Annotated in this window: 179 protein-coding genes and 10 tRNA genes (1 of these 189 cut by a window edge); 65 read left to right on the plus strand and 124 right to left on the minus strand. The window is 64.2% G+C overall.

The annotated features are described in order from the left end of the window. Positions 1 to 361, minus strand: the start of a protein-coding gene (locus OCK02_RS16190; RefSeq protein ID WP_263813955.1) for a deoxyguanosinetriphosphate triphosphohydrolase. 857 nt of this gene lie to the left of the window's left edge; the window shows 361 of its 1,218 coding nt (coding positions 1-361); it begins with the start codon at positions 359 to 361; the stop codon falls past the left edge of the window. A gap of 213 nt (positions 362 to 574) precedes the next feature. On the opposite strand from OCK02_RS16190, the gene erpA reads away from it, so the two are divergent. Further along, positions 575 to 907 (plus strand): iron-sulfur cluster insertion protein ErpA, encoded by a 333-nt coding sequence (erpA, locus tag OCK02_RS16195; protein WP_230804266.1) that lies wholly within the window; start codon positions 575 to 577, stop codon positions 905 to 907. 198 nt (positions 908 to 1,105) lie between these two features. Beyond that, a complete protein-coding gene (xth, locus tag OCK02_RS16200) occupies positions 1,106 to 1,891 on the plus strand; it encodes an exodeoxyribonuclease III (protein ID WP_263813956.1) in 786 nt (261 codons plus the stop codon). A gap of 84 nt (positions 1,892 to 1,975) precedes the next feature. Here the strand turns inward: xth and exoR are convergent, their stop codons facing one another. The 6 genes from exoR to OCK02_RS16230 all read right to left on the minus strand — a co-directional run bounded on the left by exoR (position 1,976) and on the right by OCK02_RS16230 (position 11,204). Next, a complete protein-coding gene (gene exoR, locus OCK02_RS16205) occupies positions 1,976 to 2,779 on the minus strand; it encodes an exopolysaccharide production regulator ExoR (protein ID WP_263813958.1) in 804 nt (267 codons plus the stop codon). A gap of 448 nt (positions 2,780 to 3,227) precedes the next feature. After that, positions 3,228 to 4,544, minus strand: coding sequence for an OmpP1/FadL family transporter (locus OCK02_RS16210; RefSeq protein ID WP_263813960.1), 1,317 nt, complete (start codon positions 4,542 to 4,544; stop codon positions 3,228 to 3,230). Positions 4,545 to 4,898: 354 nt separating this feature from the next. Then, complete coding sequence (locus tag OCK02_RS16215; RefSeq protein WP_263813961.1) at positions 4,899 to 7,739, minus strand: valine--tRNA ligase; 2,841 nt, start codon at positions 7,737 to 7,739, stop codon at positions 4,899 to 4,901. A gap of 128 nt (positions 7,740 to 7,867) precedes the next feature. Continuing rightward, the gene (locus OCK02_RS16220; RefSeq protein WP_263813962.1) at positions 7,868 to 8,638 is read right to left on the minus strand and encodes a PopZ family protein; all 771 of its coding nucleotides are present in this window, start codon (positions 8,636 to 8,638) and stop codon (positions 7,868 to 7,870) included. Positions 8,639 to 8,826: 188 nt separating this feature from the next. Continuing rightward, a complete protein-coding gene (locus OCK02_RS16225; protein ID WP_263813963.1) occupies positions 8,827 to 10,224 on the minus strand; it encodes a TolC family outer membrane protein in 1,398 nt (465 codons plus the stop codon). 329 nt (positions 10,225 to 10,553) lie between these two features. Beyond that, positions 10,554 to 11,204: a protein-L-isoaspartate O-methyltransferase family protein gene (locus tag OCK02_RS16230; protein ID WP_263813964.1), complete on the minus strand. Its 651-nt coding sequence runs from the start codon at positions 11,202 to 11,204 to the stop codon at positions 10,554 to 10,556. A gap of 343 nt (positions 11,205 to 11,547) precedes the next feature. Between OCK02_RS16230 and exbB the strand changes: the two genes are divergently transcribed. The 7 genes from exbB to OCK02_RS16265 all read left to right on the plus strand — a co-directional run bounded on the left by exbB (position 11,548) and on the right by OCK02_RS16265 (position 15,533). Then, entirely contained in the window at positions 11,548 to 12,642 is a 1,095-nt protein-coding gene (gene exbB, locus OCK02_RS16235) for a tonB-system energizer ExbB (RefSeq protein WP_263813965.1), read from the plus strand. 3 nt (positions 12,643 to 12,645) lie between these two features. Next, positions 12,646 to 13,071 (plus strand): TonB system transport protein ExbD, encoded by a 426-nt coding sequence (gene exbD / locus OCK02_RS16240; RefSeq protein ID WP_263813966.1) that lies wholly within the window; start codon positions 12,646 to 12,648, stop codon positions 13,069 to 13,071. 294 nt (positions 13,072 to 13,365) lie between these two features. After that, a complete protein-coding gene (locus OCK02_RS16245) occupies positions 13,366 to 13,530 on the plus strand; it encodes a hypothetical protein (protein ID WP_230804247.1) in 165 nt (54 codons plus the stop codon). Between the two features lie 208 nt (positions 13,531 to 13,738). Next, a complete protein-coding gene (locus tag OCK02_RS16250; protein WP_263814076.1) occupies positions 13,739 to 14,107 on the plus strand; it encodes an ArsR/SmtB family transcription factor in 369 nt (122 codons plus the stop codon). Further along, on the plus strand, positions 14,104 to 14,637 hold the full coding sequence (locus OCK02_RS16255) for an SRPBCC family protein (RefSeq protein WP_263813967.1): 534 nt from the start codon (positions 14,104 to 14,106) through the stop codon (positions 14,635 to 14,637). The genes OCK02_RS16250 and OCK02_RS16255 overlap by 4 nt, the downstream gene beginning before the upstream one ends. A 205-nt stretch (positions 14,638 to 14,842) precedes the next feature. Next, a tRNA-Cys gene (locus OCK02_RS16260) sits at positions 14,843 to 14,916 on the plus strand. 272 nt (positions 14,917 to 15,188) lie between these two features. Further along, positions 15,189 to 15,533, plus strand: coding sequence for a hypothetical protein (locus OCK02_RS16265; RefSeq protein ID WP_263813968.1), 345 nt, complete (start codon positions 15,189 to 15,191; stop codon positions 15,531 to 15,533). 329 nt (positions 15,534 to 15,862) lie between these two features. On the opposite strand, the gene OCK02_RS16270 is transcribed toward OCK02_RS16265, so the two are convergent. Further along, positions 15,863 to 16,147 (minus strand): hypothetical protein, encoded by a 285-nt coding sequence (locus tag OCK02_RS16270; protein ID WP_230804233.1) that lies wholly within the window; start codon positions 16,145 to 16,147, stop codon positions 15,863 to 15,865. 275 nt (positions 16,148 to 16,422) lie between these two features. Between OCK02_RS16270 and OCK02_RS16275 the strand changes: the two genes are divergently transcribed. Continuing rightward, positions 16,423 to 16,497 (plus strand) — tRNA-Asn (locus OCK02_RS16275). 136 nt (positions 16,498 to 16,633) lie between these two features. On the opposite strand, the gene pqqE is transcribed toward OCK02_RS16275, so the two are convergent. The 7 genes from pqqE to OCK02_RS16310 all read right to left on the minus strand — a co-directional run bounded on the left by pqqE (position 16,634) and on the right by OCK02_RS16310 (position 23,574). Then, the gene (pqqE, locus tag OCK02_RS16280; RefSeq protein ID WP_263813969.1) at positions 16,634 to 17,737 is read right to left on the minus strand and encodes a pyrroloquinoline quinone biosynthesis protein PqqE; all 1,104 of its coding nucleotides are present in this window, start codon (positions 17,735 to 17,737) and stop codon (positions 16,634 to 16,636) included. After that, a complete protein-coding gene (pqqD, locus tag OCK02_RS16285; RefSeq protein ID WP_230804229.1) occupies positions 17,734 to 18,030 on the minus strand; it encodes a pyrroloquinoline quinone biosynthesis peptide chaperone PqqD in 297 nt (98 codons plus the stop codon). The genes pqqE and pqqD overlap by 4 nt, the downstream gene beginning before the upstream one ends. Beyond that, positions 18,027 to 18,782 (minus strand): pyrroloquinoline-quinone synthase PqqC, encoded by a 756-nt coding sequence (gene pqqC, locus OCK02_RS16290; protein WP_263813970.1) that lies wholly within the window; start codon positions 18,780 to 18,782, stop codon positions 18,027 to 18,029. The genes pqqD and pqqC overlap by 4 nt, the downstream gene beginning before the upstream one ends. Next, positions 18,779 to 19,717, minus strand: coding sequence for a pyrroloquinoline quinone biosynthesis protein PqqB (gene pqqB / locus OCK02_RS16295; protein ID WP_263813971.1), 939 nt, complete (start codon positions 19,715 to 19,717; stop codon positions 18,779 to 18,781). Before pqqB ends, pqqC begins: the two co-directional genes overlap by 4 nt. A 383-nt stretch (positions 19,718 to 20,100) precedes the next feature. Continuing rightward, on the minus strand, positions 20,101 to 20,961 hold the full coding sequence (locus tag OCK02_RS16300) for a substrate-binding domain-containing protein (protein ID WP_318530135.1): 861 nt from the start codon (positions 20,959 to 20,961) through the stop codon (positions 20,101 to 20,103). Positions 20,962 to 20,965: 4 nt separating this feature from the next. Beyond that, positions 20,966 to 21,487 carry a c-type cytochrome, methanol metabolism-related gene (locus OCK02_RS16305; RefSeq protein ID WP_230804221.1) on the minus strand — a complete coding sequence of 174 codons (522 nt, stop codon included), beginning with the start codon at positions 21,485 to 21,487 and terminating at the stop codon, positions 20,966 to 20,968. A 185-nt stretch (positions 21,488 to 21,672) separates the two neighbouring features. Beyond that, entirely contained in the window at positions 21,673 to 23,574 is a 1,902-nt protein-coding gene (locus OCK02_RS16310) for a methanol/ethanol family PQQ-dependent dehydrogenase (RefSeq protein WP_230804219.1), read from the minus strand. A 416-nt stretch (positions 23,575 to 23,990) separates the two neighbouring features. Between OCK02_RS16310 and OCK02_RS16315 the strand changes: the two genes are divergently transcribed. Beyond that, positions 23,991 to 24,341 carry a hypothetical protein gene (locus tag OCK02_RS16315; RefSeq protein WP_230804217.1) on the plus strand — a complete coding sequence of 117 codons (351 nt, stop codon included), beginning with the start codon at positions 23,991 to 23,993 and terminating at the stop codon, positions 24,339 to 24,341. Between the two features lie 115 nt (positions 24,342 to 24,456). On the opposite strand, the gene OCK02_RS16320 is transcribed toward OCK02_RS16315, so the two are convergent. From OCK02_RS16320 to OCK02_RS16335, 4 genes are all read right to left on the minus strand, one after another. Beyond that, entirely contained in the window at positions 24,457 to 25,206 is a 750-nt protein-coding gene (locus tag OCK02_RS16320) for an ABC transporter ATP-binding protein (RefSeq protein WP_263813972.1), read from the minus strand. After that, positions 25,166 to 25,903 (minus strand): ABC transporter permease, encoded by a 738-nt coding sequence (locus tag OCK02_RS16325; protein WP_412178852.1) that lies wholly within the window; start codon positions 25,901 to 25,903, stop codon positions 25,166 to 25,168. The genes OCK02_RS16320 and OCK02_RS16325 overlap by 41 nt, the downstream gene beginning before the upstream one ends. Before the next feature lie 78 nt (positions 25,904 to 25,981). Beyond that, positions 25,982 to 26,914, minus strand: a complete 933-nt coding sequence (locus tag OCK02_RS16330) for an ABC transporter substrate-binding protein (protein WP_263813973.1) — start codon at positions 26,912 to 26,914, stop codon at positions 25,982 to 25,984. A 69-nt stretch (positions 26,915 to 26,983) separates the two neighbouring features. Then, entirely contained in the window at positions 26,984 to 27,193 is a 210-nt protein-coding gene (locus tag OCK02_RS16335; protein WP_230804211.1) for a hypothetical protein, read from the minus strand. A gap of 351 nt (positions 27,194 to 27,544) precedes the next feature. Here OCK02_RS16335 and OCK02_RS16340 point away from each other — a divergent pair, with 351 nt between their 5' ends. After that, complete coding sequence (locus OCK02_RS16340) at positions 27,545 to 27,937, plus strand: c-type cytochrome (protein ID WP_263813974.1); 393 nt, start codon at positions 27,545 to 27,547, stop codon at positions 27,935 to 27,937. A gap of 60 nt (positions 27,938 to 27,997) precedes the next feature. On the opposite strand, the gene rpe is transcribed toward OCK02_RS16340, so the two are convergent. Genes rpe through OCK02_RS16380 form a run of 8 tightly spaced genes read right to left on the minus strand, consistent with a single transcriptional unit; the run spans position 27,998 to position 36,659 of the window. After that, the gene (gene rpe / locus OCK02_RS16345) at positions 27,998 to 28,687 is read right to left on the minus strand and encodes a ribulose-phosphate 3-epimerase (RefSeq protein WP_263813975.1); all 690 of its coding nucleotides are present in this window, start codon (positions 28,685 to 28,687) and stop codon (positions 27,998 to 28,000) included. Further along, the gene (gene cbbX, locus OCK02_RS16350) at positions 28,684 to 29,640 is read right to left on the minus strand and encodes a CbbX protein (RefSeq protein ID WP_263813976.1); all 957 of its coding nucleotides are present in this window, start codon (positions 29,638 to 29,640) and stop codon (positions 28,684 to 28,686) included. Before cbbX ends, rpe begins: the two co-directional genes overlap by 4 nt. Further along, positions 29,633 to 30,052: a ribulose bisphosphate carboxylase small subunit gene (locus tag OCK02_RS16355; protein WP_263813977.1), complete on the minus strand. Its 420-nt coding sequence runs from the start codon at positions 30,050 to 30,052 to the stop codon at positions 29,633 to 29,635. The genes cbbX and OCK02_RS16355 overlap by 8 nt, the downstream gene beginning before the upstream one ends. 10 nt (positions 30,053 to 30,062) lie before the next feature. Continuing rightward, on the minus strand, positions 30,063 to 31,523 hold the full coding sequence (locus OCK02_RS16360) for a form I ribulose bisphosphate carboxylase large subunit (RefSeq protein ID WP_263813978.1): 1,461 nt from the start codon (positions 31,521 to 31,523) through the stop codon (positions 30,063 to 30,065). 35 nt (positions 31,524 to 31,558) lie between these two features. Then, positions 31,559 to 32,638, minus strand: coding sequence for a class II fructose-bisphosphate aldolase (fba, locus tag OCK02_RS16365; RefSeq protein WP_263813979.1), 1,080 nt, complete (start codon positions 32,636 to 32,638; stop codon positions 31,559 to 31,561). A gap of 15 nt (positions 32,639 to 32,653) precedes the next feature. Beyond that, positions 32,654 to 34,696 (minus strand): transketolase, encoded by a 2,043-nt coding sequence (gene tkt / locus OCK02_RS16370; protein WP_263813980.1) that lies wholly within the window; start codon positions 34,694 to 34,696, stop codon positions 32,654 to 32,656. A gap of 11 nt (positions 34,697 to 34,707) precedes the next feature. Then, a complete protein-coding gene (locus OCK02_RS16375; RefSeq protein ID WP_230804199.1) occupies positions 34,708 to 35,580 on the minus strand; it encodes a phosphoribulokinase in 873 nt (290 codons plus the stop codon). Between the two features lie 14 nt (positions 35,581 to 35,594). Continuing rightward, positions 35,595 to 36,659, minus strand: a complete 1,065-nt coding sequence (locus OCK02_RS16380; protein ID WP_263813981.1) for a class 1 fructose-bisphosphatase — start codon at positions 36,657 to 36,659, stop codon at positions 35,595 to 35,597. Between the two features lie 118 nt (positions 36,660 to 36,777). On the opposite strand from OCK02_RS16380, the gene OCK02_RS16385 reads away from it, so the two are divergent. Continuing rightward, positions 36,778 to 37,722 carry a LysR family transcriptional regulator gene (locus OCK02_RS16385; RefSeq protein ID WP_263813982.1) on the plus strand — a complete coding sequence of 315 codons (945 nt, stop codon included), beginning with the start codon at positions 36,778 to 36,780 and terminating at the stop codon, positions 37,720 to 37,722. Positions 37,723 to 37,750: 28 nt separating this feature from the next. On the opposite strand, the gene OCK02_RS16390 is transcribed toward OCK02_RS16385, so the two are convergent. From OCK02_RS16390 to OCK02_RS16410, 5 genes are all read right to left on the minus strand, one after another. Next, positions 37,751 to 38,563, minus strand: a complete 813-nt coding sequence (locus OCK02_RS16390) for a formylmethanofuran dehydrogenase subunit C (protein WP_263813983.1) — start codon at positions 38,561 to 38,563, stop codon at positions 37,751 to 37,753. Next, on the minus strand, positions 38,560 to 39,468 hold the full coding sequence (fhcD, locus tag OCK02_RS16395; protein ID WP_263813984.1) for a formylmethanofuran--tetrahydromethanopterin N-formyltransferase: 909 nt from the start codon (positions 39,466 to 39,468) through the stop codon (positions 38,560 to 38,562). Before fhcD ends, OCK02_RS16390 begins: the two co-directional genes overlap by 4 nt. Further along, a complete protein-coding gene (locus OCK02_RS16400) occupies positions 39,456 to 41,087 on the minus strand; it encodes a formylmethanofuran dehydrogenase subunit A (protein WP_263813985.1) in 1,632 nt (543 codons plus the stop codon). Before OCK02_RS16400 ends, fhcD begins: the two co-directional genes overlap by 13 nt. Beyond that, positions 41,081 to 42,136 (minus strand): tungsten formylmethanofuran dehydrogenase, encoded by a 1,056-nt coding sequence (locus OCK02_RS16405; protein ID WP_263813986.1) that lies wholly within the window; start codon positions 42,134 to 42,136, stop codon positions 41,081 to 41,083. The genes OCK02_RS16400 and OCK02_RS16405 overlap by 7 nt, the downstream gene beginning before the upstream one ends. A 114-nt stretch (positions 42,137 to 42,250) precedes the next feature. Then, positions 42,251 to 42,643: a 4a-hydroxytetrahydrobiopterin dehydratase gene (locus tag OCK02_RS16410; RefSeq protein WP_263814079.1), complete on the minus strand. Its 393-nt coding sequence runs from the start codon at positions 42,641 to 42,643 to the stop codon at positions 42,251 to 42,253. A gap of 112 nt (positions 42,644 to 42,755) precedes the next feature. Between OCK02_RS16410 and OCK02_RS16415 the strand changes: the two genes are divergently transcribed. The 7 genes from OCK02_RS16415 (at position 42,756) to fae (ending at position 49,159) form a co-directional block, all read left to right on the plus strand. Next, entirely contained in the window at positions 42,756 to 43,739 is a 984-nt protein-coding gene (locus OCK02_RS16415) for a beta-ribofuranosylaminobenzene 5'-phosphate synthase family protein (protein ID WP_263813987.1), read from the plus strand. A 13-nt stretch (positions 43,740 to 43,752) separates the two neighbouring features. After that, entirely contained in the window at positions 43,753 to 44,649 is an 897-nt protein-coding gene (locus OCK02_RS16420) for an NAD(P)-dependent methylenetetrahydromethanopterin dehydrogenase (RefSeq protein ID WP_263813988.1), read from the plus strand. Beyond that, a complete protein-coding gene (locus OCK02_RS16425) occupies positions 44,627 to 45,754 on the plus strand; it encodes an ATP-grasp domain-containing protein (protein WP_263813989.1) in 1,128 nt (375 codons plus the stop codon). Before OCK02_RS16420 ends, OCK02_RS16425 begins: the two co-directional genes overlap by 23 nt. Continuing rightward, complete coding sequence (gene mch, locus OCK02_RS16430; protein ID WP_263813990.1) at positions 45,751 to 46,710, plus strand: methenyltetrahydromethanopterin cyclohydrolase; 960 nt, start codon at positions 45,751 to 45,753, stop codon at positions 46,708 to 46,710. Before OCK02_RS16425 ends, mch begins: the two co-directional genes overlap by 4 nt. Next, a complete protein-coding gene (locus OCK02_RS16435) occupies positions 46,703 to 47,635 on the plus strand; it encodes an ATP-grasp domain-containing protein (protein WP_263813991.1) in 933 nt (310 codons plus the stop codon). The genes mch and OCK02_RS16435 overlap by 8 nt, the downstream gene beginning before the upstream one ends. Beyond that, the gene (locus tag OCK02_RS16440) at positions 47,632 to 48,495 is read left to right on the plus strand and encodes a triphosphoribosyl-dephospho-CoA synthase (protein ID WP_263813992.1); all 864 of its coding nucleotides are present in this window, start codon (positions 47,632 to 47,634) and stop codon (positions 48,493 to 48,495) included. Before OCK02_RS16435 ends, OCK02_RS16440 begins: the two co-directional genes overlap by 4 nt. A gap of 157 nt (positions 48,496 to 48,652) precedes the next feature. Further along, positions 48,653 to 49,159 (plus strand): formaldehyde-activating enzyme, encoded by a 507-nt coding sequence (gene fae, locus OCK02_RS16445; protein ID WP_230804172.1) that lies wholly within the window; start codon positions 48,653 to 48,655, stop codon positions 49,157 to 49,159. A gap of 246 nt (positions 49,160 to 49,405) precedes the next feature. Here fae and OCK02_RS16450 read toward each other — a convergent pair whose 3' ends face one another. Beyond that, complete coding sequence (locus OCK02_RS16450) at positions 49,406 to 50,107, minus strand: HisA/HisF-related TIM barrel protein (RefSeq protein WP_263813993.1); 702 nt, start codon at positions 50,105 to 50,107, stop codon at positions 49,406 to 49,408. Positions 50,108 to 50,136: 29 nt separating this feature from the next. On the opposite strand from OCK02_RS16450, the gene OCK02_RS16455 reads away from it, so the two are divergent. Next, a complete protein-coding gene (locus OCK02_RS16455) occupies positions 50,137 to 51,204 on the plus strand; it encodes a hydantoinase/oxoprolinase family protein (protein WP_263813994.1) in 1,068 nt (355 codons plus the stop codon). A 290-nt stretch (positions 51,205 to 51,494) separates the two neighbouring features. Here OCK02_RS16455 and OCK02_RS16460 read toward each other — a convergent pair whose 3' ends face one another. The 5 genes from OCK02_RS16460 to OCK02_RS16480 are packed head-to-tail and all read right to left on the minus strand — an operon-like array spanning position 51,495 to position 55,797. Continuing rightward, positions 51,495 to 52,058, minus strand: a complete 564-nt coding sequence (locus OCK02_RS16460; RefSeq protein WP_263813995.1) for a DUF447 domain-containing protein — start codon at positions 52,056 to 52,058, stop codon at positions 51,495 to 51,497. Then, positions 52,055 to 53,452: a DUF6513 domain-containing protein gene (locus tag OCK02_RS16465; protein ID WP_263813996.1), complete on the minus strand. Its 1,398-nt coding sequence runs from the start codon at positions 53,450 to 53,452 to the stop codon at positions 52,055 to 52,057. Before OCK02_RS16465 ends, OCK02_RS16460 begins: the two co-directional genes overlap by 4 nt. Further along, a complete protein-coding gene (locus OCK02_RS16470) occupies positions 53,445 to 53,996 on the minus strand; it encodes a flavoprotein (protein ID WP_263813997.1) in 552 nt (183 codons plus the stop codon). The genes OCK02_RS16465 and OCK02_RS16470 overlap by 8 nt, the downstream gene beginning before the upstream one ends. Beyond that, positions 53,993 to 54,631, minus strand: coding sequence for a dihydroneopterin aldolase (locus tag OCK02_RS16475; RefSeq protein WP_263813998.1), 639 nt, complete (start codon positions 54,629 to 54,631; stop codon positions 53,993 to 53,995). The genes OCK02_RS16470 and OCK02_RS16475 overlap by 4 nt, the downstream gene beginning before the upstream one ends. After that, positions 54,628 to 55,797 (minus strand): (5-formylfuran-3-yl)methyl phosphate synthase, encoded by a 1,170-nt coding sequence (locus OCK02_RS16480; RefSeq protein ID WP_263813999.1) that lies wholly within the window; start codon positions 55,795 to 55,797, stop codon positions 54,628 to 54,630. The genes OCK02_RS16475 and OCK02_RS16480 overlap by 4 nt, the downstream gene beginning before the upstream one ends. A 233-nt stretch (positions 55,798 to 56,030) precedes the next feature. On the opposite strand from OCK02_RS16480, the gene OCK02_RS16485 reads away from it, so the two are divergent. The 12 genes from OCK02_RS16485 (at position 56,031) to OCK02_RS16540 (ending at position 66,175) form a co-directional block, all read left to right on the plus strand. Further along, positions 56,031 to 57,179, plus strand: a complete 1,149-nt coding sequence (locus OCK02_RS16485) for an ABC transporter substrate-binding protein (protein WP_263814080.1) — start codon at positions 56,031 to 56,033, stop codon at positions 57,177 to 57,179. Between the two features lie 22 nt (positions 57,180 to 57,201). Next, entirely contained in the window at positions 57,202 to 58,176 is a 975-nt protein-coding gene (locus OCK02_RS16490) for a YVTN family beta-propeller repeat protein (RefSeq protein ID WP_263814000.1), read from the plus strand. Between the two features lie 32 nt (positions 58,177 to 58,208). Beyond that, positions 58,209 to 58,676 carry a hypothetical protein gene (locus OCK02_RS16495; RefSeq protein WP_230804152.1) on the plus strand — a complete coding sequence of 156 codons (468 nt, stop codon included), beginning with the start codon at positions 58,209 to 58,211 and terminating at the stop codon, positions 58,674 to 58,676. Between the two features lie 52 nt (positions 58,677 to 58,728). After that, entirely contained in the window at positions 58,729 to 59,535 is an 807-nt protein-coding gene (locus OCK02_RS16500) for an ABC transporter ATP-binding protein (protein WP_263814001.1), read from the plus strand. Beyond that, positions 59,532 to 60,398: an ABC transporter permease gene (locus tag OCK02_RS16505; RefSeq protein ID WP_230804147.1), complete on the plus strand. Its 867-nt coding sequence runs from the start codon at positions 59,532 to 59,534 to the stop codon at positions 60,396 to 60,398. Before OCK02_RS16500 ends, OCK02_RS16505 begins: the two co-directional genes overlap by 4 nt. Next, positions 60,395 to 61,018, plus strand: a complete 624-nt coding sequence (locus OCK02_RS16510; RefSeq protein ID WP_263814002.1) for a hypothetical protein — start codon at positions 60,395 to 60,397, stop codon at positions 61,016 to 61,018. The genes OCK02_RS16505 and OCK02_RS16510 overlap by 4 nt, the downstream gene beginning before the upstream one ends. Before the next feature lie 189 nt (positions 61,019 to 61,207). Next, positions 61,208 to 62,248, plus strand: coding sequence for a cysteine synthase A (locus tag OCK02_RS16515; protein WP_263814003.1), 1,041 nt, complete (start codon positions 61,208 to 61,210; stop codon positions 62,246 to 62,248). A gap of 3 nt (positions 62,249 to 62,251) precedes the next feature. Beyond that, entirely contained in the window at positions 62,252 to 62,995 is a 744-nt protein-coding gene (locus tag OCK02_RS16520) for an alanyl-tRNA editing protein (RefSeq protein ID WP_263814004.1), read from the plus strand. Positions 62,996 to 63,007: 12 nt separating this feature from the next. Then, positions 63,008 to 63,862, plus strand: a complete 855-nt coding sequence (gene sseA / locus OCK02_RS16525; protein WP_263814005.1) for a 3-mercaptopyruvate sulfurtransferase — start codon at positions 63,008 to 63,010, stop codon at positions 63,860 to 63,862. 4 nt (positions 63,863 to 63,866) lie between these two features. After that, the gene (locus tag OCK02_RS16530) at positions 63,867 to 64,433 is read left to right on the plus strand and encodes a GNAT family N-acetyltransferase (RefSeq protein ID WP_263814006.1); all 567 of its coding nucleotides are present in this window, start codon (positions 63,867 to 63,869) and stop codon (positions 64,431 to 64,433) included. Positions 64,434 to 64,582: 149 nt separating this feature from the next. Next, positions 64,583 to 65,635 (plus strand): phosphotransferase enzyme family protein, encoded by a 1,053-nt coding sequence (locus OCK02_RS16535; protein ID WP_263814007.1) that lies wholly within the window; start codon positions 64,583 to 64,585, stop codon positions 65,633 to 65,635. Positions 65,636 to 65,710: 75 nt separating this feature from the next. Further along, the gene (locus OCK02_RS16540) at positions 65,711 to 66,175 is read left to right on the plus strand and encodes a DUF1203 domain-containing protein (RefSeq protein WP_263814008.1); all 465 of its coding nucleotides are present in this window, start codon (positions 65,711 to 65,713) and stop codon (positions 66,173 to 66,175) included. A gap of 120 nt (positions 66,176 to 66,295) precedes the next feature. On the opposite strand, the gene ald is transcribed toward OCK02_RS16540, so the two are convergent. Further along, positions 66,296 to 67,414, minus strand: coding sequence for an alanine dehydrogenase (gene ald, locus OCK02_RS16545; protein ID WP_263814009.1), 1,119 nt, complete (start codon positions 67,412 to 67,414; stop codon positions 66,296 to 66,298). A gap of 179 nt (positions 67,415 to 67,593) precedes the next feature. Here ald and OCK02_RS16550 point away from each other — a divergent pair, with 179 nt between their 5' ends. Further along, positions 67,594 to 68,055: an Lrp/AsnC family transcriptional regulator gene (locus OCK02_RS16550; RefSeq protein ID WP_230804135.1), complete on the plus strand. Its 462-nt coding sequence runs from the start codon at positions 67,594 to 67,596 to the stop codon at positions 68,053 to 68,055. Here OCK02_RS16550 and OCK02_RS16555 read toward each other — a convergent pair. From OCK02_RS16555 to ilvA, 3 genes are all read right to left on the minus strand, one after another. Next, positions 68,017 to 69,306 carry a GGDEF domain-containing protein gene (locus OCK02_RS16555; protein WP_263814010.1) on the minus strand — a complete coding sequence of 430 codons (1,290 nt, stop codon included), beginning with the start codon at positions 69,304 to 69,306 and terminating at the stop codon, positions 68,017 to 68,019. The genes OCK02_RS16550 and OCK02_RS16555 overlap by 39 nt on opposite strands. 180 nt (positions 69,307 to 69,486) lie before the next feature. After that, positions 69,487 to 69,801, minus strand: coding sequence for an HlyU family transcriptional regulator (locus tag OCK02_RS16560; protein ID WP_263814011.1), 315 nt, complete (start codon positions 69,799 to 69,801; stop codon positions 69,487 to 69,489). Positions 69,802 to 69,878: 77 nt separating this feature from the next. Continuing rightward, entirely contained in the window at positions 69,879 to 71,123 is a 1,245-nt protein-coding gene (ilvA, locus tag OCK02_RS16565; RefSeq protein ID WP_263814012.1) for a threonine ammonia-lyase, read from the minus strand. A 135-nt stretch (positions 71,124 to 71,258) separates the two neighbouring features. Here ilvA and OCK02_RS16570 point away from each other — a divergent pair, with 135 nt between their 5' ends. Further along, positions 71,259 to 72,713 carry a TrkH family potassium uptake protein gene (locus tag OCK02_RS16570; protein WP_263814081.1) on the plus strand — a complete coding sequence of 485 codons (1,455 nt, stop codon included), beginning with the start codon at positions 71,259 to 71,261 and terminating at the stop codon, positions 72,711 to 72,713. Between the two features lie 117 nt (positions 72,714 to 72,830). After that, positions 72,831 to 73,415 carry a hypothetical protein gene (locus OCK02_RS16575; RefSeq protein ID WP_263814013.1) on the plus strand — a complete coding sequence of 195 codons (585 nt, stop codon included), beginning with the start codon at positions 72,831 to 72,833 and terminating at the stop codon, positions 73,413 to 73,415. A gap of 42 nt (positions 73,416 to 73,457) precedes the next feature. Here OCK02_RS16575 and OCK02_RS16580 read toward each other — a convergent pair. Together OCK02_RS16580 and dnaE are read right to left on the minus strand one after the other, a co-directional pair. Further along, positions 73,458 to 73,542, minus strand: a tRNA-Leu gene (locus tag OCK02_RS16580). Positions 73,543 to 73,620: 78 nt separating this feature from the next. Then, entirely contained in the window at positions 73,621 to 77,121 is a 3,501-nt protein-coding gene (gene dnaE, locus OCK02_RS16585; protein WP_263814014.1) for a DNA polymerase III subunit alpha, read from the minus strand. Between the two features lie 417 nt (positions 77,122 to 77,538). Between dnaE and OCK02_RS16590 the strand changes: the two genes are divergently transcribed. After that, positions 77,539 to 78,120, plus strand: coding sequence for an FG-GAP repeat protein (locus tag OCK02_RS16590; RefSeq protein WP_263814015.1), 582 nt, complete (start codon positions 77,539 to 77,541; stop codon positions 78,118 to 78,120). Positions 78,121 to 78,182: 62 nt separating this feature from the next. On the opposite strand, the gene OCK02_RS16595 is transcribed toward OCK02_RS16590, so the two are convergent. The 23 genes from OCK02_RS16595 to OCK02_RS16705 all read right to left on the minus strand — a co-directional run bounded on the left by OCK02_RS16595 (position 78,183) and on the right by OCK02_RS16705 (position 101,806). Next, positions 78,183 to 78,869, minus strand: coding sequence for an ABC transporter ATP-binding protein (locus OCK02_RS16595; protein ID WP_263814016.1), 687 nt, complete (start codon positions 78,867 to 78,869; stop codon positions 78,183 to 78,185). 9 nt (positions 78,870 to 78,878) lie between these two features. Next, entirely contained in the window at positions 78,879 to 80,186 is a 1,308-nt protein-coding gene (locus OCK02_RS16600) for a lipoprotein-releasing ABC transporter permease subunit (RefSeq protein ID WP_263814017.1), read from the minus strand. Positions 80,187 to 80,395: 209 nt separating this feature from the next. Then, complete coding sequence (gene proS / locus OCK02_RS16605; RefSeq protein WP_263814018.1) at positions 80,396 to 81,724, minus strand: proline--tRNA ligase; 1,329 nt, start codon at positions 81,722 to 81,724, stop codon at positions 80,396 to 80,398. A gap of 611 nt (positions 81,725 to 82,335) precedes the next feature. Next, on the minus strand, positions 82,336 to 82,605 hold the full coding sequence (locus OCK02_RS16610) for a DUF1467 family protein (protein ID WP_230804106.1): 270 nt from the start codon (positions 82,603 to 82,605) through the stop codon (positions 82,336 to 82,338). A 165-nt stretch (positions 82,606 to 82,770) separates the two neighbouring features. Continuing rightward, positions 82,771 to 83,175, minus strand: coding sequence for a methylmalonyl-CoA epimerase (gene mce / locus OCK02_RS16615; RefSeq protein ID WP_263814019.1), 405 nt, complete (start codon positions 83,173 to 83,175; stop codon positions 82,771 to 82,773). A 103-nt stretch (positions 83,176 to 83,278) separates the two neighbouring features. Next, positions 83,279 to 84,946 (minus strand): ribonuclease J, encoded by a 1,668-nt coding sequence (locus tag OCK02_RS16620; protein WP_230804102.1) that lies wholly within the window; start codon positions 84,944 to 84,946, stop codon positions 83,279 to 83,281. 17 nt (positions 84,947 to 84,963) lie between these two features. After that, on the minus strand, positions 84,964 to 85,731 hold the full coding sequence (locus tag OCK02_RS16625; RefSeq protein WP_263814020.1) for a biotin--[acetyl-CoA-carboxylase] ligase: 768 nt from the start codon (positions 85,729 to 85,731) through the stop codon (positions 84,964 to 84,966). Then, positions 85,728 to 87,170, minus strand: a complete 1,443-nt coding sequence (gene nuoN, locus OCK02_RS16630; RefSeq protein ID WP_230804099.1) for an NADH-quinone oxidoreductase subunit NuoN — start codon at positions 87,168 to 87,170, stop codon at positions 85,728 to 85,730. The genes OCK02_RS16625 and nuoN overlap by 4 nt, the downstream gene beginning before the upstream one ends. 17 nt (positions 87,171 to 87,187) lie before the next feature. Further along, complete coding sequence (locus OCK02_RS16635) at positions 87,188 to 88,699, minus strand: NADH-quinone oxidoreductase subunit M (protein ID WP_230804097.1); 1,512 nt, start codon at positions 88,697 to 88,699, stop codon at positions 87,188 to 87,190. After that, positions 88,699 to 90,696 (minus strand): NADH-quinone oxidoreductase subunit L, encoded by a 1,998-nt coding sequence (gene nuoL, locus OCK02_RS16640; RefSeq protein WP_230804095.1) that lies wholly within the window; start codon positions 90,694 to 90,696, stop codon positions 88,699 to 88,701. The genes OCK02_RS16635 and nuoL overlap by 1 nt, the downstream gene beginning before the upstream one ends. A gap of 6 nt (positions 90,697 to 90,702) precedes the next feature. Further along, entirely contained in the window at positions 90,703 to 91,011 is a 309-nt protein-coding gene (gene nuoK / locus OCK02_RS16645) for an NADH-quinone oxidoreductase subunit NuoK (protein ID WP_112599027.1), read from the minus strand. A gap of 28 nt (positions 91,012 to 91,039) precedes the next feature. Continuing rightward, complete coding sequence (locus OCK02_RS16650) at positions 91,040 to 91,654, minus strand: NADH-quinone oxidoreductase subunit J (RefSeq protein WP_230804093.1); 615 nt, start codon at positions 91,652 to 91,654, stop codon at positions 91,040 to 91,042. A 142-nt stretch (positions 91,655 to 91,796) separates the two neighbouring features. Next, positions 91,797 to 92,288: an NADH-quinone oxidoreductase subunit NuoI gene (gene nuoI / locus OCK02_RS16655; RefSeq protein WP_230804086.1), complete on the minus strand. Its 492-nt coding sequence runs from the start codon at positions 92,286 to 92,288 to the stop codon at positions 91,797 to 91,799. 37 nt (positions 92,289 to 92,325) lie between these two features. Next, the gene (gene nuoH, locus OCK02_RS16660; RefSeq protein ID WP_263814021.1) at positions 92,326 to 93,372 is read right to left on the minus strand and encodes an NADH-quinone oxidoreductase subunit NuoH; all 1,047 of its coding nucleotides are present in this window, start codon (positions 93,370 to 93,372) and stop codon (positions 92,326 to 92,328) included. A 19-nt stretch (positions 93,373 to 93,391) separates the two neighbouring features. Then, positions 93,392 to 95,470 carry an NADH-quinone oxidoreductase subunit NuoG gene (gene nuoG / locus OCK02_RS16665; RefSeq protein WP_263814022.1) on the minus strand — a complete coding sequence of 693 codons (2,079 nt, stop codon included), beginning with the start codon at positions 95,468 to 95,470 and terminating at the stop codon, positions 93,392 to 93,394. Between the two features lie 121 nt (positions 95,471 to 95,591). Beyond that, positions 95,592 to 96,320, minus strand: coding sequence for a hypothetical protein (locus OCK02_RS16670; RefSeq protein ID WP_263814023.1), 729 nt, complete (start codon positions 96,318 to 96,320; stop codon positions 95,592 to 95,594). 4 nt (positions 96,321 to 96,324) lie between these two features. Then, positions 96,325 to 97,629: an NADH-quinone oxidoreductase subunit NuoF gene (nuoF, locus tag OCK02_RS16675; protein WP_230804081.1), complete on the minus strand. Its 1,305-nt coding sequence runs from the start codon at positions 97,627 to 97,629 to the stop codon at positions 96,325 to 96,327. Positions 97,630 to 97,639: 10 nt separating this feature from the next. Further along, the gene (locus OCK02_RS16680) at positions 97,640 to 98,740 is read right to left on the minus strand and encodes an NADH-quinone oxidoreductase subunit E (RefSeq protein ID WP_263814024.1); all 1,101 of its coding nucleotides are present in this window, start codon (positions 98,738 to 98,740) and stop codon (positions 97,640 to 97,642) included. Between the two features lie 11 nt (positions 98,741 to 98,751). Continuing rightward, on the minus strand, positions 98,752 to 99,009 hold the full coding sequence (locus OCK02_RS16685) for a hypothetical protein (protein ID WP_230804078.1): 258 nt from the start codon (positions 99,007 to 99,009) through the stop codon (positions 98,752 to 98,754). Continuing rightward, entirely contained in the window at positions 99,009 to 100,199 is a 1,191-nt protein-coding gene (locus OCK02_RS16690) for an NADH-quinone oxidoreductase subunit D (RefSeq protein WP_263814025.1), read from the minus strand. The genes OCK02_RS16685 and OCK02_RS16690 overlap by 1 nt, the downstream gene beginning before the upstream one ends. Before the next feature lie 48 nt (positions 100,200 to 100,247). Further along, on the minus strand, positions 100,248 to 100,853 hold the full coding sequence (locus tag OCK02_RS16695; RefSeq protein WP_263814026.1) for an NADH-quinone oxidoreductase subunit C: 606 nt from the start codon (positions 100,851 to 100,853) through the stop codon (positions 100,248 to 100,250). Between the two features lie 18 nt (positions 100,854 to 100,871). Then, positions 100,872 to 101,450: a NuoB/complex I 20 kDa subunit family protein gene (locus OCK02_RS16700; RefSeq protein ID WP_230804075.1), complete on the minus strand. Its 579-nt coding sequence runs from the start codon at positions 101,448 to 101,450 to the stop codon at positions 100,872 to 100,874. After that, positions 101,441 to 101,806 (minus strand): NADH-quinone oxidoreductase subunit A, encoded by a 366-nt coding sequence (locus OCK02_RS16705; protein ID WP_230804074.1) that lies wholly within the window; start codon positions 101,804 to 101,806, stop codon positions 101,441 to 101,443. The genes OCK02_RS16700 and OCK02_RS16705 overlap by 10 nt, the downstream gene beginning before the upstream one ends. A gap of 403 nt (positions 101,807 to 102,209) precedes the next feature. Between OCK02_RS16705 and OCK02_RS16710 the strand changes: the two genes are divergently transcribed. Further along, entirely contained in the window at positions 102,210 to 102,338 is a 129-nt protein-coding gene (locus OCK02_RS16710; RefSeq protein WP_263814027.1) for a hypothetical protein, read from the plus strand. Between the two features lie 87 nt (positions 102,339 to 102,425). Here OCK02_RS16710 and OCK02_RS16715 read toward each other — a convergent pair. Then, a tRNA-Asp gene (locus OCK02_RS16715) sits at positions 102,426 to 102,502 on the minus strand. Positions 102,503 to 102,550: 48 nt separating this feature from the next. Next, positions 102,551 to 102,627 (minus strand) — tRNA-Asp (locus tag OCK02_RS16720). A 446-nt stretch (positions 102,628 to 103,073) separates the two neighbouring features. Here OCK02_RS16720 and OCK02_RS16725 point away from each other — a divergent pair. Continuing rightward, positions 103,074 to 103,149 (plus strand) — tRNA-Val (locus OCK02_RS16725). An 82-nt stretch (positions 103,150 to 103,231) separates the two neighbouring features. Here the strand turns inward: OCK02_RS16725 and OCK02_RS16730 are convergent. Together OCK02_RS16730 and wrbA are read right to left on the minus strand one after the other, a co-directional pair. Continuing rightward, on the minus strand, positions 103,232 to 103,546 hold the full coding sequence (locus tag OCK02_RS16730) for a succinoglycan biosynthesis protein exoi (RefSeq protein WP_263814028.1): 315 nt from the start codon (positions 103,544 to 103,546) through the stop codon (positions 103,232 to 103,234). Between the two features lie 301 nt (positions 103,547 to 103,847). Beyond that, the gene (gene wrbA / locus OCK02_RS16735; protein ID WP_263814029.1) at positions 103,848 to 104,447 is read right to left on the minus strand and encodes an NAD(P)H:quinone oxidoreductase type IV; all 600 of its coding nucleotides are present in this window, start codon (positions 104,445 to 104,447) and stop codon (positions 103,848 to 103,850) included. 172 nt (positions 104,448 to 104,619) lie between these two features. On the opposite strand from wrbA, the gene OCK02_RS16740 reads away from it, so the two are divergent. From OCK02_RS16740 to OCK02_RS16775, 8 genes are all read left to right on the plus strand, one after another. Further along, a complete protein-coding gene (locus OCK02_RS16740; protein ID WP_263814030.1) occupies positions 104,620 to 105,375 on the plus strand; it encodes a competence/damage-inducible protein A in 756 nt (251 codons plus the stop codon). Between the two features lie 261 nt (positions 105,376 to 105,636). Further along, positions 105,637 to 106,479 (plus strand): universal stress protein, encoded by an 843-nt coding sequence (locus tag OCK02_RS16745; protein WP_263814031.1) that lies wholly within the window; start codon positions 105,637 to 105,639, stop codon positions 106,477 to 106,479. Between the two features lie 155 nt (positions 106,480 to 106,634). Beyond that, entirely contained in the window at positions 106,635 to 107,132 is a 498-nt protein-coding gene (gene gpt / locus OCK02_RS16750; protein ID WP_263814032.1) for a xanthine phosphoribosyltransferase, read from the plus strand. 815 nt (positions 107,133 to 107,947) lie between these two features. Continuing rightward, the gene (locus OCK02_RS16755) at positions 107,948 to 111,772 is read left to right on the plus strand and encodes a vitamin B12-dependent ribonucleotide reductase (RefSeq protein WP_263814033.1); all 3,825 of its coding nucleotides are present in this window, start codon (positions 107,948 to 107,950) and stop codon (positions 111,770 to 111,772) included. 166 nt (positions 111,773 to 111,938) lie between these two features. After that, entirely contained in the window at positions 111,939 to 112,217 is a 279-nt protein-coding gene (locus OCK02_RS16760) for a BrnT family toxin (RefSeq protein WP_263814034.1), read from the plus strand. Further along, positions 112,198 to 112,539 carry a helix-turn-helix domain-containing protein gene (locus OCK02_RS16765; protein ID WP_263814035.1) on the plus strand — a complete coding sequence of 114 codons (342 nt, stop codon included), beginning with the start codon at positions 112,198 to 112,200 and terminating at the stop codon, positions 112,537 to 112,539. The genes OCK02_RS16760 and OCK02_RS16765 overlap by 20 nt, the downstream gene beginning before the upstream one ends. Before the next feature lie 124 nt (positions 112,540 to 112,663). Beyond that, positions 112,664 to 112,846 (plus strand): YegP family protein, encoded by a 183-nt coding sequence (locus tag OCK02_RS16770; protein WP_263814036.1) that lies wholly within the window; start codon positions 112,664 to 112,666, stop codon positions 112,844 to 112,846. A gap of 147 nt (positions 112,847 to 112,993) precedes the next feature. Then, entirely contained in the window at positions 112,994 to 114,985 is a 1,992-nt protein-coding gene (locus OCK02_RS16775) for a PhoX family protein (protein ID WP_263814037.1), read from the plus strand. A 183-nt stretch (positions 114,986 to 115,168) separates the two neighbouring features. Here OCK02_RS16775 and OCK02_RS16780 read toward each other — a convergent pair whose 3' ends face one another. Continuing rightward, positions 115,169 to 115,879: a hypothetical protein gene (locus OCK02_RS16780; RefSeq protein WP_412178853.1), complete on the minus strand. Its 711-nt coding sequence runs from the start codon at positions 115,877 to 115,879 to the stop codon at positions 115,169 to 115,171. A gap of 355 nt (positions 115,880 to 116,234) precedes the next feature. On the opposite strand from OCK02_RS16780, the gene OCK02_RS16785 reads away from it, so the two are divergent. Then, complete coding sequence (locus OCK02_RS16785; protein WP_263814038.1) at positions 116,235 to 117,281, plus strand: glycoside hydrolase family 25 protein; 1,047 nt, start codon at positions 116,235 to 116,237, stop codon at positions 117,279 to 117,281. A gap of 72 nt (positions 117,282 to 117,353) precedes the next feature. Here the strand turns inward: OCK02_RS16785 and OCK02_RS16790 are convergent, their stop codons facing one another. Then, positions 117,354 to 119,447 (minus strand): Calx-beta domain-containing protein, encoded by a 2,094-nt coding sequence (locus OCK02_RS16790; RefSeq protein WP_263814039.1) that lies wholly within the window; start codon positions 119,445 to 119,447, stop codon positions 117,354 to 117,356. Positions 119,448 to 119,749: 302 nt separating this feature from the next. On the opposite strand from OCK02_RS16790, the gene OCK02_RS16795 reads away from it, so the two are divergent. The 5 genes from OCK02_RS16795 to OCK02_RS16815 all read left to right on the plus strand — a co-directional run bounded on the left by OCK02_RS16795 (position 119,750) and on the right by OCK02_RS16815 (position 122,377). Further along, positions 119,750 to 120,259: a hypothetical protein gene (locus tag OCK02_RS16795; protein ID WP_263814040.1), complete on the plus strand. Its 510-nt coding sequence runs from the start codon at positions 119,750 to 119,752 to the stop codon at positions 120,257 to 120,259. A 169-nt stretch (positions 120,260 to 120,428) separates the two neighbouring features. Next, the gene (locus tag OCK02_RS16800; RefSeq protein ID WP_263814041.1) at positions 120,429 to 121,340 is read left to right on the plus strand and encodes a J domain-containing protein; all 912 of its coding nucleotides are present in this window, start codon (positions 120,429 to 120,431) and stop codon (positions 121,338 to 121,340) included. 1 nt (position 121,341) lies between these two features. Beyond that, on the plus strand, positions 121,342 to 121,656 hold the full coding sequence (locus tag OCK02_RS16805) for a chaperone modulator CbpM (RefSeq protein ID WP_263814042.1): 315 nt from the start codon (positions 121,342 to 121,344) through the stop codon (positions 121,654 to 121,656). A gap of 40 nt (positions 121,657 to 121,696) precedes the next feature. Further along, positions 121,697 to 121,873: a hypothetical protein gene (locus OCK02_RS16810; RefSeq protein WP_263814043.1), complete on the plus strand. Its 177-nt coding sequence runs from the start codon at positions 121,697 to 121,699 to the stop codon at positions 121,871 to 121,873. Between the two features lie 165 nt (positions 121,874 to 122,038). Next, on the plus strand, positions 122,039 to 122,377 hold the full coding sequence (locus tag OCK02_RS16815; protein ID WP_263814044.1) for a DUF1883 domain-containing protein: 339 nt from the start codon (positions 122,039 to 122,041) through the stop codon (positions 122,375 to 122,377). Positions 122,378 to 122,396: 19 nt separating this feature from the next. Here the strand turns inward: OCK02_RS16815 and OCK02_RS16820 are convergent, their stop codons facing one another. Both OCK02_RS16820 and OCK02_RS16825 read right to left on the minus strand, forming a co-directional pair. After that, complete coding sequence (locus OCK02_RS16820; RefSeq protein ID WP_263814045.1) at positions 122,397 to 123,707, minus strand: replication-associated recombination protein A; 1,311 nt, start codon at positions 123,705 to 123,707, stop codon at positions 122,397 to 122,399. Then, a complete protein-coding gene (locus tag OCK02_RS16825; RefSeq protein ID WP_263814046.1) occupies positions 123,704 to 125,095 on the minus strand; it encodes a DegQ family serine endoprotease in 1,392 nt (463 codons plus the stop codon). Before OCK02_RS16825 ends, OCK02_RS16820 begins: the two co-directional genes overlap by 4 nt. A 208-nt stretch (positions 125,096 to 125,303) precedes the next feature. Here OCK02_RS16825 and msrP point away from each other — a divergent pair, with 208 nt between their 5' ends. The 3 genes from msrP to OCK02_RS16840 all read left to right on the plus strand — a co-directional run bounded on the left by msrP (position 125,304) and on the right by OCK02_RS16840 (position 127,439). Then, entirely contained in the window at positions 125,304 to 126,245 is a 942-nt protein-coding gene (gene msrP / locus OCK02_RS16830) for a protein-methionine-sulfoxide reductase catalytic subunit MsrP (RefSeq protein ID WP_263814047.1), read from the plus strand. Positions 126,246 to 126,247: 2 nt separating this feature from the next. Then, complete coding sequence (gene msrQ, locus OCK02_RS16835) at positions 126,248 to 126,913, plus strand: protein-methionine-sulfoxide reductase heme-binding subunit MsrQ (RefSeq protein WP_263814048.1); 666 nt, start codon at positions 126,248 to 126,250, stop codon at positions 126,911 to 126,913. A 268-nt stretch (positions 126,914 to 127,181) separates the two neighbouring features. Continuing rightward, positions 127,182 to 127,439: a hypothetical protein gene (locus OCK02_RS16840; RefSeq protein WP_263814049.1), complete on the plus strand. Its 258-nt coding sequence runs from the start codon at positions 127,182 to 127,184 to the stop codon at positions 127,437 to 127,439. A gap of 126 nt (positions 127,440 to 127,565) precedes the next feature. On the opposite strand, the gene rplQ is transcribed toward OCK02_RS16840, so the two are convergent. From rplQ to rpsL, 31 genes are all read right to left on the minus strand, one after another. Next, positions 127,566 to 127,988: a 50S ribosomal protein L17 gene (gene rplQ, locus OCK02_RS16845; RefSeq protein ID WP_263814050.1), complete on the minus strand. Its 423-nt coding sequence runs from the start codon at positions 127,986 to 127,988 to the stop codon at positions 127,566 to 127,568. Between the two features lie 179 nt (positions 127,989 to 128,167). After that, positions 128,168 to 129,178: a DNA-directed RNA polymerase subunit alpha gene (locus tag OCK02_RS16850; RefSeq protein ID WP_112599102.1), complete on the minus strand. Its 1,011-nt coding sequence runs from the start codon at positions 129,176 to 129,178 to the stop codon at positions 128,168 to 128,170. Positions 129,179 to 129,281: 103 nt separating this feature from the next. Beyond that, positions 129,282 to 129,671, minus strand: coding sequence for a 30S ribosomal protein S11 (gene rpsK / locus OCK02_RS16855; protein WP_023513823.1), 390 nt, complete (start codon positions 129,669 to 129,671; stop codon positions 129,282 to 129,284). Positions 129,672 to 129,937: 266 nt separating this feature from the next. Then, positions 129,938 to 130,306: a 30S ribosomal protein S13 gene (gene rpsM, locus OCK02_RS16860; RefSeq protein ID WP_230804032.1), complete on the minus strand. Its 369-nt coding sequence runs from the start codon at positions 130,304 to 130,306 to the stop codon at positions 129,938 to 129,940. 233 nt (positions 130,307 to 130,539) lie between these two features. Next, the gene (locus tag OCK02_RS16865) at positions 130,540 to 131,118 is read right to left on the minus strand and encodes an adenylate kinase (protein ID WP_230804029.1); all 579 of its coding nucleotides are present in this window, start codon (positions 131,116 to 131,118) and stop codon (positions 130,540 to 130,542) included. Next, positions 131,115 to 132,455, minus strand: coding sequence for a preprotein translocase subunit SecY (gene secY, locus OCK02_RS16870; RefSeq protein WP_263814051.1), 1,341 nt, complete (start codon positions 132,453 to 132,455; stop codon positions 131,115 to 131,117). The genes OCK02_RS16865 and secY overlap by 4 nt, the downstream gene beginning before the upstream one ends. A 429-nt stretch (positions 132,456 to 132,884) precedes the next feature. After that, complete coding sequence (gene rplO, locus OCK02_RS16875) at positions 132,885 to 133,355, minus strand: 50S ribosomal protein L15 (RefSeq protein WP_230804024.1); 471 nt, start codon at positions 133,353 to 133,355, stop codon at positions 132,885 to 132,887. Between the two features lie 13 nt (positions 133,356 to 133,368). Further along, a complete protein-coding gene (gene rpmD / locus OCK02_RS16880; protein ID WP_263814052.1) occupies positions 133,369 to 133,569 on the minus strand; it encodes a 50S ribosomal protein L30 in 201 nt (66 codons plus the stop codon). A gap of 13 nt (positions 133,570 to 133,582) precedes the next feature. Further along, entirely contained in the window at positions 133,583 to 134,149 is a 567-nt protein-coding gene (gene rpsE, locus OCK02_RS16885; protein WP_230804019.1) for a 30S ribosomal protein S5, read from the minus strand. A gap of 124 nt (positions 134,150 to 134,273) precedes the next feature. Beyond that, positions 134,274 to 134,636, minus strand: coding sequence for a 50S ribosomal protein L18 (rplR, locus tag OCK02_RS16890; RefSeq protein WP_230804017.1), 363 nt, complete (start codon positions 134,634 to 134,636; stop codon positions 134,274 to 134,276). 12 nt (positions 134,637 to 134,648) lie between these two features. Then, positions 134,649 to 135,182, minus strand: a complete 534-nt coding sequence (rplF, locus tag OCK02_RS16895) for a 50S ribosomal protein L6 (RefSeq protein WP_230804016.1) — start codon at positions 135,180 to 135,182, stop codon at positions 134,649 to 134,651. A gap of 42 nt (positions 135,183 to 135,224) precedes the next feature. Then, positions 135,225 to 135,623 (minus strand): 30S ribosomal protein S8, encoded by a 399-nt coding sequence (gene rpsH, locus OCK02_RS16900; protein ID WP_230804014.1) that lies wholly within the window; start codon positions 135,621 to 135,623, stop codon positions 135,225 to 135,227. A gap of 12 nt (positions 135,624 to 135,635) precedes the next feature. Then, positions 135,636 to 135,941, minus strand: coding sequence for a 30S ribosomal protein S14 (gene rpsN, locus OCK02_RS16905; RefSeq protein WP_230804012.1), 306 nt, complete (start codon positions 135,939 to 135,941; stop codon positions 135,636 to 135,638). A 34-nt stretch (positions 135,942 to 135,975) separates the two neighbouring features. Then, complete coding sequence (gene rplE, locus OCK02_RS16910; RefSeq protein ID WP_230804009.1) at positions 135,976 to 136,533, minus strand: 50S ribosomal protein L5; 558 nt, start codon at positions 136,531 to 136,533, stop codon at positions 135,976 to 135,978. Then, positions 136,526 to 136,837, minus strand: coding sequence for a 50S ribosomal protein L24 (rplX, locus tag OCK02_RS16915; protein WP_230804006.1), 312 nt, complete (start codon positions 136,835 to 136,837; stop codon positions 136,526 to 136,528). The genes rplE and rplX overlap by 8 nt, the downstream gene beginning before the upstream one ends. Before the next feature lie 12 nt (positions 136,838 to 136,849). Further along, positions 136,850 to 137,218 carry a 50S ribosomal protein L14 gene (gene rplN / locus OCK02_RS16920; RefSeq protein ID WP_003495199.1) on the minus strand — a complete coding sequence of 123 codons (369 nt, stop codon included), beginning with the start codon at positions 137,216 to 137,218 and terminating at the stop codon, positions 136,850 to 136,852. Between the two features lie 244 nt (positions 137,219 to 137,462). Next, positions 137,463 to 137,699, minus strand: a complete 237-nt coding sequence (rpsQ, locus tag OCK02_RS16925) for a 30S ribosomal protein S17 (RefSeq protein ID WP_230804003.1) — start codon at positions 137,697 to 137,699, stop codon at positions 137,463 to 137,465. An 11-nt stretch (positions 137,700 to 137,710) separates the two neighbouring features. Then, positions 137,711 to 137,911 (minus strand): 50S ribosomal protein L29, encoded by a 201-nt coding sequence (rpmC, locus tag OCK02_RS16930; protein ID WP_112599126.1) that lies wholly within the window; start codon positions 137,909 to 137,911, stop codon positions 137,711 to 137,713. Between the two features lie 10 nt (positions 137,912 to 137,921). After that, complete coding sequence (gene rplP / locus OCK02_RS16935; RefSeq protein ID WP_003573792.1) at positions 137,922 to 138,335, minus strand: 50S ribosomal protein L16; 414 nt, start codon at positions 138,333 to 138,335, stop codon at positions 137,922 to 137,924. A gap of 34 nt (positions 138,336 to 138,369) precedes the next feature. Next, positions 138,370 to 139,086, minus strand: coding sequence for a 30S ribosomal protein S3 (gene rpsC / locus OCK02_RS16940; RefSeq protein WP_230804000.1), 717 nt, complete (start codon positions 139,084 to 139,086; stop codon positions 138,370 to 138,372). Beyond that, the gene (rplV, locus tag OCK02_RS16945; protein WP_112599130.1) at positions 139,086 to 139,475 is read right to left on the minus strand and encodes a 50S ribosomal protein L22; all 390 of its coding nucleotides are present in this window, start codon (positions 139,473 to 139,475) and stop codon (positions 139,086 to 139,088) included. The genes rpsC and rplV overlap by 1 nt, the downstream gene beginning before the upstream one ends. A gap of 2 nt (positions 139,476 to 139,477) precedes the next feature. Next, positions 139,478 to 139,756, minus strand: a complete 279-nt coding sequence (rpsS, locus tag OCK02_RS16950; protein ID WP_075627127.1) for a 30S ribosomal protein S19 — start codon at positions 139,754 to 139,756, stop codon at positions 139,478 to 139,480. 16 nt (positions 139,757 to 139,772) lie between these two features. Further along, a complete protein-coding gene (rplB, locus tag OCK02_RS16955; protein ID WP_263814053.1) occupies positions 139,773 to 140,609 on the minus strand; it encodes a 50S ribosomal protein L2 in 837 nt (278 codons plus the stop codon). 31 nt (positions 140,610 to 140,640) lie between these two features. Continuing rightward, positions 140,641 to 140,934 carry a 50S ribosomal protein L23 gene (locus tag OCK02_RS16960; RefSeq protein WP_112599133.1) on the minus strand — a complete coding sequence of 98 codons (294 nt, stop codon included), beginning with the start codon at positions 140,932 to 140,934 and terminating at the stop codon, positions 140,641 to 140,643. Continuing rightward, positions 140,931 to 141,551 (minus strand): 50S ribosomal protein L4, encoded by a 621-nt coding sequence (gene rplD, locus OCK02_RS16965; RefSeq protein ID WP_230803997.1) that lies wholly within the window; start codon positions 141,549 to 141,551, stop codon positions 140,931 to 140,933. Before rplD ends, OCK02_RS16960 begins: the two co-directional genes overlap by 4 nt. A gap of 12 nt (positions 141,552 to 141,563) precedes the next feature. Continuing rightward, positions 141,564 to 142,247 (minus strand): 50S ribosomal protein L3, encoded by a 684-nt coding sequence (gene rplC / locus OCK02_RS16970; protein ID WP_230803995.1) that lies wholly within the window; start codon positions 142,245 to 142,247, stop codon positions 141,564 to 141,566. 170 nt (positions 142,248 to 142,417) lie between these two features. Next, complete coding sequence (rpsJ, locus tag OCK02_RS16975) at positions 142,418 to 142,726, minus strand: 30S ribosomal protein S10 (protein ID WP_003547547.1); 309 nt, start codon at positions 142,724 to 142,726, stop codon at positions 142,418 to 142,420. A gap of 343 nt (positions 142,727 to 143,069) precedes the next feature. Beyond that, positions 143,070 to 144,245 (minus strand): elongation factor Tu, encoded by a 1,176-nt coding sequence (tuf, locus tag OCK02_RS16980; protein WP_230803975.1) that lies wholly within the window; start codon positions 144,243 to 144,245, stop codon positions 143,070 to 143,072. A gap of 68 nt (positions 144,246 to 144,313) precedes the next feature. After that, positions 144,314 to 146,413 (minus strand): elongation factor G, encoded by a 2,100-nt coding sequence (gene fusA / locus OCK02_RS16985; protein WP_263814054.1) that lies wholly within the window; start codon positions 146,411 to 146,413, stop codon positions 144,314 to 144,316. A gap of 20 nt (positions 146,414 to 146,433) precedes the next feature. After that, the gene (gene rpsG, locus OCK02_RS16990) at positions 146,434 to 146,904 is read right to left on the minus strand and encodes a 30S ribosomal protein S7 (protein ID WP_230803992.1); all 471 of its coding nucleotides are present in this window, start codon (positions 146,902 to 146,904) and stop codon (positions 146,434 to 146,436) included. A gap of 53 nt (positions 146,905 to 146,957) precedes the next feature. Next, positions 146,958 to 147,329, minus strand: coding sequence for a 30S ribosomal protein S12 (rpsL, locus tag OCK02_RS16995; protein WP_003507760.1), 372 nt, complete (start codon positions 147,327 to 147,329; stop codon positions 146,958 to 146,960). Between the two features lie 563 nt (positions 147,330 to 147,892). Between rpsL and OCK02_RS17000 the strand changes: the two genes are divergently transcribed. Further along, on the plus strand, positions 147,893 to 148,189 hold the full coding sequence (locus OCK02_RS17000) for a transcriptional regulator (protein ID WP_230803991.1): 297 nt from the start codon (positions 147,893 to 147,895) through the stop codon (positions 148,187 to 148,189). Positions 148,190 to 148,265: 76 nt separating this feature from the next. Here the strand turns inward: OCK02_RS17000 and OCK02_RS17005 are convergent, their stop codons facing one another. The 11 genes from OCK02_RS17005 to tuf (OCK02_RS17055) form a co-directional block, all read right to left on the minus strand. After that, positions 148,266 to 149,327, minus strand: a complete 1,062-nt coding sequence (locus OCK02_RS17005; RefSeq protein ID WP_263814055.1) for a cytochrome-c peroxidase — start codon at positions 149,325 to 149,327, stop codon at positions 148,266 to 148,268. A gap of 248 nt (positions 149,328 to 149,575) precedes the next feature. Beyond that, positions 149,576 to 153,790, minus strand: coding sequence for a DNA-directed RNA polymerase subunit beta' (gene rpoC, locus OCK02_RS17010; RefSeq protein ID WP_230803989.1), 4,215 nt, complete (start codon positions 153,788 to 153,790; stop codon positions 149,576 to 149,578). Positions 153,791 to 153,972: 182 nt separating this feature from the next. Next, entirely contained in the window at positions 153,973 to 158,112 is a 4,140-nt protein-coding gene (gene rpoB, locus OCK02_RS17015; RefSeq protein ID WP_230803988.1) for a DNA-directed RNA polymerase subunit beta, read from the minus strand. Between the two features lie 253 nt (positions 158,113 to 158,365). Further along, positions 158,366 to 158,743, minus strand: a complete 378-nt coding sequence (gene rplL, locus OCK02_RS17020; protein WP_230803986.1) for a 50S ribosomal protein L7/L12 — start codon at positions 158,741 to 158,743, stop codon at positions 158,366 to 158,368. A 60-nt stretch (positions 158,744 to 158,803) separates the two neighbouring features. Further along, positions 158,804 to 159,322 carry a 50S ribosomal protein L10 gene (gene rplJ, locus OCK02_RS17025; RefSeq protein WP_230803983.1) on the minus strand — a complete coding sequence of 173 codons (519 nt, stop codon included), beginning with the start codon at positions 159,320 to 159,322 and terminating at the stop codon, positions 158,804 to 158,806. A 353-nt stretch (positions 159,323 to 159,675) separates the two neighbouring features. After that, entirely contained in the window at positions 159,676 to 160,362 is a 687-nt protein-coding gene (gene rplA / locus OCK02_RS17030; RefSeq protein WP_230803980.1) for a 50S ribosomal protein L1, read from the minus strand. Between the two features lie 4 nt (positions 160,363 to 160,366). Beyond that, on the minus strand, positions 160,367 to 160,795 hold the full coding sequence (gene rplK / locus OCK02_RS17035) for a 50S ribosomal protein L11 (protein ID WP_230803978.1): 429 nt from the start codon (positions 160,793 to 160,795) through the stop codon (positions 160,367 to 160,369). 218 nt (positions 160,796 to 161,013) lie between these two features. Then, positions 161,014 to 161,544: a transcription termination/antitermination protein NusG gene (gene nusG, locus OCK02_RS17040; protein WP_183806002.1), complete on the minus strand. Its 531-nt coding sequence runs from the start codon at positions 161,542 to 161,544 to the stop codon at positions 161,014 to 161,016. Between the two features lie 16 nt (positions 161,545 to 161,560). After that, the gene (gene secE / locus OCK02_RS17045) at positions 161,561 to 161,761 is read right to left on the minus strand and encodes a preprotein translocase subunit SecE (protein WP_112600304.1); all 201 of its coding nucleotides are present in this window, start codon (positions 161,759 to 161,761) and stop codon (positions 161,561 to 161,563) included. Between the two features lie 187 nt (positions 161,762 to 161,948). Beyond that, positions 161,949 to 162,024, minus strand: a tRNA-Trp gene (locus OCK02_RS17050). 382 nt (positions 162,025 to 162,406) lie between these two features. After that, on the minus strand, positions 162,407 to 163,582 hold the full coding sequence (gene tuf / locus OCK02_RS17055; protein WP_230803975.1) for an elongation factor Tu: 1,176 nt from the start codon (positions 163,580 to 163,582) through the stop codon (positions 162,407 to 162,409). 369 nt (positions 163,583 to 163,951) lie between these two features. On the opposite strand from tuf (OCK02_RS17055), the gene OCK02_RS17060 reads away from it, so the two are divergent. After that, entirely contained in the window at positions 163,952 to 164,845 is an 894-nt protein-coding gene (locus OCK02_RS17060; RefSeq protein ID WP_263814056.1) for a hypothetical protein, read from the plus strand. A 113-nt stretch (positions 164,846 to 164,958) separates the two neighbouring features. Here OCK02_RS17060 and OCK02_RS17065 read toward each other — a convergent pair. After that, positions 164,959 to 165,032 (minus strand) — tRNA-Gly (locus tag OCK02_RS17065). Positions 165,033 to 165,056: 24 nt separating this feature from the next. Further along, positions 165,057 to 165,141, minus strand: a tRNA-Tyr gene (locus OCK02_RS17070). A 214-nt stretch (positions 165,142 to 165,355) separates the two neighbouring features. Here OCK02_RS17070 and rlmB point away from each other — a divergent pair. Beyond that, positions 165,356 to 166,231: a 23S rRNA (guanosine(2251)-2'-O)-methyltransferase RlmB gene (gene rlmB, locus OCK02_RS17075; RefSeq protein ID WP_263814057.1), complete on the plus strand. Its 876-nt coding sequence runs from the start codon at positions 165,356 to 165,358 to the stop codon at positions 166,229 to 166,231. An 82-nt stretch (positions 166,232 to 166,313) separates the two neighbouring features. On the opposite strand, the gene OCK02_RS17080 is transcribed toward rlmB, so the two are convergent. Continuing rightward, positions 166,314 to 166,589, minus strand: coding sequence for a hypothetical protein (locus tag OCK02_RS17080; RefSeq protein WP_263814058.1), 276 nt, complete (start codon positions 166,587 to 166,589; stop codon positions 166,314 to 166,316). Positions 166,590 to 166,792: 203 nt separating this feature from the next. Continuing rightward, positions 166,793 to 167,416 carry an FMN-dependent NADH-azoreductase gene (locus tag OCK02_RS17085; RefSeq protein WP_263814060.1) on the minus strand — a complete coding sequence of 208 codons (624 nt, stop codon included), beginning with the start codon at positions 167,414 to 167,416 and terminating at the stop codon, positions 166,793 to 166,795. A 138-nt stretch (positions 167,417 to 167,554) separates the two neighbouring features. Between OCK02_RS17085 and OCK02_RS17090 the strand changes: the two genes are divergently transcribed. The 5 genes from OCK02_RS17090 (at position 167,555) to OCK02_RS17115 (ending at position 171,844) form a co-directional block, all read left to right on the plus strand. Beyond that, positions 167,555 to 168,502, plus strand: a complete 948-nt coding sequence (locus OCK02_RS17090) for a LysR family transcriptional regulator (protein ID WP_263814061.1) — start codon at positions 167,555 to 167,557, stop codon at positions 168,500 to 168,502. 54 nt (positions 168,503 to 168,556) lie between these two features. Further along, positions 168,557 to 168,632: transfer RNA gene (locus tag OCK02_RS17095), tRNA-Thr, on the plus strand. Between the two features lie 147 nt (positions 168,633 to 168,779). Beyond that, the gene (locus tag OCK02_RS17100) at positions 168,780 to 169,151 is read left to right on the plus strand and encodes a hypothetical protein (protein WP_263814062.1); all 372 of its coding nucleotides are present in this window, start codon (positions 168,780 to 168,782) and stop codon (positions 169,149 to 169,151) included. Positions 169,152 to 169,199: 48 nt separating this feature from the next. Further along, positions 169,200 to 169,664 (plus strand): hypothetical protein, encoded by a 465-nt coding sequence (locus OCK02_RS17105; protein ID WP_263814063.1) that lies wholly within the window; start codon positions 169,200 to 169,202, stop codon positions 169,662 to 169,664. Positions 169,665 to 171,439: 1,775 nt separating this feature from the next. Continuing rightward, the gene (locus OCK02_RS17115; protein WP_263814065.1) at positions 171,440 to 171,844 is read left to right on the plus strand and encodes a helix-turn-helix domain-containing protein; all 405 of its coding nucleotides are present in this window, start codon (positions 171,440 to 171,442) and stop codon (positions 171,842 to 171,844) included. A 493-nt stretch (positions 171,845 to 172,337) separates the two neighbouring features. On the opposite strand, the gene OCK02_RS17120 is transcribed toward OCK02_RS17115, so the two are convergent. Then, positions 172,338 to 172,595 (minus strand): hypothetical protein, encoded by a 258-nt coding sequence (locus OCK02_RS17120; protein WP_263814066.1) that lies wholly within the window; start codon positions 172,593 to 172,595, stop codon positions 172,338 to 172,340. Positions 172,596 to 172,717: 122 nt separating this feature from the next. On the opposite strand from OCK02_RS17120, the gene OCK02_RS17125 reads away from it, so the two are divergent. Continuing rightward, entirely contained in the window at positions 172,718 to 172,981 is a 264-nt protein-coding gene (locus OCK02_RS17125; protein ID WP_263814067.1) for a DUF982 domain-containing protein, read from the plus strand. A gap of 52 nt (positions 172,982 to 173,033) precedes the next feature. Here OCK02_RS17125 and OCK02_RS17130 read toward each other — a convergent pair whose 3' ends face one another. Continuing rightward, entirely contained in the window at positions 173,034 to 173,462 is a 429-nt protein-coding gene (locus OCK02_RS17130; protein WP_263814068.1) for a hypothetical protein, read from the minus strand. Positions 173,463 to 173,899: 437 nt separating this feature from the next. Beyond that, positions 173,900 to 174,208 carry a hypothetical protein gene (locus OCK02_RS17135; RefSeq protein ID WP_263814069.1) on the minus strand — a complete coding sequence of 103 codons (309 nt, stop codon included), beginning with the start codon at positions 174,206 to 174,208 and terminating at the stop codon, positions 173,900 to 173,902. Positions 174,209 to 174,438: the final 230 nt, after the last annotated feature.

Genomic DNA, 174,438 nt, shown 5'->3' on the forward strand with positions numbered 1-174,438 from the left:
CGTCCTCGCCGGTGTGGCCGAAGGGCGTGTGGCCGAAATCGTGCACCAGCGCCACGCCCTCGGCGAGATCCTCGTCCAGCCGCAGCGCGCGGGCGAGCGCGCGGGCGATCTGGGCGACCTCGATCGTATGGGTCAGCCGCGTGCGATAGTGATCGCCATCGGCGGCGATGAAGACCTGGGTCTTGTGCTTCAGGCGGCGGAAGGCGGTGGTATGGACGATCCGGTCACGGTCACGCTGGAAATCCGAACGGGTCGGGCTCCTGCCCTCCTCGAAAAGACGGCCGCGGCTCGTCCAGGGATCGGCCGCATAGATCGCCCGCTGGCCTGCGCCGAAGCCGAGGGCATGTCTGTCCAGTGTCATAGCTCACCCGCATTCGGGCCGCCCATTGACGCGGCCCCGATGCCTTCATACCTATAGTGTGCACAGCGTAAAGCCGCATCGCAAGCGCAATGCCTGTTTACCAGCAATATCATGCGGTTGCGGAACGTGTTACGATGCAGCGCACGGCCGGGGCGGAAGCGCCCGGCACGGAATCGATTCTCGGCGGACCTTGAACCCGCCCGGAGGACCTTGATGAACGACAAGAACGTGACCCTCTCCGATGCCGCCGCAAAGCGCATCGCCAGCATCCTGAGCGCCGATCCGGCCAAGAAGGCCATGCGCGTCTCGGTCGAAGGCGGCGGCTGTTCGGGCTTTTCCTACAAGTTCGATCTCGTCGATGCGCCTGCCGACGACGACATGGTGCTGGAGAAGGGGGACGCCCGCGTCCTGATCGACCAGCTTTCGCTCGTCTACATGGACGGCTCGGAAATCGACTTCGTCGACAACCTGATGGGCCAATCGTTCCAGATCAAGAACCCCAACGCCGTGGCAAGCTGCGGCTGCGGCACCAGCTTCTCCATCTGACCCGCCAACGGAGAGGCTGCGCGCCGCCTCCTTCTCGAATCACGTATCGCAATGACCGCGGCCAGCCTGCGGCGGCACCGGTCGTGCCGCGCTCGCGCGGGTCCACAGTCCGGGCGGGCGATCCGGTTTGTCAAAGGACGGGCGAGCGGCTAGAAAGGCGGCGGCCCGACCGGGCACAGCTGGATTCGGAGACTGTCGATGAAGATCGCGACCTGGAACATCAACGGCGTGCGCGCGCGCATCGACAACCTCCTCGCCTGGCTCAAGGAATCGCAGCCCGACATCGTCGCCCTGCAGGAAATCAAATGCCAGGACGAGGCGTTTCCGCGGCTGGAGATCGAGGCGCTCGGCTATCATGTGGAGACGCACGGGCAGAAAGGTTTCAACGGCGTGGCGCTGCTGTCGAAGATCCGCCCCGACGAGATCATCCGCGGACTGCCGGGCGACGACGGCGACGAGCAGTCGCGCTTCATCGAAGGCGTGTTCTCGGTTGGCGGGCGCGCCTTGCGGGTCTGCTCGATCTACCTGCCGAACGGCAACCCGGCGCAGGACCCGGTGAAATATCCCTACAAGCTCGCCTGGATGGAGCGGCTGGCGCGGTTCGCCGAAGCCCGCCTGGCGCTCGAGGAGCCGATCGTGCTGGCCGGCGACTACAACGTCATCCCGGAACCGCACGACTGCTGGGACGTGAAAGTGTGGGAGAACGACGCGCTCTACCTGCCGCCGACCCGCCAGGCGTTCCGCCGATTGGAAAACCTCGGTTTCACCGATGCCGTGCGCGCCACGACCGACGCCACGCCCCTCTACACCTTCTGGGACTACCAGGGCGGATGCTGGCCGAAGAACTTCGGCATCCGCATCGACCACCTGATGCTGTCGCCGGAAGCCGCCGACCGGCTTTTGAGCACGGATGTGGAAAAGCATGTCCGCAACTGGGAGAAGCCGTCGGACCACGTCCCCGTCGTCGCGCATCTGGCGGTGTGAGCGGACGGACGGCCCGGTTTTTCGGATCGCTCTATAGCGGGCCGTCAGACAGTTGCAGGGATGCTGCGCTGGCCGTGGGCCGGATCAGTTGACGCCGGCCTTGGCTTCCTCGGCCATGGAAATCGCCTTGCGCCGGTCCTTCTCGCTTGCCAGCGAAAACGCCTGCTCCTGCATCTCCTGCAGCCAGGGACGGTCCTTCGGGCCGCACCGTTCGAGCGCCGTCGTCAGCATGGCCAGGCCGCGGGCGGACTGGCCCTCCTGGAACATGATGTTGCCGAGCAGGCCCATGGCGCCGGCATGGCCATTTTTCTGCGCCCGGTTCAGCCATTTCTTGGCCTGGTGGATGTTGGCCGAACCGCCCTCGCCCGACAGCATCATCCGGGCCAGTTCGAACTGGGCTTCCGGCACGCCGAAGGTTGAGGCGGCCTGGAAATAGAGCTGGCGCGCCTGGCCGAGATCGATCTGCACCGGGCTGTCGGGGATGCCGCGGCTGTAGTAGCCGGCAAGGGCGATCAGGGCATTGACGAAGAAGCCCGTGTCTTCCGATCCCGGCTCCACGCCCTGGCTGGCGATCTCGCTGTAGATCTTGAACGCCTCGAGGTCATTCTCCGGAACGCCGTCGCCATCCGCATACATGTTGGCGAGCGCCCAGCGCGACCCGGTATGGCCCTTCTCGGCCGCATAGCGGTACGCCTCGATCGCATCTTCCTTGCGGCCTTCCTTGTAGGAGAAGAAGCCGAACTTGAAGAGGTCGAACGGGCGGCTCTCCTTGCTGACGCCGGCAGCCGGATCGAAGGCAAGCGCGCGCGCGGCCAGCATGCCCTGGCCGAAGGAAAGACAAAGGCCGACTGCGAGGCATTTCAGGGAAAGTGACTCAGGCTTGTACATGGGTTACAGCTATCTTCCGCACCGGACCGCATATTGCGGCATACGGATTTCCAGAGTTGGAACAAGGACTTGAACAAGGTCATCCATGTTCCGACTGTGCGCCACGCTGCTTCTGGAAACGGGGGATGCCGACGCCCGGTCAAGGCGTCCTTCTGGCAATCCCGTCACGTATGGCGTCACTCGGTTCATCGGTTCCTTCGGCGCTCGTCCACAAGCGCGCTCTCGAGCCCATCGCTGCTCCCCGTTTGTGGCGGGAAATGGACAAGACGGCTCCTCACTCCTGTGTAGCAAACTATCGCAAAGAATGTGTTGCCAATTCGGCACATGCGCCGAAGGAGAAGAGTTCTCGTCAACCATATCCCCAAGGGGAAATTCAGCTTTGAGCCACTATTGACGACAAAAAAGGCCCGGGTATGGCCCGGGCCTTCATCAATTCGCATAAGGTCAATCAGAATTTAACTTTGAACTCACCCGAGAGCGCCGAGACGAAGTCGGTTCCGTATTCGTAGCTCGTGGTCGTCATGTTGATCGGGTTCGACTCCCCGCTCGTCAGGACACCGAGCGCGCCGGCGAGGCGGAGCTCGACGTTCTCGGTCGGCGCATAGGCCGCGCCGAGGCCGACGGTCCAGCTGTCGGACTGCGAGCCGGTGACGGTGCTGGTGCCGCGATCCCAGGTCAGGCTGACGCCGCCGCTCCACTGCTCGTTGAACTTGTGGCCGACACCGCCGGTGACCGTCCAGCCGTCGCGGTAGTAGAGATCAAGCGAAGTGAGCGGGACGCCGTTGGCGGTGCCGCAGAAGGCGGCGCTGCCGTTGCAGGTGAATTGTACGCTCTGCAGCAGGCTCCAGTTGGTCCACTTGATCGAACCGAAGGCCAGCCAGTCGGGCGCGATCCCCGACTGGAGCTTCAGTTCGAGCGAATCCGGCAGCGTCGCCGAGCCGGTGACGGGCGTGCTGTTGCCGAAGATGCGCGAATAGAGCGCCTGCCTCATCGGATCGAGCTCGAGCAGGGCGGCGGCGGCCGGCACCCCGGCCAGGTCCAGCGTGCCGTCGATGCTGTCGTATTTCACGCGGCTGTTGTAGACGAGGCTCGCGCGCATGGCGTATTCGGGGATCTCGTAGCCGATGCCGATCCGCCAGCCGCCGCTGCTGTCCTTCATGCCTTCGAGGCGGCCGAGGCCGCTGTAGTTGGAAAAATCCTGACCGATGAGCGCGCCCATGCCGGGCAGGATGTCGGGGGAGAAGACCACCGCCTCCTTGTGGCCGCCGATCTCCTGGTAGAAGCCGCCGCCGATGATGCGGAACTGGCCCGGGCCTGCATCGAACTTGTAGGAGCAGGTGCCGCCGTAGTTGCGGCTGTAGACATCGATCTCGGTCATGTCCTTGGCGCCCGCCCAGTTCTGGCCGGGATTGGAACTCGCGCCCCAGGGCTCGGAGTAATCCACCATGCAGTCGATGGAATCGCCGATCGCAGCCTTTCCGCCGACATAGGGATCGGCGTAGTTCTCGTATTCGTCTGCTGTCGTCGAGTAACCGAGATTGTTCAGGTTGGTCGGATCATCCGCCGGAACGCTGTGGTCACGCGCATTCTTGATCTTCCGGTTCGGCATGACATAGGTCACCGATCCGTCGAAGAAGAACGGCGAGCTCTCGAACAGGAGGTCCACGTCGTAGCCGTGCCGCTCGAGGCCGCCGGCCAGCGCCGAGGTGGAAACGGCGAGCGCCGCAAGTCCCGCGATCCCCGACGTCAATGTCATTCTTCTCATCAATCCCCCCAGGTATTCTCCGCGGCTGCCCCGTTTTCGTGGATCCGCCGCGATCGCCAAGAGTATCAAAGAGCCGCGAAAGCTTTGCAAACGCCAGTTCGCGGCATCGTCGGTGACATGCGGTTGCCTGAATTACGTAAGTTCGCCTCCGTCCTGCGAAAAATCCGGCGGAGTTAGATCAATTTTTCCCGAATAGCCGAAAACCCTTAAATTTTAGAGTATCGTTTTCCAGTGAAGTGACGGTGTGTCACTTTTCAAACACATTGGGCGAATTGGTCCGCGCACAAACGAAAACCGCGCCGCTGGGGTGCGGCGCGGCCTGGAGCCTTGTTGAAACGGACGTTCGAAACCGACTCAGCCGGCCTCGACGACGCGGGCAAGCGCAATGCCGAGGCTCGACAATTGCTGGTCGAGTTCCGCCAGCCGCTCCCGCTCCGCCTCGACGACGTCCGGCTTGGCGTTGGCGACGAACTTCTCGTTGGCGAGCTTGCCGCGGATGCGGTCGGCTTCGCCGTTCGCCTTGGCGATCGCCTTTTCCAGCCGCGCGGCCTCGGCCTTGAGGTCGATGAGCGTGCCGAGCGGCAGGCAGGCGGTGGCCTCGCCGACCACGATCTGCGCCGAGCCCTTCGGCGCCTCGTCGGCCAGCACGATCTCGTCCACGCGGGCGAGCCTGCGAATGGCCGCCTCGTGGCGCTCCAGCCTTGTGCGCGTCTGCGCATTGGCCCCGACGATGACGAGCGGGGCGACGGCTGCGGGCGGCACGTTCATCTCGGAGCGCACCGAACGGATGCCGGAGACGAGATCGACCAGCCAGTTGGTCTCGTCGGCGGCGGCCTCGTCGGCATAGGCGGGCGTCGGCCATTCGGCATGGCAGATCAGCCCCTGCCGCTCCTTGCCTTCGGCCGCCGTATGCGCCCACAGCTCCTCGGTCATGAAGGGCATGAAGGGATGCAGGAGCTTGTAGGTCTCCTCCAGCACATAGGCCGCGCAGGCCCGCGATTCGGCCTTGGCGCCCTCGTCCTCGCCGTTGAACACCGGCTTCAGGAGCTCCAGGTACCAGTCGCAGACCTGGTTCCAGACAAAGCGGTAGAGCGCGCCGGCCGCATCGTTGAAGCGGTAGGTCTCGATCGCCTCGGTGACGTCGCGCGCGGCGCGGGCGAGCTCGGTCAGAATCCAGCGGTTGATCGTCAGCGACGCGGCTTCCGGCACGAACTGCGGATCGAGCCTGACGCCGTTCATCTCGGCAAAGCGCGTGGCGTTCCAGAGCTTGGTGCCGAAGTTGCGATAGCCGGCGACGCGCGCGGGATCGAGCTTCACGTCACGGCCCTGCGCCGCCATGATGGCGAGGGTGAAGCGCAGCGCGTCGGCGCCGTACTCGTCGATCAGGTCGAGCGGGTCGATGACGTTGCCCTTCGACTTCGACATCTTCTGACCGTTCTTGTCGCGCACCAGCGCATGGACATAGACGGTGTGGAACGGCTCGATCGGATTGCCGAGGTCGTCCTTCATGAAGTGCAGGCCCATCATCATCATCCGGGCGACCCAGAAGAAGATGATGTCGAAGCCGGTCACCAGCACGTCGGTCTGGTAGTAACGGTCGAGTTCCGGCGTCTCCTTCGGCCAGCCGAGCGTCGAGAACGGCCAGAGCGCAGACGAGAACCAGGTGTCGAGCACGTCCTCGTCGCGGGTGAGGATCTCGCCGGGCTCGAAGTTCTCCAGCTTCTCCTCCACCCAGGCCTTCCACGGGCCTTCGTGGGAGATGTAGTGCTGGATGGCGGCGTGCAGCGCCTCCTCCTCGGTCTTCTCGACGAAGACCTGGCCGTCCGGGCCGTACCAGGCCGGGATCTGGTGGCCCCACCAGAGTTGGCGGGAGACGCACCAGGGCTGGATGTTCTCCATCCATTCGAAATAGGTCTTCTCCCAGTTCTTCGGGACGAAGTTGGTGCGGCCTTCGCGGACGGACGCGATCGCCGGTTTCGCCAGCGTCTTGGCGTCGACGTACCACTGCTCGGTCAGGCGCGGCTCGATCGGCACGCCGCCGCGGTCGCCGTGGGGGACGGTGTGCTTGTGCGGCTCGATCCGGTCGACGAGGCCTGCCTCCTCCATGATCTCGACGACGATCTTGCGCGCCTCGAAGCGGTCCTTGCCCTCGAGCTGGTCCCAGGCGCCGTGCAGGGCGGCGGGATGATCGAGGCCTTCGAGGAAGTCCTCGTTCTCCTTCAGCGTGATGCGGCCCTCGACGGTAAGGATGTTGACGGCGCGCAGCCCCCGGCGCTTGCCGACCTCGAAATCGTTGAAGTCGTGCGCCGGCGTCATCTTGACCGCGCCGGTGCCGGCGGTCGGGTCCGGGTACTCGTCGGCGACAACAGGGATCTTGCGGCCGACGATCGGCAGGATGACGTGCTTGCCGACGATCGCCTTGTAGCGCTCATCGTCCGGGTGGACGGCGACACCGGTATCGCCCAGCATGGTCTCCGGACGGGTGGTGGCGACGACGAGATAGTCGCGCGTCTCCCACTCCGTCGCCTTGCCGTCATCGTCGAAGGCGATCGGGTGCTGATAGGTGACGCCCGGTTCCAGCGGATAGCGCAGGTGCCAGAGATGGCCGTTGACCTCGACCTGCTCGACCTCCAGATCGGAAATCGCGGTCAAAAGCTTCGGGTCCCAGTTCACAAGGCGCATGTCCTTGTAGATGAGCCCTTCCTTGTAAAGGCTTACGAAGACTTCGAGAACGGCCTCCGAGAGGCCCTCGTCCATGGTGAAGCGCTCGCGCGACCAGTCGGCCGACGCGCCGAGGCGGCGCAGCTGATTGAAGATCAGGCCGCCGGATTCGGCTTTCCATTCCCAGACCTTCTCGACGAAGGCGTCGCGGCCCATCTCGCGCCGATGCTGCTGTTGCTCCATCAGCTTGCGCTCGACGACCATCTGGGTGGCGATGCCGGCATGGTCCATGCCCGGCTGCCAGAGAACGTCCTTGCCGCGCATGCGCTCGAAGCGGACCATGATGTCCTGCAGCGTGTTGTTGAGCGCGTGCCCCATGTGCAGCGAGCCGGTCACGTTCGGCGGCGGGATCACGATCGAGAAGGTCTCGGCGCCCGGCTTTGCGCCGGCGCCGGCGCGAAACGCGTCCGCCTCTTCCCAGATCTTGGCAATTCTCGGTTCTACGGCCGCGGAATCATAGGTTTTCTCAAGCATCTTACTGGCCATACCCAACAGTTTCGGTCACCGGTTCTAAACCGGATGCCTAGATTGAAGTCAACATCCGCAAAAGAAAAGCCGCGCCCGTTCCGGCGCGGCCCATCGCAGCAGAGAAACAGGTCGATTTAACGGCGCGGTCCGCGCGCCACGCGCTCGATCTCCTCGCGCACGAGGCGCTCGACCAGCGTCGGCAGGTTGTCGTCCAGCCATTCCTGCAGCATCGGCCGCAGCATGTCCTCGGCAATCTCGTCGAAGGAGCGGCGCGGACCGGCCTCGACCGCCTCGGCAAGCGCGCCGAAGGAATGGGCGACCTTGGCGCCGATGTCGGGCGAGATCAGCGAACCGCGCGAGGACGCGTCGGCCGACGAAACGGATGCAGGCTCGGCGAACGGCAGCGGCGACGGAAGGGGCTCGCCGGCGTCCTCGGCCGCGACAGGCGATGCCGCGAACAAGTTCTCCGCCTGTGCCGTCTCCGGTTCGGCCTCGGACACCGGACGGGCGGCCTGCTCGCGCAGGAGCATGCCATTGCGCTCCGAGGCGGCCCGCACCCGGGCTGCGACATCGGCGAGCGACATGGCCGGCTGGGCGGCGCGCGTTTCCGGCTCGATTGCCGGCGGCTGCACCGGAACGGCCTGCACCGGCGCTTCGACGGGCGAGCGCTCGAACGGCGAACGGTCGAAGGGGGAACGATCGAACGGCGGGCGATCGGCGGAAAGATCGGCGACGATCACCTCCGCGCCGAAGCCGTCGTCATCGCTTGCGGCATCGTCCTCGGACGCGATCGGGGCGAAAGCGGCCGGCCCGCCGACGGGCGGCTCGTTGCTTTCGATGATCCGTCGGATCGACGCCAGTATCTCGTCCATCGACGGTTCGCGCGCTACGTTCGGCTGAGCCATTTTCATCCCCGTTCATTGCCCCGCCCGACCTTCCGGGCACGCCTCGGCGGCGTGCGGGCGGTGCGGATGAGCAAGACCATAGGTCACTCGCGAGGGCAAAAAAATCGTCGCGAATCAACTCTCAACAGTGATGCACAGATTTATGGGCGATGCCAATGGCGGGCAATAGTGTAGCCGCCGGGGCAGGCTCAGCGGCCGTCGACGGTGCGCAGGCCGAACCACTTGTCCTTGACCGCCTCGTAGTGCTCCTCGGAACGGTATTCGGCGACCTTCAGGTTTTGGCCGCGGACCGTGAGGCGGGCGATCGAGGCCAGCAGCGAATAGCTGGCGACGACTTCGACCCGGCGGGAAAGGACGAGGCTTTCCTGCGCGTCGAGAACGGTCTGCTGGGCGATCAGCACGTCGAGCGTGGTGCGCTGGCCGACGTTGCGTTCCTCGATGACGCCCTTGAGCGCCATGTCGGCGGCCTCGATCTCGGCGAGGTTCGCCTGGATCGCCGCGCGGGCGGCTTCCAGCTGGGTATGAGCGGAGATGATCGTCTGCTGGATCTCCAGCCTGGCCGAATCGACCAGGATACGCTGCTGGCCGAGCCGCTCCTTCGCCTGGCGGATCTGGCCGTATTCGGCGCCGCCCTGGTAGATCGGCACGGTGACGCGGGCGGAGATGCTGCCTTCGACGTTGTCGTTGGTGCTGCCGCTGCCGTTGACCGACTTGTAGACGTCGCCCTGGATCGAGACGCCGGGAAGCATGGTGCCTTCGGCCGCCTTGACGTTGTAGCCGGCGGCATCGACGCTGCGCTCGGCCGACAGGATCGTCGGATGCTCGCGCATGCCGATAGCGACCGCCTGGTCCAGCGTCGGCGGAATTCCCCGCGTCGCCGGGCCCGGCTGCTTGATGTTCTTCGGCACGTCGCCGACGATCTGGTAATAGACCGCCTCGCTCGTCTTCAGCTGCGCCTCGGCGGACACCAGCAGCGCCTGCGCCTCGGCAAGCTGCGATTCGGACAGGCTGACGTCGGTCTGCGTGCCCTCGCCCACCTCCAGCCGCGCCCGCGACGCATTCAACTGCTCGCGCAGGAAGGCGAGGTTCTGCTTGCGGATACCGACGATGGCCTGGTCGCGGGCGATGTTCGCGTAGGCCTCGACGGCGGCCAGCAGGATGCTGATCTCCTGGGCCCGCAGCGCCTCGCGGTTGGCGAGCACGTTGGCCTCGGCGGAGCGGACATTGTTCAGCGTCTGGAAGCCGTCGAAGATCTGCTGGCTGACGGAGATGCCGAAGGCGGAGGTGAAGGTGTCGGTTCTCTTGATCTCCGGCCCGAACAGGCCCGACGAGATCGGCTTGTCGTAGATCCGCCGCGTCGCGTTCGCTTCCGCCACGCCGTTGATCTGCGGGCGCATCGCCGCCTTGGCGATCGTGACGTTCTCGTCGATGGCGCGGAGTGCCGCGCGGGCGGCGTTCAGGTCGGGATTGTTGGCGTAGGCCTTGGCCATAGCGCCGGCCACGGTCTCTGCGGACACCGGCAGCGTCGTTGCCAGAAGGGCGGGAACGAGCACCGCGGCGAGCGCGGACTTTCGCAAGATGGACACCTATGAACTCCAGACTGGACCGGTGGACCGACCCCCTCGGCGGGACAGCGCCGTCTCTGCGCGCGCTGCGCCGCATGTTTCCTGCGAATGCGGCGGATTTTCGCCGCCGTATTCCGCGCCATGCGCCGACTTGTGGATATTCCCCGTCGTCAGCATTGCTGCCGAAGCATCATGGTTTCCCACCCTCCATCCGAAACCGCCCTCCGGTCTCCGATGTGTTGCAATCGCCCCGCCCCCGCGTTGCGATCCCGATGCGGCGGACTCGCCGCATATGCGATCTTGCGCATAAAACCCGGTCGAAATCGACTCGGATTTTACTAAAAGGTTAATCAGAACACGAACTCGGCGGCCCGGCGGAAGCCCGGCAGCGGCTTCACGGCGGTGTTGAAGACGCTGCGCTCGGAGGCGATGCCGCGTTCCTTGATGTAGAGGCGGGCCTGCGAGGCGTTGCCGTAGCCCTCGACGACGACGAGGCGACCGCCGTCGCGCAACTGGGCGAAGAAGGCTTCCGGAACGACTTCGACGGCGCCGTGGACGAAGATGGCGTCGTAGGGTGCCTCGGCGGCGTAGCCCTTTTCCAGTTCGCCGGTAACGACGGCGACGTTGTCGTAGCCGAGTTCGGCGAGCGTTTCGCCGGCCGTGGCCGCGAGCGCCTCGTCGACCTCCAGGGCAACCACCGAGCCTGCGAGCTTCGACAGGACCGCCGAGGCATAGCCGGTGTTGCAGCCGACCTCGAGGACGACGTCTTCCCTGGTGATCACCGCGAGCTGGATCAGCTTGGCCAGCGGCGACGGCTCCATCAGGTAGCGCCCGGGCGCGACCTCGATGTCGTTGTCGATATAGGCCAGCGGCTTCAGCTGGGCAGGAACGAAGGCCTCGCGGGGAACGGTCAGGAACGCCTCGAGAACCGAATGCGAAGTCACGTCCGTCGTCCGGATCTGGTTGTCGACCATTTTGATGCGCGCTGCGGTGTAGTCCATCATTGCCGTCCTGATTGCTGCCTGCCGGAGCCTCGTGGCCGCCCCGGTCCAGTCCTGATCTGGCGGCGGGGCCCGGCGGCGGAAAAATCCAGCTGTGTCTTAATGCCCTTTCGGCACGGGTGTCCATATCTCGAACGGCCCGCAGGGCGCAAAAAAGTGAAGCGGCTGCGGAGCGTCCCCCGCAAATATCATGACAAAGGCAGTCATGATAACGTTGCCCCCGCGCGCAAAATTGTTGTATGGGACGCTCATGATTAAGCACAACCGGAGTGCGGCGCAGGCTTGCGCCTTGCTCCCTTGGCGCAACGACCAGAGGATCCGGACTTTGCTGACACGGCCCCGAATGGCCGCGGCTTTCGCCGCAATCGGCCTTACACTTTCCATTTCCGCAGCCATCATTCCCGCGCATGCCCAGGAGAATGCCGCACCGGCCGCAACGACGCAGACGCAGGGGCGGCCGACCGCCGCTTCCGAGCCCGCGCCGGCCACCGGCGAGACGGCTCCTGCGACGGGGCAGGACGGCACGCCCCCGCAGGCGGGTGCCCCCACGGATGCGGCCCCTTCGACCGGTGCGCCGGCATCCGGGACCGCACCTTCCGCCGAGATCCAGGCCGCACCCGCTGACGCAACCGACGATGCCACCCTGCCCGGCGACGAGGCGGTGCAGGTGGAAGCGGGCGGGGAACGTCAGGCCGGCCTGCCGCACGATCTTTCGCCCTGGGGCATGTTCATGGCTGCCGACCTGGTGGTGAAGGGCGTGATGGTCGGTCTCGCCTTCGCCTCCTTCGTTACCTGGACGGTGCTGATCGCCAAGCTCATTGAACTCGGCGCGGTGCAGCGCTCGGTGCACCGCGCGGTGCGCAGCCTGACGGACGCGCAGGGCCTTGCCGCGGCGGAGGAGATCTTCGCCGGCCGCCGCAGCGTGCCCGCCCGCATGGTGCATGCGGCGCGGCAGGAGATGAACAGTTCGGACGCCGTTCTCGACTACGTCTCCGATTCGGGCGTGAAGGAGCGCGTCGCCTCGCGCCTGCAGCGCGCCGAGGTCCGGGCGGGACGACAGATCGCCAAGGGAACCGGCATTCTCGCCACGATCGGCTCGACCGCGCCGTTCGTCGGCCTATTCGGCACGGTCTGGGGCATCATGAACTCCTTCATCGGCATCTCCGAGGCGCAGACCACCAATCTCGCGATCGTGGCACCCGGCATCGCCGAGGCCCTGCTCGCCACCGCCATCGGCCTCGTTGCCGCCATTCCCGCGGTCGTCTTCTACAACTTCCTCGCCCGCGCCATCACCGCCTACCGGCAGGGCCTGAGCGACACGTCGGCTGCGATCGAACGGCTCGTCAGCCGCGACCTCGACGTGCGCCGCGCCGGGCTCGCCGCCAATCGGGCGGCCGGCACGGGCCGCGTCGATCCCGCACGCGTCAGGATGGGGTGAGCCATGGCAGGCAAGATCAGAGAAGGCGGCGGCGACGACCTGGAGGAAAACAGCGAGATCAACGTCACGCCGTTCATCGACGTGATGCTGGTGCTGCTGATCATCTTCATGGTGGCCGCTCCGCTTGCGACCGTCGACATCAATGTCGACCTCCCCTCCTCCGTCGCCCGGCCGGCGCCGCGCGAGGACAAGCCGGTGTTCGTGACGCTGAAGCAGGACCTGACGCTGTCGCTCGGCAACGGAACCGTCGCCCGCGAGACCTTCGGCAGCGAGCTCGACACCATCACCGGCGGCGACAAGCAGACGCGCATCCTGCTGCGGGCCGACAAGGCAGTCGGCTACGGCGACGTGATGGACGTGATGAACCTCCTGCGCACCGCCGGCTATCCCAAGATCGCCCTCGTCGGGCTCGAGGGCGCGCCCCGCTGAGGCCTAGGGATTGGGCGCGGCGCCCGACGGGCGCCGCTTTCGCGAAAACCCTTCTACCGTGGGGTGCAGACCGCGGGGCGGACGCCCCGCCGACACCCTTTTTGGCTTTGCAGTCGGGTTCCCCTTGCAAACAGCTGAAAACCGTAGATAAATTGCATCTGCCGCATCCTGCGGCCAGAAGCGCGACGCGATCCACCGGACCGCTCCCGCGCTTCGGACCTTTGATTTTGCGCATGTCGTCATCGCAAGACCGCGCCCCACGCCTTTTGCGCGACATGCTTCAGGAGGGACGCCATGAGACATGCAGCATCCTTGACCGCGTTTTTCCTTTCGCTCTTGGTGATCACCGGGTGCACGACCTCTGCCGCGAACAACACGACCTATTCGCAATACCAGGGTCCGTCACCGGATGCCGAGATCGTCGGCATGCGCACCGGAACGCAGAACGCAAGCTACTAGGGCCAGCGCCCGACCTCCGCGGCGGGATCATCGCGCACACCGACGGCCGCCTTTTGCGGCCGCGGCCGCGAGGTCACGCATGATTCATCGCGATCAGCAGGCAGAAGCCCGGTCCCGGGCGGCCTCTCCCGGGGGCCGCCCCTAATATCTGCCCGAACATTCAACAAAGCGGTTGAATATCGATCCGGGCGAGTCTATATTCAACCACATGGTTGAACTTCAAGCATCCCGACTCGATACCGTCTTCCACGCCCTCGGCGACGCCACGCGGCGGAAGATGCTGCGCGAACTGGCGGACGGCGAACGGACGGTCGGCCAGCTGGCCGAACCCTTCTCGATCTCGCTGGCGGCGGCGTCGAAGCACATCAAGGCGCTGGAGCATGCCGGGCTGATCCGCCGCGAGGTGCGGGGGCGTACGCATGTCTGCCGCCTCGCGCCCGGCCCGCTCGCCAGCGCCCATTCCTGGCTCAGCTTCTACGAGCGGTTCTGGATCGAACGGCTCGACGTCCTCGAGCGCCTGCTGCGCGAGGAGGACGCGAAGAAAAACCGCAAGCCCAACGAAGGAGAAGACAGATGACGGAAGTTCTGACACTCGACGCCTATGGCTCCCTGACCGAGCCTGCCACGCTGACGATGCAAAGGCTCCTGCCCGGCCCGATCGAGCGGGTCTGGGCCTATCTGACCGACAGCGAAATGCGCCGGAAATGGCTGGCGGCGGGCGACATGGAACTAACGGTCGGTGCGCCATTCGAATTCGTCTGGCGCAACGACGACCTCAGCGACCCGCCCGGCACGCGGCCGGAGGGTTTTTCCGAGGAGATGCGGATGCAGAGCCGGATCACCGAACTGGACCCGCCGCGCAGGATCGCCTTTTCCTGGAGCCGCAGCGGCGACGTTTCGATCGATCTCGAGCCGAGGGGGAGCGAGGTCCTGCTGACGCTCGTCCATCGCCGCCTGCCCGACCGCGCGACCATGGAAATGGTGGGTGCGGGATGGCACACCCATCTCGACGTCCTCGTCGAGCGCGTCTCGGGCAAGGCCCCCGAAGCGTTCTGGCCCCGCTGGACCCGGCTGCGCGCCGAATACGCCCGCAGGCTCTCGGCCTAACAGGGTCGCTGCGATCACGGCTCATGTGGCCATGCCCCCATGACCGCCGGCTTCGCCCCTCCCCGGGGCGGGGCCGGCCGGCGGGCGACACGGCCTGCCGGGACGCCGGCGACGAGGAAAACTGCCCACCGGCGACGAATGCCTCTTGCACCGATTTTCAATTCGTTCTAAACGCCCGGCACCACTCGCTTTTAAGCAGACGGACGGCCTCGTGGCGGAGTGGTTACGCAGAGGACTGCAAATCCTTGCACCCCGGTTCGATTCCGGGCGAGGCCTCCACTTTCTTTTATATCATTGCAACTAGGCGCAATGAATCTAGCGCCTTTCCTAACGCTCTGGGTTTCATACCGCGTGCCGTTGCAATCAGCCCCTTGATTTCCTTCGTATTCACGGCACATTGCGCAAATCCGCAACAAAGGCTGGGGGCTTCGTTGGCAGACTTGCGTAAAGCACCTGACATTGAGCAACGGGTTGTCGATGCAGTAAAGCGGCGAACACCTGGAGCTCGAAACTACCAGATAACTTCCGTTCAGCAGAAATTTTTGGAGGGAATGCTTTATACGGTCAGCTTCGACGGACCCGGAGCAAATGGTGAGGAGACCGTCAGCTACAATAACCGAGTCTATGTAACCAAAAGATCAATCGAGGCGTATGGCCACGACGAATTTCTTATTCAGGTCGTCGGCGCACGCCACGCCCGTAGTTTCTACGACATATTTGCAAACGGCGATGTCGTTTCCGGAATAATTGCCCTCGTGGTGACTGTACTAATTGTCCCCACGTTCATTGTCTCCTACTTCACTTCTACAGTGCTGGAGGTCCCGGACTGGATAACAAGCGGATGGCTTCTCATCTTGGGGTTTTACTTTGGAAAGGCGTCCGGCCGAAGTGAGTGAGGTAATTCCCCGGCGCGCACAGCACTTTTCAGCCTTAACGACGCTGGCTGTGTACGTAGCTTCGATTTCACAGGTGGCATTGTGAACGTTCACAACGTTACACTCTGACTTGGACCTCACCGATGCAAAAGCATCATCGCCAAAGCGATCCATACGAGGGCCGAGAACTCTGCGGCTATCAGGTAGCCCATTGCCCTGTCGCTCATGATTTCCTCCCGAATTGCCTCCATCCGAGGCTAACCCTACCGGGAAACGACCGGTTTCACTACCCTGCGATGGGTGTTGTGAGGCTGGCCTTGCAACCGGCCGGATCGAGAGGGCGCGCGGCGCTACGGCTTTGGGCGCATCTTGCGGCTCGCCCACCAGACGGAAAACCTGCGGCGCTGGCGGCGCAGGAAGGGGGAATCGTGCGACAGGACGAGGAGGCCGAGCGGTATCATCCAGAAGCCCAATACCGGCAGGAAGCCGAGGCAGCCGAAGAAGACCAACAGGACGCCGACCGTCGTGCGCCAAGCCCTCGATTGCGGAAGTTTCAGGCGGAAGGAACCGATGACGATCTCATGGGTGGCGTGATCGATGCCGAAACGGGTTCCTTTGGGCTCTTTCGCTTTCATCAATTCTCGTCACAATCCCCGGGGCTGGCTCAAGGCACGTCGCGATCTGTCAAATTCGCTGCCGTGCCTTCGGTCCTTGATTCTGCACATGTCGTCGTCGAAAGCCGATGCACAGTTTTACACGACACGCTTTCGGGCTGGAAATCCAATGCCCGTGCCTGTCATCTGGTCCCTCTCCCGCAATCAATCAAGGAAGAACCGTCTTTTTGCAAAAAAGCGCTTGGCAAATCGGTTCAGCGTTTGTATGACGCGCTCATTCCGCAGCGAGCGGATGATCCCTGGTAGCTCAGCGGTAGAGCATTCGACTGTTAATCGACAGGTCGCCGGTTCGAATCCGGCCCGGGGAGCCAGTTTTTCACTAGAGCGCGCCATTGGCGCGCTCTAGTCGTTTCAAGCGTCCTGAACGGCGACGGCCCACATCTTCCCTCGACGGCCAATCGGTCGTTATTGCCGCCCCGGCGTCTCATTGCCGACGGCGCACCGCGGCTACGTCCGCCCGATGCGGCGGTAGCGGAAATCTTCGGCGTGGGACGGGGCGACGGCGTTGGCCTCTCCGATCAGGGCCGCCATCCGGCCGTGCAGCGGGGACTTGATGCAGGCGGGATCCGTCGCCGCCGCGTTGCCGGCGATCGCCATGGCCTGACAGCGGCATCCGCCCCAGTCGATCTCCTTGCGATCGCAGCTTCGGCAGGGCTCCAGCATCCAGTCGTCGCCGCGGAAGGCGTTGAAGGCCGGCGAATGCACCCAGATGTCCGTCAGGCTCGCCTCTCCGAACCGTTCGAAATGCAGGGTCGGAATGGTTCCCGCCGCATGGCAGGGAAGGACCTTGCCGTCCGGGGCCACCATGAAGGCGTCGCGCGCCCAGCCGCCCATGCAGGGCTTCGGATAGATAGCGAAATAATCGGGCGCGACGAAGTCGATCGCCAGAATGCCCTGCAGCCGCGCCTGCGCCTCCTCGACGATTGCGACCTGGCGCTCCACGGCCTGCCGGTCCGGCATGAGGGCGTTGCGGTTTAGAAGCGCCCAGCCGGCATATTGCACGTTGGCGATCTCCAGACGCTGCGCGCCGAGGGAGAGCGCGAGGTCGATGAAGGCCGGCACCTCCTCGATGTTGTGGCGATGGATCGGTGCGTTGATCGTCAGCGGCAGGCCGAGTTCCACGACCTTCCTGGCGACTTCGAGCTTCTTTTCCAGTGCGCCGCGGTGATTGCCGATCTTCTCCGTCGTCGCCGCGCGGGCGCCCTGGATGCTGAGCTGCAGGTGGTCGAGGCCGGCATCGCAAAGCCTCTCAAGCCGGCCCTCGGCGATCCCCACGCCGGCGGTGATCAGGTTGGTATAGACGCCGCGGCGGGCCAGACAGCTGACGAACTGCTCGAGATCGGGCCTGAGGGTCGGCTCCCCCCCGGACAGATGGATCTGCAGGACCCCGAGATCGGCCGCTTCCTCGAAAAGCGCGAGCCAGGCGTCCGTCGAAAGCTCCCTGTCGGCCTTCAACAACTCGAGCGGATTGGAGCAATAGACGCATTGCAGGGGACAGCGATGCGTCAGTTCGGCCAGCATGCCGATCGGCGGCAGGAGTGCGTCGCTCATAGCGTCACCAGAAATCTGTCGGACCATTCCTGCAGGAATTCCTCGACATCGGGCGCGATGTCCTCGCGGGCCGCATCATACTGGCCGGCGAGCTCGGAGACGATCTGCAGGACCGTATGCCGGCCATCGCATAGCCGCAATATATCAAGGCTGACCTCATCCGGCCAGAACACCTTCTCCGGCGACAGCAACGCCCAGGCGCTGCGCACCGGATCGTATTGAAGCCGCGCATAGCGTTTCAACTGCGGTCGCGACTGGTCCGAGACGATCGCGCGCTGGCGGCTCTCCATCATCGCGCCTCCGGCACGAAGGCGCCGGGCGGGATATGGCCGCCCTCGCCATAGGCGTAGTCCAGGGCGTCGAGCATGGCCCAGAGGATATCGCACTTGAACACGAGGGCATCGATGACGGCCTGCTGCTTTTCCGGGTCGGTCGCGTGCTTGCGGACATAGGCGAGCGCGAAATCGGAATCGCGCGGGGCCTGCGTCAGCCTCGGCATGAAATAGGCGAGCGTGTCCTCGGTGACGTAGCTGTATTTCGCCAGCATGGCCGGCACGCGCTCGCCGATGATAACAGGCGAAAACAGCTCCGTCAGCGACGAGGCGACCGCCTCCAGCAGGCTGCGGCCGGCACAGAAGGACAGGTAGGCCCCGACGGCGAAGCGGGTCGCGGGCAGCGCAAGCCGTTCGCTCTTCACCATCTCCTCGTCCAGCCCGAGCCCGGTCGCCAGCTTGATCCAGCGGGCGATGCCGCCGTCCCAGCCGGTCGATCCGTCATGGTCCTCGATCCTGCGGCGCCATTCGACGCGGAACTCCGGGTCTTCCGCCCGGGCGATGATCGTCGCATCCTTGCGCGGAATCATCGCCTGGTAGCAATAACGGTTCAGCGCCCAGGCCTGAAGCTCGGCCCGGGTCAGGCTGCCCGCCGTCATGCGGTGATGATAGGGATGCCGGTTGTGGTATCGCTCGGCCCCGACCTGGCGCAGTACCTCTTCGAGCGCGGCAGGCGTCAGGCCGTTTCGTGCCGCATCCGCAAAATCGCTCATAGGCCGATCTCCATCCCGTCATGGCCGATCTCCCAGCCCCCTGCCCGCACGGCGGCCGCCTCGGGCGAATTCTCATCGAGGATCGGATTGGTGTTGTTGATATGGACATAGATGCGGCGCCGCGGGGCGACATCGGCCAAAAGGGCCATGGAGCCGTCGGGGCCGGCGATGTGCAGGTGCCCCATGCGCAGGCCGGTCTTGGTGCCGACGCCGGCCGTCTGCATCTCGTCGTCGGTATAGACCGTGCCGTCGAAAAGCAGGCACTCCGCGGCAGAAATCCGCTGTTTCAGATCGGCATCGACGGCGGCGCAGCCGGGCACGTAGAGCGCTGCGGCTTCCCGGCCCTCCTGCCGGATGCTGACCCCCACCGTGTCGCCTTCCTGCGTGCCGAACCCCTCCTCCGCCTTGCCGGCGTCCTCCAGGAACAGGGCCACCTTGCCGGGAACCGGGAAGGCCTCGACCACGATCGAAGTCGGCCTGCCGTGACAGTCAAGGATCGGCGTCGGAACGTTCAGCGCGAGTTCGCGGCGCTCGACCAGTTCGCCGTCGAGGACATTGAAGATGCTGTTTTCCGCCAGCACGCGAAGCACTCGGGCGGTCGCATAGATGACGAAACGATGCCGCTCGCGCAGGCTCAGGAGCCCGGCGATATGGTCGACATCCGCATTCGTCAGGACGACGGCCCGGATCGGCGAGGCGCGCAATGGACCATCTTCGCCCGGCTGCAGTTCGCGGGTCGCCGCGATCTGCTCGCGAATGTCCGGGGATGCGTTGAAGACAATCCAGTCCCGGCCGTCGGCGGATACGCCGAGGCTCGACTGGGTTCGCGCCCTGAAGCCCTGCTCGCCCTTGCGAACGCCGCGGCTCAGCCGATAGTTACAGTTCCACTGGGGAAATCCCCCTCCGGCCGCGGAGCCGAGGACCTTCAGCCGCATGTGACGATGCTTCCTTCCGGCAGCAACCGCTCCATGCGTGTGCGTCGCATGGAGCGGTCGATGCGCCTATTTCTTGGCCTTGAGTTCGGCGGAGTGGTAACGCGACATTTCCATTCCGACCGAAACCGTGCACATCGTAGGCTTCTTCCAGCTTTTCTTCATGGGTATCTCCTCTTCGCTCTATGCCCGAGATCAACGATTTGATCTCCTCCCGGCATCGTGCGCCTTTCGGCGCAAGCTCTGGACTGCGAGGGCATTCGCATCCGTCACGCCGGAGCGGTCCGCGGGCCGCCGCGAGACAGTCTACACCCCAATGCGATCACCCTCACTCACATCTGGTTCAACGGCGCCCGGCTCCCGTCCGGCGCAGGCCGAAAAACCCGTCATCCCTTGATCTCGTTGCCCGCCTCATCGACCAGAGGCACCTGATATTGCTGGAGAATCCGATTTATCTCCGGCTGGTTCTCCCGGATCAGCGTGTTCAGCGTGCGCTTCCATTCCTGGTCGGAGGGACGGACACCCATGGTGATGCGATAGGCCATCTGGCTGCCGGTCTCCTTGAGGAGCGGCACCACGACGAGATCCGGATTGATCTCCTTGACGTAGTAGCCGGCCATCGGTCCCCAGAGCAGAGCGACGTCGATGACGTCGTTCTCAAGGTCCTTCAGCATCACCTCGGCCATGGACGGCATGGTGCGCGTATCCACCATGAGGGGATAGGTCCTGGCGGTCCGCATCAGGTTGGCCTTGGCCAGGTTGGCGCTCGGGGGCGTTCCCGCGACGACGCCGACCTTCTTGCCCGCAAGCTTCGGATCCTCGATCGTTTCCACGCCGTCGAGGCCCTTGTCCTTCTTGAACACCATCACGTAGGTCGAACGATAGTAGGCGTTGGTGTTCTGGACGAGTTCATCGCCCTGGGCATAGCCCATGATGATATCGCAGCGGTTCGCCCTCAGCGTGTTGCGTACGAAGCCGGTTGCCATCGGATACCAGGTGTAGGCGACCGACTTGCGGCCGGTCTTCGCCGCCACCAGTTCGGCCAGCTTGTTTTCGAAGCCCTCGCCGCTCTCGTCGGTGAACGGCATGTTGGAGGGATCGGCGCAAACGCGCAGCACGTCCGGATCGACCAGTTCGCCCGCGGCGCCGAGCCCGGCGGTCTGCGGGAGGGCAGCGGTCGGGACTGCGGCCATCATCGCCGCGATCACCGGGAATATGTAACGACGGCAGGATCTGTGTGCCGACATCTGTTCAGCTCCCCATGCACGAGGCTTCGTAATCCTTGGCACCCTGCGGCTTGTCCGCCTTCTTGGGAGGCCTGCCGCGCGGGATGCCATCGACCGCACGCGCCCGCAGATAGATGTAGATATCGTCCAGGTAGCAATAGACGTTCTTGTTTTCACCGAAGGCGGGCATGACGTTTTCCTTGCCGCCGCCCACGTTCTTGCGCCCCTCGGCAACGATCGACAGGAATGTGCCGTAGTCCATCGTCTTCAGCGAATCGGCGAGCGCCGGGGCATAGGTGGAGCCCACGCCATCGGGCCCATGGCAGGTGTGACAGTCGGAATGATAGCGGCGATAGCCGCTGAACGTGTACCAGTCGACGGTCCCGTCCGGCTGGAGCTTGTATGTCGGGGTACCGTCTGCGTCGAAATACTTACCGTCCTCGTCGGTAACGGCTGCGGCCTTCTGTTTGTCGTCTGTTGCAGATGCGATGCTAGAACCAACGAGGAGAGCGAACGCGATGACTGATACTGCTTTGCGGACTGACATTCCTACCTCTTTCCCATTTCGCCACGGACACAGCTCGGCTGTCGCAATGCGGCGTTGACAGTTGGGTTGTGGGATACGCGACGAAACCGGGAGCCCGGCCCGGATTTCAGGTGATCCGGGCTCCCGTTTCTCTGCTGGCTGGCCGTCGCCTCATGAAGGGACGGCGCGCCTGTGGCTCCGGCTCGTTACTCCGGGAGGCCGAAGACGGTGAGCTGACCGCCCAGCGTCGTATAGTCGGCCAGGGCGGCATAGCCGCCAACCGCGCCGAGACCTGCCGTGGCGATCGACTGCGCCTGATCGGTCGGAGCGTTCTCGCCGGCCACCGCCGTCTGCCAGGCAGCTGCACCGTCCGCCTGGAGCAGGCCGCCTGCAAGGCCGATGCCTGCCCAGCCGCCAACACCCGACAGCACGGCGATGTACTGCTTGCCCTTGTGCTCGAAGGTGTTGATGTTGCCGATGATGCCGGACGGGGTCTTGAACTTGTAGAGTTCGTTGCCGTCGTGATCGACCGCCTTGATGTAGCCCTCCAGCGTGCCGTAGAAGACGACGTCGCCATCGGTCGATAGTGCGCCCGACCAGACCGAGAACTGCTCGGGCTTGGACCAGACGATCTCACCCTTGGCGGCATCCCAGGCGATGAAGTTGCCCATGCCGCCATGGCTGTTCGGGGTCGGATACATCGACACCGCCGCACCCACATAGGGCTGGCCGGCCGTGTAGCTTACCCGGTAGGGCTCATAGTCCATGCAGACGTGGTTGGTCGGCACGTAGAACAGCCCGGTCTTCGGCGAATAGGAAGCCGGCTGCTGGTCCTTGGTACCAAGCGCCGCCGGGCAGATGCCCGTGGTGTTGGTGTCCTCGCCGTTCTGCTGGGTCGAATACTGGGCCACGACCTGCGGACGACCATACTGGTCGCTGTTCGGATCCATCACGACCTCGGTCGCCCAGTTCACCGTCGGATCGTACTTCTTGGCGACGAGCAGTTCGCCCGTGCCGCGATCCATCGTATAGGCAAAGCCGTTGCGGTCGAAATGGACCAGGACATCGCGGGGCGAACCGTTGATCTGCATGTCGTCGACGAGGATCATCTCGTTGACGCCGTCGAAGTCCCATTCGTCATGCGGGGTCATCTGGTAGACCCACTTCGCCATGCCGGTGTCGGCGTCACGGGCGAAGATGGTCATCGACCACTTGTTGTCGCCGGGGCGCTGGACCGGGTTCCAGGTCGAGGGGTTGCCGGTTCCGTAGTAGACCAGGTTGAGCTCCGGATCGAAGGCATACCAGCCCCATGTCGTTCCGCCGCCCTGCTTCCACTGTTCGCCTTCCCAGCTGCTGACGCCGGAGTCCTTGCCGACCGGCTTGCCGAGCTGGGTCGTCTTCTCGCCATCCATCAGGGTCTCTGCATCGGGACCCGTCGAATAGGCCTTCCAGGCGACCGTACCGTCCTTCAGGTTATACGCGGTCACATGGCCGCGGACACCGAATTCGCCGCCCGAGATGCCGATCAGCACCTTGTCCTTGAAGACCATCGGAGCGGCCGTACCGCTTTCGCCCTGGCCGCCGGAGATATCCTCGCCGTTCTTCGCCTGCCAGACGACCTTGCCGGTCTTGGCGTCGAGCGCGGTCACGGTCGTGTCGGCCTGGTTGAGGATGATCTTGCCGTCGCCATAGGCTACGCCGCGGTTGACCGTATCGCAGCACATGATCGGGATGACGTTCGGATCCTGCTTGGGCTCGTATTTCCAGAGGATCTTGCCGTCATTGTTGAGATCGAGGGCATAGACGGTGTTGGGGAACGGCGCATGGACGTACATGACGTCGCCGATCACCAGGGGGCCGCCTTCATGGCCGCGCAGGACGCCGGTCGAGAACGTCCACTTGACCTGAAGGTTCTTCACATTGTCCTTGGTGATCTGGTTCAATTTCGAAAAGCGGGTGTTCGCATAGTCACCCGTCGGAATCGCCCAGTTCTTGGAATCGGAAATCAGCTGCTGGACTTCGTCATTGGCAATTGCTCCTCCCGCCAATGACAAGGAGACGGCAGCCGTCACCAATGCCGATTTTAGAAAGTCTGATCGTACACGCATTTAGTCCTCCCGAATTCGACAGGTGACTTTTGCGGCGGCGCCTGTTCCATAACAGGAGCCCGCGTCACCGGTTCAGCATTGTGGGAAGTATTTCCGGCAGCGTGTCACGACCTAAGCCAGGCGTGCGGAGGGCACCGTTACCGCCCACCCGCTTGGCCTACGAAGACTGTCACCACTCCCTTGACGGCAACGTCCTTGAAGCCGGAAACAACGCAACCATAAGAGATAGTTTTCCTTTCGGCAAGCGCGTTTCTCAATCAATACTCGCTGCGCCGCACTACGCTTATATTGCAGCGCAACGACATCCATCCGGAATGTTGTCCTATATTACTGGATATCGATGCGATTTTGAACCTATACTTGCAGCGGTCTTTGCGCGCCCTGCCGGGTCCGCACCTTCGGAACGAGGATATGTCATGGTTACGCCAGCGAAGATTTCCCTAGCCGTACTCGCGACGGCGGCAGCAGGCCTTGCTCTCCCGGCGGTTGCAGCTATGAGCTATCCGACCAATGCGGTGGCCGAGTATGTCTATGCCTGCATGAAGGCCAATGGCGAGAACAGGGCCAACCTCGATCGCTGCTCCTGCTCGATCGACGTCATCGAATCGATCATCTCCTACGAGCGCTACGAAGCGGCCGCCACCTTCCGGCAGATGGGACTGGTGCCCGGCGAAAACGGCGCGCTGTTTCGCGAGAGCGCCCCTGCCAAGGCCGCGATCGCGGACCTGAAGAGAGCCCAGGCCGAAGCCGACATCCGCTGCTTCTGAATAGCGACCGGTCCCGGGGCTCATCGGGATCCTTCCGATTCGCTCCGGTGCTTCGGGCTTTTGATTTCGCGCATGTCGTCGGCGCAAAATCGCGGCGCGGTTTTGCGCGACTGGGTCAGAGCTGCGTCGGGAACCGCTCGTGGAAAGAGCGCAGGATGTCGCTGCGCACCTGCGCGTTGCGGGATTGCCGCGGAACCCGGATCAGGAACGACCCGACGACATGGGAGGGGCGCGGCGACAGGACGATGATCCGGTCGGCCAGCATGATCGCCTCCTGCAGGTTATGCGTCACCATCAGCACCGTCGTCGGACGCTCCGACCATACCTGAAGCAGGAGATGGCGAAGCTGCTGCGCGGTCGCCTCGTCGAGGGAGACGAAGGGCTCGTCGAGCACCAGGAGATCCGGCTCGATCGCCAGCGCCCGGGCCAGGGCGGCGCGACGCGCCAGCCCCAGCGACAGTTCGCCGGGATAGAAGGCGCGCATCTTGCCCAGTCCGAGCGCATCGAACAGGTGATCGAGGTTCCTGCCGTGCAGGGCTTTCGGCAAGGCGAGGCGCACGTTCTCCTCGACGGTCCGCCAGGGCAGCAGGACCGGCTCCTGAAAGACCATGCCGATGCGCGGCTCCCCTGCCCCCGGCAGCTTGATGCGCCCCTCGAAATCGCGGTCCAGGCCGAGGAGCAGCCGCAACGTCGTGGTCTTGCCGCAGCCGGAGGGGCCGATGAGGCAGGCAAATTCGTTCTGCTCGACCGCGAAGTCGAGATCGTGCAGGACATCGATGCTGCCGCCCCTGGACGCCTCGAAGGACTTGCGGCGGATTTCGATTTCAAGTCGCGCGTCTGCGCCAACGGGTTGAAGCGTGTTCAAGGGGCTGCACCAGAAGAATTTCGATCAAGAGCATCACGCAGACGAAGGCCAGCGTGTAGGCCAGGATGGCGGCGACGTCGAAGAGCTGAAAATAGAGATTGATCTGGAAGCCGACACCGTTCGACCGGCCGAGCAGTTCGACGACGAGCACGATCTTCCAGATCAGCGAAATGCCCGAACGGGAGGCCGCGGCCAGATAGGGCTGCAATTGCGGCAGCAGGACGTGGCGCAGGCGCGCGAACGGCCCGAACCGGTAGACCTTCGCCATGTCCGCATAGCGCAGGTCGAGCGCGCGGGTCCCCTCCCGCATCGTGACGATGACATTGGGGATCTTGTTAAATGCCACGGCGCCGACGGCGGCGACCTCGTTCAGCCCGAACCAGATATAGGCGAGAACGATGACGACCAGTGCGGGAACGTTCAGCGAGAGAATGACCCAGGCGTCGAGAAACCGGTCCGCCCGCGGGTGGCTTCCGAGAAAGATGCCGATCGCCGAGCCGATCACGATGGCGAGCAGGAACGCGGCGGCCACGCGGCACAGGGTGATCGCCAGATGATAGGGGATCTCCCCGCTGGCCGTCTCCCGGACCATGACGCGCAGGACGTTGAGGGGCGGCGGGAAGGCGCGGCTCGGCCACAGGGTCGCCGTCAGTTGCCAGGCGACGGCCAGGACGACGATCGAGGCTGCGACCGTCAGCAACGGTCCCCAGTTGCGTCCCGGTGCGGCCTTGTCCGTTCGCCCCTGTGACGACGTGCCGAGCAAGAACGAACTCACCTATTGCATCCTCCAGAACGTCCCCGGAGCCAGTTCGCTGGAAGGCCCGACCAGTTCCTCGCCGCCGATGCCCGCAAGGACCTTGTAGAGCGCTGCGGCGTCCCTTTCCGCATCCTCCCGGGAGCCTTTGGGAATGCCCTCCCGGTAGCGATCGCGCATGACCCTGCGTTCGGCCTCGTCGCCGGGGATCAACGGGGCGAGCAGGTCCCACTCCTCGTCGGACCGTTCAAGAAGCGCCTTCGCATCGGCGCTGGCCTTGACGAAGCCCCCGATTGCGGCCGGGCTGTCCTTGGCCCAGGCATCGTGGAAGACATATCCGAGGGCGACGATCGGCCCGGCGGCGCCGAGGGCGGCGGCAGCCTCCTGACCGCTGACCAGCCGGCGGAACCCCTTCGCCTCCAGGCGGGCGCAATAGTTCCAGAAATTGAGGACCGCATCGAGTTCGCCCTGCTGCACCTTCTCCGCCAGCAAGGGCGGTGCGCCATAGGCGATGGTGCTGGCTGTCGCCAGATCGGTGGCGTGGTCCTTCTTCGCCATCGCCTGGATCAGCAGCCAGTTCTTGTCGAGGGGGCCGCCGGCGACGCCGATCGTCTTGTCGGCCAGGTCGGCGAGGCTGCCGATCGGCGAATCGGGCGGCACCATGATGGCCCCGACCGCGGTCGAATAGGGCACGAAGGTCAGGTCCAGCCCCGTGGCGCGCTGCCGTGAGACCCACAGCCAGTCCGAGACGATCACGTCGACCGATCCGGCCATCAGGGCGACATTCGTCGCGTCCTCGCCGGCGAAGGCCTGCACCTCCAAAGTGATCCCGTGTTTTTCATCGAGCTTGTGCCGCTTGATCGTATCGAGTTCCCAACTCACGGTCCCGAACTTGAGTACGCCGACGCGCACGACCTCGGCGGCCGCGGCCTGCGTGAAAAATGCTACCAACAACAACGATAATGCGATCCAAAACGATCGGCCGATACAGCCTCCCACCCGTTCCTCCCATGCGATTCGATTTCAGATGTCGCGCCCCTCCGACGCGTATTCGCAGCGCCACTTGACGACGCGCAATTTCGGGTGCTCTGCAGACCATTTCGCAATCCGCGGCGGCGCCTGGAGCATGCAGGTCACCGGGCCTCCCATGTCTTCGAAATGGAGATTCTCCTCGCGGCAGCTCGCAGGCTTGTCCGCAAGGCAGATCGTCAGAACGAGTTCGATGAACGACATAGTGCACCTTTTGACTGGCGGGCTCGCCGCAGCCGTTTCCCCTGCTCCGGCGATCGCAGATGCAACCGCCAGTTAATCGCGTCTTCTTCCGGTGCCTAGAAGAGAGCGTCACGAGGTTAGGAGCATCGCGTCTGCCAGTCAATCGCAACTTCCGATTTGTGCCGCCGATGACGAGGCCGGAGGGTGTTCGAGGGTTGACTTGCACTCCCCGGCAGGTCACTTTTTCGAACGGATCGCGCGACTGGATGCCCCGATGCGGAAAGTCGCGCGATCCGAACTGGCCGGCGCCGGAGGAGGAAACCTGGCACCTGCCGTCGTCAAAGGGCACCCTTGGCGAGATGAGGAAAGAATATGAAATGTCGTGTCCTTCTGATCGGCGTATCAGTTGCGATCTTTACTGCCTGCGGGGTCAATGCCCAGGAGGGCGATGCCACCGCGGGTGCAACCGTGTTCAACAAATGCAAGGCCTGTCATGACGCCGAGACGGACAAGAACAAGATCGGTCCGTCTCTGATGAACGTGATCGACAGGGTCGCCGGCACCCATCCCGGGTTCACCTATTCCAAGGCGATGGTCGAGGCAGGCAAGGCCGGTCTCAAATGGGACGAGGCATCGTTGCGCGAGTACCTTCACAATCCCAAGGCGAAGGTCAAAGGCACCAAGATGGCCTTTGCCGGCCTGAAGAAGGAAGAAGACCTCAGCAATCTCCTGGCCTATCTCGAGCAGTTCTCGACGAAGCAATGAGATGCGGGGCTGCCGGTTTCCCGGCAGCCCCGTCGTCCGTCTGATTCCCGATGAACCAATTCAAGCCGCCCGACGTGTCAGCGCCTTGTCGGCCTGCCGCCGGATCGCTTCGATATTGCCGGCATAGGCCGACGCGTCGTTCGTCTTGAAGATGGCGGAGCCCGCCACCAGCACGTCGGCACCGGCCGCCGAGACCAGGGGCGCGGTCTCGGGCGTGACGCCGCCGTCAATCTCGATGTGGATCGGCCGGTCGCCGATCATCCTCGCCACGCGGCGCACCTTCTCCACGACGGCCGGAATGAAAGCCTGCCCGCCGAAGCCGGGGTTGACGGTCATCAGCAGGATGAGATCGAGACGGTCGAGCACATATTCGATGGTGCTCTCGGGCGTCGACGGATTGAGCGAGACGCCCGCCTTCTTGCCGAGATTGCGGATCGCCTGCAGCGTCCGGTCGAGATGCGGCCCGGCTTCCGCGTGAACCGTGATGATATCGCAGCCCGCCTCCGCGAAGGCGGCGATATAGGGATCCGCCGGCGCGATCATCAGATGGCAGTCGAAGACGGCATCCGTCCGGTTGCGGATGGATTTCACCACCGGCGGCCCGAAGGTGATGTTGGGCACGAAATGGCCGTCCATCACGTCGAGGTGGATCCAGTCGGCCCCGGCTGCGACGACGTTTTCGACCTCTTCGCCCAGCCGAGAGAAATCCGCCGACAGGATGGACGGCGCGATGATCGTTCGTCCGCTCATGATGCGCCCTCCAGCTGTCTCGCCTCGCCCTCTCGTCTTGCTTCATTCTTGAAGATGCGGCTGGCCCTGATGTCGGCCGCGACGATGGTGGACAGCGTATCGGCGCCGATCGGCCCGTCGGACGTCTCGAACAACCGGTTCGCCTGGCGCAGACGCGCGCGATCGAGCGCGTTGCGGATAGAACGCGCATTGGCGAAATGCGGCTGGCGGCGGCGGAGCGCGATGTATTGCTCCATGGCGGCCCGCCCTTCGGCGTTAAAGCCGTAGTTCTGCTTTTCGAGCATCACGTCTGCGATCGAGAGCAGCTCGTCGTCGGCATAGTCCGGAAAGTCGATATGGTGGGCGATGCGCGAGCGAAATCCCGGATTGCTCTCGAAGAACCGCTCCATCCGGTCGCCGTATCCCGCCAGGATGACGACGAAGTCCTCGCGCTGATGCTCCATCACCTGCAGGAGGATTTCGATGGCCTCCTGGCCGTAGTCGCGCTCGTTCTCCTGCCGGTAGAGATAGTAGGCCTCGTCGATGAAGAGGACGCCGCCCATCGCCTTCTTCAGGATCTCCTTCGTCTTCGGCGCGGTATGGCCGATATACTGGCCCACCAGATCGTCGCGCGTCACCGAGACCAGGTGCCCCTTGCGGATATAGCCGAGGCGGTGGAGCAGATCGGCCATGCGCAGCGCGACGGTCGTCTTTCCCGTTCCCGGATTGCCGCTGAAGCACATGTGCAGCGTCGGCGTTTCATGGGCGAGGCCGAGACGCTTGCGCGCGCGTTCGACCAGGAGCAGCGCCGCCGTTTCCTTGATCCGCTGCTTGACCGGCTTGAGACCGATGAGCGTGCGGTCGAGTTCGTCCAGCACCGCCTCCACGCCCGATTCGGCATATTCCGCCCTGAGGTCGATGGCGGAGAGCTTCGCGTCATCGACCTCTCGCATGATGGATTGCGCCTCAGCCATAACGTTCCCCCGCCGGCCGGCCTGCGGCATAGGAACGCGTCGTGTAGCGGATGCCCCTGCCCGCGGTCTCCTGCCGTTCCAGACGGAAGCCCGGCTCGGCTGCGGGCCGGTTGACGATGAAGGAGAGGCGGACGGATTCCCACCCGTGACTGCTGTCGAAGGCGACGAGGCGGATATACCGGTCGCCATAGACCTTGCGGCACGCCTTCAGTTCCAACATTAGGGCGGCGGCGTCGGGATTGTCGAACATCGGATGACCCCACATGTCCCAGTAGGTGTTGCGGGGATGCGGGTCGTCGGTGAATTCGAGGCTCACGGCCCACCCCTTGTCGATGCAGTACTGCACCTGCCTGGCGATCTGTTCGTCCGTCAGCGGCGGCAGGAACGAGAATGCTCCCTGGGTGATGTGCATGTCGCGTCTCCTATTCTGCTGCGGTGGCCGTCGGAACGAAGTCCGGCGTGTCGGTGGAGGTGTAGTCGAAGGTCACGTCCTTCCAGACGTCGAGCGCCTGCTGCAGGGGCTGGCAGTGGCGCGCGGCGTCGCGCAGGATCTGCGGGCCTTCACGCACGATGTCCCTACCCTCGTTGCGGGCGAGCACCATGCATTCGAGCGCGACACGGTTGGCCGTGGCGCCGGCGGCGATCCCCATCGGATGACCGATCGTGCCGCCGCCGAACTGCAGCACGACGTCCTCGCCGAGCAGGTCCAGGAGCTGGTGCATCTGCCCGGCATGGATGCCGCCGGAGGCGACCGGCATCATCCGGTTGAGCGAGGCCCAATGCTGGTCGAAGAAGATGCCGTTCTCCAGCCGCATCGGATTGAAGTCCTCGCGGCAGACGTCGTAGTAGCCGCGGGTCGTGGCGGGATCGCCCTCCAGCTTGCCGACGACGGTGCCGGCATGGATGTGGTCGACGCCGGCAAGGCGCATCCATTTGGCGATGACGCGGAAGGAGACGCCATGCGTCTTCTGCCGGGTGTAGGTGGAGTGGCCGGCGCGATGGAGATGCAGGATCATGTCGTTGCGGCGGGCCCATTTCGCCATGGACTGGATCGCCGTGTAGCCGATCACGAGATCGATCATGACGATGTTCGAGCCGAGCTCCCGGGCGAATTCGGCGCGCTCGTACATGTCCTCCATGGTGGCGGCGGTCACGTTCAGGTAGGTGCCCTTGACCTCGCCGGTCTCGGCCTGCGCCTTGTTCACCGCCTCCATGCAGTAGAGGAAGCGCTCGCGCCAGTGCATGAAGGGCTGCGAGTTGATGTTCTCGTCGTCCTTGGTGAAATCGAGCCCGCCCTTGAGCGCCTCGTAGACGACGCGGCCGTAGTTGCGTCCCGAGAGCCCGAGCTTCGGCTTCACCGTCGCGCCGAGCAGCGGACGGCCGAACTTGTCCAGCCGCTCGCGCTCGACGACGATGCCGGTTGCGGGTCCCTGGAAGGTCTTCACATAGGCGACGGGGAAGCGCATATCCTCCAGCCGCAGCGCCTTCAGCGGCTTGAAGCCGAAGACGTTGCCGATGATCGAGGCGCTGAGGTTGGCGATCGAGCCCGGCTCGAACAGGTCGAGGTCATAGGCGATGTAGGCGAAATACTGCCCCTCCGCATTCGGCACGGGATCGAGCCGGTAGGCCTTGGCGCGGTACTTCTCGCTCGCCGTCAGCCGGTCGGTCCAGACCACCGTCCAGGTGGCGGTGGAGGATTCGCCGGCGACGGCCGCCGCCGCCTCGACCGGATCGACGCCGTCCTGCGGCGTGATCCGGAAGAGCGCGATGACATCGGTGTCCTTCGGCTCGTAGTCGGGCTCCCAATAGCCCATCTTCCGGTATTCCATGACGCCGGATCTGTAGCGCGCCGCGCCCTTGACGGTCTGGGATGTGCTGTCCATGGCCTGATCCTTTCGCTGTCGTTATGGACCGCCGCTCAGGCGGTTTTCGCGGTTGTGGTCTGCGGATCGAGGTCGCCTGCGGCGTAGCGCCTGGCCATCTCGTCCAGCGGGACGACCTTGATCTTCGAGGCGTTGCCCGCCGTGCCGAACCGCTCGAAGCGGTCGCGGCAGAGGTTGCGCATGGCGTCCATCGCCGGTTTCAGGAACTTGCGCGGGTCGAACTCCTCCGGGTGCTCGGCCGCGATCCGGCGGAACTGCCCGGCCATCGCCATGCGGCAGTCGGTATCGATGTTGACCTTGCGCACGCCGTGGCGGATGCCGCGTTCGATTTCCTCGACGGGGACGCCCCAGGTCTGCGGCATCTTTCCGCCGAAGCGGTTGATGACATCCTGCATCTCCTGCGGCACCGAGGAGGAACCATGCATAACGAGATGGGTGTTCGGCAGCTTGCGGTGGATCTCCTCGATCACGTCCATCGCCAGGATGCCGCCGTCCGGCGCCCGGGTGAACTTGTAGGCGCCGTGCGAGGTGCCGCAGGCGATCGCCAGCGCGTCGACGCCGGTGCGGGCGACGAAATCGACGGCCTGATCCGGATCCGTCAGGAGCTGGTCGTGCGAGAGCACGCCTTCGGCGCCATGGCCATCCTCCGCGGCGCCGGTTCCGCTCTCCAGCGAGCCGAGAACGCCGAGTTCGCCTTCGACCGAGACGCCCACCCAATGGGCGATGCGTGCCACCCGCCCGGTGATCTCGACATTGTATTCATAGGAGGCCGGCGTCTTCGCGTCCGCCTCGAGGGAGCCGTCCATCATGACGGAGGTGAAGCCGTGGCGGATCGCCGTCATGCAGGTCGCCTCGTCGCTGCCGTGATCCTGATGGATGCAGACGGGAATGGCCGGGTAGATCTCCGTCAGCGCCTCGATCATGCGCGCCAGCATGATGTCCTTCGCATAGGAGCGCGCGCCCTTCGAGGCCTGGAGGATGACCGGCGCGTCGCAGGCGACCGCCGCCTCCATCACCGCGAGGCCCTGTTCCATGTTGTTGATGTTGAAGGCCGGAACGCCATATCCGTATGCCGCTGCGTGATCGAGCAGCTGGCGTAATGTGATGCGGGCCATGGTTCTGCTCCTTTTCTACCGATCCGTGCGGTCCGAGCCCGACGCCCGGGCGACAAGTTCGAGCGCCGTCTCCACGACGGCCCCGGCGGTGATGCCGAAATGTGCGTAGAGATCGGATGCCGGTGCGCTGGCGCCGAAGCCCGTCATGCCGACGAAGACGCCGTCCTCGCCGAGATAGCGGTCCCAGCCGAGGCGGGCGGCCGCCTCGATGCTGATCCTGGGCGCGGTCCCAAGGACCGCCTTGCGATAGTCGGGCGACTGCCGCTCGAAAAGCTCCCAGCAGGGCATGGAGACCACCGCCACGGCGATGCCGTGTCCGGATGCGAGCGCATCGGCGGCGGCACAGGCGATTTCGACCTCGGAACCGGTCGCGAGGAGGGTGACTGAAGGTGGTTCCGAGGTCGCGCGCAGCAGATAGGCGCCACGCGCAGAAAGGTTTTCCTCGTTATCGGCCTCCCGGCACACCGGCAGGTTCTGGCGCGATAGCACCAGCACGCTCGGACGATCGCGTTCCTTCAGGGCCAGTTCCCAGCATTCCGCCGTCTCGACGATGTCGCAGGGACGGAAGACGTTGAGATTGGGCGTCGCCCGCAGCATCGCCAGATGCTCGACCGGCTGATGGGTCGGGCCGTCCTCGCCAAGCCCGATCGAATCATGCGTCATGACGTAGACCACCTGCTGCCCCATTAGCGCCGACAGGCGGATCGCGCCGCGGGCATAGTCGGAGAAGACCAGGAAGGTGCCGCCATAGGGGATGAAGCCACCGTGCAGAGCCAGCCCGTTCATCGCAGCCGCCATGGCGTGCTCGCGGATGCCGTAATGGATGTAGCGGCCGGCGTAGCTCCCCGGCCGGATCGCGCCCATTCCCGCCGTCAGCGTCAGGTTGGAATGGGTCAGGTCGGCCGAGCCGCCGATCGTCAGCTCGGTCGCGGCGTTGACGACGCCGAGCACCATCTCCGAGGCCTTGCGGGTGGCGACCTTGGTCGCGCTCTCGCGATGCTGCCTCCGGAACGCGGCAAGCGCGTCGAACAGCGATGCCGGAACGTCCCGGTCGATGGTCTTCAGGAACGCTGTGCCCTCCGGAGCAGCGGCAACCCGGTCCAGCCATGCGCGCCGCTCAGCGGCCCCGCGCGCGGCAACTTCGCTCCAGCGCTCCAGGATGGCCTCTGGAACCTCAAACGGGGCATGATCCCAGCCCAGTTCCCGTTTCGCAGCGGCGACCTCGCTTTCGCCGAGCGGCGCCCCATGGGTCTTTTCCGACCCCTGCAGATTGGGCGCACCCTTGCCGATGATCGTCCGGCACGAGATGAGCGACGGCTTGCTCGAAGCGCGTGCCCGGGCGATCGCCCGGCCGATCGCGTCGAAATCGTGACCGTCGATCTCCTGCACGTCGAAGCCTGCCGCCTCGAAACGGGCGAGCTGATTCATCGAGGTCGAGAGGCTGGTGGGTCCGTCGATCGAGATGGAATTGTTGTCCCAGAGGACGATCAGCCGCGACAGCTTCAGATGGCCGGCAAGGTCGATCGCTTCGTGGCTGATGCCTTCCTGCAGGCAGCCGTCGCCGGCGATGACGTAGGTATGGTGATCGACGAGCCCGTCGCCATGGCGGGCATTGGCGATCCGTTCCGCAAGCGCCATGCCGACGGCGGTGGCGATGCCCTGGCCCAGCGGACCGGTCGTCGTCTCGATGCCGAGGGCGTGACCGTATTCCGGATGGCCGGCGGTCCTGGCGCCGAGTTGGCGGAACCGCCGCAGTTCCTCCGCCGTCATGTCCTCGTAGCCGATCAGGTAGTGAAGGGCATATTGCAGCATCGAGCCGTGGCCGGCCGACAGGACGAAGCGATCGCGATCGGGCCAATCGGGATGGGCCGGATCAAGCTTGATGAAGCGGCCGAACAGAACGGTGGCGACGTCCGCCATGCCCATCGGCATGCCCGGATGACCGGAATTGGCCTTCTGGACGCCGTCCATGGCGAGCGCGCGGATCGCATTGGCCATGTCGGTTTCGGTCACGGCCGCGGGCGCGGCCTCTTCCTGCAGCTGCAATTGCGAATTCATTGCTTTCCTCCTCACGAGGCGCGGGTCTTGCGCTCGATCAGTTGCATGATCAGGGGTGTCAGAATCAGTTGCATTGCGAGATCGAGCTTGTTTCCCGGCACCACGATGGAGTTGGCGCGCGACATGAACGAGTCGTGGATCATCGACAGCAGATAGGGAAAATCGATGCCGCGGGGCCTGGCGAAGCGGATGACCAGCATCGATTCGTCAGGGGTCGGGATCCAGCGCGCGATGAAGGGATTGGAGGTGTCGACGATCGGCACCCGCTGGAAGTTGATGTCGGTCTGCGTGAACTGCGGCGTGATGTAGCGGACATAGTCCGGCATGCGGCGCAGGATGACGTCCATGACCGCCTCGGTGGAATAGCCGCGCGCTTCCCGGTCGCGGTGGATCTTCTGAATCCATTCGAGATTGATGACCGGCACGACGCCGATCTTCAGATCCGCATGGCGGGCGAGATTGACCTTGTCGGTCACCGCGCATCCGTGCAGCCCTTCGTAGAAGAGCAGGTCGCTCGGCCCGAAATCGCGCCATTTCGTGAAGCTCCCCGGAGGGACATCGTAGCGGGCGGCCTCCTGCTCGTCGTGGATGTAGGTGCGGGTGCGGCCGGTGCCGTTCCGGCCGTATTCCTCGAAGACGGCCTCGAGGATCTCCAGTTCGTTGGCCTCGGCGTTGAAATGGGTGAAGTTCGGGTTGCCGTTCCGCTCCTCCTCGGCGACCTTCTCCTTCATGGCCTGCCGGTCGTAGCGGTGAAACGCGTCACCCTCGATGAAGGCCGCCTCGATCTTCTCGCGGCGGAAAATCTGCTCGAAGATGTTCTTGACCGAGGTGGTCCCGGCGCCGGACGAACCGGTGATCGAGATGATGGGATGCCGTGTCGACATTGCCGTTCCTCCGATCAGGCCCTGAAGAGACCGCGGTTGCTGAAGAGCGGCGCCCGCTCGGCGATGTTGCTGGGTTCGGCATGGTAGCGACCGATGCGGGCCACCTCGCGCGCCGAGCCGAAGACGAGGGGAACGCGCTGGTGCAGGCTCCGCGGCGTCAGTTCGAGGATGCGATTGATCGTGTCGGTGGCGGCGCCGCCGGCCTGCTCGATGAGGAAGGCGATGGGGCTGGCCTCGTAGACCAGCCGGAGCCGGCCTTCCGCATAGCCCCTGCGCCCGTCGCCGGGATAGAGATAGACGCCGCCGCGAACGAGGATGCGGTAGGCGTCGGCGGCGACGGCCGCGACCCAGCGCATGTTGAATTCCCGCTCGCGCGGCCCCTCCGTGCCCTTCAGGCAATCGTCGACGTAGAGCCGGACGGCCTCGTCCCAATGGCGGTAGTTGGCCGCGTTGATCGCAAACTCCTGCGTCCGCGCCGGAATGGCCAGGCCTTCGTGGACCTGGGCGAACACGCCGCCGGCCGGGGAGAAGACGAAGACGTGGGTGCCGCTGCCGACGCTGAGCACCAGTGCCAGCTGCGGGCCGTAGATGAAAAAGCCGGCGGCGAGCTGGGCGTCTCCTCCCTGGAAGAAGGAGGCGCTGCGCTCGCCGACCGGATCGCCAGCCTTTGGGAGGATGGAGAAGATGGTCCCGATCGGGGCGTTGATGTCGATGTTCGAGGAGCCGTCCAGGGGATCGATGGCCACCGCGAGCGGGGCCGCCGGGTCCAGCAGGGCGGCGTCCTCGAGTTCCTCGGACGCGTAGACGCAAACAGGCGCCTGCCGCATGGCATCGATGAAGAGGGCGTCGGCCAGAAGATCGAGTTCCTTCGGAATGTCACCGCTGGGACCGGCCATGCCGTTCCCTCCGGCAAAGGCCTTGCCGAGCGGACCCATGCCGAGCGATCCTTGGCCGATGGTGCCGCCCAGGGTGACCGCCGCAGCGGCCAACTGCCGGACCGTGAGGGCGACGGCTTCGCCGAGCGGCGCACCGCCTGCGGCGTGGGATTCCAAAAAGGCGTCTAGTGTCAGCGACGTCATGGCCTACCTCCCTGCCCGCTCCTCACTGCTTCGGACATGCCGTCATCGAACCAAGAAACAGGAGCTAAGTAAAATTTAATCTGTTTACCTTTGCCGTAAATTTCTCTAAGTTACCCGCATGAAGAACCTGACGCTCAGACACCTGCGGGCGACGCAGGAAATCGGCAGGCACGGGACGATCGTCCGGGCCGCCAACATGCTCGGGCTGACGCCGTCCGCCATCACCATCCAGCTCAAGCAACTCGAGGAGGACGCGGGGATCATCCTCTTCGACCGGACCAGCGACGGCCTGCGCCCGACGGCGGCCGGCCTCGCCTTCATCGACGCGGCGCGCTCGATCGAGGAGAGGCTGCGCCAACTGGATGACGAGATCGACGCAATCAAGGAGGTGCGCAGCGGCTCGCTCGCGCTCGGCGTCGTCTCGACGGCGAAATACTTCGCGCCGAACCTGATGGCGACCTTTCGCAAGAGCCATCCCGGCATCGCCGTCTCGCTGTCGATCGGCAACAGGGCCGAGATCGTGACGAAGCTGAGAAACCACGACCTGGACATCGCGCTGATGGGGCGTCCGCCCAAGGACCTGCCGCTGCACTCGGCGGTGTTCGGCGACCATCCGCTGGTGATGATCGCCCCGCCGGATCATCCGCTGGCCAAAAAGCACGACATCACCAAGGAGGAAATCGCGCGAGAACATTTCCTCGTCCGCGAACCCGGATCGGGCACGCGCATCTCGCTGGAGATCTTCCTGGGGGAGATCCCGGGCCGGATCGACGATCTGGGCACCGAGATGTCGTCGAACGAGACGATCAAGCAGGCCGTCATGGCGGGCCTCGGCATCGCCTTCATCTCGGCACATACCATCGCCATGGAGCTGGAGTTCGGCAAGCTCGTCACGCTGGACGTCATCGGCATGCCGATCCGCCGGCAATGGTTCTCGGTGATGCGGACGGACAGGACCGTCTCTCCCGCCATGAACGCCTTTCAGGTCTTCCTGCGGGAGCGAGGGGCGCAATGCCTGCCCTTCTTCGACAAGCTCTATCCGATGCTGCAGCAGCCCCGCTGAGGACATGCGTCAACGGGGCGATCACGGCTCAACCTCGTGCAAACATGATTTCGCCCTTGCCCAGCACGGCATTGTCCCCGCCGAAGCGGAAGGGCCTTGCGCCGAGCAGCGGCCGGTCGAGGATCCCCTCCTCCATCAGGTAGCGATCGAACAGGACGGGAAAGCCGATCTCGACGCGGCCGCAGTCGATGAAGGTGGGCGACAGCTCGGCCGGCCTGCGGTCGAACAGCAGCGAGCCGCGCTTCATCAGGTGACCGGTGTAGCGGCCGACGCGGCCGGTGGCGACGATCGTGCCGGCGATCATGCCGAGGCCGGCATGGTCGCCGCATCCCTTCAGGAGCGCGATGATCCCGCGCCGCATCCTTTCGCCGGGACGATCGCCAGCCTTGCCGCGCACGACGATCAGGCCGCCGGACATGCCGTGGATTTCGCCCGCCATCGGTCCGCCGACGCCCTCGCCGGCATCGCCGTCGATGTCGATGCGCCCGTTCTTCATGCCGGAGCCGGCCTGCGCGCCCGCCTTGCCCTCTATCTTCAGCAGGCCGCCGGCCATGCGGCGGCCGGCGCGGGCGCCGACATCGCCGGCGACGCGGATCCGCCCCGCCGTCATCTCCGCCCCGAGGAAGTCGAAACGTCCGCTGCCGCCGGCAAAGACGATGTTTCCGGCATCCGTGCCGGTGATCCTGAAGACATCCCCTGCCGCTGCCGGATGCCGGCTGGTTCCGACCCTAAGTTTTCCGATTTCGGCGGACGTCATCCCGGCAAGCCTGTCGGGGGTCAGGCCCGACAGGTCGAGCCGTTCCTCCGGCTCGGACCGCAGGGTGAAGGTCAGCGGCGTCATGGCAGGAGGTCCTTCAAGTGATAGTGGAACTTGCCGAGCTTGCCGCCGTAGTTTCCGGCGCTGATGCGCAGGGCGCCGCGCCTGGGGCCGAAATCGATGACGGCCTTCAGCCCCGCCCGCATGGCCGCGGCCACGGCGTCGTTCGTCTCCCCGTCGATCACGACCTCCAGCACGGCGTTGATCTCCGGGCCGAGCGCGCTCCTGACGACGCCGCGCAGGGTCGGCGCATAGGCGTCGTTGGTCGAGGCCATCATGCCCTTGTACTTGCCGCCGACCTTGGAGCCGGACCGCACGATGCCGCCGGGGAACGGCATGATCGCGCCGGGGACCTTCTCGATCGCCGCCACCGCGCGTTCGGCTGCCGCCAGTGCCTTTCCGGCATCGGCGGCGAGCAGCAGGAAGTTTCCGCCGCCGACCGCCTCCTTCGTCAGGCCGGTCTTCGCCTCGCACAGGAATTCGCCGTCCATGACCGGCACGCGCCAGTAGTGCCTGCCGCCGAACTTCTTCGAGACCTGCCAGCCGTCGCCGAAATAGCGCAGCGACGAGCCGAGATCGAGCGACGTGGTTCCCTTCAGCCCTGCGAAACAGGCGCTGCCGGGCGAGGTGAGGACGCACTGGCCCAGCCTCGTTTTCAACTGCTTCTGCAACTCGTCCGTTCCCATCGCGAAGATCATCACCCGGCAGCCCGGGCGACCGTCCGGCGTCTTCGAGGCGGGAATGTCGACATCGATGGCGGCCTCGCAGCCGCAGCCGATGACCGAGGTGGCGAAGCCCGTCATGGTGATCGCCGCCTGACGCGCCCATTTCAGCGTCGGCGCCGTGATGATGATCGCGGTCGCACGCATGCCGAACGCCTCGGCGAAGGTGTCATCGATCGTGATGCCGTTGCGTGTCAGCTCCTGCATGCGACCTCCGCAAAGGGGTTTTCGCGGGCAATCGCCGTCTCCGGGAAGGTGAACCAGTCGAGCGACAGCCCGTAGCGATCCTCGTGATAGGCCTGCATGCGCCGGACGATCCCCTTGTCGGGGGGCGGATTGAGACGAAGCGTCTTTCCCCAGCGATAGTGCGTGACGACGCCGTCCTCGACGACGAGATCGCCGTTCTTGAACACCAGAGCGGCGTCGGCGAACATCTTGCTGACGTCCTGCCCCTTCCGGTAGACGGCGATATCGGCGATCGCGCCGGGGCCGAGGTGACCGCGATCGTCGAGCCCGAGCAGCTTTGCGGGCGCCCCGCGCGTCATGACGGCGATCTCGTCCAGCGTATATTCGCGGGAGATCGAGGCGAGCGTGGTCAGCTCCAAAGCGGACTTGTCGAGTTCGGCCATCTTCGCTTCGCGGGCGTCGCGGCGCATCAAGAGCTCGAACAGGTCCGGATAGGCGGTGAAGGGCGCGCCGTTCGGATGGTCGGTGGTGAAGAAGACCCGCCAGGGGTCGTTGATCAGCAGGAACAGCTCCAGCCCCACCGCCCATTGCAGCGAGCCGTAATAGTCCGGGCGATAGCGATAGGGCACGATGCCGCCGCCGTTGCCGTCGCCGTCGATGAGGATGGACTTCTTCGGGTTGGCGGTCCGCATTCCCGAATATTGCCGCGTCACGTCCGAGGAGATCGTCACGGTCTGGCCGAACATCACCTGGCCGACATCGATCGTCACATCAGCATTTTCGTTGACCAGTTCGGCGAGACGGGCCGCCTCGGACGAGAAGCCGCGCTTGCCTTCGGTGCCATAGCCGTAGAACTGCAGGTGGGCGAGATGAAGCGGGCGGCCATCCGCCGCGCGGATCGTCTCGGCTGCCGTCGTGGCATTGCCCGCGATACCGAGGTTGTTGGCATGGACATGGAGGGGATGGGGAACGCCGAGACGGCCGACGGAGGCCTGCAGCGTCTCGACGATCCTGCGGGAACTGACCCCGTAGGACGGAACGACGTCGTCGAAGGAGAAGCGGCGGACGTTTTCCTTGAAGGCGGCGGCCGCACCGGCGTTGATGACCTTCACGCCGAGCGCCCGCGACGTCGACACGGTCCAGGCGACGTAGTCGTCGATCATCGCCGTCGAGGCGTTGTCGCGGATCATCGACAGCAGGAAATCGTCGTTGCCGAGGATCGCGAGCGTCGCCTTGTCGATGATCGGGATGTCGGCGAGCTCCATGTGGGTATGCAGTGCACTCGACGGCGACATGGCCGGCTCGACCACGGTGGTGAAGCCCATCCTGGCGTAGAGGCAGCCGGTATTGAAGGTCGACCATCCGGCGTTCGACAGCGGCGTATGCAGCGGTCGCCTGAGATGGGCCGCATGCTGTTCCGGCAGCAGGAGACGCGCCGTGTTCACGTTGCCGCCGCCGATATGGGAATGGATGTCGATCGCCCCGGCCATGACGATGCAGCCGGAAACGTCATAGGTCCTGTCGGCCCGCTTCGAGGCCGGCCTTTCGACGATGACGCCGTCCCTGATCCAGACGTCGCGCCTGCCGGCCGGGCCGTTGACCGGATCCACCACGTCTCCACCGGCAAGACGGATCAGCATGGCATGTCCTGGCCCGTCAGGGCATGCTGGAGCTGGTCCACGACCGCGCGGACGCTCGGAAGGTCGGAGGGCGTCTCCGCCGCGACGGATCGCAAGGTTCCGATCCGGCTCGAATAGACGACGCCGTCATGGTCGAGCCCGGCCTTGCCGATCCGGATGGTGGCCGCCGCACCGGCGACGGGCCGTTCGCCCCTCACCAGCGCAATCGTCGGCGGGCCGCCGCGCCTGGCGGGCGGCGCCTCGTCGCGCTCCGAGACCCACACATGCAGGTCCGCCTCCTTTTGCGCAATCATCCGGTCCACGTCGCAAAGCCACGGATCGTAGACCGGCGCGCCGGTCGAAAAGCCGGTGCGCGGCGGGAAGCCGGTCATCCAGGTCGACGCCAGCACCATGCCCCAGGCATCGTCGTCGGACGGCAGGAAAAGTGCCGTCGCGCGCTGCGTCCTGTTGATGTCGGCCAGAAGGCCTTGCAGCATCGCCAGAGCGGGGACGTCGGCCAGGTGCGAGACGACGAAGACCGGAAAGCGGGCCTTTTCCAGGGCGCCGAGGAAAGCATCGACGTTGGCGAGTGTGGCGGATGCCTTCTTTCCGGAGAGCGAGGCCCTGAGGATCCCGAGCACGGCATCGACGGGAAGATCGGGCGACCCCAGCCGGACGGCCTTCGGACCGCGCGGCGGCCGCCCGCCACCTGTGGACGCCGCCCTGCCCTCGATCTGATACCAGCGCCGCCGGCCCTTGCCGGCCAGGTCCGGTCCGGTCGCCGCAAGCGACGAGAGCAGATCGTGGTGGGCAGGCGGAACGTCGCCGACGATGGCGACGAGGTCGGCGCGACGCCTTACCTCCGTCGCGGTCGCAAAGAAGCCGCCGATATCGGTGTGAAGCGCGACCTCGTGGACGAGGTCGCGGCCATGTACGTGATCGTAGGTCGCCCCGACGCGCTCCGCCAGCGCGATCAGGCTACGGCATCCATGGATATCCGAATCGAGGGAGAATACGGGGCAGCGGCTTGTCGCCAAAAGCTTTGCCGCCTGCTCGATCGCTGCCGACAAAGGAACTGTCCGGCTGCCGATCCATGCAACCATCACACTCCGAAACTTTCTGGTGCCGCCCTGAATTTATCCGTTCTTCGTCAAATGTGAAGCCCGTCCGGCGAAAAATGCCGATCAGCCGTCGTATTTGACGTAGGCGAATCGTTGGTCGGTATTGGGCGTGCCCTCAAGCGCGCCGCCCGCCGTGCCCGGTTGCCATTGCACGACCTCCTCGATCTTTCTGGCGAGTTCGAAGTCCTTGTCGGTCACGCCCTTTGCGGCGTGATTCACCAGCAGGACCTCCACCCAGGCATAGGACGCCTTGAGATCGGGATGATGCCAGGCGGCTTCCGCCAGGTGCCCGACCGTGTTGATGACCATGAGCGTGGATTTCCAGCCGTGCGTCTTGTACTTGCGGCGGATCCAGCCGTTTTCGTAGCGCCAATGCGGCAGTTCCGCCTGCAGTTTCGCGAGGATTTCCTCCTCCGAATAGACGCGCTCGCGCTTGCGTTCCGTCTCCTCGCCCATCGCCGTTGCTCCTCGCTTCTTTTTCTCCCGGCTCCCGCCCAGACTTGCGCTGGTCACAAAATAGGCTACCATAAATGCGGGCCCGATTATCAAAAAGTTCAGAAAAGAACCGATGTCGGATTCCGTCTCCATTCAAGTTCCCGGACGCTTGCACCTCGGATTTCTGGATATCCCCGGGAAGGCAAGTTCGCGTTTCGGCAGCATCGGCCTGCCGCTCGAGGGCATATCGACCAGGCTGGAGATCACGAGGGCGGCCGAGACCAGCGTTCACGGCAACGAAAGCGCCCGCATCTCCGCCTACCTCTCCGCACTCCGCTCCCGTCTCGGTCTTGCCGGCCACCACCGGGTCACGGTGCTCGAGACCATTCCCACCCATGCCGGACTGGGATCGGGAACCCAGCTTGCGCTGGCGGTCTCCGCAGCGCTTCGGACCTTGCACGACCTGCCGTTCGACGTGCGCGCCGACGCAGCCTTCCTCGGGCGCGGCGGGCGATCGGGGATCGGCATTGCGGCCTTCGACGAAGGCGGCCTCATCTTCGACGCCGGCAAGGCCCGGGACGACCTGACCCCGACCGTCATCTCCCGAATCCCGTTTCCGTCCGCCTGGCGCGCCATCCTCGTCTTCGACGGCCGTAGCCAGGGCGTCCACGGAGACGCGGAAATCACGGCGTTCCGGACGCTTGCGCCGTTTCCGGCCGCGCATTCGGCGGCGATCTGCCGCCATGTGCTGATGGAGATCATGCCCGCCGTCATCGAAAGGGACATCCTGACCTTCGGCAATGCCGTGACGGCAGTCCAGCAAATGCTCGGCGACTATTTCTCCCCGACCCAGGGCGGGCGCTTCACCAGCCCGGCGGTGGAGGAAACGCTCATGCGGCTGGGCGAATGCGGTGCCGTCGGCATCGGCCAGAGTTCCTGGGGACCGACGGGCTTTGCCTTTGCCGAATCCCAGGCGGCTGCAGAGCGGATCGTCGCGCGTGCGGCACCGCACGACACGCAGACGACGATCCGGATCGTCGCCGGCCGGAACCGGGGAGCGAAGATCACGCGGGAGGCGACGCCGCACGCGTTCGAACTGGGCAGAGGCACATACTAGAGAAGGCAGGGCAATGAGCCGGAAAACCATCCTCCACATGCTCACGCCGTTGAGGCAGATGAGCCCCTTTGATGTCAACATGGCGCTCGATGCGGGCTACGACCATGTCGTGCCCTATACGGACGTGACGCTCGCCGACGTGACCGGCCTCGTCCAGGACGCGATCTTCTCGCGCCCGCCGGATGCCGGCACCGCGACCGGCGTCTTCCTGGCCGGCCGCGATACGGTGCTGGCGCTCGACATGATCGACGCCGCAAAGAAGGCGATGGTGCCCCCCTTCGAGATTTCCGTCTTCGCCGACCCGGCCGGGTCGTTCACGACGGCCGCGGCCATGGTCGCCAAGGTCGAGACCGCGCTCGCAAAGCTGCATGGCCGCGGCCTTTCCGGAACGAAGGTGACGATCTTCGGCGCGACCGGCGTCGTCGGCTACTGCACCGCCGTGATCTCGGCCAAGGAGGGTGCGGAGGTCACGATCGTGGGTCATGACGGGCCAAGCCGCGTCGAGCAGATCGCAGAAGCCGTCAAGGCCCGCTTCGGTGTGACGGTGAAGGCGGCCGACGGTTCGACGGAAGAGAAGAAGGCGGCCTTGCTGCGCGAGACGGAGGTCATCCTGTCTGCCGCCAAGGCCGGCGTCAGGGTGATCTCGGCCGCGCAATTGCGGGCGGCGAAACATCTCCTGGTCGCAGCGGATGTCAACGCCGTGCCGCCGTCCGGCATCGAGGGCCTGACGGCCAATGCGAAGAGCGACAAGCTCGGCGAGACGGCGGCGTCCGGCATCGGTGCCCTCACCATCGGCAATCTCAAATACAAGACGCAGTCCGGCCTGTTCAAGCAGATGATCAGCGCCGAGAAACCGGTCATCTACGATTTTCAGGACGCTTTCGCCCTTGCCCGCAGCATCGAAAAATAGCCCCGCCATCCTGATCGCCGCCATCTCCGGCCGATCGCTTGCGGCAGCGGCGCGGCGCGCCGGCTACAGGCCGCTGGTGGCCGATCTCTTCGGCGATTCGGACACCGTCGCCCTCGCCGGGCGGACGGCGCTGCTCGCCGGCAGCATCCGCGCCGGGATCGACGGCGAGAAGATCGCCCAGATCCTCTCGGACCTTGCGCGGGACGAGGAGCCGGTCGCGCTGGTGTACGGCTCGGGATTCGAGCGTCGGCCCGATGTCATCGACGCGCTCGGACGCGTCCTGCCGCTCGCCGGCAACAGTGGCGCCGCGGTCAGGGCGGTCAAGGATCCCGTCGCGCTCGCGCAGCTCTGCGATGGCTTCGGCATCCGGCATCCGGCGATCCGGTTCGACGCCCCCGAGAAGCCGCAGCACTGGCTCGTCAAGCTCGGCGGCGGGGCCGGCGGATCGCATGTCCGGCCGGCTGCGTCCGCGCCGCTGGACGAGGGCCACTACTATCAGAAGCGTGTCCCCGGCCGCAGCATTTCGGCCCTGTTCCTGGCGCAGGACGGCGTTGCCCGCATCATCGGCTTCAGCCGGCAGTGGTCATCGCCCTCGCCGGCATCGCCGTTTCGCTATGGCGGCGCGGTGCGGCTGATGCGCTTCGACCGGAAGAAGAAGGAGCAGATCGGCCGCTGGCTCGACGGGCTGACGCGCCATGCCGGCCTCGTCGGCCTTTGCAGCGCCGATTTCATCGACGGGCCGGAAGGCCTGCACCTGATCGAGATCAACCCGCGGCCGGGGGCGACGCTCGATATCTTCGACAGCGACGCGGCACCGCTTCTCAACGAGCATCTGCGTGCCGTGCGCGGCGAGACGATCGCCGTGCCGACCTATCGGGGGGCCGCGGCTTCGGCGATCGCCTATACGCCTCGCCCCATCCCCCGGTTCCCCGAGATCGCATGGCCGAGCCTGACGGCCGACCATCAAAGCCCGGGTTCCGCGCTCGATACCGGTGATCCCGTCTGCACCGTGCTGGCGCAGGCGCGATCGGCTGCCGCCGCAGAGCGCGCCGTCAAGCGTCGGATCACCGAAGTGGCGGAATATTGGAGGGAGGGATTCCCATGAAGAACGGAAAGGCTCATCTCAACAGAAACGCGCAACGGATCGTCGACCAGTTGATCGCGGACGACGAGAGATACGGCATCGCCCATAGCCGCGGCCCGCTCGGGGAGCATCTGATCGATGCCGGGGCTGCGAGCGCCGGCGGGCTGGAAGCGGGGCTGCGGATGACGGAGATCTGCATGGGCGGCCTCGGCACGGTTTCGCTCGCGCTCGATCGCAACAACGAAAGGTGGCCGCTCAGCGTCACGGTCCACTCCTCGCAGCCGGTGCTTGCCTGCCTCGCCAGCCAGTATGCAGGCTGGCGCCTGACGCACGAGAAGTATTTCGCCATGGGCTCCGGGCCGGCGCGGGCGCTGGCGCGGGTGGAACCGTTGTTCGAAGAGATCGCCTACAGCGAGACCGATGCTCCCTCTTCCGTTCTCCTGCTGGAGACGGACAAGCCTCCGCCGGCGGCCGTCGTCGAGAAAGTGTCGGCGGCGACGGGCCTGGCGCCTGACGCGCTGACCTTCATCTACGCCCCGACGCAAAGCCTTGCCGGCTGCGTGCAGATCGTCGGCCGCTCGCTGGAGGTGGCCCTTCACAAGGCGCACAGCCTGCATTTCCCGCTGGACAATATCGTCGATGGGACCGGCTGCGCACCGGTTCCGGCACCCCATCCCGATTTCCTGCAGGCGATGGGACGGACGAACGACGCGATCATCTATGGCGGGCTGGTGCAACTGTTCGTTCGCGGCAGTGCGGCTGCTGCGCGGGACCTCGCCGAGCAACTGCCGAGCAGCAGGTCACGCGACTACGGACAGCCCTTTGCGGAGATCTTCAAGACGTTCAAGGGCGACTTCTACGCGATCGACCCGCATCTCTTCAGCCCGGCCGAAGTGATCGTCACGGCCATCGAGACGGGCGAAACCTTCCGCGCGGGAGAATGGAACAGGCAGATGCTGGAGCAATCCCTTGGCTGAACAGGTGCAGACGTCCGACAAGATCCTCATCGTATCCGACAAGGCAGACAGGCAGGTGAAGCAGTTGCGGCGCGCCTTCAGGGAGCGCGGCGCGGAGACGATCTTCTGCCCGCTCGCCGATATCGCCTTCGACACCCGATATCCCTCCGGCATCGCCATTCCGGACCTCGACGGCGCCCTGCCGGCCGGCGTGATCGTCCGTTCGATCTCGGCCGGCACGTTCGAGGCGGTCACGCGGCGGCTCGGCCTCCTGCACGCCCTCGCCCATCTCGAGGTGCCGGTCTGGAATTCGGCCAAGGCGATCGAGCGCTGCGTCGACAAGTCGACCACCACGTTCTTTCTGGCCAATGCGGGGATACCGACGCCGGAGACCTTCGCCGTGGAAGGTCCCGGCAATGCGCGGGCCATTGTCGAGCGCGAGATATCCGGCGGCCCGCTGGTGCTGAAACCGCTGTTCGGCTCGCAGGGGCGCGGGATCAGGCTCGTCCGGTCGATCGAGGACCTGCCCGACCCCGACGAGATCGACAACGTCTACTATCTGCAGCGCTTCGTCACGCGGAGCGGGCCACCCTACCGTGACTACCGGATCTTCGTCAGCAACGGCGAGATCCTCGGCATGATGGGACGCTGCGCCGACGGCTGGATCACCAATATCGCCCGGGGCGCGACGGCGGAGCCGGTCACGGGGCCGTTGCGCCAGAAGCTCGAGGAACTCGCGCTTGCCGCGACTGCGGCCGTCGGCGCCGATTTCGCGGGCATCGACATCGTCCAGGGGTGCGAAGGCAATCTGCTCGTGCTGGAAGTCAACAGCATGCCCGCCTGGACCGGCCTGCAATCCGTCGTCCCCGTCCGCATCGCCGATTGCATCGCCCGGGCGATGCTCGCGCTTGTCGACCCGGACATGAAGCAAAGACCGGCCGCATGACACCGACGCGGCAGCAGATCCGGACCGCCTACCTCGATGCCTGCCGCGCCGAGATCGACGCATTGAAACCCGGTAACGTCCACCGCTTCGCCGACGGCCACCGCATGAGCGCGGACCAGTTCCTTCAAAGCGCTGCCGTCAGCGCGCCGTGGATCTGCGAGACGCGGGCGCCGGTCGGCCAACGCATTCTCGGCGCGGTCACGGCCACGCGCGAAAGGGTGGGAACGAACACCAATCTCGGCATCCTGCTGCTCTGCGCGCCGCTCGCCAAGGCGGCCGCAGATGCAACCACGGATTTCCACGAGGCCCTGCGCCGGACGCTGGAGGACATGGATGCGGACGATGCCGGCAACGTCTTTGCCGCGATCCGGCTCGCCAATCCCGGCGGGCTGGACGCGGTCGAGGACCAGGACGTCAGCCGGGAGCCGACGGTCTCGCTGATGGAAGCCATGGGCATGGCGGCCGATCGCGACATGATCGCGCGGCAATATACGACCGGTTTTGCGGACATTTTCTCCGGCGGCCTGTCGGCCTGGCAGGCCGCGACGGAGCGCGGCGAGGACGGCATGTGGCCGACCGTCTTCGTCTACCTTCACTTTTTGTCGACCTTTCCCGACAGCCATGTCGGGCGCAAATTCGGCGGCGAACTCGCCTGCGCCATCAGGAGCGAGGCGGAGACGATACACCGGAAAGTCGCGGACGAGCCGAGCCTGTCGGGGCGGGAGGCGGTCCTGCTCGACTTCGACCGGCGGCTGAAGGACCGGGGCATCAATCCGGGGACCTCCGCCGACCTCACGGTCGCGACACTTTTTGTCCGCAGCATCAAGTCCGGCTTGCATAACCACGACTTAAATGCTTGAATTTGGCCGGCGAACATACTCATTCGCTGCTATCTGGCCAACCGACCCAGTCAAGGGTGCTGCGAACAAGGATAGCTGTCCATCGAGCCTCTCGTCTCATGGTACGGCTTCTTTGGACAAAACATTTTTGACATGCGGTACAAGGGAGGAATTGGCCGTGGCAAAGATCAGCAAGGTAATGGTTGGTGAGTCTCTCGTTGGCGAGGGAAATGAAGTTGCGCATATCGATCTCCTGATCGGCCCGCGCGGAAGTGCGGTGGAAACGGCTTTCTGCAACGCGCTGACGAACAACAAGGACGGGTTCACCTCGCTCCTGGCGGTGATCGCGCCGAACATGGCGTGCAAGCCCAATACGATCCTGTTCAACAAGGTCACCATCAAGGGTGCCAAGCAGGCCGTGCAGATGTTCGGCCCGGCGCAGCACGCGGTGGCCAAGGCCGTGCAGGACAGCGTCGCCGAGGGCATCATCCCCGTGGAAGAGGCCGACGACGTCTTCATCTGCGTCGGCGTCTTCATCCACTGGGAAGCCGACGACGACGCCAAGATCCAGGAATACAACTACAAGGCAACGAAGGAAGCGATCGAGCGCGCCGTCACCGGCAAGCCGACCGCCGCCGAAGCGACCGCCCAGCGCGACAAGGTCAAGCACCCGTTCAGCGCCTAGACAGGAAGCAATCCCGCACAGAGCGAGCCCCCAGTGGAAACAGGTGGCCTGTTGCGCCGATTGTCGAGACTTCTTGGCTTCAACTGAACACCGTCGTCCGGCACCGGCAGGTGGCGGCGACGATGCTTCGGCCTCGGGCCGGAAGAGCGGGCGGGGCTCGAGCATGAGCCCTGCCCCCATCGACAGGACCCCGACAATCCCGGAAACCCTACGGAAAAAGGCACGCTCCTTTTCTTCCGAACGGCTCTATGCGTCCATGAAGGTGGAGATTTCGGCGGCACCGAGTTCGCCGCTGTGCAAGGATGTCGCCACGAGCGCCCCCGCAATGCCGATGTCGGCGAGCCGTTCCAAGTCGCCTGCGTCGCGAACCCCGCCGGCGGCGATGATCTCGCGGTTTCCGGCGACACCCCTGACCGCTTGCAGGCGCTCGAAATCGGGACCGCGGCGCGCGCCCACCTTGTCGAGGGTCATCACGATCACCCGCTTCGGCCAGCGATCCGGCTGCGAAAGGATGGCCGTCGGCCCCATCAGGGCGTCGTTGCGAAAATCGAGGGAGAGGATCAGCCTCGGATGGGCACCGAGTGCCTCCAGAAGATGGGTATCCTGCTGGCTTTCCGAGCCGAGGACCACGGAAATCTGCGGATCGGCAAGCGCCCGTTCGATATCGCCTGCGTCCCGAAAGCCGGCATCGAGCCAGACCGCGGGCTCTGGCTGCAGGGAGGACAGCGCACCGGCGTTCGCAAGCGGATCCGAGCCCGTCTCGATGGCGTCGAGATCGGCCATGTAGAAAGCCGGGAACGGATGGATTTTCCGCAACCCCTCGGCAACGTCCCTGATCGCCGCGGTCGGGCTCAGCGGTGTCTCGATCGGCCTGTAGGTATCGCGCAAGCCCATCCGGGCACGCATCACGCAACCGTCTTTGACGTCGAGAACTGGAATGATAAGCAATGGTTGAACCCCGGCAAAACGATGAGCGCATGAAAGCCCGAACTGCAGGCAAAGGAAAGGACACAGTTTTCGGCTGGGACATCGGTGGCGCGCATCTGAAGATGGCGTGGGCCGAAGGCGGCCGGATCGCGCAGGCCCGGACCCTCAAGGCGTCGATGTGGCTCGGGCTCGACCAGGTGCGCGAGGCGCTCGGCCCATTGCGGCCGCTCTTCCAGAGGGAAGCGGCCCATGTCTTCACGATGACCGGCGAACTGTCGGACGGCTTTCCGTCACGGGAGGCCGGCATTGCCCAACTGCTGGACTTCATCGCCACGGAATTCGGCCGCGACGACGTGTGGATCTATGCCGGACGCGCCGGTTTCGTGGCGCTTGACCAGGCCTACGATCTCGGCCCCGACATCGCCTCGGCCAACTGGCATGCAACGGCCGAACTGAGCGCCGCCATCACCGGCGACGGCCTCTTCGTCGATATGGGTTCGACGACGACCGACATCCTGGCCTTCCGCAACGGGCGTCTCTGCAATGACGGCTATTCCGATGCGGAACGTCTCCTAACGGGCGAACTCGTCTATACGGGCTTCACCCGCTCGGCCCTGATCGGGATCGCCGAACGCGTTCCCGTCCGCGGCACGATGACGCCGCTGATGAACGAATATTTCGCCAACACCGCCGATCTCGGACGTATTCTCGGAACGCTCGACGAGGCCGACGACCATTATCCCGCCGCCGACCGCAGGGACAAGTCGCCGGCCGGCTCCATCGGCCGGATCGCCCGCATGGTCGGCCGCGACAGTTCCGACCTCGACGAGGGCGAATGGATCGATATCGCCCGCTGGTTCGGCGAGCATCAGTTGCGCATGATCTATGACGGCGCCTTCAGGGTGGCGGCCAAGGCCAGGCTGGACGCGCGCGCGCCGGTCGTGGGGGCCGGGATTGGCCGGCAGCAGATCATGCAGCTCGCAAGGCGGCTGGAGCGCCCCTATGTCGATTTCGGCACGCTTGTCGAAGCCGCATCGGAAGCGGCAGGCAACGAGGCAAGCAAGGCCGCGCCGGCCGCCGCCGTCGCCCTGCTCTGGTCTTCGCGCCGGGCGTCGTAATACCAACCTGCAGTGATATTGACCGATTGCGCCGGAGCGATTTTGGCCTACGGCCAGGAGAAAACCTCAGTCGGACCTGTCGGTCCGGCGAGGATTTTCGACGCCGTCCGCAGGCCAAAAGCGCCCGGCCCTCCGGGTGGGCCGCCTGTCGGCCACCGGCGGCGTCGCAATCCTCGACCGATGCCCAGGCATCGCTCTGCGGTATGCTTCTTGCCGGATGACCGCAGGCGGTCCCACGAAATCGGTCAATATCACTGCAGGTTGGTATAACGCCGGCGTCCACGGCCGCCTCATCGCCCGGCGCGGTGCTCGTTCACCCGTTCCATCAGCCAGTCCCAGGCCTGCCGCTCATCCGGTCCCGAGGTCTTGTCGATGGCGATCGTCAGATAGGCGATCTCGGCATCGATCTTTTCCTTCGGCAGCATATGCAGCCTGCTGACCAGGATCGCGAGCTCCAGGACGGCCGCCCTGGCGCGGTTCATCCCGGTAAAGGGCGCATGCGTGGCCTCGGCAACCACCTTGCAGAAATAGCGGGGACGCATCTCGTCCTGCGTGACGGAGACGACCTGCAGAACCGAATGGCTGAGTGCCGCCGCAAGGCGCGGGACCGGGCAATCCTCCACCGCGACCACCGGCCACTCCCGCCGCCCGGTGAGGCAGCCCGCGAAGATCCGCATGTCGTCGGTATAGTTTGCCACGGCGAACGGCACGGCGGACAGGTTCTCCAGCGTCGTGGAGGGTCGGAACGGCGCGATCACCCATCCATCGTCCTCAGCGATGATTCCGAGCGGCGCGATATGCACCCTGCCCCCGGCGCTGACGGTGGTCACGATCGTTTCGCGGATATAGGTCATGCGCCGTCCTTCCTCGCCCGCAGCGTATGCCCGGCCTCGGCAAGGCGGGTGCGGTCCTCCCGCGTCCGCGGGCTCGCCACGCCCCAGGCAAGGGTTTCGTCCTGCGAATAACGCTTGCCCAGCTTCCAGGCCATTTCCGCCTTCATCAGTTCGGCTCCGAGATAGAAGGCATGTGCGCCGTCACTGGCCACATCGAGGTGTGGAAAGAGTTCGAATGCGTCGCTGGCCGTCCAGTGCCCGCGATTGTTGAAGATGTGAACGCCGTCCGGCGCGGTCATGATGCGAAAGTTGCCGTCGCGGACGGTTGCGGCCAGAGCGTCGATATCGGCGACGCTGCTGGCAAAGGGCGAACGGTCGTGGACCTGCAGCAGGCCGAGGTCATAGCCGCGCGGCAGCGCGTGATCGTGCCTGGCGGCGAACATGATGCGCCGCGCCAGGTCATGCTCCTCCACCGTGCGCACCGTATGCGGACTGACGTTGACGACCAGCACGTTTGCGATCGCTAGCTCCGAACAGAGGCCCGTCAGGATCGCCGTGACCCCGGACGAATCCGCATCGGTCAGTTCGGTCAGGTTGCCGGTGCCCATCATCATCTCGACGTCCGGCCAGCGGCGGCGCGCCTCGACGAAACGCCCGAGAGACGCGGCGAAGCCGAAATGGATCGGATCGAGAACGGGATCGGCGATGAAGGACAGGCCGGCCTTCCGTGCCGCATCGATGGCGCGGCCGAGCGAATCGAGATCGCCGGGCACGGCCGGAACCAGAACCGGCGTCGCTTTCGACCCGGCGGCGATGGCGATGGTGTTCTCATTGAGGCTCAGGAGATAATCGACGCCCGCGCGGGCGGCGAGCGCCAGTTCATCGGGATCGGCGGAATCGACGCTGACGCAAAGCCCTTCGGCCTTGAGCCGCCCGATCGCGTCTGCCAGATGGACGAAGGGCGTGTCGGGAAGACAGCCGAGATCGATCACGTCCGCGCCGGCAGCGGCAAGGGCCCTGGCGCGTTGCAGCAGGTCGTCCAGCGAAAGCGTCGATGCGTCGACGATCTCGGCGAAGATGCGCATGTCGTGGCGCGAGAGGTCGGGCGGCTTTCCGGCGCGGCCGAGATAGGCGGGCAGATCGGCCACCTCGTCCGGTCCGCGGACGAACGGCATGCCGAACGCGTCGCCCAGGCGCTCCAGCTGCCCGCGAAAGCGGCCGGGCAGCACCACCCGGTCCGCCTTCAGCGGCCGCGGCAGGCGCCTTATCACGATTTCCTCCGTCATCAGGGCTGCGACCTTCACGCCGATATCGATGATGTCATAGGTGAAGGGCGTCGCTCCCAGCCCGGCGAGAACGTTTTCCAGCCTAGCCTTCGCCAGGTGCCCGGTCAGAAAGACGAGATGCTCAGCCACGGCCCTCGACCTCTCCCTTCCGGCGCGCCACCGCCAGCTTCAGATCGGCAAAGGATTCGACGACTTCGGTCAACGGGAAGGTCTTGAGGCGCTCGGTGTTTTCCAGGTCGATCGGCCGCGGATAGACCTTCACCATCCCGTGCGGCGCCATCGTCTCCAGTTCCGGCGCGGTATCGCAGGCGAAGACGATCGACGGCAGGCGACACTTGCCGGCCTGCGCATAGACATTGGTGGCGATCGTGTCGGAAATGCCGGCCACGCATTTGGCCACCGTGTTCGACGTGGCCGGCGCGATCACCACGCTATGGTAGACGCCGTGATAGAACTCGCCGACGGGAACCGCGCTCGCCGTCTTGTCGTGGAGCACCCGCGTCGTCTCGGAAAAGTCGAGCTTCAGCCCGTACATCCTCAGCACCTCGTCCGCGGCCTTCGTCACGAAGACGTCGCAATGGTCGAGCGTGCGAATGAGCTCGAAACATTCGATGAAGAAATGGCCGGATCCGGTCAGGACCCAGGCCCAACGCGGCGTCTGCAGCCGCGTCATCGGGTTTCTCCTCCTCCAGCCGTCGCGCGCAGTCCCACGCGGATTCCCGGTATGCGGCTCATGGGCAGTGCCGCCAGCTGCGAGCGCAGCGACGATGGTCCGGCAATATGCAAGCTTGTTTCCTCCCCAAGCAGTTCCGGCAGCATGGCATCCACCACGCCCATGTCAACCAAGGCCGGCAAGCCCTCGGGAAGACCTTCCGGATCGACCTGCTTGCACAACAGCAGCTGCCGGCTGCCAATCTGCCGGCACAGCCAGGCGGCGAGCGAATCGGACGTGACGTTCCAGGATGGCGCGATGTCGGCCTTGCGGGTCATCTGCGAGGCAAGCCAGACGGGCACGCCGCCTTCCGCAAGGATCGCCTCGAACTCGTCGAGCGAACGGGCCGGCTGGAGGCGCGGATGACGCTCCGCGATGACGATGCCGAACTGCTCCATGGCGAGGATGGCCATCTCGTGCGCCGCCGCATCCGAAAACCGCATCTCCCCTTGCGCCGAACGCACCTGGTCGGCAAACGGACCGCCACCAGGCACGATCACCAGCGGCAGGGTCGCCCCCGCCAGCACGGCGATCCATTGCTCCATCTCGACGCGGCCGGCCGTGCTTCCACCCAGCTTGACGACCAGCGGCATCATCCGCCTTTCCTTCCTCCATCGGCCGAAGCGACGACGCGGAGCGGGATCGACGACCGCTGGCTGTCTCTTTTCCGCTCGATCTGCACGCCCACGCCCCCCGGGCCGAGTTCCAGCTTCTCCGCCCGCACGATCACGCGGGCGACGCGGGGATTTTCGAGGATGAAGGCCGCCGTCTGCTCGACGAGCGTCTCGACCAGATCGACATGGCCGCGCCCGACAATGGCGCGGATACCGTCCATGATGAGGTCATAGGAGACGATGTGGTGCATGTCCTTCGGATCGCGGGTCACGCGCAGCACGTCCGCCGTCACGTCGAACCGCACCTTCTGCGGCTTGCCGTGTTCGAAGCTGTAGGCGCCGATATGGACGGGCAGCACGAAATCGCGCACAAAGATCTGGTCCGTGCCGAGATCCTCGTCGGCCGAACCGGGGAAATAGCCGCGCGCCGCGAGAAGGTTGAGATCGACGCCGGGAGATTTTTCGGCCGGCCGTTCGTCGGGGATGAGGGCGCGGATCTTCGCCGCTGCCCCGGCGTCGATCGCGGCATTGCGGGACAGGCCTTCGCAGAGCGCGCCCCGGAAGCCGAGATAGTCCGGCCCGGCCGGCAGCAGCCGCGGAATGTCCGGCGCCTCCAGCGATCCCGCAAGACCGACCATCAGGCCGTGCCGGTGCCCTTCGGCGACGAAATCCGGAATATGATCCGGCGGCATGTAGTCCAGCAGCCGCCCCTTCGACTTGTCGTCGGTATCCAGCATGATGCCGTAGAAGCCGGCCCTGGCGAAGGATGTCATGACGGTCTCCTCGTATCGATGATCGGCAAAGAGGACGGCGACCAGCTTCTTGCGGCCGGCGACATCGGCCAGGGCTTCCGCGCCTTCCGCGATCGGAGAGGACGGGAGAAATCCGATCTTGATGAAATCCACGCCGGTCGCTGCGATCTCTTCCACTTTTGCGCGCAATGCCGCGGGGTCGCCGGAGAACTCCCCGCACGCCGCGCTGACGAGCCGCTTGCCGGCGACGAAGGCGACGACGTCGGTGATGTCGCGGATGTCAGCCGCCCCCAGCGCGCCGCGGGCCGGGTCCTTGAGATCGATGATATCCGCGCCCGCCTGCAGAGCGATCTCCGCCTCCCTGCGATCCCGGACGCTCGCCAGCATCAACGTCATAGGATGCCTCCCGACACACCACATCGTGTCCGGCCGTGACCAGAAAAGATGAGTGCAAGTATTGAGATTATTTTGGATTTGGTTACAAACATCGTGGGCACCTTATCTGTACAGCGCAACCGTCTTCTCCGAAGACGAGCGAAGGACGTGGTATGGACATGAAGAGTACGGTGCCGAATACTCTCCTATTTTTTCTCGCCTGTTTTTTCCTGCTCGTCAATGCGCCTGAACCGATGGCGCAGCAGAAACCCGCCGCCAAGCCCGTGACGGAAATCCGGATCGGCTATCTCAGGGCCTACGAGCCGCAGTTGGCCCTTTCGGTGCTGGATATCCCCCCGGAGGATGAAGGCGTCGCCGGGGCGAACGTCGCCATCAACGACAACAACACAACCGGAAGCTTTCTCGGCCAGTCCTTCAGTCTGGACGTGGTCCAGACGAAGCTCGACGAGGATGTCGTCCCGGTATTCAGGGAAATGTTGGCGCGCGGCGAGAAATACGTGCTGACCGACATCTCGGCCAGCCAGTTGCTCTCCATCGCCGATCTCGCCAGGGAAAACGGCGTACTTCTCTTCAACGTCGGTTCCACCGACGACGTCTTGCGCGAGCAGGAATGCCGCTCCAACGTCTTCCACACGGCACCGACGCGCACGATGCTGGCCGACGGCCTCGCCCAGTATCTGGTCTGGAAGCAGTGGCGCACCTGGGTGCTTCTCTACGGTTCGCACGAGCCGGACCAGCTCTATGCGGATGCGATCCGGCGGGCGGCAAAGCGCTTCGGCGCCAAGATCGTCGAGGAACGGCTCTACGAGGACACCGGCACGGCCCGCAGGACCGACAGCGGCGTCGTTCAGGTGCAGCGGCAGATGCCGGTCTTCACGCAGAACCTGCCGGCGCACGACGTCGTCATCGTCGCCGACGAGAGCGAGGTCTTCGGCAGCTATGTCCCCTACCGGACCTGGGATCCGCGGCCGGTCGCCGGGACTGCCGGCCTCATCGCCTCCTCCTGGCATCCGGCCAGCGAGCAATGGGGCGGCTCGCAGATCCAGGGCCGGTTCGAAAAGGCCACCGGACGGCGCATGCTCAGCAAGGACATGCAGGCCTGGACGGCCGTCCGCATCCTCGGCGACGCGGCGACGCGGACCAGCAGCAACGACACCGCAAAGATCGAGGCCTTCATCAAGGACGAGAATTTCTCGCTGGCCGCCTTCAAGGGCCAGAAGGTGGGCTTCCGCCGGTGGAACTGGCAGCTTCGCCAGCCGATCTTCCTCGGCGATGGCCGCGGCGTGGTCTCCACCTCGCCGCAGGAGGGGTTTCTTCATCAATTTTCCGAACTCGACACTTTGGGGGTGGACCAGCCGGAAACGGCCTGCAAACTGAATTGATAAAAGGGAATGGGAGGAAAGAATGAACAGACTTGCTTACCTGCTCGCGGGAACGATCGCGACTGTCATCCAGACGGGACCGGCCTGGGCCAATGCCGTCTACGTCTCCAACGAAAAGGACAACACCGTCACCGTCGTCGATTCCAAGACGATGGAGGTGACGAAGACCATCAATGTGGGGCAGCGGCCGCGCGGCATCACCATTTCCCATGACGGGAAGCATCTCTATGTCTGCGCCAGCGACGACGACACGGTCGAGATCATCGACACGGCCACGCACGAGATCATCGGATCGCTGCCATCCGGCCCGGATCCGGAGCTGTTCGTGCTCTCGCCGGACGGCAAGACCCTCTACGTCGCCAACGAGGACGACAATCTCGTCACCGTCATCGACGTCGAAAAAAAGCGCGTGATCACCGAGATACCGGTCGGCGTGGAGCCGGAGGGCATGGGCATCAGCCCCGACGGCAAGACCATGGTGAACACCTCCGAGACCACCAACATGGCGCATTTCATCGACACCTCGAGCCATGAGATCGTGGCCAACGTGCTCGTCGATTCGCGCCCGCGCTTCGCCGAGTTCACGCCGGACGGCTCGCAGGTCTGGATATCCGCCGAAATCGGCGGCACGGTCTCCGTCATCGACAATGCGTCGAGGGAAGTCGTCGAGAAGGTCACGTTCGAGATCCAGGGCCTGCGCTCGGAGGCCATCCAGCCGGTGGGCGTACGGATCTCCGCCGACGGCAAGAAGGCCTATGTCGCGCTCGGCCCGGCCAACCGGGTGGCCGTCGTCAACACCGAAACCTACGAGGTCGAGAAATACATTCTCGTCGGGCAGCGTGTCTGGCAGCTGGCGTTCACGCCGGACGGCAAGCATCTGATCAGCACCAACGGCCTTTCGAACGATATCACCTTCATCGATACCGCGACCGACGAGCCCATCAAGTCCGTCACCGTCGGCGCGCTGCCCTGGGGCGTGACGGTCGCCCCGAACTGATCCGTATTTTCAATTTTCAATGGGAGGAAACCATGTCGAAATTCAAAGTCATTGCCTTTGCCGCACTCGTAGCCGGCGCACTTTCCATGCAGCATCCGGCCCTTGCGCAGTCCGACGATGACGACGATGACGACGACGCGCCCAAGGTCACGCGGGCCAGCCAGAACGTTCCGGAACTGATCCTCGGATCGAAGGACGACAACTTCGCCGTCAACCAGAAGGACTTCGAGCTCATCGCGGGACAGGGCTACCGGTGGAAGATCACCTCTGCGGCCGGCCTCGAATACAAGTTCCTGACCGATCTGTTCCGCAATGTCTGGATGAACCAGATCGTCATCAACGACCTCGAGATCCACATGAACGGCGCCCCCGCCTGGCTGGAATTCGATGCGGAGGGAACGATCAACGTGCAGTTCACGACGGTGCGGCCGGGTGAATATACATGGTCGGTCCCCGATCTCGCGGACAAGGGCATGACCGGCAAGATCATCATCAAGTAAGGTCAGTTCCGGCAGGCTGCGGCCAGGCCGCAGCCTGCAAGAGGCACATTCGATGAAACTGCAATCGCGTTCACCCGAAACGCCCCGAACCGAGGAGAGAGCGGCAGCCGCCGCTCTCGAGCTCGCTTCGGTCAGCTACAATTACGGACAGAGAAAGGCGCTCGACGACGTCTCGTTTTCCATAGAGCCGTCGCGGTTCACCGTGCTTCTGGGGCTCAACGGCGCCGGCAAGACGACGCTGTTCTCGCTCGTCAGCCATCTGTTTTCGCCGCGGACGGGCCGCATTCGCGTCTTCGGCCATGATATCGACCGGAATTCGGGGCAGGCGCTGAGGCGTCTCGGCATCGTCTTCCAGGCCCGCACCCTCGATCTCGACCTCACCGTGCGGCAGAACCTCCTCTACCACGCCGCCCTGCACGGCATCGGAACGCGCGTGGCGCGGCAGCGGATCGACGAACTGCTCCATTCGATCGACCTCAGCGACCGCATCGAGGAGAAGGTGCGCGGCCTTTCCGGCGGGCAGGTCCGCCGCGTCGAGATCATCCGCGCCCTGCTGCACCGGCCGTCGCTGCTGCTTCTCGACGAAGCGACGGTGGGGCTCGACATCAAGTCCCGCGCGACCATCCTGAAGGACATCCGCGCGCTCGTGGAGCGGGACGGGATCAGCGTGCTCTGGGCGACCCACCTGATCGACGAGATCGGCCAGGCCGACCAGGTTCTCGTTCTCGACAAGGGGAAACTGGTCGCCGACGGCCCGGTGGCGACCATTCTGTCGAACACGGGAACGGAGACCATCAACCAGGCCTTCTCGAAGCTGACCGGCATCACGGACATGAACGTCCGGGGAGGAAGGCCATGACCGACGCGACCGACGTCGCCGGCTTGCCGCGGGAGAAATGGACGGGCTTCACAACCAGCCAGTACATCGTCTGCCTGAAAGGCATTCTCGTGCGGGAATGGCTGCGGTATCTCTCGCAGAAGGAGCGTTTCGTCTCCTCGCTGGTCCGCCCCCTGCTCTGGCTCTTCATCTTCGCGGCCGGCTTCCGGCAGGTGCTCGGCGTCTCGATCATTCCACCCTACGAGACCTATGTTCTCTACGAGGTCTACATCACGCCCGGACTGTGCGGGATGATCCTTCTCTTCAGCGGCATGCAGTCCTCGCTATCGATGGTCTATGACCGCGAGATGGGCAACATGCGCATCCTGCTCGTCAGCCCCTTTCCGCGCTGGTACCTGCTGGTGTCGAAGCTCCTGGCGGGGGTCGGCGTCTCCCTGCTGCAGGTCTACGCCTTCCTGGCGATCGCCTGGTTCTGGGACGTCAAGGCGCCGGTCGCGGGCTATGTGATGATCCTGCCGGCGCTCTTCCTCGCGGGATTGATGCTCGGAGCGCTCGGCATGCTGCTGTCGTCCCTCGTCAAGCAGCTGGAGAATTTCGCCGGGATCATGAATTTCGTGATCTTTCCGATGTATTTCGCGTCCTCCGCGCTCTACCCGCTCTGGCGGGTCCAGGAGTCGAGCCCCCTGCTCTACAAGATATGCCTCCTGAACCCGTTCACCTACGCGGTCGAACTCATCCGGTTCGCCTTCTATGCGCGCATCGAATGGACATCGCTTGTCGTCGTGATGGCTGTCACACTCGCCCTGCTGGGCGCAGCCATCCTGGCCTACAATCCTGCGCGCGGCCTGACCGTCCGCAAGCAGGACATGGGAGGAAGCCAATGAACCGGTTCATTTTTCTCGTTCCGCTGCTCGTCACCCTGTCGGCGCCGCCGGCGGTTCGTGCCGCGGCAAACACCGATCCGGACTGGCCGTGCATCCAGCGCAAGGTGCCCGAACTTTCGATCGCGCAGGTGTGGAACGGCGAGGCGATCCCCGAGAGCGCCAAGGACTGGGGAAAGGATGCGCGGCTGTCCGATCTCGCCGCCGAGCTCACCAAGCGCAGCAATGCGATCGAAAATGCGCGCAAGCAGGTTTCCGACTTTGCGGCGACACTGCCGCAGGAGCAGGTGCACGAAAAGCTGGAGCAGCTGTTCATGGCGGTGTTCGACAGGATCAACATCGAGCGCGGCCAGATCATCTCCGGCATCGCCCGCTATGCGGGAAAGCAACGGGACCTTGCGGCGGATATCAGGCGGAAGGCCGCGGAGATCGACAAGTTGCACGCCACGCCCGATACCGACCCGACAGTGCTCGCCAGGCACGACCAGCAACTGGCATGGGAGACCCGCATCTTCGAGGAGCGCGTCCAGTCGCTGACCTTCGTCTGCGAGGTCCCGACGCTGATCGAGCAGCGGCTCTACAGCCTGTCGAAGATCATCAACGAGGCGATGCCGAAGGACTAGGGTCAGGACCTCCCGAAATGCGGCGGGTCACGGTCCTGCATGCCGGTGATGGCTCCGGGGCCGGCGGTCGCTCGGCCAAAATTTGTCTCCAAGGCCTCGAAACGGCGAACAGATTTTCTTGCAAACCATTGCTTGCGATCCGAAAAGTCGCTGCCTAATCTAGGACGTCAAAGTGCGAGGTCGCGGACAATGGCAATTCTTCCTTCGGTATTGGACGCAATCGGCAACACCCCGCTCATCAGGCTGAAGCGCGCCTCGGAGGCGACCGGGTGCACCATCCTGGGCAAGGCGGAGTTTCTCAACCCGGGCCAGTCGGTGAAGGACCGCGCGGCGCTCTCGATCATCCGGGCGGCGGAAAAGGCCGGACAGTTGCGCCCGGGCGGCATCATCGTGGAAGGCACCGCCGGCAACACCGGCATCGGCCTTGCCCTTGTTGCGCAGGCGCTCGGCTACCGCACCGTCATCGTCATCCCGGAGACGCAGAGCCAGGAGAAGAAGGACGCGCTGCGGCTGCTTGGCGCGGAACTGGTCGAGGTTCCGGCCGTTCCCTACAAGAACCCCAACAACTACGTGAAGCTGTCCGGCCGGCTGGCCGAGCAACTGGCGGCGAGCGAGCCGAACGGGGCGATCTGGGCCAACCAGTTCGACAACGTCGCCAACCGCGACGCCCACGTCGAAACGACGGCGCCGGAGATCTGGCGCGACACCGACGGCAAGGTGGACGGCTTCATCTGCGCCGTCGGTTCGGGCGGGACGCTTGCCGGCGTCGCCGCCGGCCTGCGCGCCAGGAACCCGGCGATCAAGATCGGCCTTGCCGACCCCGACGGCGCCGCCCTCTACAACTACTATGCCCATGGCGAGCTCGCTTCGTCGGGAAGCTCGATCACCGAGGGCATCGGCCAGGGCCGGATCACCGCCAACCTGGAGGGCTTCACGCCCGACTTCTCCTACCAGATCCCTGATTCCGAGGCGGTTCCGCTGGTCTTCGACCTGATCGAGCACGAGGGCATCTGCGTCGGCGGTTCGACCGGGATCAACATTGCCGGCGCCATCCGGCTGGCAAAGGATCTCGGCCCCGGCCATACGATCGTGACGATCCTGTGCGACTATGGTAACCGCTACCAGTCCAAACTGTTCAACCCGGACTTCCTCGATTCGAAGGGCCTGCCGGTACCGGCATGGCTGAAGGCGACATCGACGATCAAGGTCCCCTACCAGGCTGTTGCGTGATCGATGACGAAGCCCGTTGCCGCGCTCTTCCGTGACGATTTCTATCTTTCCACCGCCGAGGCCATCGTCACGGCGGTTCACGAGGACGGCGGCATCGAGTTCGACCAGACCTGCTTCTATGCCACCTCGGGCGGGCAGCCGGGCGATACCGGCTTTCTCGAGCGCGCCGACGGCAGCCGGATCGCGCTGGGCCCGACCGTGCACGGCCCAACGAAGGACATCATCCTGCACCGCCCGCTCGAGCCCGGCCTGCTTCCCGCCGTGGGCGAGACGCTGGTGCTGCACGTGGACTGGCCGCGCCGCTACCGGCTGATGCGCATGCACACGGCCTGCCACCTGCTCTCCGTCGTCTGCCCCTTCCCGATCACCGGGGCGGCGGTCGGCGAAGACGAGAGCCGCGTCGATTTCGACATGAGCGAGACGATCGACAAGGACGAGGTGACGGCGCGGCTGATGCAGCTCGTGGACGAGAACCACCCCGTCTACGTCCAGTGGATCACAGACGAAGAGCTTGCCGCCAATCCGGGCATCGTGAAATCGAAGAACGTGCGCCCGCCGATCGGGCTCGGCCGGGTCAGCCTCGTCTGCATCGGCGAGAACTCGGCGGTCGACAGCCAGCCCTGCGGCGGCACGCATGTCTCCGAGACGCAGGAGGTCGGGGCCATCCACATTTCGAAGATCGAGAAAAAGGGCAAGGAGAACCGGCGCTTCCGCATCAAGTTCGGCGCGCCCGATCCTGCGCCTTGAGGAGAAGCCTTCGTGACCGCCGAAAAGAGCAAGTTCGTCGTCAGTGCCGACTGGGTCCAGAAGCAGCTGGGCGCTCCGGAATTCCGGATCATCGACGCTTCGTGGTACCTGCCCGCGCAGAACCGCAACGGCGCTGCCGAATATGCCGCCGGGCATCTGCCCGGGGCGGTCTTCTACGACCAGGACGCGATCGCCGATCACTCGACCGGCCTGCCGCATTCGATCCCCTCGCCGGAGGATTTCGCCGCCGCGATGGAAAAGTTCGGCATCTCCGACACCGACACGATCGTGGTCTATGACGGCCCCGGCATCTTCACCGCGCCGCGCGTGTGGTGGCTGCTGCGAACCATGGGGGCTGAGAACGTGTTCGTGATGGATGGCGGCCTCGACGGCTGGAAGAAGGAGGGCCGGCCGCTGCAGACCGACCTGCCGGAGCCGAAGCCGGGGCATTTCCGGCCGCGGTTCAAGGCGGACGCGGTCACCTCCTTCGACGAGATGTTTGCGATCGCCTCGACGGGCGGCCGCCAGATCGCCGATGCCCGCAGCCTCGGCCGCTTCGCGGGCGAGGAAGCCGAACCGCGCGCCGGCATGCGCTCGGGCCACATGCCCGGCGCCCGCAGCCTTCCCTCGGGCGTCTTCTCGGTCGATGGCCGGCTGAAGGACCTCGACGCCCTGAAAGCGACATTCGAGGCGGCCGGGATCGACCTCGACCGGCCGGTCGTCACCACCTGCGGCTCGGGCCTGACCGCGGCGATCATCACGCTGGCGCTGCAATCGCTCGGCCACGAGAACAACACGCTCTATGACGGCTCGTGGTCCGAATGGGGCGCGCGCGAGGATACGCCGGTCGTCACGGGGCGGGGCTGAGCCGATGGCCACCGCTGCCAGGCCGGCACCGCTGCCGGTCCACATCACCGAACTGCGCATGACGGCGCCGCCCAAGCAGAGCCTGCCGATGCCGGTCAACATCCAGACCGCGATCATGCGCGTGCCGGAGATCCCGGCCGCCTACTATCGCTTCCTTTACACCCAGGTCGGCCGGCGCTGGCACTGGGTCGACCGGCTGCGGATGGACGACGCCGCACTCTCGGCAATCCTGCACGACAAGCGCACCAACGTCACCGTGCTCTATGTCGACGGCGCGCCGGCGGGCTTCTTCGAGCTGTTCCAGCACGATGCCGAGACGACTGAGCTCGTGCATTTCGGCTTGTTCGAGCGGGCGCTCGGGCTCGGGCTCGGCAAGTGGTTCCTGCTGCAGACGCTCTATGCCGCCTGGGCCTCCGAGCCGAGGGCGCTGGAGGTCACCACCAACAATCTCGACCATCCCCGCGCTCTGCAGCTCTACCAGATGTTCGGCTTCTCGCCGGTGCGCACCCGCGACGACGTCGTCATGCCCCTGTCGGACGCCGAACTCCTCGAACTGGCGCGGCGCGGCTGACGGATCCCGCTTCTCCTTCGGCCAGGGTTTCCGGAAAGGCGGGGATGCTTCGGCTTGCGACTGGAAACGCGGACCGGTTTGAGCCATATACGGGCGCCGCCATCGGGATGCCGCCCGACGGCAGCCATAACAGGATCGTTCCCCTTCGCATGAAGAGCGCCCATCCCAGTATCAGCGAACTGCTCTCAGGGCACGCCGTCGTCCTGCACAGGAAGTGGCGTTTCCACCTGCAGAAGCGGATCGTGAAGCTCGAGGGGCAGACCTACGTTCTCTACCGCTTCCGCTTCCGGCGCGCCATGGCGCGGTTCGAGGAGGCGCTCGGCCGGCTCGAACGGGCGGGACTTTCCGTCCAGAGCATCTGCGCGCGGACATCGAGCCCCGGCGAACGGCTGCGCCACGGCAACTGGCTGGCGCTTTCCTACCTGCCCGGCCGGCCGTTGGAGCGGCGACCGGACGCCGGGCGCCTGATCTCGCTGGGCAAGACGATGGCGCGCCTCAATGCGCTGACCGGCGAACCGCGCCGCGCGCTGTTCCAGCACCGGCATCCGACCTTGCCGCACGAGGCCTATCTGGCAGCCGAAGACAGGTTGACCGAGGCCCAGCGGGACTGGATCCGGGCAAGCCTGGCGCGGCTCGAGACGCTTTCGGCCACGCAACTGACGCATGGCGACCTCTACGGCGACAACATCATCGTCGATGCCGACGGCTCCGTGGGCCTGATCGACTACGAGCTCATGGCCTACGACCTTGCCGGCATCGAGCTGGCGGCGACGCTGCTGCGGCCGTTCTGCCGAAGCGAGCGGACGCGCCGGGCGCTGCTGCGCGCCTATTTGGCCTCCTGCCCTAGAAGGCTGCGGCGGGTCTGGCGGGAGAACAGCGGCGACTTCGTCTTTGCCGCCGCCGCAAGGCTGGCGCTGGCGCGACAGGACCGGGTCAGCCATATCGAACGCCAGGAGCGGTTCCTCGCCCTGCGCCGGTTGCTGCCCTTCGGCCCCGACAAGGCCGCCTATGACCGGGCACGGGAGAGCCACGACAAGATCGTGCGCGCCGCGCAGCGAAACGAGGCCTATTATCGGAACGTGGCGCGGGTCATGGTCGACATCTGCATCCGGCGCCCGGGCATCGGGCCGGTCTCGCTCCTGAAAATCTGCGACCAGCGCTACCGGAAAGTCCGAGGTGCGGCCGCCCGCCGCCCACACTGAAGCCGGGTGCCGGAATCGGGTGTCGCCGGAATGGGATCGGGAGCATCCTTGCTCCACGTCCACCGGAGAGCCACAATGCCCGTCCAGTTCCTTCCCCTTCCGACCGAGACCGCAACCGCCTATTGGAACGGCGGCCCGGATGCCTATGGCATGGCGCCGGAGCGGGCGGTCTCCGACGGCGACGGCGTGCCCTGCCGGCACTGCCTCAGCGGCGTCATGGCCGGAGAGACCTATCTGATCCTCGCCCACCGCCCCTTCCCCGATCTGCAACCCTATGCGGAGACCGGCCCGATCTTCCTGCACGCGGCACCCTGCCCTGCCTATGCCGGGCCCGGGCTGCCGCCGATGCTGGAAAGCCGGGACTATATCGTCCGCGGATATGACAACCGCGACCGCATCGTCTACGGCACCGGTGCCGTGATCCCGACCGGCGAGATCGCCGGCTATGCCGAGGCGCTGCTGGACCGGATCGACATCGCCTATGTGCATGTGCGCTCGGCGCGCAACAACTGCTACCAGTGCAAGATCGTGCGCACCTGACGGCCGTGGCCCGTCGGGCCCGGCACTCGGGCCGGGCCGGCATGCCGTTCCATACGAACGGCCCCGGAGGCTATTCCTCCGGGGCCGGTTGCCTTGGTCCGTATCATTCCGGACGGCGTCTCAGGCGACGTTGAGGACAGCCTCCGGTGCTGCCATCTCGTAGCCCAGCGCCTCGGCGACGGCCCTGTTGGTGATGCGGCCGCGATGGACGTTGAGACCGGCGCGCAGGTGGCGGTCCTCGGCGATCGCCTTCAGCCCGCGATCGGCCAGTTGCAGACCATAGTGCAGGGTGGCGTTGTTCAGGGCCTGCGCGGAGGTGATCGGCACGGCGCCCGGCATATTGGCGACGCAATAGTGGATGACGCCGTCGACGTCGTAGGTCGGCTCCGAATGGGTGGTGGCGTGCGAGGTCTCGAAGCAGCCGCCCTGGTCGATCGCCACGTCGACGATCACCGAGCCGCGCTTCATGCCCGACAGCATCTCGCGGCTGACGAGCTTGGGGGCGGCAGCGCCCGGAATCAGCACCGCGCCGATGACGAGATCGGCCGCGAAGACCTCCTCCTCCAGCGCGTCAATCGTCGAATAACGGGTATGGACGCGACCGGTGAAAAGGTCGTCCAGCTGGCGCAGGCGCGGGATCGAGCGGTCTAGGATGGTGATGTCGGCGCCGAGCCCCGCGGCCATCCTGGCGGCATGCAGGCCGACGACGCCGCCGCCGATGACGGCGACCCTGGCGGGCTCCACGCCCGGCACGCCGCCGAGCAGGATGCCGCGGCCGCCATTGGCCTTCTGCAGCGCGGTGGCGCCGGCCTGGATCGACAGGCGACCGGCCACTTCCGACATCGGCGCCAGCAGCGGCAGGCCGCCGCGCTCGTCCGTTACCGTCTCGTAGGCGATCGCCGTCACGCCGGACTGCAGCAGGCCCTTGGTCTGTTCCGGATCGGGCGCTAGGTGCAGATAGGTGTAGAGGATCTGGCCGTCGCGAAGCTGCGCCCATTCGGAGGGCTGCGGCTCCTTCACCTTCACGACCATGTCGGCCTTGTCGAAGATGTCGCGGGCGGTGGCGACGATCTTCGCGCCGGCGGCGCGGTAGGCGTCGTCGTCTGCGCCGATGCCGGCGCCGGCCTTCGTCTCGACGATCACCTCGTGGCCATGCGCCACATATTCGCGCACCGCACCTGGCGTCAGGCCCACACGATATTCATGGTTCTTGATTTCCTTCGGGCAACCGACACGCATGCTTGCGTTCCTCTCTCGCTGGCAGCCAAATCCCGAGGCTCACGGCCTCGCCCGCCACTCCCTGCGGGCGGACAATTGGAGCAGAAGTGCAACGCAATGTCCTTGCGAAGACGGTTGGATTTCTTGCGATTTTCCATTTATCCTTGCGCCCAAACTGGCTTCATTCGAAGGAAACTGCGTTGAGCGCGCTCGATTCGATAGATACTGCCATGCTGCGCCTGCTTCAGCAGAACGGGCGCATCTCGAATGCGGAACTTGCCGAGCGCGTCGGCCTGTCGCCGTCCGCCTGTTCGCGCCGGCTCGACATCCTGGAAAAGTCCGGCGTCATCAGCGGCTATCATGCGCATCTGTCGCAGCAGGCGCTCGACTACAAGATGATCGCCATCGTGCACATCTCCCTGTCCGGCCAGTTCGCCAAGACGCTGGCGGAATTCGAGGCGGCGGTGAAGCTCTGTCCGAACGTTCTCGTCTGCTACCTGATGTCGGGCGAGTACGACTACATCCTGCGGATCGCGGCGAAGGACCTGGCCGACTACGAGCGTATCCACCGGGACTGGCTGTCCGCCCTGCCCCATGTGGTCAAGATCAATTCCAGCTTCGCCCTACGCGAAATCATCGACCGTCCGAACGTCGGCTTCTGACGGGTCCCTGCCGACGACCCTGTTGCGGCCGCCGCGCTTGGCGGCATAGAGGCGGCCGTCGGCGGCGGTGAGCAGCGAAATCAACGTCGTGCCGTCGTGATCGCTGCTTGCGACGCCGATGCTGACCGTCACCGGGCGACCGTCCGGGCGGACGATCTGCGCCTCGACGGCGCGGCGGATCTGCTCGGCGCGCGCCACCGTGTCGCCATGGGAAAGCCCTTCGCACAGGACGACGAACTCCTCGCCGCCGAAGCGGTAGACCCGGTCGCCGCTGCGCATGCTCTGCTGCAGCGCGGCCGCCGTCGTCTTCAGCACCTGATCGCCGGCCAGATGGCCGAAATCGTCGTTGATCGTCTTGAAGTGATCGGCATCGACAATCATCAGGCTCGTCGTCGAACCGGCCATGACCGATGACTGCAACAGGCGCTGCCCCTCATATTCCAGCCTGCTCCGGTCCCAGAGGCCGGTCAGCGCATCGCGCCCGGACCGGTCGAGGAGGTCCTCGTAGCGCTCGCGGAAGGTCAGGTCGTTGAAGATGTCGGCGATCGGGCGCGAGGAGACGGGAATGGCGGAGATGCGGGCGAGGCTAAGGTAGCCTGTCGTCAGCGTGGCGAAGACCAGCGTCGCCAGCATCTTGGCGATCCACCCGCCCCACAGCACCGTCGGCGGGGCGGCGTTCAGTATATGCAGGACGGTGAAGAAACCGAGCTGGTCGAAGGTCAGGACGACGGCGCCGGAGAAAAACAGGCGCGGCCAGATCGGCATGCGCTTCGACCGGCCGAGCCGTTCGTAGATCAGGATGATGGCGAGCGCATCGATGTAGAGCAGCGTCGTGCCCCACAACATCAGCCAGCCCATCTCGTCGATGAAGGAGAGGTCGACCACCCGCCCCGGCACGACGCTGACGGTGTCATGGTGCTGCAGGATCAGGGCGAGCAGGACCGTCAGGAAATTTCCGGCGAGAAGGCCATAGATCGGCGCGCGGACGATGCCCGCATCCTCCTTGATGTAGAGCAGCAGGATCATCATCAGCTTGCCCGAGAAGAGGATGGACGAGCCGGGCGAGAGCACGCCGAACGGAAGCTCCACGTAGAAGACCGCGGCGAGATAGGTCTCCAGGAAGTGCATCACGCCGAGGGCCGTGATGAACACACCGATGCCGATGCGATGACGCTGGTGGAGCAGTGTCACCATGAAGGCGAAATAGACGAGCGCCTCCACGAAGAACAGGATCAGGTTGTTGAATTCCATGCACGTACCTGCATCAATTCTTCGCCCCGCGCCGACGCTATCCGCGAAACGGGCGGCAAAGATAGTCTTAAATCTTAGGGGTCTGGACCCTCGCCTATCTCTCAGGCGCCGATTCTCGCGCGCATGCAAGGGCGATTTGCGGAAGCCTGGCGAGCGCTGCGGGAAAGGCTGCGGCCGCGATCAGACGTTGCGCGACGGCTCGCCATCCGAAAAGAGCGAGGGGCCGTGCTGGTCGACGATCTGCCGGGCCTTGCGGAAGGCGGCCGCCACCGTGTCGTCGCGGCTGGTGAAGACGTCGGCGCGCACGAAGCTGCGCACCAGAACGACCTCGCCGCCGTGCTTTTCGATGCGTCCCGCCAGGCGGAACTGCGATCCCTCCGGCATCGGCGTCGCGACGAGCACGAGCTCGTTATAGGTCTCGCGATCTTCCGGCGTCGGAGCCTGCGCTTCGGATTTGCCGGAAAGGCCGAACAGCTTGGAAAAGAATGATGCCATGGCCGAGTGGTAACACAGCATGAAGGGCTGTCAACCGCTTCCGGCCAGGCGGTGGCCTGGCAAATGTCCGGCGGCGGTCAGATGATCAGGTTCGCGAGGACCTCGTTTTCGGTGATGTCCTGATAGCGCAGCCCGGCACCGTCGAAGGCCTCCTTCAGGGCGACGAAGTTCTGCGGCGACTTCGTCTCGATGCCGATCAGGATCGAGCCGAAGTTGCGGGCCGACTTCTTCAGATATTCGAACCGGGAGATGTCGTCTTCGGGACCGAGCAGGTTGAGGAAGTCGCGAAGCGCGCCGGGCCGCTGCGCCATGCGCAGGATGAAGTACTTCTTCAGGCCCCGGTGGCGCATGGCCCGCTCCTTGACGTCGGGCAGCCGCTCGAAGTCGAAATTGCCGCCCGAGACGACCGCGACCACGGTCCTGCCCTCAAGCCGCTCGCGGCCCAGCGCCTCGAGCGCGGTGACCGACAGCGCGCCCGCAGGCTCGAGCACCACGCCTTCGACGTTCAGCATGTCGATGATGGTGACGCAGATCGCGTTCTCCGACAGCAGCATGGCCTGCCCGGCATCGAAGGTGCGCAGGGCTGAGAAATTCAGATCGCCGATCCGGCCGACGGCGGCGCCGTCGACGAAATTGTCCACCTGATCGAGGGTAACCACCTCGCCCGCCTCCAGGCTGCGGCGCAGGCTCGGCGCGCCTTCCGGCTCGCAGAAGACGAAGCCTTGCGGCGGCACGCTGTCGGAGAGATAGCCGGTCACCCCGGCCGCAAGCCCGCCGCCGCCGACCGGCAGGACGACGAGATCGGGCCTGATGTCGCCGAGCTGTGCGGCGATTTCGGCCGCCACCGTCGCCTGCCCCTCGATGACGTCCGGATCGTCGAAGGGCGGCACCATGACGGCGCCGGTGTCGCGCGCATGCTCCTGCGCGGCCCGGTAGCACTGGTCGAAGATGTCGCCGATGAGGCGGATCTCGACGAACTCGCCGCCGAAGATGCGGGTCTTGTCGATCTTCTGCTGCGGCGTCGTCACCGGCATGAACACCGTGCCCTTCACGCCGAAATGGCGGCAGACGAAGGCAAAGCCCTGGGCATGGTTGCCGGCCGATGCGCAGACGAAACTGTCCTGCCCGCCCTTTCCGGCGATGACCTTGCGGAAGAAGTTGAAGGCGCCGCGGATCTTGTAGGACCGGACCGGCGTAAGATCCTCGCGCTTCAGGTAGACCTGCGCGCCGTAGCGGGCGCTCAGGTGCTCGTTCAACTGCAGCGGCGTTTCGGGAAAAAGCGTGCGCAGAGCTTCGGTTGCGCGCTCCACATCCTGTTTCATGACCTGCGGCATCCTTGAGTTTGATCCTGCCAAAGGCTATTGCATATCGCAGCCGCGGAGGCCACCCGTCCTCTTCCGGGCGGAGCGTGGCGGCGACGCCGCCCCATGACGCCGCCTCATGCGAACGAGACGACTTTGAACGCCACGATCTACCGCTCCGCCATCAACATCGCCGCCACCTGTGGTCTCTATCTGTCGCTGTCGATGCTGCTGCCGATGGTGACCGACCTCTATTACGGCCACCAGGACTGGAAGATCTTCGCGATCTCGGCCTTCATGATGGGCGGGCTCTCGCTTGCGACGGCGGCGGCGACGCGCGCCGGCCCGCCGCCCTTCAACAAGAAGATGGGCTTCCTTGTCGTCAACCTGCTCTGGCTGGTCTGCTGCCTGATCGGCGCCATCCCGTTCTGGATGTCGTCGCTGAAGTTGGATTTCGCCGAGGCCGTCTTCGAATCGGTCTCCGCCGTCACCACCACCGGCTCCACCATCATCGTCGGGCTGGACCATGCGCCGCCCGGCATCCTGATGTGGCGGTCGCTGCTGCACTGGCTCGGCGGCATCGGCATCCTTGCGCTCGGGCTGTTCATCATGCCCTATCTGCGCGTCGGCGGGCTGTCCTTCTTCAAGCTGGAATCCTCCGACAGCGGCGACAAGCCGTTTGCCCGCATGGCGGTCTATACCCGCGCCTTCATCCTGATCTACGTCTTCCTCACCGTCGTCTGCGCCATCGCCTACAATGCGCTCGGCATGAATCGCTTCGACGCGATCAACCACGCGATGTCGACGGTGGCGACCGGCGGGCTTTCGACCCACGACGCTTCCTTCGGCTACTACGACAGCCTGCCCTTGCTGTGGGCGGCGTCGTTCTTCATGACGCTCAGCAGCCTGCCGTTCTCGATCCTGATCCTGTTCATCGTGCGCGGGCGGCTGGACACGCTGAAGGACCCGCAGATCATCGTCTTCGTCGGCTATGTCGTCTTCTTCGCGGTCGCCGCCAGCCTCTACCAGCGGCTGGAAAACGGCGTGGCCTTCCACGAGGCGCTGGCGCATGCCTTCTTCACCGTCACCTCGATCCTGTCGACCACGGGCTTTGCCAGCGACGACTATACGAGCTGGGGCCATTTCATCGTGGTGCTCGCCTTCATCGCCACCTTCATGGGCGGCTGCTCCGGCTCGACCGCCGGCGGCATCAAGGCCTACCGCATCATCATCCTGTTCAATTTCGTCCGCTCCGGCCTCTACCGGCTCATCTATCCGAACGGCATCCATGCCGTACGCTACGGTCCCATCACGGTGGACGCGGACGTGCAGCGCAACGTCTTCCTGTTCTTCATCTCCTATATGATGATCTGCTTTGCCGGCGGCCTGTTTCTCGGGTTGATGGGCTATGACGCGCTGACCGCGATCTCGGCCTCGGCGACCGCCCTTTCCAACGTCGGCCCCGGCGTCACGCCGTCGATCGGCCCGGCCGGCACCTTCGCCGGCATGAGCGACCCGGCCCTCTATCTCCTGTCCTTCCTGATGCTGCTCGGCCGTCTCGAGGTCCTGACCGTGCTCGTCATCCTGACCCCACTGTTCTGGAAGAGCTGAAACGGTACCGGATCCGCCTTCAGGCCCGGTTTCGGGCCTGTGCCTTGCCGGCGCTTGACTGCCCGCCGGCATCTGCGCATCCTTCCGCCACGATCCGAGGGAGGAAGAATGCCCGCAATGTCCCCTTTGCCCGCATCGACGTTTGCCGCCGTCTTCAGCCTCCTCTCCCTGCCGGCCGCGGCCGGCCCGCTGGTCGATGCCGCCACCAAGGCGGAGCAGATGGCGACGTCCGGCAATCCCGTCGGCGCGCATGAGGCGATGCGCGAGGCCTACGGCGCCTTCTCGTCGGGCCTGCCGTTTTCGATCGGCAAGGCCACCTTCGTCACCGAGCCGCCGGAAGGCTACGGCATGTACACGCCGCGCCCGAACGCCGTCTACAAGACCGGCGAGCCGCTGATCTCCTATGTCGAGCCGGTCGGGCTGTCCTGGCGGCCGGTCGATGGTGGCAAGGTGGAGGCGCAGTTCACCGTCGACCTGGAACTCCTGAACGCCAAGGGCGAGACGCTGGCGGAGAAGAAGGCCTTCGGTTCCTTCACCTATCGCGGCTTCATGCGCAACCAGGAGATCTTCGCCAAGCTCACGCTCACCCTCAGCGCCGAAGGCCCGCCACAGGGTGACTACGTCGTCCGCTACCGCTTCCGCGACGCCATCAGCGGCGCGGTGGCGCTGTCGGACCAGAAGTTCTCGATTTCGCCGCAGTAGGCGGAGGGGACGAGAGCGGCGTGCGCCGGCATGGCAGGCAGGTGGTGCGGACGACGGGGGTCGAACCCGTACGGATCACTCCGAGGGATTTTAAGTCCCTTGCGTCTACCAGTTTCGCCACGTCCGCCTGTGATCGTCGGTAACCGACAGGGCGGGTGCAATCAAGGGGCTGCCGCGGTTTTGCGCAGATTGCCGGTGGGTGCGCTCACACCATCTCGACATCGATGACGCCCGGGGCGGAGCGCAGGGCGGCGGCGATCTCGGGCGAGATGCGGTAGCGCTCGCCGAGTTCCACCTCGATCTCGCGCTCGCCATTGTCCTTGATGACGATGAAGGAGACGAGGCCGTCGCCCCTGGCGTTCAGGTGGGCGGCGATGGAGCGCAAGGGACCCGAATCGCGGACGAAGACGCGCAGCGCCTTCTGCTGCTGCAGCGCTTCCTCTTCCAGGGACCGCAGCGTCTGGATCCTCAGCCCGATGCCTTCCGGGCGCTCTTCCGCCTGCACCGTCATCACCAGCGACTTTCCCGGCTCCAGCAGGTCGCGGTACTGGTGCAGCATCTCGGAAAACAGCACCGCCTCGAACTGGCCGGAGGCATCGGAGAAGGCGACGATGCCCATCTTGTTGCCGGTGCGGGTCTTGCGCTCCTGCTTGGAGGTGACCGTGCCGGCCAGGCGGCCGGCGGTCGCCCCCTGCTTCACGGCGACGGCGAAATCGGCGAAATTCTGGACGCGCATCTTGGCGAGCATGGCGTTGTAGGTGTCGAGCGGGTGGGCGGAGAGATAGAAGCCGAGCACCTGGAACTCGCGGTGCAGCTTCTCGGACGCCAGCCAGGGCGCGTAGGAGGGGAACGAGATCACCTCCGGCCCGGTCGCAGCCCCTGCCCCAAACATGTCGCTCTGGCCACTGGTCTTGTTCTCCTGCGCCCGCTGGGCATAGCCGATGAGCCGGTCGAGGCCGGCGATCAGGGCTGCGCGGTCGTGGCCGAAGCCATCGAAGGCGCCGGCGCAGATCAGGCTTTCGAAGGTGCGGCGGTTGACGAGCTTCGGGTCGATCCTGAGGCAGAAATCCTCCAGGCTCTCAAACGGCCGGTCGCCGCGCACCTCGACGATATGGTGGACCGCGGCCTCGCCGACGCCCTTGATGGCGGCGAGCGCGTAATAGATCTTCTTCTCGCCGGTCTCGAAATGGGCATAGGAGGTCTGAATCGACGGCGGAACGACGGTGATGCCGAGCCGACCGGCGTCCTGGCGGAAATCGTTCAGCTTGTCGGAGTTGGCCATGTCGTAGGTCATCGACGCGGCGAGGAACTCGACCGGATAATGCGCCTTCAGATAGGCCGTCTGGTAGGAGACGATGGCGTAGGCGGCCGCGTGGCTCTTGTTGAAGCCGTAGTTGGCGAACTTGGCGAGCAGTTCGAAGATGTTCTTCGCCTGCGGCTTGGAGACCCCGTTCTTGACGGCGCCATCGACAAAGCGCTCGCTCTGCTGGTCCATCTCGGCCTTGATCTTCTTGCCCATGGCGCGGCGCAGAAGGTCGGCTTCCCCGAGCGAATATCCGGACAGTACCTGGGCGATCTGCATCACCTGTTCCTGGTAGACGATGACACCCTGCGTTTCCTTCAGCAGGTAGTCGATGGAGGGATGGACCGATTCGATCTCCTCCTCCCCGTGCTTGCGGGCGTTGTAGGTCGGGATGTTCTCCATCGGGCCCGGACGGTAGAGCGCGACGAGCGCGATGATGTCCTCGATGCAGTCGGGCCGCATGCCGATCAGCGCCTTGCGCATGCCGGCACTTTCCACCTGGAACACGCCCACCGTCTCGCCGCGCGAGAGCATCTCGTAGGTGAGCCGGTCGTCGAGCGGCAGGCTCTCCAGCGCGACCTCGATGTCGCGCTTGCGGATGAAGTCGACTGCGGTCTTCAGCACCGTCAGCGTCTTCAGGCCGAGGAAGTCGAACTTCACCAGCCCCGCCTGCTCGACCCATTTCATGTTGAACTGGGTCACCGGCATGTCGGAGCGCGGATCGCGGTACATCGGCACCAGTTGCGACAGCGGCCTGTCGCCGATGACGATGCCGGCGGCATGGGTCGAAGCGTGGCGGTAGAGGCCCTCGATCTTCTGGGCGATATCGAGCAGGCGGCCGACGACCGGCTCCTTTTCCGCCTCCTCCAGAAGCTTCGGCTCCTCCTCGATCGCCTTGGAGAGCGGCGTCGGATTGGCCGGGTTGTTCGGCACCAGCTTGCAGATCTTGTCGACCTGGCCGTAGGGCATCTCGAGCACGCGGCCGACGTCGCGCAAGGCCGCGCGCGCCTGCAGCGAACCGAAGGTGATGATCTGCGCCACCTGCTCGCGGCCGTACTTGCGCTGGACGTAGCGGATCACTTCCTCGCGGCGGTCCTGGCAGAAATCGATGTCGAAGTCCGGCATCGAGACGCGCTCGGGATTGAGGAAGCGCTCGAACAGCAGCGAGAAGCGGAGCGGATCGACGTCGGTGATCGTCAGCGCATAGGCGACGAGCGAACCCGCCCCCGAACCACGCCCCGGCCCGACCGGGATGTTCTGCTGCTTGGCCCACTTGATGAAGTCGGCGACGATCAGGAAGTAGCCCGGAAACTTCATCCGCTCGATTACGCCCAGCTCGAAATCCAGCCGTTCGCGGTAGTCCTGTTCGCTGTAGCCCGGCGACAGGCCGAGTGCGGCCATGCGCCCTTCGAGCCCTTCGACGGCCTGGCGGCGCAATTCCGCCGCCTCGGCGCGCTCGGCCTCCTCCGCGTCGTCGGTGGCGCCGGTGAAGCGCGGCAGGATAGGCGCGCGCGTCTTCAGGACGAAGGAGCAGCGCTTCGCGATCTCGACGGTGTTCTCCAGCGCTTCCGGCAGATCGGCGAACAGCGCCGCCATGGCCGAACGGCTCTTCAGGTAGTGGTCGGGCGAAAGCCGGAAACGGTTGTCGTCCGACACCATCGCATTGTGGGCGACCGCCATCAGGGCGTCATGCGCCTCATATTCCTCCGGCGTCGGAAAGAACGGCTCGTTCGTCGCCACCAGCGGCAGATCGTGCCGATAGGCCAGATCGATCATCCGTCGCTCGTGCTTGCGGTCATAGTCCGCGTGCCGCTGCAGTTCGACATAGAGCCGGTCGCCGAACAGGCGCTTCAGTTCCAGAAGCCGCGCCTCGGCGGCCGCCGGCTGGCCCGCGGAAAGCGCCATGTCGACCGGGCCGGACGAGGCGCCGGTCAGCGCTATCAGGCCGTCCGTCCCCTCCTCCAGCCACGAGCGCATGAGGTGCACCGAATGGCCGCTGCCCTCGCCGCCGAGATAGGCGCGGCTGACGAGATCCATCAGGCGGGCATAGCCGGCGTCGGTCGCGACCAGGATGACGATCGACGGCAGTTTGGCCAGCGCCTGCGACGGACCGCGACGCTCGCCCTCGCCCTCGTCTTCCATGTCGATCGACAGTTGGCAGCCGATCAGCGGCTGGATGCCGTCGCCCACGGCCTTCTGGGAGAATTCGAGCGCGGCAAACAGGTTGTTGGTGTCGGTGATCGCAATCGCCGGCTGGCTGTCGGAGACGGCCTTGCCGAGGATCTTCTTGATCGGCAGCGCGCCTTCCAGCAGCGAATAGGCCGAATGGACACGCAGATGGACGAACTGGACGCCGCCCCCCGCCGAATGTCCGCCCGTGTCTCCCGCAACCGCCTGCGCCATCTTTGCCACTCCATTTCAGAGGCGCAAGGATAAGCGGATTCGGGTCGCGGAAGTCCAGTCAAACATTTCCGCCACTCCCCTTATCCCCGCAATGGGTTCCCGCACACTGATGCGAGATCATTGACGCGAGATCATTGCGGATGCGGAGCGATACGGTCGGCGGTCGCGGAGGTTACAGGCCGAGAGCGAGGACGGACAGGCTCGCAACGAACATGGCAATGGAGGTAAAGGCGGCGAGTTCACGCATGAAATCGGTCATTTGACGTCTCCAATCTGTTTATGTTTTTATTTTGTTCTATTTTTGTTCTTGCGTCAACCCCGGATTTTGCAATAGCCGTTCCGGCACGGCGGGCGCGAACGCTGGACTGTCCTCGAGGCATTTCCTATTCTCCGGGCGCACCGAACAGGGAAACGCGCATGACGAGGACCGCACTGCCGCTCGCCCTCGCCGTCCTGCTGCCGGCAGCGGCAACGGCAGGCGACTTCCCCGCCGACCGGATCACGGCGGCGGCGGTCGGAGACTGGAACCGGGATGGGGTGCAGGACCTCGCCGTGATCGCAAGGCCGCCGGATGGCAGCGACGACGACAGCGGCGTCTACATCTATCTCGCCGACGACGGTGCGTCGCGGTTGTCGCTGAAGGCCTCGGCGCCGAACTGGATCTGGGGCAGCAGCACCGTCTACGGACAGGAGGCGGGCGTGGCCGCTCTTGCGAACGGCTCGATCGAGCTCACCTCGCAGAACAGCGCGATCGGGCGCGACCGCTGGGAGCAGCGCGTTACCATTGCCTATCGCGATTCCCGGTTCGTCGTCGCCGGCTACACCTATTCCGCCTACGACACGCTCGATCCGAACCACACCGAAAGCTGCGACCTGAACGTGCTGACCGGCAAGGGAATCGCGAACGGCAAGCCGGTCGCGACCGAGGGCGCGCAGGTCGCATTCGAGGACTGGCGCGACGAGATCGGGCGGAAGGCCTGCGGGCTGGCGCAAGAATAGCCGAATTCGGGCGCGGCGGACCGAACCGGCCGGACCGGACCGCGAAGAGCCGCGACCGCGGCTCACTGCATATCGCGCACCTTGCCGTCCTCGATGGTCACGCGGCGGTCCATCAGCGAGGCGATCTCGTGGTTGTGGGTAGCGATCAGCGCGGCCAGCCCCGACTGGCGCACCAGCGCCTGCAACGCCTCGAACACGTAGCCGGCCGTCTCGGGGTCGAGATTGCCGGTCGGCTCGTCGGCCAGAAGCAGCATCGGCGCATTGGCAACGGCTCGGGCGATCGCCACGCGCTGCTGCTCGCCGCCGGAGAGCTCCGAGGGGCGGTGGTCGCCGCGATGGCCGATGCGCATGTAGTCGAGCAGTTGCCTCGCCCGTTCGCGGGCCTCCGGCTTGGAAAGGCCGGCGATCAGTTGCGGCATCATGATGTTCTCCAGCGCCGAGAACTCCGGCAGGAGATGATGGAACTGGTAGACGAAGCCGATCTCGTTGCGGCGGATCGCCGTGCGCTCCTCGTCGCCCAGCCCGGCGCAGGCATGGCCGTTGACGACGACGTCGCCGGCATCGGGCCGCTCCAGCAGGCCGGCGACGTGCAAGAGCGTCGACTTGCCGGTGCCCGAAGGCGCCACGAGCGCGACGATCTCGCCGCTGCGCAGGGTGAAGTCCGCGCCCTTGAGGATCGACAGCACCGTCTCGCCCTGGCCATAGTGGCGATCGACGCCGGTCAACTTGAGTGCCACGCGCGCGTTCATCGGTCGGTCCTATTCATACCGCAGGGCCTGCACGGGATCGAGCTTGGAGGCGCGCCATGCGGGGAAGATCGTGGCCAGGAAGGACAGCGCCAGCGCCATGACGACGATCGAGACCGTCTCGCCGAAATTCATGTCCGCAGGAAGCTGGCTGAGGAAATAGAGTTCCGGATCGAACAGGGTCTGGCCGGAAAGCCAGGAAAAGAACTGGCGGATCGATTCGACGTTGAGGCAGACGACGACGCCGAGCAGCACGCCGGCGATCGTCCCGACCGTGCCGATCGCGGCCCCGGTCATGAAGAAGATGCGCATGATCGAGCCGGAGCTGGCGCCCATGGTGCGCAGGATGGCGATGTCGCTGCCCTTGTCCTTCACCAGCATGATCAGCCCGGAGATGATGTTCAGCGCGGCGACGAGCACGATCAGCGTCAGGATCATGAACATCACGTTCCGCTCGACCTCGAGCGCGGAGAAGAAGGTGCGGTTCCGCTGGCGCCAGTCGGTGATGTAGATCTGTCGCTCGGCGGCGGCCTCCAGCGGCTGGCGGAGCGCGTCGACCGCATCGGGATTGTCGACGAACAGCTCGATCGACTGCACCAGGCCTTCGGCGTTGAAATAGAGCTGGGCCTCCTCCAGCGGCATGTAGATGATCGTGGCGTCGTATTCCGACATGCCGATCTCGAAGACCGCGGACACGGTGTAGCTCTTGACGCGCGGATTGACGCCGAGCGGGGTCACGTCGCCCTCGGGCGCCACCAGCGTGATCTGGTCGCCGGCGGAAATGCCGAGCTGCTCGGCCATGCGCGCGCCGATCGCAAGGCCGTCGCCGGCGGCAAAACCGACCATGTCGCCGGCCTTGATGTGGTCGGAGACGGTCTTGAGCCTGGTGAAGTCATCGGCGCGGATGCCGCGGACGAGCGCTCCGGTTCCAGCACCGCCGGCGCCGGAGGCGAGCGTCTGGCCCTCCACCAGCGGGATCGCCAGCTTGACGCCCGGCACCTTCGAGAAGCGCTCGGCCAGGTCCGCGTAGTTGTCGAAGGGCCCGTCGATCGGCTGGACGATCATGTGACCGTTGATGCCGAGAATGCGCGAGATCAGTTCGGTGCGAAACCCGTTCATCACTGCCATGACGATGATCAGCGTGGCGACGCCGAGCATGATGCCGATGAAGGAGAAGCCGGCGATGACGGAGATGAACGCTTCCTTGCGCCGCGAGCGGAGGTAGCGCCATGCAACCATGCGTTCGAAGCCGGAAAACGGGCGGCTTGCGGGCGCCGCTTTCGCCTCGACCACGGTGCCCTCGCCCGTCGCTTCCGCCATGATACCTCCGGTCCTGTCGCCACCGAAGCCCGCGCCCGGCGGACGCGATTCGGCAGCATCTCGAATCTGCGCCTGATGCTACTGCATAATCGCCGAAACCGGAATCGATTTGCGGGTAAAATTATGCAGTGGAATTAGGGCGTTACGGTGATGGCGGAATGTTGATTCCGCCCCCGTCGCGCACTTGCCCGGCCCCGGCCCGCCTGACCTCAGCCGGCCGACGTCAGGCGCGCGATCGCGGCGTCGATCGTCAGCGTCTCGCGCTCGCCGGTCTTGCGGTCCTTGACCTCGACCTCGCCGGCTGCGACCGAGCGCGGCCCAACGACGACCTGGAACGGCGCGCCGATCAGGTCTGCGGTGGCGAACTTCGTGCCCGCGCGCTCGTCCTTGTCGTCGAGGAGCACGTCGACGCCCGCCTTCAGAAGCGCGCCGTAGATCGTCTCGCTCGCCGCGTCGCAGGCCGCGTCGCCCGCCTTCATGTTGATCACCACCACCTCGAAGGGAGCGACCGCCTTCGGCCAGATGATGCCGTTCTCGTCGTGCGAGGCCTCGATGATCGCCGGCACGAGCCGGGTCGGGCCGATGCCGTAGGACCCCATATGGACCGCGTGCTCCTTGCCGTCCGGTCCCTGGACCTTGGCGCCCATCGCCTCGGAATACTTCGTGCCGAAATAGAAGATGTGGCCGACCTCGATGCCGCGGGCGGACAGGCGCTCGCCCTCGGGGATCGCTGCGAAAGCGGCCTCGTCGTGCATTTCGGAGGTGGCCGCGTAACGCGACGTCCACTTGTCGAAGATCGCCTTCAGGCCGGCGACGTCGTCGAAATTCGTGTCCTCGCCGGGAATATCGAAGCCGAGGAAATCCTTGTGGCAGTACACTTCGGATTCGCCGGTATCGGCCAGGATGATGAACTCGTGGCTGAGGTTGCCGCCGATCGGGCCGGTATCGGCGCGCATGGGAATCGCGCGCAGGCCGAGGCGCGTGAACGTGCGCAGGTAGGCGGCGAACATGCGGTTATAGGCGTGCTCCGCCCCCTCGCGGTTGAGGTCGAAGGAATAGGCGTCCTTCATCAGGAACTCGCGCGAGCGCATGGTGCCGAAGCGCGGACGGATCTCGTCGCGGAACTTCAGCTGGATATGGTAGAGGTTCAGCGGCAGGTCCTTGTAGGACTTGACGTAGGAGCGGAAGACGTCGGTGATCATCTCCTCGTTGGTCGGGCCGTAGAGCATGGCGCGGTCCTGGCGGTCCTTGATGCGCAGCATCTCCTTGCCATAGGCGTCGTAGCGCCCGCTCTCCTGCCAGAGCTCGGCCGACTGCAGGGTCGGCATGATGAGTTCGACCGCGCCCGAGCGGTTCTGTTCTTCGCGGATAACGGCGTTGACCTTGTCCAGCACGCGCTTGCCGAGCGGCAGCCAGGTATAGATGCCGGCCGACTGCTGCTTGATCATCCCGGCGCGAAGCATCAGCCGATGCGAGACGATTTCCGCCTCCTTGGGATTTTCCTTGAGGATGGGCATGAAGAAGCGGGAAAGACGCATGGCGGGGTTCCAAAGAGACAGGTTTCGCCTAGCCGTGGATTCGGGCGAAATGACGTTGAATTCGGAGCGTTCATAGACGCTTCACCGGCGGAAGTGAACCCGGACGCACCGTGCTTCGACGAAATCGTCCGAATGCCGGATCGCGCGGGAGATCGGGAACGGGGCCCGGAAAGCGGGGGATGACAATAACGTGAATGGCGATTATAAAGTCAACGGAAAAAATTTCTCCAAGTGTAACAAATATGCAAAAAATCAGATGACAACGCCCAACCTTTGAGCTAGTTTCAGGCCACAAAACAGGCAGGAAGTACAAATTCTTGCCAATTTCGCGGTCAAGTCTTGGGAGGATCAGATCTTGGCGCGCCTAGCCGCTGCCACCGGAAACGGGCAAAGATCACGCGATACTTTAAAAACAAGGCTTTCAGCCTTGTTTTTTTTTGCCTTTGGCAATTGCCAGCCTTCCCTTACAGATTTTGTATGACAAATACACGACAGCGGCGATGCGACAAACCTACGCATGGCGGCGCCGTCCCGCCGCTTGACCAATCATCCGCTCGCCCGGCGCCGAAGTGAACGCCAGCGTGCACAAGCTCTTCAGAAAAACGAATGTATCAGTCGAAGTTCGGGAAGAACTGCGGGATGGCGTCGAAGCCGTAGCCGAGTTTCACCGACAGCACATACCAGGCGGCATGGACGGCGGCGGCGGCGAGCGTGGTGACGAGAAGGACGCGCCAGATCCTGAAGCGCGCCGGCGCGCTCTCGACGCTACCCGGGACGACCTCGTTCTCCTCGGCCTGGGTGCGCAGGCCGAACGGCAGCACGGCAAAGAGCGTCACCCACCAGATGATGAAATAGACGGCGAAGAGCGAAAACAGCGTCATGTCCGATACCCGATGGCGCGGGCCCGCGAGCCACTGCGCAAGACTTTGATGGCATAGCACCGGTCACGGCCGATGCGAGGGCGGCGGCCCTTGCCGCGCGACTGCCGCCATGGCTTCTTACCCCCATGGCCGCGGCAATTCAAATCCGCCGGCTGTGGCCTGCGGTCACACCTGTTCCAGTTCGATCAGCGTGCCGAAGAAATCCTTCGGGTGCAGAAACAGGACCGGCTTGCCATGCGCGCCGGTCTTCGGCGTCCCGTCGCCGAGCACCCGAGCGCCGCCGGCAACGAGCCTGTCGCGGGCGGCAAGGATATCGTCCACCTCGTAGCAGATATGGTGCATGCCGCCGGCGGGCGACTTCTCCAGAAAGGCTGCGATCGGCGAGCCCTCGCCCAGCGGTTCGAGCAGTTCGACCTTGGTGTTCGGCAATTCGACGAAGACGACGGTGACGCCGTGTTCCGGCAGTGCCTGCCGAGCACTGACACGGGCGCCGAGCACGTCGCGATAGGATGCCGTCGCCGCGGTCAGGTCCGGCACGGCGATGGCGATGTGATTGACCCGTCCCAGCATTCCCGCCTCCTCCTGCGCGTGCCAGCCTGTTTCCGAAAGATGGTCCGCCTGTCGCCGCCGCCAATGCGCTGCGCGCGCGACGCGCTTCAGCCGCCCGCCGTCGTCATACCCTGGTGACGAAGACGGTGACGACGGGCTTCTTGCCCCAGACCTCGTTCGCCATGGCGCGCACGGCCCGGCGCACCGCCTCGCGGACGGTGCCGAGGTCCTTGCGCCGCGCGCGCGGAATGCTCTCGACCGCGCCGAGAACGGCGTCATAGAGCGTGTCACCCATGTCCTCGCCCTCGTCGTCGAACTGCGGCAGCCCGTAGGGAACGACGTCGGGATCGCCGCGGAAGTCGTAGCGCGCGTCGAGCACGATGTTGACCGCCACGTGGCCGACGAACGAAAGCTTGCGACGGTCGCCGATGCCCATCTCGTCGAAGTCGCCGATCAGGTTGCCGTCCTTGAAGATGCGGCCGAAATGGACCTCGTCGATGATCTCGGGGGCGCCCGGAGCGAGCCGCAGCATCTTGCCGTCGCGCACGCGCGGCACGACCGGGATGCCCGACTGCTCAGCGAGTTCGGCATGGGCGACCAGATGCGCGGCCTCGCCATGCACCGGCACGACCATCTGCGGCCGGGTCCAGGCATACATCTGCTGCAACTCGCTGCGGCGGGGATGGCCGGAGACGTGTACCAGCGCCTCGCTGTCGGTGATGACGTGGATGCCCTGGTCGACCAGGCCGTTCTTGATGTCGTTGATCGCCTTCTCGTTGCCGGGAATGGCGCGCGAGGAGAAGATGATCGTGTCGCCGGCGGTGAAGGCGACGTTGCGCATCTCGTCGCGGGCGATCTTGGCGAGTGCGGCCCGCGGCTCGCCCTGGCTGCCGGTCAGGATGACAACGACCTTGTCGCGCGGGATGTAGCCGAACTCGTCCTCGTCGATGAAGGGCTTGATGCCCTCCATCAGGCCGATGTCGCGCGCCACCGCCGTCACCCGCTTCATCGAGCTTCCGAGCAGCAGCACCTCACGGCCGGCCATCTCGGCGGCCTTGGCGACCGAGCGGATGCGGCCGACATTCGACGAGAAGGTGGTGATGCCGACGCGGCCCTCGGCACTCTCGATGATCTTCGCCAGGCTCTGCGACACCTCTTCCTCCGACGGCGAGACACCGTCGCGCAGCGCATTGGTGCTGTCGCAGACCAGCGCCAGCACGCCCTCGTCGCCGAGCTTGCGGAAGCGCGCCTCGTCGGTGAGCGGCCCGAGCGAGGGCTTGAGGTCGATCTTCCAGTCGCCGGTGTGGATCACCGTGCCGAGCGGCGTCTTGATCGCCAGCGACATCGGCTCGGGGATAGAGTGGTTGACGCCGATACCCTCGATCTCGAACGGACCGAGATTGATCCGGTCGCCCTGCTTGAAGATCGTCACCGGAATCTCGGTGCGGCTGCGCTCGTAATCACGCTTGGCCTCGAGCATGCCGGCGGTGAAGGGCGATGCATAGACAGGCACGTTGAGGCCGGGCCACAGGTCGTTCAGGGCGCCGTAGTGGTCCTCGTGGGCATGGGTGATGACGATGCCCTTCAGGTTCCTGCGTTCCTCGGCGAGGAAGCGGATATCGGGCAGCACGAGGTCCACGCCCGGCAGTTCGGGGCCGGGAAAGGTCACGCCGCAATCGACCATGATCCATTTGCGGTTACCGGGTGTGCCGTAGCCGTAGAGCGCAAGATTCATGCCGATCTCGCCAACCCCGCCAAGCGGCAGGAACACCAGGTCTTCTTGGTTTGCCATATTCTGAAAATTTCCGGTTATTCGAAGAAAACATCGCCGGCTGCGATCAAGCGCACGCCGCCGTCGTCGGTCTGAAGCCTGAGCAGACCACTATCATCAATTCCGGCAAAGCGCCCGGAAATTGATTGGGACGGCAGGTTGACCGTGATCCGTTCGCCGATCCCGCCGGCGACCTTGCGCCAGCGCGCCATGATCTCGCCGATGCCGTTGGCGCTGTCCCAGAGCCTGAGGATATCGGCCATCTCGCGGAAGAGATGGGCGAAGAGCTCCGCCGGCCCAACCGCGCAGCCATAGTCCGTGAGCCGGGCGACGGGATAGAGCCCTGCCTCCGGGGCGACCGCGACGTTGATGCCGCAGCCGATCACGATCGCCTGGCGGCCGTCCGCCAGGGTCTCCGCCTCCACCAGGATGCCGCAGATCTTCTTCTTCTCGATCAGGATGTCGTTCGGCCACTTGATCGCAACCGGCGGGGCCGCGATCGGCATCACAGACGTGATCGAGGCCTGGACGGCAACGGCCACGGCGAGCGGAAGCGAGGCGAGCCGGTCGACGGGGGCCGGATCGATCAGGAGCAGCGAGGCGTAGAGATTGCCGGGCTCCGACGTCCAGGGCCGGCCGCGCCGTCCCCGGCCGCCGGTCTGGCGCGCCGCCGTCACCCATAGACCGGAAAGCGCGCCCTTGCGGGCGCGCTCGAAACACTCCGAATTGGTCGAGACGGTCTCGACCAGCGCTTCGTGCCGGAAATCATCCAGCGAGAGCTGGCCGGTGCCGGTCCGGCCGGTCAAAAGAAGGTCCGGGCGGCGGCTTCCGCCGCTTCGCCGATCGGCCCGCCGATCAGGACATAGCCGGCCACGAACAGGCCCGCAACGCCGAAGACCAGCTTCAGTTCACCGGGAGTGCGCGCAAACTCGTCGGTGGCGGCATCGAACCACATCAGCTTGACGATGCGCAGATAGTAGTAGGCGCCGACGACCGACGACAGCACGCCGATGATCGCGAGCGCATAGAGATGCGCCTCGATCGCCGCCATGAAGACGAAGTACTTGGCGAAGAAGCCTGCGAGCGGCGGAATGCCTGCCAGCGAGAACATCATCACCGTCAGCACGCTCGCCATGAACGGATTGGTCGTGGACAGGCCGGCGAGATCGTCGACGGCCTCGACATTGCCGCCCTCGCGGCGACGCATGGCGAGGATGCAGGCGAAGGTGCCGAGCGTCATGACCATGTAGATCAGCATGTAGAGGGCGACGCCGCGCACGCCGGCCATCGAGCCCGCCGAAAGGCCGACGAGCGCGTAGCCCATGTGGCCGATCGAGGAATAGGCCATCAGGCGCTTGATGTTCTTCTGGCCGATGGCGGCGAACGAGCCGAGCAGCATCGAGGCGATCGAGATGAAGACGATGATCTGCTGCCAGTCGGCGACGACAGGCTCGAAGGCGTCGATGACGATGCGGACGAGCATGGCCATGGCGGCGACCTTCGGCGCGGCTGCGAAGAAGGCGGTCACCGGCGTCGGTGCGCCCTCATAGACGTCCGGCGTCCACATGTGGAACGGCACGGCCGAGATCTTGAAGGCGATGCCGGCAAGGACGAACACCAGGCCGAAGACGAGGCCAAGCGAACGGCCTTCGGCGGACAGGGCCGAGGCGATCTCCTGGAAGCCGGTGTGCCCGGTGAAGCCGTATACCAGCGACATGCCGTAGAGCAGCATGCCGGACGACAGCGCGCCGAGGACGAAATACTTCAGGCCGGCCTCGGTGGAACGCACGCTGTCGCGGTTGATCGCGGCGACGACGTAGAGCGCGAGCGACTGCAGTTCCAGCGACAGGTAGAGCGAAATCAGGTCGTTGGCCGAGATCATCAGCATCATGCCGAGCGTCGCGAGCACCAGGAGCACCGGAAACTCGAAGCGGTCGAGCTGCTGCGAACGGGCATGGCCCACCGTCATCACCATGGCGGTGATGGAGCCGATCAGCGTCAGGATCTTCATGAACCGTGCGAAGGAATCGGAAACGAACGCGCCGCCATAGCCGACGCCGTCGCCACCCCGAAGCACCAGCCAGACGCCGGCGATGATGAGAAGCGCCACCGCAAGCCCGGTGACGGTCGTCGCCGACCGTTCGCCGGAGAAGACGCCGATCATCAGGAGCGCCATGGCACCCAGCGCCAGGATGATCTCGGGCGTCGAGAGCTGAAGGCTGGAAAGGAGGATTTCAGCAGTCATGTCGGATCATCCCGTCGTCAGTTCGCCGAGAGCGCAACGGATTGCGCTGCTTCGAGGGCTGCGGTGTAGTTGTTGAGGAGCGCGTCGACCGAAGCCGCCGTGGCGTCGAAGACGGGTATCGGGTAGACGCCGAAGAAGATCGTCAGGATCACCAGCGGATAGAGGATCGCCTTCTCGCGGCCCGAAAGATCGAGCAGCGCCTTGAGGCTCTCCTTCTCCAGCGGGCCGAAGACCACCCGGCGATAGAGCCAGAGCGCGTAGGCCGCCGAGAGAATGACGCCGGTGGCGGCGAAGAAGGCCACCCAGGTGTTGGCGCGGAAGGCACCGAGCATCGTGGTGATTTCGCCGACGAAGCCGGAGGTGCCCGGAAGGCCGACGTTCGCCATGGTGAAGATCATGAAGGCGACCGCATATTTCGGCATGTTGTTGACGAGCCCGCCATAGGCCGAGATGTCGCGGGTGTGCAGGCGGTCATAGACCACGCCGACGCAGAGGAAGAGCGCGCCGGAGACGATGCCGTGCGACAGCATCTGGAACAGCGCACCCTGCACGCCCTGCTCGTTGGCGGCGAAAATGCCCATGGTGACATAGCCCATGTGCGCCACCGAGGAGTAGGCGATCAGCTTCTTGATGTCTTCCTGAACGAGCGCCACCAGCGAGGTGTAGATGATGGCGACGACCGAGAGCGTGAAGACGAAAGGCGCGAAGTAGTCGGACGCCAGCGGGAACATCGGCAGCGAGAAGCGCAGGAAGCCGTAGCCGCCGAGCTTCAAAAGGATGCCCGCCAGGATCACCGAACCTGCCGTCGGCGCCTGTACGTGCGCGTCGGGAAGCCAGGTGTGGACCGGCCACATCGGCATCTTCACCGCGAACGAGGCGAAGAAGGCGAGCCAGAGCCAGGTCTGCATCTGCCGCGGGAAGTTGTAGGCGAGCAATTCGGGAATGCTGGTCGTGCCGGCCTGCCAGTACATCGCCATGATGGCGAGCAGCATCAGCACCGAGCCGAGCAGCGTATAGAGGAAGAACTTGTAGCTCGCATAGACGCGGTCCTTGCCGCCCCAGACGCCGATGATGATGAACATCGGGATCAGGCCCGCCTCGAAGAAGACGTAGAACAGGACGATGTCGAGCGAGACGAAGACGCCGACCATGAACACTTCCAGGACGAGGAAGGCGATCATGTATTCCTTCAGGCGCTTCTCGATCGAGTTCCAGCTGGCGAGCACGCAGAACGGCATCAGGAAGGTCGTCAGGATGACGAACAGCATGGAGATGCCGTCGACGCCAAGGTGATAGGCGATGCCGGTGCCGAGCCACTCATGGTGCTCGATCATCTGGAAGCCCGGATTCGAATAGTCGAAGCCGATCCAGACGAAGAGCGACAGGACGAAGGTGAAGAGGGTCGTCAGCAGCGAGACGTTCAGGATGTTCCGCCGCCCGTAGGGGCTGTCCTCGCGGGTCAGCAGCAGCAGCGCCACGCCGACCAGCGGAAGAAAGGTGACCGCGGAGAGAATCGGCCAATCGGTCATCAGAAGGAACTCCCGAGCATCATCCAGGTTACGAGTGCCGCAATTCCGAGCAGCATCGCAAAGGCATAGTGATAAAGGTAACCGGTCTGCAGGCGGACGACACGGTCGGTCACGTCGAGGACGCGCGCGGCAATCCCGTTCGGGCCGAGGCCGTCGATGACAGCACCGTCACCGCCCTTCCAGAACAGGCGGCCGATCCACTGCGCCGGCCGCACGAACAGGAAGTCGTACAGTTCGTCGAAGTACCACTTGTTCAGCAGGAACTGGTACAGGCCGCGGTGCTGGTCCGCCAGGTACTTCGGCAGGTCCGGACGACGGATATACATGTACCAGGCCGTGAACAGGCCGAGCGCCATGGCCGCGAACGGGCTCCACTTCACCCAGAGCGGCACGTGGTGGAATTCTTCCAGGATCTCGTTCTCCGGACCGGTGAACAGGGCGCCCTTCCAGAACTCCACATAGTGGTGACCGAAGAAGTAGTCGTGGAACAGCACGCCCGCGAGCACCGCGCCGGCGGCGAGGATGTAGAGCGGGACCAGCATGATCGCCGGCGATTCATGGACGTGGTGCATGACGTCCGACGAAGCGCGCGGCTTGCCGAAGAAGGTCATGAAGGCCAGGCGCCAGGAATAGAAGCTGGTGAACAGCGCCGCGATCACGAGCAGCGTGAAGGCGAAGCCTGCGACCGAGCTGTGCGAGGCAAAGGCGCTCTCGATAATCGCATCCTTGGAGAAGAAGCCGGCGAAGCCGATGATCGTGCCGGGAATGCCGACGCCGGTGAGTGCCAGCGTGCCGATCGTCATCATCCAGAAGGTGACCGGGATATGGGTGCGCAGGCCGCCCATGTAGCGCATGTCCTGCTCGCCGTCGACGGCATGGATGACCGAGCCGGCGCCAAGGAACAGGAGCGCCTTGAAGAAGGCGTGCGTGAACAGGTGGAAGATTGCGGCACCATAGGCGCCGACACCGAGTGCGACGAACATGTAGCCGAGCTGCGAGCAGGTCGAATAGGCGATGACGCGCTTGATGTCGTTCTGCACCAGGCCAACGGTCGCGGCGAAGAAGGCCGTGATCGCGCCGATGACGGTGACGACGGTGAGCGCATCCGGGGACAGCTCGAACAGCGGCGACATGCGGGCGACGAGGAAGACGCCGGCGGTGACCATGGTCGCGGCATGGATGAGGGCCGAAACCGGCGTCGGGCCTTCCATGGCGTCCGGAAGCCAGGTGTGCAGCAAAAACTGCGCCGACTTGCCCATCGCGCCCATGAAGAGCAGCAGGCAGGCCGCCGTCAGCGCATCGGCCTTGTCGAGATGCATGCCGAACAGCGTGATGACGGGTTCGGCGGCGTCCGCGGCACCTTCTGCCGGCAGGTAGGTCGCGGCCGTGGCGAAGATCGTCTCGAAGCTGACAGAGCCGAACAGGTAGAAGACGGTGAAGATGCCGAGCATGAAGCCGAAGTCGCCGACGCGGTTGACGATGAAGGCCTTCATGGCGGCGGCATTGGCGGACGGCTTCTTGAACCAGAAGCCGATCAGCAGGTACGACGCCAGGCCCACGCCTTCCCAGCCGAAGAACATCTGCACGAGGTTGTCCGACGTGATCAGCATCAGCATCGCGAAGGTGAACAGCGACAGGTAGGCGAAGAAACGCGGCCGATGCGGATCGTGGTGCATGTAGCCGATCGAATAGGCGTGCACGAGCGTCGACACCGTGTTGACGACGACGAACATGACGGCCGTCAGAGTATCGACGCGGAAGGCCCACTCGGCATCGAAGCTGCCGGACTGGATCCAGCGCATCAGCGAGACCTTGATCATCTCCTCGTGGCCGAGCGCCACGTTGAAGAAGACCAGCCAGGACAGCGCGCAGGCGATGATCATGAAGCCGGTGGTGACGTATTCGGAAGCCTTGGCGCCGATCGCGTTACCGCCGAGGCCGGCGATCAGAAAGCCGATGAGCGGCAGGAAGACGATTGCCTTGATGATGGTATCCATGGCCGCTCAACCCTTCATCACGTTGACGTCTTCCACGGCGATGGAGCCGCGGTTGCGGTAGAAGACGACGAGAATTGCAAGACCGATCGCGGCTTCCGCGGCTGCGACCGTCAGGATGAACAGCGCGAAGACCTGGCCGACGATGTCGTTCAGGAAGGCCGAGAAGGCCACCATGTTGATGTTGACGGCAAGCAGGATCAACTCGATCGACATCAGGATGATGATGACGTTCTTCCTGTTGATGAAGATGCCGAAGACGCCGAGCGTGAAGAGGATGGCGCTGACCGTGAGATAGTGGGAAATACCGATTTCCATGATGCAAATTCCTTAAGTCCAGCGCGCCTCAGAGACCCTGCCCGGGCTTGACCTTGATGACCTCGACCGCGGTCTCCGGCGTGCGGGCGACCTGCACGGAGATGTCCTGCCGCTTGATGTGCTCGCGATGGCGCAGCGTCAGCACGATCGCGCCGATCATGGCGACCAGCAGCACCAGGCCGGCGATCTGGAAGAAGTAGACGTAGTTCGTGTAGAGCACGTCGCCCAGCGCAGCCGTGTTGGTCCGCTCCGCGATCGGCGGGATCGGGTGGGCCGCCTGGCTTGCGATCTCCGGCGACAGCGTCGAGCCGCCGATGACCACGATCAGTTCCACCGCCAGCACCAGGCCGACCAGCGCGCCGACCGGCGCGTGCTCGATGATGCCCGAACGAAGCGCGGCAAAGTCGATGTCCAGCATCATCACGACGAAGAGGAAGAGCACCGCGACCGCGCCGACATAGACGACCAGCAGGATCATCGCCAGGAACTCGGCGCCGGTCAGGAGGAACAGACCCGCCGCATTGAAGAACGTGACGATGAGGAACAGCACGGAATAGACCGGGTTCTTCGCCGCGATCACCATGAAGGCGGACGCCACTGCCACGAAGGCGAACAGATAGAAAAAGAGAGCCTGGAGACCCATGTTGGTGCCTTTTTTCTTCCCCGGGAGAGACCGGCGTCTCAGCCCGCCTCTTCCGTCGAAGCCCGGCGGCCGCGCCACCGGGCAGATATTGAGCGTTCGATGTCCGCAGCCCTCACGGGCGGCAGTCCCCTGCCCTGCCGGCTTACCGGTAGGGCGAATCCATTGCGATGTTGCGGGCGATTTCCCGCTCCCAGCGGTCGCCGTTGTCGAGCAGCCGCTGCTTGTCGAAGTAGAGTTCCTCACGGGTTTCCGTGGCGAACTCGAAGTTCGGCCCCTCGACGATGGCGTCGACCGGGCAGGCTTCCTGGCAGAAGCCGCAGTAGATGCACTTCACCATGTCGATGTCGTAGCGCACCGTGCGGCGCGTTCCGTCGTTGCGGCGCGGGCCGGCCTCGATGGTAATGGCCTGGGCCGGACAGATGGCTTCGCACAGCTTGCAGGCGATGCAGCGTTCCTCGCCGTTCGGATAGCGGCGCAGCGCATGCTCGCCCCGGAAGCGCGGCGACACCGGGCCCTTCTCGAAGGGATAGTTCAACGTCGCCTTCGGCCGGAAGAAATAGCGCATCGACAGGAAGAAGGCGCCGACGAATTCCTTCAGGAACAGCGAATTGACGGCTTGCGACAGACTGGCCATTACTTAGCTCCAATGCTGCTGAAACGCGGGGCCACCATCAGGCGGTCCACCCGGTGAGCTTCAGCACGAATGCGACGATCACGACCATGGCGAGCGAAATCGGCAGGAAGACCTTCCAGCCCAGCCGCATCAGCTGGTCATAGCGGTAGCGCGGCACGAAGGCCTTCACCATCGCGAACATGAAGAAGACGAAGCCGGCCTTCAGCACGAACCAGATGATGCCCGGGACCCAGTTGAGGAACCAGACGTCCACCGGGGGCAGCCAGCCGCCGAGGAACAGGATCGTCGTCAGCGCGCACATCAGGCAAATGGCGGCGTATTCGCCAAGCATGAACATCATGTACGGCGTCGAGCCATATTCCACCATAAAGCCGGCGACGAGCTCGGATTCGGCTTCCGGCAGGTCGAAGGGCGGGCGGTTCGTCTCGGCCAGCGCCGAGATGAAGAAGATCACGAACATCGGGAACAGCGCCAGCCAGTGCCAGTCGAGGAACGAGCCCGGCAGGCCGATCATGGTGCCGATGCCGTCACGCTGCGAATTGACGATGTCCGTCAGGTTCAGCGAGCCGACGCAGAGAAGGACGGTGACGATGACGAAGCCGATCGAGACTTCGTAGGACACCATCTGTGCGGCCGAGCGCAGCGCGCCGAGGAACGGGTACTTCGAGTTCGAAGCCCAGCCGCCCATGATGATGCCGTAGACCTCGAGCGAGGAGATGGCGAAGACGTAGAGGATGCCGACGTTGATGTTGGCGATCACCCAGTTCTCGTTCAGCGGGATCACCGCCCAGGTGGCGAGCGCCAGCGTCACCGAGACGAGCGGCGCCAGAAGGAAGATCGCCTTGTTGGCGGTGGCCGGGATCACCGGCTCCTTGAAGACGAACTTCAGGAGGTCGGCGAACGACTGGAACAGGCCCCAGGGGCCGACCACGTTCGGGCCGCGCCGCAGCTGGACGGCGGCCCAGATCTTGCGGTCGGCCAGAAGGATATAGGCGATGAAGAGAAGCAGCGCGACCAGCAGCAGCAGCGACTGACCGATCATGATGACCGCGGGCCAAACATAGCTCGAAATGAAAGCGTCCATAATGCCTATTCCCTCGCGCTCATTCCGCCGCGGCTTTGAAGTTGTTGCGGGCCAGTGCCGAGCATTCGGCCATGACCGCGGAGGCGCGCGCTATCGGGTTCGTCAAATAGAAGTCTTTGACGGGAGACGCAAACCCGGATTTGGTCATCTTCCCGCCTTTTTTCGAAAGCGCGGCGAGTTGGCCGCTGTCGCCTTCGGCAATCTCGTTGACGCCGGCGAAATGCGGATGCGCCGCATAGAGCCTGGCGCGCAGCTGCGCCAGCGAATCGAAGGGCAGCTTCTTGCCGAGCACGTCGGAGAGCGCGCGCAGGATCGCCCAGTCCTCGCGGGCCTCGCCCGGCGCGAAGCCGGCGCGGTTGCCCATCTGGACACGGCCTTCGGTGTTGACCCAGGTGCCCGACTTCTCGGTATAGGCCGCACCCGGCAGGATCACGTCGGCGACGTGGGCGGCGTTGTCGCCGTGCGAGCCGATATAGACCGTGAACGCGGTCTTCTTCGAGAAGTCCATCTCGTCGGCGCCGAGCAGGAACAGCACGTCGGTGTCGGTCAGCATCTCGGATGCCTTCCTGCCGCCCTCGCCCGGCACGAAGCCGAGGTCGAGGCCGCCGACGCGGGCGGCTGCGGTGTGCAGGATGCCGAGACCGTTCCAGTCGGCGTTGACCGCGCCGACGGCATCGGCCAGCTTGAGGACATTCGAGAGCACCGCCAGGCCGTCGGTGCGCGACAGCGCGCCCTGGCCGACGATGATCATCGGGTTCTTGGCCTTCTTCAGCGTCTCGGCGAAGGCACCGTTGCCGGCGACCAGCTCGGACAGCGTCTCCGGGCCGGCGCCAAGATATTCATAGCCGTAGCGCAGTTCGGCCTGTTCGCCGATGACGGCGATCGGGAAGCCGTCCATGCGCCAGCGCTTGCGGATGCGGGCGTTGAGCACAGCCGCCTCGACGCGCGGATTGGCGCCGACGATGAGGAGCGCGTCAGCCTGCTCGATGCCCGATATCGTCGGATTGAACAGGTAGCTGGCGCGGCCGAAGGCCGGGTGCAGCGCCGTGCCGTCCTGGCGGCAATCGAGGCTGGTCGAGCCGAGCGAGGCCATCATCTCACGCAGTGCATACATCTCCTCGACGGAGGCGAGGTCGCCTGCGATCGCGCCGATCCGGTCGCCCGGCTTGCCGGCCACCGCCGCCTTGATCGCGTCGAAGGCCTCGGCCCAGCTTGTGGGCTGCACGCGCCCGTCCTTGCGGACATAGGGGCGGTCGAGACGCTGGGTCTTCAGTCCGTCCCAGATGTAGCGGGTCTTGTCGGAGATCCACTCCTCGTTGATGTCCTCGTTGACGCGCGGCAGCACGCGCATGACCTCGCGGCCGCGGGTGTCGACGCGGATCGCCGAGCCGACCGCGTCCATGACGTCGATCGATTCGGTCTTGTTCAGCTCCCACGGGCGGGCCGTGAAGGCGAAGGGCTTGGAGGTCAGCGCGCCGACCGGGCAGAGATCGACGACGTTGCCCTGCAGTTCGGACGTCATCGCCTGCTCGAGATAGGTGGTGATCTCGGCATCCTCGCCGCGGCCGATGAGGCCGAGCTCGCTGATGCCAGCGACTTCCGTGGTGAAGCGGACGCAGCGCGTGCAGTGGATGCAGCGGTTCATGATCGTCTTGACGAGCGGGCCGATATACTTGTCCTCGACGGCGCGCTTGTTTTCAGCATAGCGCGAACTGTCGATGCCGAAGGCCATCGCCTGGTCCTGCAGGTCGCATTCGCCGCCCTGGTCGCAGATCGGGCAGTCGAGCGGATGGTTGATCAGCAGGAACTCCATCACGCCTTCACGGGCCTTCTTGACCATCGGCGTGGTGGTGAAGACTTCCGGGGCTTCGCCGTTCGGACCGGGACGCAGGTCGCGCACGCTCATGGCGCAGGAGGCAGCCGGCTTCGGCGGGCCGCCCTTGACCTCGACAAGGCACATGCGGCAGTTGCCGGCAACCGACAGCCGCTCGTGGAAACAGAAGCGCGGAACCTCGGCGCCGGCCTCCTCGCACGCCTGCAACAGCGTGAAATGATCCGGAACCTCGATCTCTTTTCCGTCGACTTTCAGAATTGCCATATCCGTCTTCCCGCTTCCGATGCACCGCTTTCGCCGTGCCAGCGCCATTTCCGTTGCAGGCGCCTGCGCCCATCGCGCCTGTCGCCCGCCTCAGTTTTCGGCTGCCGTCGCCTCCGGGCCTTCAGCCCTTCGCCTTCGCCAGCGTCCTTGCCTGCTCCACCCAGCCGTCGCGGGCGATCCGCCCGTCGAGGCCGAGTTCGGCTTCGATCTTCTCCACCTCCGAACCGGTCCAACGCGCGATATCGGCAAAGCGGAAAATCCCCTTGCCGTTCAGCGCCTGTTCCAGCTTCGGCCCGATCCCTGAAATCACCTTCAGGTCATCGGTCTTTCCGGCCCCGGATCCGGAACTCTTCCGGACCGATACCGGCCTCTTTACCTTCGTCACGGCCGGGCGGCCATCCCCCTCAGACGCCTTCTTCGTTTCGGCCGCCGGCGCCCTGCGCGCCGTCGCCCTCCCGGCTTTCATTGCCAGTACCGGGGCCGCGCGTTTTGCAGCCTTCCCGTCGACCACGCCGCCGACACCGTCCCCGGCTGCGGCATCCTGCCGCCCCGCCCGAACCGGCTCGCCCGCCGCGCGGCCATCGGCCTTCGCGGCGTCGTCCAGCACCGCCTTCATCCGCTCGGCGCTTCCCTGCATCGCGCCGATCACGGCGCCGGCGATCTGGCTGGTCAGGCCGAAGCCGATCGCCGTCACGGCTGCCATCGCAGCCACCGGCTGCGCCATCAGCGGCGGGATCGCCACCTGCGGCATCTCCTTCAGCCATGGCGACAGTCCGAAAGGATCGTCGGCCGCAGCTGCCGCCGGCGGGACCCGGGTTGCCTGAGCTTCCTGTCCTGCCGGCTTCGTCATCGCCTTACTCCGCCGGTTCCAGCACGGCGCCGTGCGCCATGGCGTTGTGGGTGTACTGGTCGATCCGCTTCTCGATCTCGGGGCGGAAGTTGCGGATCAGGCCCTGAACCGGCCAGGCCGCGGCGTCGCCGAGCGCACAGATCGTGTGACCCTCGATCTGCTTGCTGACGTCGAACAGCATGTCGATCTCGCGCTTCTGCGCGTTGCCTCTGGCCATGCGCTCCAGCACGCGCCACATCCAGCCGGTGCCTTCGCGGCAGGGCGTGCACTGGCCGCAGCTCTCATGCTTGAAGAAGGCCGAGATGCGGGCAATCGCCTTGATGATGTCGGTCGAGCGGTCCATGACGATCGCGGCCGCGGTGCCGAAAGACGACTTCACTTCGCGCAGGCCGTCGAAATCCATCGGGCAGTCGATGATGTCCTCGGCCTTGACGACCGGGCACGAGGCGCCGCCGGGGATGACCGCCAAAAGGTTGTCCCAGCCACCGCGGATGCCGCCGGCATGGGTCTCGATCAGCTCACGGAAGGTGATGCCCATCGATTCCTCGACCGTGCAGGGACGGTTGACGTGGCCGGAGATCATGAACAGCTTGGTGCCGACGTTGTTCGGACGGCCGATCGCCGAAAACCAGGTGGCGCCGCGCCGCAGGATGGTCGGTGCGACGGCGATCGATTCGACGTTGTTGACCGTCGTCGGGCAGCCGTAGAGGCCCATATTGGCCGGGAACGGCGGCTTCAGGCGCGGCTGGCCCTTCTTGCCCTCGAGGCTTTCCAGCAGCGCCGTTTCCTCGCCGCAGATATAGGCGCCCGCGCCGTGGTGGACATAGATGTCCATGTCCCAGCCGTGGACGTTGTTCTTGCCGAGCAGACGGGCGTCATAGCATTCGTCGATCGCCGCCTGCAGCGCCTCGCGCTCGCGCATGTACTCGCCGCGGACATAGATGTAGGCGGTGTGCGCGCCCATGGCGAAGCTCGCGATCAGGCAGCCTTCGATCAGCGTGTGCGGATCGTGGCGCATGATGTCGCGGTCCTTGCAGGTACCGGGCTCGGATTCGTCGGCGTTGACGACGAGATAGTGCGGGCGGCCGTCGCTTTCCTTCGGCATGAAGGACCACTTCAGCCCGGTCGGGAAGCCGGCGCCGCCGCGGCCGCGCAGGCCGGACGCCTTCATCTCGTTGATGATCCAGTCACGGCCCTTTTCGAGAATCCCCTTGGTGCCGTCCCAGTGGCCGCGGCTCATCGCGCCCTTCAGGGACTTGTCCTTGAGGCCGTAGATATTGGTGAAGATGCGATCCTGATCCTTAAGCATGTTTCACCTTTCAACGCGGCTTCTTGCCGAAGACGCGGATGTATTCCGCTTCGCCGCCCTTGGCGAGCGCCTTGGCCTGCTTGACCCAGTCGTCGCGCTCGATGCGGCCCTTGAAATTGAGGTATCCGTCGACCCATTCGCGCTCGGCCTTCTTCCAGCCTGCGACCTGCGCAAAGGTGAAGATACCGAGTTCGTGCAGAATGCCCTCGATCTTCGGACCGACGCCGGAGATCAGCTTGAGGTCGTCGGGGGTTGCCGGACGTTCGATGCCAGACGGACGGTTCTTGTCTTCCAGCGACGGCTTGCCGCCTTCGGCGCGCGTCTCGCCTTTCACCTTGGCGTTGGCCGCAGCTTCCGCCTTGGCGGTCGCCGGCGTCTTCAGCGCCGGATTGGTCTCTTCGGCCGCGGTCTTGGCCCGCGCAGCGTTCGAGGGCGGCGTGGAGGCAGCTTCGGCGGCAGGCTTGGCGGCCCGCTTCGCCGCGGGCTTTGCCGGTGCCGCGTCGGGCGTGGTCAGCGACGTCAGGCCACCGATCGGGGCGGAATAGATGCGGTCGATCTGCGGCCCGGGCTTGACGCTCGCGCCCTCGCCCGCTTCGAAGCGATCGATGATCTCCTCGAGCTGCGCCGGGGTCAGGTCCTCGAAACTGTCCTTGAAGATCATCACCATCGGCGCATTGACGCAGGCGCCCTGGCATTCGACCTCTTCCCACGACAGCGTGCCGTCGGCATTGCGCTCGAAGGGCTCGGCGTGGATCTTGCTCTTGCAGACGCGGATCAGGTCTTCCGCACCGCGCAGCATGCAGGGCGTGGTTCCGCAGACCTGGACGTGAGCCCGCGTGCCGACCGGCTTCAGCTGGAACTGGGTGTAGAAGGTCGCCACCTCGAGAACGCGGATATAGGCCATGCCGAGCATCTCGGCGACCTTCTCGATCGCGGCCTTGGTGACCCAGCCGTCCTGCTCCTGCGCCCGCATGAGAAGCGGGATCACCGCCGATTGCTCGCGGCCCTTCGGGTACTTGTTGATCGTTGCCTTCGCCCAGGCCGCATTCTCACTGGAAAATGCGAAGCTTGCGGGCTGCACGGCCTCATCGGCCAATCGACGAACGGACATTCTTTGGCGCCTTATTCAGTGATCAGCCCGCAGCGCGTCGTCGTCACGGTGACGAACTGACAGGCGTAGGCCGTCTTCTCTTTCTGCATGAACACGATGTAGCGGCTGCTGGCCTGGGCCGTGCCCTTGATCTCGTAGCCGTCGGCAAGGAGCCTTGCCATCGTCGACTGCGTCGCGCCCGCTCCTGCGGTCACATCCGAGGTCTGGGCGTGGACGATCGCCGTCGATGCGGCGAGGGCTGCAAGGGCGAGGCTCAGTCGAAGCATCATCAGCGGTCCACCTCGCCGAAAACGATGTCGAGCGAACCGAGCACGGCGGAAACGTCGGCAAGCTGGTGGCCGCGACACAGGAAATCCATGGCCTGCAGGTGGGCATAGCCCGGGGCGCGGATCTTGCAGCGGTAGGGCTTGTTGGAACCGTCGGCGACCAGATAGACGCCGAACTCGCCCTTCGGCGCCTCGACCGCGGCGTAAACCTCGCCGGCCGGCACGTGATAGCCCTCGGTATAGAGCTTGAAGTGATGGATCAGCGCTTCCATCGAGCGCTTCATCTGGCCGCGCTTCGGCGGCACGATCTTGCCGTCGAGCGAGGAGACCGGACCGACCCGGGCGTCGCCGAGAAGACGGTCGACGCACTGGCGCATGATCCTGGCCGACTGGCGCATCTCGATCATACGGATCAGGTAGCGGTCGTAGCAGTCGCCGTTCTTGCCGATCGGGATATCGAATTCCAGGTCGGAATAACACTCGTAGGGCTGCGAGCGACGCAGGTCCCAGGCGGCACCCGAACCGCGCACCATCACGCCCGAGAAGCCCCAGGCCCAGGCGTCTTCAAGGCTGACGACGCCGATGTCGACGTTGCGCTGCTTGAAGATGCGGTTGCCGGTCAGGAGCTCGTCGATGTCGTCGACGGTCTTGAGGAACGGATCGATCCACTTGCCGATGTCCTCGACCAGCTGGTCGGGCAGGTCCTGGTGGACGCCGCCGGGACGGATATAGGCGGCGTGCATGCGCGAGCCGCACGCCCGCTCGTAGAACACCATCAGCTTCTCGCGCTCCTCGAAGCCCCAGAGCGGCGGCGTCAGCGCGCCGACGTCCATGGCCTGCGTGGTGACGTTGAGAAGATGCGACAGGATACGGCCGATCTCGGAATAGAGCACGCGGATCAGCTGCCCGCGGATCGGCACCTCGGTCTCGAGGAGTTTCTCGACGGCCAGCGCATAGGCATGCTCCTGGTTCATCGGCGCCACGTAGTCGAGGCGGTCGAAATAGGGCACGGCCTGCAGGTAGGTCTTCGTCTCGATCAGCTTCTCGGTGCCGCGATGCAGCAGCCCGATATGCGGATCGACCCGCTCGACGATCTCGCCGTCCAACTCGAGCACGAGGCGCAAAACGCCGTGCGCTGCCGGGTGTTGCGGACCAAAGTTAATATTAAAGTTGCGGACGTTATGTTCCGTCATGCCGCTTGCTCCAATGGGCGCCGCATCGAAAGGACGCGCGCCCGAAAATCAGTTCGTCTTCGCCTTCTCATCCCCCGGCAGCACGTAATCCGTGCCTTCCCAGGGGGAGAGGAAGTCGAAGTTGCGGAATTCCTGCCTGAGCTGCACCGGTTCGTAGACGACGCGCTTGACCTCGTCGTCGTAGCGAACCTCGACGAAGCCGGTGGTCGGGAAGTCCTTGCGCAGCGGATGGCCCTCGAAGCCGTAGTCCGTCAGGATGCGGCGGAGGTCCGGATGGCCTGTGAACAGGATGCCGTACATGTCGTAGGCCTCACGCTCGAACCAGTCGGCACCCGGGTAGACGCCGAAGGCGGACGGCACCGGCTCGAACTCGGAGGTTTCGACCTTGACCCGGACGCGGACGTTCTGCTGCGGTGACAGCAGGTGATAGACCACGTCGAAGCGCGCCTTGCGCGCCGGCCAGTCAACGCCGCACACGTCGATCAGGTTGACGAACCGGCACTGCACGTCGTCACGCAGGAAGGTCAAAAGCGCAATGACCTTGTCGGCCGTGGTCGAAAGCGTCAGCTCGCCATAAGCGAGCTTGGTCTCGGAAATCAGGTTTCCGCGCACCTCGCCGAGATAGGAGGCAAGCTCCTGGAGGGCCTCGCTCATGATGTCAGTCCCCTGCCCTTAGCGCTCGATCGTGCCGGTACGGCGGATCTTCTTCTGCAGCAGGAGCACGCCGTAGAGCAGCGCTTCTGCCGTGGGAGGACAGCCCGGCACATAGATGTCGACCGGCACGACGCGGTCGCAACCGCGCACCACCGAATAGGAATAGTGATAGTAACCGCCGCCATTGGCGCAGGAGCCCATCGAGATGACGTAGCGCGGCTCTGGCATCTGGTCGTAGACCTTGCGCAGTGCCGGCGCCATCTTGTTGGTGAGCGTGCCCGCGACGATCATGACGTCGGACTGGCGCGGCGAGGCGCGCGGCGCAAAGCCGAAGCGCTCGACGTCGTAACGCGGCATGGAGAGCTGCATCATCTCGACCGCGCAGCAGGCGAGACCGAAGGTCATCCACATCAGCGAGCCGGTGCGCGCCCAGGTGATCAACTCGTCGGTGGAGGTGACGAGAAAGCCCTTGTCGGCCAGTTCATTGTTGATCTCGCCAAAGAAGGCGTCGTCGCTGCCGACCGGCTTGCCGGTGGCGGGATCGATGATCCCCTTGGCCCGGGGGGCCACGAGCGTGGTACCGGAGGTCAGTTCCATTCCAGCGCTCCCTTCTTCCATTCGTAGATGAAGCCGATGGTGAGCACGAACAGGAACACCATCATCGACCAGAAGCCGAACCAGCCCAGATCGTGGAACGACACCGCCCAGGGAAACAGGAAGGCCACTTCGAGGTCGAAGATGATGAAGAGGATCGACACCAGATAGAAGCGGATGTCGAACTTCATGCGCGCATCATCGAACGCGTTGAAGCCGCATTCATAGGCAGAGAGCTTTTCCGAGTCGGGCGCCTTGTAGGCGACGGCGAAGGGGGCGACCAGCAAGGCGATGCCGATCACGAGCGCGATGCCGATGAAGATGGCGATCGGAATATAGGATCCGAGAAGTTCAGTCATTTTCGTCCGTCCTGCCTGCATCGGGCGTCGGAGAAACGCCGCCGGGTCGAAAGACCTGCAAGCCGAGAAAGTATGTTGCAACGCCCACGTCGTTAGCGCAGTGAGCGCCCCTGTGCAAGGCTTAGGTCGGGCATTCGCCCAAAGAGTGCGCACATTTCCATGGCGCCGGCCGATGGTGACAAAAGGGGAACCTTCGGCGACACGTCGGCCGGCGGGCACCGCGCCATTTAAAAGGCCGGCGCCGCACCCCGGCGAAACCCCGGTCGGCATCGCGCCCGCACGCCGCCCGCCCCCGCAGGCGTTCAGTATCCCGTCAGCTATAGGCGCCAGACTGGCGGCGTTCGCGAATCGACGGGAACATCAACAGGAGGCGTCGACAGGCACCCCGATGGGAACGAAGAGATTGAACCTGGGCATCGTGCTCGTCGCCGGCCTTGTCGCCGCGGTCTGCGTCATTCCGCTCGTGCCGCACAGGATGCAGGCATCGATTTCACCCCCGCTCCTGCAGTCCTGGGATGCGGAGGGGAACTGAGGTGGGGTCGGGCGCGCCGCCGGGGCAAATTGCCGCGGCACCGGACAGGAGCGTTCTAAACGGAATCAGGATATGGAAGAGTGAAAGTGGCGCGAGTGACGGGGCTCGAACCCGCGACCTCCGGCGTGACAGGCCGGCACTCTAACCGACTGAGCTACACCCGCGCATCTGGTCTTCCGACCGCAACACCCGCAAGATCCGGACCCTGGAAATGGCGCGAGTGACGGGGCTCGAACCCGCGACCTCCGGCGTGACAGGCCGGCACTCTAACCGACTGAGCTACACCCGCATTCTGACCAAGTCCGGATGCCCGCAGGCATCCTTCGAAGCGGCCGGGGCCGTTCGATGAGCGGCTAACTAAGGGGTTCGCTTATGGGTGTCAAGCAGGATTGAAGACAAAACGGTGACGGCGCGCGAATTGTTGAAAACCGCCCCGCCAAACGCCCGTTTCCCCTCCCGATCCCCAGGTGGAGGGCGGACAGATTCGTCATTGGGCGCGTGACGGCTTCTCAAGCCGGGACGGTGGAAACCGGACCCCTTCCCCTTGGCGCACACCCCGGATTTTCCGCCAGTGTCGCAAACCAGGTCAGGCACGTCGTGCGGACCATGCCCCCCACTTTCCGGCACTGCCCCGCCTGCCCGCCTCGCCGGCCGCGCGCAAAATTTTGCGAAAAAGATCATCAGGGCTCTTGCGGTTTCATCCGGTTCCGCATAGATCACGGCCACCAACGCGGCGGGCGATTAGCTCAGTTGGTAGAGCGCCTCGTTTACACCGAGGATGTCGGGAGTTCGAGTCTCTCATCGCCCACCATTTTCCTTCCCCTTGATTTCATTCAGACCCCTTGTTCCACAAGGCGTTTCCGAGCCGCGGCATTTCTTTCGGGCCGGAGGCCCTACCGCGTCGCCTTGCGCCAGCCGGCGGCTTGGGCTTCGCTTTCGCTGCAGAACCAGCGTTCGCCGTATTCCGGGCTGATGCGGACCACCTCGTAGTAGTCCTGGCCGGGGACGCTGTAGATGCGTTCACCGGTCTGGGCGCTGATGTTGCCCTTGATGGCGCAGCCGCGGGCGCGGGCCGTGGCGGAGGCGATGAGGTCGCCGGCGCTGACATAAGTCAGGCCGACCGCGGTCACCGCGGCAAGCGCGATCTTCGCCGCCTCGCGGGAGCGCGGCCATCTGCCGGAGTCCGATTGGCACGGGTGAAACCGCATAGGAATTCCTCCTCCTTGACCGTCCCAACGCGACAATGCGGGCATAATGGGGCGGCTGGAGAGAAACCCGGCACCGCTCCACACAGGGGTGGCGGTGGCCGTTGCATATTTGCGCCACCCGTTTCGGGCTGCCCAGACCCGATCCCCCGTCCCGACCGTGGTGCCTCGGTGCCCGTGCCGGACCGGCCGGCGAGCCGCCTTGCCGGCGCGGCGGCTCGCCATGCGCAAGTAATATGCGCAAGAAAAAGGGCGCAGCCGGCGGCCGCGCCCTTTTTCCGATTCGCAAGCTTGCGAAGCGCCGTTAGCCGGCGATCTTCGCGGCCAGTTTCGCGACGTGTGCGCCCTGGAAGCGGGCAGCGTCGAGTTCGACCTTCGAGGGCTGGCGGGAGCCGTCGCCGTCGGTGATCGTGGAGGCGCCGTAGGGCGAGCCGCCCTTGATCTCGTCGACGCCCATCTGGCCCTGGAAGGCGTAGGGAAGGCCGACGACGGCCATGCCGTGGTGTAGCAGGGTGGGAATAAAGCCGAGGATGGTCGATTCCTGGCCGCCGTGCTGGGTGGCCGACGAGGTGAAGACGGAGCCGACCTTGCCGACGAGCTTGCCGTTGAACCAGAGACCGCCGGTCTGGTCCCAGAAGTTGCGCATCTGCGAGGCGACCGTGCCGAAGCGCGTGCCGGCGCCGACGATGATGGCGTCGTATTCCTCCAGTTCGTCGACGGTCGCGACCGGGGCTGCCTGGTCGAGCTTGAAGTGCGAGGCCTTGGCGACCTCCTCCGGAACGAGTTCCGGCACGCGCTTGACCACCACGTCGGCGCCGGCGGACTTCGCACCTTCCGCCACTGCATTCGCCATGGCCTCGATATGCCCGTAAGCCGAGTAGTAGAGGACCAGTACCCTTGCCATTCGCTTCTCCTGTCGTGTCTGAAACACAAGTCTTTCCGCTTGATTGCGGCTGGCACGAAGATGTAGCAGAGGACACGGTTGCGCCAGAACCCGGCCGGGCAACAGACTGTTCACCACAGATTGACAGTCCTGCCCGGGTGTGAACGATCGGCGCCGGATCAGGAGTGTTTCCATGGGTTCAAGCAAGATCATCACCGCCGGCATGCTCGCGATCGGCGACGAACTCCTCTCCGGCCGCACCAAGGACAAGAACATCGGTCACCTCGCCGACATGCTCCACCTCGCCGGCATCGACCTGAAGGAGGTGCGCATCGTCGGCGACGAGGAGGAGATGATCGTCGAGGCGCTGGACGCGCTGCGGGCGCGCTACGACTACGTCTTCACCTCCGGCGGCATCGGCCCGACGCATGACGACATCACCGCGGACGCGGTGGCAAAGGCCTTCGGCGTCGCTTGCACCCACGACCCGGCCGCGATGGAACTGATGGCGGCGATGTATGCGCGGCGCGGCATGGAATTCAACGAGGCCCGGCGGCGGATGGCGCGCATGCCGGTGGGCGCCGGCCACATTCCCAACAGCGTCTCCACCGCGCCGGGCTTCAGCATCGGCAACGTCCACGTGATGGCCGGCGTTCCGCAGGTCTTCGTCGCCATGCTCGAGGCGCTGCTGCCGACGCTCCGGACCGGCGCGCCCGTCCTGTCGCGCAGCGTCGTCTCGCCCTTCGGCGAGGGCGATATCGGCACCCAGCTTTCGGCCATCCAGAAGGCGCATCCCGACACCTCGATCGGCTCCTATCCGCGCTTCGACGGAAACCGGTTCTCGACCGAGATCGTCATCCGCAGCCGGGACGAGGCGCCGGCGGAGGCGGTCGAAAAGGCGGTGCTCGCCATGATCGCCGAGATCGCCGCCGCCAAGGCCGCCGGCTGACCGGTATCGTCGGTCGGCATCACCGGTCGGCGCAGACCGATCGGCTTGACCGTCGTCAAGGACGGCGGCCCGGGCCCGCTCCACAGTGACGCCGTCGCCTGCGATTCGCCGGCATTTGCGACCGCCATGCGATGAGAGGTCGCAACCCCCTTGAACTGCGGGCGATTTGGGGAAAGGATCAATCGGGATTTCAACGCGTTACCGCTCCGCGGCGTGAGTTGCTGCTGGCGGCGCAACGGCCCGAACACAACGGAGAGCGCCATGGCATACAGGACCATCACCGCCGTACTCAGCACCGCCGAGGACGCAGAAAAGGTCACCCGGCACGCGATAGCACTGGCCGAGCGGCACGGCGCGCATCTCGTCGGCGTGCATGCGGAAACGCCGATCGTCGTCACCATCGCCGCCCCGATGGAGTTTCCCGACCCCAACGCCATCATGGAACAGCAGGCCCAGGCCCGCGAGGTGTCGCAAGCGATCGAGCGGACGTTCCGGACGCTGGCGCAGCGCTCGGGCGTTTCGCACGAGTGGCGGCTCTTCACCGGCAGCGCCGGCTACAGCGCCAGCGGCGTGATCGACAGCGCCCGCGGCAGCGACCTCGTCGTCGCCGTCCAGCTCGATCCCTACGGCGACGGCCCTTCGCGCGCCGATATCGAGGACCTGCTCTACGAGAGCGGCCGGCCGCTCTGCCTGATCTCGGATGCGGTGGCCGGGCCGGAGGTGCCGGACCGCGTCCTGATCGCCTGGAACGGCACGCGCGAATCGGCCCGCGCCGTCTTCGATGCGCTGCCGCTCCTGAAAGAGGCGAAGGAGATCGAGATCTTCTCGGTCAATCCGCCGGACGACGCCCTGCAGAGCGCGGGGCTTTCCGGCAGCGAGATCGCCGGCGCCCTGACGCGGCACGGACTGAATGTGAGCCTCAACTCGGCGAAATCCGGCGGCGACAGTGTGGCCCACGTGATCAACCGCCGCGTCACCGAGACCGGGGCGAACCTGCTCGTGATGGGCGCCTTCAGCCACTCCTGGCTGCGCCACCGCCTGTTCGGCGGCGTCACCAGCGCGATGATGAAGGAATTGCGGGTCCCGGCGATCATGTCGCGCTAGCGCCGGTCGGGCGTCCTGACTGGACGTTGGCCGGGCATCATGGCTGTGGATCGGCCCGCGGCCCCGCGGAGGCAGTGATTCCCTTTTTCGCCCTTCTGCTCTAGAAGGGCGAAACCTGCCGCATTCTGCCGGACGCCCGGCGAAAGGAGCCCGCCATGTCGCTTCCCGACAAAGCCTTTCCCGTTTCCTGGGACCAGTTTCATCGCGACGCCCGCGCGCTCGCCTGGCGACTCGCCGACGGCGACCGGGAATGGAAGGCGATCGTCTGCATCACCCGCGGCGGGCTCGTGCCGGCGGCGATCATCTCGCGCGAACTGAACATCCGCCTGATCGAGACCGTCTGCGTCGCCTCCTACCACGACTACCTGTCGCAAGGCGATATGCACGTGCTCAAGGGGATCGCGCCGGAGCTGCAGCAGAACGGCGGCGAAAGCATCCTCATCGTCGACGACCTGACGGACACGGGAAAGACGGCCGCGCAGGTGCGCGCGATGCTGCCGAAGGCGCATTTCGCCGCGGTCTACGCCAAGCCCAAGGGGCGGCCGCAGGTCGATACCTTCGTCACCGAGGTCAGCCAGGACACCTGGATCTACTTCCCCTGGGACATGGGCTTCACCTACCAGGAGCCGATCGCCAAGGGCCCGCGCGGCTAGGACCGCCCCCTCACGCATCGCATGCTGCACAGGCACAGAGCCGGGTCTCTCCGCGCAACGGCTCCGCATGGCCTTCAAACCATCGTCGGCCACGGCTCGGCCCGAGCGGGCTTCCGGCCCCCTGCCCCACGCATCGCCGGGCGAGAAAATTCGGTATCGGAGGGCGGCCCGCCGGGCCCGTTTCCCGGCCCATCCTTGTGCGTCCTGATTCGGTTTTCACATCCGTTGCGGCATGGCAATCGGCTGTCGCCAATATGCCGCAATCCACCCCGAATTTTGCCCTATTATTTATCGGGCTATCCACAGCCGGAGCGCGCCCGGCGCCGTGAGCACGGCTGAACCGGCTGATTCTCCGGCTTTTGCGCCATGTCCCCGCTTTCCACAGGCAACACACACAACATCTAGCGTCCACAAATCCGTCATAAACCACCCCTTGACGGAATCGGGTGCCTTGGCGTTAATGGTTTCCACGCTGCAACTGCGGCTGGGCCGACGAGTTTAAAGTCCGGTTCCGACAATCAAAAAATACAGAACGATGACCATGCGTCGAGGTGGATGAGCCGCCAGCCGCAGGGGAGGTTTTTGCGCACGATTTTGTCGCGGTGACGCCGCGAAAAGACTGGCATAAAGAAGTTGTTAACACTATATTTAGTGTTTGCAGCCACGCTCAGCACAAGATACAGGGTGCCGCGAAAACGGGTTTCCCGCATAGACATGACGATTTGAGCTGGCTGCGCAAGGTCGCGGCCGGTCGGGGATAATTGCGCCTAGAGGCTGGCCACAGCGGGCGCGCGACAACCAAAGGACAAGGGACCATGCGCATAGAACGTCGCTTCACCAAGCAGGGCCAAACGGCCTATGCAGAGATCGAATTCCGCAAGGCCACATCCGAGATCAAGAACCCGGACGGCTCGATCGTCTTCCGGCTCGCCGACATCGACGTTCCCGCGCAGTTCAGCCAGGTCGCAGCCGACATCCTGGCGCAGAAGTATTTCCGCAAGGCGGGCGTGCCGGCAAAGCTGAAGAAGGTCGAGGAGAACGACGTCCCCTCCTTCCTGTGGCGCTCCGTTGCCGACACCGAGGCCCTGAAGGCGCTCCCCGAGGGTGAGCGCTACGGCTCGGAGACCGATGCCCGCCAGGTGTTCGACCGTCTCGCCGGCACCTGGACCTACTGGGGCTGGAAGGGCGGCTACCTCGCCTCGGAAGAAGATGCCTCCGCCTTCAAGGACGAGCTCGCCTACATGCTCGCCACCCAGCGCGTCGCGCCCAACAGCCCGCAATGGTTCAACACCGGCCTGCACTGGGCCTACGGCATCGACGGTCCCGGCCAGGGCCACTTCTACGTCGATCCCTTCACCGGGAAATTGACCAAGTCCAAGTCGGCCTACGAGCATCCGCAGCCGCATGCCTGCTTCATCCAGTCGGTCGAGGACGATCTCGTCAACGAGAACGGCATCATGGACCTGTGGGTGCGCGAGGCGCGCCTGTTCAAGTACGGCTCCGGCACCGGCTCCAACTTCTCGCACCTGCGCGGCGAAGGCGAGCGGCTTTCCGGCGGCGGCCGTTCCTCCGGCCTGATGAGCTTCCTCAAGATCGGCGACCGTGCGGCGGGCGCGATCAAGTCGGGCGGCACGACGCGGCGCGCGGCCAAGATGGTCGTGGTCGACATCGACCATCCGGACATCGAGGCCTACATCAACTGGAAGGTCAAGGAAGAGCAGAAGGTGGCGGCCCTCGTCACCGGCTCCAAGATCGTCGCCTCCCACCTGAAGGCGATCATGAAGGCCTGCATCAACTGCGCGGCCGACAACGACGCCTGCTTCGACCCCAACGAGAACCCGGCGCTGAAGCGCGAGATCCGCGCGGCCAAGAAGAACCAGGTTCCGGAAAACTACATCAAGCGCGTCATCCAGTTCGCCAAGCAGGGCTACAAGGACATCGAGTTCAAGACCTACGACACGGACTGGGATTCGGAAGCCTATCTCACGGTGTCGGGCCAGAACTCCAACAACTCCGTCTCGATCAAGGACGACTTCCTGCAGGCGGTGGAGAATGACGGCGACTGGAACCTGACCGCCCGCAAGGACGGCAAGGTGATGAAGACGCTGAAAGCGCGCGACCTGTGGGAATCGATCTCGTATGCCGCCTGGGCTTCGGCCGATCCGGGCCTGCACTTCAACACGACGATGAACGACTGGCACACCTGCCCGGCGGCAGGCCCGATCCGCGCCTCCAACCCGTGCTCGGAATACATGTTCCTCGACGACACGGCCTGCAACCTCGCCTCGCTGAACCTTTTGCAGTTCAAGGACGCGGCGACGAAGAACATCAACATCGCCGACTACGAGCACGCCGTCCGCCTGTGGACGATCGTGCTGGAAATCTCGGTGATGATGGCGCAGTTCCCGAGCCGGCAGATCGCCGAGCTCTCCTACGAGTACCGCACGCTCGGCCTCGGCTATGCCAATATCGGCGGCCTGCTGATGTCGTCGGGCATTCCCTATGATTCGACCGAGGGCCGCGCCATCGGCGGCGCGCTGACGGCGATCATGACCGGCATCGCCTATGCGACGTCGGCCGAAATGGCCGGCGAGCTCGGCACCTTCCCGGGCTTTGCGCCGAACCGCGACAACATGCTGCGCGTCATGCGCAACCACCGCCGCGCCGCCTACGGCGAGACGGTCGGCTACGAGAAGCTGTCGGTCGACCCGGTCGCCCTCGTCCACGGCGATTGCCCGGACCAGGACCTGATCGTCCACGCCAAGCTCGCCTGGGACAAGGCCGTCGAACTCGGCGAGAAGCACGGCTACCGCAACGCCCAGACGACCGTGATCGCGCCGACCGGCACGATCGGCCTCGTCATGGATTGCGACACGACCGGCATCGAGCCCGACTTCGCGCTGGTGAAGTTCAAGAAGCTCGCCGGCGGCGGCTACTTCAAGATCATCAACCGCGCCGTTCCGGAAGCCCTGCGCACTCTGGGCTATTCGGAGGCGCAGATCGCCGAGATCGAGGCCTATGCCGTCGGCCACGGCAATCTGAACCAGGCGCCCGGCGTCAACCCCGGCTCGCTGAAGGCCAAGGGCTTCACGGATGAGAAGATTGCCGCCGTCAACGGCGCGCTGAAGAGCGCCTTCGACATCAAGTTCGTGTTCAACCAGTGGACGCTCGGCGCCGACTTCCTGAAGGAGACGCTGAAAGTTTCCGACGAGCAGCTCGCCGACATGAGCTTCAACCTGCTCGAGCACATGGGCTTTGCCAAGAAGGACATCGAGGCCGCCAACATCCACGTCTGCGGCGCGATGACGCTGGAAGGCGCACCGTTCCTGAAGAACGAGCATCTCGCCGTCTTCGATTGCGCCAACCCCTGCGGCAAGATCGGCAAGCGCTACCTCTCGGTCGAGAGCCACATCCGCATGATGGCGGCCGCCCAGCCGTTCATCTCCGGCGCAATCTCCAAGACGATCAACATGCCGAACGAGGCGACCGTCGAGGACTGCAAGAACGCCTACATGCTGTCCTGGAAGCTGGCGCTGAAGGCCAACGCGCTCTACCGCGACGGCTCGAAGCTGTCGCAGCCGCTGAATGCCGCGCTGATCGAGGACGAGGACGACGAGGATGCGATCGAGGAACTGGTCGCAGCCCCCGCTGCCGCCCAGGCGGTCGCCGTCACCGAGAAGATCGTCGAGCGGATCATCGAGCGCGTCACCCGCGAGCGCGAGAAGCTGCCGAACCGGCGCCAGGGCTACACCCAGAAGGCCGTCATCGGCGGACACAAGGTGTATCTGCGCACCGGCGAGTTCGGCGACGGCCGCCTCGGCGAGATCTTCATCGACATGCACAAGGAAGGTGCGGCCTTCCGCGCGATGATGAACAACTTCGCCATCGCCATCTCGCTCGGCCTGCAATACGGCGTGCCGCTGGAGGAATATGTGGAGGCCTTCACCTTCACCAAGTTCGAGCCGGCCGGCATGGTCATCGGCAACGACGCGATCAAGAACGCCACCTCGATCCTCGACTACGTGTTCCGCGAACTGGCCGTCTCCTATCTCAGCCGCAACGACCTCGCCCATGTCGACACCTCCGATTTCGGCAACACCGCACTCGGCAAGGGCATCCAGGAAGGCAAGACCAACCTGATCTCGACCGGCTGGACCCGCGGCTACAAGCCGACGCTGGTTTCCGGCACCGGCGGCGAGCGCCCGCTTTCCGAGCCGAAGGGGGCTGCGACGGCGGCACCGGCCAAGGCCGCCTCGTCCGGCAACATCACCGCCTTCGCCGGCGGTGCGGCGCGCAAGCTCGAGCCGACCGTCGCGATCTCGACCTCCGAGATCGTCGCCTTCAAGCGCGACTACGAGGAGCGCGCGGCGGAACTGGCCGAGGAGATCGCCGAGGAAGCCCCCGAGGAGGTCGCCACCGAAAGCCAGCAGGCCGTGACCGCCCTCTTCTCCGACAAGGCCGCCGCCGACGCGGCCGCCGCCAAGGCGGAGGCCAAGAAGGTGGAGAACGAACGCCGCATGCGCTCCATTGCTCAGGGGTATACGGGCAACATGTGCTCGGAGTGCCAGAACTTCACGATGGTGCGCAACGGGACGTGCGAGAAGTGCGACACTTGTGGTGCTACGAGCGGGTGCAGCTGAGACATGCATGTATCTGGGCCGGCTTACCGCCCCGATGAATTGAGATAAAATGGTCCCCGCGGTGATTGAATTCACCGCGGGGATTTTCATGATGCCCTTGATCGTATCCTCCAATTCCAAGACGTGCCCCAAATCCCGATCAACTACTGGATACCCGTAGTCTACTATGCTAGAATTCGAATGGGATGAACGGAAAGCGACCGCAAATCTCGCCAAGCATGGCGTAGCATTTGTCGATGCCTGCGCAGTTTTCCATGACCCGTTCGCCCTTGATGTCGAGGAAAGGTCGATGGATCACGGCGAAGTTCGGCGGCGCATCATCGGTCTCGGCGGAGGCCGCTTCCTGACCGTCATCTATACGGAGCGTGGCGACGCTATTCGTCTGATCTCAGCGCGAAAATCCACGCAGTCAGAACGTCGGGAGTATGAAAATGCCGGATGGTAAGACACAGATCTCGGACTGGTCCCGCCTTGACGCGATGAGCGACGAGGAAGCAGAGGTCAATGCCCGTACTGACCCGGACAATCCGCCGCTGACACAGGAACAACTGCGTTCTGCGCGCCGTATGCCACAGGTCAAGGTCATCCGTCGCGCGCTTGGCCTGACGCAGGAAGAGTTTTCCAGTCGCTACCATATCCCGCTCGGCACCCTGCGCGACTGGGAACAGGGGCGCTCCGAGCCCGATCAACCTGCCAGGGCTTACCTCAAAGTGATCGCGGTCGATCCGGAGAGAACAGCAGAGGCGCTGGCGCGAGGGGCAGCCTAAGCCGTCGAAGACGCACCCGCCCTTTCAACCCGCCACAGGTGAATGTGCTACGCAAAGTTGCATTCGGTTCGTGGAGCGTCAAACGGGAATCGCCTAGCGCCCACCCATTCGGATGGAGGTAACTATGGCGGCATGCAAAGACAGAAACGGTGATACCTGGGAGGTCTACCAGAGCAGTGGCAGATGGCGCTGGCGGCGCACGGCTGCCAATGGACGTATCGTTGGTGCGTCGACCGAATCCTACGCGAACAGATCCGATTGCATCGACAACGCACGCCGCAACGGCATGTCGTGTAATCCGGCGTAATCCACAGCCTCCATCATTTCGGCGACCGAGGTGGTGGAGGCGAACGTCGACCCCTCTTTGTCACCCTGTCGCAAAACCGAAACACGCCGTCTCTAAGGGCTAGAACGACTCTAAACCGGGAGTCCATTCGAACGCGGAGACAGCCTGATGACCGAACAATTCTCTCAAAAGATTTTTCCGACGACCCAGCTCGAAGATGCCGACGGCGACGGGCATAACCCGACCGCCAACCCGACCATGGGCGAGATCATCGGCAAGCGTTTCTCGCGCCGCGGCTTCCTGCAGGGTTCGCTCGCCGTCTCGGCGATCGCTGCGACCGTCTGTCCCGCCGCGCTTCTGAGCGCACCCAATGCAGCCCGCGCGGCCGGCGGTTCGGCCTTTTCGTTTGCCGAGGTCGAGGCCGGCGTCGATGCCAACCACCATATCGCCGAGGGCTATGATGCCGACGTGCTGCTGCGCTGGGGCGACGCGCTGTTTGCCGATTCGCCCGCCTTCGACCCGACGAAACAGACGGCGGCCGCGCAGGAGCGCCAGTTCGGCTACAACAACGACTATGTCGGCTTCATCCCGCTGGAAGGCTCCTCCGAGCATGGCCTGCTCGTGGTCAACCACGAATACACCAACCCGCACCTGATGTTCCCCGGCCTCGTCAAGATCGTCGACGGCAAGGTCGAGCAGGGGCCGCTGTCGAAGGAGCAGGTGGACGTCGAGATCGCCGCCCATGGCGGCACGATCGTCGAGATCCGCAAGGTCGACGGCAAGTGGCAGGTGGTGCCGGACGGCAAGCTGAACCGCCGCGTCACCGCCAGCACCGAGATGCAGCTTACCGGTCCCGTCGCCGGTCACGATCGCGTCAAGACCCATGCGGATGCCAGCGGCACGAAGGTTCTGGGCACGCTCAACAACTGCGCCGGCGGGGTGACCCCATGGGGCACCTACATCATGGCGGAAGAGAACTTCCACGGCTATTTCTCCGGCGAACTGCCGGCCGGCCATGCCGAAGCCGGCAACTACGAGCGCTACGGCGTGCCGGAGGGCGGCTACGAGTGGGCCAACTTCTACGACCGCTTCGACCTTGCCAAGGAGCCGAACGAACCGAACCGCTTCGGCTGGATCGTCGAGGTCGACGTGATGGATCCGGCCTCGGTGCCGAAGAAGCGCACCGCTCTCGGCCGCACCAAGCATGAGGGCGCCGAATCGATCGTGGCCAAGAACGGCAAGGTCGTCTTCTACCTCGGCGACGACGAGCGCTTCGACTATGTCTACAAGTTCGTCACCGACGGCACCTACAATCCGGACGACCGCGCCGCCAACATGGACCTACTCGATGCGGGCACGCTCTATGTCGCGAAGTTCAACGAGGACGGCACCATGGCCTGGCTGCCGGTCGTGCACGGCGAAGGCCCGCTGACGGCCGAGAACGGCTTTGCCAGCCAGGCGGACGTGCTGATCGAGACCCGCCGCGCCGGCGACCTTCTCGGCGCCACCAAGATGGACCGTCCCGAGGACGTGCAGCCGAACGGCGTCAACGGCAAGGTCTACGTCATGCTGACCAACAACACCAAGCGCAAGGCCGACCAGGTCGATGCCGCCAACCCGCGCGCGGAGAACGCCTTCGGCCACATCATCGAGATCGAGGAAGACGGCGGCGACTTCACCGCGACCTCGGGCAAGTGGGAAGTGCTTCTGAAGTGCGGCGACCCGTCCGTCGCCGACGTCGGCGCCACCTTCTCCACCGAAACGACGAAGAACGGCTGGTTCGGCATGCCCGACAACTGCGCCGTCGACGCCGCCGGCCGCCTGTGGGTCTCGACCGATGGCAACTCCAACAAGGCCACCGGGCGCACCGACGGCCTCTGGGCGGTGGACACCGAGGGCGACGCCCGCGCCACCTCCAAGCTGTTCTTCCGCGTGCCGGTCGGCGCGGAGATGTGCGGCCCGCTGTTCACGCCTGACGACGAGACGGCCTTCGTCGCCGTCCAGCATCCGGGCGACGGCGGAGAGGACTGGGACGGCCACGGCCGCCCGTCCTATTACGAGGACCTCTCCACCCGCTGGCCGGACTTCAAGGACGACATGCCGGTGCGCCCGGCCGTGGTCGCGATCACCAAGGTCGGCGGCGGCAAGATCGCCGTCTGATCCTCCCGGCCTTGGCTGCGGTCACCGGTGGCCGCAGCCAGCCCAACGCGACGTCGCAAGGTCGATTTCGAAAGGTCTACCGGGCGATTTCGACAAAGCCGGCCGCAGGCATGCGGCCGGCGACCGCCCCTCGCCCTGCCGCCTCCAGACGGTGGAATGGAGATGCGGCGAGGGCTCCTGGACTTACTGCCAGCCGCCGTTCGGCAGGCGGCCGTGGTAGGGCGTATCGCGGCAATGGCCCCACGGACCGATCCAGTAGCCCGGAGGGCAAGGGTTGCCGACGACAGGCGGGTAATAGGGGCGAGGCTCGTAGTAGCGCGGCTCGGCCGCAGCGGCACCCAGGACGGCGCCGGTCGCAAGCCCGACCCCGTACCAGCCGGCATTGTTCCAGCCGCGCCAGTGATCGACGAACAGCGCCGCCGGCCCGCTTGCGCCAGCAAGGCTGCCTTCGAGCACCGTGACGTCGAATGTCAGCGTCGTGCCCTCCAGCGTCGGCGACTTGAGCGTCACCACGGCATCGCTGACATCGGTTCCGCCGCCGAGGACCGAAATCGTCGCATTGGGCGGATCGCTTTCGAAATTGTCCGGCCCCTGCCCCCATTGCCTGACGATCTCGTCGGTCGAGACATGGCCGGCGGCCCGCACCGGGCGGTCCGCGAACACGATCGCGCTCGCGGCGACGCCGGTCAGGACGAGCTTTTCGCCTTCCAGCGTCGCACCGTCGGAGTTGATCACCAGGAGCGAGGCGAGCGGGCCTTTCTGGGTGACCTGGCCGACCGTCTTCTCGAGCGGAACATGCGGCTTCCTCGCATTGTCCTGGCTCCAGGCGCTGCCGCCGTTCAAAACCGTCATGCTGCCTGCCAGAAGGAGGCAGAACGCTTGCTTGCGTGTCATATGCGCATCTCCGGAATGGGTTGATGTCGATTTGTCGGAATCAATTTTCTGTCATCCGCGTCGTCGTGGCGCGGGAAGGGACCGGGTCGGCACGATGGGCGCCCAGCCGGCCTCAAGCGCTGCAACCATAGGCTTTCGCGCGTTTTCCGGCCAGCGAAATCGACGGCCGCGGCGCTGCACGAAAGCCATGTCCCGAATGCGATTTCTGCAGCACCGGCCGGTTGCGGGCGTATCAATTTCGCACCGTAAAGATTGGATTCAGTCTTTCTTGGTAATTCTCCGTTAGCCTTTCCTCCCTGTGGTTCCTGGCGGCTCCGTTCGGGCCGTCTTCCTTGGTCTTGCGTAACGGGTTCCCATGCACCTTTCGGCCGCCCCTGCCCTCATCCTCTTCGGTCTCGCGCTGGCGGGCTGCTCGTCCAGTTCCGGTCCCGAGGCGCTCCAGGCGGGGCTCACCTCCCGCGAGACGACAAGTTCCATCGTGCGGCCAGCGGCACCGGTGCCGGTCGCCGACGTCGGCGATGTGGCCGGCGGGGAGACGGGTGAGGATAATCCGCCGCCGCACGAACTCGCCTGGGCCGGGCCGGTCCCCGACCAGCAGCAATTCGAGGCGGTGACGCGCGATGCCGGCATGGCGGTGCCCTCACAGCGCCCGCTCCAGGCAATCGCGCCCGAACAGCCGGCCACGGGCCTAAAGAGCGGCAAGCGCTCGCGCATCTACAGCCAGCGCTTCGGCGATGCCAAGCCGATCAACTTCGGCAAGGTCAGCCCGCGCCACCACGCCGTCCACGGCGTCGACGTCTCGCGCTGGCAGGGCGAGATCGACTGGATGACGCTCAGGACGCAGGGCGCGAACTTCGCGTTCATCAAGGCCACCGACGGCGGCGACCATCTCGACCCGATGTTCCAGAAGAACTGGCGCCGGGCCAAGGAAGCCGGGATCAAGCGCGGCGCCTACCACTTCTTCTACTGGTGCCGCACCGCCGGCGAGCAGGCCGACTGGTTCATCCGCAACGTGCCGAAGGAAGCCGGCGCGCTGCCGCCGGTGATCGACGTCGAATACAATGCCGAATCGAGCTGCAAGCGCCGGCTGTCGCGCGCCGTCGTGCTGGAAAAGATGCAGGTCTTCATGGACAAGCTCGAGCGCCACTACGGCCAGCGCCCGATCATCTACACCGCACCGGACTTCTATGCCGACAACCTCTCCGGCGAGTTCCCGAACCATCCGTTCTGGCTGCGCTCGGTCGCAGCCCATCCGTCCAAGCGCTATCCCAACCGCAAATGGGTGTTCTGGCAGTACTCCGGATCGGGCCTGTCGCAGGGCGTGAACGGCAAGATCGACCTCAACGTCTTCCGCGGCAGCGAACGCGACTGGCACAACTGGCTGGCCGGCCAGTCGAGCTGACCGGCCGTATGTCGGCGCAGATTGTGATGAAACGCGCCGGCGCACCATCAGGCACGCCGGCGCCGCCCCGGCTCACAGGATGAAATCGGAAGCCTTCAGGTTGTAGGTGCCGTCCAGAAGGATCGCGAGATCGGCCTTTCCGTTGCCGTTGGTGTCGGCCAATACGAGCGTGTCGCCGTTCTTGTGCTGGTAGCGCAGTTCGCCGGCCTTCTTGTGGAAGGCGTCGTCGCCGATGAAGACGAAGGCATTGTTGCCGCCGACGCCGGTCTTCGCGTCGATCGCGGACAGGCTGATCTTGTCGCCGCTGCCACGGCTGAAGTCGTCGATCCTGTCGCGTCCGGAGGAAGCCACCGTGGAATGGCCGGCCAGCCGGAAGACGAAGGTGTCCGCTCCCGACCCGCCCTCCAGCCGGTCCGCACCGGCGCCGCCCTCGAGCGTATCCTTGCCGGTGTTGCCTTTCAGCGTGTCGTTGCCGCTGTCGCCATAGAGGCGGTCATTGCCCGAGCCGCCGTCCAACCGGTCCCTGCCGCTGCCGCCGTAGAGCCTGTCGTTTCCGGCCGCGCCCAGGAGCTTGTCGTGGCCGGCGCTGCCTTCCAGCCTGTCATGGCCGTTGCCGCCATCGAGCGTGTCGTTGCCGCTGCCGCCGACGAGGGTGTCGCTGCCGCCATAGCCGAAGATGCGGTCGTTGCCGGTGCCGCCAAAAAGGCGATCTGCGTTGTCCGTGCCCCGGATCACCTCGTGGATGTCGTCGTCGTTCGCGATCGTCGCCACGCCGGCCGTGATCACATTCTTCACGATGCCGCCCGCCGGCGGGGTCAGGACCAGCGAGAAGGTCTCGTCGCCCTCGAAGCGCTCGTCCGCGCGCAGGTCGACCGCAACGGCCGCAACCGTCTGCCCGGCCAGGAAGGTCACCGAGCCGGTCTTTCCGACATAGTCGCTGCTGCTCGAGGCGGTTCCATTCTGTGTCTTGAACTTGAATGTGAGGTTTTCATCATAAACTTCTGAAAGATGTATCTGGAATACCGCCTGCCGCACCCCCGCATCGCCTTCCACCACCGTGGGGCTCGACACAAAGGCGGAGCGGTTGCTGCCGGTGCCGTCGTCGTCGTTGACGATGCCGAGGACGCGCTCGGTCTTCTGGTATCCGGCAAAGCGCGCGTTCTGCGGGACGGACAGTTCCAGCCACAGCGATTCGTCGACCTCGTCGAGGTAGTCCGGATTGGCGCGAATCTCGACGAAGCCGACCCTGTCGCCGGCCTCGATCACCAGTGTCCCCGTCTGGGGCGCGTAGTCGCGGTTGTTGAGGGGCGCATCGGTCGCCGAGCCCAGGACCGTGCGATAGTCGATGCGCACCTCGTCGTCGGTCGCCTTGGACAGGACGACGCGGAAGCGCATCCCGCCTCCCTCGGTCTGGCTGGCCCGCTCGGCGAAAATGATCGGGATCGCGCCGTTGCCCGTGTCGTCGTCGAGGATGGTGGCGATCCCGGCACTGCCCTCGTGGCCGTTCCTGATCACGTCCGGCGGGTCGAAGACGAGCGAGAAATACTCGTTGAGCTCGATCGAATTGTCCTCCACGAGATCGATTGCGACCGTCGCGGTGGTCTGCCCGGCCGAGATCGTGACGGAACCGGTCTTGGCGACGTAGTCCTTGCCGGCCAGCGCCGATCCGTCGGCCGTGCGGTAGTTCAGCGTCAGATCGCTGGCGAGCGCCTCGGAGAGGTGCACCTCGAACACCGCCCGCCGCGTGCCGCTGTCGCCCTCCACGACGATCGGGCTCGAGACGAACATGGCAAGGTCGGATCCGGTGCCGTCGTCGTCATGGACGACGCCCAGGACCCGGACGACCGCGGGATTGCCGACGAAGACGGCGCCCTTGGGGTTGAACAGTTCCAGCCAGAAGGATTCGTCGACCTCGTCGAGATAGTCGGGCCGCGCGCGAACCACGATCTCCGCCTCCGTCTGCCCGGCCGGGATGACGAGCGTAGCGACCCGGTTGACGCCGGTATAGTCCTGCTGGTTCAGCGGCGCATCCTTGGCGGTGCCCTCAAAGCCGCGGTAGTCGATCCTGACCTCGTCGGTCGTCGGCGCGCTCAGGGTCACCTTGTAGCGAAGATAGCCGCCCTCAAGGGCCTCTACGCGCGTAATGCTGATGGTCGGAACCGCCATATCGCTCTCCCGTTGAAGATTGTCTCAAGCATTTCGAACCGCAGACACACGGGGTCGTGCCCCCGTCCGGCCGTGGAGACGGGAGTCCGGTGCCCAAATTTTGTATATTAGAAATTGCTTTATCACGAGATTGCGAGCCAGGGGATAGCTCATCCTATCTATTGTGAGCGCTTTTCGGCGCTCACCCGGCCCCTCGCGGCGAATTGTTTGCGAAAAACTCTCGATTTCGACTAGATTTCCAACGACGATAGGCACGGATCGCCGGCAGCCCGATGCAGGGCCAGATATGAGGCAGGTCACGCATGCACGTCTCCGCCAGTCTTCTTCTGTCCTTCGTGTCCGCGCTCGCTGCAGCCGCGCCGGCGGCCGCCGACGAAAACGCATTCCTGCGGTCGCTCTCCGGCGACTGGACGGGCAACGGCACCGTGATCATGCGGATCGGCAGGCCGGCGGTCAGCGTCGATTGCAGGCTTCGCTCCGATGCCGGCGCCGCATCGATATCGATGAAGGGAAACTGCAGCGCGCTTGCCTTCTTCCGCCGGGCGATCTCCGCCAAACTCAACGCCCGGGGTGCCCGCTACAGCGGCATCTATATCGGCCCCTCCGGACAGCCCTCGGCGCTTTCCGGACGCCGGAAGGGCGGGACCATCAACCTCGCGGTTCGCTGGAACAGGGTCGTCAACGGCGACCGCAAGGCGGAGATGACGATCCAGAAGCTCGGCGACAACGGCCTGCGGCTGCGCACGGTCGACCATAATCCGTCCAACGGCAAGACGGTGGTGACGAGCGATATCCGCCTCGTCCGCAACTGACCGCCCCGCCCTTTCCACGGCCGCCCGCAGTCTGCGACAGAATTCGCCGGCACCTCTCCCTGTTCATTTCGCCGGCCTGCCCTATGGTTGAGATAGGAGCAGAGGCGTGCGACGTTTCGCCAGCGCGAGCGTTTCCGCCTCGCCCGGCCACGGTTCGAAGGAACAGAGAATGAGCGGCAGTCCCTACGAGGTCCTCGGTGTCAGCAAGAGCGCGACGCAGAAGGATATCCAGAGCGCCTATCGGAAGCTCGCCAAGAAGCTGCACCCCGACCTCAATCCCGGCGACAAGGCCGCCGAAGACCGGTTCAAGTCCGTGTCGGCGGCCTATGCGCTGCTCGGCGACGAGGAGAAGCGGGGAAAATACGACCGCGGCGAGATCGACGAAACCGGCGCCGAGACGCCGCCGCGCCAGTACTATCGCGACTATGCCTCGGCCGGCCAGACCGGCGGGCACTACCAGGGCAACCAGAGCTATTCCGATTTCGGCGACGTGGACGACATCTTCTCCGGCTTCTTCTCGCAGCGCGGACGCGGGCAGCAGGGCGGCAAGGGGCGCGATGCCTATTTCACCATGGAACTCGACTTCCTCGAGGCGGCGAACGGCACGAAGAAGCAGATCAGCCTGCCCGACGGCCCGCCGATCGACCTGACCGTCCCGCCCGGTACCCGCGACGGCCAGACGCTGAGGCTGCGCGGCAAGGGAGAGCCGGGCCACAACGGCGCGGCCGCCGGCGATGCCCGCATCGAGATCCGCGTGCGGCCGCATCCCTTCTACAGGCAGGATGGCGACAACGTCCGCTACGAGATCCCGATCTCGCTCACCGAGGCCGTCCTCGGCGGCAAGATCCGCGTGCCGACGCTCGACGGCGCCGTGAACGTGACGATCCCGCCGAATTCGAACACCGGCAAGACCCTGCGCCTGAAGGGCAAGGGCCTGCACAAGCAGGGCGGCGGCCATGGCGACGCCTATGTGACGCTGCAGGTCGTGCTGCCGCAAACGCCCGACCACGAACTCACCGCGTTTGCAGAACGCTGGGAAGCCGGAAAGGCGCAGGCACCGCGCCGACACATGGGAGGCTGAGATGAAAGACACCGACCTCTGCCGCAACCTCGAGATCGAGATCACCCTTCTCGACACCTGGATCGAGCATCGCTGGCTGGTGCCCGAGGAGCGCGACGGGATGCGCCTGTTCCACGATGCCGACCTCGCCCGCGCGCGCCTCATCCAGGACCTGATCGGCCCGATGGGGGTCAACGAGGACGGCGTCGACGTCGCCATGCAACTGCTCGACCAGATCCACGGCCTGCGTGGTAGACTGGGCCTGCTGATGCAGGCGATCCGCAGGCAGGACGAAGAGATCCAGCGGCGCATCCTCGCGCTCATCGACGAGGAATAGCGCGCCACGCACGGAACCATCATCACGACGGGAGATTTCCATGCCCACCGACAAGTCCGAAAAATCGAAGATCAGGAACACGCCCCCGAAGGGCACACCGCAGAAGGAAAAGGAGAAGCGCAAGAAGGAAGACGAATATCTGGACGAGGCGCTGGAGGAGACGTTTCCGGCCAGCGACCCGATCGCCCCGCCGAGGTTCGACGACAGCAAGAATTGATCCGGGGCCCGGCAACCCGGCCGGACCTTTCACCGCAAGCAATGCAGGCGCGCGCGCCGCCACGTCCGGCGGACGAACGCGTCACCGGATTTCGCCACGCCGCGCCAACCGATCCTTAACCGCTGCCATGCATGGTGGCGGCGGATCAAGGCAGCAAGGACGGCAATGGCGCAGACCTCCCTCCCCTATACCCACTACGACCTGCAGGACATCCGCGAGGGCGTGGTGATCGAGATCTCGCTTTCGGCCGTTGCCAATGTCCGGCTGATGACGCATGCCGATTTCGATCTGTTCAGGAACGCGCGCCAGCACAAGTTCCTGGGCGGCGTCGCCAGGCAGACGCCCATCCGGCTGACCATCCCCAAGAGCGCCCACTGGCATGTGGTCATCGACACGGAGGGGCACTCCGGCAAGGTCGAATCCTCGATCCGGGTCGTGCAGAAGCCGAAGGCGAAATCCGGCCCGCGCATTTCCCCGCCCTCGCGGCAATCCGCCCAGCGCTGACGACAGGCTGTAGAGCCGGTCAGCCGTTGCGCTCGCGCCGGAGCTTCGCCCACCAGTCGAGCCGCTTGCGGATATCGCGCTCGAAGCCGCGCTCCGGCGGGTCGTAGAAGGTCTGACGACCCATTCGTTCCGGAAAGTAGTCCTGCCCCGAAAACGCATCCGGCTCGTCGTGGTCGTAGCGATAGCCGTCGTTGTAGCCCTCGCTCTTCATCAGCTTCGTCGGCGCGTTCAGGATATGCTTCGGCGGCAGCAGCGAGCCGTTTTCCTTCGCCGCCCGCGTCGCCGCCTTGAAGGCGGTATAGACCGCGTTCGACTTCGGCGCGGTGGCGAGATAGACGCAGGCCTGAGCGAGCGCCAGTTCGCCCTCCGGCGAGCCCAGGAAGTCGTAAGCATCCTTGGCCGCGTTGCAGACGACCAGCGCCTGCGGGTCGGCGAGCCCGATGTCCTCGACGGCCATGCGCACCAGCCGGCGCCCGAGAAACAGCGGATCCTCGCCGGCATCCAGCATCCGGCAGAGATAGTAGAGTGCTGCATCCGGATCGGAACCGCGGATGGACTTGTGCAGGGCGGAGATCAGGTTGTAGTGGCCGTCCTGGGCCTTGTCGTAGACCGGGGCGCGGCGCTGGACGATGCGGAACAGGTCTTCCTGCGCGAAGACCTCGCCGGGCCGCGCCGCCCGCCAGACCTCCTCCGCCAGCGTCAGCACCGCGCGGCCGTCGCCATCGGCCATGCGCAGGAGTGCGGCGCGGGCGCCGTCGTCGAGCGGCAGCGGCTTGTCCTCGGTCGCCTCCGCCCGCTTGAGGAGCTCGCCCAGGCTGTCCTCATCATGTGGCTTGAAGGTCAGCACCCGGGCGCGCGACAGGAGTGCGGCGTTGAGTTCGAAGGACGGGTTCTCGGTGGTGGCGCCGACAAGCACGATCGTGCCGTCCTCCATCACCGGCAGGAAGCTGTCCTGCTGGGCGCGGTTGAAGCGGTGGATCTCGTCGACGAAGAGCAAGGTCTGGCGTCCGCCCATGCGGCGCTGGCGGGCGGCGTCGAAGACCTTCTTCAGGTCGGCCACGCCGGAGAAGATCGCCGAGATCTGCTCGAAAGCCAGTTCCGCCTCGCCGGAGAGAAGCCGGGCGACGGTGGTCTTGCCGGTTCCGGGCGGCCCCCAGAAGATCATCGAGCCCAGCGAGCCGGACGCGATCATCCGCGTGAGAACGCCGTCCTCGCCGGTCAGGTGCTCCTGTCCCGCCACCTCCTGAAGCGACTGCGGCCGCAGGCGATCGGCCAGCGGCCGTTTCGCCGCCATGCCTGCCGGTTCGGAGGTGGCGAAGAGGTCGCTCATCGGAAGAACTGCCGAATGCGCTGGCCGTCGCGCTCGATCTCGACGCGCCAGACGGAGGGGTCGTCGCCCACCAGTTCCTCCAGCACCTCGGTGGAGGCGACGTTGGTGCCGTTCAGTTCGACGATGACGTCGCGCGGCTTGAGCCCGATGCGGGCCGCGGGCGAGCCGCGGTTGACATCGGTGACGACGACGCCCTCGGTGCCGGCCGGCATGCGCAGTTCGTCGGCGACGCGCGGCGAGAGATTGGCGACGACGGCGCCCGAGAAGGGGTTGCGCCCCTCGATCAGCCGTTCGTCGCGCGGGGTCGTCTCAGGCGGGCGGTCAAGCGCGATCGTCAGCTCCTCCTGCTTGCCGCCGTCGCTGACGCTGAGCTTCGCCGTGCCGCCGATGCCAACCGTCGCCAGCCGGTAGCCGAGCGCGTCGGGATGTTCCACCTCGATGCCGTTGACGGCGGTGACCACGTCGCCGGGCTTCAGGCCCGCCCGTTCCGCCGGGCTGCCGGGCAGCACCTTGGACACGAGCGCGCCACGGGCCTTGGTCAGGCCGAGCGCCTCGGCGACGTCCGAGGTCACCGCATCGAAGGTCGCGCCGACGAAGGGCCGGTCGAAATTGGTGCTGCCGCCGACCGCGCTTGCGATGAACACCTTCACCAGATTGGCTGGGATGGCGAAGCCGACGCCGTTGGAACCGCCGCCGCGCGAGAAGATGGCCGTGTTGATGCCGATCAGTTCGCCCTTCATGTTGATCAGCCCGCCACCAGAATTGCCGGGATTGATCGAGGCGTCGGTCTGGATGAAGAAGCCGAAGTCGCCGGCCCTGACCTGGTTTCGCGCCAGCGCCGAGACGATGCCGCTCGTCACCGTCTGGCCGACGCCGAAGGGATTGCCGATCGCCAGCACGAGGTCGCCGACCTCGACGGCGTCGCTATCGCCGAGCGGAAGCATGTCGAACGTCTCCTTCGCATCGATCTTCAGCACCGCGAGATCGACGCGGTCATCCTTCAGCAGCACCTTGCAGGGATACTCGCGGCCATCGGCAAGCGCGACCTTGATGTCGTCGGCGCCCTGGATGACGTGATTGTTCGTCACCACGATTCCGTCCTTGCCGACGATGACGCCGGAACCGAGCGAGGACTGCTTCTGGGTCCGGTTCGGCATGCGCTGGCCGAAGAATTCCTCGAAGAACGGATCGTTGAACACGGAGCGCTGTTCGACCATCCGCTCGGCATAGACGTTGACGGTCGCGTTCGCGGTCTTCTTGACCAGCGGCGCGAAGGACAGCTGCATCTCCGTCTGCGAGCCGGGAACAGCCTTTTCCTGGGCGACCGCCGGGGCGGAGACCGTGAGCAGGAGCAGGGTTGCGGTAGCGAGGCCGTGGCCGAATTTCATTTCAGATTCTCCCTTACGATGCCGCCACGTTCAGATAAGATCTGGCACGAAAAAAGGCAAACGCGCCAAGGCGATCTGCGCCCGGGAACCGCGCCGCCCCGCGCACGAAATCGTGCGCGACGCGCCTCTATCGAAATGGCTGAAACTTTGCTGTCATGCCTGCCGTAAAGTCCTGCGAGAGGCCCCTTGTTCCGCAGAGGAAAACGATATGACTGCTTACCGTCCCCCCAGGATCGCGACAACGGAGATCACCCCGGAACCGATCTTCCTCAACAGGCGCAATTTCATCGGCGCCACGGCGGGAGGGCTGCTGGCGGCCAGCGCGTCCGGTTCGCATGCGGCAGAGCTGAAGGCCGCTGCCTCCGCCTTCGGAACCGATGAGGCGACGACGCCCGAGAAGGACGTCACCAACTACAACAATTTCTACGAGTTCGGCATGGGCAAGGGCGATCCGGCCGCCAACAGCGCAGACTTCAAGCCGAACCCCTGGACGATCAAGGTCGGTGGCATGGTCGCCAAACCGCGAGAGTTCGGCCTGGACGATTTGCTGGCGATGCCGCTGGAGGAGCGGACCTACCGCATGCGCTGCGTCGAGGCCTGGTCGATGGTCATCCCCTGGATCGGCTTTCCGCTGGCGGGCCTGCTCGACAAGGTCGAGCCGCTCGGGAGCGCCAAATATGTGGCGTTCGAGACGGTCGTGCGGCCGGAACAGATGTCGGGCCAGTCCGGCTATTTCCAGCCGCTGCCCTGGCCCTATGTCGAGGGGCTCAGGCTCGACGAGGCGCGCCATCCGCTGACGATCCTGTCGGTCGGCCTCTACGGCAAGACGCTTCCGAACCAGAACGGCGCCCCCATCCGCCTCGTCGTGCCGTGGAAATACGGCTTCAAGGGCATCAAGTCGATCGTAAAGATCACACTGACCGACAAGCAGCCGCCGACCACCTGGAACCTCTCCGCCCCGAGCGAGTACGGCTTCTACGCCAATGTGAACCCGGCCGTCGACCACCCGCGCTGGAGCCAGGCGACAGAGAACCGGATCGGCGAAGGCGGCTTCTTCGGCGGCAGTCGGCGCGACACGCTGGCCTTCAACGGCTATGGAGAGGAGGTCGCAGGCCTCTATGCCGGCATGGACCTCGCGGCAAACTACTGACCATGGCTTCGATCCCCGCCCTGCCCCGCAAATATCACGGCGCCTCGGTCTGGACACTCTATGCGCTCGGCTTCATCCCGGCCGTCTTCGGCTTCTATCTCGGCGCGACCGGGCAACTGCCGGGGAACGCCATCAAGGAGTTCGAGCACCTGCTCGGCATCTGGGCCCTGCGCTTCCTGATCGCCACGCTCTGCATCACCCCGATCCGCGACCTGTTCGGCATCAACTGGATCCGCTACCGCCGGGCGCTCGGGCTTCTGGCGTTCTGGTACGTGGTCATGCATTTCTCGACCTACATGATCCTCGACAAATACCTGGATTTCCCGCAGATCGTCGCCGACATCGCCAAGCGCCCGTTCATCACAATCGGCATGGCGGGTTTCGTCATGCTGATCCCGCTGGCGCTGACGTCGAACAACTGGTCGATCCGCAGGCTCGGGCCACGGTGGAACAGGCTGCACAGACTGGTCTACGTCATCGCGGCTGCCGGTGCGCTGCATTTCGCGATGTCGGTGAAGGTCGTGGGGCCGGAGCAGATGATCTATATCGCGATGGTTGCAATTCTGCTCTTATACCGGATGATACGTCCGAAGCTCCAGAGAAGGCAACGTCGTGCTTCGCCAAGGTTTGTGCCGGCCCAATCACCCTCGGAAGGGCACGTCTCGTAGGGGACTGACGATAGTATTTCTCCTCGGGCTCGGGATCGCACCATTCACAATCGAACCCGTGCAAGCGTGCGCGGAGATAGCCTGGTTCAATCCTTACGACGAACTCGCTAACGCGGAAGTCGTCGTCCGGGCAATCGTAGTGGCGCAGAGAGAGCACCGCCATCACCGTTGGATGGGCGAGAGATTCGTTCCAGATGAGATGATCTTCGACCTTCAGGTGATTGAGACATTTTGGGGCTTTCCAGCGCTACCTCACTGGACGGCCAGAATGCTCATGCTGACAACGCATCCATCCGACCTCAGGGGAAAGGAGGTCATCGTCTATCTCAAGAAGGGCGTTGACCAGAGTGGCCAACAGTATCCCGAAGTGGTTCAGCGATCGTGTGCAGCTAGCATTTTGACCACACACGCCGACACCGTGGCTCAGGTCAAGGAAGCAATCGGACGTTGGGACAGGGAACATCAGCAGAAACAAAGATATCGGCTTGCGCCCTTGCCGCCGATGCCGCTGTGGCCACTACCGTGATCACCGAGACGCCCCGTTACCGCCTGTCGGCCAGTCGGCGTCAGCTCAATAAGACAGACTTCCCATACGCGAAAAAGGCCGGGCGCTTTCGCACCCGGCCTTTTCATTTCATTCCGTTGCCTGAAATCAGGCGGCTTCGGCAGCAGCCTCGGCTTCGACGCGGGCCTTGTCGGCTGCGCCCTTGGCGGAGACGTCGCGGTCGACGAACTCGATGACGGCGAGTGCAGCGTTGTCGCCCGTACGGTAGCCGGCCTTCATGATGCGAAGGTAGCCGCCGTTGCGGGTGGCGTAACGGGTCGCAATCGCGTCGAACAGCTTCGAGACGGCGGCGGCGTCGCGGATCTGCGAGATCGCCTGACGGCGGGCATGCAGGTCGCCGCGCTTGCCGAGGGTAACGAGCTTTTCGACGATCGGACGGATTTCCTTCGCCTTCGGAAGGGTGGTCACGATCTGCTCATGGGTGATGAGCGAGGCAGCCATGTTTGCGAACATCGCCTTGCGGTGGCTGGCGGTACGGTTCAGCTTGCGGCCGGCTTTCTGGTGGCGCATTGCTATTCTCCTTTGATGCAGGTCTCCCGATATCGCATCGGTCCTGCCGTTTCCTGGCACATACAGGCGACTTGCCTGCTGTCTGACGGGGAAAGGCAGCGAAAAAACCTGCCTTCTATTTTACTTCAATCGGCGCGACATGCGAGCGGCTGGCCACCCGCATGCCGTTTTCGTGCCGCTCAATACTGGTCTTCGTAGCGCTTGGCCAGATCTTCGATGTTCTCGGGCGGCCATGCCGGCACTTCCATGCCGAGGTGCAGGCCCATGGAAGCGAGAACTTCCTTGATCTCGTTCAGCGACTTGCGGCCGAAGTTCGGCGTGCGCAGCATCTCTGCTTCGGTCTTCTGGATCAGGTCGCCGATGTAGACGATGTTGTCGTTCTTCAGGCAGTTCGCCGAGCGGACCGAAAGCTCCAGCTCGTCGACCTTCTTCAGAAGTGCCGGGTTGAACGCCAATTCGGTGACCGATTCCTCTTCGGCTTCCTTCTGCGGCTCGTCGAAGTTGACGAACACGGCCAGCTGGTCCTGGAGGATACGGGCCGCAAACGCGATCGCATCTTCGCCGGTGACGGAGCCATCGGTCTCGATGGACATCGTCAGCTTGTCATAGTCGAGGACCTGGCCCTCACGGGTGTTCTCGACCTTGTAGGAGACCTTCTTGACCGGCGAGTAGAGGCTGTCGACCGGGATGAGACCGATCGGAGCGTCTTCCGCGCGGTTGCGCTCGGCCGGAACGTAGCCCTTGCCGTTGTTGACGGTGAACTCCATGCGGATCTCGGCGCCCTCGTCGAGGGTGCAGATCACGTGGTTCGGGTTGAGGATCTCGATATCGCCAACCGTCTGGATGTCACCGGCCGTTACAACGCCCGGGCCCTGCTTGCGCACGACCATGCGCTTGCTGTCGTCGCCATCCATCTTGATGGCGATTTCCTTGATGTTGAGCACGATGTCGGTCACGTCCTCGCGGACGCCCGGGATCGACGAGAATTCGTGCAGCACGCCGTCGATCTGCACTGCGGTGACGGCAGCACCGCGCAGCGACGACAGAAGTACGCGGCGAAGCGCGTTGCCGAGGGTGAGACCGAAGCCGCGCTCGAGCGGTTCTGCCACGAGCGAGGCCTTGGTGCGGCCCGACGAGGAGAACTCCACCTTGTTCGGCTTGATCAGTTCCTGCCAGTTTTTCTGGATCATGTCTTTTGCCTTCCGTTCGCCACCACCATCCAATCGTGGCGGCCGAGCCTTGAAGAGCCGGCGGCGCGAGGGACGCGCCGGCCGGCATCACGAATGCGAATGATCAGACGCGGCGCTTCTTGCGCGGACGGCAGCCATTGTGCGGGATCGGCGTGACGTCGCGGATCGAGGTGATCATGAAGCCGGCGGCCTGCAGCGCGCGGAGTGCCGATTCACGGCCCGAACCCGGACCGCAGACTTCGACCTCGAGCGACTTCATGCCGTGCTCCTGGGCCTTCTTGGCGCAGTCTTCGGCGGCGATCTGGGCGGCAAACGGGGTCGACTTGCGCGAACCCTTGAAGCCCTTGGCACCGGCCGACGACCAGGCAATGGCGTTGCCCTGTGCGTCGGTGATGGTGATCATTGTGTTGTTGAACGAAGAATTGACGTGAGCAACACCGGAGGTGATGTTCTTGCGTTCGCGACGGCGGACGCGTGCGGCTTCCTTGGCCATGGGTATTCCTTTCGTTGATCTCGACACCGCCGTAGTTCCAGCGGCTCCACCGGGTTAGGAGCATTTCCGCTCCTGCCCTGAATTGTCATGTGCACGTCGCCATGATCGGCTAGCGTGCGGCGATATCGTCACTGCCGTAGTGCCAGCAGCTCCACCGACCGGGACAACCTCAAAAGACGGTCGCCGCAAATTGCGGCCGAGGCCCCGCTCGAAACTCAAAAGAGGCCGGCGCAAACGCCAGCCTCCCCATTCCCCATTTCGGGAAATTACTTCTTCTTGCCGGCGATGGCCTTTGCCGGGCCCTTGCGGGTGCGGGCATTGGTGTGCGTGCGCTGACCGCGGACCGGCAGGCCGCGACGGTGACGCAGGCCGCGGTAGCAGCCGAGGTCCATCAGGCGCTTGATGTTCATCGAGGTCTCGCGACGCAGGTCGCCTTCGACCTGGTAGTCGCGGTCGATCGCTTCGCGGATCGCCAGAACCTCGGCGTCGGTCAGCTGATGGACGCGACGGTCGGCGGGGATGCCGACCTTCTCGGTGATTTCCTGTGCAAACTTCGGACCGATCCCGTGAATGTAGGTCAGCGCGATGACAACGCGCTTTGCAGTCGGGATGTTGACGCCAGCGATACGAGCCACGCCTGTTCTCCTTGCTTCCAGTTGCCATCCGGCAAGTGGTTTTTTCTTCGTCATGCGACCGCGAGGCCGCGCGTTCAATTTCGAGCTTCGGGACACGTCAAAAACGACTGCCCCCGGATCTCGTTCTTTCGAGAAATCCGCGCCGATCGCTAGCTTGTCGCGAGTTGGCGCTCTCTTAAGAGGAATCGGCCGGGAAAGTCAACCCCGACCGGCCGAATTGGCAGATCGATGGCCTAAGCCAGGATCCTGCCGATCTCTGCGGTCACCGCCTGGACGTCCGCCATGCCGTCGACCGTCTTCAGCTTGCCGGTGGAGGCGTAGTATTCCGACAGCGGCGCGGTCTTCTCGCGATACTCCGCCAGACGACGTTCCAGAACTTCCGGCTTGTCGTCCTGCCGGACGGTTCCGCCCGCCGCGATGGTTTCCGCGACGCGGCTCTCCATCCGCTTGAGAAGTGCCTTCTCGTCCACCTTCAGTTCGATGACGGCGTCGAGGCCGAGGCCCTTGCCGGCCAGGATCTCGTCGAGCGCTTGAGCCTGCGGGACTGTGCGCGGGTAACCGTCGAGGATGAAGCCTTTCGAGCAGTCAGCCGAATCGATCCGGTCGGAAACGATTTCATTGACGATCGCATCGGAGACGAGCTGACCGGCATCCATCACCGCCTTCGCCCGCTTTCCGACCTCCGTCTGCGCAGCAACGGCGGCGCGCAGCATGTCACCGGTGGAAAGCTGGGGAATGCCGTGCTTCTCCGTCAGGAGCTTCGCCTGCGTGCCCTTGCCGGCACCCGGCGGCCCCAAAAATATCAGTCTCATCGTCCCCTCTTTCCTCCACGCAGCTTCGACTTCTTGATCAGCCCTTCATATTGCTGGGCAATCAGGTGACCCTGAATCTGTGCTACAGTATCAAGGGTGACGCTGACAACAATCAAAAGCGACGTACCACCAAGGTAGAAGGGCACGCCGGTCTGCGCGATCAGGATTTCCGGAAGGATGCACACAAAGACCAGGTAGATGGCGCCGAGCACCGTGATGCGGGTCAGCACGTAATCGATATATTCCGCGGTCCGCTCGCCCGGGCGGATGCCCGGGATGAAGCCGCCGTGCTTCTTCAGATTGTCGGCCGTGTCCTTCGGATTGAAGACGATGGCCGTGTAGAAGAAGGCGAAGAAGGCGATCATGGCGGCGTAGAGCACCATGTAGAGCGGCTGGCCGTGACCGAGGGCGGCGACGATCGTGGTCGCCCAGCCCGGCAGTTCGGCGGTATTGCTGAAGCCCGCCAGCGTCGCCGGCAAGAGCAGCAGCGAGGAGGCGAAGATCGCCGGGATGACGCCCGCGGTGTTGAGCTTCAGCGGCAGGTGCGAGGTGTCGCCCTGGAACATGCGGTTGCCGACCTGTCGCTTCGGATACTGGATCAGCAGCCGGCGCTGGGCGCGCTCGACGAAGACGATCAGGGCGATGACGGCAACGGCCATGACGACGACCGCGGCAATGACGCCGAAGGAGAGCGCGCCGGTGCGGCCGAGTTCGAGCGTGCCGGCCATGGCGGGCGGCAGATGGGCGACGATGCCGGCGAAGATGATCAGCGAGATACCGTTGCCGATGCCGCGCGAGGTGATCTGTTCGCCGAGCCACATCAGGAACATCGTGCCGCCGAGCAGCGAGATCACGGTGGAAATACGGAAGAACCAGCCCGGATCGAGCACGAGCCCCTCCCCGCCCTCGAGACCGACGGCAATGCCGTAGGCCTGCAGCGTGCCGAGAAGCACGGTGCCGTAGCGGGTATACTGATTGATGATCTTGCGGCCCTGCTCCCCTTCCTTCTTCAACTGCTCCAGCGAGGGAACGACCGAGGTCATCAGCTGGACGATGATCGAGGCGGAGATATAGGGCATGATGCCGAGCGCGAAGATCGCCATGCGCTCCACCGCACCGCCCGAAAACATGTTGAACAGGCCGAGGATGCCGCCGGACTGCCCCTGGAAGGCGCGGGCGAAGGCATCGGCATTCAGGCCGGGCAGCGGAATGTAGGTACCGAGGCGATAGACCAGCAGCGCGCCCAGTGTGAACCAGAGCCGCTTCTTGAGGTCCTCTGCCTTGGCAAAGGTGGAAAAGTTGAGATTGGAGGCGAGTTGTTCCGCTGCCGATGCCATGCGTTTCTCCGCGTCACCATGTCCGGGAGACGGCCTGGCAGGCCCGGCCCGGACAACGGCTGAACCGTTGCAGCGCGCGCTGTCCGGAAGGAATTCCCGGCCTGATGCGACACGCTCGAATTTCTGTCGCCAAGCCTCGCGATGACGCGAAGCAGGCGGCACGGAGGGTAAACCGGGCGGAGCGCGGATTGTCAAGCAATCCCGACCCTCCCCCTGGCCGATACTCCCTGGAAACAGGCGGAGCCATCCCGCCCGATCCTGCCAAATGCCTGAGATCGCCCTCGATATCAGGAATTGGGCAGTTCAACCGTCATCGCTGCGGCGACGTCTTGTCCCCTGGCTCCCGGCTGGAAGCTGCGGCGCGAGGCCCTGATATGGGAACGCGAACGCCCGGAGTGAAGCACCCCGGGCGTTCAAATAATCGGCCGATTATTCAGCGGCAGCCGAGAGCAGCTTGATGCTGCCGCCAGCCTTCTCGATCTTCTCGATCGCGGCCTTGGAGGCGCCGGCGACTTCGATCGTCAGCTTTGCCTTCAGTTCGCCGTCGGAGAGGATGCGGACGCCGTCCTTGGCGCGACGGATGACGCCGGCAGCCTTCAGGGCATCGGCATCGACGGTCGCCTTCGGGTCGAGCTTCTTGGCATCGATCGCAGTCTGGAGGCGCGCCAGCGATACCGTGACGAACTCGGATGCGAAGATGTTGTTGAAGCCGCGCTTCGGCAGGCGACGATAGATCGGCATCTGGCCGCCTTCGAAGCCGTTGATGGCGACGCCCGAACGGGCCTTCTGACCCTTGACGCCGCGGCCGCCGGTCTTGCCGGAGCCCGAACCGATACCGCGACCGACGCGCTTGCGGCTCTGGGTTGCGCCTTCGTTGTCCTTGATTTCGTTCAGTTTCATGAGCTTATCTCCCTCACTTCTCGTCGACGACGCGAACGAGGTGCTGGACGGCACGGATCATGCCACGCACAGACGACGTGTCTTCCAGCGTGCGAACCCGGTGCATCTTGTTGAGACCGAGGCCGATCAGCGTCTGGCGCTGAATGGCCGGGCGGCGGATCGGCGAGCCGATCTGTTCGACGGTAACCGTCTTTGCAGCTTCTTTCTTAGCCATGGGTCAAGCTCCCTTATTCTTCGGAAGCAACGCCGGCGGAAGCACGGCGGGCCTGCAGCGTTGCGTACTTGATGCCGCGCTGTGCCGCGATGTCCTTCGGGTGCATCTGGCTCTTGAGCGCGTCGAAGGTCGCACGGATCATGTTGTAGGGGTTCGACGAACCGGTCGACTTGGCGACGACGTCCTGCATGCCGAGCGTCTCGAAGACGGCGCGCATCGGACCACCTGCGATGATGCCGGTACCGGCCTTGGCCGAACGCAGCAGCACCTTGCCGGCGCCGTGGCGGCCGTGCACGTCGTGGTGCAGCGTGCGGCCCGAACGCAGCGGTACGAAAATCAGTTCGCGCTTGGCAGCTTCGGTCGCCTTGCGGATCGCTTCCGGAACTTCACGAGCCTTGCCGTGGCCGAAGCCGACGCGGCCCTTCTGGTCGCCGACGACGACGAGCGCTGCGAAACCGAAACGACGGCCGCCCTTGACGACCTTCGCGACGCGATTGATCGCGACGAGCTTGTCGACAAACTCGCTGTCGCGCTCTTCGCGGTTCTGGCGGTCTTCGCGACCGCGTCTTTCCTGTGCCATTGTCCTTTTCCTTTTTCTTTTCCGGGTGCAATCGGCAGATTGACAAAGTCGCCTCCCCTCGTTCGGGCAGGCGACCGGTACCCACTGATCGTCACATGGCGGGCACGAGGCCCGCCAGGATCGATCAGAAGCTCAGGCCACCTTCACGGGCAGCTTCGGCCAGAGCCTTGATGCGACCGTGATAGATGAAGGCGCCGCGGTCGAAGACCACTTCCTTGACGCCGGCCTTGGTGGCGCGCTCGGCGATGAGCTTGCCGACGGCAGCAGCGGCTGCCGTGTCGGCGCCCGTCTTCAGAGACGAGCGCAGATCGGTGTCGAGCGTGGAGGCGGACGCAAGCGTCTTGCCGGCCACGTCGTCGATGACCTGTACGTAGATGTTCTTCGACGAGCGATGAACCGACAGGCGCGGACGGCCGTTGGCGACCGCCTTGATTTGACGGCGCACGCGGTTGGCGCGACGTGCAAGTTGTTCTTTCCTGCTAGCCATTTCGCGTGTTCCTTACTTCTTCTTGCCTTCTTTGCGGACAATCCGCTCTTCGGCATACTTGACGCCCTTGCCCTTGTAGGGCTCGGGGCCACGGTATTCGCGGATCTCCGCGGCAACCTGGCCGACCTGCTGCTTGCTGATGCCGGACACGATGATTTCGGTCGGCTTCGGAACAGCGATCGTGATGCCTTCCGGGGCTTCGTAGACAACGTCGTGGCTGAAGCCGAGTGCCAGTTGCAGGTTCTTGCCCTGCAGGGACGCGCGGTAGCCGACGCCGTTGATCTCGAGCTTGCGCTCGTAGCCGTCCTTGACGCCCTTGAAGATGCCTTCGATCATCGTGCGGGACATGCCCCACTTCGACCGTGCATCCTTGGAATCGTTGACCGGCTGCACAACAACCGAGTTGTCTTCTAACTTCACCGTCACTTCGTCATTGGCGACGAAGAACAGCTCGCCCTTGGGGCCCTTTGCGGTGACCTTCTGACCATCGACGGTCGCAGTTACACCAGCGGGAACCGGAACGGGCCTTTTACCGATACGAGACATTTTTTCTACCTGTCTGTTCGCTATGGAAATTCCTTGCCCGTCTTAGAAGACGGAGCAAAGAACCTCGCCACCAACGTTCTGTTCGCGTGCCTGGTGATCGGCCATCACGCCCTTCGGGGTCGAAAGGATGGTGATGCCGAGACCGTTCGCGACCTGCGGAATGGACTTGACCGAGACATAAACCCGGCGGCCCGGCTTGGAGACGCGATCGATCTTGCGGATCACGGACGCGCCTTCGTAGTACTTGAGTTCGATGCTCAGCTCAGCCTTGCCGTTGTCGAATTCGACTTCGGAATAGCCGCGGATGTAGCCTTCGGCCTGCAGGACATCGAGAACGCGGGCGCGCAGCTTCGAAGCCGGCGTGGAAACGCTCGACTTGCGGCGTGCGGCGCCGTTGCGGATACGGGTGAGCATATCGCCCAGCGGATCAGTCATTGCCATGTACCCGTCTCCTTACCAGCTCGACTTGACGACGCCCGGCACCTTGCCGAGGTTGCCCAGTTCGCGCAGTGCGATACGCGACATCTTGAGTTTGCGATAGAATGCACGCGGGCGGCCCGTCACTTCGCAGCGGTTGCGGATGCGGGTCTTAGAGCCGTTGCGCGGCAGGGAGGCAAGCTTCAGGGTAGCCTTGAACCGATCTTCGATCGGAAGAGCCTGGTTCTGGATGATCGCCTTCAGAGCTGCACGCTTTGCAGCCTGGTTGGCAACCAGTTTGCGGCGGCGCTTGTTCTTTTCGACTGCGCTCGTTTTCGCCATAACAGTTATCCTTCTTTACGCTTGTCGTTACGGATTACTGGCGGAACGGGAAGTTGAACTCTTTCAGAAGAGCCCGGGCTTCGTCGTCGTTGGTAGCCGTCGTGCAAACGATGATGTCCATGCCCCACATCTGATCAACCTTGTCGTAGTTGATTTCAGGGAACACAATGTGCTCCTTGATACCCATGGCGAAGTTGCCACGGCCATCGAAGGACTTCGGGTTCAGACCACGGAAGTCGCGTACGCGGGGCAGCGCGATGTTCACGAGGCGATCCAGAAATTCGTACATGCGGGCGCCGCGAAGGGTGACCTTTGCGCCGATCGGCATGCCTTCGCGGAGCTTGAAGCCCGCGATGGAGTTGCGGGCACGGGTGATGACCGGCTTCTGACCGGCGATCGCGGCCAGGTCGGCTGCGGCAACCGTGGGCTTCTTGGAGTCGCCCGTCGATTCACCGACGCCCATGTTGATGACGATCTTCTCCAGGCGCGGGATCTGCATCTCGTTGGCGAACGAGAACTGTTCCTGCAGCGCCTTGCGGATCCGCTCGACATATTCCTTCTTGAGCCGCGGCTCGTACTTAGCTTCAGCCATCGATCGAAACTCCCGAACGCTTAGCCACACGGACCTTCTTGTCGCCGTCGATCTTGAAACCGACGCGGGTCGGCTTGCCGTCCTTGGGGTCGGCGATCGCGATGTTGGACAGGTGGATCGGGGCTTCCTTGCTGATGATGCCGGCTTCCTGCGACTGGGTCTGGCGCTGGTGGCGCTTGACCACGTTGACGCCACGCACGATCGCGCGATCTTCCTTCGGCATGACCTGAACGACCTCGCCGGTGCGGCCCTTGTCCTTACCGGTGAGTACGACGACCTTGTCGCCCTTGCGAATCTTCTGCATTGCCATCGCTCCTTAGAGTACTTCCGGAGCCAGCGAGATGATCTTCATGTGGTTCTTGGCGCGCAGCTCGCGCGGAACCGGTCCGAAGATACGGGTGCCGATGGGCTCTTTCTTGTTGTCGATCAGGACGGCGGCGTTGTTGTCAAAACGAATGACGCTACCGTCGGCGCGGCGGATGTCCTTGGCGGTGCGAACGACCACCGCCTTCATCACGTCGCCCTTCTTGACGCGGCCGCGCGGGATCGCTTCCTTGATCGAGACGACGATGATGTCGCCGACCGAAGCGTACTTGCGCTTGGAGCCGCCCAGCACCTTGATGCACATGACACGACGTGCGCCGGAATTATCCGCGACGTCGAGGTTAGTCTGCATCTGAATCATGTCAGGTCGCCTTCTTGTTGTAACCGGACCGGTTGGGCACGGATGCCCCCTGTTCCAGCTTATGAGAATCTATGTTTTTCGCGCGGGATGGGTCTTGCCAAGGTGGTTTCCTCGAGGAAATCGCCAGCGATTCCCGGGACCTTCCCTGCGCTCAAAGCAAAAGAACGCCCGATTCCGAGCGTCCTTGCGCTGCTTCATACAGGTTTTCGCGCAAAGGGCAACCCCTTGCGCGAAAAGTGATGAATTAAGCCTGGGCGGAAACGACCGTCCAGCGCTTGTCCTTCGAGATCGGTGCGCATTCCTCGATGGAAACCACATCACCAACCTTGTACTGGTTGCTCTCGTCATGCGCCTTGTACTTCTTCGAACGGCGGACCGTCTTCTGAAGCAGCGGATGCGCGAACCGGCGCTCTACCCGGACAACAACGGTCTTCTCGTTCTTGTCGGAAACGACGACGCCCTGCAGAATGCGTTTCGGCATATTATTCTTCCTTAGGCCTTGGCTTCTGCCGCCTTCTGGCGGGCAATGGTTTTCACGCGGGCGATGTCCTTGCGGACCTCGTTGATGCGCGAGGACTTCTCGAGCTGGCCGGTCGCCTTCTGGAAGCGCAGGTTGAACTGCTCTTTCTTCAGCTTTGCGAGCTCGTCATTAAGCTGGTCGGCGCTCAGTGCGCGAACGTCTGCGGCTTTCATGGCTCAATCCTTACTCTGCAATGCGCTGTACGAAGCGCGTCTTGACCGAGAGCTTGGCCGAACCCAGGCGAAGAGCTTCGCGAGCGATCTCTTCGCTGACGCCGTCGATCTCGAACATCATACGGCCGGGCTTGACCTTGCAGGCCCAGTATTCGACCGAACCTTTGCCCTTACCCATGCGGACTTCGGTCGGCTTGGCGGTGACCGGAACGTCCGGGAACACGCGGATCCAGACACGGCCGGCACGCTTCATGTAACGGGTGATCGCGCGGCGGGCCGCCTCGATCTCGCGTGCGTTGACGCGGTTGGGTTCCTGAGCCTTCAAGCCGAACTCGCCGAAGGCGAGGTCCGAGCCGCCCTTGGCGACGCCCTTGATGCGGCCCTTGAACTGCTTGCGGTACTTAGTACGCTTTGGCTGCAACATTTTTCTATTCTCCGATCTGCTCGCCTAAAGCGAATTAAGCGTTTTCACGGCGGCGGCGTTCGCCCTGGCTTGCGCCCTGGGCATCGCCTTCGGTCGCGCGGCGCTCGGAGGCCATCGGATCGTGCTCAAGGATTTCGCCCTTGAAGATCCAGACCTTGATGCCGCAGATGCCGAAAGCGGTTTCCGCTTCTGCCGTACCATAGTCGATGTCCGCACGCAGCGTGTGCAGCGGAACGCGGCCTTCGCGGTACCATTCGGTACGTGCGATTTCCGCGCCACCCAGACGGCCGGCGCAGGTGATCTTGATGCCTTCGGCGCCAAGACGCATGGCCGACTGAACAGCGCGCTTCATCGCACGGCGGAAAGCCACGCGGCGCTCGAGCTGCTGGGCGATCGACTGGGCAACCAGCGTCGCGTCGGTTTCGGGCTTGCGCACTTCGACGATATTGAGGTGCGTTTCCGAATTGGTCATCTCGGAAAGCTTCTTGCGGAGCTTCTCGATGTCCGCACCCTTCTTGCCGATGATCAGACCCGGGCGAGCCGAGTGGATCGTGACGCGGCACTTCTTGTGCGGGCGCTCGATGACGACCTTCGAAATACCGGCCTGCTTCAGTTCGTCCATCAGATACTTGCGGATCTTCAGGTCTTCGTGAAGGAGCTGGCCGTATTCGGCGTTGTCGGCGAACCAGCGGCTATCCCAGGTACGGTTAATGCCGAGGCGGAAGCCGATCGGATTGATTTTCTGACCCATTATGCGGCCTCCCCTTTGGCTTCGACTTCACGGACGACGATCGTCAGGTGCGAGAAGGGCTTCTCGACGCGCGATGCACGGCCGCGACCGCGGGCGTGGAAGCGCTTCATGACGATCGACTTTCCGACGAAAGCCTCAGCGACGACGAGCGAGTCGACGTCGAGATCGTGGTTGTTTTCAGCGTTCGCGATGGCCGATTCCAGCGTCTTCTTGACGGTGCCGGCGATGCGCTTGCGAGAGAACTCGAGTTCGGCCAGAGCGCGGTCGACCTTCTTGCCGCGGATCATCGCGGCAACCAGGTTGAGCTTCTGGGGGCTGACGCGGATCGTCCGCGCAACTGCTTGCGCCTCGTTATCCTTCAGCCGACGTTCGGCTTTTGCCTTGCCCATCGTTACTTCCTCTTCGCCTTCTTGTCCGCACCGTGACCGTAATAGGTCCGGGTCGGAGAGAATTCACCGAACTTGTGGCCGACCATGTCTTCGTTGACGCTGACCGGGACGTGCTTGCTGCCGTTGTAGACACCGAAGGTGAGACCGACGAACTGCGGCAGGATCGTGGAGCGACGGCTCCAGATCTTGATCACTTCATTGCGGCCGCCCTCGCGCACCTTCTCAGCCTTCTTGAGAAGATAGCCGTCAACAAACGGGCCTTTCCATACTGAACGAGCCATTTCTGACTAACCTCTCTTACTTCTTCTTCAGGTGGCGCGAGCGCATGATGAACTTGTCGGTCGACTTGTTCGAACGGGTGCGCTTGCCCTTGGTCGGCTTGCCCCACGGGGATACCGGGTGACGACCACCGGACGTGCGGCCTTCACCACCGCCGTGCGGGTGGTCGACCGGGTTCATGACGACACCGCGGTTATGCGGGGTCTTGCCGCGCCAACGCGTACGACCGGCCTTGCCGTCGTTGATGTTGCCGTGATCCGGGTTCGACACCGCGCCGATCGAAGCAAGGCAGGAGCCGTGCACGAGGCGCTGTTCGCCGGAGTTGAGGCGAAGGATCGCCATGCCCTGGTCGCGACCGACGAGCTGTACGAAGGTGCCTGCCGAACGGGCGATCTGACCGCCCTTGCCCGGCTTCATCTCGACGTTGTGAACGATCGAGCCGACCGGGATGTACTGCAGGGGCATCGTGTTGCCCGGCTTGACGTCGACGGCCTTGTCCGAAGCGATGACCTTGTCGCCGGCAGCGAGGCGCTGCGGAGCGAGGATGTAGGCCTGTTCGCCATCGGCGTAGCTGACGAGCGCGATGAACGCCGTGCGGTTCGGGTCGTATTCCAGACGCTCGACCGTGCCTTCGACGTCGAACTTGCGACGCTTGAAGTCGATCAGGCGGTAGGTGCGCTTGTGACCGCCGCCGATGAAGCGGGCGGTGATGCGACCGTGGTTGTTACGGCCACCGCTCTTGGAGAGACCTTCGGTCAGAGCCTTGACCGGCTTGCCCTTGTACAGGCCCGAACGGTCGACAATGACGAGCTGACGCTGGCTCGGAGTGGTCGGATTGAAACTTTTCAATGCCATTTTCTTTTGTCCTCTTTAGCCGACTGCTCGATCAGAGCCCGGTGGAGACGTCGATGGACTGACCGTCAGCAAGCGTGACGATCGCCTTCTTGACATCTCCCTGCCGGCCGGAGAAGCCGCGGAAACGCTTTACCTTGCCCTTGCGGACGAGCGTGTTCACAGCCGTGACCTTGACACCGAAGAGCGCTTCGACGGCAGCCTTGATCTCAGGCTTGGAAGCGGTCTTGGCGACGTTGAATACGACCTGGTTCTGTTCGGAGACCAGCGTCGACTTTTCGGTGATCGAAGGAGATACGATCACATCGTAGTGGCGAAGATCCGTCATTTGAACCGCTCCTCGAGGGCTTCGACTGCAGCCTTGGAAAGCACGAGCTTGCCGCGGCGCAGGATGTCGTACACGTTGATGCCCTGGATCGGCAGAACGTCCACGTTCGGGATGTTCTGGGCTGCGAGCTTGAAGTTGCTGTCGAGCTCTGCGCCGCCGATGATGAGGGCGTTGGTCAGGCCGAGGCTGGCGAACGAGCCGGCCAGTGCCTTGGTCTTGGCTTCCTTGGCGACGAGGTCATCGACGATGATGACGTTCTCAGCCTTCAGCTTTGCCGAAAGGGCGTGACGCAGGCCGAGCGCGCGGACCTTCTTGGGAAGGTCGTGCTCGTGGCTGCGGACGACCGGGCCGTGGGCCTTGCCGCCGCCGCGGAACTGCGGAGCGCGTGCCGAATGGTGACGGGCGCGGCCCGTACCCTTCTGCTTGTACATCTTGGCGCCGGTGCGGGAAACTTCCGCGCGGCCCTTGGTCTTGTGCGTGCCCTGCTGCTTCTTGGCGAGCTGCCAGCGAACGACGCGGGCGATGATGTCCTCGCGCGGCTCGAGGCCGAAGATCGCGTCGGAGAGGGAAACCTTGCCGGCGTCCTTCCCGTCGAGGGTCGTGACTTTGAGATCCATAACCAGGCTCCCTTACTTAGCTGCGGCGCGGACAGCGGCCGGACGCGGAGCGTCGGCCGGGATGCCGGACTTGATGGCGTCGCGGACGACGATCCAGGCACCCTTGGAACCCGGGACGGCACCCTTGACCAGGATCAGACCACGGTCCTCGTCGGTCGAGACGACTTCGAGGTTCTGGGTGGTGACGCGCGTCTGGCCCATGTGACCAGCCATGCGCTTGCCCTTCCAGACGCGGCCCGGATCCTGGTTGGAGCCGGTCGAACCATGCGAACGGTGCGAGACGGAGACGCCGTGCGTGGCGCGCAGACCGCCGAAGTTGTGGCGCTTGATCGCGCCGGCGAAGCCCTTACCGATCGTCGTGCCGGTCACGTCGACCAGCTGGCCGGCGATGAAGTGGCTGGCGGAGAGCTCCGCACCGACCTCGATGAGGTTGTCGGCGGAAACGCGAAACTCGACGAGCTTGGCCTTCGGCTCGACGCTGGCTGCGGAAAACTGGCCGCGGAGCGCCTTCGACGTGTTCTTGACCTTGGAGCGGCCGGCACCGAGCTGGACTGCGGTGTAGCCGTTCTTGTCTTCCGTGCGATGGGCAACGACCTGGCAGCCGTCCAATCGCAAAACTGTTACAGGGACATGCTCTCCTGCGTCGTTGTAGACGCGAGTCATTCCCACCTTCTGTGCAATCACACCTGAACGCATGGTTCATTCCTCTTAAAAGTCCTGTGGGGGCGAGGCCCCTACACGCCTTTTGTTTAAGGATTCCACGGAGGCCATCCGACCTTCGGGTTTCCCGTTCCTAGAAGCCGTTGGCGTTACCGCCACGTACCTTCCTTGTTATTCGGCTTGCGCCGGACTTGCTCAAAGCCTGATCAGAGCTTGATCTCAACGTCGACGCCGGCGGCGAGGTCGAGCTTCATCAGGGCGTCGACCGTCTGAGGGGTCGGGTCGACGATGTCGAGAAGGCGCTTGTGGGTGCGCATCTCGAACTGTTCGCGGCTCTTCTTGTCGATGTGAGGCGACCGGTTGACCGTGAATTTCTCAATACGTGTCGGGAGCGGCACGGGACCGCGGACACTGGCACCGGTACGCTTGGCCGTCGACACGATTTCACGCGTGGAGGCATCGAGGATCCGGTGATCAAACGCCTTGAGGCGAATGCGGATGTTCTGGCCGTTCATACGACTTGTCCTTGTTCTTGTTTATCGCGGGAACCCCTTGGGGAACACGCATTGAACTTCGATAAATGTCCGGCCAGTCCGCTAGTTTTTCAAAGATCGGAGGGACAAGGTTTCCCCTGCCCCTTCCTATTTGAGCGGCCGTGGCCGGCCTTGTCCTTTGGCGATCGCACCATGACGAAGCAGGTGCAAATCACGCGTGCGCGCCATTTGCACTATTTTGCTCTCGTCGGCAAGCGGTGCGGCCGACTAAATCTATCGTGGCGGCTATGCCCGGGCCGCATAGCACTGCGGCCCAGGAATTCCGCCGTTGCCCGCCGACTGCCCGACGGACACTGCGTCGAGATTACTCGACGATCGAGGCGACGATGCCGGCGCCGACGGTGCGGCCGCCTTCGCGGATCGCGAAGCGCAGCTTTTCTTCCATCGCGATCGGAACGATCAGCTCGACATCAACCGTGACGTTGTCGCCCGGCATCACCATTTCCGTGCCTTCCGGAAGCGTGACGATGCCCGTCACGTCGGTGGTGCGGAAGTAGAACTGCGGACGGTAGTTGGTGAAGAACGGCGTGTGACGGCCGCCTTCTTCCTTCGTCAGGATGTAGGCTTCGGCCTTGAACTTCTTGTGCGGCTTGACCGAACCCGGCTTGCACAGGATCTGGCCACGCTCGACGCCGTTGCGGTCGACGCCGCGCAGCAGCGCGCCGATGTTGTCGCCGGCCTGGCCCTGGTCGAGCAGCTTGCGGAACATCTCGACGCCCGTGCAGGTCGTCTTCGTCGTCGGACGGATGCCGACGATCTCGATTTCCTCGCCGACCTTGACGATGCCGCGCTCGACGCGACCCGTGACAACGGTACCGCGGCCCGAGATCGAGAACACGTCTTCGATCGGCATCAGGAACGGCTGGTCGATCGGACGCTCAGGCGTCGGGATGTAGGCGTCAACCGCTGCCATCAGCTCGCGGATCGCGTCTTCGCCGATCTTCTTGTCCGAATCTTCCAGAGCGGCCAGAGCCGAACCCTTGACGATCGGAATGTCGTCGCCCGGGAAGTCGTAGGACGACAGCAGTTCGCGAACTTCCAGCTCGACGAGTTCGAGCAGCTCGGCGTCGTCGACCTGGTCAACCTTGTTCAGGAACACCACGATCGCGGGAACGCCGACCTGACGGGCCAGCAGGATGTGCTCGCGGGTCTGCGGCATCGGACCGTCGGCGGCCGAGCAGACGAGGATCGCGCCGTCCATCTGGGCAGCGCCGGTGATCATGTTCTTGACGTAGTCGGCGTGGCCGGGGCAGTCGACGTGCGCATAGTGACGGTTCGGCGTCTCGTATTCGACGTGCGCCGTCGAAATGGTGATGCCGCGCGCCTTTTCTTCCGGAGCCGCGTCGATCTGGTCGTACGCCTTGAACTCGCCGAAGTACTTCGTGATCGCCGCCGTCAGCGACGTCTTGCCATGGTCAACGTGGCCGATCGTGCCGATGTTTACGTGAGGCTTGTTGCGCTCAAACTTACCTTTTGCCATTTCCGGCTCTCCATTTTCTGTCCCCTAGACGGGGAATGGTTCAATTCGTTTCGGTTGGCGTATCCCGGTCACTTCTGACCGGAATACTTTGCCTGGATTTCCTGCGCCACGTTCGACGGAACCGGTGCGTAGTGATCGAACGTCATCGTGTACTGCGCGCGGCCCTGCGACATGGAGCGCAGGTTGTCGACGTACTTGAACATGTTCGCCAGCGGCACGTTCGCCGAGATCACGACGGCTACGCCGCGCGATTCCTGGCCCTGGATCTGGCCACGGCGGGAGTTCAGGTCACCGATCACGTCACCGACATAGTCTTCCGGCGTCACGACCTCGACCTTCATCATCGGCTCGAGAAGCTGGGCACCAGCCTTCTTGGCCGCTTCACGGAAGCAGGCACGCGATGCGATTTCGAACGCCAGGACCGACGAGTCGACGTCGTGGAACGCGCCGTCGATGAGGGTCGCCTTGACGCCCAGCATCGGGAAGCCAGCGAGCGGACCGGAGGACAGAACGCTCTCGATGCCCTTCTGGACACCGGGGATGTATTCCTTCGGAACGGCGCCGCCGACGATCTTGGACTCGAACTTGAAGTCTTCGCCTTCCGGGTTCGGTTCGAAGATGATCTTGACGCGCGCGAACTGGCCGGTACCACCGGTCTGCTTCTTGTGCGTGTAGTCTTCTTCGCAGAGCCTCGTGATCGTCTCGCGGTAGGCCACCTGCGGAGCACCGACGTTGGCCTCGACCTTGAACTCGCGACGCATGCGGTCGACGAGGATGTCGAGGTGAAGCTCGCCCATGCCGGCGATGATGGTCTGGCCGGATTCCTCGTCGGTCTTGACGCGGAAGGACGGATCCTCGGCTGCCAGGCGGTTGAGCGCGAGGCCCATCTTTTCCTGGTCGCCCTTGGACTTCGGCTCGATCGCGATCTGGATGACCGGCTCGGGGAATTCCATGCGCTCGAGGATGACCGGCTTCAGCGGATCGCAGAGCGTGTCGCCCGTGGTCGTTTCCTTCAGGCCCGCCAGCGCAACGATGTCGCCTGCGAAGGCTTCCTCGATGTCCTCACGCGAGTTGGAGTGCATCTGCAGCATGCGGCCGACGCGCTCGCGCTTTTCCTTGACCGTGTTCATGACCGACGTGCCCTTCTCGAGCTTGCCGGAATAGATACGGGCAAAGGTGAGCGAACCGACGAAGGGGTCGTTCATGATCTTGAAGGCCAGCATCGAAAGCGGCTCTTCGTCAGACGCATGACGCTCGATCTCGGATTCGGTCTTGACGTCGATGCCCTTGATGGCCGGGATGTCGACCGGCGACGGCAGGTAGTCGACGACGGCGTCGAGCAGCGGCTGTACGCCCTTGTTCTTGAACGCGGTACCGCAGAACATCGGGTGGAACTTCACGTCGATCGTGCCGCGGCGAACGAGTTCGCGGATCTTGTCGTTGTCCGGGTAGTTGCCTTCGAGGTAGGCTTCCATCGCGGCCTCGTCGATCTCGACGACAGTCTCGATCAGCTTCTCGCGATATTCCTCGGCCTGGGCCTTCATGTCTTCCGGAATCTCGACGACGTCCCACTGGGCGCCGAGCGATTCGTCGCGCCAGACGAGTGCATTCATCTCGACCAGGTCGATGACGCCCTTGAACTCGCTCTCAGCGCCGATCGGCAGCTGCATGACGACTGCGGTCGCACCGAGGCGCGACTTGATCATGGACACCGAGCGGTAGAAGTCCGCGCCGGTCTTGTCCATCTTGTTGCAGAAGATCATCCGCGGAACGTTGTACTTCTCCGCCTGGCGCCAGACGGTTTCCGTCTGCGGCTCGACGCCGGCGTTGGCGTCGAGCAGCGCGATGGCGCCGTCGAGAACGCGCAGCGAACGCTCAACTTCGATGGTGAAGTCGACGTGGCCGGGGGTGTCGATGATGTTGAAGCGGCGCATCTTGCCGTCACGGCCCTTCCAGAAGGTCGTGGTGGCAGCGGACGTGATGGTGATGCCGCGTTCCTGCTCCTGCTCCATCCAGTCCATCGTGGCGGCGCCGTCGTGGACTTCGCCGATCTTGTGGGACTTGCCGGTGTAGTAGAGGATACGCTCGGTCGTCGTCGTCTTGCCGGCGTCGATGTGCGCCATGATACCGAAGTTACGGTAGTCTTCGATCTTGTATTCGCGTGCCATAATGGACTGCCTTTTCGAGATTACCAGCGGTAGTGCGAGAACGCACGGTTGGCGTCAGCCATCTTGTGCGTGTCTTCGCGCTTCTTGACGGCACTGCCACGGTTGTTTGCGGCATCCATGAGTTCGCCCGAGAGGCGCTCGACCATGGTGGTTTCGTTCCGCTTGCGTGCCGCTGCGATGAGCCAACGGATAGCGAGAGCCTGACGGCGCTCCGGACGAACGTCGACCGGGACCTGGTAGGTTGCACCACCGACGCGGCGCGAACGAACTTCAACGTGCGGCGCAACGTTGTCGAGGGCCGAATGGAACACGCCGAGCGGGTCCTGCTTGGACTTGCCCTGAACGCTGTCGAATGCGCCGTAAACGATGGTTTCGGCGACGGACTTCTTGCCGTCGAGCATGATGGCGTTCATGAACTTCGTGACCACGAGATCGCCGAACTTCGGGTCCGGGTTGATCTCGCGCTTCTCTGCTTTATGACGTCGGGACATACGTTTCGTCTCTCAACTAAATTGGGTTCCAGCGAAATGGCGCCGGTGACTGGTTACTTCGGACGCTTCGCGCCGTACTTGGAGCGGCGCTGCTTGCGGTTCTTGACACCCTGGGTATCGAGAACGCCGCGGATGATGTGGTAGCGCACACCCGGAAGGTCCTTCACGCGGCCGCCGCGGATCATGACCACGGAGTGCTCCTGAAGGTTGTGACCTTCACCCGGGATGTAACCAATGACTTCGAAGCCGTTGGTCAGGCGGATCTTGGCGACCTTACGCAGAGCCGAGTTCGGCTTCTTCGGCGTGGTCGTGTACACGCGGGTGCATACGCCGCGCTTCTGCGGGTTCTCCTGGAGAGCAGGAACCTTATTGCGCTTTACCTGTGCCTGACGCGGCTTACGGATCAGCTGGTTTACGGTAGGCATTCAACCATCCCTTGATCTTGTCTCGTTACCCTTGCGGGCGGATTTTGCCGTTGCCGGCGGCTGCCACACGCTTCTTTTCATGCGCAAAACAGGACCGATCCGCCTTTTGCGAATGGCCCTCGAAGGCAGAGGACGCAGCCAGGCCGCGTCATGCGTGCAGCATTCATGTCTTCAACGTGCGTTGAAGCCTTGTTTGAGGCGAACTTCAGAACGAGTCGTACTGAACCAGCCAGCCTCACATAGGCTCCGATGGGCGTGGCTCTACTGGCTTACGCCCTGCACGTCAAGGGGACTGGCGAAATATTCTTGCTTCGCCCTTCATGAACGCCCTGAATTTCGAGGCGTTCGCGCGCTGGCGTGCAAACAAAACCGGAGCCGGAACGGCCGGCACTCCGAAATGCTTCTGCCCGACGATTCTTAAGGAATCGCAAAGGAAGAATCAATGCCGTCGTTGCCGCCCACGCGCCTCGCCCGCAGCCGCCTCGCCTCCCCTCGCCCGCGCTTTCCATTTCGGCCCGATCGGCGTAAGGACGTTGCCAGATCGCGAACCTGAAGGAAGCGCCATGTCCATCTCTCCCGACAACGACAACAACAATGAAGACGCCATGGTCTTCATCATCATCGGCAAGGCCTATGAGCGCGACGGCGACGACGAAGGCATCGACATCCACGTCATGCTGCGGGCGCCCGACGACGACAGCGCCGTGCGCGAGGCCCTGAACGCGCTGGCGGAGGAAGGCTTTCTGGAGGCGGATCTCGACCAGATCGGCACGCTGACCGATGCGCCGATCGACGAGCCGCACGCCTCCGCCTATCAGGGCGCGCTCGAAGGCGAGGTCGCGATCATCCGCTTCGCCTGACCGGGACCGGCGGCTCTCGGCGCATAAGAGCCGCCCGACGGTTCGGGCGGTTCCATTTCGGCGACGGCAGGCCGCCTCAGTCGCGGATTTCGGCGGTCGGCTTCGGGGTCGACCGCGTCTCCGCCGGCAGGATCGGATAGACGACGTCCGGCACGGTTCCCGTCAGCGCATGCAAGAAGGCGACGATCAGGTCGGCATCCTCGCTCGCCAGTTCCTCGCCGAGCTGCGTTTCCCCCATCAGCGTTACCGCCTCCTTCAGATCCCACACCTTGCCGGAATGGAAATAGGGCGCAGTGTGCTCGACGTTGCGCAGGGGAGCTGCGCGGAAGACATAGGTGTCGTCCACCGTGTTGGTCACGGCGAAGCGCCCCCTGTCGCCTTCCGGCAGGACGTCGGCGCCGGGACGTTCGACGAGGCCGAAGGGATAGTACCCCTCCCCGCCGACATTGATGCCGCCGTGGCAGGAGGCACATCCCTTGTCGATGAAGAGCTGCAGCCCCTGCTTCGCCTCGGCGCTCATCGCCTCGTCGTCGCCGTTCAGATAGGCGTCGAAGGGTGCGGGCGTGATCAGCGTCGCCTCGAAGGCCTCGATCGCCTTGGCGAAGTTGTCGAAGGTGACGGGGTCGCTCTCGCCCGGGAACGCAGCCTTGAACCACGCGACATATTGCGGCATCGAGTTCAGCGTCGCGACCACCTGCAGCGGCGTGTTCGCCATTTCGACGCCGGCCTGCACCGGCCCCTTGGCCTGCGCCTTCAGGTCCTCGGCGCGGCCGTCCCAGAACTGGGCAACGTTGAACACCGAGTTCAGCACCGTCGGCGCATTGCGCGGCCCCTTCTGCCAGCCGTGGCCGATCGAGGTCTCGAGGTTGTCGTCACCGCCGGTGCCGAGATTGTGGCATGAATTGCAGGAGAACACGCCCGACGCCGACATGCGCGGATCGAAGAACAGCGCCTTGCCGAGCGCGATCTTTTCCGGCGTGATGCGGTTGTCCCTCACCGCCGGGACGGTCGAGGGGAGCGGGCGGAAGATCTCCAGCGCCGTCTGGCGCAGATCGGCGGGTGCAGGGTCGGACGCGACGGCCGCATTGGCCGACAGGACGCACAGCGCAACGGAACAACTCAACAACAGCTTTTTCATCAATTGCCTCCTTTCGCTGTCGCGCACCCGTGGGAGCCGGGCCGCTCGCAGCTTCAAATTCCAAGGCCCGGCCCGCTCTGCTGCGGGCTGCCTCGAACTACGGAGGAATTAGAACCGTTAAAAGGTTCCGTGCCGTTGAGCAGGGTCAACGCACGCTCTGGCAAAACGCAAGAAACGCCCGGATTGCTCCGGGCGTTTCGCATTGGTCAGGTAGGCCGGTGCGACAGATCGCCCCGGCAGCAGCAGGCTTATTCGCCGGCCGGCACGGTCTCGCCTTCGGCCAGGTCCGCGAGCATAGGCGTGGCAACGCCGGCACCCGTCGACTTGCGGCGCTCGTCGAGGATCATCTCGTCGCGGGCCGTCGCAATGCGGCGGATCTGCGTCATCGTTCCGCCCGTACCTGCCGGGATGAGGCGGCCCACGATGACGTTTTCCTTCAGGCCCTGCAGGCCGTCGGTCTTGCCGGCGATCGCAGCTTCCGTCAGCACCTTCGTCGTCTCCTGGAACGAGGCGGCGGAGATGAAGGACGGCGTCTGCAGCGACGCCTTGGTGATGCCGAGCAGGACCGGCTCGCCAAAGGCCGGCTTCTTGCCTTCCTCGATCAGGCGGTCGTTGACGTCTTCCAGTTCGATCCGGTCGACATTGTCGCCGACGATGTAGGTCGAGTCACCCGCATCGGTGATCTCAACCTTCTGCAGCATCTGGCGAACGATCACCTCGATGTGCTTGTCGTTGATCACCACGCCCTGCAACCGGTAGACCTCCTGGATCTCGTTGACGAGGTAGGAAGCGAGTGCCTCCACGCCCTTGATCGCCAGGATGTCGTGCGGCGCCGGGTTGCCGTCGAGGATGTAGTCGCCCTTCTCGATGTAGTCGCCGTCCTGAAGATGGAAGGGCTTGCCCTTCGGGATCAGGTACTCGACCGGCTCGACACCATCTTCCGCCGGCTCGATCGTGATGCGGCGCTTGTTCTTGTAGTCGCGGCCGAAGCGGACCGTGCCATCGATCTCCGCGATGATGGCGTGGTCTTTCGGACGACGAGCCTCGAACAGTTCGGCAACGCGCGGCAGACCGCCGGTGATGTCCTTGGTCTTGGCGCTTTCCAGCGGCGAGCGGGCAAGAACGTCACCCTGGGAGACCTTCTGGCCCGGCTCGACGGAGAGGATCGCGTCGACCGAGAGCATGAAGCGGGCTTCGCCACCGCGGGACAGCTTGGCGACGGCGCCGTTCTTGTCCTTGATGACGATCGCCGGCTTCAGGTCGGAGCCGCGCGGGGTCGAACGCCAGTCGACGATCTGGCGCTTGGTGATGCCGGTGACTTCGTCGGTCTCTTCCTTCACGGAGATGCCGTTGACGATGTCCTCGAATTCGACGACGCCATCGATTTCCGTCATCATCGGGCGGGTGTAGGGGTCCCACTCGGCCAGACGCTGGCCGCGCTTCACCTTGTCGCCGTCGTCGACGAAGATCTTCGAACCGTAGGCAACGCGCTGCGAGGAGCGCTCGACGCCGCGTTCGTCCAGGATCTGCACCGCCATGTTGCGGCCCATGGCAATCAGGTTGCCATCAGAGTTGCGCAGCATGTTGCGATTCTTGATCTGGATCGTGCCTTCGTAGGACGCTTCCAGGAACGACTGGTCGACCACGTTCGCCGTGCCACCGAGGTGGAACGTACGCATGGTGAGCTGGGTGCCCGGCTCGCCGATCGACTGCGCGGCGATGACGCCGACAGCCTCGCCCATGTTGACCGGCGTACCACGCGCCAGGTCGCGGCCGTAGCAGACCGAGCAGACGCCCGTCTGGACTTCGCAGGTCAGTGCCGAACGAATGCGGATCGACTGGATACCGGCCTTCTCGATCTCGATCACATCCGGCTCGAGGATCATCTTGCCGGCATCGACCAGCCGCTCGCCCGTGACCGGGTGATCGACGTTGTCGAGCGCCGTACGGCCGAGGATGCGCGCGCCGAGCGAGGCCACGACCTGGCCGGCATCGACGATCGCCGTCATCGTGAGACCGTTCGAGGTTCCGCAATCGACGAGATTGACGATGCAGTCCTGCGCGACGTCGACGAGACGACGGGTCAGGTAGCCCGAGTTCGCGGTCTTCAGGGCGGTATCTGCCAGACCCTTGCGGGCGCCGTGGGTCGAGTTGAAGTACTCGTTCACGGTCAGGCCTTCCTTGAAGTTCGAGATGATCGGCGTCTCGATGATCTCGCCCGAGGGCTTGGCCATCAGGCCGCGCATGCCGCCCAGCTGGCGCATCTGGTTCGGAGAACCGCGGGCGCCCGAGTGCGACATCATGTAGATCGAGTTCATCGGCTTCTGGCGACCGGTCGCCTCGTCGAACTCGACGGCCTTGATGCGGGCCATCATCTCTTCGGCGACCTTCTCGGTGGCCTTGCCCCAAGCGTCAACGACCTTGTTGTACTTCTCGCCCTGGGTGATCAGGCCGTCGTTGTACTGCTGCTCGTATTCCTTCACCAGCGCTTCGGTATCGCCGACGATCTTCGCCTTGGTGTCCGGGATCACCATGTCGTCCTTGCCGAACGAGATGCCGGCGCGGCAGGCGTGCGCAAAGCCGAGCTGCATGATCCGGTCGCAGAAGATCACCGTGTCCTTCTGGCCGCAGTGACGGTAGACCGTGTCGATCATCTTGGAGATGTTCTTCTTGGTCATTTCCTGGTTGCAGGTCTCGAAGGGAACGTTGACGTTCTTCGGCAGCAGTTCGCCGATCAGGAGGCGACCGGGGGTCGTCTCGTAGATCTTGGAAACCGGCTTGCCGTCGGCATCGACGGTCTTGAAGCGACCCTTGATCTTGGCGTGCAGGGTCACCGCCTTGGTCTCGAGCGCGTGCTGCAGTTCGCCGAGATCGGAGAAGGCCATGCCTTCGCCCGGCTCGTTCTGGTTCATGATCGACAGGTAGTACAGGCCGAGAACCATGTCCTGCGAGGGAACGATGATCGGCGCGCCGTTGGCCGGGTGCAGGATGTTGTTGGTCGACATCATCAGCACGCGGGCTTCGAGCTGGGCTTCCAGCGACAGCGGCACGTGAACGGCCATCTGGTCACCGTCGAAGTCGGCGTTGAAGGCCGTGCAGACGAGCGGGTGCAACTGGATCGCCTTGCCTTCGACCAGGATCGGTTCGAAGGCCTGGATGCCCAGGCGGTGCAGCGTCGGTGCGCGGTTCAGGAGAACCGGATGCTCGCGGATGACCTCGTCGAGGATATCCCAGACCTCAGGCTTTTCCTTCTCGACCAGCTTCTTGGCCTGCTTGACGGTGGACGAGAAGCCCTTGGCGTCAAGACGGGCGTAGATGAACGGCTTGAACAGCTCGAGCGCCATCTTCTTCGGCAGGCCGCACTGGTGCAGCTTCAGTTCCGGACCGGTCACGATGACCGAACGGCCGGAATAGTCGACGCGCTTGCCGAGCAGGTTCTGGCGGAAGCGGCCCTGCTTGCCCTTGAGCATGTCGGACAGCGACTTCAGCGGACGCTTGTTGGCGCCGGTGATGACGCGGCCACGACGGCCGTTGTCGAACAGCGCGTCCACAGATTCCTGCAGCATGCGCTTTTCGTTGCGGATGATGATGCCCGGAGCGCGCAGTTCGATCAGGCGCTTCAGACGGTTGTTACGGTTGATGACGCGGCGGTACAGATCGTTCAGGTCGGACGTCGCGAAACGGCCGCCATCGAGCGGAACCAGCGGGCGCAGGTCCGGCGGGATGACCGGGACGACCTTCATGATCATCCACTCCGGACGGTTGCCGGATTCCATGAAGTTCTCGACGATCTTCAGGCGCTTCATCAGCTTCTTCTGCTTGAGATCCGACGTGGTGTCGGCAAGCTCGGAACGCAGGTCGCCAGCGATCTTCTCGAGGTTCATCGAGGCGAGCATCTCGTAGATCGCCTCGGCGCCGATCATGGCGGTGAACTGGTCTTCGCCATATTCATCGACCGCGATCATGTACTCCTCTTCGGAGAGGAGCTGGTTTTCCTTCAGCGCCGTCAGGCCCGGCTCGGTGACGATGTAGTTCTCGAAATAGAGAACGCGCTCGACATCCTTCAGCGTCATGTCGAGCAGGGTCGAGATGCGCGAGGGCAGCGACTTCAGGAACCAGATGTGGGCAACGGGGGCTGCGAGCTCGATATGGCCCATGCGCTCGCGGCGAACGCGCGACAGGGTGACTTCCACACCGCACTTTTCGCAGATGATGCCCTTGTACTTCATGCGCTTGTACTTGCCGCACAGGCACTCGTAGTCCTTGATCGGCCCGAAGATGCGCGCGCAGAAGAGACCGTCGCGTTCCGGCTTGAACGTACGGTAGTTGATCGTCTCCGGCTTCTTGATCTCGCCATAAGACCAGGAAAGAATCTTCTCCGGCGACGCAATCGAGATCCGGATGGAATCGAAGGTCTGTGCAGGCACCTGCGGATTGAAAAGATTCATGACCTCTTGGTTCATGCCTGTCTCCTTTGTGGGCCTAAGCCCTCAGCTTAGCGGGCGAATGCGGCGGTAATACCCGGGCGCCGCAATGGCCGCTTGAAACGGAATGCCGCCCCGCTACGAGGCGACGAAGCACCTCCCCGCCATTCTAAAGCGGAGAGGCAACGGTGCGCGCCGGACGGGCGCGCACCTTTCAGACCTTATTCGGCTGCGTCGGGAAGCTGTGCTTCGGCGGTCGCGTCGACCTTCGAATTCTCCAGCTCGACCGACAGGCCCAGCGAACGCATTTCCTTGACGAGAACGTTGAAGCTCTCCGGAATGCCCGCCTCGAAGGTGTCGTCGCCGCGGACGATCGCCTCGTACACCTTGGTACGGCCGGCCACGTCGTCCGACTTCACCGTCAGCATCTCCTGCAGGGTGTAGGCGGCGCCGTAGGCTTCGAGCGCCCAGACCTCCATTTCCCCGAAGCGCTGACCGCCGAACTGCGCCTTGCCGCCCAGCGGCTGCTGGGTGACGAGCGAGTACGGACCGATCGAACGGGCGTGGATCTTGTCGTCCACGAGGTGGTTCAGCTTCAGCATGTAGATGTAGCCGACGGTCACCTGGCGGTCGAACTGGTCGCCGGTACGGCCGTCGAAGAGCGTCGACTGGCCGGTGACCTTGAGGCCGGCCTGTTCGAGCATCTCGTTGACGTCCTTCTCGACGGCGCCGTCGAAGACGGGGGTCGCGATCGACACGCCGCGGCGGGTCTGTTCGGCCAGCCGCACGATGGAATCGTCATCGTACTGCTTGATCGGCTCGCCCTTCGGGCCGGAACCGATGACGCTGTCGATCGTGTCGCGCAGCGGTTGGATGTCGGCGCCTGCCTTGTAGGCGTCCAGCATCTCGCCGATCTGCCTGCCCATGCCGGCGCAGGCCCAGCCGAGGTGCGTCTCCAGGATCTGGCCGACGTTCATACGCGAAGGCACGCCCAGCGGGTTCAGCACGATGTCGACATGCGTGCCGTCCTCGAGGAACGGCATGTCCTCGACAGGAACGATGCGCGAGACGACGCCCTTGTTGCCGTGACGGCCGGCCATCTTGTCGCCCGGCTGGATCTTGCGCTTCACGGCGACAAAGACCTTGACCATCTTCATGACGCCCGGAGGCATCTCGTCACCGCGCTGGACCTTCTCGACCTTGTCCATGAAGCGCTGCTCAAGGCGCGACTTGGATTCGTCGTACTGGCCGCGAAGCGCCTCGATCTCGCCCTGCGCCTTCTCGTCCTCGACGGCGAACATCCACCACTGCGAGCGGGGATATTCCGAGATGACGGCGTTGGAAAGCTCGGTGCCCTTCTTGAAGCCCTTGGGGCCGGCGACGGCCACGTGGCCACGCAGCATGTCGATCAGGCGGCCGTAGACGTTGCGGTCCAGGATCGCCTGCTCGTCGTCGCGGTCCTTGGCCAGACGCTCGATCTCCTCGCGCTCGATCGCCATCGCGCGCTCGTCCTTCTCAACGCCGTGGCGGTTGAAGACGCGAACTTCGACGACGGTACCGAAGGTGCCCGGCGGCATGCGCATGGAGGTGTCGCGGACGTCGGAGGCCTTCTCGCCGAAGATGGCGCGCAGAAGCTTTTCTTCCGGCGTCATCGGGCTTTCGCCCTTCGGCGTGATCTTGCCAACGAGGATGTCGCCCGGCTGGACTTCCGCACCGATGTAGACGATGCCGGCTTCGTCCAGGTTCTTCAGCGCTTCTTCCGAGACGTTCGGAATGTCGCGCGTGATTTCTTCCGGACCGAGCTTGGTGTCACGCGCCATCACTTCGAATTCCTCGATGTGGATGGAGGTGAACACGTCGTCGCGCACGATCCGCTCGGAGAGCAGGATCGAGTCCTCGTAGTTGTAGCCGTTCCAGGGCATGAACGCGACGAGCGCGTTGCGGCCGAGCGCCAGATCACCCAGGTCCGTGGACGGACCGTCGGCGATGATGTCGCCCTTGTTCAGAACGTCGCCGACGGTGACCAGCGGACGCTGGTTGACGCAGGTGTTCTGGTTCGAACGCTGGAACTTCTGCAGCCGGTAGATATCGACCCCGGACTTGCCCGGATCGAGATCTTCGGTGGCGCGGATAACGATACGGGTCGCGTCGACCTGGTCGACGACGCCGCCGCGGCGGGCCGCGATCGCAGCACCGCTATCACGCGCAACCACCGGCTCCATGCCGGTGCCGACGAACGGCGCTTCCGCCCGCAGGAGCGGAACGGCCTGACGCTGCATGTTCGAACCCATCAGCGCGCGGTTCGCATCGTCGTTCTCGAGGAACGGGATGAGTGCGGCCGCGACCGAGACGAGCTGCTTCGGCGAAACGTCCATCAGGTCGATCTGATCGCGCGGGGCGAGCATGACTTCGCCGGAGTGACGGCAAACGACGAATTCTTCCTCGAATTCGCCTTCGGCGTTCAGCACCGAGTTCGCCTGGGCGACGTGGTACTTGGCCTCTTCCATCGCCGACAGGTAGACGACGTCGGTCGTCACCTTGCCGTCCACGATCTTGCGGTACGGGCTTTCGATGAAGCCGTACTTGTTGACGCGGGCGAAGGTGGCGAGCGAGTTGATCAGACCGATGTTCGGGCCTTCCGGCGTCTCGATCGGGCAGATACGGCCATAGTGGGTAGGGTGAACGTCGCGGACTTCGAAGCCTGCACGCTCGCGGGTCAGACCACCCGGGCCAAGAGCCGAAAGACGGCGCTTGTGGGTGATTTCCGAAAGCGGGTTCACCTGGTCCATGAACTGCGACAGCTGCGAGGAGCCGAAGAATTCACGCACGGCAGCAGCGGCCGGCTTGGCGTTGATCAGGTCCTGCGGCATGACGGTGTCGATCTCGATCGACGACATGCGCTCCTTGATGGCGCGCTCCATGCGCAGCAGGCCGAGGCGATACTGGTTTTCCATCAGCTCGCCGACCGAACGGACGCGGCGGTTGCCGAGGTTGTCGATATCGTCGATCTCGCCCTTGCCGTCACGCAGTTCGACCAGCATCTTGACGACCGCCAGGATGTCCTCCTTGCGCAGCACGCGCACGGTGTCCGGGCAGTCGAGGTCAAGACGCATGTTCATCTTGACGCGGCCGACGGCGGAGAGGTCGTAGCGCTCGGCGTCGAAGAACAGCGACTGGAACATCGCCTCGCCCGATTCCATCGTCGGCGGCTCGCCCGGACGCATGACGCGGTAGATGTCGAACAGCGCGTCCTGACGGTTCTCGTTCTTGTCGGCGGAAAGCGTGTTGCGGATGTAGGCGCCGACATTGATGTGGTCGATGTCGAGAACCGGGATCTCGTCGAAGCCAGCCGACAGGATGACCGGCAGGGTCTTCTCGTCGATCTCGTCGCCGGCTTCGAGGTAGATCTCGCCGGTCGAGACGTTGACGACGTCTTCCGCCAGGTAGTTGCCGTAGAGGTCGTCGTCGGTCGCCTTGAGCGCCTTCAGGCCCTTTTCGGTCAGCTGCTTGAGGACACGCGGGGTCAGCTTCTTGCCGGCCTCGACCACGACCTCGCCGCTGTCGGCGTCGATCATGTCGGAGACGGCCTTCTGGCCCTTCAGCGCATCGGGATGGAACGGCACGCGCCAGCCTTCGCCGTCGCGCTGGTAGAGCGACTTCGTGTAGAAGGTGTCGAGGATTTCCTCGCCGTCCATGCCGAGCGCCATCAGCAGCGACGTCACCGGAATCTTGCGGCGGCGGTCGATGCGGGCATGCACGATGTCCTTGGCGTCGAACTCGATGTCGAGCCAGGAGCCGCGATAGGGGATGACGCGGGCAGCGAACAGCAGCTTGCCGGAGGAATGGCTCTTGCCCTTGTCATGGTCGAAGAAGACGCCCGGCGAACGGTGCATCTGGGAGACGATGACGCGCTCGGTGCCGTTGACGATGAAGGTGCCGTTGTCGGTCATGAGCGGCATGTCGCCCATGTAGACGTTCTGTTCCTTGATGTCCTTGATCGACTTCGCGCCGGTATCCTCGTCGATATCGAACACGATCAGGCGCAGCGTCACCTTGAGCGGCGCCGCATAGGTCAGGTCGCGCTGGCGGCACTCCTCGACGTCGAACTTCGGCTGCTCGAACTCATAGGAAACGAACTCCAGCATGGAGGCGCCGGAGAAATCGGTGATCGGGAAAACCGACTTGAAAACGGCCTGCAGCCCCTCATCCGGGCGGCCGCCCTGGGGCTCGTCGACCATCAAAAACTGGTCGTAGGACGCCTTCTGAACCTCGATGAGGTTCGGCATCTCTGCGACTTCGGGAATTTTACCAAAAAACTTGCGTACGCGCCTGCGACCGTTAAACGAAAGGGTCTGAGCCATCGTCGCTCCTTCAAACTAGTGCATCCGGGCCTGCAACGGACGGGGTTCGCTGGCCAGTCGATCCCGTCGAACATGGGTAGTCTCAATCTCGTCCCGTCTCCCGAGCCCGCCGGCCGGATTGCCTGAAAGCGGTTCGGTTCGGGACCATCCTCTTGAGAACCCATTACCCAAGAGCCGTTTCGACGGCTCTTGGGTAATCAGTTCAGAAGAAATGACCGGGAGAGGGAGAACCCTCCCCCGGCACATTCCGATATTACTTGACGTCGACCTTGGCGCCGGCGTCCTCAAGCTTCTTCTTGAGGTCAGCGGCTTCAGCCTTGGAAACGCCTTCCTTGACAGCCTTCGGAGCGCCTTCGACGAGGTCCTTGGCTTCCTTGAGGCCGAGGCCGGTGATGGCGCGGACTTCCTTGATGACGTTGATCTTGTTCGCGCCGGCATCAGCGAGGATGACGTCGAACTCGGTCTTTTCTTCTTCAGCAGCAGCAGCAACAGCGCCACCGCCAGCAGCAGCAACAGCTACCGGAGCTGCAGCCGAAACGCCCCACTTCTCTTCGAGAAGCTTGGAAAGCTCAGCGGCTTCCAGGACGGTCAGCGAGGAGAGGTCTTCAACGATCTTTGCGAGATCAGCCATTTTGATAGTTCCTTTTGTTCGGTTCGAACCGGGTTGTTTGATTTACAGCGAAAAACCGCCTCAAGCGGCTTCGTCCTTCTTGGCGTAGGCTGCGAACACGCGAGCAAGCTGGCTTGCCGGTGCTGCGACGACCGTTGCGACGCGGGTAGCCGGGGCATTCAGCAGGCCCAGCAGCTTTGCGCGCAGCTCGTCCAGCGAAGGCAGGGTCGCAAGCGACTTGACTGCTTCGGCGTCGAGCGTGGTCGCACCCATGGCACCACCGAGAACAACGAGCTTGTCGTTGGTCTTGGCGAAGTCCATGGCAACCTTCGGAGCGATCATCGGATCATTTGCGTATGCAATGAGCGTCTGACCCTGGAAGAGATCTGTCATCCCTTCCGACTCCGTACCCTGAAGGGCGATCTTGGCCAGGCGGTTCTTCGCGACTTTGACGGTTCCGCCGGCAGCACGCATCTTCGTACGAAGATCGTTCATCTGCGCAACGGTGATACCGGCATAGCGGGCCACGACAACCGAACCGGAAGCCTTGAAGACTTCGTTCAGCTCCGTGACGAATTCGCGTTTTTCCGCTCTTTCCACTGCCTATCTCCAGTTGACGGGGCTACGGACGTCCGCAGTCCCCATCGGGTTTGCCTTTGCCGCCAGGGATCGTCATTCGAAGATCCCGAGCGACGCTCGAGGATCCTGTCCCCTCGCGCTCGGCCTTTCGGCCGGGGCACAAGGCAAGGTAGGTTCGAACCGAATTCTTCCGCGCATCGCTGCGGGGTGAAATCCAGGTCTTACCCGTCTCATGCAGGCAAAGTGATTAAGGGATAACCACCTGCAATCTCGGACAGGAGTTCCGGGTTGCCCCGGAAATTCCCGGCCAGACATGACCGGGAATTCTTGGTCGGGCCCGGCGCGAAGCCGGACCGAAAAATCAGGCGCCCAAATTAGGCGACGGTCGCCGGGTCGATCTTGACGCCCGGGCCCATCGTCGAAGAGATCGCCACGCGCTTGACGTAGTTGCCCTTGGCGCCGGTCGGCTTCGCCTTGATGACGGCGTCGGCGAAGGCCTTGATGTTCTCTTCGAGCGCCTTGGCGTCGAAGGAAGCCTTGCCGATGCCGGCATGAACGATACCAGCCTTCTCGACGCGGAACTCGACGGCGCCGCCCTTGGAAGCCTTGACGGCACCGGCGACGTCCATGGTGACGGTTCCGACCTTCGGGTTCGGCATCATGCCGCGCGGGCCGAGGACCTTACCAAGACGACCGACGAGCGGCATCATGTCCGGGGTGGCAATGCAGCGATCGAAATCGATCTTGCCGCCCTGGACGATCTCGACCAGGTCTTCGGCGCCGACGACGTCTGCGCCGGCAGCCTTGGCTTCGTCGGCCTTGGCGCCGCGGGCGAAGACGGCGACGCGAACGTCACGGCCCGTGCCGTTCGGCAGGTTGACCACGCCGCGGACCATCTGGTCTGCGTGGCGCGGGTCGACGCCGAGGTTCATGGCGACTTCGACCGTCTCGTCGAACTTGGCGACAGCCCGCTCCTTGACCATGCCGATGGCGAGGTCGAGAGCATAGAGCTTGGTGGGATCAACGCCTTCGTTGATCTTCTTGGTACGCTTGCCAGCCATCGTCTTAACCTACCACTTCCAGGCCCATGGAACGGGCCGAGCCCGCAACCATCGCCATTGCGCCTTCAACGTCGGCGGCATTCAGGTCCTTCATCTTGGCTTCCGCGATCTTGCGGACCTGCGCCTCGGTGATCGAGCCTGCCTTGGCCTTGCCGGGGGTCTTGGAACCCGACTTCAGGCCAGCTTCCTTCTTGAGGAAGTAGCTGACCGGCGGCTGCTTCATGATGAAGGTGAAGGACTTGTCCTGGTAGTAGGTGATGACGACCGGGATCGGCATACCCTTTTCCATTTCCTGCGTGGCGGCATTGAACGCCTTGCAGAATTCCATAATGTTAATGCCACGCTGACCGAGCGCAGGTCCGATCGGCGGGGACGGGTTCGCCGATCCTGCCGGAACCTGCAGCTTGAGCTGGCCTGCAACTTTCTTAGCCATTTCTCTCTGCCTCTACTTTGGTGAGACCGATTTCCCGGTCATCCTTGCCAGCGTCCCCGAAAGAACCCTGGCGGCTGCGGTTGCGTGGTACGGTCGTCGGCGCCCGGCTTTGGTAGACGCCTGCCCTTCCACGCGATTTGCGGGTCACCCCGCGGCCGGCACCGTCAGGCGCCGGAATTCGACGGGCGCCGCGGAACGATGTCCTGCGGCGCCGATGATCAGATTTTCTCGACCTGAGCGTATTCCAGTTCGACCGGGGTGGCGCGACCGAAGATCGACACTTCCACCTTGAGGCGCGAACGCTCTTCGTCGACGTCCTGAACCGTTCCGTTGAACGAGGCGAACGGACCGTCCGAAACCCGGACCTGCTCGCCGATCTCGAAGGAAATCGAGGGCTTCGGCCGATCGACGCCGTCCTGAACCTGGCCGAGGATGCGCTCGGCCTCGTGATCGGGGATCGGCACCGGCTTGTTGTCGGAGCCAAGGAAGCCCGTGACCTTCGGGGTGTTCTTGATCAGGTGATAGGCCTCGTCCGTCAGGTTCGCACGAACCAGGACGTAGCCGGGGAAGAACTTGCGCTCGGCATCGACCTTGCGGCCGCGACGCACTTCCACCACCTTCTCGGTCGGCACCAGGATCTTCTCGAACAGATGCTCAAGCCCCTTCTGGCGAGCCTTCTCCTCGATCGATTCGGCAACCTTCTTCTCGAAATTCGAATAGGCGTGAACGATATACCAACGCGAAGCCATGCTGATCTCCACCCGATTACGCGCCGACGTTCAGGATCAGGCCGATCAGCCATCCCATGAGCTGATCCGCCGCAAAGAAGAAAATCGCAGCGAGGAATACCATGACGAAAACCATGACGGTCGAGATCGTCGTCTCGCGCCGCGACGGCCAAGTCACTTTGGACGCTTCAGAGCGGACTTGCTGCAGAAACGCTATCGGGTTCGTCTTGGATGCCATTGAATGCTCACGCCATTACGGCGCGTAAAGCCGAATGATCAGCCCCACGCACCGCGTGTCTGTTTGACCCTACATAAAGCGCGATTCTTCTTTTCACAAGAGGCAAACGCGCTTTTCATGAAATTGGACCGGAAACCGATCCATTGCCACCCGGCCGCCGCCGCAAGAGCCTGCGCAGGCTGGCGAATGGCAGGGGCAGAGGGGCTCGAACCCCCGACCTGCGGTTTTGGAGACCGCCGCTCTACCAACTGAGCTATACCCCTTTATCTCCGCTGCGGCGCCTGCAAATGCGGCAATCGCGTCGGGACAGCGGCTTATTATTCAACTTGCCCGGCGATGACAAGCGCCTTTCAGAGAAAAGCGAAATTTCTGCGTGGAAAGCCCGCACGCGGGCCCGCGACAAATCAAGCCTCGGCCCACCCACTCTACAACCCTCACCGCTTCCAGGGGCCAAGAACAAAAGAGAAGAAGGCCCCGCGGTCACCCACGAGGCCTCCCCATTCTCATCTTTCAGGCGACGATTCGCCCCGTCGATTACACGACGATCGAGGCGACGATGCCGGCGCCGCGGACAAATCGCGCTTGCGCGCCATTTGCCCCACTTTTCCGCCGTCGGCAGCTTTCGCCCTCGTCGCCCCGCCGAGATTACTCGACGATCGAGGCGACGATGCCGGCGCCGACGGTGCGGCCGCCTTCGCGGATCGCGAAGCGCAGCTTTTCTTCCATCGCGATCGGAACGATCAGCTCGACATCAACCGTGACGTTGTCGCCCGGCATCACCATTTCCGTGCCTTCCGGAAGCGTGACGATGCCCGTCACGTCGGTGGTGCGGAAGTAGAACTGCGGACGGTAGTTGGTGAAGAACGGCGTGTGACGGCCGCCTTCTTCCTTCGTCAGGATGTAGGCTTCGGCCTTGAACTTCTTGTGCGGCTTGACCGAACCCGGCTTGCACAGGATCTGGCCACGCTCGACGCCGTTGCGGTCGACGCCGCGCAGCAGCGCGCCGATGTTGTCGCCGGCCTGGCCCTGGTCGAGCAGCTTGCGGAACATCTCGACGCCCGTGCAGGTCGTCTTCGTCGTCGGACGGATGCCGACGATCTCGATTTCCTCGCCGACCTTGACGATGCCGCGCTCGACGCGACCCGTGACAACGGTACCGCGGCCCGAGATCGAGAACACGTCTTCGATCGGCATCAGGAACGGCTGGTCGATCGGACGCTCAGGCGTCGGGATGTAGGCGTCAACCGCTGCCATCAGCTCGCGGATCGCGTCTTCGCCGATCTTCTTGTCCGAATCTTCCAGAGCGGCCAGAGCCGAACCCTTGACGATCGGAATGTCGTCGCCCGGGAAGTCGTAGGACGACAGCAGTTCGCGAACTTCCAGCTCGACGAGTTCGAGCAGCTCGGCGTCGTCGACCTGGTCAACCTTGTTCAGGAACACCACGATCGCGGGAACGCCGACCTGACGGGCCAGCAGGATGTGCTCGCGGGTCTGCGGCATCGGACCGTCGGCGGCCGAGCAGACGAGGATCGCGCCGTCCATCTGGGCAGCGCCGGTGATCATGTTCTTGACGTAGTCGGCGTGGCCGGGGCAGTCGACGTGCGCATAGTGACGGTTCGGCGTCTCGTATTCGACGTGCGCCGTCGAAATGGTGATGCCGCGCGCCTTTTCTTCCGGAGCCGCGTCGATCTGGTCGTACGCCTTGAACTCGCCGAAGTACTTCGTGATCGCCGCCGTCAGCGACGTCTTGCCATGGTCAACGTGGCCGATCGTGCCGATGTTTACGTGAGGCTTGTTGCGCTCAAACTTACCTTTTGCCATGTCTATTCTTCCTGTGAACGAACTTTGGGCTTAACCGGCCCTTCCCGGTTTGGCAGCCGTTTAAGGCTTTCGCAAGGAATGCGCAAGCGCTAAATCCATCGGCAACCGGCGGCCGCCGACCGCCGCAGCCGGGTGCCTCCAGGCGTTCATCCAGCCCGCTCGCCGAGCACCGCTTTGCGCCGCATTTCCGCATAAAACGCGCTCATTTGCCGCCGCTTGTTCATCCTGGCTCTCAGAAACGGGTCCGCGGCCACCCGGCCCTGCCGTTCCGGACCGCACCGGCTCGCTTCAGGGCTAAATCGCCGGTTGCGGCCAGCGGGCTCCCATGGGAGACTTCCGCCCATGGATTCTGCAGATACGAGATCTCGCGTGATTCCGTCTTCACCGGCCGGGTCCGGCGGGGACGAGCGTCAGGCGACAGGAACGGTTCGTTCGGCCGCGCCTTCGACCCGCCACCTCCGTCCCGGGCTCATGGCGCAGGCGCTCGACCATCTCTTCCTGCCTTTGGTCGCCGCCTGGTTCGCCTTTCCGCAACGTTTCGACCGGGCCGTCGCGCAACTGGCGCAGCGCGGCGGGCGGGCGGTATCGCCGCGGCAGGCGGCAGCACATTTCGGCGGCAGCCTGTTTCTGCAGATCGATCCGCGGATCCTGACCCACCGGCTCGACGAGAAATATGTCGATGCCGACGGATGGCACTGGATCGGCGAGAGCTTCCTCGACGCCGGGGACTGGCAGGAGCGGCTGTCGCCGCTGCAGCGTTCGCCGGCGCATCGCGAGATCGTCGAGATCTGCCGGACACGGGACAATTTCCGCGACGGCAAACGCTACCGGACCTACCTGCGCCAGATCGCCGAGGGCCAGCCGCCACGGCGCAATGGCCGGCCGATCGACACCGTGGGCAAGCTCGACGCCTATTTCCGCTACTATGCCGACCTGATCGACAACATCGATCGCACCGGCATCCTGCCGCGTAACCGCTTCCAGCGCGCGGCGAGCAGCGGCCAGCAGCCGCGTCGGGCGCGCTCGTTCTGGCTGGACTTTGTGGAGCGCGACATCGGTGTGGCGATCGACAAGGACGGGGGGCTCGTCCGCCACACCTCGGGCAAGCACCGCCTGGCCGCCGCCATCGGGCTGGGTCTCAAGAAGGTCCCGGTGGAGATCCGCATGGTGCATTTCGGCTGGCTCCAGGCGGAAATGCAGACGCGGCAACTGCCGGCGGCGAAAGCGCTGGCCGCTGCCCTGCGCGAAAGGGGCTCGGCCTGAGAAGAACGCGACGACGCCAAGGCGGATGCGTCTCACCAGGGGGCGCATCTGGAAAGACGTGCAGCGTGCTGACGAGATCGTGATACGCGGTATAGCTATGCGATTGAAAAGACTGGAGCGGGTAGCGGGAATCGAACCCGCGTATTCAGCTTGGAAGGCTGCTGCTCTACCATTGAGCTATACCCGCGGCGTTCGATCCGTACCAACAGAATGGTGGAGGGAGTTGGATTTGAACCAACGTAGGCTGAGCCAACGGATTTACAGTCCGTCCCCTTTAACCACTCGGGCATCCCTCCATTTTTCTGTCGGGATCAAGCGACCAAGCATTCAGATCGAAGCGGTTTTCCTGCCGGAGCAAGGCGCCCCTTCGATCTGCGCCGGGTATATGACCGGCCCGTTTCTTCCTGTCAACACGACCCTTTGGAAAAAGTTGGGAAAAATACGACGGCTCCGGCGCGACTGCCGCGATCATTGGATTTGCGGATTTCGCGCCGGGGGCTATAAGGCGGCATGAGCAAGGACGATGCAGGCGGCAAGAACGCCAAGGACACCCATTACGCCAAGCTGCGCCGGGCGCACCGCGACCAGCGGCGCGAGCGCGGCGAGATTCCGACGCCCAAGACCGACCGCCGCCACAGGCAGGCGGAGGACTGGAAGGCGCCGTCGCTTGCCCCCGACCAGGTGCTGCTCTACGGGCTGCATACGGTGCGCGCGGCCCTCGACAATCCCGAGCGACAGGTCATCAGGCTGTCGGTCACCAAAAACGCCGCGCAGCGACTGGAACTGCCCGATCCGGCCACCCTGCCCTACCCGGTCGAGGCCGTGCTGCCGTCCGACATCGACAGGCTGCTCGGGCCGGATGCGATCCACCAGGGCGTGATGCTGGAGACGCGACCGTTGCCGGTGCGCAGGCTCGGGGCCCTGAAGGAGAGCCCGCTGATCCTGGTGCTGGATCAGGTCACGGACCCGCACAATGTCGGGGCGATCCTGCGCACTGCGGTCGCCTTCGGCGCCGGCGCCGTGATCACCACCATGCGGCATTCGCCGACCGAATCGGGCGTGCTGGCGAAATCCGCCTCCGGCGCGCTCGAGCTCATCCCCTATATCCAGATCACCAACCTCGCCGAGGCGCTCGAGGAACTGCATACGCACGGCTTCTATTCGGTCGGGCTCGATTCGGAGGGCCCGGAGCCCTTCGAGGCGACGCTGGCGGGCGAGAAGGTGGCGCTGGTGCTGGGATCGGAGGGCAAGGGCCTGCGGCAGAAGACCCGGGCGACCTGCAAGGCACTCGCCCGCCTCGACATGCCCGGCGCGATCAAGTCCCTGAACGTCTCCAACGCGGCGGCCATCGCGCTCTATGCCGCGCGCCAGTACCTGGCCCGGTAGAAACGAGCGCGGCACAAGCGGAACAATCTCCGGAAAGGTCCCGCGAACCGAAGCGACTGAGGCAGCGACAGAGGCCCTGCCGTCATTGCACGTCGTAAGGCGTCGAGGGGATCGGACCGATCCTTGCCGCCACCGGGCAGCCGTCCTGCACCTTCTGCCAGCTGGTGACGTTCAGCACCATCTCGCATCGGGCGAGATACTTGCGCCCGTCGACGCTGAGACAGACGACTGCGCCGAGCGCGTGCTTGGATCCGTCGCGATTGCGGCAGGTGCAACGGGCATCGGGCGGCCCGGCCGCGGCCCATGCCGGCAGGGTCAGGACAGCCGCACCGAGCAGCATGCAAGACAAGAGGCGCATCGGCGATCTCCCCTGTTCCCTGGCCTGCTTCCTGGCATGTCGGTGGAGTCTAGACCGATATTTCCGGCTGTCGAGCACCGATCGCGATGCCGGCCGGATTCGATTCGGCAGCCAGCGCGATCGGGCTCTGGCGGGTGGGCCGACAACCGAAAGCCCGCCGGGGAGAGATCCCGACGGGCTTTCGGTTGTTCAGGGACGGCGGCTCAGCTTGCGAGCTGCAGCTTGCCGAGACCGGTGATGTTGCGCTCGGCCTCGGAGATCGCCGATGCCTTGGAGACGTCGCCGAGGTTCAGGCCCTCGGCGCGGACGAACTCGACGTCGGTGATGCCGAGGAAGCCGAAGACGGCAGTCAGGTAGCTCTCCTGGTGGTCCATGATCGCTGCCGGGCCGGAGCTGTAGTGGCCGCCGCGCGTGGAGACGACGATCACCTTCTTGCCCTTGGCGAGGCCCTCGGCACCGTTTTCACCGTAGCGGAAGGTCTTGCCGGCGACCGCGATGCGGTCGATCCAGGCCTTCAGCTGGCTCGGCAGCGAGAAATTGTACATCGGCGCGCCAACGATGACGGTATCGGCGGCCAGGAACTCCTCGAGCACGGCAGCACTGGTGGCGACGTCATCGGCAATCTTGGCGTCGAGTTCTTCCGGCTTGGCATTGGCAGCCATCAGGTGGGCGCCGGTCAGGTGCGGAAGTGCGTCGGCGACGAGGTCGCGGTAGGTGATCGTGGCATCGGGCTGGTCGGCCCTGACCTGGGCCGCGATCGCTGCGGTCAGGCGGCGGGAGACGGAGTGGTCGCCGAGGATGCCGGAGTCGATGTGGAGGACGTTCATGGTGTGGTACCTCTGAAATGCGTTTCGTTGGAAACTATATGTCCTGAAAACAATCGAAGGATTAGCCGGCCAATTTTCAATTGACTGTTTCCTGAGGGAAACAATAAGAGGAGATCGAAGGCGCCCTGGAGTTCCGCCATGCAAGACCTCAACGATCTCGCCCTGTTCGCCGCGGTGGTGAAGAACAAGGGTTTCACCGCCGCCGCCACCGCGCTCGGCGTGCCGAAATCGAAGATCTCCAAGCGCGTCGCGCAGCTGGAGGACCGGCTCGGCGTGCGCCTGCTGGAACGCTCCACCCGCAAGCTCAGGGTCACCGACATCGGCCAGACCTTCTACGAGCGCTGCGAGACGATCCTTGCCGGCGTCGACGAGGCGGAGACGATCGTCGCCGCCGCCAAGTCGGAACCGGCGGGACCGATCCGCCTGTCGATGCCGCCGGGCTTCGCCCCGATGATGGCCCACATCCTGCCGACCTTCCTGAAGCGCTATCCGCAAGTCCGGCTCGCCGTGGTGATGACCAACCGGCCGGTCGACCTGATCGAGGAGCGGATCGACGTCGCCCTCAGGGTGCGGGAGAGCTATGACGGCGACCAGTCAGTCGTCGTCCGCAAGTTCACCAGCACGCGCCAGTTCCTGGCGGCGAGCCCTTCCTTCGTTGCCGCGCACGGGCCGATCGTGCTGGAAAACCTCCCGAAACTGCCGACGCTCGCCATACAGGAGCATACCGGCCGTGCCGTCTGGTCGCTCATGAACTCGGCCGGCGAGGTCTGCGACATCGCCCACATCCCCACCCTCTCCTCCGTGGAATTCGGCATGCTGGAGCGTGCCGCGATCGAGGGGGTGGGCATCGGTCTTCTGCCCGACAACATCGTCGAACGCGGTTTTCGGGCGGGCTTGCTCGTGCCCGTATTGCCCGAGTGGAGTTCGCCCGAACAGAGCATGCACGCCGCCTTCACCTCGCGCCACGGCATGCTGCCCGCCGTCCGCGCGCTCATCGACTACCTCGCCGAGGTCCTGCCCCGCACCGTCGAGCTCTGCAAGGCAGCAATCCCGCAATCGCCGTCCACGACCGATTGGAGCATCTGAGGGCCGCTTTTTCGCTTTACAGCCCGCCGGAATGTGCTAACTCCGTCGCAGAGCGCCCTTATAGCTCAGTTGGTAGAGCACCTGATTTGTAATCAGGGGGTCCCGGGTTCGAGTCCTGGTGGGGGCACCAAAAACTTCCAAGCAAATTCAAATTGATAGCAATACTGCGGAGACGATTTTTGCCGGACTCCATGTCGCAGTATGTTGCGCTCCAATCCCCTGAGATTCCCGGAAGTCCCCTGAGCCCTCGGCAAATCCACGCGACATGGAATGCAACATGAAAAGAGCTAGAAAGCTGTTGGCGGCCGACTGCGACCTTGAAACGATTGCGGGGAGCTTGAGGGATGCCGTCGAGTTTGTGCGATCTGTGTTCGCCAACATGGCGGGCTACAGCAAGGATTGCCAGGTACGAATCGCCTTGGATAGCAATCCGCGCTGTCCAGACTATCTGATCGAAATGCTATTCCATGATGAGGAAGGCGGGCACGCGATCGTTCACGCGCAGGCAATCGCCGTATTCTCCGGGAAGAACCACGTAGGAGCACTTGCCGACGACGCTAACATTCGCCGAACATGGTCCTCCTCAGCTATGACATACAGCAACGTGCAGCAGCTTCTTGGCCGCCTTCGTGGTGTTCTCCCCGCTTGACACCCGCGTGCACCGTGTCACGGTGCGGGCTTAGGCATGGGGGATCATATGCGCATACTTATCGCAACTGCAGCTGCGACGCTCATCGCATTCAACCCGGCGATGGCCGAGTTCTTGGCGGATTTGGACACTTTTGAGGTCATCAAGGCGAATGGAAGCTTCACCGTCAATGACCTCGCAGTCGGTGAAGTAGGAGTCCTGCAGTCCGCCACTCTGTGCAACGATGGTGGCCGCATTTTTCTCGATACCACCACCACACTTGAATCAAAGACCTCGGAATATGGCGTTAATATGCGTGTTCGACGCCTCCCAGAAAGTAAAATCGAGCTGATCTTTCAGCCCGGCGCTAAAGCGAGCATTTCGCCAGACAAAGCTGCAGCCGAGTTACTCGTCAGGGCCACTCGCATGAAATGCAGTGAGATGATTGCGCCGGAAGGACGTCGTATAGTCGTTGACACGATCAATGGCGCCACCTCCACCTCTGAATTGATGGAACGCTCCAAGAATCCCTAGACGAGCTGAATGGTGCGGAAATTCCGCACCAACAAGCGGCTCCCCCTCGCACGCGTGCGCTAAGCCGCGCGCCGAACCTTCCGGCCCGATATCAGTCCTTCCAGACTGGCTGTATTATGCCGTCAAGGACTTCGATTGCGCGGCCGATGGGCCGATGTCTCTCCATTCCGCACGACCAACCCGAGGTCCTAAAGTACTCCCCAGTCCCCGCAGCGGCATCGAGATCTCTCATTGTCCACTTAATCTCGAAGCATTTCGCCCTAATCTCATCGAGCGCCGCGACTCCAGTCAACTTATAGGGACGTTTTCGTCGGCGGAAGCCACGGCGGCATGCGGCGCGGGATATCTGACTCCAACTCCGGCCGGGAATAGCGCTGAGGATCTCCTCGTGAGTTGCTGCGGGGTACAGTTTTCGAAGCGTAGCGATTTCCTCTGAAGTCCATGCCCTTTTGCGTTTGGTCAATCCCAAACTTCCGCATTGGTGGCGTATAGCGTCACGTGTTCGATGAGGCAGTCGCCGACGCAGCGCATCGTAGTCTCCTCGAAATTGTACGAGGAGTGCTCGCTCCTCGTCCGTCCAGAGCGGATTTCCGGAGGGTGAGACGCCCGACCTTCGTATCGAGAGCCGCATCCGTTGCGAAGTCGTTGCTCCGCGAGAGTATTCAGACAGGGGCATTTTCCGCCTCCGAGTAGTCAGGCCATCTGACTTGAGCACGGCCGCCCAGGGCGACAATCGCTCGGCCAAGCGCCCGATGATTGATCTTTCTACCGAACCAGCGAGCGTGCTGGAAATAGGTGCCTGTGCGAGCGGCTTTGTCGAGGTCAACCATGCTCCATCTGATCTCAAAGCACCTTGCCCGCACGGCATCCAACGGAGGTATTCCAGTGTCCGTGTATCGCCGGGCACGTCGCCTCAAGCCGCGATAGCGCGCCACCTGATCAATACTGGCCCACGTGCAATGGGGAAATGCTGCGCATATCTCAGCCCGGGGAGCTGACCCAAAGAGCCTTCGCAGCTTTGAGATCTCCGCAGCCGTCCACACGTGAATGGATTTTCGTAGGCCCATCTTTGCACATTGGCCACGTATTGCCGCAAGGGTACGATGCGGCAGACGTTTTTGCATTTCCGCGTAATTGCCCTTCAATGAGACGAGTACCGCGCACTCCTCATCTGTCCAGGGACTGCCTCCCTTCGCGTTCACGCCTTCCCTCCGGCTCTTCCGTCTGGCATCCCCTCGCCTCAGCGAGAAGGAGAGCGCGATTCTGCTGATAGGGCGAATCAAAGGTTGCGCTATCCCAGCAATCCACAGACAGCGCGGCACATAGCCGCCGTCGCGAGAACGGAACGATTGCGTGGTGAAAGTAGGCAACAAAGACGCAAGGCGCGTCAGCCCTTCGAATGTGGCTCTCGTCCCATGGCAGCGCAGAGACGGCGATACGACGCACCGCCCATGCCCGGGATGCGAAGGATCTCCCCATCCGACATGTCGACCATGTCGCCCACACGTTCGAAGCCTCGTTGATTGAGCTCCGCCACGAGCCCGGACCTGAGGCGTATGTCTGAAAGTTTCGCGTCGAGATTCGCCATGGCGGGAATGGACCACAAGGGTATTAGGCCATCTACCGCCCCCTAGTTGCAGAAGCGCCGGCAGAGAGAGCCTCCGCCTAGGAGCCGCTTGACTCCTCACCACGCCATGGCAGGTTGCAGGCAGCGGTTAGTGGAACAGCTAAAACTTGCAGCGATTGTCCGCAATCCCGACCGGAGGGACAGCAACATGAATGACGAGAACCGCGCCAGCCAAATCGATGTCGCTGTCGGTGCAAATCTGCGCCGAATCCGCAGCCTTCGACAGATGAGCCAGGAAGCGCTGGGGGAGCAGCTCGGCATAACGTTTCAGCAGATCCAGAAATATGAAAAAGGGAAGAACCGAATATCGGCGAGCAAGCTGGTTCTAATGGCCGAGGCGCTTGAGTGCGACCTGTCTTCCCTCTTTGCAGGCGTAGCCGATGTGGGGCGCAATGACCCAATCCCATTGTTGAGCATGCGCGCAGTTAAAGTGGCTGCACTGTATGATCGCCTTTCTGACGAACCCGTTCGAGATGCGCTCTTTAAGCTGGCCTTGACCCTGGCTGGCGACGCGGAGACGGAGGGACGTTCAACGTCAAGCCCATTTACCTGATGTTCAGATCCCGAGCGCAACGTCGTTGTAGGCGCGACATGTCACTGCGTACGCGCTGATTTTTCTCTGGCCCGCTTCGGCGGGCTTCTTTTTGACCGGGTGTCCCTCCCATGAACGGGCGGGCTAAATTTAGCACTTTGCACGAAAAACGTTTGGACGGTACCGTTCATCGGCAGCCCTACGGCGCTCTCCTCCCTGGCTTTGATCGAGCCCGATTGCCCCGCACCGGCGGGGCTTTTTTTGCTCCCACACCGTGCACGAGTATGGGCCGCCGTTGGTGCTGTTTCGGCACGGTGATATCCCGACATGGAGCGAGCCGGTCGCCCTGCGGAACTTTTCCCCGCTTGCCGAGTTTCGGCCTGTGGGGCTACCGCGAGCCCCAGGTGCGCATTTAGCGCCGTACGGGCACGAGCCCGGAAAGCCAGCGGAGGTTTAAGCACGGGCCTCCGCTGGTTAACCTGCGGCAGCGTGCTGCGGGAATGCGCAAGGCCTTCTAGTGGGCATGCCGCCTGAAGCAGGCAATCAGCATCGACCGAACAACCACGGGATTATGCTCACCTCCTGCATAGAGCCGAATCAGCGTCCGCCCAAGCGAACGAGCTCGCTCACTTTCGAGCGGGAAGCAGCAATCCTCTCTGCACTCCTCGAAGATACGCTCAAGGGTGTTCAGCTCATCGGGGCCAACCATTTCCGAGAGTTCACCGCCGGGGAATACCGGATAGCCTGCAGCGTCATGATACATCACTGCCATCTCGCTTCCTCTTCGTGTTTCGGTCAAACGAAGTCCAGGGAGAGATGTTCCGGAACCAACGTCGATTCCGGAACTCTCCGTGGTTCTCAGCGTTGATGCGCTGCCAACACGGAGGAACTCAGATGTCCAAATGGAAGACGCCGGTGGAATTGACACTCGAAGGCGCCGGTCACCAAACGGTGCACGGCCCGTATGCCGCCGCCATGCTCCTCATGATCTCATGGCCCACACAAAACGGCGTGGAGCGCGAGCGCGCCGAGCGGTTGTGCCTGGAGGCAGTGGAGCAGAAAACTAAAGCCGCAATGGCGCGCGAGGCTTTTCTCGCAGCTATTGAAGAGGCCGGCCTTACGATCGATAACCCGGGCACGAATCCACTGGCAGCTTAGCACAGGACGCCCGGTGGACGGGCATGTCACGACAGGGCAATGTCCCGGCTGATCAGCCGATTGTATCCATCATCCTCAGCAATGCTTCTGGATCGTGGTAGCCAGCGCGATCGAGCCGAAGGGTCCGCTGGGCTAAGCGTCCCGTCTTCTCGCTGTCGCGTTCTTCCTGTCGGACTAGCGTGACTATCGCTCGTAGCAATGCGACTTCATCGGGGAGGTAAATCCCGTCCGAACTGGAGGGGTGTTCTGCCTCGGAAACCTTGTACCGGTGCTTTGCTGCCGCCATGGCACAAACTGCCAGATCGTCTTCACCCACGATTCCGAGAGCGCAAAGCCGGGCGAGATAGTCGTCCAGCCACGCCCGGTCAGGTTCGGTAGGGCGAAACCAGTTCTGGGAAGCGATACCATCTGCAATGCGTTGAAGGGGTGCAGTCTTGCCGCTTTCGACGACGAGACAATCATGCGGGAAACTGGAGTTCATAAGAGCTCCTCCCATTGGGGCGGAAGAAGCCAACTCCCAGCCGACGGGGCCCTTGGCCATACCCGTCGATACCCAATTATGCGCCGATCACGCACTATTGCCAAATAATAGTTTTCGAGAGGTCCGGAAGGCCGGCCGGCTGGCCGGCCCGTTATTGCATGTCGAGCAATGCGCGGGGCCAGTTGCAGTTCCCGCAGCATCGGCAGGGTGGCCTACCCCGGCGCCGCATGGCAGATGATTGACGCCGGTCTCACCGGCGAGGCCAAAGCGGGATTCCACAAGCCATTTTTGACCTTGCCGATGTCCCTAAATCACTAAAGCTTGAGAAGGTTCCGTGCATCGACACCCTCGGCGGCTATCCAAACGAAATTGCAGGTCTGCGAGGCCGTAAAGCCGGCGGGGCTGATATGGAGCATGATCCGTCGGGGCTATCGAAGCTACGACAATCGGCTCTTCGAAACATCGAAGCGGTGGCAGACCTGAAGGATTTCATCGAGGAGAGCGCGCTCAGGAGGCGCCAGCATCTCGAAACGGCCGTCCGGAGTCGCTAGTTTCCTGGCATCTCCCATGATCGGAACAACGTGAAAGTCGTCGCTGCGGAACGGGGAGTTACCCGCGACACGGAATTCATAGCCTGGGAAGTGGTCCGAAAGGTATGCTGAGAAGCGGTCCTGGGCGCCGACGAACTCGTCCACTCGCCTCGTCGGCGGCGCTATCACGAACTGGCTCACTGCTTTCCGCGACATTCACTTCTCCCCTGCTCAGGTTTGAAGAGCCTGTTTTTGGGAGAAAGTCGATTCGCCGTCGATATGAGCGCGGCCGCTGGGCGTGCCAATGCGCAGGCTTGACGAGCCTTTTTCAGTTTGGTGAAATATTCTCGTTCTGATGGACCCGAACTTGAACTACCGGCGGCAATTCCGCCGGTTCTTTTTTGGCTAAGACGGGGATAGCTGATGACCCGCGATCCGTGGTGGCT

Source organism: Rhizobium sp. TRM96647 (assembly GCF_025780115.1).
GTDB lineage: Bacteria > Pseudomonadota > Alphaproteobacteria > Rhizobiales > Rhizobiaceae > Mycoplana.

Bases quoted from the DNA above. Each gene is read 5' to 3' on its own strand.
- OCK02_RS16810 (WP_263814043.1), top strand. From the start codon at position 121,697: ATGCCCACCGACAAGTCCGAAAAATCGAAGATCAGGAACACGCCCCCG.
- ilvA (WP_263814012.1), bottom strand. From the start codon at position 71,123: ATGAAACAGGATGTGGAGCGCGCAACCGAAGCTCTGCGCACGCTTTTT.
- OCK02_RS16315 (WP_230804217.1), top strand. From the start codon at position 23,991: ATGGTTACGCCAGCGAAGATTTCCCTAGCCGTACTCGCGACGGCGGCA.
- OCK02_RS17135 (WP_263814069.1), bottom strand. From the start codon at position 174,208: ATGTCGCGGAAAGCAGTGAGCCAGTTCGTGATAGCGCCGCCGACGAGG.
- erpA (WP_230804266.1), top strand. From the start codon at position 575: ATGAACGACAAGAACGTGACCCTCTCCGATGCCGCCGCAAAGCGCATC.
- rplD (WP_230803997.1), bottom strand. From the start codon at position 141,551: ATGGATCTCAAAGTCACGACCCTCGACGGGAAGGACGCCGGCAAGGTT.
- OCK02_RS16510 (WP_263814002.1), top strand. From the start codon at position 60,395: ATGAACCGGTTCATTTTTCTCGTTCCGCTGCTCGTCACCCTGTCGGCG.
- OCK02_RS16500 (WP_263814001.1), top strand. From the start codon at position 58,729: ATGAAACTGCAATCGCGTTCACCCGAAACGCCCCGAACCGAGGAGAGA.
- OCK02_RS16775 (WP_263814037.1), top strand. From the start codon at position 112,994: ATGACCGAACAATTCTCTCAAAAGATTTTTCCGACGACCCAGCTCGAA.
- OCK02_RS16255 (WP_263813967.1), top strand. From the start codon at position 14,104: ATGACGGAAGTTCTGACACTCGACGCCTATGGCTCCCTGACCGAGCCT.
- OCK02_RS17080 (WP_263814058.1), bottom strand. From the start codon at position 166,589: ATGCGCCTCTTGTCTTGCATGCTGCTCGGTGCGGCTGTCCTGACCCTG.
- OCK02_RS16755 (WP_263814033.1), top strand. From the start codon at position 107,948: ATGCGCATAGAACGTCGCTTCACCAAGCAGGGCCAAACGGCCTATGCA.
- OCK02_RS16385 (WP_263813982.1), top strand. From the start codon at position 36,778: ATGAAGAACCTGACGCTCAGACACCTGCGGGCGACGCAGGAAATCGGC.
- rplE (WP_230804009.1), bottom strand. From the start codon at position 136,533: ATGGCTGAAGCTAAGTACGAGCCGCGGCTCAAGAAGGAATATGTCGAG.
- OCK02_RS16410 (WP_263814079.1), bottom strand. From the start codon at position 42,643: ATGGGCGAGGAGACGGAACGCAAGCGCGAGCGCGTCTATTCGGAGGAG.
- OCK02_RS16780 (WP_412178853.1), bottom strand. From the start codon at position 115,879: ATGACACGCAAGCAAGCGTTCTGCCTCCTTCTGGCAGGCAGCATGACG.
- ald (WP_263814009.1), bottom strand. From the start codon at position 67,414: ATGCGTGTCGGTTGCCCGAAGGAAATCAAGAACCATGAATATCGTGTG.
- rplL (WP_230803986.1), bottom strand. From the start codon at position 158,743: ATGGCTGATCTCGCAAAGATCGTTGAAGACCTCTCCTCGCTGACCGTC.
- nuoG (WP_263814022.1), bottom strand. From the start codon at position 95,470: ATGGCAATTCTGAAAGTCGACGGAAAAGAGATCGAGGTTCCGGATCAT.
- exoR (WP_263813958.1), bottom strand. From the start codon at position 2,779: ATGTACAAGCCTGAGTCACTTTCCCTGAAATGCCTCGCAGTCGGCCTT.
- OCK02_RS17000 (WP_230803991.1), top strand. From the start codon at position 147,893: ATGTCCATCTCTCCCGACAACGACAACAACAATGAAGACGCCATGGTC.
- rplA (WP_230803980.1), bottom strand. From the start codon at position 160,362: ATGGCTGGCAAGCGTACCAAGAAGATCAACGAAGGCGTTGATCCCACC.
- rplV (WP_112599130.1), bottom strand. From the start codon at position 139,475: ATGGGCAAGGCAAAAGCCGAACGTCGGCTGAAGGATAACGAGGCGCAA.
- OCK02_RS16400 (WP_263813985.1), bottom strand. From the start codon at position 41,087: ATGCTGATCCGTCTTGCCGGTGGAGACGTGGTGGATCCGGTCAACGGC.
- OCK02_RS16455 (WP_263813994.1), top strand. From the start codon at position 50,137: ATGAAAGCCCGAACTGCAGGCAAAGGAAAGGACACAGTTTTCGGCTGG.
- OCK02_RS16635 (WP_230804097.1), bottom strand. From the start codon at position 88,699: ATGACCGATTGGCCGATTCTCTCCGCGGTCACCTTTCTTCCGCTGGTC.
- OCK02_RS17005 (WP_263814055.1), bottom strand. From the start codon at position 149,327: ATGAAAAAGCTGTTGTTGAGTTGTTCCGTTGCGCTGTGCGTCCTGTCG.
- pqqB (WP_263813971.1), bottom strand. From the start codon at position 19,717: ATGCGGCTGAAGGTCCTCGGCTCCGCGGCCGGAGGGGGATTTCCCCAG.
- OCK02_RS16380 (WP_263813981.1), bottom strand. From the start codon at position 36,659: ATGACGTCGCTGACACTAGACGCCTTTTTGGAATCCCACGCCGCAGGC.
- msrP (WP_263814047.1), top strand. From the start codon at position 125,304: ATGACTGCTTACCGTCCCCCCAGGATCGCGACAACGGAGATCACCCCG.
- OCK02_RS17120 (WP_263814066.1), bottom strand. From the start codon at position 172,595: ATGGCAGTGATGTATCATGACGCTGCAGGCTATCCGGTATTCCCCGGC.
- OCK02_RS16460 (WP_263813995.1), bottom strand. From the start codon at position 52,058: ATGACCTATATCCGCGAAACGATCGTGACCACCGTCAGCGCCGGGGGC.
- secY (WP_263814051.1), bottom strand. From the start codon at position 132,455: ATGGCATCGGCAGCGGAACAACTCGCCTCCAATCTCAACTTTTCCACC.
- rplF (WP_230804016.1), bottom strand. From the start codon at position 135,182: ATGTCTCGTATCGGTAAAAGGCCCGTTCCGGTTCCCGCTGGTGTAACT.
- OCK02_RS16745 (WP_263814031.1), top strand. From the start codon at position 105,637: ATGGCATACAGGACCATCACCGCCGTACTCAGCACCGCCGAGGACGCA.
- OCK02_RS16555 (WP_263814010.1), bottom strand. From the start codon at position 69,306: ATGGAATTCAACAACCTGATCCTGTTCTTCGTGGAGGCGCTCGTCTAT.
- OCK02_RS16440 (WP_263813992.1), top strand. From the start codon at position 47,632: ATGACACCGACGCGGCAGCAGATCCGGACCGCCTACCTCGATGCCTGC.
- OCK02_RS16540 (WP_263814008.1), top strand. From the start codon at position 65,711: ATGCCCGTCCAGTTCCTTCCCCTTCCGACCGAGACCGCAACCGCCTAT.
- OCK02_RS17100 (WP_263814062.1), top strand. From the start codon at position 168,780: ATGAAAAGAGCTAGAAAGCTGTTGGCGGCCGACTGCGACCTTGAAACG.
- OCK02_RS16210 (WP_263813960.1), bottom strand. From the start codon at position 4,544: ATGAGAAGAATGACATTGACGTCGGGGATCGCGGGACTTGCGGCGCTC.
- OCK02_RS16520 (WP_263814004.1), top strand. From the start codon at position 62,252: ATGACGAAGCCCGTTGCCGCGCTCTTCCGTGACGATTTCTATCTTTCC.
- rpsQ (WP_230804003.1), bottom strand. From the start codon at position 137,699: ATGCCGAAACGCATTCTGCAGGGCGTCGTCGTTTCCGACAAGAACGAG.
- nuoK (WP_112599027.1), bottom strand. From the start codon at position 91,011: ATGGAAATCGGTATTTCCCACTATCTCACGGTCAGCGCCATCCTCTTC.
- secE (WP_112600304.1), bottom strand. From the start codon at position 161,761: ATGGCATCCAAGACGAACCCGATAGCGTTTCTGCAGCAAGTCCGCTCT.
- rplR (WP_230804017.1), bottom strand. From the start codon at position 134,636: ATGGCTAGCAGGAAAGAACAACTTGCACGTCGCGCCAACCGCGTGCGC.
- OCK02_RS16340 (WP_263813974.1), top strand. From the start codon at position 27,545: ATGAAATGTCGTGTCCTTCTGATCGGCGTATCAGTTGCGATCTTTACT.
- OCK02_RS16245 (WP_230804247.1), top strand. From the start codon at position 13,366: ATGAGACATGCAGCATCCTTGACCGCGTTTTTCCTTTCGCTCTTGGTG.
- rpoB (WP_230803988.1), bottom strand. From the start codon at position 158,112: ATGGCTCAGACCCTTTCGTTTAACGGTCGCAGGCGCGTACGCAAGTTT.
- exbB (WP_263813965.1), top strand. From the start codon at position 11,548: ATGGCCGCGGCTTTCGCCGCAATCGGCCTTACACTTTCCATTTCCGCA.
- OCK02_RS16485 (WP_263814080.1), top strand. From the start codon at position 56,031: ATGGCGCAGCAGAAACCCGCCGCCAAGCCCGTGACGGAAATCCGGATC.
- pqqE (WP_263813969.1), bottom strand. From the start codon at position 17,737: ATGAGCGACGCACTCCTGCCGCCGATCGGCATGCTGGCCGAACTGACG.
- OCK02_RS16700 (WP_230804075.1), bottom strand. From the start codon at position 101,450: ATGGAACTGACCTCCGGTACCACGCTCGTGGCCCCCCGGGCCAAGGGG.
- nuoL (WP_230804095.1), bottom strand. From the start codon at position 90,696: ATGGATACCATCATCAAGGCAATCGTCTTCCTGCCGCTCATCGGCTTT.
- rpmC (WP_112599126.1), bottom strand. From the start codon at position 137,911: ATGAAAGCCGCAGACGTTCGCGCACTGAGCGCCGACCAGCTTAATGAC.
- mce (WP_263814019.1), bottom strand. From the start codon at position 83,175: ATGCTGGGACGGGTCAATCACATCGCCATCGCCGTGCCGGACCTGACC.
- dnaE (WP_263814014.1), bottom strand. From the start codon at position 77,121: ATGGCGCAGGCGGTTGCGGGAGACACGGGCGGACATTCGGCGGGGGGC.
- OCK02_RS16690 (WP_263814025.1), bottom strand. From the start codon at position 100,199: ATGACGGAACATAACGTCCGCAACTTTAATATTAACTTTGGTCCGCAA.
- OCK02_RS16650 (WP_230804093.1), bottom strand. From the start codon at position 91,654: ATGGGTCTCCAGGCTCTCTTTTTCTATCTGTTCGCCTTCGTGGCAGTG.
- rpsJ (WP_003547547.1), bottom strand. From the start codon at position 142,726: ATGAACGGCCAGAACATCCGCATTCGCCTCAAGGCGTTTGATCACCGG.
- OCK02_RS16785 (WP_263814038.1), top strand. From the start codon at position 116,235: ATGCACCTTTCGGCCGCCCCTGCCCTCATCCTCTTCGGTCTCGCGCTG.
- mch (WP_263813990.1), top strand. From the start codon at position 45,751: ATGAAGAACGGAAAGGCTCATCTCAACAGAAACGCGCAACGGATCGTC.
- tuf (WP_230803975.1), bottom strand. From the start codon at position 144,245: ATGGCAAAAGGTAAGTTTGAGCGCAACAAGCCTCACGTAAACATCGGC.
- msrQ (WP_263814048.1), top strand. From the start codon at position 126,248: ATGGCTTCGATCCCCGCCCTGCCCCGCAAATATCACGGCGCCTCGGTC.
- OCK02_RS16250 (WP_263814076.1), top strand. From the start codon at position 13,739: ATGGTTGAACTTCAAGCATCCCGACTCGATACCGTCTTCCACGCCCTC.
- OCK02_RS16230 (WP_263813964.1), bottom strand. From the start codon at position 11,204: ATGGACTACACCGCAGCGCGCATCAAAATGGTCGACAACCAGATCCGG.
- OCK02_RS16595 (WP_263814016.1), bottom strand. From the start codon at position 78,869: ATGAACGCGCGCGTGGCACTCAAGTTGACCGGCGTCGATCGCCACTAT.
- OCK02_RS16470 (WP_263813997.1), bottom strand. From the start codon at position 53,996: ATGACGCGGCTGCAGACGCCGCGTTGGGCCTGGGTCCTGACCGGATCC.
- pqqD (WP_230804229.1), bottom strand. From the start codon at position 18,030: ATGATGGAGAGCCGCCAGCGCGCGATCGTCTCGGACCAGTCGCGACCG.
- OCK02_RS16300 (WP_318530135.1), bottom strand. From the start codon at position 20,961: ATGTCGGCACACAGATCCTGCCGTCGTTACATATTCCCGGTGATCGCG.
- nuoF (WP_230804081.1), bottom strand. From the start codon at position 97,629: ATGCTTAAGGATCAGGATCGCATCTTCACCAATATCTACGGCCTCAAG.
- OCK02_RS16680 (WP_263814024.1), bottom strand. From the start codon at position 98,740: ATGTCCGTTCGTCGATTGGCCGATGAGGCCGTGCAGCCCGCAAGCTTC.
- OCK02_RS16515 (WP_263814003.1), top strand. From the start codon at position 61,208: ATGGCAATTCTTCCTTCGGTATTGGACGCAATCGGCAACACCCCGCTC.
- OCK02_RS16270 (WP_230804233.1), bottom strand. From the start codon at position 16,147: ATGAAAGCGAAAGAGCCCAAAGGAACCCGTTTCGGCATCGATCACGCC.
- OCK02_RS16805 (WP_263814042.1), top strand. From the start codon at position 121,342: ATGAAAGACACCGACCTCTGCCGCAACCTCGAGATCGAGATCACCCTT.
- OCK02_RS16335 (WP_230804211.1), bottom strand. From the start codon at position 27,193: ATGTCGTTCATCGAACTCGTTCTGACGATCTGCCTTGCGGACAAGCCT.
- rpsE (WP_230804019.1), bottom strand. From the start codon at position 134,149: ATGGCACAGGAAAGACGCGGTCGCGAAGACCGCCAGAACCGCGAAGAG.
- fhcD (WP_263813984.1), bottom strand. From the start codon at position 39,468: ATGCAGGAGCTGACACGCAACGGCATCACGATCGATGACACCTTCGCC.
- OCK02_RS16305 (WP_230804221.1), bottom strand. From the start codon at position 21,487: ATGTCAGTCCGCAAAGCAGTATCAGTCATCGCGTTCGCTCTCCTCGTT.
- nuoI (WP_230804086.1), bottom strand. From the start codon at position 92,288: ATGGCCAGTCTGTCGCAAGCCGTCAATTCGCTGTTCCTGAAGGAATTC.
- OCK02_RS16505 (WP_230804147.1), top strand. From the start codon at position 59,532: ATGACCGACGCGACCGACGTCGCCGGCTTGCCGCGGGAGAAATGGACG.
- OCK02_RS16800 (WP_263814041.1), top strand. From the start codon at position 120,429: ATGAGCGGCAGTCCCTACGAGGTCCTCGGTGTCAGCAAGAGCGCGACG.
- OCK02_RS16765 (WP_263814035.1), top strand. From the start codon at position 112,198: ATGAAAATGCCGGATGGTAAGACACAGATCTCGGACTGGTCCCGCCTT.
- rplX (WP_230804006.1), bottom strand. From the start codon at position 136,837: ATGCAGAAGATTCGCAAGGGCGACAAGGTCGTCGTACTCACCGGTAAG.
- OCK02_RS16490 (WP_263814000.1), top strand. From the start codon at position 57,202: ATGAACAGACTTGCTTACCTGCTCGCGGGAACGATCGCGACTGTCATC.
- rpmD (WP_263814052.1), bottom strand. From the start codon at position 133,569: ATGGCTAAGAAAGAAGCTGCAAAGACGGTTACCGTCGAACAGATCGGC.
- OCK02_RS16960 (WP_112599133.1), bottom strand. From the start codon at position 140,934: ATGACGGATCTTCGCCACTACGATGTGATCGTATCTCCTTCGATCACC.
- rpsG (WP_230803992.1), bottom strand. From the start codon at position 146,904: ATGTCCCGACGTCATAAAGCAGAGAAGCGCGAGATCAACCCGGACCCG.
- OCK02_RS16310 (WP_230804219.1), bottom strand. From the start codon at position 23,574: ATGCGTGTACGATCAGACTTTCTAAAATCGGCATTGGTGACGGCTGCC.
- OCK02_RS16825 (WP_263814046.1), bottom strand. From the start codon at position 125,095: ATGAAATTCGGCCACGGCCTCGCTACCGCAACCCTGCTCCTGCTCACG.
- OCK02_RS16360 (WP_263813978.1), bottom strand. From the start codon at position 31,523: ATGGACAGCACATCCCAGACCGTCAAGGGCGCGGCGCGCTACAGATCC.
- proS (WP_263814018.1), bottom strand. From the start codon at position 81,724: ATGCGTCTTTCCCGCTTCTTCATGCCCATCCTCAAGGAAAATCCCAAG.
- wrbA (WP_263814029.1), bottom strand. From the start codon at position 104,447: ATGGCAAGGGTACTGGTCCTCTACTACTCGGCTTACGGGCATATCGAG.
- OCK02_RS16215 (WP_263813961.1), bottom strand. From the start codon at position 7,739: ATGCTTGAGAAAACCTATGATTCCGCGGCCGTAGAACCGAGAATTGCC.
- cbbX (WP_263813976.1), bottom strand. From the start codon at position 29,640: ATGGCTGAGGCGCAATCCATCATGCGAGAGGTCGATGACGCGAAGCTC.
- OCK02_RS16705 (WP_230804074.1), bottom strand. From the start codon at position 101,806: ATGACTGAACTTCTCGGATCCTATATTCCGATCGCCATCTTCATCGGC.
- OCK02_RS16760 (WP_263814034.1), top strand. From the start codon at position 111,939: ATGCTAGAATTCGAATGGGATGAACGGAAAGCGACCGCAAATCTCGCC.
- rplB (WP_263814053.1), bottom strand. From the start codon at position 140,609: ATGGCATTGAAAAGTTTCAATCCGACCACTCCGAGCCAGCGTCAGCTC.
- OCK02_RS16610 (WP_230804106.1), bottom strand. From the start codon at position 82,605: ATGACGCTGTTTTCGCTCTTCGCCGTCTATTTCATCATCTGGTGGGTG.
- OCK02_RS16740 (WP_263814030.1), top strand. From the start codon at position 104,620: ATGGGTTCAAGCAAGATCATCACCGCCGGCATGCTCGCGATCGGCGAC.
- OCK02_RS16820 (WP_263814045.1), bottom strand. From the start codon at position 123,707: ATGAGCGACCTCTTCGCCACCTCCGAACCGGCAGGCATGGCGGCGAAA.
- OCK02_RS16355 (WP_263813977.1), bottom strand. From the start codon at position 30,052: ATGCACATCACCCAGGGAGCATTCTCGTTCCTGCCGCCGCTGACGGAC.
- OCK02_RS16375 (WP_230804199.1), bottom strand. From the start codon at position 35,580: ATGTCGACACGGCATCCCATCATCTCGATCACCGGTTCGTCCGGCGCC.
- OCK02_RS16575 (WP_263814013.1), top strand. From the start codon at position 72,831: ATGTCCCCTTTGCCCGCATCGACGTTTGCCGCCGTCTTCAGCCTCCTC.
- OCK02_RS16415 (WP_263813987.1), top strand. From the start codon at position 42,756: ATGTCGGATTCCGTCTCCATTCAAGTTCCCGGACGCTTGCACCTCGGA.
- exbD (WP_263813966.1), top strand. From the start codon at position 12,646: ATGGCAGGCAAGATCAGAGAAGGCGGCGGCGACGACCTGGAGGAAAAC.
- OCK02_RS16815 (WP_263814044.1), top strand. From the start codon at position 122,039: ATGGCGCAGACCTCCCTCCCCTATACCCACTACGACCTGCAGGACATC.
- gpt (WP_263814032.1), top strand. From the start codon at position 106,635: ATGTCGCTTCCCGACAAAGCCTTTCCCGTTTCCTGGGACCAGTTTCAT.
- OCK02_RS16600 (WP_263814017.1), bottom strand. From the start codon at position 80,186: ATGGCGGAAGCGACGGGCGAGGGCACCGTGGTCGAGGCGAAAGCGGCG.
- OCK02_RS16850 (WP_112599102.1), bottom strand. From the start codon at position 129,178: ATGATCCAGAAAAACTGGCAGGAACTGATCAAGCCGAACAAGGTGGAG.
- OCK02_RS16790 (WP_263814039.1), bottom strand. From the start codon at position 119,447: ATGGCGGTTCCGACCATCAGCATTACGCGCGTAGAGGCCCTTGAGGGC.
- tkt (WP_263813980.1), bottom strand. From the start codon at position 34,696: ATGAATTCGCAATTGCAGCTGCAGGAAGAGGCCGCGCCCGCGGCCGTG.
- rpsH (WP_230804014.1), bottom strand. From the start codon at position 135,623: ATGGCAATGACTGATCCGCTGGGCGATATGCTCACCCGTATCCGCAAC.
- OCK02_RS16685 (WP_230804078.1), bottom strand. From the start codon at position 99,009: ATGATGCTTCGACTGAGCCTCGCCCTTGCAGCCCTCGCCGCATCGACG.
- rpe (WP_263813975.1), bottom strand. From the start codon at position 28,687: ATGAGCGGACGAACGATCATCGCGCCGTCCATCCTGTCGGCGGATTTC.
- tuf (WP_230803975.1), bottom strand. From the start codon at position 163,582: ATGGCAAAAGGTAAGTTTGAGCGCAACAAGCCTCACGTAAACATCGGC.
- OCK02_RS17105 (WP_263814063.1), top strand. From the start codon at position 169,200: ATGCGCATACTTATCGCAACTGCAGCTGCGACGCTCATCGCATTCAAC.
- OCK02_RS16530 (WP_263814006.1), top strand. From the start codon at position 63,867: ATGGCCACCGCTGCCAGGCCGGCACCGCTGCCGGTCCACATCACCGAA.
- rplC (WP_230803995.1), bottom strand. From the start codon at position 142,247: ATGCGTTCAGGTGTGATTGCACAGAAGGTGGGAATGACTCGCGTCTAC.
- OCK02_RS17115 (WP_263814065.1), top strand. From the start codon at position 171,440: ATGAATGACGAGAACCGCGCCAGCCAAATCGATGTCGCTGTCGGTGCA.
- rlmB (WP_263814057.1), top strand. From the start codon at position 165,356: ATGAGCAAGGACGATGCAGGCGGCAAGAACGCCAAGGACACCCATTAC.
- OCK02_RS17125 (WP_263814067.1), top strand. From the start codon at position 172,718: ATGTCCAAATGGAAGACGCCGGTGGAATTGACACTCGAAGGCGCCGGT.
- fusA (WP_263814054.1), bottom strand. From the start codon at position 146,413: ATGGCACGCGAATACAAGATCGAAGACTACCGTAACTTCGGTATCATG.
- OCK02_RS17085 (WP_263814060.1), bottom strand. From the start codon at position 167,416: ATGAACGTCCTCCACATCGACTCCGGCATCCTCGGCGACCACTCCGTC.
- OCK02_RS16590 (WP_263814015.1), top strand. From the start codon at position 77,539: ATGACGAGGACCGCACTGCCGCTCGCCCTCGCCGTCCTGCTGCCGGCA.
- rpsC (WP_230804000.1), bottom strand. From the start codon at position 139,086: ATGGGTCAGAAAATCAATCCGATCGGCTTCCGCCTCGGCATTAACCGT.
- OCK02_RS16535 (WP_263814007.1), top strand. From the start codon at position 64,583: ATGAAGAGCGCCCATCCCAGTATCAGCGAACTGCTCTCAGGGCACGCC.
- OCK02_RS16770 (WP_263814036.1), top strand. From the start codon at position 112,664: ATGGCGGCATGCAAAGACAGAAACGGTGATACCTGGGAGGTCTACCAG.
- nuoH (WP_263814021.1), bottom strand. From the start codon at position 93,372: ATGGACGCTTTCATTTCGAGCTATGTTTGGCCCGCGGTCATCATGATC.
- rpsL (WP_003507760.1), bottom strand. From the start codon at position 147,329: ATGCCTACCGTAAACCAGCTGATCCGTAAGCCGCGTCAGGCACAGGTA.
- OCK02_RS16480 (WP_263813999.1), bottom strand. From the start codon at position 55,797: ATGACGTTGATGCTGGCGAGCGTCCGGGATCGCAGGGAGGCGGAGATC.
- OCK02_RS16390 (WP_263813983.1), bottom strand. From the start codon at position 38,563: ATGACGCCGCTGACCTTCACCCTGCGGTCCGAGCCGGAGGAACGGCTC.
- OCK02_RS17130 (WP_263814068.1), bottom strand. From the start codon at position 173,462: ATGAACTCCAGTTTCCCGCATGATTGTCTCGTCGTCGAAAGCGGCAAG.
- rplN (WP_003495199.1), bottom strand. From the start codon at position 137,218: ATGATTCAGATGCAGACTAACCTCGACGTCGCGGATAATTCCGGCGCA.
- fba (WP_263813979.1), bottom strand. From the start codon at position 32,638: ATGGCCCGCATCACATTACGCCAGCTGCTCGATCACGCAGCGGCATAC.
- rplQ (WP_263814050.1), bottom strand. From the start codon at position 127,988: ATGCGCCACCAGAAAGCCGGCCGCAAGCTGAACCGTACCGCCAGCCAC.
- pqqC (WP_263813970.1), bottom strand. From the start codon at position 18,782: ATGAGCGATTTTGCGGATGCGGCACGAAACGGCCTGACGCCTGCCGCG.
- rplO (WP_230804024.1), bottom strand. From the start codon at position 133,355: ATGAAACTGAACGAAATCAAGGACAACGAAGGCGCAACCCAGAGCCGC.
- rpsN (WP_230804012.1), bottom strand. From the start codon at position 135,941: ATGGCGAAAACGAGCGCAGTCGAAAAGAACAAGCGCCGCCGCAAACTG.
- OCK02_RS16695 (WP_263814026.1), bottom strand. From the start codon at position 100,853: ATGAGCGAGGCCCTCCAGGAGCTTGCCTCCTATCTCGGCGAGGTGCGC.
- OCK02_RS16560 (WP_263814011.1), bottom strand. From the start codon at position 69,801: ATGGCATCATTCTTTTCCAAGCTGTTCGGCCTTTCCGGCAAATCCGAA.
- OCK02_RS16265 (WP_263813968.1), top strand. From the start codon at position 15,189: ATGCTTTATACGGTCAGCTTCGACGGACCCGGAGCAAATGGTGAGGAG.
- OCK02_RS16495 (WP_230804152.1), top strand. From the start codon at position 58,209: ATGTCGAAATTCAAAGTCATTGCCTTTGCCGCACTCGTAGCCGGCGCA.
- rplK (WP_230803978.1), bottom strand. From the start codon at position 160,795: ATGGCTAAGAAAGTTGCAGGCCAGCTCAAGCTGCAGGTTCCGGCAGGA.
- OCK02_RS16795 (WP_263814040.1), top strand. From the start codon at position 119,750: ATGCACGTCTCCGCCAGTCTTCTTCTGTCCTTCGTGTCCGCGCTCGCT.
- OCK02_RS16670 (WP_263814023.1), bottom strand. From the start codon at position 96,320: ATGACGAAGCCGGCAGGACAGGAAGCTCAGGCAACCCGGGTCCCGCCG.
- OCK02_RS16730 (WP_263814028.1), bottom strand. From the start codon at position 103,546: ATGCGGTTTCACCCGTGCCAATCGGACTCCGGCAGATGGCCGCGCTCC.
- rplP (WP_003573792.1), bottom strand. From the start codon at position 138,335: ATGTTGCAGCCAAAGCGTACTAAGTACCGCAAGCAGTTCAAGGGCCGC.
- rpsK (WP_023513823.1), bottom strand. From the start codon at position 129,671: ATGGCCAAGGAAGCCGCACGCGTCCGCCGTCGCGAACGCAAGAACATC.
- OCK02_RS16865 (WP_230804029.1), bottom strand. From the start codon at position 131,118: ATGAGACTGATATTTTTGGGGCCGCCGGGTGCCGGCAAGGGCACGCAG.
- xth (WP_263813956.1), top strand. From the start codon at position 1,106: ATGAAGATCGCGACCTGGAACATCAACGGCGTGCGCGCGCGCATCGAC.
- OCK02_RS16620 (WP_230804102.1), bottom strand. From the start codon at position 84,946: ATGGCAAACCAAGAAGACCTGGTGTTCCTGCCGCTTGGCGGGGTTGGC.
- OCK02_RS16220 (WP_263813962.1), bottom strand. From the start codon at position 8,638: ATGGCTCAGCCGAACGTAGCGCGCGAACCGTCGATGGACGAGATACTG.
- OCK02_RS16475 (WP_263813998.1), bottom strand. From the start codon at position 54,631: ATGATGCCGCTGGTCGTCAAGCTGGGTGGAAGCACGGCCGGCCGCGTC.
- rpsS (WP_075627127.1), bottom strand. From the start codon at position 139,756: ATGGCTCGTTCAGTATGGAAAGGCCCGTTTGTTGACGGCTATCTTCTC.
- nuoN (WP_230804099.1), bottom strand. From the start codon at position 87,170: ATGACTGCTGAAATCCTCCTTTCCAGCCTTCAGCTCTCGACGCCCGAG.
- rpoC (WP_230803989.1), bottom strand. From the start codon at position 153,790: ATGAACCAAGAGGTCATGAATCTTTTCAATCCGCAGGTGCCTGCACAG.
- nusG (WP_183806002.1), bottom strand. From the start codon at position 161,544: ATGGCTTCGCGTTGGTATATCGTTCACGCCTATTCGAATTTCGAGAAG.
- OCK02_RS17090 (WP_263814061.1), top strand. From the start codon at position 167,555: ATGCAAGACCTCAACGATCTCGCCCTGTTCGCCGCGGTGGTGAAGAAC.
- OCK02_RS16840 (WP_263814049.1), top strand. From the start codon at position 127,182: ATGCTCATGCTGACAACGCATCCATCCGACCTCAGGGGAAAGGAGGTC.
- OCK02_RS16420 (WP_263813988.1), top strand. From the start codon at position 43,753: ATGAGCCGGAAAACCATCCTCCACATGCTCACGCCGTTGAGGCAGATG.